At 59.9% G+C, this 227,960-nt stretch carries 224 protein-coding genes, 6 tRNA genes, 1 pseudogene and 1 other annotated feature (2 of these 232 cut by a window edge); of the genes and pseudogenes, 85 read left to right on the top strand and 146 right to left on the bottom strand.

All coding sequences use genetic code 11. The annotated features are described in order from the left end of the window. The 18 genes from FGF54_RS05545 to FGF54_RS05460 all read right to left on the bottom strand — a co-directional run. On the bottom strand, nt 1-91 hold the start of the coding sequence (locus FGF54_RS05545; RefSeq protein ID WP_003521390.1) for an amino acid ABC transporter permease. It extends 569 nt beyond the left edge of the window; only the first 91 of its 660 coding nucleotides appear in the window; its start codon is at nt 89-91; its stop codon lies off the left edge, out of view. After that, complete coding sequence (locus FGF54_RS05540) at nt 88-759, bottom strand: amino acid ABC transporter permease (RefSeq protein ID WP_035261720.1); 672 nt, start codon at nt 757-759, stop codon at nt 88-90. Before FGF54_RS05540 ends, FGF54_RS05545 begins: the two co-directional genes overlap by 4 nt. Nucleotides 760-841: 82 nt before the next feature. Further along, nucleotides 842-1,627 carry a transporter substrate-binding domain-containing protein gene (locus FGF54_RS05535; RefSeq protein WP_142779120.1) on the bottom strand — a complete coding sequence of 262 codons (786 nt, stop codon included), beginning with the start codon at nt 1,625-1,627 and terminating at the stop codon, nt 842-844. A 6-nt stretch (nt 1,628-1,633) separates the two neighbouring features. Further along, complete coding sequence (locus FGF54_RS05530) at nt 1,634-2,344, bottom strand: GntR family transcriptional regulator (protein ID WP_142779119.1); 711 nt, start codon at nt 2,342-2,344, stop codon at nt 1,634-1,636. A 164-nt stretch (nt 2,345-2,508) separates the two neighbouring features. Continuing rightward, a complete protein-coding gene (gene lpxB / locus FGF54_RS05525) occupies nt 2,509-3,693 on the bottom strand; it encodes a lipid-A-disaccharide synthase (protein WP_142779118.1) in 1,185 nt (394 codons plus the stop codon). Then, nucleotides 3,690-4,556 carry an LpxI family protein gene (locus FGF54_RS05520; protein WP_168208017.1) on the bottom strand — a complete coding sequence of 289 codons (867 nt, stop codon included), beginning with the start codon at nt 4,554-4,556 and terminating at the stop codon, nt 3,690-3,692. The genes lpxB and FGF54_RS05520 overlap by 4 nt, the downstream gene beginning before the upstream one ends. Nucleotides 4,557-4,559: 3 nt before the next feature. Beyond that, nucleotides 4,560-5,375 (bottom strand): acyl-ACP--UDP-N-acetylglucosamine O-acyltransferase, encoded by an 816-nt coding sequence (lpxA, locus tag FGF54_RS05515; protein WP_003521399.1) that lies wholly within the window; start codon nt 5,373-5,375, stop codon nt 4,560-4,562. Next, a complete protein-coding gene (gene fabZ / locus FGF54_RS05510) occupies nt 5,372-5,839 on the bottom strand; it encodes a 3-hydroxyacyl-ACP dehydratase FabZ (RefSeq protein ID WP_003521400.1) in 468 nt (155 codons plus the stop codon). Before fabZ ends, lpxA begins: the two co-directional genes overlap by 4 nt. After that, nucleotides 5,832-6,899 (bottom strand): UDP-3-O-(3-hydroxymyristoyl)glucosamine N-acyltransferase, encoded by a 1,068-nt coding sequence (gene lpxD, locus FGF54_RS05505; RefSeq protein WP_003521402.1) that lies wholly within the window; start codon nt 6,897-6,899, stop codon nt 5,832-5,834. Before lpxD ends, fabZ begins: the two co-directional genes overlap by 8 nt. 49 nt (nt 6,900-6,948) lie before the next feature. Beyond that, nucleotides 6,949-9,273, bottom strand: coding sequence for an outer membrane protein assembly factor BamA (bamA, locus tag FGF54_RS05500; protein WP_065653926.1), 2,325 nt, complete (start codon nt 9,271-9,273; stop codon nt 6,949-6,951). 199 nt (nt 9,274-9,472) lie between these two features. Continuing rightward, nucleotides 9,473-10,594 (bottom strand): RIP metalloprotease RseP, encoded by a 1,122-nt coding sequence (gene rseP / locus FGF54_RS05495; RefSeq protein ID WP_003521404.1) that lies wholly within the window; start codon nt 10,592-10,594, stop codon nt 9,473-9,475. A gap of 49 nt (nt 10,595-10,643) precedes the next feature. Beyond that, the gene (locus FGF54_RS05490; RefSeq protein WP_003521405.1) at nt 10,644-11,477 is read right to left on the bottom strand and encodes a phosphatidate cytidylyltransferase; all 834 of its coding nucleotides are present in this window, start codon (nt 11,475-11,477) and stop codon (nt 10,644-10,646) included. Continuing rightward, nucleotides 11,477-12,220: an isoprenyl transferase gene (locus FGF54_RS05485; protein ID WP_059752791.1), complete on the bottom strand. Its 744-nt coding sequence runs from the start codon at nt 12,218-12,220 to the stop codon at nt 11,477-11,479. The genes FGF54_RS05490 and FGF54_RS05485 overlap by 1 nt, the downstream gene beginning before the upstream one ends. Before the next feature lie 65 nt (nt 12,221-12,285). Next, the gene (gene frr, locus FGF54_RS05480; RefSeq protein WP_003521407.1) at nt 12,286-12,843 is read right to left on the bottom strand and encodes a ribosome recycling factor; all 558 of its coding nucleotides are present in this window, start codon (nt 12,841-12,843) and stop codon (nt 12,286-12,288) included. Nucleotides 12,844-12,906: 63 nt separating this feature from the next. Next, a complete protein-coding gene (gene pyrH, locus FGF54_RS05475; protein ID WP_003502561.1) occupies nt 12,907-13,629 on the bottom strand; it encodes a UMP kinase in 723 nt (240 codons plus the stop codon). Between the two features lie 97 nt (nt 13,630-13,726). After that, entirely contained in the window at nt 13,727-14,653 is a 927-nt protein-coding gene (tsf, locus tag FGF54_RS05470; protein WP_003521408.1) for a translation elongation factor Ts, read from the bottom strand. Nucleotides 14,654-15,012: 359 nt separating this feature from the next. Next, the gene (rpsB, locus tag FGF54_RS05465; protein WP_003496241.1) at nt 15,013-15,780 is read right to left on the bottom strand and encodes a 30S ribosomal protein S2; all 768 of its coding nucleotides are present in this window, start codon (nt 15,778-15,780) and stop codon (nt 15,013-15,015) included. A gap of 192 nt (nt 15,781-15,972) precedes the next feature. Then, on the bottom strand, nt 15,973-16,815 hold the full coding sequence (locus FGF54_RS05460) for a cell envelope integrity EipB family protein (RefSeq protein WP_003521409.1): 843 nt from the start codon (nt 16,813-16,815) through the stop codon (nt 15,973-15,975). A gap of 116 nt (nt 16,816-16,931) precedes the next feature. On the opposite strand from FGF54_RS05460, the gene FGF54_RS05455 reads away from it, so the two are divergent. Genes FGF54_RS05455 through FGF54_RS05440 form a run of 4 tightly spaced genes read left to right on the top strand, consistent with a single transcriptional unit; the run spans nt 16,932 to nt 19,783 of the window. Further along, entirely contained in the window at nt 16,932-17,402 is a 471-nt protein-coding gene (locus FGF54_RS05455; RefSeq protein WP_142779117.1) for a RidA family protein, read from the top strand. Continuing rightward, nucleotides 17,399-18,139, top strand: coding sequence for a glycerophosphodiester phosphodiesterase (locus FGF54_RS05450; RefSeq protein ID WP_168208016.1), 741 nt, complete (start codon nt 17,399-17,401; stop codon nt 18,137-18,139). The genes FGF54_RS05455 and FGF54_RS05450 overlap by 4 nt, the downstream gene beginning before the upstream one ends. Continuing rightward, a complete protein-coding gene (locus tag FGF54_RS05445; protein WP_142779116.1) occupies nt 18,136-19,329 on the top strand; it encodes a GNAT family N-acetyltransferase in 1,194 nt (397 codons plus the stop codon). The genes FGF54_RS05450 and FGF54_RS05445 overlap by 4 nt, the downstream gene beginning before the upstream one ends. A gap of 22 nt (nt 19,330-19,351) precedes the next feature. After that, a complete protein-coding gene (locus FGF54_RS05440) occupies nt 19,352-19,783 on the top strand; it encodes an HIT family protein (protein ID WP_142779115.1) in 432 nt (143 codons plus the stop codon). A gap of 125 nt (nt 19,784-19,908) precedes the next feature. On the opposite strand, the gene FGF54_RS05430 is transcribed toward FGF54_RS05440, so the two are convergent. Then, a complete protein-coding gene (locus FGF54_RS05430) occupies nt 19,909-20,760 on the bottom strand; it encodes a DUF1989 domain-containing protein (protein ID WP_142779113.1) in 852 nt (283 codons plus the stop codon). Between the two features lie 110 nt (nt 20,761-20,870). Here FGF54_RS05430 and FGF54_RS05425 point away from each other — a divergent pair, with 110 nt between their 5' ends. Then, complete coding sequence (locus tag FGF54_RS05425; protein ID WP_142779112.1) at nt 20,871-21,734, top strand: LysR substrate-binding domain-containing protein; 864 nt, start codon at nt 20,871-20,873, stop codon at nt 21,732-21,734. 17 nt (nt 21,735-21,751) lie between these two features. On the opposite strand, the gene FGF54_RS05420 is transcribed toward FGF54_RS05425, so the two are convergent. From FGF54_RS05420 to FGF54_RS05395, 6 genes are all read right to left on the bottom strand, one after another. After that, on the bottom strand, nt 21,752-22,096 hold the full coding sequence (locus FGF54_RS05420) for an AzlD domain-containing protein (protein WP_168208015.1): 345 nt from the start codon (nt 22,094-22,096) through the stop codon (nt 21,752-21,754). Next, complete coding sequence (locus FGF54_RS05415) at nt 22,093-22,851, bottom strand: AzlC family ABC transporter permease (RefSeq protein WP_020810567.1); 759 nt, start codon at nt 22,849-22,851, stop codon at nt 22,093-22,095. Before FGF54_RS05415 ends, FGF54_RS05420 begins: the two co-directional genes overlap by 4 nt. A 170-nt stretch (nt 22,852-23,021) precedes the next feature. Then, nucleotides 23,022-25,535 (bottom strand): ATP-dependent Clp protease ATP-binding subunit ClpA, encoded by a 2,514-nt coding sequence (clpA, locus tag FGF54_RS05410; protein ID WP_003521419.1) that lies wholly within the window; start codon nt 25,533-25,535, stop codon nt 23,022-23,024. A 10-nt stretch (nt 25,536-25,545) separates the two neighbouring features. Then, the gene (clpS, locus tag FGF54_RS05405) at nt 25,546-25,902 is read right to left on the bottom strand and encodes an ATP-dependent Clp protease adapter ClpS (protein WP_003521420.1); all 357 of its coding nucleotides are present in this window, start codon (nt 25,900-25,902) and stop codon (nt 25,546-25,548) included. Nucleotides 25,903-26,184: 282 nt separating this feature from the next. Further along, nucleotides 26,185-28,770, bottom strand: a complete 2,586-nt coding sequence (cckA, locus tag FGF54_RS05400; protein ID WP_065653937.1) for a cell cycle histidine kinase CckA — start codon at nt 28,768-28,770, stop codon at nt 26,185-26,187. 174 nt (nt 28,771-28,944) lie between these two features. Then, nucleotides 28,945-29,262 (bottom strand): hypothetical protein, encoded by a 318-nt coding sequence (locus tag FGF54_RS05395; protein ID WP_246666958.1) that lies wholly within the window; start codon nt 29,260-29,262, stop codon nt 28,945-28,947. Nucleotides 29,263-29,458: 196 nt separating this feature from the next. On the opposite strand from FGF54_RS05395, the gene FGF54_RS05390 reads away from it, so the two are divergent. Next, nucleotides 29,459-30,709, top strand: a complete 1,251-nt coding sequence (locus FGF54_RS05390) for a flagellar biosynthetic protein FliO (RefSeq protein WP_168208014.1) — start codon at nt 29,459-29,461, stop codon at nt 30,707-30,709. A gap of 109 nt (nt 30,710-30,818) precedes the next feature. Here FGF54_RS05390 and dksA read toward each other — a convergent pair whose 3' ends face one another. Further along, nucleotides 30,819-31,238, bottom strand: coding sequence for an RNA polymerase-binding protein DksA (gene dksA / locus FGF54_RS05385; RefSeq protein ID WP_003496274.1), 420 nt, complete (start codon nt 31,236-31,238; stop codon nt 30,819-30,821). Between the two features lie 302 nt (nt 31,239-31,540). Between dksA and FGF54_RS05380 the strand changes: the two genes are divergently transcribed. The 4 genes from FGF54_RS05380 (at nt 31,541) to FGF54_RS05365 (ending at nt 35,391) form a co-directional block, all read left to right on the top strand. After that, nucleotides 31,541-32,017 carry a histidine phosphatase family protein gene (locus tag FGF54_RS05380; RefSeq protein WP_246666973.1) on the top strand — a complete coding sequence of 159 codons (477 nt, stop codon included), beginning with the start codon at nt 31,541-31,543 and terminating at the stop codon, nt 32,015-32,017. A 129-nt stretch (nt 32,018-32,146) separates the two neighbouring features. Then, nucleotides 32,147-33,625: a YcjX family protein gene (locus FGF54_RS05375; RefSeq protein ID WP_142779108.1), complete on the top strand. Its 1,479-nt coding sequence runs from the start codon at nt 32,147-32,149 to the stop codon at nt 33,623-33,625. Next, entirely contained in the window at nt 33,622-34,701 is a 1,080-nt protein-coding gene (locus tag FGF54_RS05370) for a YcjF family protein (protein ID WP_142779107.1), read from the top strand. The genes FGF54_RS05375 and FGF54_RS05370 overlap by 4 nt, the downstream gene beginning before the upstream one ends. A gap of 129 nt (nt 34,702-34,830) precedes the next feature. Then, nucleotides 34,831-35,391, top strand: coding sequence for a hypothetical protein (locus FGF54_RS05365; RefSeq protein ID WP_003521427.1), 561 nt, complete (start codon nt 34,831-34,833; stop codon nt 35,389-35,391). 14 nt (nt 35,392-35,405) lie between these two features. On the opposite strand, the gene folK is transcribed toward FGF54_RS05365, so the two are convergent. From folK to folP, 3 genes are all read right to left on the bottom strand, one after another. Next, nucleotides 35,406-35,921: a 2-amino-4-hydroxy-6-hydroxymethyldihydropteridine diphosphokinase gene (gene folK, locus FGF54_RS05360; RefSeq protein ID WP_210247431.1), complete on the bottom strand. Its 516-nt coding sequence runs from the start codon at nt 35,919-35,921 to the stop codon at nt 35,406-35,408. A gap of 4 nt (nt 35,922-35,925) precedes the next feature. Continuing rightward, the gene (gene folB, locus FGF54_RS05355) at nt 35,926-36,291 is read right to left on the bottom strand and encodes a dihydroneopterin aldolase (RefSeq protein WP_003502532.1); all 366 of its coding nucleotides are present in this window, start codon (nt 36,289-36,291) and stop codon (nt 35,926-35,928) included. Nucleotides 36,292-36,369: 78 nt separating this feature from the next. Then, nucleotides 36,370-37,155 carry a dihydropteroate synthase gene (folP, locus tag FGF54_RS05350; RefSeq protein ID WP_142779106.1) on the bottom strand — a complete coding sequence of 262 codons (786 nt, stop codon included), beginning with the start codon at nt 37,153-37,155 and terminating at the stop codon, nt 36,370-36,372. Nucleotides 37,156-37,334: 179 nt separating this feature from the next. Here folP and FGF54_RS05345 point away from each other — a divergent pair, with 179 nt between their 5' ends. Beyond that, nucleotides 37,335-37,961: a DUF922 domain-containing Zn-dependent protease gene (locus FGF54_RS05345; RefSeq protein ID WP_020810826.1), complete on the top strand. Its 627-nt coding sequence runs from the start codon at nt 37,335-37,337 to the stop codon at nt 37,959-37,961. 310 nt (nt 37,962-38,271) lie between these two features. On the opposite strand, the gene FGF54_RS05340 is transcribed toward FGF54_RS05345, so the two are convergent. Continuing rightward, nucleotides 38,272-38,592: a 2Fe-2S iron-sulfur cluster-binding protein gene (locus FGF54_RS05340; protein WP_059752764.1), complete on the bottom strand. Its 321-nt coding sequence runs from the start codon at nt 38,590-38,592 to the stop codon at nt 38,272-38,274. Nucleotides 38,593-38,722: 130 nt separating this feature from the next. Further along, a complete protein-coding gene (locus FGF54_RS05335) occupies nt 38,723-39,091 on the bottom strand; it encodes an Hpt domain-containing protein (RefSeq protein ID WP_142779105.1) in 369 nt (122 codons plus the stop codon). A 479-nt stretch (nt 39,092-39,570) separates the two neighbouring features. Between FGF54_RS05335 and FGF54_RS05330 the strand changes: the two genes are divergently transcribed. Further along, the gene (locus FGF54_RS05330; RefSeq protein WP_142779104.1) at nt 39,571-45,924 is read left to right on the top strand and encodes a hypothetical protein; all 6,354 of its coding nucleotides are present in this window, start codon (nt 39,571-39,573) and stop codon (nt 45,922-45,924) included. Nucleotides 45,925-46,037: 113 nt separating this feature from the next. On the opposite strand, the gene FGF54_RS05325 is transcribed toward FGF54_RS05330, so the two are convergent. After that, on the bottom strand, nt 46,038-46,955 hold the full coding sequence (locus FGF54_RS05325; protein ID WP_142779103.1) for a PhzF family phenazine biosynthesis protein: 918 nt from the start codon (nt 46,953-46,955) through the stop codon (nt 46,038-46,040). Nucleotides 46,956-47,258: 303 nt separating this feature from the next. On the opposite strand from FGF54_RS05325, the gene FGF54_RS05320 reads away from it, so the two are divergent. Then, complete coding sequence (locus tag FGF54_RS05320) at nt 47,259-48,032, top strand: NAD kinase (protein ID WP_020810264.1); 774 nt, start codon at nt 47,259-47,261, stop codon at nt 48,030-48,032. A 21-nt stretch (nt 48,033-48,053) separates the two neighbouring features. Then, the gene (locus tag FGF54_RS05315) at nt 48,054-48,554 is read left to right on the top strand and encodes a hypothetical protein (RefSeq protein ID WP_142779102.1); all 501 of its coding nucleotides are present in this window, start codon (nt 48,054-48,056) and stop codon (nt 48,552-48,554) included. Nucleotides 48,555-48,581: 27 nt separating this feature from the next. On the opposite strand, the gene FGF54_RS05310 is transcribed toward FGF54_RS05315, so the two are convergent. The 4 genes from FGF54_RS05310 to FGF54_RS05295 form a co-directional block, all read right to left on the bottom strand. Continuing rightward, on the bottom strand, nt 48,582-49,052 hold the full coding sequence (locus FGF54_RS05310; protein ID WP_142779101.1) for a cysteine hydrolase family protein: 471 nt from the start codon (nt 49,050-49,052) through the stop codon (nt 48,582-48,584). A gap of 75 nt (nt 49,053-49,127) precedes the next feature. Beyond that, a protein-coding gene (prfB, locus tag FGF54_RS05305) for a peptide chain release factor 2 (RefSeq protein WP_161987956.1) occupies nt 49,128-50,259 on the bottom strand; the annotation gives its coding sequence in 2 pieces (ribosomal slippage) (nt 49,128-50,189 and nt 50,191-50,259; 1,131 coding nt in all). Between the two features lie 98 nt (nt 50,260-50,357). Next, nucleotides 50,358-52,805, bottom strand: coding sequence for a penicillin-binding protein 1A (locus FGF54_RS05300; protein ID WP_035260697.1), 2,448 nt, complete (start codon nt 52,803-52,805; stop codon nt 50,358-50,360). A 328-nt stretch (nt 52,806-53,133) separates the two neighbouring features. Next, a complete protein-coding gene (locus FGF54_RS05295) occupies nt 53,134-54,393 on the bottom strand; it encodes an N-acetylmuramoyl-L-alanine amidase (RefSeq protein WP_142780140.1) in 1,260 nt (419 codons plus the stop codon). Nucleotides 54,394-55,038: 645 nt separating this feature from the next. Here FGF54_RS05295 and FGF54_RS05285 point away from each other — a divergent pair. After that, on the top strand, nt 55,039-57,933 hold the full coding sequence (locus FGF54_RS05285) for a ribonuclease E/G (RefSeq protein ID WP_142779100.1): 2,895 nt from the start codon (nt 55,039-55,041) through the stop codon (nt 57,931-57,933). A gap of 146 nt (nt 57,934-58,079) precedes the next feature. On the opposite strand, the gene FGF54_RS05280 is transcribed toward FGF54_RS05285, so the two are convergent. The 3 genes from FGF54_RS05280 to FGF54_RS05270 form a co-directional block, all read right to left on the bottom strand. Next, entirely contained in the window at nt 58,080-58,784 is a 705-nt protein-coding gene (locus FGF54_RS05280) for an SDR family oxidoreductase (RefSeq protein ID WP_142779099.1), read from the bottom strand. A 132-nt stretch (nt 58,785-58,916) separates the two neighbouring features. Then, a complete protein-coding gene (locus FGF54_RS05275; RefSeq protein WP_142779098.1) occupies nt 58,917-59,276 on the bottom strand; it encodes an antibiotic biosynthesis monooxygenase in 360 nt (119 codons plus the stop codon). After that, nucleotides 59,273-59,599 carry an NIPSNAP family protein gene (locus FGF54_RS05270; RefSeq protein WP_142779097.1) on the bottom strand — a complete coding sequence of 109 codons (327 nt, stop codon included), beginning with the start codon at nt 59,597-59,599 and terminating at the stop codon, nt 59,273-59,275. Before FGF54_RS05270 ends, FGF54_RS05275 begins: the two co-directional genes overlap by 4 nt. Nucleotides 59,600-59,673: 74 nt before the next feature. Between FGF54_RS05270 and FGF54_RS05265 the strand changes: the two genes are divergently transcribed. Further along, on the top strand, nt 59,674-60,357 hold the full coding sequence (locus FGF54_RS05265) for a helix-turn-helix transcriptional regulator (protein ID WP_065653952.1): 684 nt from the start codon (nt 59,674-59,676) through the stop codon (nt 60,355-60,357). 38 nt (nt 60,358-60,395) lie between these two features. Here the strand turns inward: FGF54_RS05265 and FGF54_RS05260 are convergent, their stop codons facing one another. Beyond that, a complete protein-coding gene (locus FGF54_RS05260) occupies nt 60,396-61,553 on the bottom strand; it encodes a pyridoxal phosphate-dependent aminotransferase (protein WP_168208119.1) in 1,158 nt (385 codons plus the stop codon). Between the two features lie 173 nt (nt 61,554-61,726). Between FGF54_RS05260 and FGF54_RS05255 the strand changes: the two genes are divergently transcribed. The 6 genes from FGF54_RS05255 (at nt 61,727) to FGF54_RS05230 (ending at nt 66,107) form a co-directional block, all read left to right on the top strand. Continuing rightward, nucleotides 61,727-62,494, top strand: coding sequence for a DsbA family protein (locus FGF54_RS05255; protein WP_003521455.1), 768 nt, complete (start codon nt 61,727-61,729; stop codon nt 62,492-62,494). A gap of 125 nt (nt 62,495-62,619) precedes the next feature. Continuing rightward, complete coding sequence (aroQ, locus tag FGF54_RS05250) at nt 62,620-63,057, top strand: type II 3-dehydroquinate dehydratase (protein WP_065653953.1); 438 nt, start codon at nt 62,620-62,622, stop codon at nt 63,055-63,057. Between the two features lie 25 nt (nt 63,058-63,082). After that, the gene (gene accB / locus FGF54_RS05245) at nt 63,083-63,574 is read left to right on the top strand and encodes an acetyl-CoA carboxylase biotin carboxyl carrier protein (protein ID WP_142779095.1); all 492 of its coding nucleotides are present in this window, start codon (nt 63,083-63,085) and stop codon (nt 63,572-63,574) included. A gap of 12 nt (nt 63,575-63,586) precedes the next feature. Next, the gene (accC, locus tag FGF54_RS05240; RefSeq protein ID WP_003521459.1) at nt 63,587-64,933 is read left to right on the top strand and encodes an acetyl-CoA carboxylase biotin carboxylase subunit; all 1,347 of its coding nucleotides are present in this window, start codon (nt 63,587-63,589) and stop codon (nt 64,931-64,933) included. Between the two features lie 6 nt (nt 64,934-64,939). Beyond that, nucleotides 64,940-65,584, top strand: coding sequence for a leucyl/phenylalanyl-tRNA--protein transferase (aat, locus tag FGF54_RS05235; RefSeq protein WP_142779094.1), 645 nt, complete (start codon nt 64,940-64,942; stop codon nt 65,582-65,584). Between the two features lie 79 nt (nt 65,585-65,663). After that, nucleotides 65,664-66,107, top strand: a complete 444-nt coding sequence (locus FGF54_RS05230) for a hypothetical protein (RefSeq protein ID WP_142779093.1) — start codon at nt 65,664-65,666, stop codon at nt 66,105-66,107. 17 nt (nt 66,108-66,124) lie between these two features. On the opposite strand, the gene FGF54_RS05225 is transcribed toward FGF54_RS05230, so the two are convergent. The 5 genes from FGF54_RS05225 to gatB form a co-directional block, all read right to left on the bottom strand. Then, the gene (locus FGF54_RS05225) at nt 66,125-66,562 is read right to left on the bottom strand and encodes a DUF2155 domain-containing protein (protein ID WP_065653957.1); all 438 of its coding nucleotides are present in this window, start codon (nt 66,560-66,562) and stop codon (nt 66,125-66,127) included. A 131-nt stretch (nt 66,563-66,693) separates the two neighbouring features. Then, a complete protein-coding gene (locus FGF54_RS05220; RefSeq protein WP_003521463.1) occupies nt 66,694-67,092 on the bottom strand; it encodes an NADH:ubiquinone oxidoreductase subunit NDUFA12 in 399 nt (132 codons plus the stop codon). A gap of 109 nt (nt 67,093-67,201) precedes the next feature. Beyond that, on the bottom strand, nt 67,202-67,675 hold the full coding sequence (locus FGF54_RS05215; protein WP_142779092.1) for a GNAT family N-acetyltransferase: 474 nt from the start codon (nt 67,673-67,675) through the stop codon (nt 67,202-67,204). Beyond that, on the bottom strand, nt 67,672-68,169 hold the full coding sequence (locus FGF54_RS05210) for a GNAT family N-acetyltransferase (protein WP_003521465.1): 498 nt from the start codon (nt 68,167-68,169) through the stop codon (nt 67,672-67,674). The genes FGF54_RS05215 and FGF54_RS05210 overlap by 4 nt, the downstream gene beginning before the upstream one ends. 206 nt (nt 68,170-68,375) lie before the next feature. Next, entirely contained in the window at nt 68,376-69,881 is a 1,506-nt protein-coding gene (gene gatB, locus FGF54_RS05205) for an Asp-tRNA(Asn)/Glu-tRNA(Gln) amidotransferase subunit GatB (RefSeq protein ID WP_003521466.1), read from the bottom strand. A 151-nt stretch (nt 69,882-70,032) separates the two neighbouring features. Between gatB and FGF54_RS05200 the strand changes: the two genes are divergently transcribed. Beyond that, on the top strand, nt 70,033-70,365 hold the full coding sequence (locus FGF54_RS05200; RefSeq protein ID WP_168208012.1) for a DUF1294 domain-containing protein: 333 nt from the start codon (nt 70,033-70,035) through the stop codon (nt 70,363-70,365). Here FGF54_RS05200 and FGF54_RS05195 read toward each other — a convergent pair. Next, the gene (locus FGF54_RS05195; RefSeq protein ID WP_125145997.1) at nt 70,347-70,856 is read right to left on the bottom strand and encodes a GNAT family N-acetyltransferase; all 510 of its coding nucleotides are present in this window, start codon (nt 70,854-70,856) and stop codon (nt 70,347-70,349) included. The two genes, FGF54_RS05200 and FGF54_RS05195, sit on opposite strands and share 19 nt — an antisense overlap. A 274-nt stretch (nt 70,857-71,130) precedes the next feature. On the opposite strand from FGF54_RS05195, the gene FGF54_RS05190 reads away from it, so the two are divergent. Beyond that, the gene (locus FGF54_RS05190) at nt 71,131-71,388 is read left to right on the top strand and encodes a YjhX family toxin (RefSeq protein WP_003521470.1); all 258 of its coding nucleotides are present in this window, start codon (nt 71,131-71,133) and stop codon (nt 71,386-71,388) included. 58 nt (nt 71,389-71,446) lie between these two features. Here FGF54_RS05190 and gatA read toward each other — a convergent pair whose 3' ends face one another. The 3 genes from gatA to FGF54_RS05175 form a co-directional block, all read right to left on the bottom strand. Next, nucleotides 71,447-72,928, bottom strand: coding sequence for an Asp-tRNA(Asn)/Glu-tRNA(Gln) amidotransferase subunit GatA (gene gatA, locus FGF54_RS05185; protein WP_080852188.1), 1,482 nt, complete (start codon nt 72,926-72,928; stop codon nt 71,447-71,449). Between the two features lie 54 nt (nt 72,929-72,982). Continuing rightward, complete coding sequence (gatC, locus tag FGF54_RS05180) at nt 72,983-73,270, bottom strand: Asp-tRNA(Asn)/Glu-tRNA(Gln) amidotransferase subunit GatC (RefSeq protein WP_003521472.1); 288 nt, start codon at nt 73,268-73,270, stop codon at nt 72,983-72,985. Nucleotides 73,271-73,395: 125 nt separating this feature from the next. Then, nucleotides 73,396-74,100 (bottom strand): metal-dependent hydrolase, encoded by a 705-nt coding sequence (locus FGF54_RS05175; RefSeq protein ID WP_142779090.1) that lies wholly within the window; start codon nt 74,098-74,100, stop codon nt 73,396-73,398. A gap of 84 nt (nt 74,101-74,184) precedes the next feature. Between FGF54_RS05175 and FGF54_RS05170 the strand changes: the two genes are divergently transcribed. Together FGF54_RS05170 and ruvX are read left to right on the top strand one after the other, a co-directional pair. Continuing rightward, nucleotides 74,185-74,487: an alkylphosphonate utilization protein gene (locus tag FGF54_RS05170; RefSeq protein ID WP_003521474.1), complete on the top strand. Its 303-nt coding sequence runs from the start codon at nt 74,185-74,187 to the stop codon at nt 74,485-74,487. Between the two features lie 14 nt (nt 74,488-74,501). Continuing rightward, the gene (gene ruvX, locus FGF54_RS05165) at nt 74,502-74,981 is read left to right on the top strand and encodes a Holliday junction resolvase RuvX (protein WP_003521476.1); all 480 of its coding nucleotides are present in this window, start codon (nt 74,502-74,504) and stop codon (nt 74,979-74,981) included. Here the strand turns inward: ruvX and FGF54_RS05160 are convergent. The 3 genes from FGF54_RS05160 to FGF54_RS05155 form a co-directional block, all read right to left on the bottom strand. Further along, nucleotides 74,933-75,250, bottom strand: a complete 318-nt coding sequence (locus FGF54_RS05160) for a DUF6105 family protein (protein WP_003521478.1) — start codon at nt 75,248-75,250, stop codon at nt 74,933-74,935. The genes ruvX and FGF54_RS05160 overlap by 49 nt on opposite strands. Further along, nucleotides 75,247-75,381: a hypothetical protein gene (locus FGF54_RS27710; RefSeq protein WP_256366667.1), complete on the bottom strand. Its 135-nt coding sequence runs from the start codon at nt 75,379-75,381 to the stop codon at nt 75,247-75,249. The genes FGF54_RS05160 and FGF54_RS27710 overlap by 4 nt, the downstream gene beginning before the upstream one ends. Before the next feature lie 275 nt (nt 75,382-75,656). Next, nucleotides 75,657-76,301: a TetR/AcrR family transcriptional regulator gene (locus tag FGF54_RS05155; protein ID WP_003521480.1), complete on the bottom strand. Its 645-nt coding sequence runs from the start codon at nt 76,299-76,301 to the stop codon at nt 75,657-75,659. Nucleotides 76,302-76,487: 186 nt separating this feature from the next. Between FGF54_RS05155 and FGF54_RS05150 the strand changes: the two genes are divergently transcribed. Together FGF54_RS05150 and FGF54_RS05145 are read left to right on the top strand one after the other, a co-directional pair. Then, the gene (locus FGF54_RS05150; RefSeq protein ID WP_142779089.1) at nt 76,488-76,763 is read left to right on the top strand and encodes a type II toxin-antitoxin system Phd/YefM family antitoxin; all 276 of its coding nucleotides are present in this window, start codon (nt 76,488-76,490) and stop codon (nt 76,761-76,763) included. Continuing rightward, nucleotides 76,763-77,185, top strand: coding sequence for a hypothetical protein (locus tag FGF54_RS05145; RefSeq protein ID WP_246666957.1), 423 nt, complete (start codon nt 76,763-76,765; stop codon nt 77,183-77,185). Before FGF54_RS05150 ends, FGF54_RS05145 begins: the two co-directional genes overlap by 1 nt. 1 nt (nt 77,186) lies before the next feature. On the opposite strand, the gene FGF54_RS05140 is transcribed toward FGF54_RS05145, so the two are convergent. Together FGF54_RS05140 and FGF54_RS05135 are read right to left on the bottom strand one after the other, a co-directional pair. Further along, complete coding sequence (locus tag FGF54_RS05140; RefSeq protein WP_142779087.1) at nt 77,187-77,798, bottom strand: GNAT family N-acetyltransferase; 612 nt, start codon at nt 77,796-77,798, stop codon at nt 77,187-77,189. 137 nt (nt 77,799-77,935) lie between these two features. Further along, nucleotides 77,936-79,588, bottom strand: a complete 1,653-nt coding sequence (locus FGF54_RS05135; protein WP_020808932.1) for an acyl-CoA dehydrogenase family protein — start codon at nt 79,586-79,588, stop codon at nt 77,936-77,938. A gap of 324 nt (nt 79,589-79,912) precedes the next feature. Here FGF54_RS05135 and FGF54_RS05130 point away from each other — a divergent pair, with 324 nt between their 5' ends. From FGF54_RS05130 to dprA, 5 genes are all read left to right on the top strand, one after another. Further along, on the top strand, nt 79,913-80,344 hold the full coding sequence (locus FGF54_RS05130; RefSeq protein ID WP_142779086.1) for a nuclear transport factor 2 family protein: 432 nt from the start codon (nt 79,913-79,915) through the stop codon (nt 80,342-80,344). A 238-nt stretch (nt 80,345-80,582) separates the two neighbouring features. Further along, nucleotides 80,583-81,524: an aspartate carbamoyltransferase catalytic subunit gene (locus FGF54_RS05125; protein ID WP_003521487.1), complete on the top strand. Its 942-nt coding sequence runs from the start codon at nt 80,583-80,585 to the stop codon at nt 81,522-81,524. After that, nucleotides 81,521-82,813 carry a dihydroorotase gene (locus FGF54_RS05120; protein ID WP_142779085.1) on the top strand — a complete coding sequence of 431 codons (1,293 nt, stop codon included), beginning with the start codon at nt 81,521-81,523 and terminating at the stop codon, nt 82,811-82,813. Before FGF54_RS05125 ends, FGF54_RS05120 begins: the two co-directional genes overlap by 4 nt. Nucleotides 82,814-82,861: 48 nt before the next feature. Next, entirely contained in the window at nt 82,862-83,479 is a 618-nt protein-coding gene (gene plsY / locus FGF54_RS05115; protein WP_168208011.1) for a glycerol-3-phosphate 1-O-acyltransferase PlsY, read from the top strand. Nucleotides 83,480-83,499: 20 nt separating this feature from the next. Continuing rightward, nucleotides 83,500-84,642, top strand: a complete 1,143-nt coding sequence (gene dprA / locus FGF54_RS05110; protein ID WP_142779084.1) for a DNA-processing protein DprA — start codon at nt 83,500-83,502, stop codon at nt 84,640-84,642. Here dprA and FGF54_RS05105 read toward each other — a convergent pair. Continuing rightward, entirely contained in the window at nt 84,595-84,828 is a 234-nt protein-coding gene (locus FGF54_RS05105) for a hypothetical protein (protein ID WP_003521491.1), read from the bottom strand. The genes dprA and FGF54_RS05105 overlap by 48 nt on opposite strands. A 258-nt stretch (nt 84,829-85,086) precedes the next feature. Here FGF54_RS05105 and topA point away from each other — a divergent pair, with 258 nt between their 5' ends. The 6 genes from topA (at nt 85,087) to rpmG (ending at nt 92,740) form a co-directional block, all read left to right on the top strand. Further along, entirely contained in the window at nt 85,087-87,771 is a 2,685-nt protein-coding gene (gene topA, locus FGF54_RS05100; RefSeq protein WP_142779083.1) for a type I DNA topoisomerase, read from the top strand. Further along, a complete protein-coding gene (gene rnr, locus FGF54_RS05095) occupies nt 87,768-90,122 on the top strand; it encodes a ribonuclease R (protein ID WP_142779082.1) in 2,355 nt (784 codons plus the stop codon). The genes topA and rnr overlap by 4 nt, the downstream gene beginning before the upstream one ends. A 44-nt stretch (nt 90,123-90,166) precedes the next feature. Next, complete coding sequence (locus FGF54_RS05090) at nt 90,167-90,610, top strand: DUF983 domain-containing protein (RefSeq protein WP_020808926.1); 444 nt, start codon at nt 90,167-90,169, stop codon at nt 90,608-90,610. A gap of 62 nt (nt 90,611-90,672) precedes the next feature. Continuing rightward, on the top strand, nt 90,673-91,299 hold the full coding sequence (locus FGF54_RS05085) for an NUDIX hydrolase (protein WP_003521495.1): 627 nt from the start codon (nt 90,673-90,675) through the stop codon (nt 91,297-91,299). Between the two features lie 17 nt (nt 91,300-91,316). After that, nucleotides 91,317-92,483, top strand: a complete 1,167-nt coding sequence (locus tag FGF54_RS05080) for an MFS transporter (protein WP_168208118.1) — start codon at nt 91,317-91,319, stop codon at nt 92,481-92,483. A gap of 89 nt (nt 92,484-92,572) precedes the next feature. Further along, nucleotides 92,573-92,740, top strand: a complete 168-nt coding sequence (gene rpmG, locus FGF54_RS05075; protein WP_003496403.1) for a 50S ribosomal protein L33 — start codon at nt 92,573-92,575, stop codon at nt 92,738-92,740. 897 nt (nt 92,741-93,637) lie between these two features. On the opposite strand, the gene FGF54_RS05065 is transcribed toward rpmG, so the two are convergent. Continuing rightward, a complete protein-coding gene (locus FGF54_RS05065) occupies nt 93,638-95,008 on the bottom strand; it encodes a PleD family two-component system response regulator (RefSeq protein WP_020810655.1) in 1,371 nt (456 codons plus the stop codon). A gap of 18 nt (nt 95,009-95,026) precedes the next feature. Then, a complete protein-coding gene (locus tag FGF54_RS05060; protein WP_003521498.1) occupies nt 95,027-95,398 on the bottom strand; it encodes a response regulator in 372 nt (123 codons plus the stop codon). Nucleotides 95,399-95,529: 131 nt separating this feature from the next. Between FGF54_RS05060 and FGF54_RS05055 the strand changes: the two genes are divergently transcribed. From FGF54_RS05055 to FGF54_RS05045, 3 genes are all read left to right on the top strand, one after another. Next, a complete protein-coding gene (locus tag FGF54_RS05055) occupies nt 95,530-95,838 on the top strand; it encodes a DUF3572 domain-containing protein (RefSeq protein ID WP_142779080.1) in 309 nt (102 codons plus the stop codon). Between the two features lie 70 nt (nt 95,839-95,908). Next, entirely contained in the window at nt 95,909-97,192 is a 1,284-nt protein-coding gene (locus tag FGF54_RS05050; protein WP_142779079.1) for a DNA polymerase IV, read from the top strand. 169 nt (nt 97,193-97,361) lie between these two features. Next, the gene (locus FGF54_RS05045) at nt 97,362-98,600 is read left to right on the top strand and encodes a L,D-transpeptidase family protein (RefSeq protein WP_142779078.1); all 1,239 of its coding nucleotides are present in this window, start codon (nt 97,362-97,364) and stop codon (nt 98,598-98,600) included. 22 nt (nt 98,601-98,622) lie between these two features. On the opposite strand, the gene dnaE is transcribed toward FGF54_RS05045, so the two are convergent. From dnaE to FGF54_RS27165, 26 genes are all read right to left on the bottom strand, one after another. Next, entirely contained in the window at nt 98,623-102,123 is a 3,501-nt protein-coding gene (dnaE, locus tag FGF54_RS05040; protein WP_142779077.1) for a DNA polymerase III subunit alpha, read from the bottom strand. 540 nt (nt 102,124-102,663) lie between these two features. After that, the gene (locus FGF54_RS05030) at nt 102,664-103,347 is read right to left on the bottom strand and encodes an ABC transporter ATP-binding protein (RefSeq protein ID WP_003521506.1); all 684 of its coding nucleotides are present in this window, start codon (nt 103,345-103,347) and stop codon (nt 102,664-102,666) included. Nucleotides 103,348-103,362: 15 nt separating this feature from the next. Then, nucleotides 103,363-104,670, bottom strand: a complete 1,308-nt coding sequence (locus tag FGF54_RS05025; protein WP_003521507.1) for a lipoprotein-releasing ABC transporter permease subunit — start codon at nt 104,668-104,670, stop codon at nt 103,363-103,365. A 124-nt stretch (nt 104,671-104,794) separates the two neighbouring features. Further along, nucleotides 104,795-106,117, bottom strand: coding sequence for a proline--tRNA ligase (proS, locus tag FGF54_RS05020; RefSeq protein ID WP_142779076.1), 1,323 nt, complete (start codon nt 106,115-106,117; stop codon nt 104,795-104,797). Between the two features lie 655 nt (nt 106,118-106,772). Continuing rightward, nucleotides 106,773-107,078, bottom strand: a complete 306-nt coding sequence (locus FGF54_RS05015) for a DUF1467 family protein (protein ID WP_003521509.1) — start codon at nt 107,076-107,078, stop codon at nt 106,773-106,775. Between the two features lie 133 nt (nt 107,079-107,211). Next, nucleotides 107,212-108,879: a ribonuclease J gene (locus FGF54_RS05010; RefSeq protein WP_003521510.1), complete on the bottom strand. Its 1,668-nt coding sequence runs from the start codon at nt 108,877-108,879 to the stop codon at nt 107,212-107,214. Nucleotides 108,880-109,082: 203 nt separating this feature from the next. After that, complete coding sequence (locus FGF54_RS05005) at nt 109,083-109,823, bottom strand: biotin--[acetyl-CoA-carboxylase] ligase (RefSeq protein ID WP_035262833.1); 741 nt, start codon at nt 109,821-109,823, stop codon at nt 109,083-109,085. A gap of 26 nt (nt 109,824-109,849) precedes the next feature. After that, nucleotides 109,850-111,292: an NADH-quinone oxidoreductase subunit NuoN gene (gene nuoN, locus FGF54_RS05000; RefSeq protein WP_142779075.1), complete on the bottom strand. Its 1,443-nt coding sequence runs from the start codon at nt 111,290-111,292 to the stop codon at nt 109,850-109,852. 18 nt (nt 111,293-111,310) lie between these two features. Continuing rightward, nucleotides 111,311-112,822 (bottom strand): NADH-quinone oxidoreductase subunit M, encoded by a 1,512-nt coding sequence (locus tag FGF54_RS04995; protein ID WP_059762564.1) that lies wholly within the window; start codon nt 112,820-112,822, stop codon nt 111,311-111,313. Then, the gene (gene nuoL / locus FGF54_RS04990; protein WP_035261474.1) at nt 112,822-114,819 is read right to left on the bottom strand and encodes an NADH-quinone oxidoreductase subunit L; all 1,998 of its coding nucleotides are present in this window, start codon (nt 114,817-114,819) and stop codon (nt 112,822-112,824) included. The genes FGF54_RS04995 and nuoL overlap by 1 nt, the downstream gene beginning before the upstream one ends. Before the next feature lie 7 nt (nt 114,820-114,826). Further along, a complete protein-coding gene (gene nuoK, locus FGF54_RS04985; RefSeq protein ID WP_003521516.1) occupies nt 114,827-115,135 on the bottom strand; it encodes an NADH-quinone oxidoreductase subunit NuoK in 309 nt (102 codons plus the stop codon). A 28-nt stretch (nt 115,136-115,163) separates the two neighbouring features. After that, entirely contained in the window at nt 115,164-115,778 is a 615-nt protein-coding gene (locus FGF54_RS04980) for an NADH-quinone oxidoreductase subunit J (protein WP_003521517.1), read from the bottom strand. A gap of 137 nt (nt 115,779-115,915) precedes the next feature. Then, nucleotides 115,916-116,407, bottom strand: a complete 492-nt coding sequence (nuoI, locus tag FGF54_RS04975) for an NADH-quinone oxidoreductase subunit NuoI (protein ID WP_003496449.1) — start codon at nt 116,405-116,407, stop codon at nt 115,916-115,918. 36 nt (nt 116,408-116,443) lie between these two features. Beyond that, nucleotides 116,444-117,490: an NADH-quinone oxidoreductase subunit NuoH gene (nuoH, locus tag FGF54_RS04970; RefSeq protein WP_003521518.1), complete on the bottom strand. Its 1,047-nt coding sequence runs from the start codon at nt 117,488-117,490 to the stop codon at nt 116,444-116,446. Between the two features lie 13 nt (nt 117,491-117,503). Continuing rightward, nucleotides 117,504-119,585, bottom strand: coding sequence for an NADH-quinone oxidoreductase subunit NuoG (gene nuoG, locus FGF54_RS04965; protein WP_142779074.1), 2,082 nt, complete (start codon nt 119,583-119,585; stop codon nt 117,504-117,506). 149 nt (nt 119,586-119,734) lie between these two features. Then, on the bottom strand, nt 119,735-121,039 hold the full coding sequence (nuoF, locus tag FGF54_RS04960; protein ID WP_142779073.1) for an NADH-quinone oxidoreductase subunit NuoF: 1,305 nt from the start codon (nt 121,037-121,039) through the stop codon (nt 119,735-119,737). A 10-nt stretch (nt 121,040-121,049) separates the two neighbouring features. Then, complete coding sequence (locus tag FGF54_RS04955; protein WP_035261465.1) at nt 121,050-122,147, bottom strand: NADH-quinone oxidoreductase subunit E; 1,098 nt, start codon at nt 122,145-122,147, stop codon at nt 121,050-121,052. Between the two features lie 16 nt (nt 122,148-122,163). After that, nucleotides 122,164-122,424, bottom strand: a complete 261-nt coding sequence (locus FGF54_RS04950) for a hypothetical protein (RefSeq protein ID WP_003521522.1) — start codon at nt 122,422-122,424, stop codon at nt 122,164-122,166. Then, nucleotides 122,424-123,614 carry an NADH-quinone oxidoreductase subunit D gene (locus FGF54_RS04945; protein WP_003496461.1) on the bottom strand — a complete coding sequence of 397 codons (1,191 nt, stop codon included), beginning with the start codon at nt 123,612-123,614 and terminating at the stop codon, nt 122,424-122,426. Before FGF54_RS04945 ends, FGF54_RS04950 begins: the two co-directional genes overlap by 1 nt. 1 nt (nt 123,615) lies before the next feature. Beyond that, nucleotides 123,616-124,044, bottom strand: a complete 429-nt coding sequence (locus FGF54_RS04940) for a GFA family protein (protein ID WP_059752670.1) — start codon at nt 124,042-124,044, stop codon at nt 123,616-123,618. Continuing rightward, nucleotides 124,041-124,643, bottom strand: a complete 603-nt coding sequence (locus tag FGF54_RS04935) for an NADH-quinone oxidoreductase subunit C (protein ID WP_003496465.1) — start codon at nt 124,641-124,643, stop codon at nt 124,041-124,043. Before FGF54_RS04935 ends, FGF54_RS04940 begins: the two co-directional genes overlap by 4 nt. Nucleotides 124,644-124,663: 20 nt before the next feature. After that, complete coding sequence (locus FGF54_RS04930; protein ID WP_003521524.1) at nt 124,664-125,248, bottom strand: NADH-quinone oxidoreductase subunit B family protein; 585 nt, start codon at nt 125,246-125,248, stop codon at nt 124,664-124,666. Next, nucleotides 125,239-125,604, bottom strand: coding sequence for an NADH-quinone oxidoreductase subunit A (locus FGF54_RS04925; RefSeq protein WP_035259670.1), 366 nt, complete (start codon nt 125,602-125,604; stop codon nt 125,239-125,241). The genes FGF54_RS04930 and FGF54_RS04925 overlap by 10 nt, the downstream gene beginning before the upstream one ends. 436 nt (nt 125,605-126,040) lie before the next feature. Then, nucleotides 126,041-126,117 (bottom strand) — tRNA-Asp (locus FGF54_RS04920). A 39-nt stretch (nt 126,118-126,156) separates the two neighbouring features. Beyond that, nucleotides 126,157-126,233, bottom strand: a tRNA-Asp gene (locus FGF54_RS04915). A 98-nt stretch (nt 126,234-126,331) separates the two neighbouring features. Beyond that, nucleotides 126,332-126,661 (bottom strand): hypothetical protein, encoded by a 330-nt coding sequence (locus FGF54_RS27165; RefSeq protein WP_168207948.1) that lies wholly within the window; start codon nt 126,659-126,661, stop codon nt 126,332-126,334. Between the two features lie 17 nt (nt 126,662-126,678). On the opposite strand from FGF54_RS27165, the gene FGF54_RS04910 reads away from it, so the two are divergent. Both FGF54_RS04910 and FGF54_RS27160 read left to right on the top strand, forming a co-directional pair. Next, nucleotides 126,679-126,754 (top strand) — tRNA-Val (locus tag FGF54_RS04910). Nucleotides 126,755-127,073: 319 nt separating this feature from the next. After that, on the top strand, nt 127,074-127,211 hold the full coding sequence (locus FGF54_RS27160; protein ID WP_003521525.1) for a hypothetical protein: 138 nt from the start codon (nt 127,074-127,076) through the stop codon (nt 127,209-127,211). Nucleotides 127,212-127,418: 207 nt separating this feature from the next. On the opposite strand, the gene FGF54_RS04905 is transcribed toward FGF54_RS27160, so the two are convergent. The 5 genes from FGF54_RS04905 to clpP form a co-directional block, all read right to left on the bottom strand. Further along, nucleotides 127,419-129,617 carry an esterase-like activity of phytase family protein gene (locus FGF54_RS04905; RefSeq protein ID WP_142779072.1) on the bottom strand — a complete coding sequence of 733 codons (2,199 nt, stop codon included), beginning with the start codon at nt 129,615-129,617 and terminating at the stop codon, nt 127,419-127,421. A gap of 353 nt (nt 129,618-129,970) precedes the next feature. After that, entirely contained in the window at nt 129,971-130,246 is a 276-nt protein-coding gene (gene hupB, locus FGF54_RS04900) for a DNA-binding protein HupB (protein ID WP_006312721.1), read from the bottom strand. 288 nt (nt 130,247-130,534) lie between these two features. Further along, nucleotides 130,535-132,952, bottom strand: coding sequence for an endopeptidase La (gene lon / locus FGF54_RS04895; protein ID WP_078054020.1), 2,418 nt, complete (start codon nt 132,950-132,952; stop codon nt 130,535-130,537). 415 nt (nt 132,953-133,367) lie between these two features. Further along, the gene (clpX, locus tag FGF54_RS04885) at nt 133,368-134,645 is read right to left on the bottom strand and encodes an ATP-dependent Clp protease ATP-binding subunit ClpX (RefSeq protein ID WP_059752638.1); all 1,278 of its coding nucleotides are present in this window, start codon (nt 134,643-134,645) and stop codon (nt 133,368-133,370) included. A gap of 293 nt (nt 134,646-134,938) precedes the next feature. After that, nucleotides 134,939-135,571 (bottom strand): ATP-dependent Clp endopeptidase proteolytic subunit ClpP, encoded by a 633-nt coding sequence (gene clpP / locus FGF54_RS04880; RefSeq protein WP_003521529.1) that lies wholly within the window; start codon nt 135,569-135,571, stop codon nt 134,939-134,941. Between the two features lie 450 nt (nt 135,572-136,021). Between clpP and FGF54_RS04875 the strand changes: the two genes are divergently transcribed. The 4 genes from FGF54_RS04875 to FGF54_RS04860 all read left to right on the top strand — a co-directional run bounded on the left by FGF54_RS04875 (nt 136,022) and on the right by FGF54_RS04860 (nt 139,306). Further along, a complete protein-coding gene (locus tag FGF54_RS04875) occupies nt 136,022-137,269 on the top strand; it encodes a diguanylate cyclase (protein ID WP_065653992.1) in 1,248 nt (415 codons plus the stop codon). 83 nt (nt 137,270-137,352) lie between these two features. Further along, entirely contained in the window at nt 137,353-138,606 is a 1,254-nt protein-coding gene (locus FGF54_RS04870; RefSeq protein ID WP_168208010.1) for a cytochrome P450, read from the top strand. 65 nt (nt 138,607-138,671) lie between these two features. Next, on the top strand, nt 138,672-138,923 hold the full coding sequence (locus FGF54_RS04865) for a hypothetical protein (RefSeq protein WP_142779070.1): 252 nt from the start codon (nt 138,672-138,674) through the stop codon (nt 138,921-138,923). Continuing rightward, nucleotides 138,920-139,306, top strand: coding sequence for a type II toxin-antitoxin system VapC family toxin (locus FGF54_RS04860; RefSeq protein ID WP_142779069.1), 387 nt, complete (start codon nt 138,920-138,922; stop codon nt 139,304-139,306). Before FGF54_RS04865 ends, FGF54_RS04860 begins: the two co-directional genes overlap by 4 nt. Before the next feature lie 7 nt (nt 139,307-139,313). Here FGF54_RS04860 and FGF54_RS04855 read toward each other — a convergent pair whose 3' ends face one another. The 3 genes from FGF54_RS04855 to FGF54_RS04845 all read right to left on the bottom strand — a co-directional run bounded on the left by FGF54_RS04855 (nt 139,314) and on the right by FGF54_RS04845 (nt 140,900). After that, nucleotides 139,314-139,655: a cupin domain-containing protein gene (locus FGF54_RS04855; protein ID WP_142779068.1), complete on the bottom strand. Its 342-nt coding sequence runs from the start codon at nt 139,653-139,655 to the stop codon at nt 139,314-139,316. A gap of 114 nt (nt 139,656-139,769) precedes the next feature. Further along, a complete protein-coding gene (locus FGF54_RS04850; protein WP_142779067.1) occupies nt 139,770-140,282 on the bottom strand; it encodes a hypothetical protein in 513 nt (170 codons plus the stop codon). Between the two features lie 153 nt (nt 140,283-140,435). Next, nucleotides 140,436-140,900, bottom strand: a complete 465-nt coding sequence (locus tag FGF54_RS04845) for a hypothetical protein (protein ID WP_142779066.1) — start codon at nt 140,898-140,900, stop codon at nt 140,436-140,438. A gap of 196 nt (nt 140,901-141,096) precedes the next feature. Here FGF54_RS04845 and FGF54_RS04840 point away from each other — a divergent pair, with 196 nt between their 5' ends. Next, nucleotides 141,097-141,525, top strand: a complete 429-nt coding sequence (locus tag FGF54_RS04840; protein ID WP_246666956.1) for a MarR family winged helix-turn-helix transcriptional regulator — start codon at nt 141,097-141,099, stop codon at nt 141,523-141,525. A gap of 152 nt (nt 141,526-141,677) precedes the next feature. Here the strand turns inward: FGF54_RS04840 and FGF54_RS04835 are convergent, their stop codons facing one another. Together FGF54_RS04835 and FGF54_RS04830 are read right to left on the bottom strand one after the other, a co-directional pair. Next, entirely contained in the window at nt 141,678-142,961 is a 1,284-nt protein-coding gene (locus FGF54_RS04835) for an O-acetylhomoserine aminocarboxypropyltransferase (protein ID WP_142779064.1), read from the bottom strand. 74 nt (nt 142,962-143,035) lie between these two features. After that, nucleotides 143,036-143,470 carry a CoA-binding protein gene (locus FGF54_RS04830; RefSeq protein ID WP_020810502.1) on the bottom strand — a complete coding sequence of 145 codons (435 nt, stop codon included), beginning with the start codon at nt 143,468-143,470 and terminating at the stop codon, nt 143,036-143,038. Between the two features lie 905 nt (nt 143,471-144,375). Between FGF54_RS04830 and FGF54_RS04820 the strand changes: the two genes are divergently transcribed. The 6 genes from FGF54_RS04820 (at nt 144,376) to FGF54_RS04795 (ending at nt 149,341) form a co-directional block, all read left to right on the top strand. Next, nucleotides 144,376-145,212, top strand: a complete 837-nt coding sequence (locus tag FGF54_RS04820) for an EamA family transporter (RefSeq protein ID WP_059752614.1) — start codon at nt 144,376-144,378, stop codon at nt 145,210-145,212. Between the two features lie 253 nt (nt 145,213-145,465). Further along, nucleotides 145,466-145,930: a 50S ribosomal protein L13 gene (gene rplM / locus FGF54_RS04815; protein WP_003502335.1), complete on the top strand. Its 465-nt coding sequence runs from the start codon at nt 145,466-145,468 to the stop codon at nt 145,928-145,930. A gap of 2 nt (nt 145,931-145,932) precedes the next feature. Next, nucleotides 145,933-146,400: a 30S ribosomal protein S9 gene (rpsI, locus tag FGF54_RS04810; RefSeq protein ID WP_003521540.1), complete on the top strand. Its 468-nt coding sequence runs from the start codon at nt 145,933-145,935 to the stop codon at nt 146,398-146,400. 131 nt (nt 146,401-146,531) lie between these two features. Further along, nucleotides 146,532-147,485: an agmatinase gene (speB, locus tag FGF54_RS04805; RefSeq protein ID WP_142779063.1), complete on the top strand. Its 954-nt coding sequence runs from the start codon at nt 146,532-146,534 to the stop codon at nt 147,483-147,485. Between the two features lie 70 nt (nt 147,486-147,555). Further along, nucleotides 147,556-148,488, top strand: a complete 933-nt coding sequence (gene argC / locus FGF54_RS04800) for an N-acetyl-gamma-glutamyl-phosphate reductase (protein ID WP_142779062.1) — start codon at nt 147,556-147,558, stop codon at nt 148,486-148,488. A gap of 10 nt (nt 148,489-148,498) precedes the next feature. Further along, complete coding sequence (locus FGF54_RS04795; protein WP_142779061.1) at nt 148,499-149,341, top strand: aminoglycoside phosphotransferase family protein; 843 nt, start codon at nt 148,499-148,501, stop codon at nt 149,339-149,341. 6 nt (nt 149,342-149,347) lie between these two features. On the opposite strand, the gene FGF54_RS04790 is transcribed toward FGF54_RS04795, so the two are convergent. Next, complete coding sequence (locus FGF54_RS04790) at nt 149,348-150,451, bottom strand: COX15/CtaA family protein (RefSeq protein WP_162935989.1); 1,104 nt, start codon at nt 150,449-150,451, stop codon at nt 149,348-149,350. Between the two features lie 143 nt (nt 150,452-150,594). On the opposite strand from FGF54_RS04790, the gene FGF54_RS04785 reads away from it, so the two are divergent. Both FGF54_RS04785 and uppA read left to right on the top strand, forming a co-directional pair. After that, nucleotides 150,595-150,807: a DUF2842 domain-containing protein gene (locus tag FGF54_RS04785; protein WP_020811154.1), complete on the top strand. Its 213-nt coding sequence runs from the start codon at nt 150,595-150,597 to the stop codon at nt 150,805-150,807. 97 nt (nt 150,808-150,904) lie between these two features. Further along, complete coding sequence (gene uppA, locus FGF54_RS04780; protein WP_142779060.1) at nt 150,905-152,131, top strand: polysaccharide biosynthesis GNAT family N-acetyltransferase UppA; 1,227 nt, start codon at nt 150,905-150,907, stop codon at nt 152,129-152,131. Nucleotides 152,132-152,149: 18 nt separating this feature from the next. Here the strand turns inward: uppA and uppB are convergent, their stop codons facing one another. After that, a complete protein-coding gene (gene uppB / locus FGF54_RS04775) occupies nt 152,150-154,417 on the bottom strand; it encodes a polysaccharide biosynthesis protein UppB (RefSeq protein ID WP_142779059.1) in 2,268 nt (755 codons plus the stop codon). A 210-nt stretch (nt 154,418-154,627) separates the two neighbouring features. Between uppB and uppC the strand changes: the two genes are divergently transcribed. The 6 genes from uppC to FGF54_RS04745 all read left to right on the top strand — a co-directional run bounded on the left by uppC (nt 154,628) and on the right by FGF54_RS04745 (nt 160,429). Next, nucleotides 154,628-155,200: a polysaccharide export protein UppC gene (uppC, locus tag FGF54_RS04770; RefSeq protein WP_003521548.1), complete on the top strand. Its 573-nt coding sequence runs from the start codon at nt 154,628-154,630 to the stop codon at nt 155,198-155,200. Nucleotides 155,201-155,216: 16 nt separating this feature from the next. Continuing rightward, the gene (gene uppD / locus FGF54_RS04765; RefSeq protein WP_168208009.1) at nt 155,217-156,359 is read left to right on the top strand and encodes a polysaccharide biosynthesis type 4 glycosyltransferase UppD; all 1,143 of its coding nucleotides are present in this window, start codon (nt 155,217-155,219) and stop codon (nt 156,357-156,359) included. Between the two features lie 223 nt (nt 156,360-156,582). Next, nucleotides 156,583-158,136, top strand: coding sequence for a polysaccharide biosynthesis glycosyltransferase UppE (gene uppE / locus FGF54_RS04760; RefSeq protein WP_142779057.1), 1,554 nt, complete (start codon nt 156,583-156,585; stop codon nt 158,134-158,136). After that, entirely contained in the window at nt 158,133-159,374 is a 1,242-nt protein-coding gene (uppF, locus tag FGF54_RS04755; RefSeq protein ID WP_142779056.1) for a polysaccharide biosynthesis O-antigen ligase family protein UppF, read from the top strand. The genes uppE and uppF overlap by 4 nt, the downstream gene beginning before the upstream one ends. 79 nt (nt 159,375-159,453) lie before the next feature. Continuing rightward, complete coding sequence (locus tag FGF54_RS04750) at nt 159,454-159,603, top strand: hypothetical protein (protein WP_003521552.1); 150 nt, start codon at nt 159,454-159,456, stop codon at nt 159,601-159,603. A gap of 172 nt (nt 159,604-159,775) precedes the next feature. Beyond that, nucleotides 159,776-160,429: a hypothetical protein gene (locus tag FGF54_RS04745; protein WP_142779055.1), complete on the top strand. Its 654-nt coding sequence runs from the start codon at nt 159,776-159,778 to the stop codon at nt 160,427-160,429. 71 nt (nt 160,430-160,500) lie between these two features. Here the strand turns inward: FGF54_RS04745 and FGF54_RS04740 are convergent, their stop codons facing one another. Continuing rightward, nucleotides 160,501-161,037: a DUF1269 domain-containing protein gene (locus tag FGF54_RS04740; protein WP_003521556.1), complete on the bottom strand. Its 537-nt coding sequence runs from the start codon at nt 161,035-161,037 to the stop codon at nt 160,501-160,503. Between the two features lie 230 nt (nt 161,038-161,267). Here FGF54_RS04740 and FGF54_RS04735 point away from each other — a divergent pair. The 3 genes from FGF54_RS04735 (at nt 161,268) to FGF54_RS04725 (ending at nt 162,050) form a co-directional block, all read left to right on the top strand. Then, a tRNA-Pro gene (locus tag FGF54_RS04735) sits at nt 161,268-161,344 on the top strand. A 138-nt stretch (nt 161,345-161,482) separates the two neighbouring features. Next, nucleotides 161,483-161,743 carry a hypothetical protein gene (locus FGF54_RS04730; protein WP_020811146.1) on the top strand — a complete coding sequence of 87 codons (261 nt, stop codon included), beginning with the start codon at nt 161,483-161,485 and terminating at the stop codon, nt 161,741-161,743. A gap of 103 nt (nt 161,744-161,846) precedes the next feature. Further along, a complete protein-coding gene (locus FGF54_RS04725; protein WP_020811145.1) occupies nt 161,847-162,050 on the top strand; it encodes a hypothetical protein in 204 nt (67 codons plus the stop codon). 69 nt (nt 162,051-162,119) lie between these two features. On the opposite strand, the gene FGF54_RS04720 is transcribed toward FGF54_RS04725, so the two are convergent. The 7 genes from FGF54_RS04720 to FGF54_RS04690 all read right to left on the bottom strand — a co-directional run bounded on the left by FGF54_RS04720 (nt 162,120) and on the right by FGF54_RS04690 (nt 167,814). Next, the gene (locus FGF54_RS04720) at nt 162,120-162,617 is read right to left on the bottom strand and encodes a ferritin (protein ID WP_059752593.1); all 498 of its coding nucleotides are present in this window, start codon (nt 162,615-162,617) and stop codon (nt 162,120-162,122) included. 73 nt (nt 162,618-162,690) lie between these two features. After that, entirely contained in the window at nt 162,691-163,146 is a 456-nt protein-coding gene (locus FGF54_RS04715; protein WP_142779054.1) for a pseudoazurin, read from the bottom strand. Further along, the gene (locus FGF54_RS04710) at nt 163,143-163,964 is read right to left on the bottom strand and encodes an ABC transporter ATP-binding protein (protein ID WP_142779053.1); all 822 of its coding nucleotides are present in this window, start codon (nt 163,962-163,964) and stop codon (nt 163,143-163,145) included. The genes FGF54_RS04715 and FGF54_RS04710 overlap by 4 nt, the downstream gene beginning before the upstream one ends. Further along, complete coding sequence (locus FGF54_RS04705; protein WP_059752584.1) at nt 163,961-165,013, bottom strand: iron ABC transporter permease; 1,053 nt, start codon at nt 165,011-165,013, stop codon at nt 163,961-163,963. Before FGF54_RS04705 ends, FGF54_RS04710 begins: the two co-directional genes overlap by 4 nt. A 111-nt stretch (nt 165,014-165,124) precedes the next feature. Beyond that, complete coding sequence (locus tag FGF54_RS04700; RefSeq protein WP_210247427.1) at nt 165,125-166,237, bottom strand: ABC transporter substrate-binding protein; 1,113 nt, start codon at nt 166,235-166,237, stop codon at nt 165,125-165,127. Between the two features lie 296 nt (nt 166,238-166,533). Continuing rightward, a complete protein-coding gene (locus FGF54_RS04695) occupies nt 166,534-167,088 on the bottom strand; it encodes a dual specificity protein phosphatase family protein (RefSeq protein ID WP_003521565.1) in 555 nt (184 codons plus the stop codon). Between the two features lie 138 nt (nt 167,089-167,226). Then, nucleotides 167,227-167,814 carry a YqaA family protein gene (locus FGF54_RS04690; protein WP_059752579.1) on the bottom strand — a complete coding sequence of 196 codons (588 nt, stop codon included), beginning with the start codon at nt 167,812-167,814 and terminating at the stop codon, nt 167,227-167,229. Nucleotides 167,815-168,325: 511 nt separating this feature from the next. On the opposite strand from FGF54_RS04690, the gene FGF54_RS04685 reads away from it, so the two are divergent. Next, nucleotides 168,326-168,970 (top strand): exopolysaccharide biosynthesis protein, encoded by a 645-nt coding sequence (locus FGF54_RS04685; RefSeq protein WP_003521567.1) that lies wholly within the window; start codon nt 168,326-168,328, stop codon nt 168,968-168,970. Nucleotides 168,971-168,973: 3 nt separating this feature from the next. Here the strand turns inward: FGF54_RS04685 and FGF54_RS04680 are convergent, their stop codons facing one another. Continuing rightward, nucleotides 168,974-169,252, bottom strand: coding sequence for a hypothetical protein (locus FGF54_RS04680; RefSeq protein WP_065654012.1), 279 nt, complete (start codon nt 169,250-169,252; stop codon nt 168,974-168,976). A gap of 176 nt (nt 169,253-169,428) precedes the next feature. Here FGF54_RS04680 and FGF54_RS04675 point away from each other — a divergent pair. Further along, a tRNA-Asn gene (locus tag FGF54_RS04675) sits at nt 169,429-169,503 on the top strand. 102 nt (nt 169,504-169,605) lie between these two features. Here FGF54_RS04675 and FGF54_RS04670 read toward each other — a convergent pair. Continuing rightward, nucleotides 169,606-169,995, bottom strand: a complete 390-nt coding sequence (locus tag FGF54_RS04670; protein ID WP_142779052.1) for a DUF2934 domain-containing protein — start codon at nt 169,993-169,995, stop codon at nt 169,606-169,608. Between the two features lie 170 nt (nt 169,996-170,165). Here FGF54_RS04670 and FGF54_RS04665 point away from each other — a divergent pair, with 170 nt between their 5' ends. Continuing rightward, nucleotides 170,166-170,405, top strand: coding sequence for a hypothetical protein (locus FGF54_RS04665; RefSeq protein WP_065654014.1), 240 nt, complete (start codon nt 170,166-170,168; stop codon nt 170,403-170,405). Between the two features lie 69 nt (nt 170,406-170,474). Here FGF54_RS04665 and FGF54_RS04660 read toward each other — a convergent pair whose 3' ends face one another. The 3 genes from FGF54_RS04660 to FGF54_RS04650 form a co-directional block, all read right to left on the bottom strand. Continuing rightward, on the bottom strand, nt 170,475-170,918 hold the full coding sequence (locus FGF54_RS04660) for a TIGR02594 family protein (RefSeq protein WP_003521571.1): 444 nt from the start codon (nt 170,916-170,918) through the stop codon (nt 170,475-170,477). Nucleotides 170,919-171,031: 113 nt separating this feature from the next. Beyond that, nucleotides 171,032-171,589 carry a methylated-DNA--[protein]-cysteine S-methyltransferase gene (locus FGF54_RS04655; protein ID WP_142779051.1) on the bottom strand — a complete coding sequence of 186 codons (558 nt, stop codon included), beginning with the start codon at nt 171,587-171,589 and terminating at the stop codon, nt 171,032-171,034. A 135-nt stretch (nt 171,590-171,724) separates the two neighbouring features. Beyond that, entirely contained in the window at nt 171,725-171,994 is a 270-nt protein-coding gene (locus FGF54_RS04650; protein ID WP_003521573.1) for a DUF982 domain-containing protein, read from the bottom strand. A 189-nt stretch (nt 171,995-172,183) separates the two neighbouring features. Between FGF54_RS04650 and FGF54_RS04645 the strand changes: the two genes are divergently transcribed. The 4 genes from FGF54_RS04645 (at nt 172,184) to sseA (ending at nt 176,971) form a co-directional block, all read left to right on the top strand. Next, nucleotides 172,184-173,623 carry a deoxyribodipyrimidine photo-lyase gene (locus FGF54_RS04645; RefSeq protein WP_142779050.1) on the top strand — a complete coding sequence of 480 codons (1,440 nt, stop codon included), beginning with the start codon at nt 172,184-172,186 and terminating at the stop codon, nt 173,621-173,623. 122 nt (nt 173,624-173,745) lie between these two features. Next, nucleotides 173,746-174,783 (top strand): cysteine synthase A, encoded by a 1,038-nt coding sequence (locus FGF54_RS04640; protein ID WP_020810800.1) that lies wholly within the window; start codon nt 173,746-173,748, stop codon nt 174,781-174,783. Between the two features lie 12 nt (nt 174,784-174,795). Continuing rightward, nucleotides 174,796-175,533 carry an alanyl-tRNA editing protein gene (locus tag FGF54_RS04635; protein WP_142779049.1) on the top strand — a complete coding sequence of 246 codons (738 nt, stop codon included), beginning with the start codon at nt 174,796-174,798 and terminating at the stop codon, nt 175,531-175,533. Nucleotides 175,534-175,549: 16 nt separating this feature from the next. Beyond that, nucleotides 175,550-176,971, top strand: a complete 1,422-nt coding sequence (sseA, locus tag FGF54_RS04630; RefSeq protein WP_142779048.1) for a 3-mercaptopyruvate sulfurtransferase — start codon at nt 175,550-175,552, stop codon at nt 176,969-176,971. Nucleotides 176,972-177,094: 123 nt separating this feature from the next. Here the strand turns inward: sseA and FGF54_RS04625 are convergent. Both FGF54_RS04625 and FGF54_RS04620 read right to left on the bottom strand, forming a co-directional pair. Further along, nucleotides 177,095-177,307 (bottom strand): annotated as a pseudogene (locus tag FGF54_RS04625) (DNA-binding protein); the annotation flags it as partial. Nucleotides 177,308-177,361: 54 nt separating this feature from the next. Beyond that, nucleotides 177,362-178,249: a DUF4344 domain-containing metallopeptidase gene (locus tag FGF54_RS04620; protein WP_142779046.1), complete on the bottom strand. Its 888-nt coding sequence runs from the start codon at nt 178,247-178,249 to the stop codon at nt 177,362-177,364. 164 nt (nt 178,250-178,413) lie between these two features. Between FGF54_RS04620 and FGF54_RS04615 the strand changes: the two genes are divergently transcribed. From FGF54_RS04615 to FGF54_RS04605, 3 genes are all read left to right on the top strand, one after another. Continuing rightward, a complete protein-coding gene (locus FGF54_RS04615) occupies nt 178,414-178,881 on the top strand; it encodes a DUF1203 domain-containing protein (protein ID WP_142779045.1) in 468 nt (155 codons plus the stop codon). A 97-nt stretch (nt 178,882-178,978) separates the two neighbouring features. Next, nucleotides 178,979-179,314 carry a PilZ domain-containing protein gene (locus FGF54_RS04610; protein WP_003502271.1) on the top strand — a complete coding sequence of 112 codons (336 nt, stop codon included), beginning with the start codon at nt 178,979-178,981 and terminating at the stop codon, nt 179,312-179,314. Between the two features lie 191 nt (nt 179,315-179,505). Continuing rightward, nucleotides 179,506-181,494, top strand: coding sequence for a bifunctional 2',3'-cyclic-nucleotide 2'-phosphodiesterase/3'-nucleotidase (locus FGF54_RS04605; RefSeq protein ID WP_142779044.1), 1,989 nt, complete (start codon nt 179,506-179,508; stop codon nt 181,492-181,494). A 172-nt stretch (nt 181,495-181,666) separates the two neighbouring features. Here FGF54_RS04605 and FGF54_RS04595 read toward each other — a convergent pair whose 3' ends face one another. After that, on the bottom strand, nt 181,667-182,209 hold the full coding sequence (locus FGF54_RS04595) for a DUF2087 domain-containing protein (RefSeq protein ID WP_142779043.1): 543 nt from the start codon (nt 182,207-182,209) through the stop codon (nt 181,667-181,669). Nucleotides 182,210-182,488: 279 nt separating this feature from the next. Continuing rightward, nucleotides 182,489-183,457: a LysR family transcriptional regulator gene (locus FGF54_RS04590; protein ID WP_142779042.1), complete on the bottom strand. Its 969-nt coding sequence runs from the start codon at nt 183,455-183,457 to the stop codon at nt 182,489-182,491. Nucleotides 183,458-183,606: 149 nt separating this feature from the next. Between FGF54_RS04590 and FGF54_RS04585 the strand changes: the two genes are divergently transcribed. After that, complete coding sequence (locus FGF54_RS04585) at nt 183,607-184,224, top strand: FMN-dependent NADH-azoreductase (protein WP_080856228.1); 618 nt, start codon at nt 183,607-183,609, stop codon at nt 184,222-184,224. Nucleotides 184,225-184,267: 43 nt separating this feature from the next. On the opposite strand, the gene FGF54_RS04580 is transcribed toward FGF54_RS04585, so the two are convergent. The 3 genes from FGF54_RS04580 to ilvA all read right to left on the bottom strand — a co-directional run bounded on the left by FGF54_RS04580 (nt 184,268) and on the right by ilvA (nt 187,307). Further along, nucleotides 184,268-185,533 carry a diguanylate cyclase gene (locus tag FGF54_RS04580; protein ID WP_142779041.1) on the bottom strand — a complete coding sequence of 422 codons (1,266 nt, stop codon included), beginning with the start codon at nt 185,531-185,533 and terminating at the stop codon, nt 184,268-184,270. Between the two features lie 117 nt (nt 185,534-185,650). Then, on the bottom strand, nt 185,651-185,962 hold the full coding sequence (locus tag FGF54_RS04575; RefSeq protein WP_020811123.1) for an HlyU family transcriptional regulator: 312 nt from the start codon (nt 185,960-185,962) through the stop codon (nt 185,651-185,653). 70 nt (nt 185,963-186,032) lie between these two features. Beyond that, nucleotides 186,033-187,307, bottom strand: coding sequence for a threonine ammonia-lyase (gene ilvA, locus FGF54_RS04570; RefSeq protein WP_020811122.1), 1,275 nt, complete (start codon nt 187,305-187,307; stop codon nt 186,033-186,035). Between the two features lie 80 nt (nt 187,308-187,387). Here ilvA and FGF54_RS04565 point away from each other — a divergent pair, with 80 nt between their 5' ends. Together FGF54_RS04565 and FGF54_RS04560 are read left to right on the top strand one after the other, a co-directional pair. Then, a complete protein-coding gene (locus FGF54_RS04565) occupies nt 187,388-188,845 on the top strand; it encodes a TrkH family potassium uptake protein (protein ID WP_020811121.1) in 1,458 nt (485 codons plus the stop codon). Between the two features lie 106 nt (nt 188,846-188,951). Continuing rightward, the gene (locus FGF54_RS04560; protein ID WP_003521591.1) at nt 188,952-189,206 is read left to right on the top strand and encodes a heavy-metal-associated domain-containing protein; all 255 of its coding nucleotides are present in this window, start codon (nt 188,952-188,954) and stop codon (nt 189,204-189,206) included. Nucleotides 189,207-189,637: 431 nt separating this feature from the next. Here FGF54_RS04560 and FGF54_RS04555 read toward each other — a convergent pair whose 3' ends face one another. From FGF54_RS04555 to FGF54_RS04480, 16 genes are all read right to left on the bottom strand, one after another. Continuing rightward, nucleotides 189,638-191,131, bottom strand: a complete 1,494-nt coding sequence (locus FGF54_RS04555) for an ABC transporter substrate-binding protein (RefSeq protein WP_142779040.1) — start codon at nt 191,129-191,131, stop codon at nt 189,638-189,640. Between the two features lie 230 nt (nt 191,132-191,361). Beyond that, nucleotides 191,362-192,372, bottom strand: a complete 1,011-nt coding sequence (locus FGF54_RS04550; RefSeq protein ID WP_142779039.1) for an ABC transporter ATP-binding protein — start codon at nt 192,370-192,372, stop codon at nt 191,362-191,364. Between the two features lie 12 nt (nt 192,373-192,384). Next, complete coding sequence (locus FGF54_RS04545) at nt 192,385-193,467, bottom strand: ABC transporter ATP-binding protein (RefSeq protein WP_142779038.1); 1,083 nt, start codon at nt 193,465-193,467, stop codon at nt 192,385-192,387. 139 nt (nt 193,468-193,606) lie between these two features. Next, nucleotides 193,607-194,512 carry an ABC transporter permease gene (locus FGF54_RS04540; protein WP_003520821.1) on the bottom strand — a complete coding sequence of 302 codons (906 nt, stop codon included), beginning with the start codon at nt 194,510-194,512 and terminating at the stop codon, nt 193,607-193,609. Continuing rightward, nucleotides 194,502-195,446 carry an ABC transporter permease gene (locus FGF54_RS04535; protein ID WP_020810438.1) on the bottom strand — a complete coding sequence of 315 codons (945 nt, stop codon included), beginning with the start codon at nt 195,444-195,446 and terminating at the stop codon, nt 194,502-194,504. Before FGF54_RS04535 ends, FGF54_RS04540 begins: the two co-directional genes overlap by 11 nt. Before the next feature lie 73 nt (nt 195,447-195,519). Further along, nucleotides 195,520-196,008, bottom strand: coding sequence for a Cu(I)-responsive transcriptional regulator (cueR, locus tag FGF54_RS04530; RefSeq protein WP_142779037.1), 489 nt, complete (start codon nt 196,006-196,008; stop codon nt 195,520-195,522). An 11-nt stretch (nt 196,009-196,019) separates the two neighbouring features. Then, a complete protein-coding gene (locus tag FGF54_RS04525; RefSeq protein ID WP_142780137.1) occupies nt 196,020-197,030 on the bottom strand; it encodes a 2Fe-2S iron-sulfur cluster-binding protein in 1,011 nt (336 codons plus the stop codon). A 12-nt stretch (nt 197,031-197,042) separates the two neighbouring features. Next, nucleotides 197,043-199,547 carry a heavy metal translocating P-type ATPase gene (locus tag FGF54_RS04520; RefSeq protein WP_168208008.1) on the bottom strand — a complete coding sequence of 835 codons (2,505 nt, stop codon included), beginning with the start codon at nt 199,545-199,547 and terminating at the stop codon, nt 197,043-197,045. 166 nt (nt 199,548-199,713) lie between these two features. Next, nucleotides 199,714-199,799, bottom strand: a tRNA-Leu gene (locus FGF54_RS04515). Between the two features lie 235 nt (nt 199,800-200,034). Beyond that, nucleotides 200,035-200,763, bottom strand: a complete 729-nt coding sequence (locus FGF54_RS04510) for a nuclease (RefSeq protein WP_142779035.1) — start codon at nt 200,761-200,763, stop codon at nt 200,035-200,037. Between the two features lie 163 nt (nt 200,764-200,926). Beyond that, nucleotides 200,927-201,460, bottom strand: coding sequence for a MerR family transcriptional regulator (locus tag FGF54_RS04505; protein ID WP_003520813.1), 534 nt, complete (start codon nt 201,458-201,460; stop codon nt 200,927-200,929). Nucleotides 201,461-201,734: 274 nt separating this feature from the next. Beyond that, a complete protein-coding gene (locus tag FGF54_RS04500) occupies nt 201,735-202,073 on the bottom strand; it encodes an integration host factor subunit alpha (RefSeq protein ID WP_003502236.1) in 339 nt (112 codons plus the stop codon). 244 nt (nt 202,074-202,317) lie between these two features. Continuing rightward, nucleotides 202,318-203,289 carry a beta-ketoacyl-ACP synthase III gene (locus tag FGF54_RS04495; RefSeq protein ID WP_059752548.1) on the bottom strand — a complete coding sequence of 324 codons (972 nt, stop codon included), beginning with the start codon at nt 203,287-203,289 and terminating at the stop codon, nt 202,318-202,320. A gap of 4 nt (nt 203,290-203,293) precedes the next feature. Next, on the bottom strand, nt 203,294-204,355 hold the full coding sequence (gene plsX / locus FGF54_RS04490; protein WP_035261625.1) for a phosphate acyltransferase PlsX: 1,062 nt from the start codon (nt 204,353-204,355) through the stop codon (nt 203,294-203,296). Between the two features lie 98 nt (nt 204,356-204,453). Continuing rightward, on the bottom strand, nt 204,454-205,017 hold the full coding sequence (locus tag FGF54_RS04485) for a DUF177 domain-containing protein (protein ID WP_142779034.1): 564 nt from the start codon (nt 205,015-205,017) through the stop codon (nt 204,454-204,456). A gap of 8 nt (nt 205,018-205,025) precedes the next feature. Beyond that, nucleotides 205,026-205,565, bottom strand: a complete 540-nt coding sequence (locus FGF54_RS04480; protein ID WP_035261628.1) for a ubiquinol-cytochrome C chaperone family protein — start codon at nt 205,563-205,565, stop codon at nt 205,026-205,028. Nucleotides 205,566-205,836: 271 nt separating this feature from the next. On the opposite strand from FGF54_RS04480, the gene FGF54_RS04475 reads away from it, so the two are divergent. Next, nucleotides 205,837-206,367 carry an outer membrane protein assembly factor BamE gene (locus FGF54_RS04475; RefSeq protein WP_003520808.1) on the top strand — a complete coding sequence of 177 codons (531 nt, stop codon included), beginning with the start codon at nt 205,837-205,839 and terminating at the stop codon, nt 206,365-206,367. A 76-nt stretch (nt 206,368-206,443) separates the two neighbouring features. On the opposite strand, the gene FGF54_RS04470 is transcribed toward FGF54_RS04475, so the two are convergent. The 12 genes from FGF54_RS04470 to FGF54_RS04410 form a co-directional block, all read right to left on the bottom strand. Beyond that, nucleotides 206,444-208,582 carry a sodium-translocating pyrophosphatase gene (locus tag FGF54_RS04470; RefSeq protein ID WP_003520807.1) on the bottom strand — a complete coding sequence of 713 codons (2,139 nt, stop codon included), beginning with the start codon at nt 208,580-208,582 and terminating at the stop codon, nt 206,444-206,446. Nucleotides 208,583-208,800: 218 nt separating this feature from the next. Further along, nucleotides 208,801-210,024, bottom strand: a complete 1,224-nt coding sequence (locus FGF54_RS04465) for an MFS transporter (protein ID WP_142779033.1) — start codon at nt 210,022-210,024, stop codon at nt 208,801-208,803. A 21-nt stretch (nt 210,025-210,045) separates the two neighbouring features. Beyond that, complete coding sequence (nusB, locus tag FGF54_RS04460; protein WP_004441180.1) at nt 210,046-210,543, bottom strand: transcription antitermination factor NusB; 498 nt, start codon at nt 210,541-210,543, stop codon at nt 210,046-210,048. Nucleotides 210,544-210,547: 4 nt separating this feature from the next. After that, on the bottom strand, nt 210,548-210,994 hold the full coding sequence (locus tag FGF54_RS04455; protein WP_020809943.1) for a 6,7-dimethyl-8-ribityllumazine synthase: 447 nt from the start codon (nt 210,992-210,994) through the stop codon (nt 210,548-210,550). A 164-nt stretch (nt 210,995-211,158) separates the two neighbouring features. Next, a complete protein-coding gene (locus FGF54_RS04450; RefSeq protein WP_142779032.1) occupies nt 211,159-211,791 on the bottom strand; it encodes a LysE family translocator in 633 nt (210 codons plus the stop codon). A gap of 283 nt (nt 211,792-212,074) precedes the next feature. After that, nucleotides 212,075-212,686, bottom strand: a complete 612-nt coding sequence (locus FGF54_RS04445; RefSeq protein ID WP_142779031.1) for a riboflavin synthase — start codon at nt 212,684-212,686, stop codon at nt 212,075-212,077. Further along, nucleotides 212,686-213,930 (bottom strand): bifunctional diaminohydroxyphosphoribosylaminopyrimidine deaminase/5-amino-6-(5-phosphoribosylamino)uracil reductase RibD, encoded by a 1,245-nt coding sequence (ribD, locus tag FGF54_RS04440; RefSeq protein ID WP_142779030.1) that lies wholly within the window; start codon nt 213,928-213,930, stop codon nt 212,686-212,688. The genes FGF54_RS04445 and ribD overlap by 1 nt, the downstream gene beginning before the upstream one ends. 2 nt (nt 213,931-213,932) lie before the next feature. Then, on the bottom strand, nt 213,933-214,412 hold the full coding sequence (nrdR, locus tag FGF54_RS04435; protein ID WP_003496675.1) for a transcriptional regulator NrdR: 480 nt from the start codon (nt 214,410-214,412) through the stop codon (nt 213,933-213,935). 14 nt (nt 214,413-214,426) lie between these two features. Next, the gene (gene glyA, locus FGF54_RS04430; RefSeq protein ID WP_020809946.1) at nt 214,427-215,716 is read right to left on the bottom strand and encodes a serine hydroxymethyltransferase; all 1,290 of its coding nucleotides are present in this window, start codon (nt 215,714-215,716) and stop codon (nt 214,427-214,429) included. Nucleotides 215,717-215,914: 198 nt separating this feature from the next. Next, a complete protein-coding gene (locus FGF54_RS04420) occupies nt 215,915-217,246 on the bottom strand; it encodes a murein L,D-transpeptidase (protein ID WP_003520799.1) in 1,332 nt (443 codons plus the stop codon). Nucleotides 217,247-217,612: 366 nt separating this feature from the next. Beyond that, nucleotides 217,613-218,122: a transcriptional regulator LdtR gene (gene ldtR, locus FGF54_RS04415; protein WP_026363448.1), complete on the bottom strand. Its 510-nt coding sequence runs from the start codon at nt 218,120-218,122 to the stop codon at nt 217,613-217,615. 234 nt (nt 218,123-218,356) lie between these two features. Continuing rightward, nucleotides 218,357-218,794, bottom strand: coding sequence for a DUF6163 family protein (locus tag FGF54_RS04410; RefSeq protein ID WP_003496683.1), 438 nt, complete (start codon nt 218,792-218,794; stop codon nt 218,357-218,359). Between the two features lie 174 nt (nt 218,795-218,968). Between FGF54_RS04410 and hemB the strand changes: the two genes are divergently transcribed. From hemB to FGF54_RS04385, 4 genes are all read left to right on the top strand, one after another. Further along, nucleotides 218,969-219,982 carry a porphobilinogen synthase gene (gene hemB / locus FGF54_RS04405; protein WP_003520798.1) on the top strand — a complete coding sequence of 338 codons (1,014 nt, stop codon included), beginning with the start codon at nt 218,969-218,971 and terminating at the stop codon, nt 219,980-219,982. Between the two features lie 97 nt (nt 219,983-220,079). Continuing rightward, the gene (locus FGF54_RS04400; RefSeq protein WP_142779028.1) at nt 220,080-220,538 is read left to right on the top strand and encodes an RDD family protein; all 459 of its coding nucleotides are present in this window, start codon (nt 220,080-220,082) and stop codon (nt 220,536-220,538) included. Nucleotides 220,539-220,716: 178 nt separating this feature from the next. Then, nucleotides 220,717-221,475 carry an arginyltransferase gene (locus FGF54_RS04390; RefSeq protein ID WP_003520795.1) on the top strand — a complete coding sequence of 253 codons (759 nt, stop codon included), beginning with the start codon at nt 220,717-220,719 and terminating at the stop codon, nt 221,473-221,475. A gap of 60 nt (nt 221,476-221,535) precedes the next feature. Beyond that, nucleotides 221,536-221,781 (top strand): AbrB/MazE/SpoVT family DNA-binding domain-containing protein, encoded by a 246-nt coding sequence (locus tag FGF54_RS04385; protein ID WP_142779027.1) that lies wholly within the window; start codon nt 221,536-221,538, stop codon nt 221,779-221,781. A 74-nt stretch (nt 221,782-221,855) separates the two neighbouring features. Here FGF54_RS04385 and parC read toward each other — a convergent pair whose 3' ends face one another. Beyond that, a complete protein-coding gene (gene parC / locus FGF54_RS04380; protein WP_142779026.1) occupies nt 221,856-224,108 on the bottom strand; it encodes a DNA topoisomerase IV subunit A in 2,253 nt (750 codons plus the stop codon). 229 nt (nt 224,109-224,337) lie between these two features. Here parC and FGF54_RS04375 point away from each other — a divergent pair, with 229 nt between their 5' ends. Then, complete coding sequence (locus FGF54_RS04375; protein WP_003520791.1) at nt 224,338-225,528, top strand: hypothetical protein; 1,191 nt, start codon at nt 224,338-224,340, stop codon at nt 225,526-225,528. Nucleotides 225,529-225,795: 267 nt separating this feature from the next. Here FGF54_RS04375 and FGF54_RS04370 read toward each other — a convergent pair whose 3' ends face one another. Together FGF54_RS04370 and FGF54_RS04365 are read right to left on the bottom strand one after the other, a co-directional pair. Further along, a complete protein-coding gene (locus FGF54_RS04370) occupies nt 225,796-227,277 on the bottom strand; it encodes a SulP family inorganic anion transporter (RefSeq protein ID WP_142779025.1) in 1,482 nt (493 codons plus the stop codon). 74 nt (nt 227,278-227,351) lie between these two features. Next, nucleotides 227,352-227,407, bottom strand: a sequence feature (sul1 is cis-regulatory element that is thought to sense ions involved in sulfur or methionine metabolism; They are found in Alphaproteobacteria). 78 nt (nt 227,408-227,485) lie between these two features. After that, nucleotides 227,486-227,960: the final stretch of a methyl-accepting chemotaxis protein gene (locus tag FGF54_RS04365; protein ID WP_142779024.1), read on the bottom strand. 1,631 nt of this gene lie beyond the right edge of the window; 475 of the gene's 2,106 nt are visible here — the last part of the coding sequence; its start codon lies beyond the right edge, outside the window; the stop codon is at nt 227,486-227,488.

Raw genomic sequence — 227,960 nt, 5'->3', positions numbered from 1 at the left:
CGCCGGCAAAGGAGACGAGCGACAGCAGCACCGTCCAGCGCGTGGCGAGCAGCAGGTTTCTGAGAATATCCCAGGTGGAGAATTCGATCATCGGACACTCCTGCGCGGAAAGATGAGGTTGCCGCCCATCACCAGCACCTGCCGGAGAAGAATGGCCAGCACGAGATAAATGACGGTGGAGACCATATAGGCTTCGAAGGCGCGGAAGGTGCGCGACTGGATGAAATTGGCCGCGAAGGTCAAATCCTCGGCGGCGATCTGCGAGACGACCGACGAGCCGAGCATGACGATCACCACCTGCGATGAAAGAGCGGGCCAGATGCGTTGCAGGGACGGCACCAGAACCACATGCCGGAAGGTTTCGAAGCGGGTCATGGCAAGGCTTGCCCCCGCCTCAAACTGCCCCTTCGGCGTCGCCTGAATGCCGGCGCGGATGATTTCGCAGCTATAGGCCCCGAGATTGACCACCATGGCGATATTGGCGGCGGTCAGTTCCGACAATTGCAGGCCAAGCGACGGCAGGCCGAAAAAGATAAAAAACAATTGTATGAGGAATGGCGTGTTGCGAATGAGCTCCACATAGGTCGCGACCGGCGGCCGCAGCCATTTGGGCCCGAGCGCACGCACCCAGGCGCAGACGATGCCGAGGGCGATGCCGAGAACGCCGCCGATGGCAATCAATTCCAGCGTAACGGCGATGCCTTTGGCAATCTGCGGATAATAGTCGAGAAGCCATCCAAAATCGAATGTGTATTTCACCCGATGCTTCCTTTCGGCGAGGACAAACCATGCGCCGGTCCTGCCTCAAAGCGAGGCCGGCGCATGCATTTTGCCGGGTTGCTCAGAGATCCTTGGGCAGGTCGGTTTTCAGCCATTTCTGCGCGATCGTGTTCAGCGAACCATCGGTCTTTGCGGTGGCGATGATGGCGTTGACCTTTTCAAGCAACGCCGGCTGTTCCTTGTTCAGGCCGATATAGCAGGGCGAATTCTTGATCAGGAACTTCAGCTCGGGGCGCTTTGGCGGGTTCTTGGCGAGAATGGCGGCGGCCACGACATTGCCCGTGGCGACGGCTTCCACCTGGCCAGCGAGGAAGGCGGAGATCGTGCCGTTATTGTCCTCGTAGCGCTTGATGGTCGTATCGGCAGGCGCCACCTTCGTCAGCTCCAGATCCTCGACAGCGCCACGGGTGACACCGACGGTCTTGCCGGACAAATCTTCCGCCTTGGTGACGGCAACAGAATCCGGAGCGAACACGCCGTTGAAGAAAGGCGCATAGGCGGTGGAGAAGTCGATGACCTTTTCACGGTCCGGGTTTTTGCCGAGGCTCGAAATGACGAGATCGACCTTGTTGGTCTGGAGATAGGGAACGCGGTTGGCGCTGGTCACTGGTACGAGTTCGACCTTCACGCCCAGCTTCTCGCCGATCAGATTGGCGACGTCGATATCATAGCCCTGCGGGGCCATATCCGTGCCGACGCTGCCGAAAGGCGGGAAATCCTGCGGGACGGCAACGCGGATCGTGCCGCGGGAGGTGATATCACCGAGCGCATCGGCAAAGGCTGCGGGCGAAAAGCCGAGCGTTGCGGAAATCGCGGCAATGGCAAGCAATGAACGTCTGGAAAACATTGGGAATTACTCCTTGGGGCTTGAGGAAAGAGGCTGAAGTGAAAGGGAATTGCGAAGCTCGTAGAGCGGATCCGGCCTGCGGGTGAGATCGAGACCGGTTTCGACTTCGTCGAGATGGCGGATGGCGAGTTCGGCGGCGCCATGGAAATCGGCAACCTTGATCGCTTCGAAGATGCGGCAATGTCCGTCATGCGACTGCTGCGCATGGAAATCGGACTGATAGAGCATGGAGATGAGGATGGTTCTCGCCGTCAGGTCGCGCAGCGTTTCGACGATGATGTCGTTGCCGGCGATTTCCGCGATGCGAATGTGGAAGTCGCCCATCAGGCAGGTCAGGCGCTGGCGGTCGCCTTTGGCAATCGCCGCCTTTTCCTCATCGAGATGATCGGCGAGGATGGCGATGCCTTCCGGGCTGACGCCGGAAAGATTGCGCAAGAGCCCATATTCGATAATGCGCCGTGCTTCATAGACCTTGATGGATTCTTCGGCGGAAGGCTCCACCACGAACCAGCCCCGGCGCGGGCTGACGGTGACGATGCCGCGCGTCTCCAGCCGCATCATCGCCTCGCGAATGCGCGTGCGCGACACGCTGAAAAGGCTGGCGAGTTGGTTTTCGCTGAGGCGGGTTCCCGGACGGATGCGCGCGGAAAGAATGCCGGAGATGATGGCGTCTTCTACCGCGCTCTGGGCGCTTTCGGATGTATGGCTATCTTGCATACAAGATTGAAAGCAAGAGGTGTGCCAGACGGAAATTTATGGGCCGGGAGCCACTCGATGGTCAGCCGTTTGCCGCACTAACGATCAAATGCAGTAAAATCGACCCCTCGCCTGCCCGCATCGGCAGCAGGACGGCGGCCCGTCCGAAGAAAGGATTGAAATGATTATGCCGAAGGACGAGCCTTGTTTTTCAGGACGTCGAGAAGAATGCGCGCACCGGTTTCGCCCGGAGGCACATCTGTGCGTAAACGTTCCTGCACCAGAGCATAACCCTCCAGCATTGCCCGCCGCTCGGTGGTGTCGGATGACAGCCGCTCGGCCCAACGCAGCATCGAGCCCGCACGCACAACCTCGTTGAAATATTCCGGCACGACGGCATAGTCGGCAATCAGGTTCGGCAACGCCCCGGTCCAGGTTTTCACCCGCTTGCTCAGCATGGTGAAAATCCAGTCGGTCTTGTAAACCGAGATCGTCGGTACGCCGGCAAGTGCCAGTTCGAGAATGACGGTGCCAGACGCTGCAACCGCCGCATCAGCCTCAGCAAAGGCACTCCACTTGAAAGCAGAATCGCTGCCGATCTCGGGCCTGATGTCCTGCGGCCATGCCGCCGCCAATTCGCGGATGCGGCTTTCCTGGCGCGGTACGGTGGGAAGCAGAAATCGGGTCGGGCCGTTGCGTTCCACAAAAGCTTTTGCGGCCTCCTGAAACGGCTCCATCAACCGCGTCGTTTCAGTGGAGCGCGACCCCGGCAGGAGAAGAATGGTTTTCGGTTCGCCATGGGCAGGAAGCGACCGTTCCGCCCGCTTCGCCCGCACGGAAAGCACATCTTTATCGACGCTGAGGCGATGGCCGACAAAGGTTGTCGGTGGGCCGCCGAGACGCCGCATCGCCTCCGGCTCAAAAGGAAGCAGCGCGAGAACGTGATCGACATAGGAGAGCATCGCGGTGGCGCGATATTCCTTCCACGCCCAGACGCTGGGGCAGACGTAATTGACGACCGGCAGATGCGGCAATTGCTGCCGGACTTTTTTCGCAACGCGATGGGTGAAATCCGGGCTGTCGATAATCAGCAGAATATCGGGCTTTGCGGCGGCGATTGCCTGAGCGGTCTGGTTGATCCGCGCAATGAGCTTCGGCAGTTTTTTCAGAACCTGCGTGAAGCCCATGATGGAGAGTTCGGAATAGTCGAACAGGGAAACCAGTCCCTGCGCCTCCAGCGCCTCGCCGCCGACCCCGACCAGCTCGACAGACCCCGTATATTGGGCCTTAAGCGAGCGGATCAGATCCGCGCCTAAAAGATCGCCGGATACTTCCCCGGCTATGACCGCCACTTTTAATGCCGCCGTCATCCGATCATGTCTCCGCCAAGTGATGTATCGATGCCGCAGACGAATATGCCCGCCTCATCGGCCGCTTTCAACATCGCCTCGCGATCGAGTACCAGCGCCCGCCCGGCTTCGACGGCGATACCCGCCAGCCCGGCTTTTCGCGCATTCTCCACCGTTTCCACACCGATTGTCGGCAGGTCGGCGCGCACATCCTGCTGCGGCTTGCACAGCTTTACGAGCACCCCCCTGCGGCGCGGGGATATCCGTCCTTCGGCGCGCAATGCCGCAACGCGCGCCAGCATGGCATCCGTGCCCTCGACGCCTTCCAGCGCGACGATACGGCCACCGACGGCGACGGCGCCCTGCCCAACATCGAGCTTGCCGAGTGCAAGCGCGGCCTCAGCCGCCTTGCGTATATCGCGCAGATCATCCTCGGCAGGTTTTTGCGTACCGAAAGGGCCTATAGCGGCCAGCAGGCCCGGGGCGATCTCGTGAGCGCCGATGACTTTTGCACCGAGCGTGCCGATGATCTTGATGACCATCTGCAAAACGGCGTCGTCGCCGCTCGACAGCAACGTCCTGACAATGGACGGCAGTTTGAGCAAGATACCGACTGTGGGGCGGATTTCGCGCCATTCCGGCCGCCGCGCCACACCACCGGATAGCACGACACGGTCTACCCGGTTTTCGCGCAGCAGACGGCCAAGCCCGGCGACATCGCCGACACTGATGACGGCATTGTCGAAACCGCTCCAGTCGAAACGGGAATCATCGCGCAGGCGCACGATGAAAGGGTTCTCGCCCATCTCACGGGCAGCCGCCGCCACATAAAGCGGCAGCTGGCCGCTGCCGGCCACAATGGCGAGACGCCCGCCGCCTGTCACGGCTCACTTGCCCCGGTTGGGCGAAGAGATCGCGCGGTCGCTATCCGCGCCGATGAAATCGATGACTTCAAGCGCCTGCGGGCAATCCAGATAGTCGTTACGGTCGATGGCCGCCGCATTGCCGCGGATCGTGCCCTCAGCCTCGAAAATCGCCTTGTAGACGCGTCTGACCTTATGGATATCGGCGCGCTCGATGCCGGCACGGGTCATGCCGACGACGTTCAGGCCGCCGAGGATGCCGGGATTGCCATTCAGCATGCCATAGGGAATGACATCGTAATTGACCGCCGAAAGTCCGCCGATAAAGGCCTGGCGGCCGATGCGGGTGAACTGGTGCACGGCGCAGCCACCGCCGAGAATAGCGCGGTCCTCAATGGTGACATGACCCGCCAGCATGACATTGTTGGAAAGCACGATGTGGCTGCCGAGGCGGCAATCATGCGCCACATGCGAATTGGCGAGGAAGAGATTATCGTCACCGATAATGGTCTTGCTGCTGCCATCGGAACTGCCGGCGTTCATCGTCACGCCTTCACGCATGATGCAGCGTTCACCGATTTCGAGGGTCGTTTCCGAACCGTCGTGGCGAATTGCCTGCGGCGTCCCGCCGATGACCGCCATGGGATGGACAACCGAACCACGGCCGATGACGGTCAGGCCGGAAACAACGGCGTGATTGTGCAGCTGGACATCGTCATGCAGCGTGACTTTCGCGCCGACATAGCTCAACGCACCGATGACGACGTTTTCACCGATCACCGCGCCGTCTTCGATCACGGCGCTCGGGTGAATTCTGGCCGAGGCGGCAATCGTGCTCATTGCTGATCCTCGGGGATCATCATGGCGCCGACATCTGCCTCCGCCACTAGCGCGCCGTCCACTTTCGCCTCGCAATGGAATTTGAAGACATTGCCGCGCTGGCGCTGCTTGACGACATGGATTTCCAGACGATCGCCGGGGATCACGGGCTTGCGGAAACGCGCATTGTCGATTGTCATGAAGTAGACCAGGTGACCGCCCTCACCCTGGCTGCGAGCGCAGATCGCACCCGCCGTCTGGGCCATGGCCTCGACGATAAGAACGCCCGGCATGATCGGCCGGTCCGGGAAATGACCGGTGAAATGCGGTTCGTTGACCGTCACATTCTTGATGCCAATCGCCGAGTTGTTACCGTCGATCTCAATGATCTTGTCGATCAGCAGGAATGGGTAACGATGCGGCAGAAGCTTCATGACTTCCAGAATGTCAGCCGCGCCGAGCGCCGTCTTCGTTTCTTCAGTCATTGTTTTTCTCTCCTGTTTTTTTATCACGCCCTTCAGCGCGCGCCAGAATTTCGGCCATGTCGCGCAGGAAATATTTCATCGGACGCGCGGGCGTGCCGCCATAACGGGCTCCTGCCGGCACGTCCGCCACAACACCGCTCATCGCCGCGATCTGTACGCCGTCGCCAATGTTGATATGGCCATTGATGCCGGCCGCGCCGCCAATCATCACACCGTCGCCGATGCGGGTGCTGCCCGCAATGCCGACCTTGCTGACGATGCCGCAATGGCGGCCGATGCGGACGTTGTGGCCGATCTGGACCTGATTGTCGATCTTGGTGCCTTCGCCGATGACCGTGTCATCCATGGTGCCGCGATCGATCGTGGTGTTGGCGCCAATCTCGACATTGTCCTGAATGATGACCCGGCCGATCTGCACGATCTTCAACATGCCGCGCGGACCGGGAGCATAACCGAAACCGTCCTGACCGATGCGCGCGCCGTTATGGATAATCACATTATTACCGATGAGGGCCGCAAGAACGCTTGCGCCGCCGGCAATGGTGCAATCGCGCCCGATCTGCACATCCTGCCCTATGATGACGCCGGGACCGATCCTAGTGCCCGCGCCGATATGGGCGCCAGCTCCAATCACGGCGAGCGACTCGACGATGACGCCCGCCTCCAGCTTCGCGGATGGATCGACATGCGCAGCATGGGAAATTTCAGCTTCCATTCGCGCGATCGGACCCGGACGCATGGCGGAAGGATGCAGCAAGGCACCCACCTGCGCAAAAAGCGTATGCGGGTTTTTCGATATCAGCGCAGGGGTATGAGACGGAAGCATGTCTACAAGTGCGGCGTCACAAATGACGGCGCCAGCGTCGCAGGTCTGCAGCTCATCGCGGTTCTTGCGCGAAAGGATATAGCAGAGCTGATCGGGTTTTGCCCGGTAGACCGGCGCAACGGACCGAATGATCCGCTCTCCCGCCGCGTCATCAGACAGTTCCGCCCCAAAACGGTCTGCGATATCTTTCAATCGCAGTCCCTCGTGGGGCGGAAAAAAGGCGTTGTATTCCATCAGCCGGAAACTCCAGAACGTTCAAAGTTGCAGTTCTGGACTGCCGATATCAGAAAGTGTTGGACATGCCAAACCGGAAACGCTGTTCCTCGTCGTAGTCTTCCTTGGCGAAAGGCACGGCGTAGTCGACGCGGATCGGACCGAAGGGCGACGCCCACATCACGCCGATACCGGCGGATGCGCGGATAGAGTTGTCGTCCTTCACACCGGCGCTGTTGGCAACCTTGTTGCCATAGAGCGTGCCGGCATCCACGAAGCCAGCAAGGCGCAGGCCGAAATCTTCGGGAACGCCAGGCATCGGAGCCGTGACTTCAGCAGAAGCGGCGAAATAGGTCGTGCCGCCGATGGAGTCGGAACCGATGCGAGGACCGATACCGTCGTTCTTGAAGCCGCGAACCTGACGGCCACCGAACTTGAACTGATCGAATACCAGCAGATTGTCGCCTGTCGGCACCACGTGACCGGCCTGGCCGGTCAGCGAGCCGATGACATCGTACTCATCGGAGAGCGTGTAGAAGAAGCGAGCCTTGGCGTAAATCTTGTAATATTCGGAATCGCCGCCGAGACCTGCAAATTCGTTCGTCAGAGCAGCCTGCCAGCCTTCGCGCGGCATGTTGCGGTCGTCGAGCGTATTGTAGTTCAGCGTGTTCGAAATGATGGACTGCGTCCAGTCACCGCCACGGATCAGGTCCTTGTAGGGAGCGGCAAGGTTGCTGCCGGTTTCCCAGTCGCCTTCGCCGTCATAATTGAGCTGCTTGTAGGTGTACTTGAACGTCGTCGAGAGGTCTTCGGTGATCGGCGCGGTCACGCGCAGCGAGAAGCCCTGCTCGTCATAGTCGTAATAGTCTTCGCTGCGGCTCTGGCTCTTGAACAGGTCGAAACCTGCGGCAAGACGGTAGCCGAGGAAATAGGGTTCCGTGAAGGACAGCGTATAGCTGCGCGCATCATCTTCACCCGCACCAGCGGCGAGACGGATGTACTGGCCGCGACCGAGGAAGTTCTTTTCTTCGATGGAAGCTTCGAGCAGCACACCGTCGTTCTGCGAATAGCCGGCGCCGATACCGAACGAACCCGTCGACTGATCTTCTACGTCAACAACGATGACGACGCGGTCAGGCGCGCTGCCGCCGGCGGTCGAAATATTGACCTTCGAGAAATAGCCGAGCGCTTCGAGACGGCGCTTTGCAGCCGTGATGACCGTCTGGTTGAATGCATCGCCTTCGGAAATATCGAACTCGCGACGAATGACGTAGTCACGCGTACGGGTGTTGCCGCGGATTTCGATACGCTCGACATAGGCGCGCTCGCCCTGATCGACGATATAGGTCACACCGATGGTGTTGCCAGCCATGTCGCGGTCGCCGCGCGGCGTTACGCGGGCAAAGGGATAACCTTCGCCGGCCACGCGCTTGGAAATCGCTTCCATGCTCTGCTGAACTTCCTTGGCGCTGTAGCTTCCGCCCTGGTGGGTTTCCACGAGGCCCTGAAGTTCCGAACCATCGACGCCCGGAACGGTCGATTCGACGGCGACGTTGCCGAAGTTGTAACGCTGACCTTCATCGACCGTGATGGAGATGGTGTATTCGTTCTTGGACTCGTCCAGCACAGCCTCGGAGGACACGACACGGAAGTCGGCATAACCGCGGTTGTAATAGAACTGGCGCAGCGCCTCTTCGTCGGCGCGCAGCTTGTCCTCGTTATAGACGTCCTTACGCGTCAGGAACGACAGCATGTTGGACTTCTTGGTATTGATAACGGCGGCCAGACGGCCATCGCTATAGGCATTGTTGCCAATGAAATCGATGCGGCCGATCTTCGTGCGCTCGCCTTCATTGATGACGAAAGCAATGTTCACACGGCCCTGACCGACGGAAACGGTCTGCGTGGTGACTTCAACATCGCTACGGCCGATGGCGGCGTAGGCTTCCTTGATGCGGGCAATATCCGCCGTCACGATGGCCTGATTGAACGGGCCGAGGGACTGGGTCTGCACAACGCCGGCGAGCTTGTCGTCCTTGATCTTGCGGTTACCGTTGAAGACCACCTGGTTGACGAGCTGGTTCTCATTGACGGTCACGACCAGCGTGCTGCCGGAAACGCGCATGGAAACATTCGAGAAGTAACCGGTGGCGTAAAGACGCTTCACCGATTCATCGATGTCCGAATTGGAAAAGTTCTTACCCGGCGCAATGGTGATGTTGGAACGCACGGAGTCCGCACCGGACCGGTCGGCCCCGCGAACATCGATCCTGCTGATGACGGCCGCATTTGCAGCGCCAGCAGAGGCAAGCACGCCAAGGCCCGCAACCGAAGCAACACCGGCAGACAGAGCAACCGCCGACACAGCGTTCAAAAATCTTGAACCAGCCTTCATTTCAATTCTTACCTTTTTACGTTGTCCCTCAGCGGGCGGAACCCGACTCCGGCCATGTGCGTCGTTTTACCTGCTTTTCCCCTACAAGCAAGCGCGAACGTTAAATTCTGTTTACTTCGTGCTCCAGAGTGGCTCATTCGCCACTTCGGCATAAAAACAAGGTAAACAAATAACTAACAAAACCGTTAAAACACAATCCTCAGCCGATCAAGCTGCTGATATCATTCCATGTTGCAAAAACCATAAGACCCAAAATCATCATCATCCCGATACGGAACGCGACTTCCTGCGCGCCCGCACCAAGCGGCCTGCCACGAATGGCCTCGATGGCGTAGAACACCAGATGCCCGCCGTCCAGAACCGGCACAGGCATCAGGTTCAAAAGACCGATGGAGACGGAAAGAACGGCGGCAAGCTGGATAACGGCGGAAATGCCGAGCGTCGCCATCTGGCCGGACGCCTGCGCCACACGCACCGGACCGCCAAGCTGATCGGCATTCATGCGCCCTGTCACGAGATTGCCGATATAGTTGAATGTTCCGGTAATGACGTGGCCGGTTTCACGCACGCCTTCGACCAGCGCCTCGGACGGCGAATATTCGATATGGCGGAAATTGCCGCTGGTCTGGTCGGTGACGATGCCGATAATGCCCATTTCCAGCTTGTTGCCGAACTGGTCGGTGGTTTCGGTGCGGGTCGGGACCATCGGCAGCTTCAGCTCCTCGCCCGCCCTTTCGACCGTCACCGTGATCGGCGTGCCCGGCCGGATGCCGACGTAACGGCGGACATCCTCGAAGGTCATCACTTTTTCGCCATCGATCGCGATGAGCCGGTCGCCGGGCTGCACGCCGGCGGCAGCCGCCGCGCTGTTTTCACGGACTTCCGCCACGACCGGATCGGCGATCATCCGGCCGTAAATGCCGAAGAGCACCGCGAAGATGAGAATCGCGAGAATGAAATTGGCGATCGGGCCTGCGGCAACCGTGGCCGCCCTTTTCCACAGCTTTGCGCCGGAAAGCGTCTGCGCCCTCTCCTCCAGCGACATATGAGACAGGCCGGAACTATCCGGCTTGCTCGCCGCATCCTCATCGCCGAAGAACTTGACGTAACCGCCGAGCGGGATCGCGGAAATCTTCCATCGCGTGCCGCGTTTGTCGGTGAAACCGATCAGCTCCGGGCCGAAGCCGATGGAGAATGCGGTGGAGCGGATGCCGCACCAGCGACCGACCAGATAATGGCCCATTTCATGGACAAAAACGAGCAGTGACAGCACTAGGATGAAGGGCACGATATAGCCGGTCAGAAAGCCGGTCGCCGCCATTACTGTGTTCATGACAATCTGCCCTTTGTGTCGTGACCTTTCGCGCCGCTCAGAAACCCGGCAACAGACCGCCGCCCGATCCGGGCACGTCGCCGGTTGCCGCCGCATGCACGAAAGCAATGAGGAATACCGTAAAGCAGGCGAAAACAAGACCGTCGACACGGTCCATGAAGCCGCCATGGCCCGGAATGAGATGACTGGAATCCTTGACCTGGAAACGCCGTTTCACGAAGGATTCGAAGAGATCACCGATCTGGCTGAACACCGAGAGGATAAGGGCGAGCCCCAGCACGAGCACGCTGATCCTGCCGTGATAGGCCATGGACACCGCACCGCCGCCGATCACGGCCGCTACCGCCCCGCCGATGGCGCCGGACCAGGTCTTGCCGGGCGAGATCGAAGGCGCAAGCTTCGGCCCGCCAATGGCGCGTCCGACGAAATAGGCGAGAATATCCGTCGACCAGACGACGGCGAAGATAAACAGGATGGACACGAAGCCGGTCAGCTCGTCACCACGGATGGCTGCCAGCGATATGCCGCTCAGGCCCGCATAAAAAATGCCGCCCACCAGCCACCAGTTCCTGCCGCGCAAAATTGGAAACAGCGCCGCCGTCAGCGTGAAACCGGATAAGAGCGGCAGATCGAGCGAGGATTCGCCGAAAATCGTATTGCCGGCGATGACGGCGACCGCGAACCAGCCCCAGGCATTGCCGGTCGAATTGGTCTCCGACAGCCGGGTAATCGTCGACCATTCATAATAGATGAGGATCGCCAGAAGGCCCGCGACGATGCGGAAGAGAATGCCGCCATACCAGGTCGCGGCCAGAATGACCGCCGCCATGACGATTGCGGACACGATCCGCAGTCTGAGTTCACGGCTCATCAGGCGCCTGCCACGGCAACCTGCTCGGTGAGTGCACCGAAGCGGCGGTCACGCGTTGCATATTGCTCGATTGCAGAGAAGAATCGCTGGCGGTCGAAGTCCGGCCAATATTCGGGAACGAACAGGAACTCGGAATAAGCGGCCTGCCAGAGCAGGAAGTTCGACAGGCGCTCTTCGCCGCTGGTGCGGATGATGAGATCCGGATCGGGCATACCCGACGTGTCGAGTCTGGCCGAAATCATCTCCGGCGTAATGGATTCGGCATTAATCCTGCCTTCGGCGACATCGCGCGCAATCGCCGCTGTCGCACGCGCAATCTCGTCGCGGCTTCCGTAGTTGAAGGCGATCACCAGCGTCAGCTTGGTATTGTCCGCCGTCATCTGCTCCGCCTCTTCGAGGAGAGAGCGTATGTCGTGCTTCAGCCCCTGCCGGTCGCCGATGATCCGCACGCGGACATTTTCGCGGTGCAGTTCCGCAAGGTCACGCCGGATGAAGGCTTTCAAAAGCCCCATCAGATCGCTCACCTCGGATTCGGGCCTGCGCCAGTTTTCCGACGAGAAGGCAAAGAGCGTGAGATAGCGTATTCCGCAATCGCCGGCCGCGCGCACGGTCTCGCGCACGGCCTCCACACCGCGGCGATGCCCCATCACGCGCGGAAGACCGCGCTGCTTTGCCCAGCGTCCATTGCCATCCATGATGATGGCGACGTGCTCGGGTATGGAGGAACGTGTCGTCGTCGGCATATCGATCCAGTAACAGGGCAGCGCGGAATTAAAACGAATAAAATACAGGTCTATCGCGAACGATATCAGACCTGCATGATTTCCTTTTCCTTCTCGGCAAGCAAGCGGTCAATTTCCGAAATCGTGTCATCGGTCATTTTCTGAACCTTTTCCGACTGTCCACGGCTTTCGTCCTGACCGATGTCACCGTCCTTTTCGGCTTTTTTCAGACCATCCATGCCATCGCGACGCACATGGCGAATCGCCACCTTGGACTTTTCGGCATAATCATGTGCGACCTTGACGAGCGATTTGCGGCGCTCCTCGTTGAGTTCAGGCAGAGGAATGCGCAGGTTCTGGCCGTCGACGATGGGGTTGAGGCCGAGATTGGATTCGCGGATCGCACGGTCGACGGCGTTGACCATCGACTTGTCCCAGATGTTGACGCCGAGCATGCGCGGCTCCGGAACGGTGATGTTTGCGACCTGATTGAGCGGCACGCGCGAGCCGTAGGCCTCAATGGTCACGGGATCGAGAATATTGGCCGATGCACGGCCGGTGCGAAGCGATGCGATATCGCTCTTGAATGCATTGATGGCGCCGTCCATACGGCGCTTGATATCGTTGAGGTCAACACCACTCATCTTGATACTCCATCTTGTCGGCCAAGCCGGCCGTAGTCGCCCCTAGAGGCGGCATCGTTTTGATTATTTGTCGTGCACGATGGTCTTGCGGCCGCCGCCGGTCAATATCTGCGCGAAACCGCCCTTCTCATGGATCGAGAAAACAATGATCGGAATATGGTTTTCGCGGGCAAGCGCAACGGCGGCGATATCCATGACCGCCAGGCCCTTGCCGAGCACTTCGCTGTGGGTCAATTCGTCGAAACGCGTCGCCGTCGGGTCCTTCTTCGGGTCGGCGGAATAGATGCCATCCACCTGCGTGCCCTTGAAGATCGCTTCGGCGCCCATTTCCGCAGCGCGCAAGGCCGCGGCAGAATCAGTGGTGAAGAAAGGGTTGCCCGTGCCGCCGGCGAAAATCACCACACGCCCTTGCGCGAGATGATGGAGCGCCGCACGCTGCGAGAAGCTCTCACAGATTTCAGGCATGGCGATTGCGGAAAGAACGACGGTATCGATGCTGAGCTTGCGCAGCGAGGTTGCGAGCGCCAGCGCGTTGATGACGGTCGCCAGCATGCCCATATGGTCGCCGGTAACCCGGTCGCCGCCCTTGGAGGCCACGGCGACACCGCGGAAAATATTGCCGCCGCCGACGACAACGCCGACTTCGACGCCCATCGCCCTCGCCTCGGCGATATCGGAAGCGATGCGGTCAGCCACCGCCACATCGATACCGAAACCCTGATCGCCCATGAGGGCTTCGCCGGAAGCCTTGAGAAGAACGCGTTTGTAGATCGGCTTGGAAGACATCATGACTCCTCGGAAATGTAACCGAAACGCGGATACACGAAGGGCACCGCGTTGTCACGCGATGCCCTCCCGTTTTCCCAAGATTGGGTAAATATAATCAGCCCTTGGCGACGGCTGCGACTTCGGCTGCGAAATCGCTTTCTTCCTTCTCGACGCCATCGCCGAGCAGCAGGCGAACCATGCCCGTCACTTCGATGGAAGCGCCGGCTTCCTTTTCGGCTTCCTTAACGGCAGCGCCGACGGTCAGGTCCGGGTTGATGACGAAAGCCTGCGACAGAAGGGCGACTTCTTCGAAGAACTTGCGCATACGGCCATCGACCATCTTTTCGATGATGGCTTCCGGCTTGCCGGATTCGCGGGCCTGTTCGATGAAGACATTGCGCTCGCGCTCGGCAACGGCGGCGTCGACTTCTTCAGCGCGGATGGCGAGCGGGTTGGTCGCAGCGATGTGCATGGCAACCTGGCGGCCGATGGAGTTCAGAACGGCCTTGTCGCCTTCCGACTTCAGGGCAACGAGAACGCCGAGCTTGCCGATGCCGTCGCCGGCAGCGTTGTGGATGTAGGTCGCAACAACGCCGTGCGGAACTTCGAGCGCTGCCGAGCGGCGGAGCGTCATGTTTTCGCCGATGGTGGCAATCGCGTCCTTGATGCTGTCAGCAACGGACTTGCCGGTTGCCGGATAGGTGGCAGCGGAAACAGCGTCAACGGTGCCGTTGGTGGTGAGGGCAACCTGGGCGATACCGCGGATGAGGTCCTGGAACGCATCGTTACGGGCAACGAAGTCGGTTTCGGAGTTCAGCTCAACGACGACAGCCTTGTGACCCATGGTGGCAACGCCGACCAGACCTTCGGCAGCCGTACGGCCGGACTTCTTGTCGGCCTTTGCGATGCCCTTGGCGCGCAGCCAGTCGATCGCCGCTTCCATGTCGCCATTGGTCTCAGCAAGAGCCTTCTTGCAGTCCATCATGCCTGCGCCAGACTTTTCGCGCAGTTCCTTCACCATTGCGGCTGTGATTTCGGTCATTGTTTGCCTCTTATCGGTTCGATCGGTCAGCCGGCGGAATTTGCCGTGCCGAAGTTCTGGGTGATGACTGTACCCGGCCGCACACCCTTTGAAACCGGAGAGGATTTCAGGAAAGGGGCATGCGCATTCCCAAGTGCGGCGGCGTCTCCATGCATCGAGATGATGGGTGCCGCTGAAGTATGACAGCGTTATGAAGACTGCCTTCCGTTTCAACCGCATCGGACGCCAGCGATTTCATAAAAAACGTGGCGGAGCGCTTGAAACGAACAAGGCCGTCAACCCATTGAAGGTCTTTGACGGCCTTGTCATATCCTGGTCGAGGAGACGGCGACCGAGATCGCCGCCAGACAGGGCCTATATCAGGCGCCAGCCTCGTCTTCGAGAGCGGGCTCGATCGGAGCTTCTTCCGAAGCGCCGATGTCGCGGCCGGAAGCGCCCTGCTGACGGGCAATACCGTCGATGGCAGCGCGGGCGATCAGGTCGCAGTAAAGCGAGATGGCGCGCGAAGCATCGTCGTTACCCGGGATCGGGTAGTCGATGTGATCCGGGTCGCAGTTGCTGTCGATGATCGCAACGACCGGAATGCCAAGACGCTTGGCTTCTTCGATCGCGATCTTTTCCTTGTTGGTGTCGATGATGAACATCAGGTCCGGAACGCCGCCCATATCGCGGATACCGCCGAGAGCCTTCTCAAGCTTTTCGCGCTCGCGCTCGAGGTTCAGGCGTTCTTTCTTGGAGTAGCCGGAAGCTTCCGAGTTCAGGATCTCGTCGACCTTGCGCAGGCGCTGGATCGAGTTGGAGATGGTCTTCCAGTTGGTCATCATGCCGCCGAGCCAGCGGGAGTTGACGTAGTACTGGGCCGAACGCTTTGCGCTGTCGGCGATGATTTCGGACGCCTGGCGCTTGGTGCCGACGAACAGAACGCGGCCGCCGCGAGCGACGGTGTCGGACACGACCTGAAGGGCGCGCGACAGCATCGGAACGGTCTGAGCCAGGTCGATGATGTGGATGTTGTTACGGTCGCCGAAGATGTACGGCTTCATCTTCGGGTTCCAGCGGTGCGTCTGGTGGCCGAAGTGAACACCAGCTTCCAGAAGCTGGCGCATAGAAAAATCGGGCAATGCCATGCCTTGTTACTCCTTTTCCGGTTTAACCCCCGCGAAGCGAACAGCACCGATTTTCATCGATACCACCGGGCGGAACGGACCGGATTTCTCCCGGAACATCCCAAGCTTCGCGTGTGGAATGGTGAGCCGCATACAGTCGCCCGCGTGAAAATGCAAGCATTTATGCGAAAAAATCGCTCAAATAGCCGCCTTTCAGCGAACCGGCTTGTTTTCGCAGGTTTCGGGCTTGAGAATATCCAGCTTCGCAAGCTTTCCCGTCAGAACGAAATCGCCGTAATCCATCGTCAGATCGCGGGTGATTCCGTTTTCGTAAAGCTTGAACGACATGCGGTAGATCGGCAAAGCGTCCGTGCCGGTCTTGTCGTTGTAATAGGCGATCGTTACCGGCCAGAATGCCGCCTTGGCGAATTCCCCCGCCTTGCCGGCGTCGGCATCGCCATCCTTCGGCATCTGCGACTTGCCGACCAGGGTGGAGGTGATCAGGCTTTCATCGCCATCGTCCGAACCGTCGAATATCCGGGATTCGAAGATGCGCTTTCCCTGTTTGGCATGTTCGATGACCTGAAACATATGCTGCGTCGGGAATTCGCTGGCGACGAGACTGACCTGACGGGCATCCGGGCGGGTCAGATCGACCTTCACGCCATCGGTGCCGTCGGTCGCAGCGCCCTGCACTTCCTTGTCCAGCTTGTCGTCGGTGTAGGACTTGGTTTCGAAGGTGAATTTCTTGGCCGTGAGATCCTCGAAGGTCGTGGTCTGCTGGTCGGTCATGCGCACGGCATCGCCGGTGTTGATCTGCGTCACGAAACGGAAATCCGTCTTGTAGCCCTGACAGGCCGAGCCGGTGAACTCATAGACCATACGGCCCGTCATGCCCTCGATACCGGATCGATCGGACGCATCCTTGAGCTCGAGATCGTAGACGGCGCGGTGGGCGACGAGATCGGGAACCGTGACCGGCAAGGCATTGGCAGCGTTTGACAGGCCGGTCATAAGCCCTGTTGCGGCAACGAAACCAAGCGTCCTGACAAACATGCAATATCTCCTGTTGGACTCGCCGCTCATATTGTACAAGCAACCGCCCGGCTTTTGGATCAACATCTTCTGAATGCCGGATTCTTGAAGGATTTACAACAAAACCGGAGACGAAAATGTCGGACGTCATCGAAGGCCGCCTCAAGGAACTTGGCTTTACGCTCCCCGTAGCCGCAGCACCAGCCGCAAACTACGTTCCATTCACCATCAGCGGCAATCTGCTTTATGTATCGGGTCAACTGCCGATGGAATCGGGCAAGATTGCGGTGACGGGCCTCGTTGGCCGCGATGTCGACGTGCCAGGCGCCCAGCGCGCGGCCGAACTTTGCGCCGTCAACATTCTCGCACAGGTCAAGGCCGCTTTGAATGGCGACCTCTCGAAAATCCGCCGTATCATCAAGCTGAATGGCTTTGTTGCGTCGGTTCCGGAGTTCGTCGAACAGCACCTCGTCATCAACGGTGCTTCCAATCTCATTGCCAATGTTCTCGGTGAGCCCGGCAAACATGCCCGCGCCGCCGTCGGCATGGCCTGCCTGCCCTTCAATGCCGCCGTCGAAATCGACGCCATCGTGGAAATCGACGTATGACGCTGAAACTCTCCTGGCTGACGGCTCAGCCCGTCGCCCATCGCGGTTATCATGATCTCAATAAAGCGATCTGGGAAAACACGCTTTCCGCCTTTTCCCGCGCCATCGAGGCCGGTTTCGCCATCGAATGCGACGTGCAGCTGGCCGCCGACAGTGTGCCGGTGATTTTTCACGACGACGACATGGCCCGCCTGACCGGCATCAAGGGCGATGTGCGCGAACGCACATCAGCCGAGCTGTTGCTTCTTGCCGTCGGCCAGACCGGGGACCGGGTCCCTACCCTCAAGCAGCTTCTCACGCTCTGCGCCGGCAAGGTGCCGCTGGTCATCGAGCTGAAAGGCCGCGCCGGCGAAGGCGTCGACGACGGTTTTGCCGAGGCGGTGCTGGAAGACCTCGAAGGCTATAAGGGCCATGTGGCGCTGATGAGCTTCGACCACCATCTGCTGAAGGATTTGAAGGCAGCCGGCTCGCCCTGGCCGCTGGGTCTGACGGCCGAAGGCGACAAGCCGGAAGACTTCTTCAAACATGACGAAGCGATGCAGATGGGTCTCGATTTTATCTCCTATCATTGGGGTCATCTGCCCAACAGCTTCATCGAGGCGCAAAGAAAACTTGGCCTTCCGGTGATTACCTGGACGGTCAGGGATGAAAATGCGCGCGAGACTACCTATAAATATGCGGACCAGATGACATTCGAAGGTTTCGACCCGAGAGAGAACCCGTCCGCCACGGCATGACAGAAGACTATTCCATTCGCGTTGCGCAATCCTTCAGGGATATCGATCCGGAAAGCTGGAAGCGGCTTTCCGGAACCTCGCGCAATACATCAGGAAAAATCTACAACCCGTTTATTTCCCATGAATTTTTATCATCCATGGAAGAATCGGGATCGGCGACAGCGAAAACCGGCTGGCTTGGGCACCATCTGCTTCTCGAAAACGCCTCCGGTGCTCTGGTCGGAGCGGTGCCGGCCTATCTGAAGAACCACAGCAAGGGCGAATATGTTTTCGACCATGGCTGGGCGGATGCTTTCGAACGGGCCGGCGGGCACTATTATCCGAAACTGCAGTGCTCGGTTCCCTTCACGCCGGCAACCGGACCACGGTTGCTCGTCTGCGGGAACGAGGACGAGACACGCTTCAAGGCGCTCCTGGCCTCCGGTCTCGCGCAGGTGACGGAAAAGATCGGCGTCTCATCGGCACATGTCACATTTCTGGAAGAGAACGATCTCTCCGCCCTTCTGCCGCGCGATTTCCTGCACAGGACCGACCAGCAGTTCCACTTCATCAATGACGGTTATCGCGATCACGGTGATTTTCTCGACGCCCTTTCCTCGCGCAAGCGCAAGGGGCTGAAGAAAGAACGCCGCGCCGCACTCGAAAACGGCATCGAGATCGACTGGCTGACGGGAAGCGACCTGACCGAGGATATCTGGGACCAGTTCTTCGCCTTCTATATGGATACCGGCAGCCGCAAATGGGGCCGGCCCTATCTGACGCGGGAATTTTATTCACTGATCGGCGAGCGCATGGCCGATGACGTGCTGCTGGTGATGGCGAAACGTGAGGGGCGCTATATTGCCGGTGCGATCAATTTCATCGGCTCGGACGCGCTTTATGGCCGCCACTGGGGCTGCATCGAGGATCATCTCTTTCTGCATTTCGAGGTCTGTTATCATCAGGCGATCGATTTCGCGCTTTCCAGGGGACTGAAACGGGTGGAAGCCGGCGCCCAGGGCGAACACAAGCTGGCGCGTGGTTACATGCCGGTCACCACCCATTCGGCGCATTTCATTGTCCATCCGGGCCTGCGCCGCGCCATTGCCGACTATCTTCAGCGCGAGCGCGAGGAAGTCGCGCATATCGGCGATTATCTTGATGAACACACGCCCTTCCGCAAGGGCGAGAGACAGGAACCGGACGTATAGTCCGCCATGAGGAGAGATCACGATGACGGCCAGCGCCTATGACGACAACAATATCTTCGCAAAAATCCTGCGCGGCGAGATTCCGAGCCACAAGCTTTATGAAGACGAGCATACGCTTGCTTTCATGGATGTGATGCCGCAGGCCCCCGGCCATCTGCTGGTCGTTCCGAAAACCGGTTCACGCAACCTGCTCGATGCCGACCCTGAAGTGCTGGCGAAAACCATTCCCGTGGTGCAGAAACTGGCAGTGGCGGCCAAGGAAGCCTTCGATGCGGATGGCGTCTTCATCGCCCAGTTCAACGAACCGGCGGCTGGCCAGACCGTTTTTCACCTGCATTTCCACGTCATTCCGCGCAAGGAAGGTGAGCCGCTGAAGCCGCATTCCGGCGTGATGGCCGATGGCGAGGTATTGAAAGCCCACGCGGATAAGATAAAGGCCGCGCTTGCTTCGTGATGGCTGCCTCGCATGCGACGTCATCCTCGGCCTTGTGCCGAGGATCCAAACACGTATCTAAAATCAATCGGTTGCAGATGCCCGGGACAGGCCCGAGCATGACGCAGGAGAGGTTTTCGGACTGATCATTCCGGAGAACGGTAAGCATTCCGTTCCGGCCATGGCCAGCCTTCAAGCGCCGTCATATCAGGCCGGAATATTTCCACCTTCAGCGGATAGCAGGTTGCCGTGTCGCTCGAATGCGTGGCGCTGCAATCACCGCCCGGGCAGGCGGAAAGCGCGCCGACAAGATCGATCTCCGCAAAAAGCTCCAGATAATCACCCGGCCGCACCGGGCTCGCCTTCATGAAATATTGGTGTGTGTCGCGGGTGAAACCCGTGCACATGAAGACGTTGAGGACGTCATGCACATGCGGCTCCGCCTGCCGGAATGACAGGCCCTTGGCGGAGGCCAGCGCATTGGTCAGATTGGAATGGCAGCAATAGTGGTAATCGCCGCCGCTCAGGAGCTTGTTGGTATAGGGATCGCAGCGTGTGCCGATCACGTCATGCACACCGCCGCCGTCTTCATCGAAGCCATACCATGATAACGTATCATGCGTGATCGTCGCCATCGGCCGCAGGGACGGCAGGTTGCTCCACAGCCGGTTGCCGACCGAAACATGGGTAGCGTGCAGGGCGCGGGTCTTGCCGCTGAAAAACCGCTCGGTCAGATCATTGGCGTTCCAGAGGTTCAGGTCTCCGACCTGCGGACCTTCAACGCTTACGATGCGAAAGAAATGCCCCTTCGGCACATGAAAGGTGCGGCCGTCACGCGGCGGCACGATGACCTCATCGATCTTTTCCATGCCTTGTTTGGCTTCTTCCAGACGCGCGAGGTCTGGCATTTCAAGCGTCCCGTTCGGATAAACGACAACAGGACGGACGGCGCGGCGTTCAGCGGCGTCGACAGGTTCGGCGGCGGGCATGGGGGTCATGAAATCCTCGGGCAATCAAAATCTCGAGGCGAAATTGCGCCATGCTTGCTCGCCTGACAAGACGGGTTTTTCTTGCGCTCAGGCCAAGTCTTACTTACCCTTGAGACACCATGAAATTACCGCCGCTCACCACCCTCCGCGCATTCGAAGCCGCAGCCAGAAGAACGAGTTTTTCTCTGGCTGCGCAGGAACTCGGCATGACGGCAACTGCCGTCAGCCAGCATGTGCGCAATCTGGAGGCCTGGCTCGGTGTGGCGCTGTTCGAGCGGCACGCGCGGGGCGTGAGACTTACTCCAGCCGGAAAGGAATTCGGCACGACGATTTCGACCGCCCTACGGCAGATCGCTTCTGGTGCCGCCCGGATCCGTCAGGGCCATGACCGCGTGACCGTTCGCCTTGCCAGCCTGCCCTCGGTCGTAGCGCATTTTCTGACGCCCCGCCTGCCCCGCTTTCGGGCGCTTTACCCCGATATACAGGTATCCATCAGCTATTCCGGCGCGCATCACGCAATACCGGCCGATCTCACCATAGGACATGGCATCGCCTCCGGGGAAAATGCGGTTGCGCTTTTCAGCGCGGAGACGCGGCCGACATGCGCGCCGGGCTATGTCGCTAAATTCGGTCCTTTCGACAATATTGACAGCCTGTTACGAGCGGAATTGCTGCATGACGATACCGAGGCGGCCTGGCAGAACTGGTTCGCAGCCGGGGGAATATCCCTGCCCGATAACGCCGGTCCGGTTTTTGCGGATTTCAATCTGCTCGTGACCGCTCTCAAAGCCGGTCAAGGCATCGGCCTCTGCCCGACGGCGCTTTTTCACGACGAGATTGCCGAAGGTCGACTGACCGTGCTCTTCGACCGGGCGGCCGATACGGAGAAATATTACTGGCTGATGGAAGGAGACGAGATGACCGCACCGGCTAGACTTCTTGCGGATTGGCTTGTTGCGGAAGCCCGAGAGAGCGGTCTCTGAGGTCGAATAAACCAATCTCAGAAACCGAGCGCGAACAACCCACCCGCCAGAAGCAGGATCGGCACCGCCACGCCGACGATGACCCGCTGGCCTGCCATCAGAAAAGCGATGAAACCGAGCGCGGCAGCGCCGACGCGCAGCCACAGGGGGGATGCTTCCAGCGTTCCGGTTGGAAAGACGATCAGCTTGGCGGTGACGGCCATGACGAGTGCGGTGGCGACTGCCCTTACCCAGTGCAGCGCTTCGGAATCCTCCTTCAGGCGGTTACCGGCGAGAACGCCGAGCCAGCGCCAGAGATCGGTCGCCAGCCAGCCGGCAATCGCGATGAAGAGGTAGGGCGCCCACCAATGTTCGGTCATCATGGTTCGCTCTCCGGTGAGACGGGTTTTATCCGGCGGCGGAACACGAGGCGGTCAATCAGATAGGCCGCCGTGCCCCCACCTATCCCGGCATAGAGAATATCGAATTCCGGTGCGATGACCGCGAAGGCGGGCCCGGCGATGACGCCGATGACGAAGGCGACCTTGACGACGGAATGACGGGCCGAAGCCCAGATCGATGCCACGAAATAGACCGGCGTGAGAAAAAACAGCACGCCAGCGACAAGCGGCGGAAAGGCGGCGACAACGCCGTAACACAGGCCGACGATGATGGCATTGACCACGGTGAGCGTCATGCCGAAACCGGCGAACCAGGCGGCCCGGGCTTCGCGCGGTACCCTGGAAAGATTCTGCGTGGCAAAGACCCAGGCGGTGATTGCGACGAAATGCGAGAGAAACAGCAAAATCCATGTCGGCGTCTTCGCGCCGCGCATTTCCGGAACGATGGAGGCGACCATCGGCATCATCCGGACCGACGACAGCGTCACCGCCAGAAAGCAGGCGGCAAGATTGGCGCCGCCGACCATGGAGCCGATCAGGATCATCTTCGCCGGCAGGGCCCAGATCATCAGCGTCATGAACACGGCTTCACCGCGCGCGACACCGGATTCCAGCGCGAAGGCGCTGAAACCGACGAAAGATGTCATCAGAATGAGCGAGGGCAGCGAAAATATGCCCCGCATTCCCCGGAAAAACCAGCCGCTCAGGGGGATGGTATCGCTGTCGGCAGTCTGCATTGCTGACCCACTTGTGCATGTCACCCGAAACTGTGCCGCAGCTTCGGGGTAACGTCATGCATAAAACAAAAAACAAAACGCGCCGGAGGTATCAGGGAAAACGCGACGCGCTTCATACATGAAAATGCCGGGCTTTCGCCCGGCATCGGTTTATCGGTCGAACACCTTGATCATTTCTTCTTCGGCACTTTCGGCACCGCATTGGTCTTGCGGCGCGGCTTGCTGTCCTCGTCCGACTTGTCGGCCTCGGCAACAAGGACATCCGCCTCTTCATTGGCCTTCGCCGCCTTGGAAGCAGGTTTCGTCTTGGCCTTTGCCTTGCCGGGCGATTTGGCCGCCTTCAGTTCGGCCTCCGGCTGCGGCTTCACGGGCGCCGTCTCCGGCAGGACCTCGAGTATGAGACCTTCGGAGCCGTCATCCTTTTTGCCGACGGTGACGCTGACGACGCCGCCCTTCTTGAGCTTGCCGAAGAGGATTTCATTGGCGAGCGGCTTCTTGATGTTTTCCTGGATTACGCGCGACAGCGGGCGGGCACCCATCTTCTCGTCGTAACCCTTTTCCGCCAGCCAGGAAATCGCGTCTTCATGCAGATCGAAGGTGACGTTGCGCTCAGACAGCTGGGTTTCCAGCTGCATGACGAACTTCTGCACCACCTTGTGGATAACGGCAGTCGGCAGCGGCGAGAACGGAATGATCGCATCCAGACGGTTGCGGAATTCCGGGGTGAACAGGCGGTTGATCGCCTCTTCATCCTCGCCCGTGCGCCGGGAAGAACCGAAACCGATGGCGGATTTCGCCATTTCGGATGCGCCCGCATTGGTCGTCATGATGAGGATGACGTTGCGGAAGTCGATCTTCTTGCCGTTATGGTCGGTCAGCGAGCCATGGTCCATCACCTGCAACAGAATGTTGTAGATGTCCGGATGTGCCTTTTCGATTTCGTCCAGCAGCACCACGGAATGCGGGTGCTGGTCGACGCCGTCGGTCAACAGGCCGCCCTGATCGAAGCCGACATAACCGGGAGGTGCGCCGAGCAGACGCGACACGGTATGGCGCTCCATGTATTCCGACATGTCGAAGCGCAGCATCTCGACGCCGAGCGAGGCGGCAAGCTGCTTGGCCACTTCCGTCTTGCCCACACCGGTTGGGCCCGAGAAGACGTAGGAGCCAATCGGCTTGTTCGGTTCGCGCAGGCCCGCACGCGCCAGCTTGATGGCCGTGGCAAGCGCTTCGATGGCGATATCCTGACCGTAAACGACGGAACGCAGTTCCTTTTCGAGATTGGCGAGAACCATCTCGTCGTCCTTGGAGACCGTCTTCGGGGGAATACGGGCCATCGTCGCGATGGTGGCCTCGATTTCCCGCTCGGTGATCAGCTTACGGCGCTTGGAGGCCGGCAGCAGCATCTGCGCCGCACCGGTCTCGTCGATCACGTCGATTGCCTTATCCGGCAGCTTGCGGTCGGAAATGTAGCGGGCCGACAGTTCGACGGCAGCCTTGATCGCCTCGTTGGAATATCTCAGGTGATGATAATCCTCGAAATAAGGCTTCAGCCCCTTCATGATCGCGATGGCGTCATCGATGGACGGCTCATTGACGTCGATCTTCTGGAAACGGCGCACGAGCGCGCGATCCTTTTCGAAGAATTGCCGATATTCCTTATAGGTGGTCGAGCCGATGCAACGGATCGCACCCGAAGACAAAGCAGGCTTCAAGAGGTTCGATGCATCCATCGCGCCGCCGGAGGTCGCGCCCGCACCGATGACGGTGTGGATTTCATCGATGAACAGAACCGCGCCCGGATATTCCTCAAGCTCCTTGACGACCTGCTTCAGCCGCTCTTCGAAATCGCCGCGATAGCGGGTTCCGGCCAGCAGCGTGCCCATGTCGAGCGAGAAGATGGTGTCGTTGGCGAGCGCTTCCGGCACCTTGCCTTCGACGATACGCTTGGCGAGACCTTCGGCAATCGCCGTCTTGCCCACGCCCGGATCCCCCACATAAAGCGGGTTGTTCTTGGAGCGGCGGCAGAGGATCTGGATCGTACGGTTGACCTCGTCGTGACGGCCGATCAGCGGATCGATCTTGCCGTTTTTCGCCTTTTCATTGAGGTTGATGCAATAGGCCTTCAGCGCATCCTGCTGCTTCTTGGCGGACGATCCGTCTTCCTCGGGATTGCTGCGGCTCGCCTTGTTTTCGCTTTCCGGTTCATCGGCACCGCGCGGCGTGCGCGTCTGCGACGTGCCGGGGCGCTTACCGATGCCGTGGGAGATGTAGTTGACCGCGTCGTAACGGGTCATCTCCTGTTCCTGCAGGAAATAGGCGGCGTGGCTTTCGCGCTCGGCGAAAATGGCCACAAGCACGTTCGCGCCGGTCACTTCCTCGCGGCCGGACGATTGAACATGGATGACGGCCCGCTGGATGACCCGCTGGAAGCCGGATGTGGGTTTGGAATCCTCGTCGTAACCCGTGACGAGGTTCGTCAGTTCATTGTCGACGTAATCGCTGACAGTCTTGCGCAGCGCATCGAGATCGACATTGCAGGCGCCCATCACGGCTGCGGCATCCGCGTCGTCGATCAGCGCCAGAAGGAGATGTTCCAGCGTCGCATATTCGTGGTGACGCTCATTTGCAAAGGTCAGTGCCTGGTGCAGCGCCTTCTCGAGACTTGGGGAAAAAGTTGGCACGTTGCGATCCTCATTTCTTTTCCATGACGCATTGCAGCGGATGCTGGTGCTGTCGGGCGAAATCCATGACCTGGCTTACTTTCGTCTCTGCGACCTCATATGTAAACACCCCGCATTCGCCCACGCCGTGCTGGTGCACGTGCAGCATGATGCGGGTTGCCGCTTCGCGATCCTTCTGGAAAAAACGCTCCAGAATGTGGATGACGAATTCCATGGGAGTGTAGTCGTCATTCAGTAAAAGAACACGGTACAAATTCGGTCTTTTTGTTTTTGGCTTGACGCGGGTGATAACAGACGTTCCGCGGTTGGTGCCGCCGCCGTCTTCCCCTTCGCCCTCGCCCTGCATGTAGATCGGCCTAGCGATCATCTTTCATCATTCTCCAAACCGTTCTCAAACCGACAGTTCTTTGCCAGGAGGGAGAACTTCGCCTCTTCATATCTAGGTCGTTAAGACGCGATTTTAAGCCCCTTGCGAAACGGTGCAATCACTATTGCGTTTGCGAAGAGGCAAACCTCGGGAAAAGTGCGGATATGGAGGCAGCCAGGGCGCAGGAAGACACGGACCCGCAGTAGCGGCGCATTTTTCAGGCCGGATGCAATGGATGCGACAGGTCGCGGCGCAGCCGAATCCGGTTCGCCGCCGCCCGCCTTATTCCTTGTCGTCGAGCATTTCGCGAACGGCGATGGCGAGTTGCTTGAGCGAGAAGGGTTTGGGCAGGAAACCGAACTTGGCGTCCGCCGGCAGGTTCTTTGCGAAGGCATCCTCGGCATAACCCGAAACGAAGATGAATTTCAGGTCCGGATAGGACTTTCGCAGTTCCCTCAGCAGCGACGGACCGTCCATTTCCGGCATCACGACGTCGGAAACGACGATGTCGACCTTGCCTTCCAGCTCCTCCATCACCTCCAGGGCTTCGGTGCCGGAGCCGGCCTCATGCACGGTGTAGCCTCTGGTTTCCAGCATGCGCTTGCCGCCGCGCCGCACCGCTTCCTCGTCCTCAACCAGAAGCACGACAGCGGATTTGCCGGTGAGATCCAGCGGCTCTTCCTTCACCGGTTCGGCTGCGATGACCGGAGCAAGCGCCGCCTCGCCGGGCTGCCCGTTGCTCTGAACGGCCTCCACCACATGGCGCGGCAGGTAGATACGGAAGGCGGTTCCCTTGCCCACTTCCGATTCGGGATAGATATAACCGCCCGACTGTTTGACGATGCCATAGACCATCGACAGGCCAAGGCCGGTGCCCTTGCCGACTTCCTTGGTGGTGAAGAAGGGCTCGAAAATCTTGTCCATGATCTCGGGCGGAATACCCGTGCCATTATCGGCAACTTCCACCATCACCATGTCCTCGGCCGGGAATTCCGGACGGCCAAGCGCTGCGATTTCCTTCGCGTCGACGTTGCGCGTCCTGATGGTGATCTTACCGCCGTCGGGCATGGCGTCGCGTGCATTGACGCAGAGATTGATGAGCACCTGCTCGAATTGCGACAGATCCGTCTTTACCGGCCACAGATCGCGGCCGTAATCGACCTCCAGCTTGACATTGGTGCCGGAAATCAGCCTGTCCACCAGCATGCGCAGATCGCCGATCACATCCGTCAGGTTGAGGATGGCCGGACGCATGGTCTGCTTGCGCGAGAACGCCAGAAGCTGGCGTACCAGCACGGCCGCGCGGTTAGCGTTGCGCTTGATCTCCATGAGATCGGCGAAGCTCGGATCGGCAGGCCGCGCCTGTAGCAGCAGATGGTCCGACGACAGCAGGATGGCGGTCAACACGTTGTTGAAATCGTGGGCGATGCCGCCCGCCAGCGTGCCAACGGCATTCATCTTCTGCGTCTGCGCCATCTGGGTCTCGAGCGCCTTCTGCTCGGTCACTTCTATGGCATAAACGATAGCCACCTCTTCCGGCGCTTCATCGTCCTGATCGATGACGGCGTTGACGTAGAAGCGGAAATGCCGGCCCTCGTCGCTCGGGTGGCGGGAATCGAAAGGCGCTATATCGCCCTGACGGTCCTTGGCTTCGGCCAGCGCCTGTTCGAGCCGCGGCTTCTCATTGTCATGGATGACCGTCTCAAGCGCCACGCCGCGATCGATATCATCGCGTCCGACAACGCCGGAGAACAATTTCAGGAAGGGCGCGTTGATGCGCAGGATGCGGCCTTCGCCGTCGAGCGAGGCAATCGCCATCGGCGTGTTGTTGAAAAAGCGGGTGAAACGCATGGCGGAGGAGGATTCCGTATCCTCCTGCCCCTTTGGGCGCATCAGGACGATGGTGCGGCTCTCGCCGGGCGCGCCATCTTTCGAGGTGACCTGATGCACGAGGCGGGCCGGCATGCTCTGGCCGTTAACCCGTCGCATGTCGAGATCGAGGATTTCAGTGCGCTTCGCCGTGCCCTGCGGGTGCACCGATTCGATCAGCGCCATGCCCTCGCCGGCGACGATATCGGAAACCGTCATAGAACCGGGCGAAAACTGCGCCAGATCGATGCCGAGCCATTCCGACAGGGTAGCGTTCAGATAAACGATCTCGCCCTTGCGCCCGGCGGAAAAGAAACCGGCCGGGGCGTGATCGAGGTAATCGATGGCATTCTGCAATTCGCGGAAGAAGCGCTCCTGATCCTCGCGCTCCGGCGTGATATCGGCGATCTGGAAGACGTGCAGCCCCTCGCCGCCCGCATCCTTCAGCACCCGGCCCTTCAGCCTGTACCAGTGCGGGCCTGCATTGGAATCCTCACCCAGCGGCTTCAGCAGCCGGAACTCTTCGTAACCGTCGCGGCCTTCGCGCAGCACGTTGATGAGCCGGTAAAGCGCTTCGGTTGATTCCCGACTGCGCGACAGAAGCGTTTCGAGGCTCTGGATATCGCTCGCCTTGGTGGTGCCGCTCATCCGGCAATAGGTGGCATTGGCATAGACCATATGCCCCTTGGCGTCGGTGATCAGCGTGCCTTCAGGGTGAGCAGAGAGAAACCGGCGGGCAAGCCCGTCGGATTGCGACTGCGGCATGACCTCGATGAAACCGATGATCGACGAGACCAGAAAGAAGATGCCCATCATGGCCAGCACGCCGAGAATGCCGAGCACGATTTCGTTTTCGAGCGAATCCTTGAAATAGACGAAGGCGGCAGCGGCGGCGATCAGAACCAGCGCCAGAAGCAGAATGCGCAGGACCGTGCCGGAACGGGCGCGCCTGTCCACCAGCGGAAGGTCGTTGTCGCTTGTCTCGCGCACCCGTGTCATCTTGGCCTCGCAGTCGTGCAGGTCGTCATTCGGTCAGCCCCATTTCCCCGACGGAATCGGGCAGTAAAATTTCTTGTAGCAACTCGCTTGACCGGCAAAAAGCTCCGCCAGGACACAAAGGCTTAAAAACGCACAGCGAAAACGGCCTGAAAGGTGTATAAAAGCCTTAAAAGACTACGGCCTGGTACAGGTCAGCTCCTTCACCTGACATTGAATGCGCGGCGCGGAACAGACGATCTTGCCGTCAGCAACGGTGCAAACCGAGCATCCGTCCGTGAAGTCGACGCAGGAAGGGTTGTCGCGCACGAATTCCGCCATGGTCGTTGCGTTATCCGGCACCTTGTCTTCGGCCCAGGCCATCGAATGTGGAAACGCGAAAAACGGTGGCAACAGCAAAACAACACGCATCAAATGCCGTGCGAGGGAGCCGTTAATGCGCAATGACTGGGACATTCCGGAACGCTCCTTCGGGAAAAGAATTGCAACTTTCACTGTCTTTCAGCATTGAAGGACGAGATATGGCGCTTTGGTGGCGTCGTTACGGTTGAGGCGGCAATCCTGTGGGGCGAAATGAATAAACCTTGTATCGCGCCCAAAAAAATCGTCTTTTCCTGCTTGACGTTCACTTTATAAGAACCACGGCAATATTAATTGCCCAAGAAACGAAAAAGCCAAAAAATCTGAAGGGATGATCTCCATGATGGAAGATTTTATCGGCGCTTATGGAAACCGTCTCATCGTCGCCGTCGTCGGTGTGGGTGTGGCCCTGCTTGTTCTGGCGATTGCGCTGTGGCTTCTGCGCAGGCGCAGCGGTTCTGCCCCTTTCATCCGGGGCGGGCGTAACCGGCAGCCGCGCCTGCAGGTTCTCGATGCGACGGCCGTGGACGCACGCCGCCGTCTGGTGCTGGTGCGCCGTGACAATGTCGAGCATCTCGTCATGATCGGCGGTCCGACGGATATCGTCATCGAAAGCGGCATAGGTGCGATCCCCATTGTCAGGGACGTGCAGGAGCCGGAATTAAAGGCGCTGCCGCGCCAGGAAAGCGATCAAAAGAGAGCCGAGCCGGCGATCCAGCAGGAACGTCGCCCCGCCCTGCCGCAACAGCAGCCCGTTGCGGCTGCGGCTCCCGTTTCCGCGCCTGAAGAACCCGTGAAGCAAGCACAGCGGCCGGAGCCGCCGGCACCTGTGCCCTCGTCGCGTCCAGCACCCGTTGCGGCGGCCGCCGCTCAGGTTCCGCCACGCCCATCGACCCCGCCGCAACCCGTACCCACGCCTGTAACGGCGCGCGAAACCGCGCCGCCGGCAAGACAGGCGGCACCCGAGCGGGAGACAGCACGCCCCACGCCGCCGCCAATACCGGTTGCAACGGCTCCGGTCGCTGCCGTCTTGCCGATGGCGGCTGCGTCGCTCGACATGGCGGCGGCCCGAACGGAACCCAGGCGTGCCGAGCCCGTCGTGCCGGCTCCGGTACCGGTCGCACCGCCGATCCCTGCACAGGCACCCGCCGAGCCAAGGGCGGAAGAACGGACTGCGGAGTTCGCCCCGCCGGTCTTTGCCGCGCGCGAACCGGTGATCGATCAGTCCATCGCCGCCGATTTTCTCGACGCTGCACGGGAGCGCGTTCTTCCCGACCTGAAGCCGGGACAGACAACGCCGCCCGCACCTTTCCCGCCCAAGCCTGAAAATCCGGCAGTGGCTTCCAACGACGCCGAGCCGAAATTTTCCGATGAGCTCGCCAGCGATTTCGAAAGCTTCCTCGAGGCGGAAATCGCCAAGAGCAGGGAGGCGGATAACGAACCGTCCGTCGTCCCTGTCGCGGAAAAGCAGATCAAGCCGCAGCCAGCTTCCTCGCCTGTCACCGGCGCTTCACCGGATGGAGACATGCAGAAGGAAATGGCGCGTATCTTCGGAGAGCTTTCCGTGACCCGCGACCGCTGACGCGCGCGGGTCTTCCGACCAGAAATTCGAAATAGAAAAAGGGCACGGAAGAGATTTCCGTGCCCTTATTATTTGTCATGCGATTTGCCGACCTCTTGGCCGCAGCGCCTTATTCGTCGCGATAGACTTTTTCGCGACGCTCGTGACGCTCCTGCGCCTCGATGGAAAGCGTTGCAATCGGGCGGGCGTCCAGACGCTTGAGGCCGATAGGCTCGCCCGTTTCCTCACAGTAACCGTAAGTGCCGTCTTCGATCCGCTGAAGAGCTGCATCGATCTTTGAAATCAGCTTGCGCTGACGGTCACGGGCGCGAAGTTCGATCGCCCGGTCCGTTTCGGAAGAAGCCCGATCGGCGAGATCGGGGTGGTTGGCGCTTTCTTCGGCGAGATGTCCGAGGGTCTCGCGCGCTTCTCTCAGGATGTCATTTTTCCAGGCGACCAGCTTCGCGCGGAAGTAAGCCCGCTGGCTGGCATTCATGAACTCATCGTCTTCCGAGAGCACATATTTGCTAAGATCGATCTTCTCACTCAACGCGATTCTCCTCGAAGAACATCTCAATGCGGCGGTGTATACTCCAATGATAGTGGCCGATTCAAGTCTGCAGATCAGTTTTCAGGCATTTTTAAAACTGACACAAAAATCATCTAAATGACTAATTTTTATCCTTTATTCGTATTGAAGCGAACTCTTCTTCAATCACTTCAACGCGACTTACCAACAGGAAAGAGGACTTGCGGTCCTGCAACCCTATCCTGTAGCATTCAACCCGTGCCCTGACATTCGAACGCCGGTCCCCGCCCTTGACAGCATCTTCCCCGAGCCGAGTTTATCTTCTGCGCCACGCCAAGGCCGCCTGGGCGGCGCCGGGAGAACGGGATTTCGACCGGGGATTGAACGAAGCCGGTTTTGCCGAGGCGGAGATCATCGCCGACCTTGCCGCCGACCGGCATTACCGCCCCGAACTGCTTCTGTCATCCACCGCCGCGCGTTGCCGGCAGACCACACAGGCCTGGCAGCGGGCGTTCAACGAAGGCATAGACATCTTCTACGTCGATGAGATGTATAATGCGCGCAGCGAAACCTACCTCTCCCTCATCGCCGCGCAGGCGCAGGCGCAATCGGTGATGCTGGTGGGCCACAACCCCACCATGGAGGCGACGCTGGAAGCGATGATCGGCGAAGATTTGCTGCATGCCGCCCTGCCCTCGGGTTTTCCCACCTCTGGTCTTGCCGTACTCGACCATGATGACAGCGCCGCAAACGGTAAAAACAGCTGGCGGCTGGTCGATTTTCTCGCGCCGGGCAAATAATCGCTACAGCCCTTCGTAAGAATTTTGCAAAGCCGCCCTGCTGAAAATCCGCTGGAGCGCTTCTTTTTTGGGCAGCCATACCTTCCTATATTGCAGCCGTGACCGTTAAACACAGCCAGGAAACTGCCATTGCCGCCTTCTCTTACGTCCCTGACAGACAGCGCGCTTATCGCATTCGATAATCTGGCCGACCGTGCGAGCAACCTCACCCACCCGACATTGCGGCTTGGCGTCACCGGCCTTTCGCGGGCGGGCAAGACGGTTTTCATCTCCTCCCTCGTCCACAATCTTCTGAATGGCGGCCGGCTGCCGCTGTTCGAGGCGATGCGGTCCGGACGCGTCTCGAATGTGCGGCTGGAGCCGCAGCCGGACGACGCCATTCCCCGTTTTCAATATGAGGATCATATTCAGGCGCTGGTGCGCGACCGGCTGTGGCCGGATTCGACGCGGGCGATCTCGGAACTCAGGATAACGCTGGATTATCAGAGCGCCAGCGGCTGGGGCCGATGGTTTTCGGCCGGCAAGCTTTCCATCGATATCGTCGATTATCCCGGCGAATGGCTGCTCGACCTGCCGCTTCTGTTACAGGACTATAAACAGTTCAGCGACGCGACCGTCGCCCTTGCCGGAAGCGGCATCCGCGCCGAACTGGCGCAGGAATGGCTGGCGATCGCCTCTTCGCTCGACATCAACGCACCGGCCGACGAGATGACGGCCCGACGTTTGGCCGAAAGTTTCGCGGCCTATCTGAAAGCCTGCAAATCCGACGAGAGGTCACTCTCAACCCTGCCGCCCGGCCGTTTCCTGATGCCCGGCGATCTCGAAGGATCGCCCGCGCTGACCTTCGCGCCGCTTCCCGGCCTGACGGATGAGAAAGCGCCCAAGGGCTCGCTGCGCGCCATGATGGAACGGCGCTATGACGCCTACAAGTCGATTGTGGTCAAACCCTTCTTCCGCGAGCATTTCGCCCGCCTCGACCGGCAGATCGTTCTGATCGACACGCTGCAGGCCGTCAATCGCGGCCCGGAAGCCGTGCAGGATCTGGAGCGGGCGCTGGGCGATGTGCTTGCCTGTTTCCGCCCCGGCACCAACAGCCTGCTGTCGTCGCTGATCGGCCGGCGTATCGACAAGGTGCTGATCGCCGCCACCAAAGCCGATCACCTGCATCACGAAAGCCACGACCGGCTGGAGCGCCTGACCCGCCGTCTGGTGGACCGCGCCATCACCACCATCGGCATGAATGGCGCCGGCATCGAGGTCATGGCGCTCGCTTCCGTGCGCGCTACCAGAGAGGCAAGCGTGCGACAGGACGGCCACGAGCTGCCCGTCATCGTCGGCACGCCCATGGCCGGTGAAACCATCAATGGCGAGACCTTCGACGGCAATCGCAAGACGGCGATATTTCCCGGCGATCTGCCTGAAGACCCCGAGCCGCTTTTCCGCAGCATCGACAGGGATGGCGACAAGGCGTCGCTGCCGGACGTCAATGTCGTGCGCTTCCGTCCGCCGAACATAGATGAGCCGGGCAGCGGCGGCATAAGGCTTTCCGTTCCCCATATCAGGCTCGACCGCGCCATGCAGTTCCTGTTCGGAGACAAGCTCGCATGAAGCTTCCCACACAAAACGATCCGCAGGCGCGCCGCCCGGCCGCTTTCACGCTTGAAACCGAAGAGACGGCACGACCGTCCGCCGCACAGAAACGTGCGCCGCGCAGCTTCGACGCCGAGATTTCGCTGACGCCCGACGAGGACGATCCGTTTCTGGCGCCTGAGGAGATCGATGCCGCCGCGCTGCCGGTGGCGTCTCCGAAGAAAAGCCGCTTCTCCTTCGGCAAGCTTGCGCTCGGCGCGCTTGGCGTCTTGTTCTCGCTCGCCTTCGGGCTGTGGGCGGATCAGCTCATCCGCAACCTGTTCTCCCGTTCCGACTGGCTGGGTTACACGGCCACTACCGCTCTTATTCTGGCGCTTTTCGCCGTTCTCGTTCTCCTCGGCCGGGAAATCTTCGGCATCATGCGGCTCAATGCCGTGCAGTCTCTCAAGGCGGATGCTGAAACAGCGAGCCTCGACAAGAGCCCGAAACCCGCACGCGCCATCGTCACCCGCCTGAATGCCGTTCTCTCCCACCGGGCCGAAACGGCCAAGGGACGTGCGGCGCTGAAGGAAACCGAAAACGATGTGATCGACGGCCCGCATCTGATCGAGCTTGCCGAACGTGAGTTGCTCGTTCCGCTCGACAGGCAGGCCCGCGCCCTCATTCTCAATTCGTCCAAGCGCGTCTCCGTCGTCACTGCCGTCAGCCCGCGCGCGGTGGTCGATCTCGCTTGTGTACTGTTTGAAGTGACGCGGCTGGTGCGCGCCATGGCGGAGCTTTATGGCGGCCGTCCCGGTACGCTCGGCATGCTGAAACTCCTGCGCGATGTCGTCGCCCATCTTGCCGTCACGGGCTCGATCGCCGTTGGCGACGGGCTCGCCCAGCAGGTTCTCGGCCACGGTCTTGCCTCGAAACTCTCGGCGCGACTCGGCGAAGGCGTCATCAACGGCCTGATGACGGCGCGAATCGGCATTGCCGCGATGGATCTGTGCCGTCCGCTGCCGTTCAGGGCGGTGAAGCGGCCGGGGATCGGCGATTTCATGTCCGACCTGACGCCCGATTTAAGCGGTGGAAAAACCGGTGAAAAAGCCTGATTGCCCGGGCTTGGACGGTTCAAAAGGTTACGAACGAAGCCGCAAATGAGAGTGAAATAAACCAAGCATTAACCATTCCGCCGGTAGATTGCAGCCTATCGAACAGGCATCTTCGCCGGGGAAAGTATCATGTATTCGCGCTTCTTTTCGCTTGTGGGCGGGCTTGCCGCCATATTGTCCGTCAGCGGCGGTTTCGGCATGTCTGACGTCCATGCGGCATCGCGCGATCGCGACGACGTGTTCTTCCGCTCCGTGGCCGGTGTCTGGAAAGGCCCGGGCGAAATCGTAGCCGGCAAATACAAGGGCACGAAGTTCACCTGCGATCTGACGGGCGAGCCGCTCGATGACAAGCAGACCGGCATCAAGCTCGGCGGCACCTGCCGCGTCGGCGTCTTCAGCCAGCCCATGTCCGCCGTCATCAGCCAGAAGGGCAACTCTTACGAGGGCAAATTCCTCGACGGCGCCGAAGGCAAGGGGCTGGACATCACCTCCGGACAGGTCAGCGGCGACAAGGTCGTCGTCGGCATCAACCGCGCCAAGCTCAACGGTGCAATGGTCGCCCGCGTCTCGAACGACAATTCGATGAACATCACCATTTCGGTCAAGGTCGCCGACCAGATGATCCCGGTCATCGGCGTGACGCTGGCGCGCGATATCGACCAACTCGCCGTCGGTTCGATCAAGCCGTAACGATTACAATCTTTTCAGCCATCACCAAGCGGGAGTGTCCACCACTCCCGTTTTTCGTTTGCGCTGACAATGCCCGTCTTGTCCGTCTGCTGAAGCCATTCCCGCACGGGCTTGCCTTTTACTTCAAGGTCGGGCGCGATATCGGCGAGCGGCATCAGCACGAAAGCGCGCTCCGTCATGCGCGGATGCGGTACTTCAATGGTTTCCGTTACGAGAGAATCATTCCCATAGGTGAGCACATCGATATCGATGGTGCGCGGGCCCCAACGCTCCGTGCGCACCCGCTTCATGCCCTTTTCGATATCGAGGCATAATTGCAGCAGTGCAGGCGCTGAAAGCGAGGTTTCGACCAAGGCGCAGCAATTGAAAAAATCCGCCTGATCCGTCTTGCCCCAGGGCGGCGTGCGGTAAAGACCGGAAACGGCCAGCAGGCGGCAATCGTCACGCGCATCGAGTTCGCGCAGCGCCCTTGCCATGGCGGCGGCGGGATCGCCGATATTGCCGCCGAGCCCCAAGGCGGCGACAGTCATCTTTTCAGGCACGGTGTTCAACGCTCACCTGCGCATAATCGAGAATGCCGGGAACCGGCGCCGAAGGCTTGCGTACCGTGATCCTGAGCCAGACGATCTGCGGATAACGGGCGCGCAGCGCCTTGGCGATGTCGTTCGCCAGCGCCTCGATGAGATAACGGCGCTGGCCGACGACGATTTTTTCGATGACGGCGAAAGCCACACCATAATCGACGGTGTTTTCGATATCGTCGGTTTCCAGCGCATCACCCGCCTCGACTTCCATCTCGGCATCGACGAAAAAGCGCTGGCCCAGCACCTCCTCCTGCTCGAGAAGACCATGACGGGCGAAAAAAGAACAGTTTTTCAGGATGATGGTATAGCGGCTCATCGCATCGCCTCCATGGCAGGACTGTTTCGCCAAAAAGCCGCGCCACCTTCGGGACACGGCGTTCCGGCACTCGTTGATCTACGCATCGGCCTTTGCCGACGTTTTGGCAAGAACCGCATCGGCGATTGCCAGCGCATCGCGGGTCGCGGCGACATTGTGCACGCGAAAAATCGAAGCGCCGGCAAGCCTCAGGATCGCGGTGGTCGCAGCCGTTCCGATATCGCGTTCATGGGCCGCATCCCGGCCCGTCAGCGACCCGATGAAACGCTTGCGCGACGTACCGGCCAGAACCGGCAGGCCGAAAGCGGCAAGTTCGCCGAAACGCGCCATCAGCGCGACATTTTCGCTCTCGTCCTTGGCGAAACCGAAACCGGGATCGAGCACGACGGCGTCGCGGGCGATACCCGCATCCTCGGCGATCTCCAGCGAGCGATTGAGAAATTCGAACTGGTCGGCGATGACATCGGCAAGCTTCTGCCGGTCGCGGCCGGTATGCATGATGCACACGCCGGCGCGGGTGGCGGCGACCACGCCGGCCATCTCCGCGTCTTTCTGCAGGCCGAAGACATCATTGACGATATGGGCGCCCGCCGCGACCGCCAGCCGCGCTGTCGAGGCGCGATAGGTATCGACTGAAATCAGCACATCCGTCTCGCGGCGCAATTTTTCGATGACGGGAAGCACGCGGTCCTGTTCTTCGGCTTCCGTCACCGCGGCCGCACCCGGCCGGGTGGATTCGCCGCCGATATCGATGACGTCAGCGCCCTCTTCCACGCAGGTCAGCGCATGGGAAAAAGCCGCATCGACGGCGAGATAACGGCCGCCATCGGAAAAGGAATCGGGCGTTGCATTGACGATGGCCATAATACGGCCACGCCCATCAAGTTTCAGGGAGCGGCCATGGGCCGCTTGCCACGCGTTGCTGCCGGCTGTTATCACGTAACACGCGCCTTTCGGGAATAACGGAGTGTTATGCCAATTCTTATAAGTTCCGCTCCGCCTATGCAGCAAACCTTTTTCAAGTTCAACCGGAAGGCCGGGTCATGACCAAATCATCACGTGCTCTTTGCGCCGCTTTAGCGGCCGCAGTGGCACTTTCCCTACCCGGATCGGCTTTTTCCGAAACCATCGTCCGCAAGACCTATTCCTATTTTTCGATCAGCGGCAAAACCGCCGCAGACCTCGACCAGCAGCTTTCCAGGCACGGCCCGCTGACGCGCAATACCGGCGCGCGCCATCCCGGCGCCACCGAAATCAAATTCGGCGGCGAGCTCACCTATGTCGAGAAAAACGGCCTTTGCAGCGTCGGAACGGCCAAAGTGGTGCTGAATACCCGCATTCTCCTGCCGCAATGGAAAAACCGCCGCCGCACCACGGCGGAACTGGCCTTCATCTGGGATACGCTGCTTGCCGATATCAAGCGCCACGAGGAGCGCCACGCGGAAATCGCCCGCACCCACGCCCGCTCGCTTGAAAGACAGCTGACGTCGCTTCGCCCGCAGAAAAGCTGCGAGACGTTGCAGGAAATGGTCGGCAAGATCACCCAGACGGTGATGGACGAACACGACCGCGATCAGTTGCGCTTCGATGTGGTGGAATCGAAAAATTTCGATGCCCGCATGACACGGCTTTTGAAGAACCGGCTCGAGCAGGGCCAGAACCGCCGCTGACGGTCGCTGGACGTACCTCCCCCAAATCAAAACGAACAACACCGGACATGACGTAACGTCATGTCCGATATCACCCGTGAATTCTCGTCATGGTGCGGCCGGCAAGACTCATTGTAGCTTGTTCATACGGTTTGAAATGGTTGCGGCCCACGGCGGGTCCGACGGTTGCAACCGTCTCCGGTTCTCCCGGTGCGCGCTTGAGGGCTCGCAGGTGTTTCCTCCCTCGCCTGCATGCTGCGTACCCGCCTCGCCCCGCTCCCCGCTACCAGGTGAGCGGGGCTTTTTCTGCGTTTAGCAATGACGAAAGATTTCAGCCCTGACGTTCGGGAACATGAACGACGAGACCATCGAGCTCGTCGTTCATCTTGATCTGACAGGAAAGGCGCGAGGTGGGGCGCACGTCGAAGGCGAAGTCCAGCATATCCTCTTCCATCGGCTCCGGTCCGCCGACACGCTCCGACCAGGCGTCGTCGACATAGACATGACAGGTCGCACAGGCACAGGCGCCGCCGCATTCCGCATCGATGCCGGGAATGGAGTTGCGCACCGCATTCTCCATGACGGTGGAGCCATTGCTCACGTCGAGTTCATGGGGCGTGCCGTCAAAGGCAACGATGGTCAGTTTTGTCATGCCGGAAATCCAAAATGTGATCTAAGAACTGTTCTAAACACATAGAAAGGCCGGTCCGCCTTGGCAACCCGCTTCAAGGGCGCGCAGACGCAACCAGCCTTGCAAAATGACAAATTTGATGTGTTACGCCTCAGCGGCAGAGCTTGAGGATGAAATTTTCGGCCTCGACGATGGTTGCCGCGAGTTTTGCGATCGCCGCGCTGTCATTGCCCTTGTCTTCCACCACGGCTGCGGCTGCGGAAACGGCCGAGGCGCCGACGGCCTGCGCAGACCCCTTCAAACGATGGGCCGTCGCCATGACCGCCTTGTCGTCGGCGCCTGCCATTTTATGCAGGGCGGCGCGGGCGTTGCGGCTGAAGAGTTGCAGTACTTCGATCTCCAGATCCTTGTCGCCCATCGTCTGCCGGGCGAGATGATCGAAATCGATCGGTTTTTTACCGGCGGCGGGCGCACCGCCGCAATTGTCGGGAGCTTCGAAAGCAATACTGACCGCTGCCATGGCTGAAATTCCTGTCTCGCCGTTTCCTGTTTCGTGTCACATCTGTGTCGTATTCACGCATCCGGGCCGCTGCTATCGGCTTAAATTACGGCGTGACGCGGGCGAAAATCTTCTGCTATGGTTAATTTATGTTAAACTTATGCGAAACAAGGCGTTCAGCGTGAAACTCAGGTTTAAAAACTGTTAAAAAGCCGACACTTCGCCACCGCCGCAAATCCGCATTAATTGTTTCGAACACCTAAATGTGTCACTACGGTACTGCCGTTCCCACGAGGCTTAAGCTCAAGCTTTGTTATTGCGGCACAGTGATGTAATTTCGCCCGAAAGCTGGACCACCAGCAATTCGGGATTTGGTAAATGGCGGAATTGTTCTCTCTTCAAGGGATAATGTTCCGCTGGCATGATGGCGGCAGTCCGCTTGCGGAACGCAAGTGGTCAACGGCATGAAGCCGGGCGTATGTGTAACGAGGCGTAACCGCATGGCGAATAACAAGATCAGCGACTCTGTCGACGAGACTGCATTTCAGGCGTTGGAAGACGCCCTGCAGCTTGGTGCTTTCGAAGAAAAGCCGGAGACGCGGAAAACTGCAGCGCCGAAGCAGCCGGAGGCCAGATTGAAGGAAGCAAGCAGACAGACCCCTGCTCCCGAGGCCGCCCGCGCGCCCGCAGAACAGACGCCCCGATCGCCCAATCTCGAAGCGGCCAATGACGGCTCCAAGCGCAGCCCGGCCATGATCCTGAAATCGCTGGAAGGCGGCTCCATCGGCGGCGCGCTGCGCAACGCCACGATCATGTCGGTCATCTGGGCGCTCGGCGGTCTTGGCATCGCACATCTTCTTTATGGCAACGCGCTGTGGAACATCGCCTCGCTGGCCGATCTCACCGCGATCCCCGGCCTGATGGCTATCGTCGTCGGCATCCTCGTTCCCATCATGCTGTTCTTCGCCTTTGCGATCATGATGGCGCGCGCTCGCGATCTGCGCAACGCCGCCCGCTCCATGGCCGAAGTCGCCCTTCGCCTTGCCGAGCCGGAAACGGTCGCATCCGACCGCATCATGTCCGTCGGCCAGGCGGTTCGCCGTGAAGTCTCGGCCATGAATGACGGTATCGAGCGCACAATCGCCCGCGCGACGGAACTCGAAACCCTCGTTCATTCCGAGGTCAACGCGCTTGAGCGCAGCTATGCCGACAATGAACTGCGCGTGCGCAGCCTCGTGCAGGAACTGACCGCCGAGCGTGACGCCATCGTCAATCACGCCGAGCGTATCCGCTCCTCCATCGTCGGTGCCCAGGAACAGATCAAGGAAGAGCTTTCCATCGTCGGTGAAGAGCTTTCGATGCGGATCGCCACGACCGGCGAGGCTTTCGCCTCGATGATCGACACCCGCTCGGCCGCGCTTTTGGAAAAATCGCGCGCCTCGACCGAAGCGATGGGCAGCCTGATCGCCGCCAAGACCGAAAATCTGCTTCAGGCGCTGAATTCCTCCGGCGCGACGCTGTCCAACGAATTCGACATGCGCCTGCACAACCTCACCTCGACGCTGGATGAGCGCGGTGAAGTCCTGCTCGAGCGTTTCGCAATCCATGCCTCGACGCTGGATAGCGGTGCGGAAAGCCTCAACAGCGCGCTTGAAGAGCGCACCCGCCAGCTCAACGAGACGCTGTCCACGCGCACGCTCGAACTCAACCGCAATATCGACCGCGGCCAGCAGATCATCGGCGGTTCGCTGGATACCGTGCTCGACAAGCTGTCCACGACGCTTGAAGAAAAGGGTCTCTCCTTCCGCCAGAGCCTGCAGAGCACGGCGGACGACGCGATCATGGATCTCGATCTTCGCTCCGGCCTCTACGAGGAGCGGATGCAGGCGACGGTCGGCCAGGTCAACTCTGCCTTCGACGAGCATGTCGCGCAGTTCGCCAGCGCCTTCGACCAGCGCGCCGGCAGCCTCGACAGCAAGCTGATGGAAAGTCTCGCCCGGATCAACGAGACCGTTGCCGGCGGCTCCGAAGCGCTCGACACCATGCTGAGCGCCGGTCTGGAGCGCATCGGCACCACCATGACCGATCAATCGCTGGCGCTCGCAACCGCGCTTGGCACGGGTCAGGAAATGCTGGAAAGCGCGCTTGAAAGCCGGACGCAGGCCTTCAGCGACGCAATCGGCCAGCGTACCGCCGAAATCACCGATGCCTTCACCAGTTCGCACGAGAAGATCGACGCCGTGCTGGCGGAACGCAGCAATGCCCTGTTCGGCGCGCTTTCTGCCAGCCAGAACCGTTTCGACGAAGCGCTCGCCAGCCGTTCGATGGCGATTACCGGCTCCGTCTCCGGCACGGCCGAACGTCTCGCCGCCATGCTCGACGAACGTGCCGCCGCAATCAACAACGTCGTCGCCGATGTCGAGCGCCGTCTTGCCGAAACGCTCGAAACCCGGGCAGCAGCCATCACCGGCGCGGTTTCCGGCATCGAGGACCGCATTTCCGACACGCTGGAAAGCCGCACGGCTGCCCTGCATGACGTCGTCTCCGGTGCGGAGAGCCGTATCGCCGATACGCTTGACGGCCGCACGGCCGCGCTTTCCAGCGCCATTTCCGGCGTCGAGGAACGTATTGCCGACACGATGGACAGCCGCACGCTGTCGCTCGACATGACCTTTGCCAATGTCGAGGAAAGACTTTCCGAGACGCTCGACAATCGCACCTCTGCCCTCACCGGCATTGTCGCAAGTGCTGAGGAAAAGATTGCCGGCGCGCTCGACAGCCGCACGGCCACCTTCGGAGACGTGGTCGCCGGTGCTGAAACCCGCATCGCGGAAACGCTGGATGGCCGCACCGCAGCCCTCAACGCCGTTGTCTCCGGTGCCGAAGAACGCATCGCCGATGCGCTCGACAGCCGTACCATGGCGCTCGACATGGCATTCTCCGGCGCGGAAGAAAAAATCGCCGAAGCGCTCGACACCCGCACCACAGCCCTTGGCGAACTGGTGGCCGGCGCCGAGACCCGCATCGCCGGGGCGCTCGACAGCCGAACCGAGTCGCTGAAGACCGTCGTTTCCGGCGCTGAAGAGCGGATCACCGATGTGCTCGACAGCCGCACCATGGCGCTCGATATGAGCTTCTCCGGCGTCGAGGAAAAGATCGCCGATATTCTCGACGGTCGCACCACAGCGTTGCACAATGCGGTTTCCGGCGTCGAAGAGCGCATTGCCGGCGCGCTCGACAGCCGCACTGCGGCCCTCTCGGGCATCGTCTCCGGTGCGGAGGAGCGCATCGCAGACGCGCTCGACAGCCGCACCATGGCGCTCGACATGGCGATTTCCGGCGTCGAGGACCGTATTGCCGAGGCTATGGATGCCAGAGCATCGTCGCTTTCGCTTGCCGCAGCCGGCGTCGGCCAGCGCCTCGAAGCCACCGCATTCACGCTTGAAAACGCGCTTGCCAGCGGCCATGAGCGGCTCGAAACCATGCTCGGTTCGCAGGCTGAACGCATTGCCGGATCGCTGGAGCGCAATAGCGGCCTGATCGAGCAGAGCGTCTCGGGTGCGGCCAACCGCATCGAAAGCGTCGTTGAAGACGGCAGCACCCGTTTTGCCCAGACGGTGGAAGAAGGTGTGTCCCGCCTCGAAAGCAATCTGTCGCAATCGCATGAGGATATTCGCACCGCGCTCGATCAGCGCCAGGCGGATCTTGCCGCGACGCTCAGCTCCGCCACGACCCAGATGGGCGACATGCTCTCCGAACAGGCGATGATGATCGGCACCACGGTCGCCTCCAGCGCCAGCATGCTCGAACTGTCTCTCGAAACCCAGCAGGAAACGCTGCAGAAGGCGATCGACGGCAGCGCGCAGACGCTGGAAGAGCGCCTGCGCAACAGCGCCGGCGACATCGCCGTCAAGATCGGCGAGGCTGCCCGCGAAATCGGCGGCGCGACGGATGCCCTGTCCTCGAAAATCGAGACCTCCATCGGCAATGTCACCACCCGTCTCGACGAGACCGGCGCCCGTATCGAGACCTCGCTCGATACGCTGCAGGCACGCGTCGGCGGCGATCTGGCCAATGTAAACACCTCGATCGAGGATGCCGGCCGCCGCTTTGCCGAAGCGCTGGAAGACAAGACGGCTGTGTTCGCCCGCGCCAGCGACGAGGCGGCCGAGCGTATCACGGGCATTCTGGACGAACAGACCACGCGTGTCGCGGACACGTTCGAAAACCGCACCAGCCGTCTGGCGGAGACCTTCGATACCGGCACGGCCCGCATCGATGAACGCCTCGGCACCATGGACCGGGCGTTGACCATCGGTCTTGAAAACGTCAACCGCACCATTGAAGGCAAGGCGAGCGATCTCGCTGTCAGCCTGCGCGGCGCGGTCACCTCCGCCACCCAGAGCATCGGCGAAGAAGCCGTGCGCTCCACCTCCCTTCTCGCCAAGTCCGGTTCGGAATTCGCCGAACAGGTGCAGGCGCAGAACGAGGCCTTCACCAAGGCCATCGAGGAACGCTCCGGCGAGATCGTCAACCGCATTTCGGATGCGCAGACGCGTCTCTCCGGTCAGGCCGCCGCCGTCGCCCAGACCTTCTCCGAGGCGGGCAACATCATCGTCAACAAAGTTGCCGAGGCTGAAGCCGTCGTTCGCTCTCAAGTCGGCGTCATTTCCGAGACGCTCACAGGTGTCGAATCCGCCCTCGACGCGCGCGGCGAATCCATTCGCTCGGCGCTGGACAACCGCACCCGCGAACTCAACTCGATGCTGGCCAGCCGCTCCGCCGAGCTTTCGCGCCTGATCGAGGAGAAAGCCAAGCCTGTCGTCGACGAATACGCCACCATCGGCCGCGAAGCTGCCGAAAAGATCGTTTCCGCAGCCCAGCAAAGCGCGGACCTTCTGTCGCAGAGCAACAGCGGCATGGTCGGTATGGTGGAACAGGCGATCAGCGATTATGCCGCTGCCGGAACGGATGCGGCAAGCAAGCTCGTCGCGGCCACCCGCCAGAGCACCGACATGCTGTCGGAGACGCATACGGCCATGGCGGACGCCGTCGAACAGGGCATCGACAAATATGCCCGCGCCGGCAGCGATGCGGCCAACAAGCTGGTGGCCGCCACCCGCCAGAGCACCGATATGCTTTCGCAGACCCATAACAGCATGGCGGAAATCGTCGAACAGTCGGCAACCAACTTCAACTCCGCTGTCGAGCGCGCCGCACAGGGCTTCGGCGCGGCAGACGAGGCATTGAACGCCTCGGCGACCCGCTTCTCCGAATCCGCCTCGCAGGCCGCCGACATGGTGTCCAGCTCCAGCCGTCTGCTCGAAGGAAAGATCGACCGCCTGTCGAATATTTCCGGCCAGACGCTGGCGCAGGTTGCCGGCATCGTCGGCCGTTTCGAGGAACATTCGAAGGTGCTGAGCCAGGCTTCCGAGCTCCTCAATGCCGCACAGTCGAGCCTCGTCGGCACGCTGGAGGAGCGCCAGGACGCGCTGCGCAGCCTGTCCGTCGGCCTCGTCAAGCGTTCCGAGGAAATCGAAAGCGCCATGCGCAACGTCATCGGCGTGGTGGAAACCACGCTCAACGAGGCCGAGGAGCGCTCGCAGAACGTCGCCGGCAATCTGCGCGACAATCTGCAGGCCTCCTTCTCCGATATCGGTCGCTCGCTCGATGAAACCGAACAGCGCGCCCGTTCGGCGGCACAGACCATGCGGGGCGCCCTGCTCTCCGCCGGTCAGGATGCCAGCCGCTCGATTGAAAGCACGCTGTCCGACGCGCAGAAATATTCCGACGAGCTGGTCAACCGCCTGCGTGGCGGTGTCGAATCCTCGCTTTCGGAAGTCGACAATCTTCTCGGCAGCGCCTCGGAAAAATCGAACGCCGCCGCAGCCAGCCTCAAGGAGACGCTGCGTCAGGCCGTGGAAGAAGCCGTCAGCCGCTTCGCCGGCGCAACGGACGAAATCCGCCGCTCGAGCCACGACATCCGCCGCGAACTGGATGCGACCCGCGCGGAACTGAAGCGTGGCGCCTTCGACCTGCCGGAAGAGGCCAAGGAAAGCGCTGCCGCCATGCGTCGCGCCGTTTCCGAACAGATCAAGGCCCTGCAGGATATTTCCCAGCTCGTTGGTCGTTCGACCCACCAGATGGAAGTCTCCGAACCGGTCGCCCGCGCCATAGCCGCAACCCAGCCGGCAGCCGAGCGCCGTGTCGAGACGCGTCCGCAGCCGGCAGCTCCGGCTCCGGTTCAGCAGCAGCGCCCGGCCCAGCCGCAGCCTGCTCCCGCGCCGGCCGCATTGCGCGGCACCCTGCCACTTGAGAACCGTCAGGTCGAGAGCCGTCAGACGCCTGCCCCGGCCCAGCCGGGTGCTCCGGCCGGACGCCGCGAAGAAGGCGGCGGCTGGATCAGCGATTTGCTGCGCGGCGCATCACAGGAAACGCCAGCGGCGTCCGCACCACGCGCCGGCGCGGAACAGCAGCCGACCCGTGCGGCCGATACCCGCAATCCGCGCCACATGGTGGAATCGCTGAACTCGCTCTCGGTCGACATCGCCCGCGCCATCGATCACGATGCCTCCGTGGAGCTGTGGCGTCGCTACCAGCGCGGCGAGCGCGACGTCTTCACCCGTCGCCTCTATACGCTGAAGGGTCAGACGACCTTCGACGAAATCAAGCGCAAATATGAGCGGGAAGCGGAATTCCGCACCGCCGTGGACCGCTACATCACCGATTTCGAGAAGCTGCTTGCCGACGTGGCCCGCACCGACCGCGACCGGACCGTGACACAATCCTACCTCACCTCCGATACCGGCAAGGTCTATACGATGCTTGCCCATGCGGCGGGCCGGTTCAACTGAGCCGATTGACGCTGAAATGACAAAACCCCGGTCAAGACCGGGGTTTTTCTTTTGGCTCTGCTCGCTGTTTTATCGCTCTTCGACGACATCGAACTGAGCGGGTGACGCTGAAATCAAATCTCGAACGTGCCCGAAGCAACGCGCACCGCGTGGCCGCCGATGCGGGCGCGGGCGATTTCGCCGTCCTTGATGTCCATACGCAGATGGATATGGGACGGTCGTTCCATCTCCACGCCCTGCTCGATGAGCAGCGGATAATGGCCGTCGGTCAGGCCGTCGAAATGGTGGATGGCGCCGGAAAGGGCGGCGGCGGCGGAACCGGTGGCGGGGTCTTCTGAAATGCCCATATCCGGAGAGAACATGCGGACGTGGAACTTCGCAGCGTGATTGACGCCGCCGCGACAGTAGATATAGGCCGCCGTCAGGCGCCCTTCGACCAGCGGCGCGGTGCGCAGCCACAGATTGGCGTCGAAATCCATATCCCTGATGGCGGCGATGTTGTGCAGCGGTACGATGAGGAACGGCACCCCGGCCGTCCAGATCGACGGTACATGGTTTTCAAAGCCGAGATGCGCCTCGCTGACGCCCAATGCATCGGCAAGCGCGGAGTGATCGAGCGGTAGTTCCACGCGGGACGATTTGCGCGGCAGGTCGAATTCCGCGAAGCTGACCGCGCCGGCACGCATCTTCACCGCGCAACGCACCGGACCCACCTGCTCTTCCAGCACGCAGACCATATCGATATCGTCATCGCCCTCGCCGCGATTTCGCTCGGCGATGGCGACCGCCGCGCCGACTGTCGGATGGCCTGCGAAGGGCAACTCACCCGAGGGCGTGAAGATGCGCAGCGAAGCCGCATGAGCCGGATTGCTGGACCGGTTGACGAAAACCGTCTCGGAGAGGTTCATTTCCCGCGCGATCGCCTGCATCATGGCCTGGGGAAGATCATCGGCGTCATACATGACCGCCAGCGGGTTTCCCGCCATTTTCGTCTCGGTAAAGACATCGTAGATATCGTAGTTCAGCGCCACATCCGTCTCCTGCCACTCGTCATTCCGACTGCCTTGGCAAACTGCATCAGGCTGTCCCGCATCGCAACCCTTGTCGGCGGGCGCAAATCAAGAAGCTGTGGACCGGAGCGGTGCGGTCCGCCGCCAGGGAACGCCTGCGTCTTCGAAAGGCCTTGTCGCCAGCGGCCGTCTTCATGTACCAAGGGTGCGTCTGGCGGCTTGTTATCGACCTCCCTGTCGAGGTTTCAAGATTTCGAGCCGCTTCAACGGGTTACAGCGCCTTGCGTGGACGGTTTCCGATCTGCGCGTTGTCGAGGGAAGCGGATGTCGCATTCTACCTATTCACTGTCCTTCGTCGCCTCCGCAACCGAGGAGGCGCAGACGGCGCTGAAAGAGCTGAAAGGCATTTACGGCGATACGCCGTTCGAAGAGGCGGAAGTGATTGTCGCGCTCGGCGGCGATGGCTTCATGCTGCAGATTCTCAACGAGACGATGAATTCCGGCAAGCGTGTCTATGGCATGAACCGGGGATCCGTCGGATTCCTGATGAATGACTACCGGGTGGACGGCCTGCTGGAGCGCATCGCGGTGGCGAGCGGCAATGATTTCCATCCCCTGCGGATGACGACGACGGATTCCGACGGCGACGAATTCACGGCACTCGCCATGAACGAGGTCAGCCTGTTTCGCCAGTCGCATCAGGCCGCCAAGCTTCGTGTGGAGGTGGACGGCAAGGTGCGGCTGGAAGAATTGATCTGCGACGGCATGATGGTGGCAACCCCGGCAGGGTCGACAGCCTACAATTTCTCCGCCCATGGACCCATCCTGCCGCTGGAATCGCCGCTGCTTGCGCTCACCCCGGTCAGCGCTTTCCGGCCGCGGCGCTGGCGCGGCGCGCTTTTGCCGAATAAGGTAACGGTCGATATTCATGTTCTCGAACGCGACAAGCGCCCTGTGAATGCGGTGGCCGACCACACCGAAGTGAAATCCGTTCGTCACGTTCGGATTGCACAATCGCAGGACAGGACGGCCAGAATTCTCTCGGATCCGGATCGTTCATGGTCGGACCGGGTTCTCGCCGAACAGTTCAACAATTGACGCCCACAATCGACAATGGCCATGCAACTGACAAGACCTATCCTCGCTGCCTTTCTTTTCGCCGTCGCCGCGCTTCCCGCGCGGGCGCAGACGGAAGCGATTGACGCGCTGCCGGTTTCGGCGATCTTCGTCGTCAGCAGCGGCATGTGGGAAGATCGCAATCTTGAGCCGGTGAAAGGCCCCGACGGGCAGTTGCGGCCGCCGCCTGCCTCGCCCACGCGCGGCTATTACAAGGTCATCGCCATCCGCCAGGGCGACGGCACGGCGAAAATCTACCTTCAGCGCATCGTCTTTACCGCCGAAGGGCCGAATCTCCTGGAAAATATCGAGCTGGAAGAATTCAGCCAAATGAAATCCTATGTCACGGATATTCGTCCCGAAAGCTCGAATGGCGCACCCGCCTCGCCCGGCCTGTTCGTGACCGTCTACCTGAAGACGGACCCGATAGCCAAGGAAGCGGAAAGCTGGACGATCCTGATCGACGAGCTGGGCGAGATGAAGATCGAGAAAGCCTCCAACTGATCGGCCCGATGCGCGGGCCAGGCAAGGTTACGCTTGCAGTGCCTCCGGCCCGGCAAGAACCGCACCGAAATGATGTTTCCACAATCTCGCACCGAGTTCACCGCTGCGGTCGAGACTGGAGCCCACCGTAAGCCACGGCAACAGCGTGGGATGCAGCCCCGCATCGAAGAGGGCAAAACCGGCGGCCAGCACGCAGGTATCGGCCTGAATGCCGCAGACCAGCACCCTGTCGAGTTTCAGCGACAGAAGATGGTCGATGACCTCCCGGGGTGGCGCATAGCCGTGTTTGATGAATATTCGATCTGCCGCAACAAGCGACTCGTCGTCCCTGCCCGGTTTCCACCCGAGTTGCCGCTCGAAGGGTGTTACGCTTTCGTCATGACGCTCGACGGTGGCGATGCTGTGCATTGTCAGGGCGAGAGCGGATATTTCCGCCACCAGCGCAGCCGGCGGATTGAAGCTTGGCTGGACGTCGACGATATAGAGCGCCTGTTTCATGCTTGTCCTCCAACGAAAAACCCCTCGCAATCGATTTGCGAGGGGTAATCTTTTCCAATCGACGCACTTGGCGCGTCAGTCGATATCCGCGACTTCCACATCCGCGCCGCCGCTGATGCGATGCGCGAGGGCCGCCTCCATGAACTCGTTCAGATCGCCGTCCAGCACGTTGCCGGGTGCGGTGCTTTCCACGCCGGTGCGCAGATCCTTGACCAGCTGGTAAGGCTGCAGAACGTAGGAACGGATCTGGTGGCCCCAGCCGATATCGGTCTTGGAGGCAGCCTGCGCATTGGCCGCCTCTTCCCGCTTCTGCAGCTCCACCTCGTAGAGGCGGGCGCGCAGCATGTCCCACGCCTTGGCGCGGTTCTTGTGCTGGGAACGCTCCTGCTGGCAGGCAACGGCAATACCGGTCGGAATATGCGTGATACGCACGGCCGAGTCGGTGGTGTTGACGTGCTGGCCGCCCGCGCCGGACGAACGATAGGTATCGATGCGGCAATCGCTCTCGTTGATGTCGATCTGGATCGAATCGTCGACCACCGGATAAACCCAGACGGAAGAGAACGATGTGTGGCGACGCGCATTGCTGTCATAGGGCGAAATACGAACGAGGCGATGCACGCCCGATTCCGTCTTCAACCAGCCGAAGGCATTGTGGCCCTTGACGAGGATCGTCGCGGACTTGATGCCGGCTTCTTCGCCGTCGTGAACTTCGAGCACCTCGACCTTGAAACCTTCGCGGTCGGCCCAGCGGGTATACATGCGCAGAAGCATGTTCGCCCAGTCCTGGCTTTCGGTGCCGCCGGCGCCGGAATGCACTTCGAGATAGGTATCGTTGGTATCGGCTTCGCCTGAAAGCATGGCTTCCACCTGACGGCGGTTCGCCTCGCTCTTCAGCGCCTTCAATGCGTCTTCGGCGTCCTTGACGATCTCGTCATCGCCTTCCATCTCGCCGAGTTCGATCAGCTCGATATTGTCCTTGAGCTGCTGCTCGAGCGCCTTGACGCCATTGATGCTGTCATCCAGCTGCTGGCGTTCGCGCATCAGCTTCTGGGCTTCAGTGGCATCGTTCCAGAGGGTCGGATCCTCTGCCTTGTTATTCAACCAGTCCAGTCGTCTTATCGCCTGGTCCCAGTCAAAGATGCCTCCTCAGCAGGCTTATGGCCTGCTTGATTTCGTCGACTACGTTCACGATTTCATTGCGCATTTCGCTGGTTCTTCACCTTCATTGAAACTCGTTGCTCAAATAAATGCGGGGGGCGCGGATGTAAAGACCCGCGCCCCCGCCAAACGTCAGGAGTGATATCAATAAAGACCGCCGCCACCGCCGGTGATGGCCTGCTGCGCCTGCGGCGAGGTCTTCAGAATGTCTTCCTGCGACATGTATCCGTCATCGCCGATGACAGAGAAGGTGGAAGCAGGACCCGTGCCGGGCTTGAAGGCTTCCATGATGGTGTCCGGCTCGCCCTCGACCGCCGCCATGCCGGTCTTGCGGTTGACGGCGACGAAGTTCATGCCGCTCGGTACGATGAACTTGCTCGGCTCCATGTGCTTGGCCGCATCGGAGATGAACTCGCCGAAGATCGGCGCGGACAGCGAGCCACCGGTGCCGCCACGGCCGAGCGGTGCAGGCGAATCGAAGCCGATATAGAGGCCGGCGACCATGTCCGGCGTGTAACCGACGAACCAGGCGTCCTTTTCATCGTTGGTCGTGCCCGTCTTGCCGGCAACCGGCAGATCGACCTTGATCTTGCCAGCCGCCGTGCCGCGCTGCACGACGCCTTCCAGCATCGAGGTCGTCTGATAGGCGGTCATCGGGTCGAGAACCTGCTCGCGATTGTCGACGATGACAGGCTCATCCTGGTTCTGCCAGCTTGTCGCGTTGCAGCCCTCGCAGGCGCGCTCCTCATGCCGGAAGATCGTCTTGCCGTAGCGGTCCTGAATGCGGTCGATCAGTGTCGGCTTGATCTGCTTGCCGCCATTGGCGATGACCGAATAGGCCGAGACCATGCGCATCACGGTCGTTTCACCCGAACCGAGCGACATGGACAGAAGCGGCGGCATCTTGTCGTAGATACCGAAGCGTTCGGCATATTCCGCGACCAGATTCATGCCCATATCCTGCGCCAGACGCACCGTCATGAGGTTACGGGATTTCTCGATACCGAGACGCAGGGTCGACGGACCGGCAGAACCGCCGCCGTAATTCTGCGGCTTCCAGACCTGATTGCCGGAAACGACCTCAATCGGCGCATCGAGAATGACCGACGCCGGCGTATAGCCGTTATCGAGTGCCGCCGCGTAGATGAACGGCTTGAAGGAGGAGCCCGGCTGGCGCATCGCCTGCGTCGAGCGGTTGAATTCCGACTGCGCATAGGAGAAACCGCCGACCATGGCCAGAACACGGCCGGTATGCGGGTCCATCACCACCATGCCGCCCTGCACTTTCGGCGGCTGGCGCAGGCGGTATTCATTGCCGGAATTGGCAAGCGGCTGCGCATAAACGACGTCACCGGCCGAGAGGACGCCGACCGGCGACTTGGCGGTCGCCTTCTTGCCGGTCGCATCGCGGAAAGCCCAGCGCATGTTTTCAGCGGAGATATGGCCGCGCGTGCGCTTGTCGCCATCTTCCGTTTCCGTGTCCGGCTGTACGCCGATATCGACGCCATCGGCAGCGACGGCGAGCACCACAGCGACTTTCCATTCCGGGACGTCGCGCAGGCCCTTGACCTTGGCGAGCGCCGCCGTCCAGTCACCCGCCGTCTCGATCTTTTCGACGGGTCCGCGGAAACCGCGACGCTCATCATATTGCACCAGACCGTCCTGAAGCGCCTTGCGCGCTTCCATCTGGATCTGCGGATCGAAAGAGGTGCGGACCGAGAGCCCGCCTTCGAGAAGTGCTTCCTCGCCGTATTTCTCGACGATCTGGCGGCGGACTTCCTCCGCGAAATAATCGGATGCGAAGATATGCGCGCCGCCGCGACGCAGATTGACGCCAAGCGGCTGCTTTTTTGCGTCCGTGGCGTCGGCGACCGTGATGTAGCCATTTTCGGCCATGCGGTCGATCACCCAGTCGCGACGCTCAAGAGCCGCCTTTTCGCGGCGGATCGGGTGGTAATTGGCCGGACCCTTCGGCAGCGATGCAAGATAGGCGGTTTCCGCAATCGTCAGTTCCGTCACCGATTTGTTGAAATAGGTGAGCGCCGCGCCGGCAATGCCGTAGGAATTCAGGCCGAAGAAAATCTCGTTGAGATAAAGCTCGAGAATCTTGTCCTTGGAATAGGTCTGCTCGATGCGGAAGGAGAGAATGGCTTCCTTAAGCTTGCGGTCGATGGTCTGGTCGTTGGTGAGCAGAAAGTTCTTCGCCACCTGCTGGGTGATGGTGGAGGCGCCGACCGGACGGCGGCCGGAGCCGAGATTCTGGATATTGACGAGAATGGCGCGGCCGAGGCCGAAGACATCCACACCCGGATGGTTGTAGAAATTCTTGTCTTCCGCCGAAAGGAAAGCAGCCTTCACCCGGTCGGGAATGGCCTGGATCGGCAGGAACAGGCGTTTTTCATGCGCATACTCCGCCATCAGCGCGCCGTTGCCGGCATGCACGCGGGTCGTCACCGGCGGCTCATAGGTGCTCAAAACTGCGTAATCCGGCAGGTCCTTCGTCACGCCGTGCAAATAAATCGCACCGGCGGCGGCGGCGCACAGGAAGAGCACGCTGGCCAAGCCGAAAAAATATCCAATCAGTCTGATCATACCAAGCTACCGATAATTCGAATCGTAACCATCAACGCCCGACGATTTACGGGCGCATCCTTGCATATCGCGTGCCGTTTTGCACACCATACCTTCGATGACAAGCCGGATACGGCAGCATTCGCTGATATGTTACCGGGCGGTAGGCCCGCAATCGCGCTGCGGACGCTTTGCGGATCGCCACCGAATCCGCTTTCCGAGTAACGCGGCGAATGTGAGTAAAATAGGGCTTCGCCTTCGTAATCGTCTGCAAGACCCAAGAATTGAACAGCTTTTCGGCGGTCAATGGCAGGGCGGCAACAGCATTGCCGCTTTGCCGGCTGCCCTCTCAGCCGCCATTTGCCATGGCCTTGGCGCGGTATCGCCCAACGGCGGTTGCCAGCGTATCGGCCACCTTCTTGCGCCATTCCCCATCGAGAAGCAGCTTTTCGTCTTCCGGATTGGAGAGGAAACCGAGTTCCAGCAGCACCGACGGCACATCGTGGGCGCGCAGCACCATGAAACCGGCGTAACGGTGCGGATTGTTGATGAGCCCCACCTGCCCCTCAAAGGAGGAGACGATGTTTTCAGCCAGCGTCACCGAAAAGGCCTGCGTTTCACGGCGGGTGAAATCGAGAAGAATATCGGCCACTTCCGGCGGCTCGCTGGAAGCAGCGACGCCCGCGATCTGGTCAGACTTGTTTTCGCGCTCCGCCAGTTCCTGCGCCTGCCGGTCCGATGCCCGGTCCGACAATGTATAGACGGTCGCTCCCCGAATGCCCTTTTGCTTCAACGTATCCGCATGAAGGGAAATAAAGAGGTTGGCATTGTTCTGGCGGGCGATGGTCACCCGTTCCGACAAGGCGAGAAACGTATCGGAATCACGCGTCAGGAAAGCCTTGATGCCTGGTTCGCGGTTCAGCCGCTCGGCAAGCTCCTTGGCGAAAGTCAGCGTGATAACCTTTTCCTCGGTGCCGGTGGTGCCGCCGGTGGCGCCCGCATCGATGCCGCCATGGCCGGCATCGACCGCGATGACGAATTCCGCTGGCCGCGACGTCTTGTCATCCGGCGTGATCGCGGCAGTCGTCACCGGGGCCGGCGCCTGCCACTGCTGATCCTTCACCAGTTCCGCGAACTTGCCCTTGGTGGTGATTTCCGTATCGAGCACGAAATGGAAAGATTGGCCGTTATCGGTCTTTTTGGTTTCGGCAACCGCCACCTGAACCGGCTTTTTCGCCGTCAGCACGATGCGGGCGCTGTTCTGCCCCATGCTGCCGAAACGGATATCCGAAAAAAGACCGGTCGGCTTCAGGTCGGATGCGGGAAAGCTGAAATTCACCGCCGGAAAGTCCACAACGATGCGGGCGGGCGAATCGAGATAGTGAACGTCGAATTCCGGCTCTTCGGCGAAGTCGAGAACGATGCGCGTGCGCGCCTCATCGCCTATGATCCGCGCCTGATGGACGACGATCGGCTCCACGGCATGGGCTGCCGGCGCGGCGGAAACAGAGGCGACGACGGAAAATGCCAGAGCCGCCGCAAGCCGCGCGATTCGCGCGCCAAGCCGCCCTCTCCCACCGAATATCGCTGCGTTGCGCGTGAAATTCATGGTCTTCAAGAAATTCCGTATTTCAGTCATTTTCGATAAACGGCGAGGAAAAACGCCGGCAACAGTGCCGTTTCGACCACGCCGTACGATAGTTTGCGCGTTTGCGCCCCACAATCGCAGGCCTTGGTGAACCAATTGTTAACCCGGAAATTCCACCAATAATATGGCATATTTAGCCAGCCTATTGCTATTATGACAGAGAAAACATACAACACGGATGAGGGTTAAAAGTGTTGACGGGATAGATGCCCGCCGGCTGCCAATCGAAAAAGACGCTGGCGCTGCAAATCGGGCAATCATCTGCCGTCGTTACATTTATCCTGAAACTCGATCAATTCCGGCCGTGGCCGGAGACCTACCCGGTGGCGCTGCCACCGCCGCTCTGAGGAGAGCAAATTCATCGGATCCCAAGGGGTCTATATATTATTGTCGTTCCGCCTGGCCAATGATGTCGCAGCAGTTTTCACATGAACCGGATACCAGGAGCAGGCCAAGCGCCTCGCCGTCGGTCCGGATGCTGCCAGTTTACAGACGCCCGGCAGGAGACTTCATTTCCGGCACATCCTTGCACTCATATGAAAGGCTCGTCCGTGTGGCGGGCCTGTTCTCGTATAAAACAAGGCTGCGCCGAGGAGCACAGCTTACATGGCAGACAAAATGCTTATCGACGCCTCCCACGAAGAGGAGACACGCGTAGTCGTTGTCCGTGGGAACCGGATCGAAGAATTCGATTTCGAATCGGAGCACAAGAAACAGATCCGCGGCAATATCTACCTTGCCAAGGTCACGCGGGTTGAACCCTCGCTTCAGGCGGCCTTCGTCGATTACGGTGGAAATCGCCACGGCTTTCTCGCTTTTGCGGAAATCCATCCGGACTATTACCAGATTCCGCTCGCCGACCGTCAGGCCCTCCTGAAAGCGGAAGCCGAGGATCATCGCCGTAGCGACGATTTCGAATCCGCTGATGCACCCGAGCCCGGCGCCCCCATGATCGACCTTTCGCAGGTGGATCAGCCGGATGTCGGCATTATTTCCGCCAGCGAAACCATTGAAACCGTTATTACGGAAGAAACCGCGACCGTCGCGGAAGAGGTTTCCGGGGAAGCGGCCGTCGAGGCCGTAGCCGAAGAAGCGCCCGCCGAGGAAGAAAAGCCGAAGAAGCGCACCCGTCGCCCCCGCGCCAAGAAGAAGACGGCGGAAGAAGAAGCCGCAGCGGCCGAGGCCGCCGAAGCGTCTTCCGAAGACGACGGCAGCGCCGGCGGCGAAATGGCCGCCATGGTCGATACCGACACGATTTCCGAGGAAGTCGAGGGTCTTCGCCGCGGCAATGACGATGATGACGACGACGATGACGATCACCACGAAAAGGAAGTGATCGAATCCGTCGGCGCCGAAGACGCCATGGAAGAGGTTCCGGACCGCGTCGCCCGCAAGCCGCGCAAGCAGTATCGCATTCAGGAAGTCATCAAGCGCCGCCAGATCCTTCTGGTGCAGGTGGCCAAGGAAGAGCGCGGAAACAAGGGCGCGGCGCTGACCACCTATCTGTCGCTCGCCGGCCGTTATTCCGTTCTGATGCCGAATACGGCGCGTGGCGGCGGTATTTCCCGCAAGATCACCCAGCCGGCCGACCGCAAGCGCCTGAAGGAAATCGCGCGCGATCTGGAAGTGCCGCAGGGCATGGGCGTCATCCTGCGCACCGCCGGCGCCAACCGCACCCGCGTCGAAATCAAGCGCGACTTCGAATATCTGATGCGCCTGTGGGAAAATGTCCGCACGCTGACGCTGAACTCCACCGCCCCCTGCCTCGTTTACGAGGAAGGCTCGCTCATCAAGCGTTCGATCCGCGATCTCTACAACAAGGATATCGGCGAGATCATCGTTTCGGGCGAAGACGGCTATCGTGAAGCCAAAGACTTCATGAAGATGCTAATGCCGAGCCACGCCAAGGTGGTTCAGCCTTACCGCGATATTCACCCGATCTTCTCGCGCTCCGGTATCGAAGCCCAGCTCGACCGGATGCTGCAGCCGCAGGTGACGCTGAAGTCTGGCGGTTATCTCATCATCAACCAGACGGAAGCGCTGGTTTCCATCGACGTCAACTCCGGCCGTTCGACCCGCGAGCATTCCATCGAGGAAACCGCGCTGACGACGAACCTCGAGGCGGCGGAAGAAGTGGCTCGCCAGCTTCGCCTGCGCGACCTTGCCGGCCTTGTCGTCATCGACTTCATCGACATGGAAGAAAAGCGCAACAACCGCGCTGTCGAGAAGAAGCTCAAGGATTGCCTGAAGAACGACCGCGCCCGTATTCAGGTCGGCCGCATCTCGCATTTCGGCCTCCTGGAAATGTCGCGCCAGCGCATCCGCGCTTCGGTGCTGGAATCGACCACGCAGGTCTGCCAGCATTGCGGCGGCACGGGCCATGTTCGCTCGGAATCCTCCATCGCGCTGCATGTGCTGCGCGGCATCGAGGAATATCTGCTGCGCAACACCACCCACAACATCACGGTGCGCTGCACGCCGGAAACGGCGCTCTACCTGCTCAATCACAAGCGCGGCACGATCGTCGATTATGAAGGCCGCTTCGGCGTGTCGATCATCATCGCCGCCGATTCCGGCGTCGGTGCGCAGCATTTCGCCATCGATCGCGGTGAAGCCGTCGAAAATCCAGTGAAGATCGAAAGCCTCATCCAGATGCTGCCGAACTTCGTGGAAGAGGAAGACGATTTCGTCGCCGAGGTGGAAGAGGACGAAGACGAGGAAGAAATCGTCAAGGCGCAGACCTCCGAGCCACGCCAGCAGCAGCAGGGCGACAATGGCGAGGAAGGCAAGCGCAAGCGCAAGCGTCGCCGCCGCCGTCGCGGCAAGGGCGGTCAGGGCGAGCAGAACGGCGCGCTCGACGCCCAGTCCGGCGATGCGGAAGGCGATGATGCCGAAGGTGACGACGATGGCGTCGAAACCGATGAAGCCGATACTGAAGCCGAAAACGGTGCAGCCGAAGCGGTAACCTCCGAAGAGGACGGCAAGCGCAAGCGCCGCCGTCGCGGCAAGCGCGGCGGACGTCGCAACCGTGCGGAAGACGAGGCTCTCGATGCCGCCGGCGCGGAAGCAGAAGGTGAAAGCGAAGAGGCTTCCGCCGAAGCATCCGTAACCGAAGAGCCGACCGCCGCCGAGGTGGTGGAAGGTGCGGTTGCCGAGGTCGCGGAAGAGGACGTGCCGAAAAAGCCGCGCCGCACCCGCAAGGCAAAGACCAAGACTGAAACCGAGGAAGCGCCGAAGGCCGAAGCCGTTGAAACGGTGGAGCCGGTGATCGTTGAGGAAACCGTGGTGGACGTCGCCATTGAAGAAGCGGGTGAGGCTTCGGCCGATCTGGCTTCGGAAGCGGAAGCACCGGCCACGGAAGAAAAGGTCCGCGCGAACCGGGGCAGCAATGTCTCGAGCTCGGAGCCGGTGGTCACCTCTTCCGGTTCCTCCACCCCCGCCGATGGCGAGGAGCCGAAGCCCCGCAAGGGTGGCTGGTGGCAGCGCAAGGGCTTCTTCTGAGAGAAGCCACATCCTGAATAAAAGACGCCCGCAACGATGTTGCGGGCGTTTTCTTTTGTCGGCGCAAAGAGCGGTTTTTTTGAGCCGCTGACATTTCCTCATTCCTGCGCTTGTCACAGGAATGAGGAGTGGGAAATGCCAACCCGTCAAACAGACCGCGTCAGCCCGCCATCAACGCGGATATTCTGACCGGTAATATAACCGGCCCCCTCCGAGGCAAGGAATGCCACGGTGGCGGCGATTTCCTCGCTCTTGCCGTAACGCTGCATCGGCACGCTCTCGCGGCGTTCCTCCGTCGCCGGCAGGCTGTCGATCCAGCCGGGCAGAACATTGTTCATGCGCACATTGTCGGCCGCATAGGTATCGGCGAAAATCTTGGTGTAGGAGGCAAGACCGGCGCGGAACACGGCGGATGTCGGGAACATGCTGCTCGGTTCGAAAGCCCAGGCGGTCGAGATGTTGACGATGGCGCCCGCCTTCTGTTTCACCATGACGGGGGCGACGATCCGCGTCGGGCGGATGACGTTCATGAGGTAGACATCGAGGCCGGTGTGCCATTGCTCGTCGGTAATATCGAGAATGGAGGCGCGCGGGCCATGGCCGGCGCTGTTGACCAGCACATCGATGCGGCCGAATTTTTCGATTGTCAGATCCGTGAGCCGCTGGAGATCGTCATTGGACTGGTTGGAGCCGGTAACGCCGATACCGCCCAGCTCCTGCGCCAGCGCCTCTCCCTTGCCGGAAGAAGACAGGATCGCGAGCTTGTAGCCATCCGCGGCCAGACGTTTTGCCACGGCGGCCCCCATGCCGCTGCCGCCTGCCGTTACAATCGCTACTTTTTCTGCCGACATCGCTTTTCTCCTTGTCCTAACCTTAAGGGTGTCCCGCACCACATTGGCCCATCTATAACGGGTTTCAAAGGCGAGTTCGAACCAGAAAGCCTTGCAGCGGCATGCAGAAAAACTGATGCTGGAAATATCAGCCTAAGCTGTTCCCTCTCCCGGATGGGCTTTCCGGCTGTCGGCTGGCGCTTCCTCCCTCTCCTCCAGGCCATAGTTGCGGATCACCTGCGCGATACGCAGCCGGTAATCGGAAAAAACACCGAACCGGCCCAGCGACTGCGCGGCGCGATGCGGCATGGTGTTGCGCCATGCCCTCACCGCCTCCTCATCCCGGAAGAAGGACAGAGAGAGCATCTTGTCCGGATTGCCGATGCTTTGAAACCGCTCGACGGACAGGAAGCCGTCGATGGTTTCCAGCTCAGCCCGCAGGCCTGCCGCGATGTCGAGATAATGCTGCTTCTCGCCTTCAGCCGGCCAGACCTCGAAGATAACGGCGATCATTGTCCGCCTCCGGCGTGCGGAGCGGAGGCGAGACGCAGGAAAAGCCGGTCCTCGCGGCGGATGAACTGCTCGCGGCGGGCGAATTCGCAATTTTCCCGCCCTGCAGGATCGGCGGCGAGCCGTGCCCTGTAGGCTTCGTAGGCGGCGAGATTTTCGATGTTGTAGACACCGTAAGCAATGGTGCTCGATCCCTCCTTCGGAGCGTAATAGCCGATCAGATCGGCCCCGCAGCGCGGTATCGCTTCACCCCATGTGCGGGCATATCGCTCAAAGGCATCAACCTTGAAAGGATCGATCTCGTAGCGGATGAAACAGGTCAGCATCGTTTGTCTCCTCGTGGTTTGCCTCTCTCTTTTAAGCCATTGCCTTGCATCAATGCTTCGACTACCATCGAAGCATGAAAGACGGACCCTTGATCGCCAATGTCGCCGCGCTGATCGGCGACCCTGCCCGCGCCAACATCCTGACGGCGCTAATGGACGGACGCGCGCTGACCGCAAGCGAGCTTGCCGAAGCCGCCGGCGTGACCCTGCAGACCGCCAGCGGGCATCTGTCGAAGCTATCCGAGGCGCAACTCCTGAAAGCGGAAAAACAGGGGCGTCACCGCTATTTCCGTCTTTCCGACGAGGATGTGGCGCATGTTCTGGAAGCGTTGATGGGTCTTGCCCAGCGCACGGGCGCAGTCCGCGTCCGCACGGGACCGAAGGACAAGGCGCTGCGGGAAGCGCGCATCTGCTACGATCATCTGGCCGGGGAAAGCGGCGTGGCGCTGCTTGCGGCCATCACCGCAAAAGGGCTCGTGACGTTAGGTGATGATCCTGCCCTAACGGAGAGCGGGCGCGACTTCTTCTCAAGCTTCGGCATCGACCTTTCGTCACTCGAAAAGGCCCGTCGCCCCGTCTGCCTGCATTGCCTGGACTGGAGCGAACGCCGCCATCACCTCGGCGGCGGGCTTGGCGCGTCGCTTCTCGAAGCCATGCAGCAGCGCGACTGGCTGCGGCGCGGAAACGGCCGGGTGCTGACCTTCACTGCAAAGGGCGAGAAGGCGTTCAACAGCACCTTCGGCTGCACGCCCGCCTGATCTCCCTTACCTGATTTCCCCGAACGGATGATCCCGGCTTATTTCAGCCAGCCGGCAATACGTCCAACGGCCTCGGCGATATCCGACACGGAACCCGCATAGGAAATGCGCAGCGCCCTGTGCCCTTCCTCGGGATCGAAATCCATGCCCGGCGTCGCCGCCACATCGATTTCCGCCAGCATGCGCTTCGCAAAATCCATGCTGTCATTGGAAAAACGGCTGGTATCGACATAGGCGTAAAAAGCGCCATCCATCGGGGATGCCAGCGGCAGGCCGATCTCCGGCAGGCGCGCCATCAGAAAATCGCGGTTGGTGCGATAGCTTTCCCGGTAGACATCCAGTTCCTCCGCCGCCGAAAAGGCCGCTGTCGCCGCAAGCTGCGACAGTTCGGGCGCGGAAATATAAAGGCTCTGGGCGAGACACTCGACGGGGCGGACAAGGTTCTCGGGCAGCACCATCCAGCCGATGCGCCAGCCGGTCATGCAATAATATTTCGAGAAGGAGTTGATGATCACGGCATTGTCGGTGATTTCGAGCGCGCTCGTCTCTTCGCCGACAAAGGTAAGGCCGTGATAGATCTCATCGGAAATGAAAGCCATGTCGCGGCTTTCGCAATAGCTCGCCAGCCGCTTCAGCGCCTCACGGCCGGTAACGGTGCCGGTCGGATTGGCCGGGCTTGCCAGAAGCACGCCCTTCAGCTTGCAGCCTGCCTTTGTCTCCGCCCGCTCCAGACTTGCCGGCGTCAGCGTATAACCGGTTTCGGCGGTGACCGGCACTTCCACGACATTGAGGCCGAGCGCCTTCAAAATATTGCGATAGGCAGGATAGCCGGGCCTTGCGATGGCGACATGGTCGCCCGCATCGAAAAGGCTCAAAAAGGCGAGGTTGAAGGCCGCAGATGAGCCCGTGGTCACGGCGATGCGGGCCGGATCGATTGCGACCTGGTGGCGCAGCCGATAATGGCCGGCAATCGCCTCGCGCAGCTCGCGCAGACCCAGCGCATCGGTATAGCCGATCCGCCCATGCTTCAGCGCCGCCTCAGCCGCCGCAAGCGAGGCTTTCGGTGCGGGATGCGATGGCTGTCCAACCGCCATGGAAATGACGGGGCGGCCCGCCTGCCTGCGCCGATTCGCTTCCGCCAGAATATCCATGGCGTGAAAGGGTTCGACTGCGCTCCGCTTCGACATCGTAATCAAGGGCATGCTCTTTCCTGAACCGTATTTCAGAGACTTGCCGCAGAATCACAATCTTCACAATCATGCGATCATAATGCGGACAAGTATTTTTGCCGTATGGCATTTGGCTTAAAGTAAGGTAATTGCCTTCATCAGATTTCAAGAGGCTCCGGCCGCACAGAATGAGGACCGATATGGCGCATTTTCTCCGTTCCACCCTTCTCGCCAGTGTGACGGCCCTTTCGACGGTATTCGCCTCCCTGCCCGCCCATGCGCTCGACGAGCAGCAGAAGAAGGAAATGGGCGAGTTCATCAAGCAATATCTGATCGAGAACCCGGAAATCATGCTCGAGGTTCAGGATGCGCTTGAGCGCAAGCAATATGCGGCGCGCAACGCCAAGGCGGCGGAAGCCGTCGCCGACAACAAGAAGGCCATCTTCGAATCGAAATTCGATCTGGCGCTCGGCAACCCGGATGGCGACGTCACGCTGGTCGAGTTCTTCGACTACAATTGCGGTTATTGCAAACGCGCCATGGGCGACATGGACAATATTCTGAAGAGCGACAAGAAGGTGCGCGTCGTCCTCAAGGAATTCCCGATCCTCGGACCGGAATCGGTTGCGGCCCACCGTGTCTCCAATGCCGTGAAGCTGCTTGCGCCGGCCAAGTATCCCGAATTCCAGCGTACGCTCCTCGGCGGCCGAGGAAGGGCGAATGAGGACAGCGCCATGGAAGTCGCGACCTCGCTCGGCCTCAAGGAAGCCGACATCCGCAAATCGATGGCGGAGAACCCCAATGACGAGCAGGTGCAGGAGACTTACAAGCTGGCAACCAGCCTCGGCATCACCGGAACGCCGTCCTATATCGTCGGCGACGAGGCGGTTTTCGGTGCGGTCGGCGCTGACCCGCTGAAGGAAAAAATCGCCAATATGCGCAGCTGTGGAAAAGCCACCTGCTCCTGATTGCTAAAAAAGCCACTGCATTCCCTGTGAGATGCCTGCCAAGCGGCCGGTTTAGGGCTTGCGGGGGCTTTTCCTTGACGGCTGCGCAGTCTATAGGTGTCGCTGATTTTCTTATGGAAACGTGAATGAGCAACATCATCATCGTCATCAACGGCCCCAATCTCAACATGCTGGGAAAAAGGGAACCGGGTATCTATGGTGGCAAGACGCTGAAGGACATCGAGAATGATTGCCTTCAAGCCGGTGCCGATCTCGGTTTCGCAGTGGAATTCCGCCAGTCCAACCACGAAGGCGTGCTGGTGGACTGGTTGCAGGAGGCGGGCGAGCGGGCGGTAGGCGTCGTCATCAATCCCGGCGCCTACAGCCACACATCCATCGCGTTGCATGACGCCATTCGCGCGATTTCAACGCCCGTCGTGGAAGTGCACATTTCCAACATCCACGCCCGCGAAGAGTTCCGTCACAAATCGATGGTATCACCCGCGGCAAAGGGCATGGTCTGCGGTTTCGGACCATATGGATACATCATGGCGCTTCACGCGCTGAAAAACATCACGGCATAAAAAGAAACAAAGAATAGGGTTTGTCATGTCTGAAAAGAAACAGGGTATCGACAAGGAACTGATCCGCGAACTCGCGAATATCCTCAACGATACCGACCTTTCGGAAATCGAAGTGGAGCAGGACGACCTGCGCATCCGCGTTTCCCGCGCCGCTCCCGCCGCCACGGTCTATGCCGCAGCGCCTGCTGCTTATGCGCCCGCACCGGCAGCAGCCTCCGTTGCTACACCGGCCGCAGCCGCGCCGGCCGCCCCTGCGGCCTCCGCAGCGCCTGCCCGCAACCCGGCCAACACCGTGTCGTCGCCGATGGTCGGTACGGTCTATCTGTCGCCTGCCCCGGGCGCACGTCCCTTCATCGAAGTGGGTGCAACCGTCAAGGAAGGCCAGACCATCCTCATCGTCGAAGCCATGAAGACCATGAACCAGATCCCGGCTCCCAAGTCCGGCAAGGTCGTGGAAATCGTCGTCAACGACGCTCAGCCCGTGGAGTATGGCGAAGCCCTCGTGGTCATCGAATAAAGGCGGTTCAGCATGGTTTCGAAGATCCTCATAGCCAACCGCGGCGAGATCGCGCTACGCGTCCTGCGCGCCGCCAAGGAGCTTGGCATTCCCACCGTAGCCGTGCATTCCACGGCCGACGCGGACGCCATGCATGTGCGCCTTGCCGACGAAAGCGTGTGCATCGGCCCGCCGCCCTCGCGTGACAGCTACCTCAACATCCACCAGATCGTTGCGGCCTGCGAAATCACCGGTGCGGACGCCGTTCACCCCGGCTACGGCTTCCTGTCGGAAAATGCCAAGTTCGCTGACATTCTCGACGCGCACGGCATCACCTTCATCGGACCGACCGCCGAACATATCCGCATCATGGGCGACAAGATCACCGCCAAGCAGACGGCGCAGGAACTCGGCATTCCCGTGGTTCCCGGTTCCGATGGCGAAGTGAAGCCTGAAAACGCGCTCGAAATCGCCCGGACGATCGGCTTCCCGGTCCTCATCAAGGCGACGGCGGGCGGCGGCGGCCGCGGCATGAAGGTGGCGAAGACCGAAGCCGATCTGGAAGAGGCCGTTGCGACGGCCCGCTCCGAAGCGGCAGCAGCCTTCGGCAACGACGCCGTCTACATGGAAAAATACCTCGGCAAACCGCGCCATATCGAAGTGCAGGTTTTCGGCGATGGCGAAGGCAATGCCGTTCACCTCGGCGAACGCGATTGCTCGCTCCAGCGCCGTCACCAGAAGGTGCTGGAAGAAGCCAATTCGCCGGCTCTGACCGTCGAACAGCGCATGAAGATCGGCGAAATCTGCGCGAGCGCCATGCGCAAGCTGAAATATCGCGGCGCGGGCACCATCGAGTTCCTTTATGAAAACGGCGAGTTCTATTTCATCGAAATGAACACCCGTCTGCAGGTGGAGCATCCGGTGACGGAAGCCATCACCGGCATGGATCTCGTGCAGGAACAGATCAGGGTCGCTTCCGGTCAGGGCCTGTCGGTCACGCAGGACGATATCGAATTCCATGGCCATGCCATCGAATGCCGTATCAATGCCGAAGACCCGCGCACCTTCGTTCCCTCACCTGGCACGCTGACCTATTTCCATACGCCGGGCGGCCTTGGCGTGCGCGTCGATTCAGGCGCCTATCAGGGCTACAAGATCCCGCCCTATTACGACAGCATGATCGGCAAGCTTATCGTTCACGGCCGCGACCGTGACGAGTGCATTCGCCGCCTGCGTCGGGCGCTGGATGAGTTCGTCGTCGACGGCATCAAGACCACGCTGCCGCTTTTCCAGGATCTCCTCCAGAACGAGGATATCCTGAACGGCGATTACGACATTCACTGGCTGGAAAAATATCTGGCCGGTGACGCGTCTCACTAAGACGATATGGTTGGGCGGCGCAGCAGAAATAACGGCATAACGGTCGATATCCTGCTGCGCGCCTATTCCGCCGGCCTGTTCCCAATGGCCGATTCGGCTGACGATCCCGAGCTTTTCTGGGTCGAGCCGGAAATTCGGGGAATCATCCCGCTCAATGGTTTTCACGTTTCCAAAAGCCTCGCCAAGGCGATGCGCAGGAAGCCGTTCGAGATTCGCTTCAACACCGCGTTCGAAGCGGTGATGGCCGGATGCGCGGCGGAAGCGCCGGACAGGCCGAGCACTTGGATCAACGCCACCATCCGCAGGCTCTATACCGAGTTGCACCAGATCGGCCACGCCCATAGTGTCGAGGCGTGGGAGGGCGAGAAACTTGTCGGCGGACTCTACGGCGTCTCGCTGGGCGCTGCCTTCTTCGGCGAGAGCATGTTTTCCCGCCGCACCAATGCATCGAAGATTTGCCTCGTGCATCTGGTCGAGCGTTTGCGGCAGCAGGGATTTACGCTGCTCGACACGCAATTTACGACCGAACATCTGAAGACATTCGGGGCGATCGATATTCCAAAGTCGGAATATGCCACGATACTTGAAGCGGCTGTCGACAGGCCGGATGTGCCCTTCGAAAAATTGTCGGCGCAAGAAAATCCACGCTGAAAACAACCTGAGATTTTGCTTGCAACCCTCAAAAACATGACTTATCCGGTCATGATATATAGTTCACCGGGGGATGGTCATGCGCTGGATTGCGGCCTTGTTATTGATGTTGACGCCGGCGGCGAATGTCACCGCTGCCGAACAGCGCCCGAACCCGCAGGCCGTCTGGCGAAGCGAAATTTCCCGAGCCTTGACGGGCGTAACCGGCCGCCCGGAATTCAAGGTCGTGCGGACGAACAAGAAGCAGGTGCTCCTTGTTACTTTCCGCGTTGACCCGGCGGGAAAGATGCAGGCTGTTCAGGTCAAAAACATAAGGGATAGCACCTATCAGACAAGAACGGCCGTAAAGAGGGCATTTTCTGAAATCAGGTTCCCCTCACCTCCCGCCGGCGATCAGCCCAATAAGTTCACCGTTCCGATCGTGATCGAGCCCGTACTGACGCGGGAGGAAATGATCGAACAACTGGAAAGCAAAAGCAAAGCCCTGGCCGATTTGGCCGAGAAGCTCAGACGCCAGAAATAGGCGCGGTCGTGGGTTAATTACTTGCTTGCCGTTGAGGGAGCGGGAACTTCCGAGTCCTGCTTGCAGCCCGTCAGCCACACGTCGTAGATGGGGTGTTCCACGGCGTTCAGGCCGGGGCTGTCGGCGAACATCCAGCCCGTGAAAATCCGCTTGATCTTGCGGTCGAGGGTGATTTCATCCACCTCGATGAAGGCATCGATCTTCTGCGCTTCCGTCTGGTCGCGGGAATAGCAGACTTTCGGCGTCACCTGAAGCGCGCCGAACTGCACCGTCTCATCGATATAGACATCGAAGGAAGTGATGCGGCCGGTGATCTTGTCGATGCCGGAAAACACCGCCACGCGGTTTTCAAGACGAGCAGCAGAAACGGGCGAAATGAGGATGACAGCAGAGACCGCAGCAAACAGCGAGACTGTCAGCGCACGCAAAGAACGATCCCGCGTGAATTTCCTCATACGATATGTCTCCAAATATTTGCCTGTGTCGAACCGCCGACCGGATCAACGCCTAAGGGCGGAATGTGGCAAAAACCGGTGAGGCCGGATGCAAGCGCGGCGTTTTGCACACACCGCGCATCACAAGATGCTTAGTTGCCGGGGGTCCAGGCGTCGTAGTCGCCGGTCACGCGCGGGCGCTCGCCGGCCACGGCCAACGATCCCTGCGGACGATAGGCCTTGGACGAACCGGTGAGGTTAGGCTGATGCGGCTTCTGCCAGTCGCGCGCGACGTAGCTTTCCTGGCTCGGCGGCACATCGGTGCGGTAATGCATCCAGCCATGCCAGCCGGGCGGAATGGCCGACGCTTCGGCATAACCATTGTAGATCACCCAGCGGCGCGGCATGCCCCAGGAGGTGGTGCCGCCTTCGTAATAGGTGTTGCCCAACTCGTCCTGTCCTACCTTCTTGCCGAAACGCCAGGTATGAAACCGCGTTCCGATCGTCTGGCCGTTCCACCAGGTGAAGATTTGCGTCAGGAGAGTCTTCATTCTACGTTCCTCGGGCTTGAATGCGCCGCAGCGATTTTCCGTGCACGGCACAAGACATGCTTATGCCGCCCCTCACGGCAATTGTCCAGCATTTCGAGATATATCCGCGCTATTTCAGCTTCATCCTGAAGCCTAAATGCCGCTTCTCGAAACCCAGCCGCTCATAGAAGCGGTGAGCGTCCAGCCGGGCCATGTTGGACGTCAGCTGCGCGGCGTTCAGGCCCTGACGGCGGGCTTCTTCCAGGCAATGATTGATCATCGCCGCACCGATGCCGCGACCGCGCATGTCGGCACGCGTCTGCACCGCCTCGATCACCATGGACTTCGCCCCTCGCCCGACGAGCTTGGTCAGGATCGCCGTCTGGAAGGTGCCGACAACGTCGCCGTCCAGTTCCGCCACATAGAGCGTTTCGCTCGGCGACGCTTCGATGGCGCGGAAAGCGGCGAGATAATCCGGCTGCGCCGATTCTTCCGCCGTATCGCCGTGGCCGCCGATCTCGTCGGCGGCAAAAATGGCGGCGAGTGCCGGAAGATCGTCTTCGCGCGCCGTGCGGATGATCAGTTGTTGAAGTGTCTCATTCATCGGGTCAGGCTCTTTTCCATAACGATGCCGGGCAGACCCTCGATGCCGGCCATGCGCTCGATTCGGTCGACCTCGACAAATCCGACGCCTTCATAAAAGGCGATTGCGACAGTATTTTTAGGTTCGACTTCCAGCCGCATGATTTCCGCATCCGGAAAACAGGTTTCGAGTTCGGCGAAGAGATCGCGGCCGATGCCCTGCCGCTGGAGGTCGGGCGCGACATAGAGCTGGTGCAACAGGGCCGTCTTCGCCATCTTGGTGGACATGGAGCCATAGGCCATGCCGCCAATCCGCTTGCCGTCGTCAGCCACCAGAAACTCGCCGCCCTTTTTCTCGATGCGGTCCTTCATGGCCTGCGGCGAATGCCATGCGAGGATCAACTGATTCACCTTGTCCACGCCATAGATCGCATCGTAGGTCGCGTGCCACGTCGTGGCGAGCAGGGTGCGCACCGGCTCAATGTCACGCAGGCTTGCCGTCCGGATGAAGAACATGATTTGGCTCCGTCTTGAAACAGAAATGCCGGGCGTTGATCCCGGCAGAAGTGATGTCAGTCCCTCGTACCCGACGTCATCCTCGGGCCTGTCCCGAGGTCCTGAGCACGTTGGACTTTGTGGGTCGTTAGATCCTCGGGACAAGCCCGAGGATGACGGATGAGAGCTTTCTGCCTCGATACCTATGAGCACGAGGCAGCGTCCGCTTACTCTTCCTCGATACCGAGCTTGGCCTTCACCAGCGCCTGCACCGCCTGCGGGTTGGCCTTGCCGCCCGTCGCCTTCATGACCTGACCGACGAACCAGCCGGCAAGCGTCGGCTTTGCCTTGACCTTCTCGACCTGATCCGGGTTGGCGGCGATGATCTCGTCCACGGCCTTTTCGATGGCGCCGGTATCGGTCACCTGCTTCATGCCGCGGGCTTCCACGATTTCCGCCGGGTTGCCGCCCTCGTTCCAGACAATTTCGAACAGGTCCTTGGCGATCTTGCCGGAAATGGTCTCGGCCTTGATGAGGTCGATGATGCCACCGAGCTGTTCCGGCGAAACCGGCGTCGTCTCGATATCCTTGCCCGATTTGTTCAGCGCGCCGAGCAGATCGTTAATGACCCAGTTGGCGGCGGCCTTCGCATCGCGACCGGCGGCGACGGCCTCGTAATAATCGGCAATCGCCTTTTCCGAAACGAGGATCGAGGCGTCATAAACCGACAGGCCAAGATCGGCCACGAAACGAGCCTTCTTGTCGTCGGGAAGCTCTGGCAGGTCGACCTTCAGCGCTTCAACGAAGGCATCGTCGAATTCGAGCGGCAGCAGATCCGGATCGGGGAAATAACGGTAATCATGCGCATCTTCCTTGGAGCGCATGGACCGCGTCTCGCCCTTGCCGGGATCGAACAGGCGAGTTTCCTGATCGATGACGCCGCCATCTTCCAGAATGGCGACCTGGCGGCGCGCCTCATATTCGATGGCCTGACCGACGAAGCGGATGGAGTTGACGTTCTTGATTTCGCAGCGCGTGCCGAAACCTTCGCCCGGACGGCGCACGGAGACGTTGACGTCGGCGCGCATCGAGCCTTCATCCATGTTGCCGTCGCAGGTGCCGAGATAACGCACGATGGAACGCAGCTTGGTCAGATAGGCCTTGGCTTCGTCCGACGAGCGCATGTCCGGCTTGGAAACGATTTCCATCAGCGCCACGCCCGAACGGTTCAGGTCCACGAAGGACATGGTCGGGTGCTGGTCGTGCATGGACTTGCCGGCGTCCTGTTCCAGATGCAGACGCTCGATGCCGATCTCGATATCTTCGAAATTGCCCTGACGGTCCGGACCGAGCGAAATGGTGATGGTGCCCTCACCGACGATCGGGTCCTTGAACTGCGAAATCTGGTAGCCCTGCGGCAGGTCCGGATAGAAGTAGTTCTTGCGGTCGAAGATCGAGCGATGGTTGATCTTGGCCTTCAGGCCAAGACCGGTGCGCACCGCCTGCTTCACGCATTCCTCGTTGATGACGGGCAGCATGCCGGGCATGGCGGCATCCACCAGTGACACGTTGGAATTCGGCGCATTGCCGAAGGTGGTCGAAGCGCCGGAAAACAGCTTGGAATTGGAGAGAACCTGCGCATGCACCTCCATGCCGATCACGATTTCCCAATCGCCGGTGGCGCCGGGAATGAAGCGTTTCGGGTCGGGGGTGCGCACGTCTACAAGGGTCATCTGAAGCTCACGATATACGGGTTCTTTGGCCTTGGTGGGTAGAACAAATGGAGCGCGGGCGCAAGACATCTTGCACCCTCTCACGCCAGGCCCGGGATTTTCGCCGATAGAGGATACGCGTTTTTTACGCTTCCCGGTTTCAATTCACGTCATGGTGACGGTCGCTCTCTGTTTCATAACCTATATCACCTTCAATCTTTTCGTCTTTCTTGTCTATTGGTGGGACAAGGAAGCGGCGAGAAATGGCGCATGGCGCATCCGGGAAAGCAAGCTGTTATCGCTTGCGCTCATCGGCGGCAGCCTGGGCGCAATCTTGGCACAAGGTCTGCTGCGTCATAAAACACGCAAGGAACCGTTCCGCAGCATCCTGATATCGATTGTGATATTGCAGGTAGGCCTTGTCGCATCGCTCGCCATCATGCCTGATTGGCCGATGCGGCTGGTGGAGGCTCTGCAAACTCTGTCTCAGAAAGCTGGCCCATAAAGACCGCTCTCGACCTCGGCCAATTGCTTCTGCAGGCCTACCGACTGCACTTCGCGGTCGAGTTTCGGCGCATAGGAGACGGAGAGCCAGCGGACGCTATAGCCATGGTGGCGGAAAAAGGCGACGGCCGGCTCATTCTGGGCATGGGTTTCAAGCCGGATGGTCTCGAACCCCCTGTCCTCAATCAGCCTTTCGACATCGCCCAACAAGTGGCTGCCGACACCTCTGCGCTGAAAATCAGGATCGATCCAGAAATCGGAAATCGTCTCGTCGAAGTGCTCTCGCGCCGCCCATCCGGCAACCGAGCCGCCAAACTCCGCCACCCTGATCGCCAGCCATGACGAGCGGGTAAAATTGGAAAAGGCACTGGCCGCATTGTCGTAAAGGGTCGGGGTGATGCCGAGAGCCGCGGTTGCCTGTCGCCATGCCCTGAGGCCGATGGCCGCCAGAACCTCCGCTTCCTGCTCATGCGCATTGCGAATGACGATCAAGCCGCGCCCTCCATGGCCGTTGAAATTAAACCATTGCCGGCGCGATTCGACCAGCGTGGTTTTCTCGCGCCTGGCGGGACTTGACCGCCTCGGCTTTGCCCGCTACCCAAAAGGAGCAAGAACGGAGTTTTTATGTTCGCTCAATCGGAGTCCCGGTAAAGGCCCTGCCCGCAAGTTTATTGCGCGCCGGGCCATGCTGAAACCGAGCCGGATGCCTTAACGGCACCCGGATTTGCTTTCACGCGTCTATATGACGCCGACCGGACTTCCAAAAATGGACATTTCCCGCGCCGAACAGCGCATTCTTCACCTGCTCGCCCAGGGCGGCAGAATTGAACTCGTTCGAGACGACGCCCACAAAATCGAAAAACTCGCGCTCTACACGCGTGACGGCTGGATTTTCAGCGGCCTCGATCTCCTCACCTTCCGCAAACTGAAACGGAAGAGAGCCATCGCCTCCTCGGGCGGCAAACCCTACCGCATCACGACGCGCGGGCTGGAACTCGTGCGGGGTGAGCTGGACAATCGATGAAAAACAAACGGGCGGCATTTGATGCCGCCCGTTCGTGTAGAGAGCTTGGTGAATCCACTCACCACCATTTGGCGGGGGTGAACTTGCCGGCGGCCTGCTCGATGGCATGCGCCGTCTTGAACAGCGTTTCTTCCTCAAAGGGCTTACCGATGAGCTGCAGGCCGAGCGGAAGACCCTTGCCGTCGAGGCCGGCCGGAACCGAGAGGCCCGGAAGGCCGGCCATGTTGACCGTGATCGTAAAGACGTCCTGCAGGTACATCTTGACCGGATCGGAGGCGAGTTCCTCGTCACCGACTGCGAAGGCGGAAGACGGGGTGATCGGCGCCAGAATGGCGTCGACGCCCTCGTGGAAGACGTTTTCGAAGTCGCGCTTGATGAGGGTGCGGACCTTCTGCGCCTTCAGGTAATAGGCGTCGTAATAACCGGCCGACAGCACATAGGTGCCAACCATGATGCGGCGCTGCACTTCCTTGCCGAAACCGGCGGCGCGGCTCTTTTCGTACATGTCGGCAATGTCCTTGCCGTCGACGCGCAGGCCGTAGCGGACGCCGTCATAACGGGCAAGGTTGGACGAGGCTTCCGCCGGCGCGACGATGTAGTAAGCAGGCAGCGCGTATTTGGTGTGCGGCAGCGAGATATCGACGACCTCGGCACCGGCATCGCGCAGCCACTCGACACCCTTGGCCCAGAGCTTTTCGATTTCTTCCGGCATGCCGTCGACGCGATATTCCTTCGGAATACCGATTTTCAGGCCCTTGAGCGACTGGCCGATGGCCTTTTCGTAATCCGGCACCGGCAGGTCCACGGAAGTCGTATCCTTGGCGTCGACGCTTGCCATGGTCTTCAGCAGGATCGCGGCATCACGCACGTCACGGGCAATCGGGCCTGCCTGGTCGAGCGAAGAGGCATAAGCGACGATGCCGAAGCGCGAGCAGCGGCCATAGGTGGGCTTGATGCCGACGGTGCCGGTGAAGGCGGCCGGCTGGCGGATGGAACCACCGGTATCGGTTGCGGTGGCGCCGGCGCAGAGATGCGCGGCCACGGCTGCGGCGGAACCGCCGGAGGAGCCGCCGGGCACCAGCTTCTGGTCGGAGCCATTGGCGCGCCACGGGTTGATGGCCGGGCCGTACCAGGAGCTTTCATTGGACGAGCCCATGGCGAATTCGTCCATGTTGAGCTTGCCGAGCATGACGGCGCCCTGATCCCAGAGGTTCTGGGTGACGGTGGATTCATATTTCGGCCTGAAGCCGTCGAGAACATGCGAACATGCCTGCGTGTGCACGTCACGGGTGGCGAACAGGTCCTTCACGCCAAGAGGAACGCCTTCCAGCTCGCCAGCCTTGCCGGCGGCGATGCGGTCGTCGGAGGCTTTTGCCATGTCGCGCGCCTTTTCAGGCGTCAAGGCGACATAGGCGTTCAGCGCGCCGTTGGCCGCATCGATGGCGGAGAGATAGGCGTCGGTCAGCTCGAGGGCGGAAAATTCTTTGGCCTTCAGCTTTTCGCGGGCTTCGGCAATGGTCAGGCTCGTCAGGTCGGTCATGGTCGGCAACGGCTTTCGAAATCTTGGAAAAATCGGGCGGCAGAGGCGGTCGGCTTATTCGACCACTTTCGGGACCATGAAGAAGTCCCGGTCGGTCGCGGGCGCATTGGCGACAATGTCTTCCGCCTTGTTGCCGTCGGTCACCACGTCGGCGCGTTTTTTCATGTCCACCGGGGTCACCGAGGTCATCGGCTCAACGCCGTCGACATTCACTTCCGAAAGCTGCTCCACGAAACCGAGTATGCCGTTCAGCTGGCCGAGCATATTCTGTGCTTCTTCTTCGCTGACTGCGATACGGGCAAGGCGCGCAACGCGCTTTACGGTGGCGAGATCGACGGACATGGTTCTACTCCGATGGGATATTTCCCATTCGCTATAATCACCATGTCCGCCATTCGCAACGGTAGAAAGCATGTCGCGCCAAACTGTATGGCGGTTTTGCGGTCGCGACATGTGCAGGAAAAATGTCAGAAGGACAGCGTATCGCCGGCCTTCGGCGTGTGGACGCGCGCTTGCGCCCCTTCCATGCCGGCCACGAACTTCTCCGGCGTCTGGTCGATGATCGGGAAGGAACCGTAATGGCAGGGAATGACATTGCCGAAATTGAAGAAGCGCTGGCAGGCGAGCGCTGCAACGGCTCCGCCCATGGTGAAGCGATCACCGATCGGCACGAGGCCGATATCCGGCTGATGCAGTTCATTGATGAGTTTCATGTCGGAAAAGATGTCGGTATCGCCCATGTGATAGACGGCCGGGCCGTCTTCGAAATGCAGCATCAGACCGTTGGCATTGCCAAGCGAATGGGAGACGCCGTCTTCGGTGATCTGGGCGGAGGAATGCAGCGCATTGGTGAAGGTGACGGAAAAACCGTCGAAATGCACCGTGCCGCCGGTATTTCCCATATCGACCTTCGAAACACCCTTTGCGGAAAGCCATGCGGCAAGATCGGCATTCGCCAGCACGGTGGCGCCCGTCTCGCGGGCAAGCTGCACGGTATCGCCGACATGGTCGCCATGGCCGTGAGTCAGGAGAATATGGGTGATGCCTTCGGCTGCCGACTTTCCATCCTGTCCGGCAAAACCGGGGTTACCGGTGAAGAATGGATCGATGAGGATCTTCGCGCTGCCGTTTTCGAGGCGGAAGGCGGAATGGCCGAGCCAGGTGATTTTCATGGGAAGTTCTCCTTTGTATTGCCGGTATATTATGACATAGGACGGCCTGAACAACCGCACTACCAATATTTAAGAGAGGCGACCATGGCCGCAAATGATGACGAGTACGTGTATGACGAGGCGACCGGTGAATGGCGACCGGCCTCCGAGCTGGCTGCCGAAGCGGCGCGTGCGAATGAAGTGCGCGACGCGGCGGGCAATGTGCTGGCGGATGGCGATTCCGTCACCCTGATCAAGGATTTGAAGGTCAAGGGCACCAGCACGGTCATCAAGCAGGGCACCGTCATCAAGTCGATCCGCCTGACCGATAATCCGGAAGAGATCGATTGCAAACATGATGCGGTGAAGGGTCTGGTGCTGCGCACCGAATTCGTCCGCAAACGATAAAGGCAACACGCGACATGGCAACACTCACCATTGAGGAACTGGCGCAGGCGCTTCAGCCGGGACAGGCGATTGCCGGCCTCGACCTTGGCACGAAGACGATCGGGCTTGCCATGTCGGACCTGTCGCGGCGTTTCGCAACGCCGCGCCCCGTCATCAAACGGGTGAAATTCACGCAGGATGCGGAAGTGCTGCTGGCCTTCGCCGAAAAGGAAAAAGTTTTCGCCTTCATCATCGGCCTGCCGATGAACATGGATGGTTCGGCCGGTCCCCGCGTGCAGGCGACGCGCGCCTTCGTGCGGACGATGGGCGAAAAAACCGCCCTGCCCTTCATTTTCTGGGATGAGCGGCTTTCGACGGTCGCGGCCGAGCGCGCATTGCTGGAAATGGACGTCTCACGCGCAAAGCGCGCCGAACGGATCGATTCGGCAGCCGCAAGCTTCATTCTTCAGGGCGCGCTGGACAGGCTTTCCGCACTCACCCGCGCGGCCGACTGACGGCCCTGCCACCACGCCGCAATCTGTTTTCTCTTGCGGAAGGCGAGAATCGCAAAAACGATCAGGCTGTCGACGGCGATGGCGCGCGCCACCAGCGGCGGCAGGCTTTCCGGCGGCAGGCCGAGAATATTGCCGTAAATCTCGAACACCAGATCATGGGTCTGGCGTGTGAGCATGTAGAAGCCGAAGCTCATGTCGTAATAGGAAAGCCAGTACCAGCTGCCCAGTAGCGCGACGGGACCGGCCCAGAGGATCAGAAACCACTTCATGCCGCCTGCCCCCGCACAAACATCGTATCGGGAACGCCGGCAAGCACCGCCCAGCGCACCACGGCCATAAGGCAGAGGTTCAGCGCCGGCGCGTCGATATCCAACGGCAGCATCACAAAAAACGTCATCATGACGCCTAAAGCTGTCCAGCGGCTCACTTGCGGCTCCCTTATGCGCAGTCATTGCGCATGGTTAATATTTCGTTAATCCACACTGGACCGGCAGCCACGGCGAGGCAAATGAAAGCTGTCATTATGGTTAACGACGGGCGGCCGGCATGTGGAAAAGAACGTGATCGCGTGAACGGCCGGATGCGCCGGGCGGTTGCCGGCTCGGCGAAAACATGACTGATTTTTCTTTAATGCACAGGCCCGAGCGCGACTGCCATCCGCCTGCGGAAACCGGTTCAGCCGTAAACGCCGCGCACCAGCCTTTTGACGGCAGTGGCGATCTTGTCCCAGTCCCGGTCCGATTTGAGCGGTACGCCAGCGAACTGACCGCTGGTGGCAGCGGAAATGACGAGGTGCTGAATGGCGGCGAACAGTACGGCATTGACCGCCGCTGTATCCACCCCCTTCGGCGCCGCCAGCGAACCGCGCATACGCTCCAGCCACTTGCCCAGCGATTTGGCGCGGGCTTCGGCCAGTTGCCGCACCTGCGGCGAACCGTCAGACACTTCCCAGGCGATGATCTTGCAGACGAGAGGATCGCTGCGCAGCGCATCCATGAAATAAAGCGCCAGCTTTTCCATGAGGTCGCCATAGGTCAAAAGGAACATGCCGCCGGTATCTTCCGGAATTCGATCCTTCACCCAGGAACCGAGGTCCTCGCCGATCGCCTCGATCAGGCCATCGAGGCCGCCGAAATAACGGTAGATAAGCTGCTTGTCGCAGCCGGCGCGGCGGGCAACGGCATTGATGCCAAAGCCCTGAAATCCCTCTTCGGCAAGCAGCGACCGCGCCGCATTAAAAATCGCCTTCTCGGTCTGAGCGCGATCCTTGATGCGCTTTTCCGGTCTGTCGGCTGAAATCGCCTCTGCGGTCGCCAGCATGATTCCCTACCCGTTTTCTGAAAGGCCTTCCTCAACGGGTTAACAAAGCATGAAGGGAAGAACAACGTGGCAGGGCGGATGAGGAGAAGGTTCTTGTGGATGAGCCGGCCGCCAGACCAAAATCGACGGCTTTAAATTTTCTGTATTTTCTGTATTATTCAGGAAATACAGATTTGAGGATTCCTCATGAAAAGAAAATCTATTTCCACAGCGGAGTTTATGCGACATTTCGGTCGCTACCATGACGAGGCGCAGAAATCGCCCATTTTGCTGACGAAGCATGGGCGACCTTCTGTCGTAGTGGTGCCGGTCGAACTTTTCGAAAAAATGCTGGGAGGCGACGATCCGCGCAGGTCTTACGCTGCCGGTGAAATGCCCGATGAATTGGCCGCCATGTTCAACACCCAGCTGGAAAAAGACTCCGAAGAATATCGGACATCCCGCGATGAGCAGGACAGATAGTGTCCAAGTTCAGACGCGGTGATATCGTTTCCTATCCCTATTTGTGGCGATGGCAGTCTGCGGCTAATCCAACGCGTGACCATGGGGAAAAAGATCGCCCCGTCTGCATGATCCTGACGATTACGGACGCACAGGGCTTGTCCCATATATTGCTGCTGCCCATTTCATCGAAACCTCCGCAGGACAGCCAGCAGCGGGCAATCGAAATACCGAAGCTCGAGCTTCGGCGCGCAAAACTAACCGGCTATGATCACGGCTGGATCACCGTCAGCGAATGCAATTACGACGTGATCGAACGATCCTACCATTTCAACGCGCTGCAACAGCCCGTCGGGCGTTTCAGCGAGACATTTCTTGAAGACATTCGCACTGCCTTTGCACCGTTTCTGGCGGCAGGGACAGCGCGGGTCATTAGAACCTGAATTACTCCAGCGCCATGCCGAACCAGACGCTGCCGGGCGTTTCGTGGCTTTCGAGGCGTTTGAACCCGCGGGTTTCCCAGAAGCGCATGCCCGCATGGTTGCGTTCGCTGGCGCCGAGGTGGATGCCGTAGACGTTGTTCTGTCTCGCCATATCGAGCCAGCGCGACAGAAGCCGGGTGCCGCCGCCCTTGCCCTGCGTGCGCGGCAAGAGGTTCATGTGGATATGGGCCGGAAACGGATCGGTGAGCCAGACGGGCGTGCGGCGCGGATGGTGGATGAACTGGGCGCGGCGCTGGTCGGCGTCCCATGTCTGCTGGTCGCCGCCGGGATCGGGATAAAGGCTGCGCAGATGCGGCCACCATTCCCGCTCCAGCCGCTCTTCGTGCACCGCCGTATCGAGTGCGCCGACGATATAACCGCACACACCTTCCTCATCTTCCGCCACGAAAACGGCATCGGGCCAGAGATGCAGATAGGGCACGGAATAGATATGCCCGACCATGCGGCCATCATTGTAAAGGACGGTGGCGTCCTGCCCGGCATCGCCGGTGGCAAGGCTTATGGCGTAGAGCGCGTCTTCATCCTCGGCGCGGGCGGAACGGAAGGTCAGCATTGGCAGCCGCCTTCCCTTGCCGCGCATCGATGCGCGAAAGTGTCTTGACAGATCAGAACACGCTTTACGCCATTGCTGTTTCTCAAATCCGAGACCCCTCCCGCCGGGACTGCAAAACCTTCATACGCAAGCATCGGTCAAGATGCAGGCGGATAAAGAAGATCGATTATATAATTCGGATCGAAGCGGGAATCGAGCATGCCGTAAGTATGCCGCCAGCCGCCCGCGAGACGGGTCTCGAGGAAGGCATCGGCGATCTTGCCGGCGCCGAGACGGCAAAGCTCGGCGGCAGCGGCCGCAAGCGCGAACTGCTCCACCAGCAGGCGGGCCGCTCCCTCGTCACGCTCGGCAAGGGCGATTGCGGCGCGCAGCACGTCGGTGGTCTTCTTGCCGGCTGCCCCGAGATCGCGCTCCAGCGTCTGGAAAACGAGATCGAACAAATCCTTGCCGCGCTGGAGAACCCGCAGCACATCCAGCGCCATGACGTTGCCGGAGCCTTCCCAGATGGCGTTGACGGGCGCTTCGCGATAGTGGCGGGCAATCGGCCGCTCTTCCACGTAACCGTTGCCGCCAAGGCACTCCATGGCCTCATAGATAAGCGCCGGCGCGATCTTGCAGCACCAATATTTCACGATGGGCGTCATCACCCGCGCATAGGCGGCCTCAGCCGGATTGTTGCGTGCGGCGTCGAATGCCGTCGCCAGCCGGAAGGAGAGCGCAGTGGCCGCCGCCACATCCAGCGCCATGTCGGCGAGAACGCGCGTCATGATCGGCTGGGTGACCAGCATCTTGCCGAAAACCGAACGGCCACGGGCATAATGCACGGCTTCGGCAAGCGAGGCGCGCATCATGCCGGCGGAGGCAAGCGCGCAATCGAGCCGCGTCAGTGTCACCATGTCGAGGATCGTACGGATGCCGCTGCCGGGATCGCCCAGCAGATAACCGAAGGCATCGGTGAATTCGACTTCGGCGGATGCGTTGGAGCGGTTGCCGAGCTTGTCTTTCAGGCGCTGGAAATGCAGGCCGTTCTTTGAGCCGTCCTCCAGATAACGCGGCACGAGGAAGCAGCCCATGCCGTCGCCCATCTGGGCGAGCATGACGAAACCGTCGCTCATCGGCGCGGACAAGAACCACTTGTGACCGGACAGGCGATAGATGCCCTCGCCCACCCGCTCCGCCGTTGTGCGGTTGGCGCGCACATCCGTACCGCCCTGCTTTTCCGTCATGCCCATGCCAATGGTGACGGCGGTTTTCTGCAGGGCCGGTTTCTGCGAAGAATCATACTTGCGCGAGAGAATCTTCGGCGCCCATTCCTTCTGCACGCGCGGCGAAGCCATGATGGCGGCAACGGAGGCGCTGGTCATGGTCAGCGGGCAAAGATGCCCGGCCTCAAGTTGCGAGGTCAGGTAAAATTTCGTGGCGCGGGCCTTGTGCTCATTGCCGCGCGTATCGGGAGAATTCTCCCAGACACTGGAATGCAGGCCTGACGACATGGAACGGCGCATCAGCGCGTGCCAGGCGGGATGGAATTCCACCTGATCCAGACGCTCGCCGCGCGGGCCGTGGGTATGCAGCTGCGGCACGCCCTGATTGGCCATGCGCGCCAGTTCCTGCGCCTCATGCGACGTGACGTAACGGCCGAGCTGGTCGAACTCGTCTCTCAGATTGCGCGACAGGCCGGAGGTGAGATCGACGATCAGCGGATCGGAACGATAGGCGTTGATACCGGACCAGAGGCTTGGCTGGTTCAGTTCGGCGAGCGTTTCTTCTGTCCGGGAATTCTGGGTCATCCGCTGCTTCTAGCTGTTTTGTACTGGCGTTGCATAGTGGGGTGATATTGCATAATTCCACCCGCAGGAAGCGATTGAGACGATTAAACCGCCGCTTTCAGCATTTTTCGGGAGTGATCCTGATTTAGGTATCCGGCCCGGAGAATACCAAACACGTTTCCGGCAAGATCAACGACAGTCCCCAAAAAAGCCACGCAGAAGTTGCGGCAGCAACCGGCGGGCATGCGGATAAACGCATTCTCCATAATCTGCGGCCGGATGTGGAACCTGCGGCAGGCTTTTTCGGTTGGCGACTTTGCTAAACGGCTGCACAGGGAGGAGACCATGGAGGCCAGCGTAAGAAAGCTCTTCGAGCGATATGAACGATTTTTCAATAAGTCCCTCAAGGGCGACATGGATATGGAGGAGGTCGCCTCCCTCTACGCCTCCGACTTCATCGCCGCCTCCCCCGCCGGGGTGATGACCGGAAAGAACGATGACCACTTAAAGCAGGTCATGATGACGGGTTACGAGCGCTACCGGACGATCGGAACGAAGGAGATGCGGATACGCGACATCCGTATCTCGCCCATCGATGAACACCATTGCCTTGCCCATGTTGCCTGGACGGCGACCTTCGATCGCAAGCGGCAACCGGATGTCGCAATCGATTTCGATGTTCATTACTTCGTCCAGAGGCTGGACGGAGCCCCGAAAGTTTTCGGCTGGGCGTCAGGAGACGAGCAGGCGCTTTTGAAGGAGCATGGCATCGTTTAATGCCTGCGCCTTCCATCGTCAGGCCGTTTGTGCTCGAGGGTTGGGGAAACATCGGCATGTTTTCATTTCAGGAGTTGCGGGCGCTTGCCCCGCGACCATGCAGTCTCTATAGAGCGCAGGACCGAATTCCGCCGCACTCCTGAGGCGTGTTCACAGCGAATGGGAGCGCGCGGATCAGCATTCGGGCGTTCCGGGCATTTTCACGGGAAAATGCGGCGCCCGTCAGGAGGCAAACCGCATGGTCTTCTTCCCCCATCGCCATCTCCTCGGCATCAAGGGGCTTTCCCACCAGGATATCACCCTGCTTCTCGACAAGGCCGACGAGGCGGTGAAAATCAGCCGCCAGCGCGAGAAAAAGACCTCGACGCTTCGGGGCCTGACGCAGATCAACCTGTTCTTCGAAGCCTCGACGCGCACGCAGTCCTCCTTCGAGCTTGCCGGAAAGCGCCTCGGCGCGGACGTGATGAACATGTCGGTCGGCAATTCGTCGGTGAAGAAGGGCGAAACGCTGATCGATACGGCGATGACGCTGAACGCCATGCGCCCGGATGTGCTGGTCGTGCGCCACTCCTCCGCCGGCGCCGCCGCGCTGCTGGCGCAAAAGGTCGCCTGCTCCGTCGTCAATGCCGGAGACGGCCAGCATGAGCACCCGACGCAGGCCCTGCTCGACGCGCTGACCATCCGCCGCGCCAAGGGCGAACTGTCCGGCATCACGGTGGCAATCTGCGGCGACGTGCTGCATTCGCGCGTTGCCCGCTCCAACATCATCCTGCTCAACCAGATGGGTGCGCGCGTTCGCGTCGTCGCCCCCGCCACACTTTTGCCCTCCGGTATCCGCGACATGAGCGTCGAAGTCTTCCACGACATGAAGGAAGGGCTGAAGAACGCCGATGTGGTGATGATGTTGCGTCTGCAGCGCGAGCGCATGTCCGGCTCCTTCGTGCCTTCGGTGCGCGAATATTTCCATTATTACGGCCTCGATGCCGAAAAGCTGAAGGCGGCGAAGGAAGATGCGCTGGTCATGCATCCCGGCCCGATGAACCGCGGCGTGGAAATCGCCTCCGACGTGGCCGACGGTCCGCAAAGCGTGATTGAAAGTCAGGTGGAAATGGGGGTTGCCGTGCGCATGGCGGTCATGGAAACCCTGCTTGTCTCGCAAAATCAGGGTGAGCGCGTATGAGTGCCGTTACCGTTCTCAACAATCTCCGCATCGTCGATCCGTCCCGTAACCTCGACGAGACCGGCAGTGTGATCATCGGCGCCGACGGCACCATTCTGGCGGCCGGCAAGGACGCCCATAATCAGGGTGCTCCCGAAGGAGCGACGGTTCGCGACTGCAAGGGTCTGCTGGCCGTTCCCGGTCTGGTGGATGCCCGTGTTTTCGTGGGTGAGCCGGGTGCCGAACACCGCGAAACCATCGAATCCGCCTCGCGCGCGGCAGCGGCCGGCGGCGTCACCAGCATCATCGTGATGCCCGATACCGACCCCGTCATCGATGACATCGCACTGGTCGAATATGTGAAAAAGACAGCGCGCGACAAGGCGCTCGTCAATGTGCATCCCGCAGCAGCCCTGACCAAGGGTCTGAACGGCGAGGAAATGACCGAATTCGGCATGTTGAAGGAAGCCGGTGCGGTTGCCTTCACCAATGGCCGCAAGGCGCTTTCCGATACGCTGGTGCTGCGCCGCGCCATGACCTATGCGCGTGAACTGGGCGCAGTGATCGCGCTCGAGACACGCGACAAATATATCGGCGGCGGTGACATGAACGAGGGGCTTTTCGCAAGCTGGCTCGGGCTGTCGGGCGTTCCGAAGGAAGCCGAGATCATCCCGCTGGAGCGCGACCTGCGCATTGCCGGGCTGACACAGGCGATCTACCACGCCGCCAAGATTTCCGTGCCCGAATCGGCGGAAGCGATCCGCGTTGCGCGGCAGCGGGGCGTTAAGGCCACCTGCGGCATCTCGATCAACCACCTGACGCTCAACGAGAACGATATCGGCGAGTACCGCACCTTCTTCAAGCTTTCGCCGCCGCTGCGCGCCGAAGACGACCGCAAGGCCATGGTGGAAGCACTGAAGGACGGCACCATAGATATCATCGTCTCCTCGCACGACCCGCAGGATGTCGACACCAAGCGCCTGCCGTTTTCGGATGCGGCGAGCGGCGCGGTCGGGCTCGAAACCCTGCTGGCGGCGGCGCTGCGCCTGTACCACAGCGACGAAGTTCCGCTGATGCGGCTGATCGATGCGCTCTCCACCCGCCCGGCAAAGATTTTCGGACTGGATGCCGGAACGCTGAAGGCGGGCGCGAAGGCCGATATCACGCTGATCGACCTCGACGAGCCGTGGCTCGTGGCAAAGGAGCAGCTGGTCTCGAAATCCAAGAACACCCCGTTCGAGGATGCCCGTTTCAGCGGCCGCGCGGTTGCCACTTATGTGGCTGGCAAAGCCGTTCATTCCTTGGCATAAGATCACCGACAGAGATCACGCGGCCAGCGCGACAGAGGGGACGTTTGAATGAGTGCTTTGACTGACTGGCAGACGGCGCCTGCCCTTCTCGCGCTTTCGGCGCTGATCGGCTATCTGTTCGGTTCCATTCCCTTCGGCCTCATTCTTACCCGCATGGCGGGGCTGGGCGACGTTCGCAAGATCGGCTCCGGCAATATCGGCGCGACCAATGTGCTGCGCACCGGCAACAAGAAGCTCGCCGCCGCAACCCTGCTGCTGGACGCGCTGAAGGGCACGGCGGCGGTGTTGGTCGCCAATGCGCTCTGGGGTTACGAAGCGTCGCTGGTCGCCGGTTTCTTCGCCTTTCTCGGGCACCTGTTTCCGGTTTGGCTCGGCTTCAGGGGCGGCAAGGGTGTGGCGACCTATATCGGCGTGCTCTTGGGTGCCGCACCGCTGATGATGCTGGCCTTTGCGCTCATCTGGCTCGCAACCGCCTTCATCACCCGCTACTCGTCGCTGTCGGCGCTTTTGGCCATGCTGGTCATTCCCGTCGCCCTCTGGGTGCTCGGACCTGAAAAGACGGCGCTGCTGGTGACGCTGCTGAGTGCGATTTCATGGTGGAAGCACCGCGAGAACATCGCGCGCCTGCTGGCGGGCACTGAAAGCAGGATCGGGCAAAAGGGCTGAGACCCATTTAAGGATGTGCCATGCCGCATGAGGAAACGACACGGCAGGGCATAGAGCTTTCCGCGCGGCAGCGGGTCGCGTGGCTGAGGCTCATCCGCAGCGACAATATCGGCCCCGTCACCTTCCGCGAACTCATCAATCATTTCGGCAGCGCCGAAAAGGCGCTCGATGCCCTGCCCGAGCTTTCAAGACGCGGCGGCTCGTCGCGCAGTCCGCGCATCGCGACGCAGGCGGAAGCGGAAGGCGAGATCGAAACGGCCGAAAAATTCGGCGCGCGTTTCGTCGGCATCGGCGAGCCGGATTACCCGCCTGCCCTGCGGCAGCTGGATGGCGCGCCGCCGCTGATTGCCATGAAAGGATCGGCAGCGACCGCGACAAGATCAAGCATCGGCATCGTCGGCTCCCGCAACGCCTCCATCAACGGCGCGAAATTCGCCGCCATGCTGGCGCGCGATTGCGGCCGCGCCGGTTATACGATCGCTTCGGGGTTGGCGCGCGGTATCGATGCGGCCGCACACCGGGCAAGCCTTGCAACCGGCACGGTTGCCATGCTGGCCGGCGGTCTCGACCGCCCCTATCCGCAGGAAAATTTCGGGCTTTTGCAGGAAATATATGACCAGGGCGGCGCGACGATCAGCGAAATGCCCTTTGGCTGGGAACCGCGCGCCCGCGATTTTCCCCGCCGCAACCGATTGATCGCCGGCGTCTCCCTCGGTGTCGTCATCGTCGAAGCGGCGGAGCGCTCCGGTTCGCTGATAACGGCAAGGCTTGCCGGAGAAGCGGGGCGGCTGGTTTTCGCCGTGCCCGGCTCCCCGCTCGATGCACGCTGCGAGGGCACCAACCGGCTGATCAAGGAAGGCGCGATGCTGACCACGGGCGCGGCCGATATTCTGGAAGCGCTGCGCCCGCTGATGGAGCCGCAATTGCCCTATGAACGCAAGATCGAGGAACCGAGATCCGACACCGAGATGTCACCACCAGGGGACGACGAGCGCAGCATCATCGCCGCCGCTCTCGGTCCCTCGCCCGTGGAAACGGACGATATCATCCGTCACACAGGTTTTTCCGCTGCAACCGTTCATCTGGTGCTGCTGGAGCTTGATATCGCCGGACGTCTAAACCGGCATGCCGGGGGGCGTGTGTCGCTCTTCATCGCGGATTGACAGCTTGCGCCGTCCGCTCTGGATATCGCCGACTTCGACATAGGCCATCTCGATCAGATAACACAGCATGTCGGCCCCCTCACGGCTTGCGACCTGCCGCAGTTCCGCGAGCATCTGGCGAATGTAAGCCAAGTTCTCTCTGGTCCCTTCATTATCGGCATTATTGTTTGTTGCGTTGGGGACCATATATCTATCCTGCAAAATTTGCCTGAAACGAAGAGCAATAAGTCGATTCAAATGATGTTGCCCATCATAACCAATTTACCAAAGATTGCAATACAACAATAGATTATCCATAGGTTGCAATCACCTTGAAGCGATAAAATCGGCCTTGCCTCTTGACCCGCGCGCATTACCTGTCCATGTCGAAATATAAAGAAGGCGAATTGCGGCATTGCGCCGTGACCCGGCCACGTTAACGGACCAGTTCCAGAGAAAAACAATATGAATGTCGTCGTCGTAGAATCTCCTGCCAAAGCCAAGACGATCAACAAGTATCTTGGCTCGGGCTACAAGGTTCTTGCATCCTTTGGCCACGTCAGAGACCTTCCTGCCAAGGACGGATCGGTGCTGCCCGACCAGGATTTCGAAATGTCCTGGGAGGTCGACAGCGCATCCGCCAAGCGCATGAAGGATATTGCCGATGCGGTAAAATCCTCCGACGGCCTCATTCTCGCAACCGACCCGGATCGCGAAGGCGAGGCCATTTCCTGGCACGTTCTCGATCTTTTGAAGAAGAAGCGCGTCCTCGGCGACAAGCCGGTAAAACGCGTGGTCTTCAACGCCATCACCAAAAAGGCCGTGCTGGACGCCATGGCGAACCCGCGCGACATCGATGTGCCGCTGGTCGACGCTTATCTCGCCCGCCGCGCGCTGGATTATCTGGTCGGGTTCAACCTGTCGCCCGTGTTGTGGCGCAAGCTGCCCGGCGCGCGTTCCGCCGGCCGCGTTCAGTCGGTGGCGCTGCGCCTCGTCTGCGACCGCGAATCCGAGATCGAGCGTTTCGTCTCCGAAGAATACTGGAACATCAGCGCACTTCTGAAGACACCGCGCGGTGACGAATTCGAAGCCAAGCTGGTTTCGGCCGATGGCAAGCGCCTGCAAAGCCGCTCGATCAAGACCGGAGACGATGCGAACCGGCTGAAGGCGCTGCTGGAAGGCGCGAGCTATGTGGTCGAAAGCGTCGAGGCGAAACCGGTCAAGCGCAATCCCGGCCCGCCCTTCACCACTTCGACGCTGCAGCAGGCGGCCTCCTCGCGCATGGGCTTTTCCGCCTCGCGCACCATGCAGGTGGCGCAGAAGCTTTACGAAGGCATCGACATCGGCGGCGAGACCGTCGGTCTGATCACCTATATGCGTACCGACGGCGTGCAGATGGCCCCGGAAGCGATCGATGCCGCCCGCCGCGCCATTGGCGAGCAGTTCGGTGGCCGTTACGTGCCGGAAAAGGCGCGTTTCTATTCCACCAAGGCCAAAAACGCCCAGGAAGCGCACGAAGCGATCCGCCCGACCGATTTCAACCGCACGCCGGATCAGGTGAAGCGTTACCTCGATCCCGATCAGCTGCGTCTTTATGACCTGATCTGGAAGCGCGGTATAGCGAGCCAGATGGCCTCGGCCGAAATCGAGCGGACCACGGTGGAAATCCTTGCCAGCAATGGCGGCGAAAAGGCAGGCCTGCGCGCCGTCGGTTCGGTGATCCGTTTCGACGGTTTCATCGCCGCCTATACCGACCAGAAGGAAGATGGCGAACAGAGCGACGACGGTGACGACGAAGGCCGTCTGCCACCGATCAACGAGCGCGAGAACCTCGCCAAGCAGAAGATCAACGCCAGCCAGCACTTCACCGAACCGCCGCCGCGCTACTCGGAAGCCTCGCTGATCAAGAAGATGGAAGAACTCGGCATCGGCCGTCCTTCCACCTATGCGGCGACGCTGAAGACGCTGAGCGACCGTGAATATATCGTCGTCGACAAGCGCAAGCTGATCCCGCATTCGCGCGGCCGGCTGGTGACGGCTTTCCTCGAAAGCTTCTTCACCAAATACGTCGAATACGACTTCACCGCCGCGCTTGAAGAAAAGCTCGACCGGATTTCCGCCGGCGAACTGGACTGGAAGCAGGTGCTGCGCGATTTCTGGAAGGATTTCTTCGCCCAGATCGAAGACACCAAGGAACTGCGTGTCACCAACGTTCTGGATGCGCTGAACGAGGTTCTGGCGCCGCTGGTCTTCCCCAAGCGCGAGGATGGTTCCGATCCGCGCATCTGTCAGGTTTGCGGCACCGGCAATCTTTCGCTGAAGCTCGGCAAATACGGCGCTTTCGTCGGTTGCTCCAACTATCCGGAATGCAACTACACCCGCCAGCTGACCTCGGACGGTTCGGAAGCCGAAGCTGCGGCTTCGAACGAGCCGAAGGCGCTGGGTGCCGATCCGATGACCGGCGAGGAGCTGACGCTGCGCTCCGGCCGTTTCGGGCCCTATATCCAGCGCGGCGACGGCAAGGAGGCCAAGCGCTCCTCGCTGCCCAAGGGCTGGAAGCCTGAAGATATCGACCACGAAAAGGCGCTGGCGCTCATCAACCTTCCGCGCGATATCGGCAAGCATCCGGAAACCGGCAAGATGATTTCCGCCGGCCTCGGCCGCTACGGGCCGTTCCTGCTGCATGACGGTTCCTATGCGAACCTTGAAAGCATCGAGGACGTGTTCTCTATCGGCCTCAACCGCGCCGTGACCGTGATTGCCGAAAAGCTGAGCAAGGGACCGGGCCGCGGCCGCAGCGGCACGCCGGCGGCGCTGAAGGAGCTGGGCGACCACCCCGATGGCGGCTCGATCACCGTTCGTGATGGGCGTTACGGCGCTTACGTCAACTGGGGCAAGGTCAACGCCACCATTCCGAAGGGTCAGGACCCGGCTTCGGTGACGCTGGACGAGGCGCTGGTGCTGATCGCCGAGCGCATTGCCAAGACGGGCACCGGCGGCAAGCCTGCCAAGGGCAGGAAGACGGCTGCCAAGAAGGCCGATGGTGACGCCGCAGCTAAGCCAAAGGCGACCAAGGCCAAGGCGGCAGCAAAGAGCAAGACGGCCGCCAAGCCGAAGGCAGCGGCCAAACCCAAGAAGGCAGCAGAGTGAGCAAAGCGCCGCGTCAGAGACAGGGTTCCGCCAGCGACGGTTTCGGACGCACCGGGCGCGGCAAGCGGGTCAGTGAAGGTGAAGGCATCATCCATGGCGAGGTGCCTCCCCGCGAGGTGCTGCTGAAATTCATCGCCGACCATCCGCAACAGGCCTCCAAGCGGGAAATCGCCAAGGCTTTCGGGCTGAAAGGCGAGAACCGCGTCGTTCTCAAAGCGCTGCTGAAAGAGCTTGAAGCCGACGGCATGGTGCAGAAGAGCCGCAAGTCGCTGACGCGGCCGGGCGGCCTGCCGCCGGTCACGGTTCTCGATATCACCACCCGCGACAAGGACGGCGAATTGATCGGCCGGCCGGCAGAATGGCCGGAGGATCAGGGCGCGGCGCCGGCCGTGCTCATCCGCCAGTCATCGCAGGATCGCGGCAAGAAGGCCCCGGCGGCGGGTCTTGGCGACCGCATTCTGGCGAAAATCTTCCCCTCCAAGGAAAGCTCCGGCCCGGCCTATACGGCCCGCGTCGTCAAGCTGATCGACCGCCGCCAGAATGCGCTGCTCGGCGTGTTCAAGGAGACGGCGGGTGGTGGCGGACGGCTGATGCCGATCGACCGGCGCGGCGAAGAAATGGTCATCGACCCCGATGGCGTCGGCGATGCGAAAGACGGTGACCTGATCGAGGTGGAAACCTCGCGCAACAGCGGCCGTTATGGGCTGACGCGCGCCAAGGTGCTGTCGGTCATCGGCTCCGTTGCCTCGGAAAAGGCGATCTCGATGATCGCGATCCATTCCCACGGCATTCCGCACATCTTCCCCTCGAACGTTCTTGCCGAGGCGGATGCCGCCAAGGCGGCCAGCATGTCGCACCGCGAGGACTGGCGCGACCTGCCGCTCATCACCATCGATCCGGCCGACGCCAAGGACCATGACGATGCGGTCTATGCCGAGCCCGACACGTCGCCCGACAATCCTGACGGTGTCATCGTCACCGTCGCCATTGCCGATGTCTCCTGGTATGTGCGTTCCGGTTCGCCGCTAGACCGCGAAGCGCTGAAACGCGGCAACTCCGTCTATTTCCCCGACCGCGTCGTGCCGATGCTGCCGGAGCGCATTTCCAACGATCTCTGCTCGCTGAAGGAAGGCGTCGACCGCCCTGCCCTTGCGGTGCGGATGATCTTTTCGAAGGAAGGCCGCAAGGCCGGCCACACCTTCCACCGCATCATGATGAAGAGCGCTGCCAAGCTCTCCTACAGCCAAGCTCAGGCGGCCATCGACGGACGGCCGGATGACAAGACCGGCCCGCTGCTGGAGCCGGTCCTGAAGCCGCTATGGCACGCCTATGCGGTGATGAAGCGCGGCCGCGACCGCCGCCAGCCGCTGGAACTCGACATGCCGGAGCGCAAGATCCAGCTGCGGCCCGATGGCACGGTGGACAAGGTCGTCATTCCCGAACGCCTCGACGCGCATAAGCTGATCGAGGAAATGATGATCCAGGCGAATGTCGCCGCCGCCGAGACGCTGGAGAAGAAGAAGCAGCCGCTGGTCTATCGCGTCCATGATGCGCCCACACTTTCCAAGCAGGAAGTGCTGCGCGAATTCCTCGGCACCATCGGCATTTCCATGGCCAAGGGTGCGGCCATGCGCGCCAATTCCTTCAACGGCATTCTGGCCCGCGCGCTCGATACGCCGCACCAGATCATGGTCAACGAGATGGTGCTGCGCAGCCAGAGCCAGGCGATCTACAGCCCGGAAAATATCGGCCATTTCGGCCTCAACCTGATGAAATATGCGCATTTCACCTCGCCGATCCGCCGTTATGCCGACCTCATCGTGCATCGCGCGCTGGTGGGTTCTCTGGGCCTCGGCGAAGGCGGCATCACCCCGCAGGAAGAGGCGACGCTGGACGATATCGCCGCCGAAATCTCGACCTTCGAGCGCCGCGCCATGGCTGCCGAACGCGACACCATCAACCGGCTGATCGCGCATCATCTGTCTGAACGGGTGGGCGAAGAATTCGAGGGCCGCGTTTCCGGTGTCACCAAGGCGGGACTTTTTGTCGCGCTTCCGCAATTTGGCGCGGACGGCTTTGTTCCTATATCTACACTCGGAATCGACTATTTCCTCTACGATGAGGCCCATCAGGCCCTGACAGGAGAGAAGACGGGCCTTGGATACCAGCTTGGCGACACGGTTCAGGTGCGGCTTGCGGAAGCGGTGCCTTTGGCAGGCGCGCTTCGTTTCGATATGCTGAGCCCGGGGCGCAAAATGCCGGTCGGCTCGCGGTCGTTCCACAAGGCAGGCCGGCGGACATCGCGTCCTGCCGCAAAGCCCGGAACGCGACCGCCCAGAAGGCGACGATAACAAGACCGCTTCAGGCGGTTGAAAAACGGGAGAAGGACTTAAGGATGAGTGCACATCAGGGCTCGGAAACAGTCACCTTCGGAGACGATAGCGCGGAACGGCCGCTTGGCCGCTCGATCATGCGGGGAATGGCCAATCGCTGTCCTGCGTGCGGCAGCGGACGCCTGTTCCGGGCCTTTCTGAAGCCGGTGGACGCCTGTGCCGCCTGCGGCGAAGAAATGCACCATCACCGGTCCGATGACCTGCCGCCCTATATTTCCATCGTCATCATCGGCCATATCGCCGTCGGCGGTTTCATGATGACCGATATGGTGTTTTCCGTTCCCATGTGGGTGCATTTCGCCATCTGGGTGCCGATCACCGTTCTCGCCGCGCTTTTGACGCTGCAACCCATCAAGGGCGGCGTCATTGGCCTGCAATGGGCGCTGAAGATGCACGGCTTCGACCGAAAACAGCAAAAAGCGCAGATCGACGGCTCGTCTCACTGACGGCGGGCGGGACCTTGCACATGCCTCAGCTTCCCCGGCGTGCCGAAACGGCGAGCGCGCCCATGCGGCCGCGCGACGCCGCCTCCATCATTCTGTTCGACCGCTCCGGCTCGCAGCTCAGGGTGCTGATGGGCCAGCGCAGCAGCGCCCATGTCTTCATGCCCGGCGCCTATGTGTTTCCCGGCGGCAAACGCGATCCGCGCGACCATGCACTGCCCTTTTCGGGCGATCTGCATCCCGCCGTCCTCCACAGCCTCACCGCCTCCGCAGCGCGGCGGCTGAGCGCTGCCGGCGCGAGAGCTCTGGCGCTTGCCGCCGCGCGCGAGCTTTTCGAGGAAACCGGCGTGGATCTCGGCTTGAGCACCAGGGGTCCCGATCTTTCCCGTTTCCGATATGTGGCCCGCGCCATCACCCCACCCGGCAATGTGCGGCGCTACGACACGCGATTCTTCTGCTGTTATGCCGACGAATTGCGGCTGGATACCCGGCTAACCCGTGATTCCGACGAGTTGCACAATGTGCAATGGCTTGACATGACAGACCTTTCCGGTCTGAACATGCCGAAAATCACGCGCACGGTTCTCGAAGATGTCACAAAACTCATGATAGGTGATCCCTCATTGCCCTTTGAAAGCCCCGCGCGGCTCTATGTCACGCGCCACGGCCGGTTCATTCGAGACTTTGTATAAAGGCCGTCATGTCACAAATGAAATGCGAAGAAGCGGACGCCATTCACTGGCCCTCACTGATCGCCGCCATTTCCGCCATCAGTGCGGTCGGTGTCGCCATCGGCCTTGGCCTTCCGCTCCTGTCGATCATCCTTGAGAAGCGCGGCATCTCCTCCACCATGATCGGGGTGAATTCGGCCATGGCCGGCGTCGCAGCGATGATGGCGGCCCCCGTGACCACCAAGATCGCCCATGATTTCGGCGTGGCGCGAACCATGCTGTTCGCGGTCGTCGTTTCGGCGCTGAGCGCGCTCGGTTTTTATTTCGCCGAAGCCTTCTGGATGTGGTTTCCGCTGCGAATCATTTTCCACGGCGCCACCACCACGCTTTTCATCCTCTCCGAATACTGGATCAACATGACCGCGCCGCCCAGAAAACGCGGCATGGTTCTCGGCATCTACGCCACTGGCCTTGCGGTCGGCTTCGCGGTCGGTCCGCTGCTGTTTTCCGTGGTCGGCAGCGAAGGCATATTGCCGTTTCTAGTCGGCGCGGCGATCATCCTGCTCGCCGCGATCCCGATCTTCATGGCGCGCGGCGAAAGCCCGGAGCTGGACGAACGGCCCAACCACCATTTCGTCCGTTATGTCTGGCTGGTGCCCATGGCGTCCGCGGCTGCCTTCGTCTTCGGTTCGGTGCAGGCCGGCGGCCTTTCGCTGTTTCCGATCTATGCGACGCGGGAAGGCTTCAACGAATCGCAGGCAGCGCTTCTCCTTACCGTGATGGGCATCGGCAATATGGTCTTCCAGATACCAATCGGCCTGCTTTCAGACCGGATGAAAGACCGGAGGACGATGCTGGGGCTGATGGCCTTTGCCGGCGTCTGCGGCACACTGGCGCTGCCTTTCCTGGTGGAAAGCTGGCTTCTGGTGGCGGCCCTGCTGCTGTTCTGGGGCGGGCTGGTCTCCGGCATGTATACTGTCGGCCTCACCCATCTCGGATCGCGCCTGAAAGGCGCCGATCTGGTCGCCGCCAATGCCGCCTTCATCTTCTGTTACGCCGTCGGCACGATTGCGGGGCCGCAGGCCGTGGGCATTTCCATGGACCTTGCCGGAACCGACGGCTTTGCCTGGTCGCTGGCGGTATTTTTCGGGCTTTACGTGGTGCTTTATATCGTCCGTTTTGTTTTCCGGGCAAAACAGGCTTGACTTTTCAGGCGCGATACGTAGTTTCGCGCCAGATTTAGCCGAGGTGAGAAGCGCCTGCGGCTTCTCTTTTGTTTAAAGGCAGGACGACCATGGCGAAAGCTACAACAATCAAGATCAAGCTGCTGTCGACAGCCGACACCGGTACCTTCTACGTCACCACCAAGAACAGCCGTACGTTCACGGACAAGATGACGAAGACGAAGTACGACCCGGTTGTACGCAAGCACGTTGAATTCAAGGAAACCAAGATCAAGTAATTTCTTGATCGGTCTCCGACAAAAGCGCGCCCAACGGGCGCGTTTTTTGTTTGTGCCGAAGGAAGAGGCTGCCACCAGCCTTGCCGCGCCCAGAGGCTTTGCAGGCGGCCACTAAGGCCCTGCCTCCCCGCTGCCTCGGAAATTGCCGCCGTTACTGGCAAAGCGCGCGAGCAGCCATGGGTAAGTCCGACCATATGGTCTGACGCCCCACCCGCCGCCGCAATCATTCTGATGCTCGGAAGAAGTATCCCAAGGGCTACGGCCATCCGCCCCTGCCCCGTATCACGACCTCGCACATGACGTGAACGAAGACGACCGCACAAGCCGCTACGCTGCGACACGCGCACCACGAACAGGCAATTTTCGGGAAGAAGGCGGTCGGCCAACGATGCGATTACGGCACGAGGAACCGATTCGGACATCGTCAGCCGACCGACCCCACGATTCAGGAGATGCGGCGGACCTGAGCATCATGGGGCATTCAAACTACGCAATACCAGCCCCTGACGAGCGAAATCGCGACGGCTAAAGCCGCTATCATTCATCATCACAAGACGGATAAACCGCCGGAAGAACTGTTACTCTCAATAGGGAGTGTGCGCAGAAGTAAAATAAAAATCAACAAATTCTTAAGCCAGAGATACATCACCTGGGAAACATGGTTAAGTATACAAAGCTGGCACACTATAGTTGCCGGAGAGATTGAATTCAACGTATTTTTCAACTTGAACTCTATTTATATCGCCAATCTGCATCTTTTCATTGCAAAGCGATAAAATACATCCAAGGTCAATGGCTTGCAGTCTTGCGACGCCCGCCCCGTATTCCCGAATAACTATTTCGCCGGGATATAACGGAGAGATTGCGCAATATTTTTAGTCAATCCGCCGCTGACGCTCAGGCAGCGGCAGCAACGACGCGGTTGCGACCGGCGTGTTTCGCCTCGTAGAGCGCCTTGTCCGCCTGTTTAAGGATTTCGTCCGGTGCGCCGAAGGCGCCGCTGCTGGTGGCGATGCCGAGGGAGGCGGTAATGCTCAATTCCCGGTCGATGGAACGAACATAAAAAGGCTTGTCCTCGACTATCGCCCGCAGGCGCTCGGCGACGCTTGCCGCAAGTTCCATCGGCGTATCGGGCATGACGACGACGAACTCCTCCCCGCCATAACGGCAGGCGAGATCCGCGCCGCGCACCGTACTGCGGATGCGCGCTGCAAATTCCCGCAGCACCTCATCGCCGACATCGTGGCCATAGGTATCGTTGACCAGCTTGAAGCGGTCTATATCCGTCATGCAGATGGAGATCGGACGGCCGCGAACGGCAGCACGGTCGAAGAGTATCTTCAGGTGGTTGTCGAGGTAACGGCGATTGTTGAGGCCGGTCAGCCCGTCGACAATGGCGAGTTCCATCGTGTGCTGGAGATTGAGCCGCAGATGCTCGTTGTAGCGCTTGCGCCTGATCTGCGTCAGCGAGCGGGCGACGAGTTCGTTCGGATCGATCGGGCGGAGAATGTAATCATTCACGCCAAGATCGAGCGCCCGCGCCACCATATCGTCCGCCCCCTGCTCCGCCACCAGAAGCAGCGGCAGGAAGCGGGTGCGTTCCAGTGAGCGAAGCTGCGAGCACAGCCTCAGCGGATCGTAATTCTCGAAATTGGAATTCACGATGACGAGCTCGAACGGATTGCCCGCGGCCTTGAGCAGCGCCGCCTGCGGCTCGGTGACGGCATCGACCTCGGCAACCGGCTTCAGCGCCCGCACGATACGTTCCTGCGAGCTGGCGCGGCCATCCGCAACCAGCACGCGGCCGGGCGTCTGCATCAGGCCATCGCTGCGCAGCATCTCCTCGATGCCGATCTGCCGTGCAGTTTCGGCGCGTAGCCGCAATTCGTCGCTGACGGCCTTGAGGCGCACAAGGCTTTTGACACGGGCGATGAGCTGAAGGTCATTGACCGGCTTGGTGAGAAAATCGTCGGCGCCGGCCTTGAGGCCGCGCACGCGGTCCGACGGCTGATCGAGTGCCGTGACCATCACCACCGGAATATGGGCGGTATTCGGGTTGGCCTTCAGCCTTTCGCAGACCTCGAAGCCATCCATGCCCGGCATCATGATATCGAGCAGGATGATATCGACCTGCTCTTCGTCGCAGATCGCCAGCGCCTTGAAACCATCCTCGGCGGTGACGACATCGAAATATTCCGCCAGAAGGCGGGCTTCGAGAAGCTTCACATTGGCCGGAATATCGTCAACAACCAGAACTCTCGCCGTCATAACCGTTCCCCAGTCGCCTCACGCATCGCCCAGATAAGTCTTGATGACTTCGATGAACTTCGGAACGGAAATCGGCTTCGATACATAGGCCTCGCATCCGCCCTGGCGAATGCGTTCCTCGTCGCCCTTCATGGCAAAAGCCGTGACCGCGATGACCGGAATGACATGCAACTCGTCATCTTCCTTCAGCCACTTCGTCACCTCCAGCCCCGAGACTTCCGGAAGCTGGATATCCATGAGGATGAGGTCCGGGCGGTGCTTGCGGGCGAGATCGAGCGCCTCCATGCCGTTGCGCGTCTGGATGGTCGTATAACCGGACGCCTCGATCAGGTCGCGAAAGAGCTTCATGTTCAGCTCGTTGTCTTCGACTATCATGACCTGCTTGGGCATGGTGAGCAGTCCCCGTTTCGCTTTGAAACCTTCATCCAGACATATAAGTTGCCAGAGAACCGATTCCATCGTCCATTTGTTGCGCAAGGCTAGAGGGATTTGGTTTCAAAATAGGTAACTTCGGGGAAGAAATGCTGCGCGATACGAAAAACAAAGGCAATGCCGGCCAGGATCCGCAAGAAACGGCAGCCGCCATACTTGGCTGGCTGGCAAACGAACCGGAAATGCTGGCGCGTTTTCTGGCGCTGAGCGGGTTGCAGGCCAATATGTTGCGCCGGGCCGTCAACGATCCCGGCTTTCTTGCGGGCCTCACCGATTTTCTGATGAGCCATGAACCGGACCTCATGGCGTTTTGCGCCGCGACCGATACTTCCCCCGAAACAGTGGCGGCCGCCTGGCATCACTTTTCCGGGCCGGGGCTGGATTCAGGCATGTATTGACGGGTCGCCCCCTTGAGCCGTTGTCACGGCCGGGGTATGGTCGGCAACGTTCTGGTTTTGTTTTCGGCCCATGTCCACGTCGCAACCCTATGATCCCGGTTTTTGCCGCGACTGTCTGGCCGGCCAGCCAGAGGGGCTGAGGCGTTGCCGCGCCTGTGGCAGCCCGCGCCTCGTTTATCATGCCGAACTCTACGATCTGAGCATTGCCCATATCGACTGCGACGCCTTTTATGCCTCCGTTGAAAAACGGGACAATCCGGAACTGGCCGACAAGCCGGTGATCGTTGGCGGCGGCAAGCGTGGGGTGGTTTCCACCGCCTGTTATATCGCCCGCATTCACGGCGTGCGTTCCGCCATGCCCATGTTCAAGGCGCTGGAAGCCTGTCCTGACGCCATCGTCATCAAGCCGGATATGGAAAAATACAGCCGTGTCGGGCGCGAAATCCGGGCGATGATGCAGGAATTGACGCCGCTGGTGCAGCCGCTTTCCATAGACGAGGCGTTTCTCGATCTCTCCGGCACCGAGAAGCTGCATCACGATCCACCGGCCCGTGTGCTGGCGAAATTCGCCCGGCGCGTGGAAAAGGAAGTGGGCGTGACCGTTTCAGCCGGCCTTTCCTACTGCAAATTTCTCGCCAAGGTCGCGTCCGACCTGCAAAAGCCGCGCGGCTTTTCGGTGATCGGCGAAACGGAGGCGCTGTCCTTTCTGGCGACACGGCCGGTCACCACCATCTGGGGCGTGGGCAAGGCCTTTGCGGCGACGCTGGAGGCGGACGGTATCCGCATGATCGCGCAGTTGCAGGAAATGGAGGAAAGCGAACTGATGCGCCGCTATGGCGTGATGGGGCAACGCCTCTTCCGGCTTTCGCGCGGCATTGACGAGCGGCATGTGCACAATAACGACCCCATCAAAAGCGTGTCTTCCGAAACCACCTTCTTCAACGATATTTCCCGCCATGAGGATCTGGTGCCGATCCTGCGCTCGCTTTCCGAAAAGGTTGCCTGGCGGCTGAAGAAGAGCGGCATTGCCGGCCAGACGGTGGTGCTGAAGATGAAGACGGCAGACTTCAAGCTCCGCACCCGCAACCGCAAGCTGGACGACCCCACTCAGCTTGCCGACCGGATTTTCCGCACCGGCCTTTCGCTGCTGGAAAAGGAAACGGACGGCACCAGGTTCCGCCTCATCGGCATCGGCGTCAGCGATCTGCGCGATGCGGGTCTGGCCGATCCGCCCGATCTCGTCGACAAACAGGCGGGGCGCCGGGCTGCGGCAGAAGCGGCGATGGACAAGCTGCGCGACAAGTTCGGCAAGGGCAGCGTCGAGACGGGCTATACGTTCGGAACGCGCAAATAACAGTTGCGGGATTGTGCGACAGGCCGCGCAATCCTGCCCTCACCGCCTCGCGCCGGATATATTTTAGATTTTACACAAATTAGTGATGTTGCGAATGGACGGTCCTTAAACTTCATTAAACTTCGCGTGATTGAGTGAGGCAAGTTTTGTACATGTGGTGTATTGCGTCATGTCCCTCCGCCTCCGTCTTATGGCCGGCATGCTGTCGGCCAGCATTCTTGCCTTTCCGGCGCTTGCCGCTGACAGCAGGTCCCTGCAGATATTGGTATCGAAAAGCGACCAGTCGCTCGCGCTTTATGAGAACGGCGAAATCGTCGCTACCTCGAAAGTCTCCACGGGCAAGGCCGGGCATGAGACGCCGAGCGGCATCTTCTCGATTCTGGAAAAGCGGAAATACCACGAGTCGAATATCTACTCGGCCGCGCCCATGCCCTTCATGCAGCGGCTGACATGGTCCGGCATCGCGCTGCACGAAGGCAAGGTACCGAACTATCCGGCCTCGCACGGCTGCGTGCGCCTGCCGTCCAAATTCGCGAAGTCTCTCTTCGGAGACACCAAGACCGGCGTGCATGTCATCATCACCGACCGGCCGGTCTCGCTGCGCTTTGTGCAGCATCCAGCGCTGTTTCAGCCGCGCGACGATGCCGATGACGGCAAGCTGCTTCTGTCGGATGTGGAATTGCGCCCGGCGACTTTCGATGCGGCTTTGGGGACGGTCGAGGTTGCCGTCAATGAAAAGACCCAGGCCCTCAAGCCGGTGGCGAAGACCAGGGAGCCCTCGCCCCTGCGCATTCTCATCACCCGGCGCGGCGAGCGGGAAAAGGTGATGGATATTCAGACCGTGCTGACCCGCCTCGGCTTCGATGCCGGTTCAGCCGATGGTTATGCCGGGGAGATGACGATCGGCGCCATCAATGGTTTCAAGCGCTGGAAGGGGCTGAAAACCACCGGCCCGCTTCTGACCGACGCCTTCGTGACGGCGCTTTATGCCTCCGCCGATGAAGACCACCCGCCGACCGGCCAGATCATGGTGCGGCAGGATTTCAAGCCGCTGTTCGAAGCAGCCATCGACATCAAGGACCCGGAAGTGGCGCTCGGAACCCATTTCTTCGAAGCCGTGTCCGTAGATCGCGCCGCCGGAACCGCCGAATGGAACGGCGTGACGCTGGAAAACCATCTGCCGGCGGCTGCCCGCAAGCGGCTCGGCATCTCCGTTACCGAAGCGCCGGGCGGCTTCGATCAATTGAGCGCCGTGCTCGGCCGCCTCGAAATTCCCGTGGAAATACGCAGCCGGATCGAGCAGGAGCTTTCAAGCGGCAGCTCGATTACCGTTTCCGATATCAGTCACCAGATGGAGACAGGCGCTGGAACGGACTTCATCACCGTGACCAAAGAAGGGCCGGTATGAGCGGCGGGTGAGGCCTCAAGCCTCACACCAGTTCCACATCGACGACACCGGGCGCGGACCGCAGCGCAGCGGCGATCTCCGGCGAGATGCGATATTTCTCCGTCAGCTCCACCTCGATCTCGCGGCTGCCCTCATCCTTGATGACGATGAAATAGACCGAACCATCGCCTTTCGTATTGAGGTGGCGGGCCACCGTTTTCAGCGGGCCGGAATCGCGCACATAAACACGCAACGCCTTCTGCATCTGCACGGATTTCTCTTCCAGTGACTGCGCCGTCTGGATACGCAGACCGATGCCTTCCGGGCGCTCCTCCGCCTGCACGGTGATGACCAGCGATTTACCGACCTCGAGGAGATCGCGGAACTGGCCGAGCCCTTCGGAAAACAGCACCGCCTCATATTGGCCCGAGGCGTCCGAGAAGGTGACGATGCCCATCTTGTTGCCGGTGCGGGTCTTGCGCTCCTGCTTGCCGGTCACCGTGCCGGCCAGACGCCCGGCAGTCGCGCCCTGTTTCACCGCGGCGGAAAAATCGGCGAAATTCTGCACCCGCAGCTTTTCCAGCACGGGGCGATAGGTATCGAGCGGATGGGCGGTGAGGTAAAAACCGAGCACCTGATATTCGCGCAGCAGCTTTTCGGAGGCGAGCCAGGGCTGGAAGGCGGGAAGGATGAGCTTTTCCGGGCCGCTTCCACCACCGGAGCCGAACATGTCCGATTGTCCAATGGCGCGGTTGTTCTGCGCCATCTGCGCATAACCGATGATACGATCCAGCCCGCCGATCAGCTCGGCGCGGTCGCGGCCGAAACAATCGAAGGCGCCGGCATTGATCAGGCTTTCCAGTACACGCCGGTTGATCTGCTTGGGATCGATGCGCAGGCAGAAATCCTCAAGGCTCGTGAACGGCTTGCCGTCGCGTACCTGAACGATGTGTTCCACCGCCCCCTCGCCCACGCCCTTGATGGCGGCGAGCGAATAATAGATGCGGTTTTCACCCGTCTCGAATTGCCGGAACGACGTCTGCACCGAAGGTGCGACGACCTCGATACCAAGGCGGCCGGCATCCTGGCGGAAATCGTTGAGCTTTTCCGTGTTCGCCATATCGAGCGTCATGGAGGCCGCCAGGAACTCCACCGGATAATGCGCCTTCATATAGGCGGTCTGGTAGGACACGATAGCGTAGGCGGCGGCGTGGCTCTTGTTGAAGCCGTAATTGGCGAATTTCGCGAGAAGGTCGAAGATGGTGTTGGCCTGCGGCTTCGAGACGCCGTTCTCGATGGCGCCGTCGACGAAACGCTCGCGCTGCTTGTCCATCTCCTCCTTGATCTTCTTGCCCATGGCGCGGCGCAGAAGATCGGCTTCGCCGAGCGAATAACCGGAGAGGACCTGGGCGATCTGCATCACCTGTTCCTGATAGACGATAACGCCCTGCGTTTCCTTGAGCAGATGGTCGATGGTGGGGTGGATGGACTCCAGCTCCTCCTCGCCATGTTTGCGGGCATTATAGACCGGGATGTTTTCCATCGGTCCCGGGCGATAAAGCGCCACCAGCGCGATGATGTCCTCGATGCAGTCCGGCCGCATGCCGATCAGCGCCTTGCGCATGCCGGCACTTTCCACCTGGAACACGCCGATGGTTTCGCCGCGCGAGAGCATCTCGTAGGTTTTGGCGTCATCCAGCGGAATCGCCGCGAGATCGACCTTGATGCCGCGCTTGGCAACAAAATCGACGGCGACCTTCAGCACCGTCAGCGTCTTCAGGCCGAGGAAGTCGAATTTGACGAGGCCGGCGCTTTCCACCCACTTCATGTTGAACTGGGTGACCGGCATATCCGAGCGCGGATCGCGATACATCGGCACGAGCTTCGACAGCGGGCGGTCACCGATGACGATACCGGCGGCGTGGGTGGAGGCGTGGCGGTAAAGTCCCTCGATCTTCTGGGCGATATCCAGGAGGCGAGCGACGACCGGCTCCTTGTCCGCCTCTTCCTGCAGGCGTGGCTCTTCCTCGATCGCTTTCGACAGGGGTGTCGGGTTGGCCGGGTTGTTGGGCACCAGCTTGCAGATCTTGTCCACCTGCCCATAGGGCATTTCCAGCACGCGGCCGACGTCGCGCAAGGCCGCGCGCGCCTGCAGCGAACCGAAGGTGATGATCTGCGCCACCTGCTCGCGGCCATATTTGGCCTGCACATAGCGGATCACCTCTTCGCGACGATCCTGACAGAAGTCGATATCGAAGTCGGGCATCGAAACGCGTTCGGGATTGAGGAAGCGTTCGAACAGCAGCGAGAAGCGCAGAGGATCGACGTCGGTAATGGTGAGCGCATAAGCGACTAGCGAGCCCGCACCCGAACCGCGGCCCGGCCCGACCGGAATATCGTGCTGCTTGGCCCATTTGATGAAGTCGGCAACGATCAGGAAGTAACCGGGGAACTTCATGCGCGAGATGACGCCGAGTTCGAAATCCAGCCTGTCGCGATAGTCCTGCTCCGTATAGCCGGCCGCCATACCGAGCGCCGCCAGCCGCTGATCCAGCCCCTCCACCGCCTGGCGGCGAAGCTCTTCGGCTTCGGCGTGTTCCGCCGCCTCTGGGTCGTCGCTGGCGCCGGTGAAACGCGGCAGGATCGGCCCGCGCTTCTTCAGCACATAGGAGCAGCGCAGCGCGATCTCGACGGTGTTTTCCAGCGCCTCGGGAAGATCGGCAAACAGCGCCGCCATTTCCTGTCGACTTTTGAGGTAATGATCGGGCGTGAGCCGGAACCGGCTGTCATCGGAGACGATGGCGTTATGCGCCACCGCCATCAGCGCATCATGCGCCTCGTAATCGGCCTTGGAGGGGAAAAACGCCTCGTTGGTGGCAACCAGCGGAATATCATGGTCATAAGCAAGGCCGATCATGCGCCGCTCATGGGAACGGTCATAACCGGACTGGCGCTGCAATTCGATATAAAGCCGGTCACCGAAGAGTGACTTTAGCGTCAGCAGCCGTTCTTTCGCCTGGGCAGCGTGACCTTCCTTCAAGGCCATATCCACCGGACCGCCGGAGGCGCCCGTCAGCGCGATCAGGCCGGCATTGGAGGCTTCCTCCAACCATGCACGGGTAATATGCACCGAATGGCCGCTGCCCTCGCCTTCCAGATAGGCGCGGCTGACGATATCCACCAGCCGCTCGTAACCTTCGGCATTGGCCGCCAGCAGAACGATGGCGGGAAGTTTCTGAAGGTGGCTGTTGTGGTTGCGGCGGTCCTCCGCCGCATCCTGCATGTCGATCGACAACTGGCAGCCGATGATGGGCTGCAAACCTTCATCGCGCGCCTTTTCGGAAAATTCCAGCGCGACAAAGAGGTTGTTGGTATCGGTAATGGCAATGGCCGGCTGGCCGTCCGCGACGGCCTTGGACATGATTTTCTTGAGGGGCAAGGCCCCCTCAAGCAGGGAATAGGCGGAATGAACCCGCAAATGGACGAAACCGGGAGTTTTCAGCGTTTCGCCAGAGGTTTCTCCACGCACAACCGCATCGCCCATGTCATCATCCTGTCATTCTGAATCGAGGGGGCGATTTTCCGATTTCCGGCGCTCAAAGTCCACCGCTTTACGGCGTCCATACAGGTTTCTGCGCCGGCGTGCCCTTCACAGGGCGGTGAGGATCACCGAAAAGCTGGCTACGAAGACAGCGATGGAGGCAAAAGCGGCAACGTCACGGATGAAATCAGTCATTGGTCTCTCCTTACTCGTTATGTTCCAACTTTGTTCTCATTTTGTTCGATTGTCAACAGGGTTTTGCTGATATTCCCCTTGCTAATGCCGCAGAATCGCCTTCGGTTCCCGCATGGAGAACAGCAAGCCACTGACTCCAAAACGAAAAAACCCGGAGGTAAAAACACCCCCGGGTTCGGAAAAAATTCAAATTTGGAGAACAGGCGTTCTCTGTAGAGCATCGGACGGACCGACTCGCCAGCTTGGCGCAATCCGTCCCGGAACCGTCATTCACCCCAATTGGCGGGAATGATCGTTTCGAGTGCTATGGAAAAATTGACGCACGATGGTCGTGCCTCGCGCATCAGCTCAGAAATCGACGATCTTGCCGTCGGCCAGCGTCACACGCCGGTCCATGCGGGCGGCGAGTTCGTGATTGTGGGTGGCGATCAGCGCTGCGAGGCCGGATTGGCGTACCAGCGCCTCCAGCGCGTCGAACACATAATGCGCTGTTTCCGGATCGAGATTGCCGGTCGGCTCATCGGCGAGCAGCAAAAGCGGCGCGTTGGCGACGGCGCGGGCGATGGCGACACGTTGCTGTTCACCGCCGGAGAGTTCCGCCGGGCGGTGCTCGCCGCGATGCCCCACCCGCATATAGTCGAGCAGCGCACTGGCGCGCTTGTGGGCTTCGGCCTGTGTCAGACCGGCGATAAGCTGCGGCATCATCACATTTTCCACGGCCGAGAATTCCGGCAGGAGATGATGGAACTGGTAGACAAAACCGATATCGCTGCGGCGGATCGCGGTTCGCGTTTCATCCGGCAGGTCATTGCAGGGGGCGCCGTTAATATAGACCTCGCCGGCATCTGGATGTTCGAGAAGTCCCGCCAGATGCAGCAGCGTGGATTTGCCGGTTCCCGAAGGGGCGACCAGCGCCACCATCTCGCCGCTCTTCAATTCGAAATCAGCCTTGCGCAGAATGGAAAGCGACGTCTCGCCCTGACCATAGGTTCTCTCGACGCCAGTAAGCCGCAGCACTGTTTTTTTTGCCATATTGCGAAGCGGTCCTTATTCGTAACGCAGGGCCTGCACCGGATCGAGCTTGGAAGCCCGCCATGCTGGAAAGATCGTTGCCAGGAAAGAGAGCGTCAGCGCCATGATGACAACGGAAATGGTCTCGCTGATATCCATTTCGGCCGGAAGCTGGCTCAGGAAATAAAGCTGCGGGTCAAACAGCACCGTGCCGGATATCCAGGAGAAGAACTGCCGGATGGATTCCACGTTGAGGCAGACGATGACACCGAGCGCCACGCCGGCAAAGGTGCCGACCATGCCGATGGCTGCCCCGGTCATGAAGAAGATGCGCATCACGGAGCCGGAGCTTGCGCCCATGGTGCGCAGAATGGCGATATCGCTGCCCTTGTCCTTCACCAGCATGATGAGGCCGGAAATGATGTTCAGCGCCGCCACCAGAACGATGAGGGTGAGGATCATGAACATCACGTTTCTTTCCACCTGCAGGGCGGAGAAGAAGGTCTGGTTCCGCTGTCTCCAGTCGGTGATATATATCTGCCGTTCGGCGGCCTGTTCCACCAGCGGGCGGATTCCGTCGACATCGTCGGGGCGGCTGACATAAAGCTCGATGGACTGCACGAGGCCTTCGGCATTGAAATAAAGCTGGGCTTCGGACAGCGGCATATAGATCATCGAGGCGTCATATTCCGACATGCCGATCTCGAAGACCCCGGATATCTTGTAGGATTTGACGCGCGGATTGACGCCCATCGGCGTCACGTCGCCTTCCGGGGAAATGAGGGTAATGTCGTCACCGGCCGTTACGCCGAGCTGGGCGGCGAGCCTTGAGCCGACGAGAACGCCATCTCCGGCCATGAAGCCAACCAGATCGCCGGTCTTGATGTTGGTGGCGACTTCCTTGACCTTGTCGATATCTTCCTGACGCACGCCGCGCACCAGCGCACCGGAACCCGCGCCGCCGCGGCCGGAGGCGAGCGTCTGGCCCTCCACCAGCGGCAGGGCCATGGTGACGCCGGGAACGGCGGCAAACTTCTTCGCCAGCTCATCATAATTATTGAAGGGCTGGTCGATCGGCTGCACGATCATATGGCCGTTAATGCCGAGAATGCGCGAAATGAGCTCGGTGCGGAACCCGTTCATCACCGCCATGACGATGATGAGCGTCGCCACGCCCAGCATGATGCCGACGAAGGAAAAACCGGCGATGACGGAAATGAACGCTTCCTTGCGCCGCGACCGCAGATAACGCCAGGCCACCATGCGTTCAAAAGCGGAAAACGGCCGGGCGGTTTTTGCCCCGGCGGAAACAGCCGCACCCTTGTCAGCCTCGGCTTGTGCCATGTCGTCTCCCTGATCTCAAACTGCAAGGCCGGTCTTTTCCGAAAACCGGCCCATATTTCTGCGGCATCTGCGTTACGAAACCGGAGCGGACTTCGGGTGAAGCCGCTCCGTCTTCAGCTCGCTCTTAGCCAAGCACCCTGTTCATCGCCGCCTCGATCGTCACGGTCTCCCGCTCGCCGGTCTTGCGATCCTTCACTTCGACTTCACCATTCGCGACCGAACGCGGGCCGACGATGATCTGCAGCGGCACGCCGATCAGGTCGGCGGTGGCGAATTTCTGGCCCGCACGGTCGTCCGTGTCGTCGTAAAGAACATCCTTGCCGGCGTTGGAGAGCGAGTAATACAGCTTTTCGCAAGCCGCATCACAGGCAGCATCGCCAGCCTTCATGTTGATGATCACGACATCGAAGGGAGCGACCGAGGCCGGCCAGATGATTCCGTTCTCGTCATGCGATGCTTCAATGATGGCGGGAACAAGGCGTGTCGGCCCGATACCATAGGAACCCATGTGGACAGGGTGTTCCTTGCCATCCTTACCCTGCACTTTCGCGCCCATCGGCTCGGAATATTTGGTGCCGAAATAGAAGATGTGGCCGACTTCAATGCCGCGCGCGGAAAGGCGCTCGCCATCGGGAATGGCGTTATAGGCGGCTTCGTCATGCATTTCGGACGTGGCGGCATAATCGGCCGTCCACTCGTCGAATACGCCCTGCAGGGCCGCAACATCGTCGAAGTCGGTGTTTTCGGCGGGAACGGCGCGATCGAGGAAGCTCTTGTGGCAGAAGACTTCGGATTCGCCGGTATCGGCCAGAATGATGAATTCATGGCTGTGATTGCCGCCAATCGGGCCGGTATCGGCACGCATCGGAATGGCGCGCAGGCCAAGGCGCTCGAAGGTGCGCAGGTAAGCCACGAACATCTTGTTATAGGAATGGATCGCGTCTTCCTTGGTCAGATCGAAGGAATAGGCATCCTTCATCAGGAACTCGCGCGAACGCATGGTGCCGAAACGCGGACGCACCTCGTCGCGGAACTTGAGCTGGATGTGATAGAGGTTCAGCGGCAGGTTCTTGTAGGACTTCACATAGGAACGGAAGATGTCGGTGATCATCTCCTCATTGGTGGGGCCGTAGAGCATCTGGCGGTCCTGACGGTCCTTGATGCGCAGCATTTCCTTGCCGTAGTCATCGTAACGACCGCTTTCCTGCCAGAGCTCGGCCGATTGCAGCGTCGGCATCAGAAGCTCGATGGCGCCCGAGCGATCCTGCTCCTGACGGATGATCCTGTTCACCTTGTCCAGCACGCGCTTGCCGAGCGGCAGCCAGGAATAGATGCCAGCCGATTGCTGCCGGATCATGCCGGCGCGCAGCATGAGGCGGTGGGAGACGATCTCCGCTTCCTTGGGGTTTTCCTTCAGGATGGGCATGAAATAACGGCTGAGACGCATGACGGCTTCCATTGATGCGGACGACAGCGCGCAAAGGCGCGGGAATCGCCCCGAATAGAGGGATATTGGCGCCGGATATAGCCGTTTCCGGCCGAGATGAAAACCCGCCATGAAAAGAGCGTTAAAGGCGATTTTGCGGTATTTTCGCGATAGCTAATTCGCGTCAAAACGCTTTGATCGGAATATTATTCTTGATCCGGTGCGACAAATTGCACCACGGAGAATTTTTTGCCGACTGTAACAAATATGCAAAAAATGAGATGACAAGCATGGGGGTTTGAGCTAGCTTTAGCTTACAAAAGAGGCAGGAAGTTTAAATTCTTGTCATTTTCGCGGTCAGTCTTGGGAGGATCAGATCTTAGGCGCGCTCGTTCGCAGCCCCGGCAACGGTTACAGATCACGCGAAACCTGGAAAACAAGGCTGAAAGGCCTTGTTTTTTTTTGCTTCTACACAAAAAACCCCGCCCCGCCGCTATATTCCGGTAAAATTATGACGGTGAATCAGGCACCGAGCACGTTCTTGCTGTGTGCACGACAGATATGACATCCATATGACAGAATCCCGCTCATATCCGCCGGAAACTGCCGCGACCATGGGCTCACCGCCAGTCTGAGTGCGCAGATGCGCGCGAACGGCGATCACATGCGCAGCTTTTCAATCGAAAACGGGAATAATTCTCGGCAGGTCATCGAGGCTGACGCCGAACCACCAGGTTCCGCCGTACCACAGCCCACAGATCAGGGCCGAGATCAGGGTCGTCCACAAAACGATCCGCCCGCCCTTGAACCTTGATGGCGCACTGGCGACCGTGCCCAGCGCCACATCGCCCTCCTCATCCTGGGTGCGCAGGCCAATCGGCAGCACGATGAAAAGCACCGTCCACCAGACGATGAAATAAACGGCGAAGGCCGAAAGAAGCGGCATGTGATCCTCCTGCACAATGGGCTTCTTGTAACGCATTCATCCGCGGATCGGAATCACTTCTCCGCAAGAAACCCTAAAAGAAAAACAGAAGGGCCGCGCTTTGCGGCACGGCCCTGGAATCATCGGGAAAGAGACAGACGCCCCGGCCGACTGCCGGGAAGCTCCCGGCTCAGACCTTGGTTACAAAAACCGTCACGATCGGCTTCTTGCCCCAGCTCTGGTTGGCGGCGGCGCGCACGGCGCGGCGCACCGCTTCGCGCAGCAGATCCAGATCCTTGCGGCGGGCACGCGGAATGCTTTCGACGGCGCCGAGCACGGCGTCATAAAGCGTGTCCTCCATCGCCTCATCCTCGTCGTCGAATTCCGGCAGGCCGAAAGGCACGACATCGGGGTCGCCAAGGAAGTCATAACGGCTATCCAGCACGACATTGACGGCCACATGGCCGGCGAAGGACAGCTTGCGGCGATTGCTGATGCCCATCTCGTCCATGTCGCCGACGAGATTGCCATCCTTGAAGACGCGGCCATGCGGCACGTCGTCGATGACTTCCGCCGGACCCGGCGCAAGGCGCAGAACATTGCCGTTGCGCACCTTCGGCACCTGCGAGATGCCGGCCTGTTCGGCGAGTTCCTTCTGCGCCACCAGATGCGCCGCCTCGCCATGGACGGGCACGACGATCTGCGGCTTCGTCCATTCGTACATCTTTAGAAGTTCGTTGCGGCGCGGATGGCCCGAGACATGCACCAGCGCCTCATTGTCGGTGACGATATGGACGCCCTGCTCGATGAGGCCGTTCTTGATGTCGATGATCGCCTTCTCATTGCCGGGGATGGCGCGCGAGGAAAACACAACGGTATCGCCGGAAGCCAGCGCCACGTTGCGCATCTCGTCACGCGAAAGCTTGGCGAGTGCGGCGCGCGGCTCGCCCTGCGAACCGGTCAGGATCAGCACCACCCGGTCGCGCGGAATATAGCCATATTCGTCTTCGGCGAGGAACGGCTTGATGCCTTCCATGATGCCGAGATCCTGCGAGACGTTGACGACGCGCTTCAGCGACGAGCCGAGCAGCAGCACTTCGCGGCCGGCTGCTTCCGCGGCCTGCGCAATCGAGCGGATGCGACCGACATTGGAGGAGAAGGTGGTGACGGCCACACGACCCTCGGCATTTTCGATGATCTGCCGCAGGCCTTCGGAAACCTCGTGTTCGGACGGCGATACACCATCGCGGACCGAATTGGTGCTGTCGCACATCAGCGCCAGCACGCCTTCTTCGCCGATGGCGCGGAAACGGGCTTCATCCGTCAATGGACCGAGCGACGGGGCTTCGTCGATTTTCCAGTCACCGGTGTGGATGACATTGCCGAGCGGCGTGCGAATGACCAGCGACATCGGCTCCGGAATGGAGTGGTTGACGCCGACCGCCTCGATTTCGAACGGACCGACATTGATGCGGTCGCCCGCCTTGAAGATCGTCACGGGAATTTCGGCGCGCGTGCCCTCATAGGCGCGCTTGGCTTCCAGCATGCCGGCGGTGAAAGGCGAGGCATAGACCGGCACGTTGAGGCCGGGCCAGAGATCGTTCAGCGCGCCATAATGGTCTTCATGGGCGTGGGTGATGATGATGCCCTTGAGGTTCTTTTTCTGCTCGGCGATATAGCTGATGTCAGGCAGTACCAGATCGACGCCCGGCAGATCCGGGCCGGCGAAGGTTACGCCGCAATCCACCATGATCCATTGGCGCTTGCTTTCCGGCCCGTAGCCGTAAAGCGCCAGATTCATGCCGATTTCACCCACGCCGCCAAGCGGCACAAAGACCAGTTCGTCCTGTTTAGCCATTGTTTTTCTTATCCATTCACGAAAGCACGCAGGCGACGGCAATTGGCCGCGCCCACCGCGCTCTTAAGCATCGGACCTGTTGAACCATCTGATCGACCGGGCCGATGCGGAACCGGTTTGTCACCCTGCTTTTCATGAGCCGCAGGAAAGCTCCAACCCGTCGAAAGCGGTTCGGCGCGGGCCTTCGGGTCGCGCCGTTCACCTCATCCGAAAAACACGTCGCCGGCGGCAATCGAGCGCCTTGCGCCCTCATCCTCATCCAGCAGCAGATAACCATTATCATCAATCCCGACGAAACGCCCGCCAATCGAACGGTCCGGAAAGTTGACGGTGATATGTTCGCCGATACCGCAGGCGGCGGCACGCCAGCCAGCCATGATGCCGGCAACGCCCCTGCCCTCGTCCCAATCCCCCAGCACCTCCGCCGTCTCACGGAAAAGATGGGCGAACAACTCGTCGGGCGAGCAGGACGCACCATGTTCGGAAAGCATGGTGACGGGGTAAAGCGGATTTTCCGGTTTATGGGCGATATTGATGCCGATGCCGATGACGATGGCGCGTCGGCCATCCGGCAGCAGCTCCGCCTCCATCAGAATGCCGCAGGTCTTGCGGCGTCCGATCAGCACGTCGTTCGGCCATTTGATTTCGAGCGGCTCACCACCCGTCGGCAGCACCGCGCGGATGGCGCGATAAACAGCCAGCGCGAAGGCAAGCGGCAGGGACCCTATACGGTCCATCGGAGCGGGATCGATCAGAAGAAGCGAGGCGTAGAGATTGCCGGGTTCGGAGACCCATGGCCGGCCACGACGGCCGCGTCCGCCGGTCTGGCGGATGGCGGTGATCCACAGATTGCCGCCATCGCCCGCCCTTGCCTGGGCGAAACATTCCAGATTGGTCGATGGCGTTTCCGCCATCGCCTCGTGCCGGAAGTCATCGATGGACATCCGGCCCGTATGCTTGTGTGTGCTACTCAAAAGAAGGTCTTCGCCGCAACTGTCACCGCGTTGCCGAGTGCACCGCCGAAGACGATGAAGGCCACGGTAAAGAAGGCCGAAAGCGCATAAACCACTTTGAGTTCGCCCGACGGACGCTCGAATTTGTCCTTGGCCTCATCGAACCACATGACCTTGACGACGCGGATGTAATAATAAGCGCCGACAACCGAGCCGATGACACCGATGATGGCGAGCGGATAGAGCTTCGCCTCGATGGCAGCGAGGAAGACGTAATACTTGCCGAAGAAGCCGGCGAGCGGCGGGATGCCGGCAAGCGAGAACATCAGGATCGTCAGCACAACCGCCATGAAGGGGTTAGAGGACGAAAGACCGGCCAGATCCTCGACAGTCTCGACATTGCCGATTTCCTTGCGGCGCATGGAGAGAATGCAGGCGAAGGTGCCGAGCGTCATGACCATATAAACGGTCATGTAGAGGATGACGCCGGCAACACCGGCTTCGGTGCCCGCAGCAAGACCGACCAGCGCATAACCCATGTGACCGATGGAGGAATAAGCCATCAGGCGCTTGATGTTCTTCTGGCCGATTGCGGCAAAGGAGCCGAGCAGCATGGAGGCGATGGAGATGAACACGACGATCTGCTGCCAGTCGGCGAAGACCGGCTGGAACGCCTCGATGACGATGCGAACGAGGATCGCCATGGCGCCGATCTTCGGCGCAGCCGACAGGAACGCCGTTACCGGGGTCGGCGCACCTTCATAAACGTCCGGCGTCCACATGTGGAACGGCACGGCCGAAATCTTGAAGGCGAGACCGGCGAGAACGAAGACCAGACCGAACACCAGACCGAGGGAACGGGTTTCCGAGGCCAGAACCTGCGCGATTTCGGTGAAGCCGGTATTGCCGGTGAAGCCGTAGACCAGCGACATGCCATAAAGCAGCATGCCGGAAGACAGCGCGCCGAGCACGAAATACTTCAGGCCCGCTTCCGTGGAGCGCAGGCTTTCACGGTTGATCGCGCAGACGACGTAGAGCGCCAGCGACTGCAGTTCCAGCGCCATGTAGAGCGAGATCAGGTTGTTGGCCGAGATCATCAGCAGGATGCCGAGGGTCGCAAGAACCAGCAGCACCGGATATTCGAAACGGCCGATGGGTTCGAAACGGCCCTGACCGACGGCGAGGATCATGGCGGTGATGGAGCCGATCAGCGCCAGTACCTTCATGAAGTTGCCGAAGGCATCGGCGATGTAGACACCGCCGAAAGCCACGCCCGAAGCGGGGGCAAAGATGATCCAGAGACCGACGACGAGCAGGAGGGCAACGGCAAGGCCGGTGACCGTCGTTGTCGACTTGTCGCCCGAGAAGACGCCAATCATGAGCAGCGCCAGCGCGCCGACCGCAAGGATCAGCTCGGGCGTCGCAATGTGCAGACTGGCAAAAAGGATTTCAGCGGTCATGTCCAACGGGTCCTGTCGTCAATTCATAGAGAGCGCAACATTTTGCGCCGCCTGCAATGCAGCCGTATAGTTGTTTACCAGAAGATCGACCGATGCGGCTGTCGCATCGAACACCGGCGCCGGATAGACGCCGAAGAAGATCGTCAGCACAACCAGCGGATAAAGGATGACCTTTTCGCGGGTCGACAGATCGAGCATCGACTTCAGGCTTTCCTTCTCCAGCGCACCGAAGATCACGCGGCGGTAAAGCCACAGCGCATAAGCGGCCGAGAGGATGACGCCGGTTGCCGCAAACAGCGCGACCAGCGTGTTGGCACGGAATACGCCGATCAGCGTCAGGAATTCACCGACAAAGCCGGAGGTGCCGGGCAGACCGACATTGGCCATGGTGAAGATCATGAAGGCGACGGCATATTTCGGCATGTTGTTGACGAGGCCGCCATAGGCCGCGATCTCGCGGGTGTGGAGGCGGTCATAGACAACGCCGACGCAGAGGAAGAGCGCGCCCGAGACGATACCGTGCGACAGCATCTGGAAGATTGCGCCCTGCACGCCCTGAACGTTGGCGGCGAAGATGCCCATGGTCACGTAACCCATGTGGGCGACGGAGGAATAGGCGATCAGCTTCTTGATGTCGTCCTGCATCATCGCCACCAGCGAGGTGTAGATGATGGCAAGAACCGACAGCGTGAAGACGAAGGGGGCGAAATAGTCAGACGCCAAGGGGAACATCGACAACGAGAAGCGGATGAAACCGTAACCGCCGAGCTTCAGCATGACGCCGGCAAGGATGACGGAACCTGCGGTCGGCGCCTGCACGTGGGCATCCGGCAGCCAGGTGTGCACCGGCCACATCGGCATCTTGACCGAGAAGGCGGCGAAACAGGCAAGCCACAGCCATGTCTGCATGCCGGCCGGGAAGCCGTATTTCAGAAGTTCCGTCATGTCGGTCGTGCCGGCCTGCCAGTACATGGCCATGATGGCGAGCATGGTCAGAACCGAGCCGAGCAGCGTGTAGAGGAAGAACTTGTAAGATGCGTAGACGCGATCCTTGCCGCCCCAGACACCGATGATGATGAACATCGGGATCAGCGTCGCTTCGAAGAATACGTAGAAAAGAACCGTATCCAGCGCCACGAAGACGCCGACCATGACGACTTCCAAGAGCAGGAAGGCGATCATGTATTCCTTGACGCGCTTCTCGATCGAATCCCAGCTTGCCAGCACGCAGAAGGGCATGAGGAAGGTGGTGAGGATGACGAACAGCATGGAGATGCCGTCGACGCCCAGATGATAGGCGGCGATGTTGCCGAACCAGGCGTGTTTTTCCACCATCTGGAAACCGGGGTTCGAATTGTCGAAGCCGATCCAGACGAACAGCGACACCAGGAAGGTGAAAACGGTCGTCAGCAGCGAGACATTGAGAATGTTGCGGCGACCGTAGGGGCCGTTCTCATTCGTCAGCAGCAGGAGCACCACGCCGACGAGCGGCAGAAAGGTGACCGTTGAAAGAATGGGCCAATCGGTCATCAGAGGGCACTCCCGAGCATCATCCAGGTGACAAGCGCCGCGATGCCGATCAGCATCGCAAAGGCATAATGATAGAGGTAACCGGATTGCAGACGGACCATGCGGTTGGTCACGTCAACCACACGCGCTGCAATGCCGTTCGGTCCATAGTGGTCGATGACGGCGACGTCGCCCTTCTTCCACAGGAAGCGACCGAGCGCCTTTGCGGAACGAACGAAGAGGAAGTCGTAGAGTTCGTCGAAGTACCACTTGTTCAAGAGGAACTGGTAGAGGCCGCGATGGGTCTCGGCCAGACGCTTCGGCGTCTCCGGCGACTTGATATACATGTACCAGGCGGTCACGAAACCAAGCGCCATGGCGAAGAACGGGCTCCACTTCACCCATAGCGGAACATGGTGGAACTCTTCGAGAATCTCGTTTTCCGGAAGCGTGAACAAAGCGCCCTTCCAGAACTCGGCATATTCATGACCGAAGAAATAACCTTCGAAGGCCACACCGGCAAAGATCGCACCGACGGTGAGGATGAAGAGCGGGATCAGCATGACCATCGGCGATTCATGCACATGGTGCATGACGTCGGCGGAAGCGCGCGGCTTGCCGAAGAAGGTCATGAAGGCCAGACGCCAGGAGTAGAAGCTGGTGAACAGGGCCGCGATGACCAGCAGCGTGAAGGCGACGCCCGAGAGAACCGAATGCGAAGCATAAGCGGATTCGATGATGACGTCCTTCGAGAAGAAGCCGGCAAAACCGATCATCGTGCCCGGAATACCAACGCCGGTCAGCGCCAGCGTGCCGACGGTCATGGTCCAGAAGGTGATGGGGATATGCTTGCGCAGGCCGCCCATGTAACGCATGTCCTGCTCGCCATCGACGGCATGGATGACCGAGCCGGCGCACAAGAACAGCAGGGCCTTGAAGAAGGCGTGCGTGAAGAGGTGGAACACGGCAGCGCCATAAGCGCCGACGCCGAGCGCCACGAACATGTAACCGAGCTGCGAGCAGGTCGAATAGGCGATGACGCGCTTGATGTCGTTCTGTACGAGGCCGACGGTTGCCGCGAAGAAGGCGGTGATCGCACCGATCAGCGTCACGACGGTCAGCGCATCATGCGACAGTTCGAAGAGCGGCGACATGCGGGCGACGAGGAAGACGCCGGCGGTGACCATGGTTGCGGCGTGAATGAGGGCAGACACCGGGGTCGGGCCCTCCATCGCGTCCGGCAGCCAGGTGTGCAGCAGGAACTGCGCCGATTTACCCATGGCGCCCATGAAGAGCAGCAGGCACACGCCCGTCATCGCATTGGCCTTGTCCAGCTGCATGCCGAACAGGTTGATGACGGTTTCCGAGGAGGCAGCGCCTTCAGCCGGCAGATAGGTCGCAGCGGCAGCGAAGATCGTTTCGAAATTGATCGAGCCGAACAGCACGAACACGCCACCAATGCCGAGAATGAAGCCGAAGTCACCGACGCGGTTGACGATGAAGGCCTTCATGGCGGCAGCCGATGCGGACGGCTTCTTGAACCAGAAACCGATCAGCAGATAGGACGCCAGACCCACGCCTTCCCAGCCGAAGAACATCTGCAGCAGGTTGTCGGAGGTCACCAGCATCAGCATGGCGAAGGTGAAGAGCGACAGATAGGCGAAGAAGCGCGGACGATGCGGATCGTGGTGCATGTATCCGATCGAATAGAGATGCACCAGCGTCGAGACCGTGTTGACGACGACGAACATGACGGCCGTCAGCGTGTCGATGCGGAAGGCCCATTCGACGTCGATGCCGCCGGACTGGATCCAGCGCAGCACGGTGACCTTGATCACCTCACCCGGCTCGCCATGGGCGAGCGCGACGGTGAAGAACACGATCCACGACAGGATGGCGACCACGATCATCAGACCGGTCGTGACATATTCCGAAGCCTTGGCGCCGATGGAGCGGCCGAACAGGCCGGCGATCAGGAAGCCGATCAGTGGAAGAAAGACGATAGCCTTGTAGATCATAGCCTTATCAGCCCTTCATCATATTGACGTCTTCGACGGCGATCGATCCGCGGTTGCGGTAGAAGACAACGAGTATTGCAAGACCGATGGCCGCTTCGGCGGCTGCGACGGTCAGAATGAACAAAGCGAAGACCTGACCGACGATATCGTTCAGGAAGGCCGAGAAGGCCACCATGTTGATGTTGACCGCAAGCAGGATGAGTTCGATCGACATGAGGATGACGATGACGTTCTTCCGGTTGAGGAAGATGCCGAAGACGCCGATCGTGAAAAGGATCGCGCTGACCGTCAGGTAGTGGGAAAGACCGATTTCCATGTTCTGTTTCCTTGGATCCGTTCGCGCCTCAGATGCCCTGGCCCGGCTTGACCTTGACCGTGGTAACGGCAGTCTTCGGGTCGCGGCCGACCTGCGTGGAGATATCCTGCCGCTTGATGTCGGTGCGATGACGCAGCGTCAGCACGATGGCGCCGATCATGGCCACCAGCAGCACAAGGCCGGCGAGCTGGAAGAAGTAGACGTAATTGGTATAGAGCACGTCGCCGAGTGCGGCCGTATTGGTGCGTTCGGTGACAGGCGGGATCGGCATGGTGATGGACTTGGCCGCAATCGGGTTCAGCATGCTGCCACCGACCACGACGATCAGTTCCGCCGCCAGGATGACACCGATCAGCGCGCCGACCGGGGCATATTGCAGCACGCCCGAGCGAAGCTCGGCGAAATCCACATCCAGCATCATGACGACGAAGAGGAAGAGCACCGCCACGGCGCCGACATAAACCACCAGCAGGATCATGCCGAGGAACTCGGCGCCCGTCAGCAGGAACAGCGCGGCTGCGTTGAAGAAGGTCAAAATCAGAAACAGCACCGAATGAACAGGGTTCTTCGATGCGATGACCATGAACGCAGACGCCACGGCGACGAAAGCGAATATATAAAAGAATACAGCGTGCAGACCCATGTTGGTGCCTTCTTGTCCTCATCGGGCAAAGATGGCTCGAAGGCCCCTCACCCGTTTCGTCCCCGCCGGCGAAAACCGCGCAGGCATTTTACTTTTTCATCACTTTCCGGGGTCTCCCCCGGAAAGACGGTTGCACCTTAACGGTAAGGTGCATCCAGTGCGAGGTTGCGCGCGATTTCACGCTCCCAGCGGTCGCCATTGTCGAGAAGCTTCTGCTTGTCGAAATAAAGCTCCTCGCGGGTTTCCGTCGCGAATTCGAAGTTCGGGCCCTCGACGATGGCATCGACCGGGCAGGCTTCCTGGCAGAAACCGCAATAAATGCACTTCACCATGTCGATGTCGTAACGCACCGTGCGGCGGGTGCCATCATTGCGGCGCGGGCCGGCCTCGATGGTGATCGCCTGAGCGGGACAGATCGCCTCGCACAGCTTGCAGGCGATGCAGCGTTCTTCACCGTTCGGATAACGGCGCAGCGCGTGCTCGCCACGGAAGCGCGGAGAGACCGGACCCTTTTCGAAAGGATAGTTCACCGTTGCCTTCTGTTTGAAGAAGTGGCGCATCGTGAGTAGGATCGCGCCCACGAACTCCTTGAGGAACAGTGAATTGACGGCTTGGGAAAGGCTTGCCATCTCAGTCTCCAGATTTCTGAGCGAGGAGTACGGACATCAACCGGCCCACCCCGTCAGCTTCAATACAAATGCAACAATAACGACCATGGCGAGCGACAGCGGCAGGAACACCTTCCAGCCGAGACGCATGAGCTGGTCATAACGGTAACGCGGAACGAAAGCCTTGGTCAGCGCGATCATGAAGAAGACCATGCAGCCCTTCAACGCGAACCAGACAATGCCCGGAACCCAGTTGAGGAACCACACATCCACGATCGGCAGCCAGCCGCCCATGAACAGGATCGTCGTCAGGCAGCAGATTAGGACGATCGCAGCATATTCGCCGAGCATGAACATCATGTAAGGCGTGGAGCCATATTCGACCATGTGACCGGCGACCAGTTCCGATTCCGCTTCCGGAAGATCGAAGGGGGGACGGTTGGTTTCGGCAAGGCCCGAAATGAAGAACACGATGAACATCGGGAACAGCGACAGCCAGTGCCAGTCGAGGAACGAGGCCGGCAGGCCGAGCATGGTGCCGAGGCCGGTCTTCTGGGCCAGAACGATGTCCGTCAGATTCAGCGAACCGACGCAAAGCAGAACGGTGACGATGACGAGGCCGATCGACACTTCGTAGGACACCATCTGTGCCGCCGAACGCAGCGCGCCGAGGAACGGGTACTTCGAGTTCGACGCCCAGCCGCCCATGATGATGCCGTATACTTCAAGCGAGGAAATCGCGAAGATATAGAGGATGCCGACATTGATATTGGCGACGACCCAGCCTTCGTTGAAGGGAATGACGGCGTAGGTGGCGAGCGCCAGCGTCACCGCAACCAGCGGCGCCAGAAGGAAAACGGCCTTGTTGGCGCCGGCCGGAATGACAGGCTCCTTCAGAATGAACTTCAAAAGGTCGGCGAAGGACTGGAAGAGACCGAAGGGACCAACGACGTTCGGACCACGGCGCAGCTGCACCGCCGCCCAGACCTTGCGGTCGGCAAGCAGCAGGAACGCGATGGACACCAGAAGGCAAACGAGAAGCAGCAGGGACTGGCCGACCATGATCAGCGCGGGCCAGACGTAGCTCCAGAAAAACTGTTCCATAAATCCCCTACCCTTACTCTGCCGCAGCCTGGAAATTGTTGCGGGCCAATGCGGAGCACTCGGCCATGACGGCGGATGCGCGCGCAATCGGGTTCGTCAAATAAAAGTCTTTTACCGGCGAGGCAAACGCCGACTTGTTGAGCGAGCCGGTCTTGCCAGCCAGCGCTTCGATATCCGTGGCCGTGCCGGCAACGATCTCGTCGGTTTCCGCCAGATGCGGATGCGCGACGAAGAGCTGGACGCGCAGGGCCGACAGCGAATCGAACGGCAGCTTCTTGCCGAGAACATCGGACAGCGCACGCAGGATCGCCCAGTCTTCGCGGGCTTCGCCCGGTGCGAAACCGGCGCGGTTGCCCACCTGCACGCGGCCTTCGGTGTTGACCCAGATACCGGATTTTTCGGTATAGGCCGCACCCGGAAGGATGACGTCGGCGTTCATCGCGCCCTGGTCGCCATGGCTGCCGATATAGACGGTGAACTTGGCGCCCTTGTTGGAGAGGTCGAGTTCATCGGCGCCGAGCAGGAAGAGAACATCCATGGACGCGACCATTTCAGCGGCGGCAACACCGCCCTCGCCCGGCACGAAGCCGATATCGAGACCGCCGACGCGGGCAGCGGCGGTGTGCAGAACCGAGAAACCGTTCCACTCTTCGGTGACAGCGCCAGCCGACACGGCAAGCTTTGCAGCAGCGGCGAGCACGGCCGCACCATCGGCGCGCGCCAGAGCACCCTGGCCGATGATGATCAGCGGGTTCTTGGCGGACTTCAGCTTGTCAACGAAGCTGTGCGAACCGTTGGCCAGATCGGACAGCGTTTCAGCGCCGGAACCGAGATATTCGTAATTGTAGCGCAGTTCGCCGGCTTCACCGATCACGCCGATCGGGAAACCACCGCGACGCCAGCGCTTGCGGATGCGGGCGTTGAGCACGGCCGCTTCGTAACGCGGATTGGAACCAACGATCAGCAGGGCGTCGGCCTGTTCGATACCTTCGATGGTGGAGTTGAACAGGTAGCTTGCACGGCCGAGCGACGGATCGAGTGCAGCGCCATCCTGACGGCAATCGACATTGGCCGAACCGAGCGACGCCAGAAGCGACTTCAGCGCGAACATTTCTTCAACGGAGGCCAGATCGCCGGCAATCGCGCCGATCTTTTGGCCGTTGGTCGCGGCAACCGCCTGCTTGATAGCACCGAAGGCTTCACCCCAGCTCGCGGGCTGCAAGCGGCCATCCTTGCGGACGTAAGGGCGGTCAAGGCGCTGTGTCTTCAGGCCGTCCCAAATGAAACGGCTCTTGTCGGAAATCCACTCTTCGTTGATCGCCTCGTTAACGCGCGGCATGACGCGCATGACTTCGCGGCCACGGGTATCGACGCGGATGGCCGAACCGAGCGCGTCCATCACGTCGATGGTTTCGGTCTTGTTCAGTTCCCACGGACGGGCGGTGAAGGCGAAAGGCTTGGAGGTGAGCGCGCCGACCGGGCAGAGGTCAACAACGTTGCCCTGCAGCTCCGAGGTCATCGCCTGCTCGAGATAGGTGGTGATTTCGGCATCTTCGCCGCGGCCGATAAGGCCCAGTTCAGCAATGCCGGCCACTTCCGTGGTGAAACGGACGCAGCGCGTGCAGTGGATGCAGCGGTTCATCACCGTCTTGACGAGCGGGCCGATATATTTGTCTTCAACCGCGCGCTTGTTTTCCGCGTAACGCGAACCGGCGATACCGAAGGCCATGGCCTGGTCCTGCAGGTCGCATTCGCCGCCCTGGTCGCAGATCGGGCAATCCAGCGGGTGGTTGATGAGCAGGAATTCCATCACGCCTTCGCGGGCCTTCTTGACCATCGGCGTGTTGGTGAAAACCTCAGGCAATTCGCCGTTCGGGCCGCCGCGAACGTCGCGCACGCCCATGGCGCAGGAGGCGGCGGGCTTGGGCGGTCCGCCCTTCACCTCGATGAGACACATGCGGCAGTTACCCGCGACCGACAAGCGCTCATGAAAACAAAAGCGCGGAACTTCGGCACCAGCCTCCTCGCACGCCTGCAACAGCGTGAAATGATCCGGAACCTCGATCTCTTTACCGTCAACCTTGAGCTTTGCCATGGTCCTACTTACGTCCTGTTGCCTGTTCGTCCCATGTCTCACACGGTCCGCAACAAATCCTTAATCACGCCCGGCACTCATATCATCTGCCAGACGCTTCATGGTGTCGCGAGGCCGGAAAATTCCGGCTCCGCCTGAAGCCTCAATGCTTATTCAGCGGCTTCCAGAACAGCGCCATCATCCATGGCCCTGTAGGTATATTGGTCGATGCGCTTTTCGATTTCCGGACGGAAATTGCGGATCAGCGCCTGTACCGGCCATGCGGCGGCGTCGCCGAGCGCACAGATGGTGTGGCCTTCGATCTGCTTCGTCACTTCGAACAGCATGTCGATTTCGCGCTTCTGCGCGTTGCCCTTGACCATGCGCTCCAGCACGCGCCACATCCAGCCGGTGCCTTCGCGGCACGGCGTGCACTGGCCGCAGCTTTCATGCTTGAAGAAGGCCGCGATGCGGGCGATCGCCTTGATGACGTCGGTGGACTTGTCCATGACGATCATGCCGCCGGTGCCGAAGGAGGATTTCACTTCGCGCATGCCGTCGAAATCCATGATGGCGTCCTTCATGTCCTCACCGCGAACGATGGGGCAGGATGCGCCGCCGGGGATGACGCCGAGCAGATTGTCCCAACCGCCGCGAATGCCACCGCAATGGTGTTCGATCAGCTCGCGGAAGGACAGGCCCAGCGCGTCTTCGAAGGTGCACGGACGCTCGACATGGCCGGAGACCATGAACAGCTTGGTGCCGACATTGTTCGGACGGCCGATGGACGAGAACCATACCGCGCCACGGCGCAGGATTGTCGGTGCAACGGCGATGGATTCGACGTTGTTGACAGTCGTCGGGCAGCCGTAAAGACCCATATTGGCCGGGAACGGCGGCTTCAGGCGCGGCTGGCCCTTCTTGCCTTCGAGGCTTTCGAGCAGAGCCGTTTCTTCGCCGCAGATATACGCACCCGCGCCGTGATGGACGTAGATATCGAAGTCCCAGCCGTTCTTGTTGTTCTTGCCGAGCAGGCCGGCATCGTAGCACTCGTCGATGGCCGCCTGCAGCGCCTCACGCTCGCGCATATATTCGCCGCGAACGTAGATATAGGCGGTATGCGCGCCCATGGCGAAACCGGCGATCACGCAGCCTTCGATCAGCGTATGCGGATCGTTGCGCAGGATTTCGCGGTCCTTGCAGGTGCCGGGCTCGGATTCGTCGGCATTGACGACGAGGTAATGCGGGCGGCCGTCATTTTCCTTCGGCATGAAGGACCACTTGAGACCCGTCGGGAAGCCAGCGCCGCCGCGACCACGAAGGCCGGAAGCCTTCATCTCGTTGATGATCCAGTCACGGCCCTTTTCGATGATCTGCTTGGTGCCGTCCCAGTGGCCGCGCGCTCTCACGCCCTTCAGGGACTTGTCCTTGAGGCCGTAGAGATTGGTAAAGATGCGATCCTGATCTTTTAACATGCTTCACCTCTTACCGCGGCTTCTTGCCGAAGACCTTGATATACTCGGCTTCGCCACCCTTGGCGAGCGCCTCGGCCTGCTTGATCCACTCGTCGCGTTCGATGCGGCCCTTGAAATTCAGATAACCGTCGACCCAGTCGCATTCGGCTTGTCTCCAGCCGGCGATCTGCGCATAGGTAAAGATGCCGAGCTCGTGCAGCGTGCCTTCGATCTTCGGACCGACGCCGGAAATAAGCTTCAGGTCGTCGGGCGTTGCCGGCTTTTCGATGCCTGCCGGACGATCCTTGGAATCGAGCGACGGCTTCGCAGATCCCGAAGCTTCTTTTTCGGCGGTCTTTACATTGGCTTCGGCAGCCTTCGGCGCGGTCGCCGGCGTCTTCAGCTTCGGATCGGTTTCCGGGGCGTCCGTCTTCGGCTTGGCGGCGTTGGACGGCGGAACCGGTGCGGCGTCCGCAACCACTTCGGCCGGCTTGTCGAGATTGGAGCGATCCGGCTTGATCTCTTCCGTCAGCGTCGTCAGGCCGCCGACCGGGACCGACTGGTGACGGTCGATCTGCGGGCCGGTCTTGACGGTGTCGCCCTTGCCTGCCTCGAACGTATCGATGATCTCTTCCAGACGCTCGGGCGTCAGGTCCTCATAGGCGTCCTTGAAGATGATGACCATCGGCGCGTTGACGCAGGCGCCCTGACATTCCACTTCTTCCCAGGAGAGCGTGCCGCTCTCATTGGTGTGCAGCGGATCGTGGTGGATCTTCTTGCGGCAGACATCCATCAGCGCTTCCGAGCCGCGCAGCATGCAGGGCGTGGTGCCGCAAACCTGAACGTGGGCGCGCGTGCCGACCGGCTTCAGCTGGAACTGGGTATAGAAGGTCGCCACTTCCATGACGCGGATATAGGCCATATCCAGCATGTCGGCGATTTTCTCGATGGCGGCGCGGGTAACCCAGCCGTCCTGCTCCTGCGCACGCATGAGCAGCGGGATGACCGCCGATTGCTGGCGTCCCTCGGGATATTTCTTGATCGTCTTTTCAGCCCATGCGGTATTTTCCGCATTGAAGGCAAACGCCACGGGCTGGAACTGATCTTCGGCTAGTCGACGAACGGACATACTTCCTCACGCCTTTTCAGTTTAACGTCTCACAACGCGATCTCGCCACCGTGACGAATTCGCAGGCGTAAGCCGCCTTGTCTTTCTGCATGAACACGATGAACTTGCTGCCATTGGGAACAGAGGCCTTGATCTCGTATCCCGACGACAGAAGCTGCTTGATGGTCGAAGAGCCGCCGCTCGACAGCGATATACCGCCCTCGTCCGTCGCCGTCTGGGCGAGAGCGGGGGCAGACATCGCAGCGAGAAAAGCCGGTATGGCCAGCGGCAGACGCATCAGCGGTCGACCTCCCCGAACACGATGTCGAGGGAGCCGAGCACGGCTGTAACGTCAGCAAGCTGATGACCCTTGCACAGGAAATCCATGGCCTGCAGGTGTGCGTAGCCCGGCGCGCGGATCTTGCAGCGATAGGGCTTGTTCGAACCGTCTGCGACCACGTAAACGCCGAACTCGCCCTTCGGCGCTTCGACGGCGGCGTAAACTTCGCCGGCCGGAACGTGGTAACCTTCGGTATAAAGCTTGAAGTGGTGGATCAGCGCTTCCATCGAACGCTTCATCTCGCCACGCTTCGGCGGAACCACCTTGCCATCGAGCGAGGAAACCGGGCCGATGCGGTGCTTGCCGGAGAGAAGATCGACGCATTGCTTCATGATCTTCACGGATTCGCGCATTTCCTGCATACGGATCAGGTAACGATCGTAGCAGTCGCCGTTCTTGCCGACGGGAATGTCGAATTCGAGATCCGAATAGCACTCGTAGGGCTGCGCGCGGCGCAAATCCCAGGCAGCGCCCGAGCCGCGCACCATCACGCCCGTGAAACCCCAGGCGAAGGCGTCTTCAAGCGAAACGACGCCGATATCGACGTTACGCTGCTTGTAGATGCGGTTATCGGTCAACAGGCCTTCGATATTGTCGAGAACGGTGAGGAACGGGTCGCACCACTTGCCGATATCATCGACCAGTTCCGGCGGCAGGTCCTGATGCACGCCGCCGGGACGAACGTAAGCCGAGTGCATGCGGGCGCCGCAGGCGCGCTCATAGAACACCATCAGCTTTTCGCGCTCTTCGAAGCCCCAGACCGGCGGCGTCATCGCGCCGACGTCCATGGCCTGCGTCGTCACGTTCATGATGTGCGACAGGATGCGGCCGATTTCCGAATAAAGAACGCGGATCAGCTGGCCGCGCATCGGGATTTCGAGGCCGAGCAGCTTTTCGACGGCGAGCGCGAAAGCATGTTCCTGGTTCATCGGCGCGACGTAGTCGAGGCGGTCGAAGTAAGGAACGGCCTGCAGATAGGTCTTGGTCTCGATCAGCTTTTCGGTGCCGCGATGCAGAAGACCGATATGCGGATCGACGCGCTCGACGATTTCGCCGTCCAGTTCCAGAACCAGACGCAGCACGCCGTGCGCGGACGGATGTTCCGGACCGAAGTTGATCGTGAAATTGCGGACGTTATGCTCAGTCATTCTAGTGCTCCGCCGAGGTGATCATGGCGATGAATTCGGGGCCGGTCATGTTCTGCGTGGTTTCAGCGAAAGAGTAGCTCGAGGGCTTCTCATCCGTGAAAATCTGCGACGCGAACTTGAAACTGGAAGGGTTATCGAAAGCCTGCAGCGAAACGGCAAAATGCTTGCCGTCCTTCGAGCGCCACATCAGCGTGCTGCCGCAATTCTTGCAGAAGCAGCGCTCACCCCATTCCGACGAGGAATAGACGCCGAGGTTCTCTTCGTTTTCGACGGAGATATCAGCGCATTCGACAGCCAGAAACGCACCGCCGGACCAGCGGCGGCACATGGAGCAATGGCAAACGCCGAATTCGCGGGCACCGATGACGGCATTGAGGCCGACGGCGCCGCAAAGACATTGCGCATGCTCTGTCGCGGGGGCTTGGCTCATTGCTTGGCCTTTTCGTCGCCCGGGAGAACATATTCGGTTCCTTCCCACGGGGAGAGGAAATCGAAGTTGCGGAATTCCTGTTTCAGTTCGACCGGTTCATAAAGAACCCGTTTCAGCACGTCATCGTAACGCACTTCCACAAAGCCGGTAACCGGAAAATCCTTGCGCAGCGGATGGCCTTCGAAACCGTAGTCCGTGAGGATACGGCGAAGGTCCTTATGGCCTTCGAACGGAATGCCATACATGTCCCAGGCTTCGCGCTCGAACCATTCGGCACCCATGTAAACGGAGGTCGAAGACGGTACGCCCTCGTCTTCCGCCACCTGCAGCTTGACGCGCACGCGCAGGTTCTGGCGCGGCGACAGCAGGTGATAGACGACATCGAAACGCTTTTCGCGCTGCGGCCAGTCAACGCCGCAAATATCGATGATGTTGACGAAACCGCACTGCACGTCGTCACGCAGGAAGGTCAAAAGCGCGATCACGCTTTCAGGCGTCGTGTTCAGCGTCAGTTCGCCATAGGCGATATCAGCCGACACCACGAGGGAACCGCGCGCTTCCTTAACGTACGCAGCAAGATCGTTGAGAGCTTCGCTCATTCTTAATCCGTCCTTTGCCCTTAGCGCTCGATCGTACCGGTACGACGAATCTTCTTCTGCAGCAGAAGCACGCCGTAAAGCAGCGCCTCCGCCGTGGGGGGACAGCCCGGAACGTAGATATCCACCGGCACGACGCGGTCGCAGCCGCGCACGACAGCGTAGGAATAGTGATAATAACCGCCGCCATTGGCGCAGGAGCCCATGGAGATGACGTAACGCGGCTCAGGCATCTGGTCATAGACCTTGCGCAGAGCCGGCGCCATCTTGTTGGTCAGCGTGCCGGCGACGATCATCACGTCGGACTGGCGCGGCGAGGCGCGCGGTGCAACGCCGAAGCGCTCCATGTCATAACGCGGACCGGAAGCCTGCATCAGGCCTTCGACGGCGCAGCAGGCGAGACCGAACTGCATCCACATCAGGGAGCCGGTACGGGCCCAGGTGATCAGCTCGTCGGTCGAGGTGACGAGAAAGCCCTTGTCGGCCAGCTCGTCATTGATTTCCGTGAAGTAGGCGTCGTTGCTGCCAACCGGCTTGCCGGTCGAGGGATCGATGATCCCCTTCGGCTGCGGCGCAACGAGCGTGGTGTTGTTCTGGCTCATGCCCATTCCAGCGCTCCCTTCTTCCACTCATAGATAAAGCCGATGGTGAGAACGATGAGGAACACCATCATCGACCAGAAACCGAACCAGCCCATCTCGCCGAAAGACACCGCCCATGGGAACAGGAAGGCCACTTCCAGATCGAAGATAATGAACAGAATCGATACCAGATAAAAGCGGATATCGAACTTCATGCGGGCGTCGTCGAAGGCGTTGAAACCGCACTCGAAAGCGGAGAGCTTTTCCGGGTCCGGCGCCTTGTAGGCGACAGCGAAAGGCGCAATGAGAAGCGCCAGGCCGATGACGAGAGCGATACCGATGAAGATTGCGATCGGAATGTAGGAACTGAGGAGTTCAGTCATGGTCTCTTCCCTGCCCGGCCGGGTGCCGGACCTGCCTTTGTGACCCGAAGTCTCAAAGAGCGCACAAATATGTTGCAACGCCAAAGTCGTTAGCGCAGCCGCGCTCTCTCTGCAAGAGTTTAGGCACCATTTCAAGACACCTGCCGCATTGATTGGCAACAATATTGCCGGAATTGACGCAAATTTGGGCCACAATTCCGGCCTAAGCCACTCAAATACAATAATAATCGATTGAACGACGCAACCGCAAAAAAGTCACACGAATTTTACGTCCGGATGGCGGTGAAGTGACGATATTCGGGAATCGAAACTTGACTAAAAAATGCAGGAAAAATCGCGCTTAAAAAGCCCGGAATCAGGCGCTGGAATCGTCAATAGGCGAGCGCGCAAATCGCACGTCGATCTGTTTTTGAGGAGACATTTCAGGAGAAAGAAATGGCGCGAGTGACGGGGCTCGAACCCGCGACCTCCGGCGTGACAGGCCGGCACTCTAACCGACTGAGCTACACCCGCGCACCACAGACATTCATCTGCGTTTTCCGAGGGACAGGATGGCGCGAGTGACGGGGCTCGAACCCGCGACCTCCGGCGTGACAGGCCGGCACTCTAACCGACTGAGCTACACCCGCATCTCCTGACGACAGGAACCAGTCCCGCCGCTCGAACCAGCCTCGGCTGTTCGATGAGCGGCTAACTACGGCGTTCGTGCGGGGGTGTCAAGCAGGTTTCACGACAAAAGAATAAGCTTCTTCATTTTGATCGGGAAAAACCGGAAGGCCTTGGAACGCGATTGCGGCAAACGCCCTGTTTTGCGGGCTTTTCCCAACGAAAACAAAAAACTTGTCCACAGCCGCAGGCTTCCGTAACGGGATTTCCACATGGCCATCAAGGCGTCCTCGGGTCCTGTTTCAGGCAAAAAGCCCGCAGTTCCCGGCTTTTTGCCCCCGCCCCCCGGCGACGGAAAATTCTCTCGGCAAAAAAAACAAAAAAACTTCACAAAAGCCCTTGCGGTTTTTTTCCGATCCGAATACATCACGGCCACCGACGCGGCGGACATGATCCGAGACACGCGAAGGGCGATTAGCTCAGTTGGTAGAGCGCCTCGTTTACACCGAGGATGTCGGGAGTTCGAGTCTCTCATCGCCCACCATTTTCCCAGAAGATTTAAATATCATCCGTGAAGCCGAGATCCTTCGTGTTTGCTTTCGCGATGCGATAAGCCCTCGAGTATTCGGAATTATCGCCCCCTGCCCTTACTGCGGTCGGTAAAGCGTCGTCATGATTCCCAACCGCTGGAATCGCATTTCTCCAGTTACACCATGCCAAATCGGCACTGCTGTTCCATATTCCGACAGCTTGACCGCCCCCTGTATCACCCCGCAACATACCGGAAAATAAGGAAGATTCAGACTTTCTAAAGAGATTTCAGGCATTGTTTGCACACCGTTTCATGATGAACGGTTGAACTGATGGATGAAACCATGTCGATCGACGCGTTTGTAACACTCGCGCTTATTGCGCTGCCTGTTTATATTTTTTTCCGCTGGGTCCAGCAGGACTCGGAAAAACAAGATACTCCCAAAAGCAAGAATTCCCTGGGGCGGTGATCCGTTACGATCGATCCGCAGCATTTTCCCGGATGCCCTCCGGACGAAATCCTCCACAATCCGATATCGAAGCGGCAATGCCGATTTCAACGGCTTGCATCGTCAGGCATCGTGCAAGATCGGGAAACCCGGCCAAGGGGCTCCTCGCTGCACAAAAAAAGCCGGGCATAGCCCGGCTTTTCTCATTTGCGGCGCCAATCGGCTCGATCAGTTGATCGCCTTCATATTGACGGTGAAGAACAGCGTTTCGCCGGAAGAATCGTCCACGCCGTCATTGTCGGTCACGGCATAGGCCGTTCCCGCCTTGTCGAAGGTGAAGCCTTCCAGCTTGTCGACGACATAACCGTTGGTCTGGGCCTTGAGGTCGGGCAGGAAGTCATGGGCTTCCTGCTTGGCCACCAGCGGCAGTTCGCCGCCGATCTTGCCCGGCTTCAGGTCTGCGATTGCAACACGGTAGAGCTTCTTGATCTTGGCCTTGTCGCCGATCTGGTTGTCGCGCTCGACGATATAGACATAGTCGCCCTGGGCGGTGATTTCGGAGAGGCCAACCCAGCCTGCTTCGGTCTTGTCGAGCGGGTAACGCACGGCGCCCCACTCCTTGGACTTCGGATTGTAGGAAACGAGCTTGACGAAGCCCTTCTCGTCCGTGCCCCACTCACGCTGCACGGCCATCCACAGCGTCGCGTCGTCGCCCTTGCCTATCATGGTCACGCCTTCGAAACCGAAGCGGGTGTCGCCGGCGAGAAGTTCCTTCGGCAATGCGATCTCGGCCTTGATCTCGCCCTTGGCGTTGACGTTATAGAGCGCGTGGGGGACGAGCTTGGCGCTGTCGCCTTCAGAAGCCAGCCAGAAACCGCCCTTGCCGTCCAGCGTGATGCCTTCGATGTCGAGCTTCTGAGCGGCGATGCCGTCACGCTTGACGCGCAGGACGCTGGTGATGGTGGCAGGCTTTTTCGTCGCATCGATGGTGAAGATCGACGGCTGGTTGCCATAGACCGAGTCGGACACGGCGTAGAGAATGCCGGGCTTTTCGGCATCGCCGACCAGACCCGAAAGAGCGCCCCAGCCGATCGGTGCACCATCGACGGTCGCGGAAACGAGCTGCGGATAGGCTGCTTCACCTTCACCGCGTTCATAGAGCATGACATGCGAGCGGACGCCGCCGTCTTCGATCAGATCGACCTCATTGGCCGTGGCAAGGAGGTTACGCGACGGGATAGCGACAGCGCCTTCCGGCGAAACGCCTGAAGGCAGGAGCTGCGTCAGTTCCGGCTCCTTGCCAGTGTCCTTGTAGACAGCGACGACAGAGGCGCGTTCGGACAGCACGAAGAAATATTTCTGGTCGCCGAAAGTCGCCGCTTCCAGACCTTCCGGCTCGATGCCCTTTGCCTTGGAGCGCTTTTCCGGATAGTGGCCGATGGCCGCAACCGCGTGTTCGAGCGAGGAGCCGGATTCATAGACGAGCTTGCCGGTCTTGTCGAAGATGGTGAAGCCACGCGAACCGCCCTGCCAGTCGCCCTCATTGGCGATGACGATACGGTCGTTGTCCAGCCACTTCACGGCGTCCGGCTCGCGCTTGCGGCCTTCCTGCTTGTCGGTGAACTTCAACTGGCCGTCGGTCTTCGTATCGATGCCTTCAAGATCGACCTTGCCGGCGGAGAAATGCGTCTTCACCGTACCGGTCTTGCCGTCGAGAATGACGATATGATTGTTTTCCTGAAGAGTCAGCGCGATCTCGCCATTGGCGTTGATCGACACGAATTCCGGCTCCGGATCCTCAGGGGAAATTTCGGCAAGGCCGGTGAGTTCGATCTTCTTCAGCGTCGCGCAATCGGCAACGCCGTCCTTCAGACCGACAGTCACCAGATAACCGGCGGGCATCTGCGGCAGGGCGCCTTCGTTTACCTCTTCATCGCGCTCGTTTTCAATGGCGATGGCGGCGAAGGTCTTGTCCGGGGAAACGGCGACGGAATCGGGCTGGCCGCCGAGATCACAGCTTGCTTCGATCTTCTTGGTAGCAATATCGACCGTCACCAGCTTGCCGGACGGCTTGGCGCGATTTTCCGACGTATTGACGCCGGCCAGAACCTTGACGCCTGCGACGGCAACGGAGGTCGGCTCGCCTTCCAGCAGCAACGCGCCGCCGGCCTTGGGAGCCTTGGCATCGGTGATGTCGATGAAACCGATGCCGCCAAGCGGGCTGTCCGAATAGATCAGCGTCTTGCCGTCTTCGCTGGCGGTGATGATTTCAGCCGAGGTGACGGACTTGGCGTCCTTGTCCGCGGGAAGGTTTTTCGCCACCGGGAAAGATGCGATGCGGTTGAAAACCGGCTCGGCAGCGGCCGGGATGGCTGCGGACGTGAGCAGAGCAGCGGTCAAAGCCATTTGAGAAAATCGGAACGCCATTTTAATCCCCCTTGGGTCCAGAAATACCCCAAGGCTTCTGCGTTACAGACATGACAGTGGCATGACACTTCCTGACCGCTGAATCAAAAAGCCCGGCCTAGAAGGCCGGGCTTTCGTGTTTATGCCCACATTCCGCGTAGAAAAACGCCGTGTGTCCGGATGGAAGCTACACAGGCGCTTCCCTGCTTTCATTCACATCTTGACCGGGAAAACCCGGCCTGTCCGAAAAGAGTTTTTCCAAACACCATCCGCTTTTGGCGGCGATGTGACGGCGTCAGGGCGTCAAAACATGTTTCCTCGTGAACCTGAAAAGCCGCCCGCCCGCCGCCGGGCGTTGCGGCTTTCCGGAAACCTTACGAGTTGACGGCGTCCTTCAGGCCCTTGCCTGCGGAAAACTTCGGTACGTTGCGAGCCGGGATATCGACTTCAGCACCCGTGGAAGGGTTACGGCCCTTGGAGGCTTCACGACGGCTGACGGAGAAGCTGCCGAAGCCGGCCAGGCGAATGTCGCCACCGTTCTTCAGTTCGCCCTGTACAGTTTCGAATACAGCATCAACAGCGGAAGCAGCATCTGCCTTCGTGAGACCAGCCTTTTCGGCAACAGCAGAGACGAGCTCGTTCTTGTTCATGTTTCCACCCCTTTCAATGGTTTGAAACGACTCAAATTAAGCCGGCGCAGAATACGTTCGCATCCGCGCGCAGCAACCCAAAAGCGCTGGAATCGCCTGAAAAACAAGGGGTCTGCGTTTTTTTTCACAAAAAAGGCCGACATTTCTGCCGGCCTTCCACATATTCGTGCCAAATTCGCATCACTTGTGCGCAGCTTTACGCCACATGCGCCTTCCGACACCTAAGACATTGAATCTATGCATCAGCCATCGCGAAAGGCGATTCCCGCCCCTCGCGACGATGCATTATCAATGCGCGATGGTCTGGCTGCCGTCGTCGACGCCTTCCACGGTTGCGATCACCGGCGTCTCGATGCTGCCGTCCCACTCGATGGGCTCCGGCTGGCGGATAAGGGCGTGCTTGATGACCTCGCCCATCCGCGACACCGGGATGATTTCCATCTCGTTCTTCACATTGTCCGGAATTTCCGCCAGATCCTTGGCGTTTTCTTCCGGGATCAGCACCTTCTTGATGCCCCCGCGAAGGGCCGCAAGCAGCTTTTCCTTCAGGCCGCCGATCGGCAGCACGCGACCACGAAGCGTGATCTCGCCCGTCATCGCCACATCCTTCGAGACCGGAATGCCGGTCATGATGGAGACGATGGCGGTTGCCATGGCAACGCCGGCGGACGGTCCGTCCTTCGGGGTCGCACCTTCCGGAACGTGCACGTGAATGTCGCTCTTGTCGAAGCGCGGCGGCTCGATGCCGAAGTCCACGGCGCGCGAACGGACATAGGATGCCGCCGCCGAAATGGATTCCTTCATCACTTCCTTGAGGTTGCCGGTAACCGTCATGCGGCCCTTGCCCGGCATCATCACGCCTTCGATGGTGAGCAGCTCACCGCCAACTTCCGTCCAGGCAAGACCCGTGACGACGCCGACCTGATCCTCGCGCTCGGCCTCGCCATGGCGGAACCGCGGAACGCCCAGATAATCCGGCACGTTGGCAGCGGTGACTTCCACGGACTTGACCTTGCCCTTGATGATCTCGGTGACGGCCTTGCGCGCCAGCTTCATCAGCTCGCGTTCGAAGCTGCGCACGCCCGCCTCGCGGGTGTACTGCTGGATGACGACCATCAGGGCGTCATCGGTAACCGAGAACTCTTCCGGACGCAGGGCATGTTCCTTGATCGCCTTCGGCAACAGGTGACGCTTGGCGATTTCGCGCTTTTCGTCTTCCGTGTAACCGGCGATGCGGATCACTTCCATGCGGTCCATCAGTGGGCCGGGAATGTTCAGCGTGTTGGCCGTGGTCACGAACATCACGTCGGACAGGTCGTATTCCACTTCAAGGTAATGGTCCATGAAGGTGGAGTTCTGCTCCGGATCGAGCACCTCGAGTAGTGCCGACGACGGATCGCCACGGAAATCCATGCCCATCTTGTCGATTTCGTCGAGCAGGAAGAGCGGGTTCGCCTTCTTGGCCTTTTTCATCGACTGGACGATCTTGCCCGGCATGGAGCCGATATAGGTACGGCGGTGACCGCGGATTTCCGCTTCGTCACGAACGCCACCCAGCGCCATGCGCACATATTCGCGGCCGGTCGCCTTGGCGATCGACTTGGCGAGCGAGGTCTTGCCGACGCCGGGCGGGCCGACGAGGCAGAGGATCGGGCCACGGATTTTCGTCGCACGGGCCTGCACGGCCAGATATTCGACGATACGCTCCTTGACCTTGTCCAGACCGAAGTGGTCCTGATCCAGGATCTTCTCGGCATTGTTGAGGTCCGCCTTGATCTTGGACTTCTTGCCCCAGGGCAGACCGAGCAGCCAGTCCAGATAGTTACGCACGACGGTCGCTTCCGCGGACATCGGGCTCATCTGGCGCAGCTTCTTCATTTCCGCTTCGGCCTTTTCCTTGGCCTCCTTGGAAAGCTTGGTCTTGGCGATGCGCTCTTCCAGCTCGGCCATCTCGTCACGGCCGTCCTCGCCGTCGCCGAGCTCCTTCTGGATCGCCTTCATCTGTTCGTTCAGGTAATATTCGCGCTGTGTCTTCTCCATCTGGCGCTTGACGCGCGAGCGGATGCGCTTTTCAACCTGAAGCACGGAAATTTCGCCTTCCATGAAGCCGAGCGCCTTTTCAAGCCGCTGCTTCACGCTGACGGTTTCCAGCATTTCCTGCTTTTCGGTAATCTTGATCGACAGGTGCGAAGCGACCGTATCGGCAAGCTTCGAATAATCGTCGATCTGGCCGGCAGCGCCGACAACCTCGGGCGAAATCTTCTTGTTGAGCTTCACATAGCTCTCGAATTCAGACACGACCGAACGCGACAGCGCCTCGATTTCGACCGGATCTTCGGCAGGCTCCTGCAACGGCGTCGCAGTGGCTTCATAGAAGTCTTCACGGCCGGTGTAGCTGTCGATCTGGGCGCGGCCCTTGCCTTCCACCAGCACCTTCACGGTGCCGTCGGGAAGCTTCAGGAGCTGCAGGACATTGGCGACCGTGCCGACCTTGTGGATGGCCTCCGGGGCCGGATCGTCATCGCTGGCGTTGATCTGGGTGACAAGCATGATCTGCTTGTCCGAGCCCATGACTTCCTCGAGCGCACGGATGGATTTTTCCCGCCCGACGAACAGGGGAACGATCATATGCGGGAAAACGACAATGTCGCGCAGGGGAAGTACCGGATAGGTACCGCCAGATGCCGCAGACGTGATGTTCGTCATATCATTTCCTTTCCATGGTCCCTTTCGGGACACTTTGCCGGACAGCTTGGGGCATCCGGCACATTCATTTCTCGAGACTGAAAGTGGAGTTTCGAAACACCGATTTCAAGTCGCCGGAACAGACGGTCCCGCTAAGCCGCAAGACCGTGAAATTCAACAAAACCCAGCGCCGGCTAGTACTCCCGACATTTCCGGTTATCCCGAAGGACATGGGAACCGGGTCGCCGACGGGAATTCACATTTCCGTCATATCGCGCTGCAAATCAGTTGTAAGACTTTATCAGCAAAGCGCAATCCGCTCCAAACGCAAAATCGGGCTTCGCCAAGTTAGGCGCAAGTTTCACACCCGGCGACAACAGAAAAGGCCCGCTCGGAGGCGGGCCTTCTAACTTCATCGAAGCACCGGACCGGCCGATCAGGCCGAAACGTTGGTCTTTTCTTCCTGACGATCCGCATAGATGTAGAGCGGGCGCGCAAGGCCGCTGACGACCTCGTCGGAAATGACCACTTCGCGCACGCCTTCCAGCGTCGGCAGTTCGAACATGGTGTCGAGCAGAATCTTTTCCATGATCGAGCGCAGGCCGCGGGCGCCGGTCTTGCGGGTGATCGCCTTGCGGGCGATTTCGCGCAGCGCGTCCTCGTGGAAGGTCAGTTCCACATCTTCCATCTCGAACAGGCGCTGATACTGCTTGACCAGCGCGTTCTTCGGTTCGGACAAGATCTGGATCAGCGCATCCTCGTCGAGGTCTTCCAGCGTCGCGAGAACCGGCAGACGGCCGATGAATTCCGGGATGAGACCGAACTTCACCAGGTCTTCGGGCTCCAGCTCGCGCAGAACCTCGCCGACGCGGCGATCGTCTTCCGCCTTGACGGTCGCACCGAAGCCGATCGAGGTCTTTTCACCACGGGCCGAGATGATCTTGTCGAGGCCGGCAAAGGCGCCGCCGCAGATGAACAGGATGTTGGTCGTATCCACCTGCAGGAATTCCTGCTGCGGATGCTTGCGGCCGCCCTGCGGCGGAACGGAAGCGACCGTGCCTTCCATGATCTTCAGAAGCGCCTGCTGAACGCCCTCGCCCGACACGTCGCGCGTGATGGACGGGTTGTCCGACTTGCGGGAAATCTTGTCGACTTCGTCGATATAGACGATACCGCGCTGGGCGCGCTCGACATTGTAATCCGCAGCCTGCAACAGCTTCAGGATGATGTTTTCCACGTCCTCGCCGACGTAACCGGCTTCGGTCAGCGTCGTTGCGTCCGCCATGGTGAAGGGAACGTCGATGATGCGGGCGAGCGTCTGGGCAAGATAGGTCTTGCCGCAGCCCGTCGGACCGACGAGCATGATGTTCGACTTCGCAAGCTCGACATCGCCATTCTTGGAGGCGTGCGCGAGGCGCTTGTAGTGGTTGTGAACGGCAACAGACAGGATCTTCTTCGCCTGCTTCTGGCCGATGACGTATTCGTCGAGGATCTTGATGATGTCCTGCGGGGTGGGAACACCCTCACGCGACTTCACCATCGACGTCTTGTTCTCCTCGCGGATGATGTCCATGCACAATTCGACGCATTCATCGCAGATGAATACCGTCGGTCCGGCAATGAGTTTCCGGACTTCGTGCTGGCTCTTGCCGCAGAATGAACAATAGAGTGTATTCTTAGAGTCGCCGCCGTTGCTGCCGCTGACTTTGCTCATATCACTTTCCTTCCAGCACGCCGCAGGTCCGCCAAACGGATCGCGGTCAACTTACCGCCCGCCGATACGGCAGCCCTTGGGGTGCATCGCCGTATCCGCCTCGTTTCCCGGGGTACTAACCGGTATCAGATACATGAGCTGACAACCGGCTGCAACGAATTCCCCATCAAACCAAAGGCCACGTCATAAAAATTCAACATAGCCTTTATATATACTAATATCGCTTTCTGTTGCGGTTGAAAGCCCCGAAATTACTTTTGCGGGTTCAAACAAACGTCAAAAAGCGGCGCGCCTCAATTCGCGGCGGCGCCTTCGATTTCCTGGCGCGAGGTCAGGATCTTGTCGATCACGCCCCAGTCCTTCGCCTCGTCTGCATCCATGAAGTGGTCGCGATCGAGGGTTTTTTCAACCTCTTCGAGCGTACGGCCCGTGTGCTTCACGTAGACTTCATTGAGGCGGCGCTTCATCTTGATGATGTCGCGGGCGTGGCGCTCGATGTCCGATGCCTGCCCCTGGAAACCGCCGGAAGGCTGGTGCACCATGATGCGGGCGTTCGGGGTTGCGAAACGCATTCCCTTTTCACCGGCAGCCAGAAGCAGCGAGCCCATGGAGGCAGCCTGGCCGACGCAGAGCGTGGAGACCGCAGGGCGGATGAACTGCATCGTATCGTAGATCGCCATGCCGGCGGTCACAACGCCACCCGGCGAATTGATGTAGAGCGCGATTTCCTTCTTCGGGTTTTCAGCCTCGAGGAAAAGCAGCTGCGCGCAGACGAGCGAAGCCATCTGGTCTTCCACCGGGCCGGTGAGGAAAATGATGCGTTCCTTGAGAAGACGGGAAAATATGTCGTAGGAGCGTTCGCCGCGATTGGTCTGCTCAACGACCATCGGCACCAGAGCCATGGCGGTATCAACTGGATTTTTCATGTCCGTCCTTTGTCAAACTCTGCCCTTCGCGAAAAACCGCTCCGGAATCACTTCTAACCTTCATACTCCCTACATAGAGTGTCCCTGCCCCGTACTTCAAGACACGAAGCCGCATATCCTTAACGGCTCAACAGCGTTTGCAGGCCTTTCGGGCCGAGGTTGACAGGGCTTTCGGACCGGGCGGCGCCAGCCGGGCCTCTTTCCCCGCTGCCACCATTTTTTTACTATGGCAGGCGACGACGGCAAAAATCGCCCGCCATGCACAGATATAACTTCTCACCGGCAAGAACTCGTTAGTATTTGCTGCCGATACTGGCCAGCGAATTTCCGGTTCCCTTTGGGGAATGGGCCCACCGGGCGAAATGGCAGCTCAACAATTCCAGCGGGCATAACGCACCTCGTGCGAAAGAGCCCGCTTTTATCGCATTATGGCGCAGATAGGATTTTGCAATGCTGGATGCAAAGACGAGCACGCTACTGTGGGCGGCGGAAACGTTCACCCTTGCCGTGCTTTTGGGAACGCTGTGGCTGCACCGCCCTTCCCGCCGGCATAATCTCTTTTTCGCCGCCGGTTTCCTCGCCACGGGCTTCGGCGCTGTCATGGTGGCGTTTCGCGGGGATATTTCCAGTTTTCTGTCCATCCAGGTCGGCAATACGCTCGCACTTTCCGCCTTCGGTTTCTGGCTTGCGGGCCTGCTGTGCTTCGAACAGCGGAAAATCGGCGGCTGGGTCGCCATTCCGGCTCTCCTGTGGATCGCCGGAATGTTCCTGCCGCCCGTGCGTGAAAACATGGTGGCCCGCATCCTGCTTTATCACGCCAGTGCGGCCACGGGTTATTTCATGCTCGCCGGCGTCCTTCTGGCCAGCAAGGCGCGCGCCTCACGCAGCCGCCGGGTTCTGGCCGCGATCCTGATCCTGCAGGCTTTTGCCGGGGCGTTCGTCGCATCCATCGTCATCCCCGTCAATGCCGCCATCCCCAACGCCATTCCCATGACATCGGCGCTTGCCCTCTCCGGCATGCTCGGCTTCACGGCCATCATCATGATCAGCGCCAAGATCATCATGGAGGATACGGAAAGCCGCCTCCATCGCCTCGCCATGACCGATCATCTGACCGGCGTTCTCAACCGGCGCGGCCTGCTGGAGGAGTTCGAGCGTATCAAGAAAAGGTCGCCGGCCTCCAGCCGTTACGTGGCTCTGGTGCTGTTCGACATCGACCATTTCAAGAAGATCAACGACAGATACGGCCACCAGTCCGGCGATGCGGTCCTAGTGCATTTTTGCAATATCGCCCAGCGCGCAATCGGCGATCGCGGCCTTTTCGTCAGGATGGGAGGCGAGGAATTCGCGCTGGTTGCCGAAGTGGAAAGCCCTTCCAGCACGGCGACGCTTGCGGAAGCCATCCGCAGCAATCTGCGCCTTTCGAAGATCAGTTCGCGCGGTGAAGCCATCGAGGTGACCACCAGCGTCGGCATATCGGAAGCCATGATCAAGGACGCCGACCTCAACACGATGATGACGGAAGCCGACCGCGCGCTCTATGCCGCCAAGAAGGCCGGGCGCAACCGGACCGTCATCCATGTCAATTCAGCCAATGTCGTCGTGCCCGCCTCGGACCGTGACGAAAATCCGATGGACAACAATGCCGACCGCCAGGTCGCGGCGCTGAACCGGATAGCCGCCATCGCCAGCCGGTGACGATGTAACCACCCAGTGACAGACATAGAGGTATCCGGAAGGGATTTCCCTCCCTTCCCAAAGCGCCGCGCGCGGAATAGACCATGGGCATGACAGCGACATTTCCGTTTCTCAAAATCGATCCCGCCACCCGCCGCGTTTCCCTTGATGCCCGCGACCCGGCTTTCTACAACGATCCGAACCCGGTCTATGCGGCCCTGCACGCTGAATGTCCCACTTTCTATTGGGAGGAACAGCGGCAATGGTTTTTCACCGGATACGACCATGTGAGCGCGCTTTTGCGCGACCGCCGCTTCGGACGGCAGATCCTGCATGTGGCAAGCCGCGAAGAGATCGGTTTGGCGGAGCCGCTCGAACATGTGAAGCATTTCGATGCTGCCGAGCAGCATTCGCTTCTGGAGCTCGAGCCGCCGGAGCACACGCGGCTGCGCACGCTCATCAACCGCGCCTTCGTGTCGCGGCACGTCGACAAGATGAAGCCGGAAATCGAGGAACTCGCCAACCGTCTGATCGACGCCTTCGAAGCAAATGGCGAAACGGAACTTCTCTCTTCCTATGCCGACATCATCCCGGTGACGATGATCGCCCGCATGATCGGCATTCCCGAGGAGATGGGGCCGCAGCTTCTGAAATGGTCGCACGCCTATGTCGGCATGTATATGTTCAAGCGCACGCCGGAAGACGAGCTGCTGGCCGACAGGGCCGCGCATGAATTTTCAGACTATGTGCGCAGCGTGATCGCCGAGCGGCGGGCCGAGCCGAAGGACGATCTGCTGAGCCACATGATCCATACGGAGCACAAGGGCCAGTATCTGACCGACGACGAGCTCGTCTCCACCACCATCGTGCTGCTGAATGCCGGGCACGAGGCGACCGTGCACCAGATCGGTAATTCCGTGCGCATCATTCTGGAAAGCGGCATCTCCCCCGAGGTCCTGTTCCACGACGATGCCGCCACAGAACGGACTGTGGAAGAAACCCTGCGCATCTGTGCACCGGTTCATATTTTCCAACGCTGGGTTCTGGAGCCGGTCGAAATCGACGGCGTCGCGTTCAAGCGCGGCGACAAGGTCAGCCTCATTCTGGCCGCCGCCAATCTCGATCCGGCAAAATTTTCCGATCCGCTGACCTTCCGGCCGGACAGAAACGAAGGCGCCAACGTCTCCTTCGGCGCCGGCATTCATTTCTGCATCGGCGCGCCGCTGGCGAGGCTGGAGCTCAATCTTGCCCTGCCGCTGCTTTTCAAACGCCTGCCGGGCCTGAAGATCGCCGAGCCGCCCAGGGTCAAGGATGTCTATCATTTCCATGGTCTGGAGCGGCTCGATCTGGCGTGGTGAAGTAGTTTTTTTATGATCCCCGATGCGCTATGGTATTTTCGTCCAATAGTGATGAGGCAAATGCCTTGGCAACCAAGTCGAAGAAAAAAACGGATATGACGCCGCCCCCTCCGGTCGTTTTTACCGAACTGGAGGCGCATCTTGAGAGACTATCGCGTCAATTGGATGCGGTGGGTCTTTCGGAGAGTAAATCGGGCTCTGTTCCACACGAAAAACGCCGACGCGTTCCGGGCCGTTTTAAGGGCGTGCTCGTGGTCGGACCTGAGTTCTTCGAACCGCTGACGGAAGACGAACTTAAAGAGTTCGCGACCGAATGAAATATCTACTGGATACCCATGCACTGCTTTGGTGGCTGAATGACCATGACCGGCTTTCGCCGGATGCGCGCGAAATCATCAGCGACCCCAATAATGACCTCTATGTGAGCGCGGCTTCAGCATGGGAAATTGCCACGAAATTCGCACGAGGCCGTTTGCCCGGTGCGTCGCTCATACTTCCCGATTTTGCGGGTGTAATTGAACAGGAAGGCTTTCTCGAACTTCCCATCAACAGCGCTCATATGGTTCGAAGCGCCATGCTGCAGGGCGAGCACCGCGATCCGTTCGATCGAATTCTTGCGGCTCAATCTATTTTGGAAAACATGGCGTTGATATCTATCGACGAGAAAATTCCATCGCTCGGCGTCATGACACGCTGGTAGCGCGCCATCAGAGCCGGATGACATAATCCTTGCGCGTCGTCTCCACGACCTCCCAGGTGCCCGTAAAGCCCGGGCGCAGGATAACGCGGTCGCCCGGTCTCAGATCGCGCGGCGCACCGCCATCTTCGGTCAGGATGGAATGGCCTTCGAGGATGTTGAAATATTCCCATTCGTCATAGACCACCCGCCATTTGCCGGGCGTGGACTGCCAGATGCCGGCATAGATGCCGCCGGGAGCTTCCTCGATATTCCATGTGGTGAATTTGGGATCGCCGGAAATCAGTCTTTCCGGCGCTGGCGCACCGTATTCCAGCTCTGCGACATAATCGAAGGACAGAAAATTCGTCATGACGTCCCCTGTCCGTCAAATATGGTTGGCCATACAGCTTTGCTCAATTGTGGGCGCTTCGTCAAATAGTCTCGGGTGTGCCGGTTGGGCGCTGCCGCCGGGGAAACGAGGCGCCTACTCCATCTTCGTCCAGCCGAAAACCAGCCAGGTGTATTTCGACTTCTTGTCGGGTTCGGCGGTGTACGTCATCTGTATATCGCCATCCTTCGCGTAAATATCGAGCCGGGGCGCGGTATCCAGCTTCAGCCACAGCGAACTCTTGTCAAAAGACCATGTGCCGCACCAGACGCATGAACCTGAAGGATCGCCGGGTTGATGGAAATTGTAGCGACCGTCCGCCGTGATCTCCAGATAATCAAAAGCGGAGTAAAATGTCGTCACCGTCTCCTGGAAGAGTGTCGCATCCGCTTCCTGCTGGGCGGTGGGCTCAGTCTTCATATCGCGCGGCGGGCGGCTGGTCGCGCCGGTGAGCTTCCATTTTCCGACAAAATCCTGCTGCGTCGGGAAATATTCCGCCTCGGCCTTTGCCGGCGAAACCGACGCTACGACCGGTATATCAGCCATACCCGCGACCCCGATTGCAAGGAGAAGGGTGACAATACGGAGCATTCCGGTTCGGTTTTTCATGTGGCGTATCTTTCGCGATGGGACTGCAAGGGTCTGTTCTAGGCGGATTCGGCGCTTTGAGTAAGATGGTCGCGGATGAACGGAAGCAGCGCACCGTTCAACCTGGCACCGAGGCTTTCTCCACAGACCAGTGGAAACTGGCAGCGTACGGCCTCAGTTTCCCGCTGATTTCGCGAGCGCGATGAACAGCAGGATCACCGCAAGAAACTCGATGGGCAGTCGCCAGCGGCTCAATCGGACCCATCTGGCCGCAGCATTGGAAGTAGCCGTTGCGTCACCGGCCAATCCCGTCTCAAACCGAAGCGCCATTGGGATGAAATATGCAAAGGACCAGATCCGCGCTACAAGATGCGCGGCGAGTGCGGACCATATCCAGACGCGAATTGCGGGATGAGCCCATGTCAGCCAGACAGCGAGGAGCAAGGCCACCTCAAACAGCCCGTGAGCGGGACCCCAGAAAAGCTTTCGGTCGATCCCGCCCCGTTCAGGCTGGATCAGCATCGGCTGCGAAGGCCACACCCTATCGACAAGAAGCGTCTCGTAGATGCCGCCGCCCAGCCCGACGCTCCCAAGAACACCGGCGACGACAATCGCGTAGAAAACCAGCGGATCGAACATCTTTCACCTCTTCCAGAAAACGCCGTGACGCCTGCGAAAGCATGTTCGACCAGCACGCATTTTCCACTTTTCGACGCTCGCAGGCGTAACCAGCACATTTAACGCTGGCGAAATCGCATCCGGCCAACTATCTTGATGACTATTATTTCTTAATTATTGAGATACTCACATGTCAAGAGATATCCTGGATAGCCGGTTGACCGACGTACTTCGTCAGGCCAGCGCGCAATCATTGCTCATCAGCCAGTCCATCGCGGCAAAGGCTCGGATGAACACCACCGATCTGGAGTGCCTGGACATCCTTCAGATGCAGGGCCAGGCAAGTGCAGGTGAACTTGCAAGATCGACCGGCCTGACGACCGGAGCGGTGACGGCGCTGCTCGACCGGCTGGAGAAGGCCGGCTTCATAAAACGCTTGCCCGATCCTGCGGATCGCCGGCGCGTGCTGGCGGCGCCTCATCCCGAAAAAATGCGGGAATTGTTTCAGATCTATGCGCCCCTTCAGGAAAAGATGGAGGCGCTCTATGGGGAATATGATGAAGAGCAATTGCAGCTCATCATCGGTTTCATGGAAAAATCATGTGCCATTTCGAAGGACTTCATTGGCACTTTGCAGAAGAAATAAGCTGAATGCAGCCGAGCGAGTGCACCTCGCTGCAACACGCAAATCCGCTGCCGCCGAAAGCACCCTGTTTCCATGGTTTTCCGGCGGCCGCTCAATCACACTTAAATATCATTGGGGGTCACGCGGGCACCAAACTCGCGTGAGCCACCAGATCAGACCTTGGCGAGCGATTGCTCGAGATCGGCGATGATGTCCTTGACGTCCTCGATACCGACCGACAGGCGAACCACATCCGGCCCGGCGCCGGCGGCCGTCTGCTGTTCCGGTGTCAGCTGCGCATGGGTGGTGGAGGCCGGGTGGATGACGAGGGAGCGCGTGTCGCCGATATTGGCGAGATGGGAGAAGAGCTGCAGCCCTTCCACCAGCGCCTTGCCGGCCGCATAACCGCCCTTGACGCCGAAGGTGAAGACGGAGCCCGCCCCCTTTGGCGAATAATGCTGCTGGATAGCGTAGTTGTCGCTGTCTTCCAGCCCCGCATAATGCACCCAGCCGACCTTGGGATGCGCCTTCAGCCATTTTGCGACGGCAAGCGCATTGTCGGAATGGCGCTGAACGCGCAGCGGCAGCGTCTCGATGCCGGTCAGGATGAGGAATGCGTTGAAGGGCGAGATCGCCGGGCCGAGGTCACGCAATCCCAGCACACGGCAGGCGATGGCGAAGGCGAAATTGCCGAAGGTCTGGTGCAGCACGACGCCGGAATATTCCGGCCGGGGCTGTGACAGCGCCGGATATCGGTCCGTCGCCGACCAGTCGAAGGTTCCACCGTCCACAATGATGCCGCCCATGGAGTTGCCGTGGCCTCCGAGGAATTTCGTCAGCGAATGCAGCACGATATCCGCGCCATGTTCCAGCGGCCGCAGCAGATAGGGGCTCGCCATGGTATTGTCGACGATGAGCGGCAGGCCATGCCGGTGGGCGACGTCGGCGATTGCGGCGATATCCACGAAAGTACCGCCCGGATTGGCAAGGCTTTCGATGAAGACGGCACGCGTGCGCTCATCGATCTGCGCCTCGAAGCTGGCCGGATCGGTGGCGTCGGCCCAGCGGACCTGCCAGTCGAAGCCCTTGAAGGCATGGCCGAACTGGTTGATCGAGCCGCCATAGAGCTGGCGGGCGGCGACGAAATTGTCGCCGGACTGCAGCAGCGTATGGAAGACCAGCAATTGCGCGGCATGGCCGGACGCGACGGCAAGCGCGGCCGTACCGCCCTCAAGTGCTGCCACGCGCTCTTCCAGAACCGCCTGAGTGGGGTTCATGATGCGGGTGTAGATATTGCCGAACTCTTTCAGTCCGAACAGGGCGGCGGCGTGATCGGCGTCGCGGAAAGCATAGGCCGTGGTCTGATAAATGGGTGTGGCGCGCGCGCCGGTGGTCGGATCCGGTTGCGCGCCCGCATGAACGGCCAGCGTCGAAAACCCGGGATTGCTGCTCGGCATGATGTTTCCTCCAATTGGAATTTCGGAGGGATCATAATGCCTTGCCGCCAAATGATAAGTCCGATCCGTACCAACTATCGCACAATATTGAGACGCGGATACTCAATTGCAGGACAACGGTCCATCACGACTTCCATGCCGTAGGCTTCCGCCTTGGCGGCGGCATTGTCATCGCGAACGGAAAGCTGACCCCAGATTACCGATGGCCGCTCCGGCAGCAATATCGCCTCCTCGACGATTGCCGACAAATATTCCGGCGCCCGGAAAACGTCGATCATGTCCACCGGCTCGGGAATATCGGCGAGTTTGGCATAGACCTTCTGCCCCAATATCTCCTTGCCTGCCTGGCCGGGATTGACCGGAAACACACGATACCCCCTGGACAGCAGGAAGCGCATCACGCCGTGGCTCGGCCTGTCCGGGTTGGGCGAAGCACCGAGCAGGGCGATGGTTTTGACATCGGTCAGAATTTTTCTGAGGTAGTCGGGCTCGTAACTATCATGCTGCATGTCAACTTATCCCTTCTGGAGCGTCGCATGGTTTGAAGAATACCAATGCAGCTGCGCCATTCGAAAGCGCCGCGAGCATAGCGTCTCCTGCATAATTCCACCGACGCATTCCTGACGCTACCGGTTGCGTCCGCCCTTCCATCTAGGAAGGTTCTTCGCTCTCTTGAACCCCTGCCCGGCTGAAAAATTGCCGCTACGCAGACAATCCCGTCGCACAGTGGCACGTTTTCGCCCACGCAAAATGATTTCACCAAACGTCGGAATGCCGGTTGTACTGACTATTTTTGTCCAGTTTTCAAAATGACGCGAATTGCCGCAAATAAGGGCCCAAACAACATTAGCGTGTAATTCATGCGCTCTTCGTCTCCTGTTTGTTTTCATTCCGTTCGCAGGAAAATTAGAAATATCTAATTTTCAGAAAGTTATTCTGTAAATCAATCTATACACAAATCTACAACGTTACAGTTGCCAATTCGTGAAAGATATGAAATTTCTTTTCATGCACGCCTTCGCCCGATTGATACACCTTGCGCCCGAAGCACCATGGCGCACTGGGCGCCAATATTTGACAAATTTGGTAGTATTTTTAGCGAAAATTCGTCGTGAGGCGAAACCATAAGCTGTGCGTCGGACGCTCATGCGTCCATCTGACGGATGAAATCATGAGCAGAATGTCATATCACCCCGACGCAAAATCATTCCCCGGCGCCATGACATGCACAAAGCATAAATTTTACGCGCGTTGCAGTATCTGCTGCGATCACAGGCCGTTTGCGGGCGGTTCCACGGGCGCAAAACGCTCGCTCGAATGATCGGGAGAGGCATATCGCCTCGCCGAAAATCGATTCCGGTTTTCAAGCCGATGCTATAGGTTGCCCAAAGTAGCCCGCGAGCGAGTCTCTATTGTGACATTTGACATTCTTCTTCTGGTGCTCCTGGGCGCGATACTGCATGCCGGATGGAATGCGCTGGTCAAGGCCGGATCCGACAAATCGCTGGACGCCTCGCTGATCGCGGCGGGCGCTGCGGCCTGTTCGCTGCCGTTTCTGCCTTTCCTGCCATTTCCCGCGCCGGTCGCCATTCCTTTCCTGATCGCTTCGGCCGTTCTGCAATTCGCCTATTTCCGGCTTGTCGCCGCCGCCTATACGATCGGCGACATCGGCCTTGTTTATCCCGTCATGCGCGGCGTGGCGCCCCTGATCGTCGCGGCGACGAGCAGCCTGTTCCTGAGCGAGATTTTAAGCCCGCTGGCCCTTGCCGGCATCATCGTCATCTCCGGCGGCATTCTGACGCTCGCTTTCGAGGCGCGGCGCGGTGGCGGAAAGGCGATCATGGTCGCCCTGCTCAACGCCTTCGTGATCGCATCCTACACCTTCGTCGACGGTGTCGGCGCAAGGCTTTCCGGCAACGCCATCTCCTATACGCTGTGGATGTCGCTTCTGCCGCCCGTGCTGCTTTTCGGCTTCGCCTTCTACCAGCGCGGCGTGGGCCCGGTCGCGGACCATGTCCGGCGCAACTGGTGGCGCGGCTTGATTGGCGGCGGCGGCTCCATTCTCTCCTACGGGCTGGCGCTCTACGCCATGACCAAGGCGCCCGTCGCCGTCGTCGCGGCGCTCCGGGAAACCTCCATTCTCTTTGCGCTGGTGATCTCCGTGGTGATCCTGAAAGAACGCGCCAGCATCTGGCGTTATCTTGCCGGAGGCATCATTGCAGCAGGCGTTCTGGTGATGCGACTGGGGTAAAACGGGACCGTTCTATGAGGTAAAATAATACCCCATTATCAAGTCATTGTTTTTGCTTTATTATTTTTACGACCTCCAGAATCCGTCATATTGACGCTTTCGCTCGCGCACCGTATAAGCGCGCCAGATCGGATTCCAGCCGGAATAGGGTCATTTGCGGTTGCCTTTGATGGCAACCAAACCAAGCAACAAGAAACGCCCGTATGCTCTTATTTAAAAGAGGATGACGGGTCCACGTTAGAAAGTGAAATCCATGTCTACTTTCGTTCAGAAGCCTGCTGAGGTGGAGAAGAAGTGGGTCATCATCGACGCCGAAGGCCTCGTTGTTGGTCGCCTCGCCACCATCGTTGCAACCCGCCTGCGCGGCAAGCACAAGGCTACCTACACCCCCCACGTTGATGATGGCGACAACGTCATCGTTATCAACGCGGAAAAGGTTGCCTTCACCGGCAACAAGTACTCCGACAAGAAGTACTACTGGCACACCGGTCACCCGGGTGGCATCAAGGAGCGTACGGCTCGCCAGATCATCGAAGGCCGCTTCCCGGAGCGCGTCGTTGAAAAGGCCATCGAGCGCATGATCCCGCGCGGCCCGCTCGGCCGTCGCCAGATGAAGAACCTGCGCGTTTACGCCGGCTCGAACCATCCGCACGAAGCACAGCAGCCCACCGTTCTCGACGTGGCCGCGCTTAACAAGAAGAACGTAAGGAGCGCCTGATAATGGCCGATCTTTCCTCTCTGAAAGACCTCGCCCCGGCATCGGAAGCTTCGGCTCCCGTGCATGTCCGCAAGGTTGACACCCTCGGCCGCTCCTACGCGACCGGCAAGCGCAAGAACGCCGTAGCCCGCGTATGGGTGAAGGCCGGTTCTGGCAAGATCATCATCAACGGCCGCGATTTCACCACGTATTTCGCACGTCCGGTTCTGCAGATGATCCTTCAGCAGCCGATCGTCGCCGCTGCCCGCACGGGTCAGTTCGACATCATCGCCACCGTTGCCGGTGGTGGTCTGTCCGGTCAGGCCGGCGCCGTTCGTCACGGTCTGTCCAAGGCCCTCACCTACTTCGAACCGGGCCTGCGCTCCGTTCTGAAGAAGGGTGGCTTCCTGACCCGCGACAGCCGCGTTGTCGAGCGTAAGAAGTACGGTAAGGCCAAGGCCCGCCGTTCGTTCCAGTTCTCGAAGCGCTAATCGCTTCTACGAACGGTTCGTTCAGAACTTCGAAAGGCGGGGCTTCGGCTCCGCCTTTTTTTCATGGTCTCCTCCCTTGTTTTTTCAGCGGGAAGACAGCAACCTCGGCGCAAATCGCAATGGGGTGATCAATGCCGTCCAAAACCATCGACCATGCCTTCACCGCAACGACGCTGACATCGGCCGCCACCGACCCGACCCATGCGGGCGTCCTCTCCTTCATGCGGCGCAAATATACCAAGAACCTCAAGGGTGTATCGACGGCCGTCTGGGGCATTCCCTTCGATGCGGCCACCTCCAATCGGCCGGGCGCACGCTTCGGGCCGCAGGCGATCCGCCGCGCCTCGGCGATCTTCGACAATGACCCGCAATATCCCTTCGCGCGCGATCTCTTCGCCCATATGCCGACCATCGACTATGGTGACTGTCTGCTGGACTATGGCAATCACTGGAAAACGCCTGATACGATCGAAAAGGAAGCGCGCCGGATCATCTCCAAGACGGATTACCTGCTGACGCTTGGCGGCGATCACTTCATTACCTGGCCGCTTTTGAAGGCACATGTGGCCAAGCATGGGCCGCTGGCGCTGGTGCAGTTCGATGCGCATCAGGACACCTGGTTCGACGATGGCAAGCGTATCGACCACGGCTCCTTCGTAGCCCGCGCCGTGCGCGATGGACTGATTGATCCTGACCGGTCCATCCAGATCGGCATCCGCACCCATGCGCCTGACGATTTCGGCATTCGCATTCTCCACGGTTACGAGGTGGAGGAGATGCGGGCGGGCGATATCGCCTCGCTGATCGTCAAGCACACGGCCGGCATGCCCACCTATCTGACCTTTGATATCGACTGCCTCGATCCCGCCTTCGCGCCGGGAACCGGAACGCCGGTGGCCGGCGGGCCGACCAGTGCTAAAATTCTCTCCGTTCTGCGCGGGCTTGGCCAGCTCGATATTCGCGGCTCGGACGTGGTGGAAGTCGCACCCGCTTACGACCATGCTGACATTACCGCCATTGCCGGAGCCACCGTTGCAATGTATATGCTTGGCCTGCGCGCCGAACGGTTGGCCAAGGCCGGCTGATAAAGAAAACGGCGCTTGCCAAACTGATTCCGATTACCCTCGCAACCCTTTGAAAAGTCAGGACAAGGACATGACAGCGAAGATCTTCATCGATGGCGAACACGGCACCACGGGTCTGCAGATCCGCACGCGCCTTGCCGGTCGCCGCGATATTGAGCTGCTGTCCATACCCGAAGCCGAGCGCCGCAATGCGGCGATGCGCGAGGATATGCTCAACGATGCCGACATTTCGATCCTCTGCCTGCCTGATGATGCTTCCCGGGAAGCGGTCTCAATGGTGGCTGGCAACAATAATGTCCGCATCATCGATACCTCGACCGCCTATCGCGTCCATCAGGACTGGGCCTATGGCTTTGCCGAAATGGATAAGGACCAGGGCGAGAAGGTTCGCTCTGCCCGCCTCGTCGCCAATCCCGGCTGCTACCCGACCGGTGCTATCGCCCTTATTCGCCCGCTGCGGGCCGCTGGCCTCCTGCCGGACGGTTATCCTGTCAGCGTCAATGCGGTCTCCGGCTATACTGGCGGCGGCAAGCAGATGATCGCCCAGATGGAAGACCAGAGCCGCGATGACGCGATCAGCGCCAATAATTTCCTTTATGGCCTGACGCTCAAGCACAAGCACGTGCCGGAAATGACCATTCATGGCCAGCTCGACCGCGCACCGCTGTTTTCGCCTTCCGTCGGGCGTTTCCCGCAGGGCATGATCGTGCAGGTGCCGCTGTTTGCCGCCGACCTGAAGGAAGGCGCGACCGTCGAAACGATCCATGCGGCGCTGACTGCCCACTATGCGGGACAGGACATCGTCAACGTGGTGCCGCTTGCCGAAAGCAAGGGGCTCGCGCGCATCGACGCCGAGGAACTGGCAGGCAAGGACACGATGAAACTCTTCGTCTTCGGTACGCCGGGCGGCGAACACATCAACCTCGTCGCGCTGCTCGACAATCTCGGCAAGGGCGCATCCGGTGCTGCCGTGCAGAACATGGAACTGATGCTCTCCGCATGAGGGTTATCTCGTGACCACCACCCCATCTTTTCCGGCCTCGTGGAATATCGAGGCCGCAAAACAGATTGCCGATACGCCGGCCGGGGTGGTTTACGAGCTTACGCGCGGCGACGGTTCCCTCGCCGTCGCCAAGGTTCTGAAACAGAGAGTACTGAAGGATAGCCTTCGCGGCGCGGATTTCATTAAATGGCGCGCCGGCATCGGCTGCGTGGAGCTGCTCGACCGCTCCGACGATATTCTGCTGATGGAACATGCCGGCACGGAGACCCTGCGCGACGTGCTGTTTCGCGACGGCAATGACAATGCCACCACGGAGATCGCCGCCGATGTCCTGCTCAGATATCATCAGCCATCGCAGCAGCCGCCGCCTTCAAGCCTGCTGACGCTGCCGCTCTATTTTGAGAGCCTGTTCCGCAAGGCCGAACAGGACCGTACTGACGGCGTGGACAGCCCCTATATCGAGGCAGCCGCGCTGGCGCAGGCACTGATCGACCGGCAGCGAGATATCAAGCCGCTGCACGGCGATCTGCATCACGAGAACATCATGCGCAGTGAACGCGGCTGGATCATCATCGATCCGGCCGGCTTGATCGGCGATGCGGCGCTCGATGTCGCCAACATGTTCTCCAACCCGCTCGACCGTTTCGACCTTACCCGCAGCGAGGCGCGCATCGCCTCCATGGCGGCGATTTTTGCGAAGGCTTTACAACGGGAAGAACGGCTATTGCTGCAATATGCCTTTGCCTATGGCTGCCTTTCTGCCGCGTGGCACGAAGAGGATGGCAATGCGGAGGAACGCGACAACGAACTCGCCGTCGCGGCCACCATCAAAACGGTGCTCGGGCAGTTCTAAGCCGCCTCAGTCCCTGACTTCGACCGCAACGGGCGCCGGATATTCGCCGATAAAACCGCGCCAGTGGGCGACGGCGAAACCAAGCACGATCAGCGCCATGCCCTGATGAGCGAGCGCGACGTGAATATCCACATGCATCAAAAGCGTGGTGATGCCGAGCGCCGCCTGAATGGAGACGAGCACGAAGAACAGCACGGCGCGGCGAGCATGCGGTGTATTAGGCAAGGCGCGCGCCATAGACACCATATGCCACAGCGTGGCGGCAAACAGCGTATAGGCGCCGAGGCGGTGGACGAATTGCACCGTCTTGGGGTTCTCGAAGAGGTTGATCCACCACGGCTGTTGCAGGAAGAGATCGCCAGGCACCAGCGAACCGTCCATCAGCGGCCAGGTATTGTAGGAAAGGCCGGCATTCAGCCCCGCCACCAATGCGCCGAGATAGATCTGGAAGAGACAGAGCACCGTCAGCAGCGCGGCAAAACCCCTGCCCGTCTTTTCGTCGGCGGCCTCAGGCGAATGATGCGACAGCCCGCGCAAAATCCACATGCAGCCCGCAAAGATGAGGCAGGCGATGGTCAGATGCGTGGCAAGGCGATATTGCGAGACATCCGTGCGGTTGACGAGGCCGGAAGAGACCATCCACCAGCCGATGAAACCCTGAAAGCCGCCAAGCGCCAGAAGGCCGACCAGCGGCAGGCGCAGGCGCTTTTCGACGCGGCCGGTGAGCCAGAAGAAGGCGAGCGGCAAAGCGAAGATGACGCCGATGGTGCGGGCAAGCAGGCGATGCGCCCATTCCCACCAGAAAATCGTCTTGAACTCGTCAAGCGACATGCCCTTGTTGATTTCCTGATATTGGGGAATGCGCTTGTAAAGCTGGAACTCCTCTTCCCATTCGGCAACGGAAAGCGGCGGAATCGCGCCGTGGATCGGCTTCCATTCGGTAATCGACAGACCGGATTCGGTAAGTCGCGTGGCGCCGCCGACGAGGACCAGACAGAAGAGCGTGAAGAGCACGACGCGCAGCCAGATTCGCAGCAGGCGGCGGTCCTTCTCCTGTTTCTGCAGGGCAGCCTCCACCACCATTTCCGCAGAACCATTTGCCATCGTCATGCCGCTCGAACGCATCTTTCAGGTCTCCATCATACAGTCATGTTGATTAGCCCCAACCGGCACCACAAAACAAGGCCTCAGGGTTTGCGGCATGCGGTCGCGGCGCTATAGTCCCGCGCAGATACTCAATGACGGAAGACTTCATGCACCCTCGCCTCAGATCGCTTATCGGCACCATCGTCATCATCTGCCTCGTCGTCGTTTACGCCGTGGTGGCGACGGCCATTGCATCGGCGGCGCTGGCGCAATCGCCCTGGTGGGTGCATCTCGCTTATTTTGTGCTGACCGGAATCCTGTGGGTTCTGCCGGCGATGCTGATCATCAAATGGATGGCCGGACCCAAAAAGCAGGGTTAAGCGCCGACCACTGCATGACACCCTGAGGTCGCAATTTTATAAACCGATTGTTTGCCGCTCAGCGATATAGTCCGACCGAAACAACCGGAGAGAGTGGATGGCGGCTGAGGGGCCGGTCTTTATCAGCGACGAGCAAGCACCGACCGCCGTGCAAAACGAGCGGCGGGGTGCTGATCGTCTGTTGATCGATCTGGTCGATGACGCCGCAACCATCCGCTCCGACTGGGAGCAGCTGGAAAACGACCCGCTCAATTCATTGCATCAGGGTTTCGGCTGGTGCTCCATCTGGGCGCAGACGCAGAATAGCGCGCTCCTGACGCTTCGCGGCCGGCAGGGCGGCAAGACGATCTTTCTGCTGCCGCTCGAAATCGTACTGGAAGGCGGCATCCGCAAAGCGCGTTTTCCCGGCGGCCGTTTCAACAATATCAATACGGGGCTTTTCGACCCCTCCTTTGCAGAACAGGCCGGACAGGAAATCGCAGCGGCGATTGCCCGCGAAGCGCGGAAGCTGCTGCATGGCCGGGCCGATATCCTGGCCTTGCAGAACATACCGCTGACGTGGCGCGACAGGACCAATCCCCTCTCGCATCTTGCTTCCGTCGAAAACCAGAATCCGGCCTTCCAGCTTCCGCTGTTCGAAAGTTTCGAGGCCACGCTTCGGCAGGTCAATGCCAAGAGGCGACGGAAGAAATTCCGCATCCAGAGCCGAAGGGCCGAGGAAATGGGCGGTTACAGCCATGTGATCGCACGGTCGCCACAGGAAAAATGCGAATTGTTGCAGGCATTTTTCCGCCAGAAGGCCGCCCGTTTCGCCTCGCAGGGCATTCCGGATGTGTTTCGGGATCAATCGGTGCGGGATTTCTTCTACGATCTGGCCAATTTTCCCGAGACGGGCACGGACAGTCTGCTGGAATTGCATGCCATTCGCCTGCATGGCGAAAGCGAGGGCGTCATCGCCGCGATAGCCGGCCTTTCGCGCAAGCAGGATCACATCATCTGCCAGTTCGGTTCGATCGATGAATCCGTTTCGGAACTCAGCCCCGGTGAATTGCTGTTCTGGTTGATGATCGAAAGGGCATGCCGCGAAAAGGCGGCAATCTTCGATTTCGGCGTCGGCGACCAGCTCTACAAACGCAGCTGGTGCCCGCTTTTCACCGTGCAGCACGATATATTCCTGCCGGTGACGCTGAAGGGTCGTGTTGCGGCCTCGGCCTATGTCGCCATCGCCCGGACGAAGAGCCTGATCAAATCCAATCCGGCGCTTTATGCGCTGATTCAGCGTTTTCGCGCCGGACGCTCGAAGATGGACATCGCCCCCGACTGAGCAGGGTCTTGCAGCACCTCAGGCCGCGCTCAGATGGTCCGGCTTGCGCATGCCGGTCATCGGCAATGCCTGTTCATAGCCCTCAACAACCAGTTCACCGAGCGTCTTTTCCAACAATTCGCTATCCTTGCCGGGAACCGAGACGATGATTTCCGCCGGCAGGTTGCGCAGCATTTTCCCGAGGCTCGAAATCTGCACCGCGCCGCATTCGACGAGGACGGTATCATAAGCGTCGGAGAGCGCGCCGAGGATCATCGTCAGACGGTCTATCGCGCGCATGGCCTCACGCGGCTGCGCATTGCCGCGCGGCACGATATGGGCGTCGGACAGGCGGTCGCCGTGAATGGTTTCACCGAAGGCGGCAGCGCCGGCCAGAAGGTCCATGACACCGGGAAGCCCGGCTTCCGGCGCCATCAGCCGCGTCGGACAGGCTGACGCCGTCATGTCGACGAGAACGACCGAACGGCCCATTTCGGACAAAGCCCGCGCCAGCATGACGCTCGTGGTCGAACCGCTATCACCAGCCGGAGATACGATTGCGGCGACCGGTTTGGCAAGGCGGGTGGCCAGGAAACCTGCAACGGCGTCGATGGAGAAATCGTCATCGGTATCGATTTCCTCCTCCATTGCCTCCTCTTTCGCAGCCGCGACATCTTCCACCTGCGAGGCCGGTATGGCAGCAGCAGCGACGGCCGGTAGATGCCGTTCTTCCTCTTCAGCAACGGGCTGGTATGCCGCGACCGGCATGGCCCGCGCAGCAGGCTGCATGGTTTCATGGCGCGCGGCTTCAGGCTGTTCCGGCGCATCCGTGGTCTTGTCCGGATCGGCTGGAGCACGCGAAGGAGAAGGCGGATCGGAGAGCGGCGGAACCTGATTCCTGCCCATCGGCTTCAAAGCCCGGCCGGTGAAAAGCTCCACCAGCATGACGACGATGCAGGACAGCAGAAACGCCGCCAGCGTCACGACGATGGTGATAGCTCCGGTCTTCGGGAAATAGGGTTCGCGCGGCTCCACCGCCGTCGAGATGACGCGCGCATCGGCCGGCGTGGAGTCCACCGAGCCGGCGCGCGACGTCGCTTCGCGGTAACGGGCAAGATAAGTTTCCAGAAGCTGCCTTTGCGCTGAGGCTTCCCGCTCCAGATCGTTGAGGCCCACCTGCTGTTCGCCCGCACGCACGCTTTCCGATTTCAGCATGTTCAGCTGCTGGACCAGTTGCCGTTCCCGCAGGCGCGAAACATTGGCCTCGTTTTCGAGACTTGCCAGCACCTTGCGGGTCTCTTCCTGAATCTGCCGCTGTATGCCGTCGAGCTGGTTGCGTAGCGCGCGGATACGCGGATGGCCTTCCAGCAGCGAGGACGTGAGATCGGAAATCTGGCTGCGGATCGTCGTTTCGTTTTCCTTCAGCCTCTGGATCGTCGGGGAACCGACGACATCGGGAAAAGTATCGAGCGGGCGGCCGCTTGCAAGCGCGCTGCGCACGCCTTCCGCCCGCGCCTCCGCATTGGCGCGCTCTCCGCGGATACGGCCAAGTTCGGTGGAGATATCGCCGAGCTGACGGGTGGCGAGCGTTTCGCCCTGCCCCGCCGAGAGAAGATCGGAGGAGGCGCGGTAATCCGCGACCTTCCTGTCGGCCTCGCGCACCTTTTCGCGCAGATTGGCTATTTCCGGCTCCAGCCAGCGCGCCGCTTCCGTGCTTGTATCCAGCTTCGCGCCGCTTTGCAGGGCGATATAGGCCTTCATCATCTCATTGGGGATGGCGGCGGCAAGCTTGGGGTCCTGCGAGGAAAATTCGACCGTGATGACGCGCGAGCTTTCGACCTGATAGACCTGCAGCTTTTCCCGGAAGGCCTTCAGCACCCGCTCTTCGGGCAGCACCTGAAGCGGGTCCTTCTTGACGCCGACGGCGACCAGGAGCTGCGAGATGAGCGAAGGATGGGCCTCCGGATCGAATTCATCCAGCTCGTAGAGCTTCATGTCTTTGGCGACCTGCTTGATGAGGTCGACCGATTGCAGGATCTGCACCTGGCTGGAAACGGTCAATTCATCGAGCACGGGTTCGGCGGGTGCATTGGACTGCTGCGAGGCGCCGAAGGAGGCCGCGCGGGATTCGATCAACACGCGCGCCTCGCCCTTGTAGGCGGGCGACATCATGCTTGAGATCACGAAGGCGGCGCCCCCGGCCAGAAGCGTGATCGCCGCGATCCGGCCCTTGCGCTGCCATATGGCTGCGACAAGCTGCGCAAGATCGATATCCACATCCCTGTCGTCAATGCGATCGCCGTTCATGCGGGCTCCGTAACCGAGACAAACCTCGGGCGCTCAAATATAGATGGTCAATTTTCGCGAAGTTTAAGTCTTGCCGGTAACACAACAGTTAATCCCGGCGAATCCGACGAAATAAAGCCGATATTACCACCGCTCGCGCTGCTCGTTTACCGCACATTAACCCTAACAGAACGATAAGAATGATCAAAGTTCGACTCGGAGCCAGATGAGATGCCGCTCGCCGGATCACGACATGTCACCGCACTGACGCTCGCCGTTCTGACGGCCCTTTCCGGCTGCGCGGCATATCAACCCGCTCCGAGGTCCTTCAACGAGGCCGCCCTGCAACCCTATCATGTCGATAGCGGCGACAGGCTGCGCATCAACGTGTTCGAGCAGACCGGGCTGACCAATACCTATACGGTCGATCAGGCCGGCTATGTCGCCTTCCCGCTCGTCGGCCAGGTTCCGGCACGCGGCAAGACCCTGCCGCAGCTCGAAGCCGCCATCGCCGCCAAACTGCGCCAGGGTTATCTTCGCGATCCGGACGTGACGATCGAGATAGACCGTTATCGCCCGGTCTTCATCATGGGCGAAGTCGGCCGTCCCGGCCAATATTCCTACGTGCCGGGCATGACCGTGCAAAACGCCATCGCCATTGCCGGCGGCTTCACCCCGCGCGCCAATCAGGCCGATGTCGACATCACCCGCAAGATCAATGCCGAGGTGATGACCGGCCGGATCGGTATCACTGCGCCCATTCTGGCCGGCGATACCGTCTATGTGCGTGAACGCTTCTTCTGAAAACGGAGTGGCGAACGTGTCGGATGACGGCCCTCCCCTGCGCATCATTCACTGCTTCCGCTCCCCGGTGGGCGGTGTCTTCCGCCATGTGCGCGACCTCATCGAAGAACATGTGAAACAGGGCCACAAGGTCGGCATTGTCTGCGACAGCTCCACCGGCGGCGTGCATGAGGAGCGGCTTTTCGCACAGATCACCCCGATGCTGGAGCTTGGCCTCACCCGCCTGCCCATCCGGCGGTCCATCAGCCCCGGCGACCTCATGGCGCTGTGGAAATCCTACAAGCACATCAAAAGTTTGCGGCCGGACATCCTGCACGGGCACAGCGCCAAGGGTGGCGCTCTTGCCCGGCTGATCGGCTCACTCCTGCGGGCGAACAGGTATCGCGTAGCCCGCCTCTATTCACCGCATGGCGGCAGCCTGCATTACGCCAGAAACAGCCTCAAAGGGCAGCTTTTCCTACGGCTGGAGCGGTTTCAGGAGCATTTCACCGATGCGCTCTGTTTCGTCTGCAATTTCGAGCAGGCGACTTACGAGGCCAAGGTCGGCAGGCCACGCACCCGCACTGCGATGATCTATAACGGCGTGCAGGAAAGCGAGTTCGAAACCGTACCCGCCCGCGAAGATGCGGCCCGTTTTCTCTATATCGGCATGTTGCGCGACCTCAAGGGACCGGATGTCTTCATCAGGGCATTTGCAAAAATGGAACGCAGCATCGGCCAGCCGATGACCGGCGTGATCGTCGGCGACGGACCGGACAGGGACAAATATGCGGCGATGATCGACAAGGCCGGGCTTTCCCGACGGATTTCCATGCATGCGGCAATGCCCGCCAGGCAGGCCTTCGAACTGGCAACGACAGTGGTGGTGCCCTCGCGCGCCGAAGCCATGCCCTATATCGTGCTCGAAGCGCTTGCGGCGGGAAAAACGGTCATCGCCTCCCATGTCGGCGGCATTCCCGAAGTCCTTGGAGAAGACAGCGAGGCGCTCGTACCGGCTGGCGACGCCGATGCGCTGGCACGGATCATGGTCAAGGATGCCGAGGATGCCGGCTGGGCGCAGCGGATCATGCCTCGCCCGGACAGCTTCAAGGCGAAATTTTCAACCCCGGTCATGGCGGATGAGATGATGAAACTCTATCGAGACCTGTTATCGACCTAATAGCCATTTCAAAAACACGATTTTTAATTGTATATTCCGGCCGTCCTGTAGAAACTCATCATAAACGTTTCTTAGCATGTTTCGGCTAGTTTTCTGCTCGTAGAGCGCGCGTGTCCATTCGGATGCACAAAGGGCACTCTACCACTTTGAGGTTGCGCATCGTTCCGGTCGAAAATCCAATGCGATTTTAAGGCCGATGCGCTGGAGGGTGCGGACCAAAGCAATGACCAAGACTGACAAGGACAGACTGCAATTCGATCTGGCGTCATTGCGCAAGAAACTCTCCGACCATGAAGCCGGTGGGGCTTCGGCCTCCGAAACCGTAGTTCTCAATCCGCTTGCACGGCAGATCGCCAACCAGCTTCGCGCCGGCAACCATTCACCCAACATGGTGATCGGGCAATTGCGGCTTCTGGAATTCACGATGCTCGTCGTCATCGCCGCCATCGTCAACGGCATCGCAGCCGATCGCGGTCTCGAAACCTTTCTGTCGGTTTTCGGCGGCGGCGTGCTGGGGGCGGCGCTCTGCGTGTTTCTGTTGCAGGCCGGTGACTGCTATCAGCTTCCGACGCTGCGCACGCCGCTGAAGATGTTCGCGCGCATTCAGGGCGCTGTCTGCCTTTCCTTCGTGGGAATTGCCTGTTTCCTTCTCCTCTTCTTTCCCGATGCGCTGCATTCCTGGCCAGCCTTCGGCATCTGGTATGCAACGGGTGCGGTGGCGATCTTCGCCGGGCGGCTGATCCTCGGCTTCGCCATTCGCCACTGGGGCCGCAACGGCGTGATGGAACGCCGTGCCGTCATCGTCGGCGGCGGCGATACCGCCAAGGACCTTATCCGCTCGCTGGAGCAGCAGTCCGATAACGATATCCGCATCTGCGGTATCTTCGATGACCGGAAAAGCGCCCGTTCTCCCGAGGTTGTCGCCGGCTATCCCAAGCTCGGAACCTTCGCGGAGCTGGTGGAATTTGCCCGCCTGACGAAGCTGGACATGCTGATCATCGCCCTGCCGCTCAGCGCCGAGGCGCGCATTCTCCAGCTTCTGCGCAAGCTGTGGGTGCTGCCGGTCGATATCCGCATCGCAGCGCATGCCAATAAATTGCGTTTCCGCCCCCGCGCCTATTCCCATGTCGGCAAGGTGCCGATGCTCGATGTGTTCGACAAGCCGATCCGCGACTGGGATTCGGTGGCGAAACGGGTGTTCGACATCACCTTCAGCCTCATCGGCATCGCCCTTTTATGGCCGGTGATGGTGGGCGCGGGAATTGCCGTGAAAACAACCTCGAAAGGCCCGGTCCTTTTCAAGCAGAAGCGCCACGGCTTCAACAATGAGACGATCAACGTCTGGAAGTTCCGTTCCATGTATACGGAACTCAGCGATCCGACCGCGAAACAGGCCGTGACGAAGAACGACCCGCGCGTCACGCCCGTCGGCCGCTTCCTGCGCAAATCCTCGATGGACGAGCTGCCGCAGCTTTTCAACGTTCTTTACGGCGATCTTTCTCTCGTCGGGCCGCGCCCGCATGCCGTTCATGCCCAGACGGGCGACCTGAAATATACCGAGGTGGTGGAGCACTATTTCGCGCGCCACAAGGTCAAGCCCGGTGTTACCGGCTGGGCGCAGATCAACGGCTGGCGCGGCGAGATCGACCATGGCGACAAGATCAAGTTCCGCACCGAATACGATCTCTATTACATCGAGAACTGGTCGCTGTTCCTCGATCTGAAGATCCTGTTCCTCACGCCGATACGGCTGCTGAAATCGGAAAACGCCTATTGACCCACACCGGCTACCAGCACGCACCGGATTTCGACGCGCCGCTGGCCGCCATGCGGCTCGTCGGCTCGTTCTTGATCGCATTCGGCGTGTTCCTTTCCGGTTTCGTCATTTCCGAGCCGGCGCCCTATGAGCTGATGATGGTGGGACAGGTGGCCATCTGGTTTCTGCTCGGCCTTCGCCTTTCGCGCACCGTCGTCCTGCTTCTGTGCCTGCTGCTTGCCTTTAATGTCGGCGGTTATCTTTCGCTCACCACCATGGCCGATCTGGATGAGGGACCGCTTTATCTCGCCGTCTCGACCTTTCTGGCGCTGACCTCGGTTTTTTATGCGGCGATTGTCGAGGACAAATACCAGCGGCTGCTTTTGATTTTCCGGGCCTGGCTTGCGGCGGCGCTGATCACCGCCCTGCTCGGCATCATCGGATATTTCCACGCCATTCCGGGTTTCGAGGTCTTCACCCTTTACGACCGCGCCAAGGGCGCCTTTCAGGATCCGAACGTTTTCGGTCCCTTTCTGGTGACGCCCTCGCTCTACCTCATTTACGGCCTTCTCACCGGCAAGGCGATGCATGCGCCCTGGCGGATCGCCGGGCTGCTCATCCTGTCGCTTGCCGTGTTCCTGTCGTTCTCGCGCGCGGCCTGGGGCCTGTTTCTGTTCGCCACCATCCTCCTCGTCTTCGTGATGCTGCTGAAGGAGCGCACGGCCGCGTTTCGCCTGAAGATCCTCGTGCTGTTTCTCGTCGCCGCCGGGCTGATGGTCGCGGCGGTCATCATCGCATTGCAGTTCAAGCAGGTGGCAGATCTGTTCTCCAGCCGCGCTTCAGCGGTGCAATCTTATGACGGCGGCCATCTCGGGCGTTTTGCCCGCCACTATCTCGGTTTCCTGCTCGCCATGGAACATCCGCTCGGTATCGGCCCCATGGTGTTCGACAATATTTTTCCCGCCGCCGAACATAATATCTGGCTGAAGAGCCTGACGACGCATGGCTGGTTCGGTTTCGTGATCTATCTCGTGTTGATCTGCTGGACCATCGCCGCCGGCTTCAGGCATCTGCTGCGGCCACGGCCCTGGCAGCCGTTCCTCATCATTTCCTGGGTAACTTTCGTCGGGCATGTGATGATCGGCGCCGTCATCGATACCGACCACTGGCGACATTTCTTCCTGCTGCTCGGCATATTGTGGGGATGCATGGCACTTGAAAAACGCGAAAGCCTACGCCGCCGCGCGCGTGCCGCCTAAAACGCTTGCCCTTACGGAACCTTACGCCATTTCATGCGTTTAGCCCCGGATTCTGATTGTCACACGGGGAGACATCTTAATGACGCAGACCAATAATCTCTATCTCATCATCGGCGCGCTCATCGTGGTCATCGCAGGCCTTGGCATCTATGTCTGGCACGAGGAAAGCAAGCCGAAGGGGATCGAGATGAATATCGGCCCTAACGGCGTCTCCGTTCAGGAGAACTGATCCGCAAGCGTCGCGCAAAGTCCGGCCATTAAGACCGGGTGCATCCCAAGCCGAACACGGCCGGGATTCGCCCGGTCTTCTTATGAGAGGAGACGAAAGGCGGGATCGATGCCCGCCGAGCCGGTTCGATACGAATGATGCGTATCGCCCGATCAAGGAAACAGCTAGCGCAATGGTCTCCTCCATCGACCCGTCCACACGCCTCACCGCCACCAGACTGGCCCTCAAGGCCATCAAGGAGCAGGAAGACAATTCCGCCGTCACATCCTCCTCCTCGACGCGGACGTCTCTCCTCGATTCCTACGGGCTAGACACCTCCTCCTCGTCGTCTTCCACCAACACGCGGCTCACGCAGCTTCTGGCGCAATATGCCCAGACCTCGAACGAGGATACGCAGACCGACGACACGGACACCCAGCTTTCTTCCGGCGATATTACCAGGGCCGATTTCATGAAGGAGCTGAAGGAGACGCTGGAAGAACTGGCCGCGGATCCGGACAGGGCTTCGCAGGCCAAGGCCATGCTCGAGGCTTTGACGGCCGGCACGCTGACCGTCTCCGATCCCGCCGAGGGTGCGCAAATCAAGGCCTGGGATGTGGCCTCCGATACAGAAACCACTTCCAGACCGGCCTCGGACATCGCCATGACGGGATGGAGCGACTTTCTGAAAGACCATCTCAAACGCGACGGCTCGGCCTATGCGAGAAGCGAGACCGGCGCCTATATCGATACCGTTTCCGGCGACAACGCGTTTTTCGGCAGCGTCGGCAGCCGCTATTATTATCTCACCTGGCCGCAGGCGAAAAACGGCACTTTGACCGTATAAGCCGAATTTCCCGATGCCCGAGCGGATGGCTGCGACATGGAACCTGCCGCAGCCTCGCTTTCATCGTCTGCTCAGACAGCAGGCGCGGCAGCCGGTTCGGCTCCGCCGGAAAGCGCCTTCTGCAACTGCGCTTCCTGCGCCGGCGACAGCGACGTCTTGATGACCCGCCCGCGCAGGCCTTCGAATTCCGCCAGCACCTTTTCCGGCTGCACCTTGCGGATCAGCACGAACAGCGCTGAAGAACCGTTGGGAATGGTCTCGCCGAGCGATTTGATGAAATCGTCATCGATGCCGAAATCCGTCAGCGAACCCGCAAGAGCGCCCGTGCCGGCACCGATCGCGCCGCCAATGGCAAATCCCGCCAGTGGATTGAGGAACAGCAGGCCGACGAGGCCGCCCCAGAGACCACCAGACAGGAAACCGGAGCTTGCGCCGATCGCCGTCAGATTGACGCTCTGTTTCAGATGCACCTTGCCGTCTTCATCGCGAACGACAACCACGGCATCTTCCAGATCGACCAGATATTCCTTTTTCAGGCCTGCAAGCTTCAGAAGCACCCTGTCGGCCACTTCCGTTCCGTCAAAGCCAACAACGACAAGTTCGGACATAGTTCGTCTCCCTGAGTTTCAATTCCGCTGCGATTGAACGCCGAAGCGGGCGGCTTGTTCCGGCAATGATGGAAAGAGGATGTGTCATGCGTTTGACGGCCGCCCATCCGTGTAAGCATCGGGCTGCTTAGTCCCCTTCTGCGCCATCCACACCCTTTGCTCCTTTTTTTATGAAAAGACCATTTTCCGCTTGCGCCCTAACAGGCTTATATATAAACGGCTTTCAGGTTCGGAGCGTAGCGCAGCCCGGTAGCGCACTTGACTGGGGGTCAAGGGGTCGTGGGTTCGAATCCCGCCGCTCCGACCATTAAAATCAGATAGATAGCCAGTTCCCCCAGAGCTGGCTATATTTGTTTCAGCTATCTGGTAACCCGCGCCATGCGCGAATTTAAAAGCCCGGATTGGGCTATACGTTTGTCCAGGCCTGAGAATGAGGTGTGCCGAGATGGCCAAAAAAACGAAAATAGAACACTCAGAATTCTCGGGCGAGTTTGAAGACGACGGCATCACGGTTCTGGTTGATATCTACCGGCCTGCTGGCACCCAGCAGGATTGGACGCTCGAGGTCATCAGCGAGCATGACGATGTCACCACCTGGGACGAACCCTTCGCAACCGACAAAGACGCCTGGGAAGAATTCCTGGCCACGTGTGAGAAAGACGGGATTCGCAGCTTTCTGGATGGCGAGGATCCGTCGGTCCATTAACGTTCAATTCCGCAGTGCCGGACTGTAAAGGGCGACGCCCATTGCCTTGTTGACTCTCTGCTAAAATTAGAACATTTAGTGAACAAAAGAGAGGTCATCCACTATGTCCGACGCTGAAAAAATCACCCCCATACGGCCTGACGACATAGCCGGATATGTCATCCAGTGTCATGACGGCGATGCGAAGGCGGCTGTCGAAGCCCTTCTCGGCGAAATCGAGCATTTGCAGGAACAGCTTTCCCTGGCGGTTGCCATCATGGGAAAGGGATATACGCGCGGATGGACGCCGGATATCGGACGCGATTGAGCCGACGGCCTCCACTCCACAAGCCGTGTTAGTTGCAGCTTGTGGAGCGCAAGAAAACTGGCGCAGCAATCAGCCCTTGTCCGCCAACTGACCGATTTCGCGGTCGATCAGGTAAAGCGCATTGGGGCCGTCGCCGATCAACTCGATCTTGCCGAGTATGGTGCGGCAAAGGCTGTCTTCCTCATGCTGCTCATCCACGAACCATTGCAGGAATGAGGTGGTGGCGTGGTCTTTTTCCACGTGGGCAAGATCGACTGCCGCGTTGATGGCGGCGGTGACGCGGGATTCGTGCTCCGTCACGATGGTGAACAGGCCTTTGATGTCGTTTGCCGTGACCTGCGGCGCTGGCAGTTCGGAAAAGGTGACGCGTGCGCCGAGATCGTTCAGGAAGCCGAAGATGCGGTGCATGTGCTCCAGCTCTTCCGCCGCATGGCCGAGCAGGAATTTATAGCAACCGTCGAGATTGCGTTCCGCCGCCCATGCGGCCGCCTGAAGATAGGCGTGATGGGCGCGCAGCTCGCCATTGAGGAGATCGTTCAGCGTCGTTTCGATCGCTTTGTTTGCCATGGTTTTATCCTTGGTTTCGGGGTTGAAGAAGCGGGTTTGCGGTGCGGATTGGCGCGGCCTGAAAGGCGGGGCGTTATTGCGCGGGCGTCACCTGCCCCAGCGCCGCCTCCAGCCTTTCGCTCTTCATGACGAGCTTGGGCCGCAGCTTCTCGGCCTTTTGTCTGACGGCTTCGAGATTGACGGGCTTGCCGACCTGAATGATGCCGATCATCGCCATCATCAGATGCGGCGGGCAATAGTAGAGATAGACGCCCTCCTTCTCGACGGTGACGGTGAAAGCCTCATCGAGCTTGCTTTTCCAGGGGCTAACGCCGTCCGGAACCGCATAGGACTGCACATAGTGGCTGGAATTTTGCGGCACGAAGGTAATGGTGTCGCCCGGCTCCGCCTTCACATAGGAAGGCTCGAACACCATGCCGCCATCCTTGCCGTAATTGAGCATCAGGATCTTGTGTTCGGCGGAAAGGGATGGCGTGACGGGCAGGATTACGGCCAAAGCCGTGGCAAGCGTCATCAAAAATCGTTTCATGCAATTATTCCTTCAAGGGTTTTGAAATGTTCGAGCGGTGGGTCGCCCGCCGGCTGGATGACGGGATTGCCGCGCCGGTCGCGCAACACCTCCACGGCAACGCCATAGGTCTCGGAAATGAGCTTCGGCGTGACGATATCGCCCGGTGCGCCGGTCGCCTTCAGCGTGCCCTCCGAAATCACCAGCAGGTTGTCGGCATATTGGCAGGCGAGGTTGAGATCATGCAGCACGACAAGCGTCGCCCGGCCATTGGCGCGGGTTTCCTGCCGCACCAGATCGAGAAGCGCCACCTGATGCTTGAGGTCCAGCGCGCTGACCGGCTCATCGAGCAGCATTGCCTGCGGCTCTCGCATCAGAACCTGCGCAAAAAGCGCCATCTGCCGTTGCCCGCCGCTGAGCGAGGCGATCTCCCTGCCCGCCAGATGGGCTATTCCGGCCTGATGCAAGCGTGTCATGGCCAGATCGAGCGTTTCGTCGTCGATGTGCAGCGAAAGCCGGCCGAAGCGGCCGAGCGCCACCACCTCCAGCACGCTGAGCGCTATATCGGCCGCCGTATCCTGCGGCATATAGGCGAAACGATCCCGCCAGTCCCTTGTGTGCCGCCCTGCCCTCTCGCCAGCCTGAAGGCGACGATCGCCGAGGCTGATCGCGCCGGCGGCGAGCGGCAGGTCGCCGAAGATCGCTCTGAGAAGCGTCGTCTTGCCTGTGCCGTTGGGGCCGATGACGGCGTGGATTTGCCCGGGTTCCAGACGTGCCGAGAGGTCTCTCACAACGGTCTGCCCGCCGCGTTCGACGGAAATATTATCCAGAACCATCATCGGCCGCGCCTCTTCGGAGCGAAAATCAGCCAGAGGAGAAACGGCACGCCGACAATGGCGGTGACGATGCCGACCGGGAACAGAGCGCCGGGAATGATCGATTTGGAGAGAATCGAGGCTGCCGAAAGCATCAGCGCGCCGCTCAGTACCGACATGGGCAAAAAGAAACGCTGATCCTCGCCCACCGTCATACGGGCGATATGCGGCGCAACCAGCCCGATGAAACCGATGACCCCGACAAAACTCGTTGCCGTCGCTGTCATGATGGCGACGATGATGAGAACCTTCATGCGCAGCCGGCGCACATTGATGCCGAGGCTCGCCGCCCGCATTTCCCCCATCCTCAGCGCCGTCAGTTTCCAACAATCCGCCATCAGCAGGGCGCAGCAGAAGGCGGTGACGGCGGCTGTCAGGCCGAGCGTTGGCCAGGTCGCCTTGGTCAGGCTGCCGAACAGCCAGAAAAGAATCTGCTGCGACAGTTCCGGCGAGGACAGGAACTGGATGAGCGACAGCAGCGACTGAAACAGAAAAAGAAGTGCGATGCCGCCGAGAATGATGGTTTCGGCCGTCATCTGCCGCATGGAGGCCAGCATGAAAAGGAAAAGCGCGGCGAGCATGGAAAAGACGAAAGCGCCGAGCGGAACGGCAATCATGGCATCCAGCCCGAGACCGCCGAGCGCAAGCACCAGCGCGGCGCCAAAGCCCGCCGCAGCCGCCATGCCGAGCGTATAGGGGCTTGCCATGGGATTATTAAGCAAGGTCTGCATCTGCGCGCCGCCGGCGCCGAGCGCCGCCCCGACGGCGAGCGCCATCAGCGCCATGGGCAGGCGAAGGCCGCGCACGATGGAATCGGTCATCGCCGCCCGTTCGCCAAGGCCCGTCAGCGACTTCACCACTTCGGCGGGCGACAGCAGCGAGGGACCGGTGGCGATATCGAGAACGAGGCTTACCGCCATCAGCACGAAAAAGACCAAGACGACGCGCCAGCGACGACGTTCACGCAGCCGGTGCGCACCGATGGCTTCGGCATTGCGGGCGGCAATTGTCATGGAAAACCTGTTTGAAAAAGACGCTGAAAAGCGGACGCCTGGAGTGGCGTCCGCAGAATTTAACCTTCAGCGGCAAGCAAATGTGCTTTTCCGCCGCCGGCAATAGAACCATCAATCCTTGACGGCGATGGCAAAGGTGCCTTCAGGCGTGACCGGCAGGTACTTCCTGTAATAGCCGAGATAGTTGGCGATCGGATCGACATCCTTGAACTGCTCGGGATAAAGCTGCTTGGCGATATATTGCACCATGGCGAAATCGGAGAGCGTGCGCGACGCGCCCTGATAGACACCGAACAGCTGACCGTTCTTGATGGCCGGCAATTCACTCCAGCCCTGACGGGTTTCGAAGGTCTTGAGCTTTTCGCGGGCATCCGCAGCCTTCACCGCCTGCCCCATCGGCAGCGCCGCGGGGTTCTTGTTGTTTTCACGGCCGGAAATGAAGATGGCGTCGGGCTTCGAAGCCAGAACCTGCTCGGGATTGATCGGTCCCCACCACTCAACGAAAGGTGCTGCGATATTGTCGCCGCCAGCGGCGGTGGACATGGCGCCCCACATGTTCTTGCCATAGGTGAAGGAATATTCGGCCGGTCCCTTATTGCCGAATTCGACATAGACCTTCGGTTTCGGCTGACCGGATTTCGCCACCCGTTCGGCGACGTCTTTCAGCGAAGCGGCGTAGAATTCGGCAATTTCCTTGCCGCGCTGCTGCTGTCCGGTGAGTTCGCCGAAAAGCCGGGTGGAGGCGACGTGGCGCTCGACCGTCTGGGCGTTGTAGTCGACGACAACGACGGGAATGCCCTCTTCTTCCAGACGGTCGGCATCGAGACCGAGCGCCTTGTATTGCCAATCCGCCAGGATCACCAGATCGGGATTGAGGCTCAGAACTTTTTCGACCGAGAAGGTCTGGGCTTCGACTTCACCGACATCGGCAATATCCGCAAGCGAGGCGCGGTGAGCGAGATGCATTTTCCAGTTGGCGGGAACCCAGCCTTCCCACGCTTCGCGGGAAATGCCGACGACGGAATCATAGGCCTTTTCGCCACCCACCGCCATGTAGTCCTCGAAATAGAAACCGAGAACGACGCGTTTTGCAGGAAGATCAACCTTCACCTCGCGTCCGATGACGTCGGTGATTGTCTTCTCTGCGGCGGTGGCGGAAGGTGCGATAAAGAAAACGGATAAGAACGATGCGGCAAGGCCGCCGATAAATGTTTTGCGGGTCATGATGCGATCCAGAAGTTGAAACAATGCCGCTGTATAAAAGGTGACACTGTGAGTCAACTTAAATTACAAAATCACATAAGTTGCTAATATAAAAATGAAAATTGTCATTTTCGGCAAAAATGCATGCCGTGAAATATTGCGCTGGGCGACGGCAATAGATGCTGCGCCGCCGCGCCCTCAGCCGGCCACGATCTGTGGATTGCGCCCGTCCCGATAACCTCCGTCATCGAGACAGGACGCAAGATCCCGTTCAGATCATTGAAGTGTGCCCTGTGGGAAATGCGCCCGAGCCGACTTCAGAACTCGTTGGAGGCGATGGCGAAATCGTCGACGACGGGCATCTTTTCCGCGTTTTCCCAGGTCCGGTCCATGGCGTAGGTTTCCGAGAGATAGGGAATGCCGATATGGCCGAAGCGGAAGGACAGCTGGCTTTCCGCCTGTTCCTCATCAAGCTTTGCCACGCGGCTGAGATAGAGCGCGGTGGCGAGGCCTGTCCTGTCCGCACCGGCCTTGCAATGAATGAGAATGGGCTTCGGCGCATCGCGCATGATGGCGACAAGTTCGTTGACCCTGTTCATGTCAAGTTCCTGGCTTGCCGACATGCCGAAATCGATATGATTAAGTCCCAGCTCGCGGGCGGTTTCGACCTCATCGCGATACCAGGCCTTGGATTCGTTCGCGCCGCGCAGATTGATGACCGTCCTGATACCGTGGTCTTTCGTATAGCGGACGAGCTGCTCATTGCTCGGCTGGTTGGAGCGATAGAGCTGCCCCGCGACAACCTCGTGAAAATTGCCCAGGAGCTGAATGGCGTAGAGATAACCGCCTGCGGCAAGCACAGCAATACCCATGCCCCAAAAAGAGCACTTCCAGAATCTTCTCATAATAAAACGGTTCCCTCATTCGACGAGAGAACCGATACAGGCGGATTCTGACAGTAAGCTGAAAGTTATACGACAGTATTGTAAGAGTAGAAAATTTGCGCTCGATCAACGCACGAAAACGTAAACCGCATAGACCGCGATGAGCGCGGCGGCTGCCGCTGCGGTGATGGCGCCAAGGCGTTTTTCGATGAAATGGCGCACCGATTCCCCGTATTTCTGCAGCAATCCGGCAAGGATGAAAAAGCGCGCGCCGCGCGTGACGACCGCCGAAAGAATGAACAGGCCAAGGCTGATATTGGCCGCGCCGGAAAGGATAGTCACGACCTTGATCGGCGGCAGATGCGCAAGCCCCGATGTCACCAGCAGGAGAACGATGGTTTCGTAATCCACGGAGTTCTTCAGATGCTCGAAGCTGTCGAGCTTGCCGTAGAATTCGAGAATGGGTCGGGCGATGCTTTCAAAGGCATAATGACCGAGGAACCAGCCGGCGATGCCACCGAGAACCGAGGCGACAGTTGCCACGAGCGCATAAAACATCGCCTTTTTCGGCCTGGCCAGCACCATGGGCAGGAAAAGCACATCGGCAGGCACGACGAAGATGGAGCTTTCCACGAAAGCCACGATTGCCAGCCACCACACGGCGGTTTTGCGCGCGGCGAGCGCCATCGTCCAGGCATAGATGTTTTTCAGCATGTCGTGTCCCCGGGGAAGAGTGTTGCGGAGTGAAGGCAGGCGGGAGCCAAGGCATATCGGCGGTGATTCATGCGGTTGCCGGCGAGCCGGAGAGACCGGCCCCGAATGAGGATTAGAGACAACGCAAGAGAATGGCAAATGTTGGAAAATTTATTTTTGCATCGCAAAAAATCATAAAGACAAGCATTTCCAGCCCTCACCGCAAGCCGGTTGTTGCAATGCGAAATTTCACCCTGCGGTAGATGAACTCGCCTTTTTGCTGTAGAATAAGAGGTGGAGGAATGAGGAGGAAGTTATCATGGACTATGTAAACTTCGTTACATCGATCAATCCGGTCATACTTGTCATTCTGCTGGTGGTTCTTCTTGCGGGCGCCTACAGCAACTGGGTTTCGCACTAATCCAGGCGAACCGCGCGACCAAATGTGATGAGGCTCCTTTTCTATCGGCGATAGGCATCGGGCCGGATGGATGTTATCAATCCCGGAGTTAAACAACTTCCGGGAAGCCGCATGACGAACGAATTCGCATTCACTGATACGTCTGAAAAGCTCAGCACGACGCTTGAGAAGCTGATAGGAAAGTTGCAGGGCCAGACGATCACGTTGCGCGAGTTGATGGAAGCGATCGGCGAACAGGGCCTTTTGCTCATCTGCGCAATCGCCTCCCTGCCCTTTCTCATCCCGGTTTCCATTCCCGGCGTCAGCACGGTCTTTGGTGCGGCGATCATTCTTGTCAGCCTGGCAATCACCCTCAACCGCCTGCCATGGCTGCCGGCAAAAATCCTCGATCGGCAGATGGAGACGGCAAAGCTCGTTCCCGCCCTTCAAAAAGGCGTCGCCATTGTCTCCAAGCTGGACGGTTTCATTCGTCCGCGCATCCCCGCGCTGACGACCGGCATTATCGCCAACCGCATAAACGGACTTGCGCTGATGACGGCGGGCGTATTGCTGATGATGCCGCTCGGCTTCATTCCCTTCTCCAACACCCTTCCAGGCGTTGCGATCCTGCTTTTTTCGGCAGGGATGATTCAGAGGGATGGCGTTACCGTGCTCGGCGGCTACCTGTTTCTGGGGCTGACGGCGATTTATTTCGCAGCGCTCGCCTATGCGGCCTTCTGGGCCGGCCAGGGCATCAGCAGTTCCATCGGCGCATAAGACCTATTGCCGGTCGCCCTTGCGGGTGTCGCGGCGGTTCTGCCGCGATGCCCACCAGACCGCCAGCCGTCGCCGCTGGCGGCGAACCGCCGGCAGATCGTGGGAAAGCACGACGAGACCAAGCGGAACCATCCAGAAGCCGAGCACGGGCAGGAAACCAAGCGTTCCGCCAACCACCAGCGCCGAGCCGGTCGCAATCCTGCCGACGCGCGAACGCGGCATGGCAAAGCTCCATTTTCCGACATGGAGGCGGTGCGTTCTGTGGTCGATACCGAATTTCATTCCATCCTGCCCTTTTGCATCTGGCCTGTGGATAATTTTTTCACCGGCGATAAGCCCGGAAAATCGGGACTTTGGATGGATAAAACAAGAGGAATGCGTTTTTTTTGAAAAAACCGCTTGGCAAATCGGAAAAGCATTTGTATTACCCCGCTCACACCGCGCCAAGCGGTGGACGTTCCCTGGTAGCTCAGCGGTAGAGCATTCGACTGTTAATCGACAGGTCGCCGGTTCGAATCCGGCCCGGGGAGCCATTTCTCTCAAAAACATGTTTTGAAGAGCGAAGTGCAGCTGCAATTCGCCCCATTCTTCTTGGGGGATTGTCGTGACTTCCCCATTATCCTACCGCCAAACGATCAGTTCTTCTTGACAGCCCTTTTCGTCGCCTTCGTGGCGTTGGTCAGCGCCGGAGGATCGCTTGCCGGAAAACTCTCCTCAAGGCTCTCGGTGAGATCGTCTTCCTTGTTCTTATCCGTAGATTTCCGCTCTTTCTCAAGCGATTTTACCGCGGGTGATTTGGCATCTGCCGGAGTTGCCTTTTTCGCTGGCGTCTTCTTCGCAGGCGCTTTCGCGGCAGCAGACTTCTTCACGCCATTTCCGCTTTTGGACTTCGCCGCTTCCGCATCTGCGGAAAGCTCCCGTTCCGCCTCGATCCAGTGTCTTTCATGGTGCCCGTCGGGTCTTCCTTCCCTCTCCCATATTGCGCGCGCTTTTTCACGGATTGCGGCTTCGCGGTCATGGCTCATAACGGACCTCCCTTTTTACGTTGCACCGGTTTTGATTGTGCCATTGAAAAAACAAAAAAAGCCAGAGTTAGTTCCGCTTTGACCTGCGACGAATAAGCATTTCCGCGAGAAACGGAACCGTCATCGGCCGCCGATCGTTTGGCCTGCAGAAACCAGCAGGAGATCGCTTCATGACCACCCCGCAGAAGCCGAAAACCGAACCGCTTGATATTGAGGACGATGATGTCGCTCGGTTCGAAACAGACAGCGAGCTGAAAGCCAAAGATGTCGAGATTTACCCGGACGAGAGCGTGAGCTTGCGTGCGCGCCGGCAGGCGGCGCGGCAGCATGAGGATGCCTTTATCGTGGCAACCGATCTGGAAGACGACGATCAGCGCGACGCAGCGCCCGGCACCAGAGAGCAGCCCTAGGCCCGAAAATGGAAAAGGCGGGTCAAAGCCCGCCTTTATCGAAAAATGCCGTCAAAAATGTCAGGAAACTTATCGGCGGACCGAAACGATGGCCTTGCGGTTGAAGTTCGACACCTGCACCCGGCCGGACTGGTTGCCGCCGAGTATTTGGGCGGTCTTGCCGCTCATGCTCTTCAAAATGCCGGCATGGTAACCACGGCCGTTGCGAATGACGACGACATCGCCGGGCTTTGCCTGACTGACGGGCACGGCATAACCGAAGGATGTCCAGGACTTCGCAAATCCATAGGATTTGGGAGATTGCCGGCCGGCCTTGCTGGCGACCGCATGCAGGAAAAGGCCGCACCATGGGGTACTGCGGGGATTTGCGCCAAGAATGTTCTTGAGGCTCTTGTTGTTCTTGGACTCATGCAGCCCGGTGTATTTTTCTGCCTGGTTCAGCATGCCGGCAGAGGCCGATGCAGCAACTGTAAAAGACAAGGCAACCGATAGAATTAACGCGGATACTCTCAAACGTCTCGCCCTTATGTTAGAGGGCGCCCGTGTATTGTGACAATTTAGCGACAATTTGACGAGAAATGGGCGGAAATCAGACGCCTATTCATGTGCGCTGATCTGTCATTGCTTCAAAACAGGCTGCCCTGCGCCTCGTCAGTGCGGCTGCGTCCGGCATTTTCGAGATCCAGCATACGCAATTTGGTGGTGGTTCCGCCCGGTGCGGAGAAGCCGCCAAGCCTGCCGCCGGCGGCGAGAACCCGGTGGCAGGGAATGATCAGCGGCACCGGATTTTTCGCCATGGCCTGACCGACATCGCGGGCTTTTTCCATGCTAAGACCGAGGGTTTTTACGATGCCGCCATAGGTCGTCGTGTCGCCCCAGCCGATCTGCCGCGCAACGGCGTAAACATCGAGGAAAAAGCGCTCCTGCCCGGCGAGATCGAGTTCGACGGCGGTAAAATCGATCTCCTCGCCGCCGAAATAACGGGTGATCATCGCAATCACCTCACGCGTGCGTGTTTCGGGAACGGCGATGGAGGCGGATAGCAGGCGCTTCTGGAGAAGTTTTTCGGTCTCGCCGGCGTCAGAGCCGGGCAATTGCAGACGCACAATGCCCCGCCCCGCCCATGCAAGGCCGCAATGGCCGAGGGCTGTGGGAAAAACAATATAGCCGTAGTGGTTGCTCATTGCCGTCGCTCATCCGCTTTTTCGCATGCACGATGCCATATCCCGCATTCGAAACAACCCGTTTCCTGCTCCTCAACAAACAAGGCCACCCGTTTTTGGCGGGTGGCCTTATAGGCATCAGTTCCGAAAATCCGTTCAGGACGCGATTTTGCCCGGTTCTTCCACAAGGCACTGCGCCTGCCGGCTGGCGGCAACGAAGGCCGTGCGGGCAATTTCCCCCGCCACGTCGCCCATCAGCGAGGCGCGGCACAGGCGCAGCGCCTGTTCATGCACCTTGTCGCCACGCTCAGGCCATTCGTGCTGGAGAAAATCGAAGGCTTCGTAAACGCCATTGAAAATCCGGGGAGCACCGTTTTCAAGGGAGATGGTAACGGGCTTTTCCCACTTCACGTCATTCAGCAACATTGATTGCACTTCCATGCTCTATTAACCCGCGACAAACGCCGGCTCCTCCAGTTGGTTCCCTTTATCAGCGGTTTCAAGGGCGAAAAAATAACCCTCGAAAAACCATGCGCCTCCATCTTTCCATTCTAGCCGATTTGCGGAACAAAGCGTTTCAACACTCGTTCAAGCGGAAGTGAACCGGGTCCTTTCATGCCGACAACAGCCTCCCCCGCCATCGTCTGGTTCCGCAAGGACCTGCGCCTTTCGGACAACCTCGCCCTGCTCGCCGCCGTGGAGCATGGCGGCCCCGTCATCCCCGTCTATATCAGGGAAAAATCATGTGGCCCGCTGGGCGGCGCACAGGAATGGTGGCTTCATCACTCCCTAACGTCCCTCGCCGCCGCACTCGAGAAAATCGGCAGTCGCCTCGTGTTTCTCAGCGGCGATGCCGGCGAGACGTTGCGCCATCTGATATCGGAAACCGGTGCGGCGGCGGTATTCTGGAACCGCCGATACGATCCCGCCGGTATGGCGACGGACAAGGCGCTGAAACAGACGCTTCGGGATGACGGTGTGACCGTTTACAGCTTTTCCGGCCATCTGCTGCATGAGCCATCGAGGCTGCAGACGAAATCCGGCGGTCCCTACCGGGTCTATACGCCCTTCTGGCGGGCGCTGGAGGGCGGCGAGGAGCCGCATGCGCCGGCGGATGCGCCGAAGGGTCTGAAGGCGCCGAAGACGTGGCCGAAATCGGAAAAGCCTGGCGATTGGAAACTGTTACCCACCAAGCCGGACTGGGCGAAACACTTCAGCGACATATGGTCTCCCGGCGAAGGCGGGGCGCGGGAAAAACTTGACGATTTCATCGATGGCGCTTTGAAGGGTTATGAAGAAGGCCGCGACTTTCCGGCAAAGGACGCCACCTCTTTGCTTTCGCCGCATCTGGCGTCCGGCGAAATATCGCCTTCTACCGTCTGGCACGCGACGAAGGGGCTTTCCCGCCACATCGCCTCAAACGATATCAGCCGTTTTCGCAAGGAAATCGTCTGGCGCGAATTCTGCTATCACCTGCTGTTTCATTTTCCCGAACTCGACGAAAAGAACTGGAACGACAGTTTCGACGCCTTCGGCTGGCGAGACGATGAAAAATCCTTCGCGGCGTGGACCCGCGGGATGACGGGATATCCGATCGTCGATGCCGGCATGCGGCAATTGTGGAAACACGGCACCATGCACAACCGGGTGCGCATGATCGTGGCCTCCTTCCTCATCAAACATCTGCTGATCGACTGGCGGAAGGGCGAGAAATGGTTCCGCGACACGCTTGTCGATGCGGACCCGGCCTCCAACGCCGCCAACTGGCAATGGGTGGCGGGTTCAGGCGCGGACGCCTCGCCGTTTTTCCGCATATTCAACCCCATATTGCAGGGCGAAAAATTCGACGCCGATGGCGATTATGTGTGCCGTTTCGTGCCGGAACTGGAAAAGCTCGAACGGAAATATATCCACAAGCCATTCGAAGCGCCGAAAGAGGCGCTGAAGAAGGCCGGCATCGAACTTGGCAAGACCTATCCGCTGCCGATTGTGGACCATGGAAAAGCGCGGGAAAGAGCGCTTGCGGCCTATGCCGACGTCAAGAAGAACGCATAAAATTGGGTATCGGCAAAATTTTGCGTGGCTAAGCCAAAGCCGGGAAGATAATTTCTTGCCTTGAAGCGGTTGTAACGGGACATAACGGCACCTAATTTCCGCTCAGACAAGAAGGCTCAATCATGACCATTCACTCCTCTGCGCTCAGTGCTATCGGCAACACGCCGCTCATCCGTCTGAAAGCTGCCTCTGAAGCGACGGGGTGTGAAATCCTCGGCAAGGCGGAATTCCTCAATCCCGGTCAGTCGGTGAAGGATCGTGCGGCGCTCTATATCATCCGCGACGCCGAGCGGCGCGGTCAATTGCGGCCGGGCGGCACCATTGTGGAGGGTACTGCGGGCAATACCGGCATCGGTCTTTCGCTGGTCGCCAATGCGCTGGGCTACAAGACGGTCATCGTCATTCCCGAGACGCAGAGCCAGGAAAAGAAGGACGCGCTGAAGCTTCTCGGCGCCAAGCTGGTCGAAGTTCCGGCAGCCCCCTATTCCAACCCGAACAATTACGTGAAGGTTTCCGGCCGGCTGGCAAAACAGCTTGCCGCGACGGATGAGAACGGCGCGATCTGGGCCAACCAGTTCGACAATATCGCCAACCGTCAGGCCCATATCGAAACGACGGCCCCCGAAATCTGGGACCAGACGGATGGCAAGGTCGATGGCTTCATCTGCTCGGTCGGTTCCGGCGGGACGCTTGCGGGCGTGGCCGATGGCCTTCGCGATTTCAACCCCGACATCAAGATCGGCCTTGCCGATCCCGAGGGTGCGGCTCTCTATGAATTTTACAAGCACGGCGTGCTGAAATCCGAAGGCTCGTCCATCACCGAGGGCATCGGACAGGGGCGCATCACCGCCAATCTGGAAGGTTTTACGCCTGACTTCTCCTATCGCGTCTCCGATGCGGAAGCGCTGCCGGTTCTGTTCGATCTGGTGACAAAGGAAGGGCTTTGCCTTGGCGGCTCCTCCGGCATCAATATTGCCGGCGCAATCCGCCTTGCCCGCGAGCTCGGTCCGGGGCATACAATCGTGACGATACTGTGCGACTACGGCAATCGTTATCAGTCGAAGCTTTTCAATCCGGATTTCCTGCGTTCCAAGGGACTTCCGATCCCACAGTGGCTGGCGACGAAAAGCGAGATTGCGGTTCCGTACGAAACCGTTTGAGGACATGCCGAAATGCCTGTGAATGCCCTGTTCCGTGACGATTTTTATCTTTCCACCGCAGAAGCGATCGTCACGGCGGTGCATGAGGATGGCGGCATAGAGCTGGACCAGACCTGCTTTTACGCCACCTCCGGCGGCCAGCCGGGCGATAGCGGCTTTCTCGAGCGGGCCGATGGTTCGCGCATCGAACTCGGCATCACCAAAAACGGTGCCGACAAGAGCGTGATTATCCATGTGCCGCTCGAAGGCCAGCCTTCCCCCGAGATCGGCGAAAAACTTACCCTGCATGTGGACTGGCCGCGTCGTTACAAGCTGATGCGCATGCACACCGCCTGCCACCTGCTCTCCGTTGTCTGCCAGTGGCCGATCACCGGCGCTGCGGTCGGCGAGGACGAATCGCGCGTCGATTTCGACATGTCCGAGACCATCGACAAGGACGAGGTGACGGCAAAACTGATGGAGCTGGTGAAAGCCAACCATCCCGTCTTCCTGCAATGGATCACCGACGAGGAATTGCAGGCCAATCCGGGCATCGTCAAATCCAAGAATGTGCGCCCGCCAATGGGCCTTGGCCGGGTCAGCCTCGTCTGCATCGGCGAAAATTCCAGCATCGACAGCCAGCCCTGCGGCGGCACCCATGTTTCCGAAACGCAGGAAGTGGGCGATATTCACATTGCCAAGATAGAAAAGAAGGGCAAGGAGAACAGGCGGTTTCGCATTCGTTTCGGCGCGCCTGAAGCTGTTGCCTGAGATTGGGAGAAACATCGTGAGCACGGATAAGAGCCGTTTCGTCGTTTCGGCGGACTGGGTGGAAAAGCAGCTCGGCACGGCCGGGTTTCGTGTCGTTGATGCCTCCTGGTATCTGCCGGCGCACAAGCGCAACGGTGCGGAAGAATTCGCAGCCGGCCATCTGCCCGGCGCCGTGTTCTTCGATCAGGACAAGATCGCCGATCACACGACCGGCCTGCCGCATTCCCTGCCCTCGCCGGAATTTTTCGCGGAACAGGCCGGCGCGCTCGGCCTCAGCGACACCGATACGATCGTGGTCTATGACGGCCCCGGCTTCTTTTCCGCGCCGCGCGTGTGGTGGATGCTGCGGGTGATGGGCGTGCGCAAGGCCTATGTGCTGGATGGCGGCCTCGATGGCTGGAAACGCGAAGGCCGGCCGCTCGAAACCGGTACGCCGGAAATCGAACCGGCAACCTTTACGCCTGATTTCAACGAAAAGCGCGTAACCTCGCTTGGCGCGATGCGCGGCATCGTCGACAGCGGCGAAAAACAGATTGCCGATGCCCGTGGCGCCGGACGCTTTACCGGCGACGAGGCCGAGCCGCGTGCCGGCATGCGCTCCGGCCATATGCCCGGCGCGCGCAGCCTGCCCGCGACGGCCTTTTCCGAAAACGGCCACTTCAAGGACCTCACCGCCATCCGCAAGATGGTGACCGATGCCGGTATCGATCTTTCGAAGCCCGTCGTCACCAGTTGCGGCTCGGGCGTCACCGCCGCCGTCATTACGCTGGCGCTGGAATCGCTCGGTCACAAGGATAATTCGCTTTACGACGGCTCATGGTCGGAATGGGGCGGATTGCAGGATACGCCGGTGGTTACCGGTCCGGCGGATGCAATCCCCACATTGTCGCACGGACCGCTGAAGGCGCATGTGACGCAGCTGGAAATGACGGCTCCGCCGAAGGTCAGCCTGCCGATCCCCGTGAACATCCAGACGGCGCTGATGCGGGTCAACAATATTCCCCTGCATTTCTACCGCTATCTTTACTGGCGGGTGGGGAAACGCTGGCACTGGCAGAAGCGCATGCGCATGAGCGATGCGGAGCTTTCTGCCATCCTGCGCGATCCGAAAAACAGCGTTACGGTTCTTTATATGAACGGTGCGCCCGCCGGTTTCTTCGAACTGAACAAGGCGAGCGACGAGGTAACCGAGCTGTCCTATTTCGGGCTGCTCGAAGAAGCGATCGGCGCAGGCGTCGGCAAGTGGTTCCTGTTACAGGCGCTTTACGCCGCCTGGCAGGACAATCCGCAACGGGTGACGGTGACCACCAACACGCTCGACCATCCGCGCGCGCTGCAGCTTTACCAGATGATGGGCTTTTCGCCCGTCGGTACCTATGAGGCCTGGGTGGAGCCGCTTGCCGATACCGAGCTTCTGGAGATATCGCTGCGCAACTGAGTAGCGCCATCGAGAGCAACGCGTGCCATTCTCCGATAAGGAGTGTCTGGTCCCCACTCCCTCATTCCTGTGCTCGTCACAGGAATCCAGTCAGCCCAAGTCCTTGGGCTGAAAAGGACTCTCGCCGATATTTTCGAAGCTCTTTTCGGAAAAATCCTCGTCCGTCCCGGTCGAGCCGCCTTGCTTGCCGAACATGCGATGAAAGGTGCGGGTCTTGAAGGCCCATTGGTGCAGCTCTTCGCCGTTCACACCCAGCGGGTTCTGCAGGCTCTGGTCTGGGCCCGCGCCGTATCCGTCAAGCGAGATGGCGAAATTGCGAACGACAACCTTTGGCACGGCACTCTCCTCCCATATCGGGAAGCCAGATTGCCAGCGTCCGGCAATCCGGCTTCAGATTTCCCGTTCCAGATTAGCGGCGGCGGTCGGGATTTGCCCGCCGGCAGCGCCCTTGTCTTCCGTGACGGTGTTCAGCAGATGATCGGCAATCAGTTCCGCCTGGAACTTGCCGAGTTCATAGCAATAGGTGATCTCGCGCTTTTCCGCCGACCAGTAGACGTCGGGACGGCCGCAGGACTTGGCGGTCAGCTTGACGTCCCCCTTCAAGCCATAGCCGCTAAAACTGCGGCTGATGAGATCGAGAACCTTCGATTCCTTGATCATGATGGCGTAGGGCTCAAGCTCCGGGTCGCGCGGCGGCACGTAGCTGACGGAAAATCTGGAAGGCGTCTGACTGCGGTGGGGGCTCAGAAAATTCTCCCAGGCCGAAGCAACGCCCGGATAGGCGGCGGCGCATTTGTCGAATTCGGCATTGTTGAGCCCCATCATGGCGGCCAGATCGCCATAACCGTCCTTGTCACGGCCGACCATCAGGCAGGCCATGTTGCGATCGCGGCTCCTGTCGGGCACCAGCGCGGAGAAGACCGGGGCTTCGTGCTCAGGCAAGGTCTCCGCCTCACGCGCCAGATACCAGCTGTCCGTGGCATTGACGAGCGCGGTGTCGAGCCATTCCTCGTTGGCCTGGAGGATGAGTGTGCCAGCCAGTTGATCGGCCGGCGCCTGCACACTTGCCGTGTCCGCCGTTCCGAAATCCGAGATCAGCATGCGCGCGCCCTCATGATAAAGCGAGAAGATCGCATTGCCGATGACGAAATTGACCGCCTGCTGAAGCTGTTCGTCGGACAGGCCATCGAGACCGGAGGCGACCTGTGCCTCGGCCTCAAGCGGAGCCGTCAACGAAACGAAAGCCAGCGGAACGGCGGCCAGAAAACGACGGAACATAAAATCAGACCTTCCGGGAACGAGGAGCGTCACTGATTCCCGAAGCTAACGAGTCACGCAATGGGCTGGTTGCATCGCCTGTCAAGAATCGGGTGGATAGTGATCCGTTTCGGGACCATAGCTGCAAAGAAGCAACGCCGATCCCAACCCAGGAGCTCTCCGCCATGACCGATCTCGTTTTCACTGCAATGCCGGCTAAGGAAGCCGAAGCCTACCGGGCGGGAGCCGCCGACGCCTATGGCAATCCGCCGGAGAAAGCCGTTTCTCCGGGCGGCATGCCCTGCCGCCACTGCCTTTGTCAGATCGGGGAAGGCGAAGGGATGCTGATCCTCGCCTACCGGCCCTTTCCCTCGCTGCAGCCCTATGCGGAAACGGGCCCGGTGTTTCTGCATGCCGACGCCTGTGAGCGCTACCCGCAGACGCAGGCCATTCCGCCGATGCTGAACAGCCCGGATTATATCGTGCGCGGTTATGGAGCCGATGACCGTATCGTCTACGGCACCGGCGCGGTGACGGCGACAGGCGAGATCGTTTCGCGCGCGCGGCACCTTCTGGAGCGCGCGGATGTCGCTTATGTACATGTGCGCTCCGCCCGCAATAATTGCTATCAGTGCCGTATCGACACAGCATAATCGGCAATTACATGCAATTTTAAGAGAAGAACTAAACGGCTCTCAAGTTTTCCGCGCCATGATGCAGGTATCGGAAACAATTGATTTGAGCAGCGAAATGACAAACAACCTCAATATGGCGACACGGACCGCGCCCCGCAGCAAGACCAGGATTTTTGCGACCGTGCATTATTTCAGCCAGTCGACCAGAGGGCGTGTGGTCGATCTTTCCGCCACCGGAATGGCGCTCGAGCTGGACGGGCCTTTCGCCGCGGCCAAGGGCAGCCGGGTCAAGGTGCAGAGTGAGGATCTGGGCTTCATCGAGGGCGTCGTGCAATGGCAGCACATGAACCGCCTCGGCCTGCAGCTCAAGCTTTCCACCAACACGCTGGCGCAGCTCTCCTCCTATTTCCGCTTCTTCCACGAAGAAGTGAAACCGACCCTCGCCCGCTGATCCTGAGCGCAGCAACGTGCATTCTCCGGTGCGGCGACACCTGCGCCGCACTTCCGTGATAAAAAATTTATCAAACGGTTGAAAACCGGCCCATCTGTCACGGGCCTGTCATTTTGGTGATGGACTCCTCTGCGATTGCTTCTACCCTGTCATTTTTCAAGACAGAGCAAGCTTCATCCGAAGGAGTTCCCATGTCGTCGCTTCTCGCTCTCCACCCCATTACCCGGCGTTCGCTTCTGGGCGGCATTGCAGCCTCCTCGGTGCTGGTGATGCTGCACCCTTTTGCTGCGCGTGCGGCGGCCAACCAGGCGCATCTGCGCATCATGGAAACGACCGATATCCATGTTCACGTCTTTCCCTATGATTATTACGCCGACAAGCCGAACGACACGATGGGACTGGCGCGCACCGCCTCGATCATAGACACCATCCGCGCCGAAGCGGGAAACTCGATGCTGGTGGACAATGGCGACTTCCTGCAGGGCAACCCGCTCGGCGACTATATCGCCTATGAGCGCGGCATGAAGGCCGGCGACAAGCACCCCGTGATCAACGCCATGAACGTGCTGGGTTACGATTGCGGCACGCTCGGCAACCACGAATTCAATTACGGTCTCGACTATATGTCGAACACGCTGGCGGGTGCGGGTTTCCCTTACGTCTGCGCCAACCTCACCAAGGGCCAGCTTGCTTCCGATCCGAAGAACGACGAACTGTTCTTCAAGCCCTATGTCATTCTGGAAAAGCAGATCCGCGACGGCGGCGGCGTGACGAGCCCGGTCAAGGTCGGCATCATCGGCTTCGTGCCGCCGCAGATCATGATGTGGGATTCCAAGAACCTCGAAGGCAAGGCGCAGACGCGCGATATCGTCGAGGCGGCGAAAGCCTGGGTTCCGGTCATGAAAGAGGAAGGGGCGGATATCGTCATCGCCCTTTCCCATTCGGGTATCGACGGCAAGGGCCAGACCGAGCGCATGGAAAACGCCTCGCTTTATCTGGCAGGTGTCGAAGGCATCGACGCGATCTTCACCGGCCACCAGCATCTGGTCTTCCCCGGTCCGAAGACCTGGGACGGCATCGAGGGTGCGGATGCCGTCAAGGGCACGCTGATGGGCAAGCCGGCGGTCATGGCCGGTTTCTGGGGCTCGCATATGGGCCTTATCGACCTGCTGCTCGAAAAGGACGGCAAGAGCTGGAAGATCGTCGACTTCACCTCCGAAGCCCGGCCGATCTACCACCGCGACGAAAACCGCAAGGTCGTCGCCGATTTCACCGACAAGGCGGAAGTCCTCGCCGCCGCCAAGACCGATCACGAGGCTGCCCTTGCCTATGTGCGCCGTCCCGTCGGCAAGACCTCCGCACCGCTCTATTCCTATTTCGCGCTGGTGGCCGACGACCCTTCCGTGCAGATCGTCTCCAATGCCCAGACCTGGTACATCAAAGACATGCTGAAGGAAGGGCAATATAAGGATCTGCCCGTGCTTTCGGCAGCAGCCCCCTTCAAGTCCGGCGGCCGCGGCGGTGCGGATTATTATACCGATGTCCCCGCCGGTGACATCGCCATCAAGAATGTCGCCGATCTTTACCTCTACCCCAACACGGTGCAGGCGGTGCTGATCAACGGCGCGCAGGTGAAGAACTGGCTGGAAATGTCGGCGGGCATGTTCAATACGGTCGAGGCCGGCGCAAAGGATGCGCCGCTGCTGAATGCGGACTTCCCGTCCTATAATTTCGATGTCATCGACGGTGTCACCTATCAGATCGACATTTCCAAACCGGCGAAATTCGACAAGGACGGCAAGGCGGTCAACCCGGACAGCAACCGCATCGTCAACCTGCAATTTGAAGGCAAGCCGATCGATCCCGAGCAGAAATTCGTGGTGGCGACCAATAATTACCGGGCGAGCGGCGGCGGCAAATTCCCCGATATCGCCGGCGACAAGGTGATCTTCGTGGCCCCCGATACCAACCGCGACGTCATCGTGCGCTATATCATCGATCAGGGCACCATCAACCCGTCTGCGGATGCGAACTGGTCCTTTGCGCCGGTGGCCAATACCACGGCGATCTTCGAGACCGGCCCCAAAGGCCGCCACTATGCGGCCGATATCAAGGGCGCAAAGATCGAGGATGCCGGCGACGGCGCGGAAGGTTTCGCGAAGTTCCGTCTGGTTCTTTGAGGGCTGCGGCCTTTCGACTGTTGGCGGCAGGGTGAAGCTCTGCCGTCATCCTTGGGCTTGTCCCAAGGATCTAACCACGTCAACAAAATAAATCTGTAGCAGATCCTCGGGACGAGCCCGAGGATAACGTCGAGTTTGATGGAAACTATCGGCAATACCGAGGGCTATCGCCTCAACCGCGCCCACCGAGCGCTCGCAGCAGAAGCGGCAGTTCCAATGGCGGTTTCTGCTCGATGCGCCGATAATCGCTGCCGTCACGGTTACGGCGGATGAGCTTGAGGCCGACCATGTCGCGCCTCAGCATGGCCGCATCCCCGAACAGGTGCAGCCTATCCAGAAAGCTGCTGAATTCGCGCTCTGAAAAGCTCCGCCCGGCGGGAATTTTCGCCCATAGATACCAGAGGCACAGTTCCTGCTGGGAGCGGCGGGCCGGCCATTGCATCAGCCGGCCGGCAGCGTCGAAGACACGAACGGTCTTCAGCACCCTGCCCTCATTAGCTGCCGGCAGCATATCTGGCCGGGATGGTCCGCTGTCATCGGATGGCTCGCGCGAGGCTCGCAAATGCTGGAAATTTCGGAACCCGGCAGCGCGGCTCAGAAGATTGAGCATCTCCACATGGCTTGGCTTTCGGTCCAGCCTGCCGATCTGTTCGCGGACGGATTTGGCGAAAGTCGAGAGGTCGGCGATATCAATGGAAAGGATCGAACGTGGCATGACTTACCCTCAAGTGCCATTCCGAAAAGGTGTCGCTGATCGCCGGCTTCCGACATGGCACGGGATAAGTGCTGTCAAACTTTAAAAATGCAGGTTTAGCTTCCCTTGCGGGACGGCGATGCCTCGGTGAACTGCTGACCGTGATTTAGGTATAGGCAGGCGACCCGCCCACGTCAATTGGCCTTGCTGGCATAGCGCCGAGGTTGCCGCGCGTTTCTTCTCCCCACCGGGGAGAAGAAACGAGCAGGCCCCGCTCGGTCCAGATATAATTAGCCAATGTCACTCAGCGGCGACAGAAATGGTCCTCTGCTTTTGCGCCGCAAGCATCCCGTTGAAATCCTTATGGTTCGGGCAGGCAGAGAGGCGTTGCTGAAATGCTTCGGCAAGCCATTGGCCGGCAGGGCCGGCGGGTGAATCGACCCGCCGCAGCGCAAAGAGCGGATATTCGCCCTGTTCATAGGCCTCGAGTTCAAGCGCCTTGAGGCTGCCATTGGTGATGTCGTTACGGACGATCGATGCGGGCAGGCCGCCCCAACCCAGACCGCCCTTGATGAGCTGGTACTTTGTGGCGATATCGCTGACCCGCCATGTCTTGTAGGAAAGAACATTGAAATCGCGGCCCTTGGTCAGGCCGGATGCATCGGTGACGACAAGCTGAACCTCCTCGCGCACATCGGCAAGGCCCAGCGGCCGCTCGATCTGCGCCAGCGGGTGATCCGACGCGACGACCGGCAACATGAAGGAATGGCCGACCTTTTCGACGACGAGTTCATCGTCCTGACGCAGCATCGCCCCGCCAATGCCGATACCGGCCTTGCGGGAGAGCACCATCTCCATGACCATGCCCAGCTCGCCGACATTGAGGCTGAGGGTGACGGTTGGGAATTGCTGGCGAAAATCCCGCAACACGGCCACCATGGCCTCCGCCGGCACCATGGTGCTGATGGCGACCGAGAGTTCCGCCTCAAGCCCCTGCTTCAACCCCTTGGCGCGGGCGCGCATCTCCTGCAGGCCGGCGACGATGCGCCTTGCATCCTCCAGCATGGCGCGGCCTTCATCCGTCAGCTTCGGCTGGCGCACGCCGCTGCGCTCGAACAGCGTCACTTCAAGCTGCGCCTCGAGATTGGCGATGGTGTAGCTGACCACCGACTGGGCACGATTGAGCGCCCGTGACGCGGCGGAAAAACTGCCGGTCTCGGCAACCGTCAAAAACACCTGCAATTGATCGAGCGTCGGGTTCGCGTCCATGTCCCATCCATTTCATCGATAGATTGCTTCCACATTATCACAGTTTTCTTGATGGCAGTAATTTTTCATATAGAGCGCAAAGGAAGGGCATCGTGCTCTCCCGCCCTCCCAAGGCGCCCGTCAATTCATCGCATATGCAAGGAAAGACCATGTCCAACATTCTTCTCATCACCTCCAGCCCGCGTGGCGACGAATCGGTTTCGAACAAGTTTGCCGGTGAACTCGCCAGCAAGCTGAAGGCCAAGTCGGCTTCCAACACCCTTGTCCATCGCGATCTCGCTGCTGACCCGATCCCGCATCTCGACACCGTCAAGACCGCCGCCATCCGCAAGGCGCCCGACCAGCGCACCGCCGAAGAAGCGGTTGCCGCCGATTATTCCGACAAGCTGGTGACAGAGCTTCTGGCCGCCGACACCGTCGTCATCGGCACCGGCCTCATCAATTTCAACATTTATTCCGGCCTGAAGTCGTGGATCGACAATGTCGCCCGCGCCGGCCAGACCTTCAAATACACCGAAACCGGCCCGGTCGGCCTCGCCACTGGCAAGAAGGTCTACATCGTTCTGGCCGCTGCCGGCGTTTACTCCGAAGGCCCGGCCGTATCGATGAACCATGCCGTTCCTTACCTGAAGACCGTTCTCGGCTTCATGGGCATGACCGATGTGGAAGTCATCTATGTCGAAGGCCTGGCATTCGGTCCGGAAGCCGTCGAAAAGGCTGTGGCTGCCGCTGAAGCCAAGGTTGCCGAGCTGGCGCAGGCCGCCTGAGGCACATCGAATGTCGGGCTGATGCCGGCCAGGATTGCCGGTATCAGCCGACCCACATTCCGTAACGGCCGTGGACCTGATCCCGGCCGTTATTTTTTGCCGCATAGAGCCGCGCGTCGGCCTCCGACAAGAGCGCGCGGAAAAGCTGTCCATCCTCGAAAGCGGTGGCGACGCCGATGCTGACGGTCAGCGGCGAACCATCCGGCCGCTGCAGGTCCGCAAGGATCGCGGCCCGAAGACTGTCCGAAAATGCCAGCGCCTTTTCATGCGTCATCGCCGGCAGGAGCGCCACGAATTCCTCGCCGCCGAAGCGGTAGAGATGCCCCAGCGGCTGCACGGCGCGCTTCAGGACGGCGGCGAATTCCCGCAAGATCTCATCGCCCTGCAGGTGCCCGAACGTATCGTTGACGGTCTTGAAATGATCGATATCGACAATCAGCACGCTGACCGGCCGCTTTTTCTCAAGGCATTCCACGACGACGGAGGGCGCATCGAGCTCCATGCGGGCGCGGTCCGATACGCCGGTCAGCATATCGCGTCCGGAGCGGGACAGAAGCTCCTCGTAACGTTCCCTGAAAGTGAGATCGTTGAAGACATCGGCAACGCTGCGGCGTGTCAGAAAGCGGCCCTTGGCCGATGTCAGCCAGAGATAGGTGGCAAACAGCAGCGAATAGATGCCGACTGCCGCCATCTTCGCCTTCCAGCCATCGTAAAAGACATCGAGAGGTGCGTTGAACAACAATCGCAGCGCCCCATAAAAACCTGCCTGATCGAAGCTCAGGATAACGACGCCGCAAATCGCGAAGCGCAGCACGATATGGCGCTGCAGATAACGCCCCAGCTTTTCGTAAAACAGGATGATGGCGATGGCGTCGATATAAAGCAGGCTGGTTCCCCAGACCATCAGCACGCCCATCTCATCCAGAAATGCGGTGCTGACCGATTGCCCGGGAACGATCGCCACCGTCTGGTGGAAACGGATGATCTGCGCCATGGCGACGGTCACTATATTGCCGAGAAACAGGCCGTAGATCGGCTGTCGAACGACCGCCGCGTCCTCCCGCATATAGAGCATGAGGATCATCATCAGCTTGCCGGCAAAAAGGATCGAGGAGCCGGGCGACGCCACACCGAAAGGCAGCTGCACGTAAAAGACGGCCGCCAGATAGGTCTCCAGAAAATGCATGACGCCCAGCGCGGTGAGAAAGACACCGATGCCGAGAATATGCCGGTAATGAAGGAATGCCGTCATTACCGAAAAATAGACGATGGCCTCCGTCAGAAAGAGGGCCAGATTTGCCCATTGCATCGGCACATGCCCTATCGATCCATATCGCGCGGGTTGATTGGCGCGACTCCATGCCCTCTAGAGACGATAGGCCGAAGCAAACAACGGAATCTTAATATCCGCGGCAAGAATGCGTCATCATTTTCCTGGGAAAAGCGAAGCGCCGTTCTGGTCGATGATGAGCTTTGCCTTGCGGATCGTGAACTCCACCGCATCGTCCATGCTGGTGAAGACGTCGGCGCGCACGAATTCATGCACCAGCACTTCATCGCCGGCCTTTTTTTCGATGCGGCCCGCCAGGCGGAATTGGCCGCCTTCCTTGATCGGCGTCGCATAGATCAGATAGTCGCCATGCGCATGCGGCTCCGCCTGGGCCGTCTTTTGCGGCGCGTCGGAGGACGGCTGGCCGGAGCCGAATGCCGAGAGGATTTTGGAAAAAAACGATGCCATGGCTTTCACTCCCTCAATCTGTGTCACGTTTGAAGGGCGGAGGCGATCCGCCCTTCCCTGTCTCTTCCGATCAGATGATCAGGTTCGACAGGATGTCGTTTTCGGTGATGTCCTCATAACCGAGACCGGCCGCTTCGAAGCGTTCCAGCAGGCCTGCGAAGTTTTCCTTCGCGCTGGTTTCGATGCCGATCAGGATCGAACCGAAATTGCGGGCCGATTTCTTCAGATATTCGAAACGGGCGATATCGTCATCCGGGCCGAGCAGGTTGAGGAAATCGCGCAGCGCGCCGGGGCGCTGCGGCAGGCGCAGAATGAAGTATTTCTTCACGCCCGTGTAACGCATGGCGCGTTCCTTCACATCCGGAAGGCGCTCGAAATCGAAATTGCCACCGGAAACCACGGCGATGACCGTCTTGCCTTCCAGCCTCTCGCGGCCGAGCTTTTCCAGCGCGGCAATCGCCAGCGCACCGGCCGGCTCCAGCACCACGCCTTCGAGGTTCAGCATCTCGATGATCGTCACGCAGATGGCGTTTTCCGGGATGAGCATGACCTGCTCGGCCGGGAAATCCTTCAGGGCCTTGAAATTCAGGTCGCCAATGCGGGCGACGGCGGCGCCGTCGACGAAATTGTCGACCTTGGTGAGCGTCACCGGTTCGCCGCGTTCAAGGCTTTTCTTCAGGCTCGGCGCCCCTTCCGGCTCGCAGAACACGAAGTTCTCCTTGCGGACCGTGCCGGCGAGAAAGCCCGAAAGACCGGCAGAAAGACCGCCGCCGCCAACGGGCATGACGACGATATCCGGCTTCGTGCCTTCCGGAAGCTGATCCATGATCTCGGCGGCGACCGTCGCCTGGCCTTCGATGATGTCCTCATGGTCGAATGGCGGCACCATGTAGCCGTCATTGTCCTCAACATATTTGCGGGCGGCGGCATAACACTGGTCGAATATATCGCCCACCAGACGGATGCTGATGAATTCGCCGCCGAAGATGCGGGTCTTTTCGATCTTCTGCTGCGGTGTCGTCACCGGCATGAAAACAACGCCGTGAACACCGAAATGACGGCAGGCGAAAGCAAAGCCCTGCGCATGGTTGCCGGCCGAAGCACAGACGAAAACCTTGTTCTTGCCGGCCTTGGCCACCGCCTTGCGCAGGAAGTTGAATGCGCCTCTAATCTTGTAGGAACGAACCGGAGACAGATCCTCACGCTTCAGCCAAATCGACGCGCCATACCGACGGCTGAGATGTTCATTCAACTGCAACGGCGTTTCCGGGAATATTTCCCGCACTTCTCGCCGCGCTGCTTCCACAAGCTGCTTGTCCACGATAGTCAATCCATTGAAATTCATAATGGCACCCGCTATGCCATAGGAAGACGTCCGAGACAAAGACTCATTTCAGCGCGGCAACAAACTCCGGGTTTCATTTCTTGAACAGCAACCTTCTGCGCTCGGTCATATATGTGGCGTCCATCTTCGGGCTTTACATGGCGACGGCCATGTTCCTGCCGGCGCTCACCGATCTTTATTACGGCAATGACGACTGGATGGTGTTTGCGCTGTCGGGTTTCATGTGCGGGGGCTTTGCGCTTGCCTGCGCGCTGGCGACGCGCGGGCCGATTGCGGCCTTCAACAAACGTTTCGGCTTTCTGCTCGTCAACCTGCTCTGGCTGGTGTTTTCCATTGTCGGCGCGGTTCCGCTTTACCTGTCCGAACTCAACCTGACGCTCGGCCAGGCGCTATTCGAATCCGTTTCCGCCATTACGACGACGGGGTCGACAGCCATTGCCGGTCTCGACAACGCGCCGCAGGGCATCCTTCTCTGGCGCTCTCTGCTGTGCTGGCTTGGCGGTATCGGTATCGTGGCGCTCGGCCTCTTCATCCTGCCGCTGCTGCGCGTCGGCGGCATGACCTTCTTCCGCATGGAATCTTCCGACACCGGCAACGACCGGCCTTTCGCGCGGCTGGCGAGCTTTACCCGGGCTTTCGTGGCCATTTACATCATCATGACGCTTGCCTGTACGATCGCTTACGATTTTGCCGGCATGTCGCATTTCGATGCGCTGAACCATGCCATGTCGACGGTCGCGACCGGCGGTTTTTCCACCCACGACGCGTCTTTCGCTTATTTCGACAATACTGCGCTGCTGTGGATCGCCACCATCTTCCTGATCTTCGGCAGCCTGCCCTTCTCGGTCATGATCCTGCTGGCCGTGCGGCGCCGGCTGGAAACGCTGCGCGACCCGCAGATCGCCGTCTTCCTCGGTTATCTCTGTGCGATCTCGATTGCGGTTGGCGTCTACCATCATTTCAGGAACGGCGTGCCGCTGGATGACGCGCTCAGCCATTCCTTCTTCAATATGACCTCGATCCTTTCGACCGGCGGCTTTGCCAGCGACGATTATACGCTCTGGGGGCCTTTCGTCGTCGTCGTCGCCTTTTTCGCAACCTTCATGGGCGGCTGTTCCGGCTCGACGGCGGGCGGTATCAAGGCCTATCGTTTTCTCATCATGTTCAACGTGGTGCGCGCCGGGCTGAAGAAGCTGATCTATCCGAACGCGGTCTATTCGGTGCGTTACGGCCAGCAGGTGGTCGATCCCGATACGATCCGGACGATCTTCCTGTTCGTCAGCTGCTTCATCGCGCTGTGGATCGCCGGCAGCCTTGCCATGAGCCTGATGGGTTACGATTTCCTGACCGCCACCTCGGCCGTTGCGACCTCGCTCGCCAATGTCGGACCCGGCATCGGCCCGATCATCGGCCCGGCAGGCAATTTCTCCACCATCAGCGATCCCGCGCTTTATCTCCTCTCGGTCCTGATGCTGCTCGGACGTCTGGAAATCCTGACGGTTCTGGTGCTGCTGATGCCGATCTTCTGGCGCAGCTGATGTCATGGCACACTTGTTGAGCGCCAGCGAATAAAGCGCTTGACCTTCCCACGTTGGAATAGTCCAGGCTCCTCCTGTTAGAATTCCAAACCATGGAGAACCGCCTATGTGCACCGCTCACCAGCATCACGCCGAAACCACCACGGCACCGGTTGATGCAGACCTTTCTTTTCACGTTGAAGACATGACCTGCGGTCACTGCGCCGGAGTGATCAAGGGCGCGATCGAAAAAACCGTTCCCGGCGCTGCCGTGCATGCCGATCCGGCAAGCCGCACGGTTGTGGTTGGCGGCGTCTCCGATGCGGCACGTATTGCCGAAATCATCACCGCTGCAGGCTATACGCCGGAAGCGCGCGCCTGATCCGAAGAGATACCGGCGGCGCTTCATCCCTGCGGCCGCCGGATCGCCCCACCTGCCCCGCTTCACGCTGCATTATGTGACGGGTTTTGGACGGCATCCGTCCCTCTTTCCTCCCCGACGGCGAACGCCCTCTCCCTTTCGATCAGGGATGACGGTGGAGGTTTTTCCAGTTTAATGAAGCGAATCATCCACATGCCGTCACACCGGCCTTGTGAACCTGTCTGTCCCCCTCCTCCGTCATTCCGGCCTTGAGCCGGAATCCAGCCGACGTGCGTCTGTACGGCGGGAAGACTCCTTTAAGCCCAAGGACTTGGGCTGGCTGGATTCCGGCTCAAGGCCGGAATGACGGAGGAGAGGTTCAAGGGCCTCATCACAAAAAAGACCCGGCTCTTGCGAGCCGGGTCCCTCTCAATCAACACCATCACGCCAACTTACTTCGTTGCCAGATCCTTGGTCATGACAAAATAGTTCAGCGGATGCGGCTTGTAGTTTTCGAGCTTTGCCGAATAGGCGTCGAACACGGTCTCATGGATGAGGAAGACGGAGACGGCTTCGTCATAAATCTTCTTCGCCGCTTCGCCGTAAATGGCGTAGCGCTTGACGGGTTCACCCGCCGAATAGGCGGATTTGATCAGCTTGTCCGTCTCCGCATTACAATAATGCGAGATGTTGTAGCTGCCGCCGCAAGTATAGTCGGCATTCAGGAAACCGGCCGGTTCGGCGACATCGGTGGCGTAACCGCGAGACAGCAGCGCCATGTCGAAGTTGCCGGCCAGCATATCAGGCTCGATGGCGCTGTAATCGGCAACGCGAACATCGACCTTGATGCCGATTTCCTGCAACTGCGCCTGGATGATCGCCGCGACATCCTTGAGTTCGGTCTTTGCGGTATAGGCAAGGAGCGTCACTTTCAGGCTGCCGGGTGCAACGCCGGCCTCTTTCAGAAGATCCTTGGCTTTTTCAACGTCATAGGCGGGTTTGGTTTCCTTTGCAGCCCATGGTTCGCCGGCCGCAAAAGGCATGGTCGCGCCCTTGACCACGCCTTCATAGATACTCTCGGCGATACCACCCGTATCGATGGCGGCCTGGATCGCCTGGCGCACCTTGATATTGTTGAAAGGCGGCTTTGAATTGTTCAGCAGCAACTGGGTGATACGCGGCGACGGGATCGGCGCGACCTTGACGCCATCGGTGGATTCGATGGTCTTGACCGTCCATGGCGGCACGAGCCGCGAAACCTGCGCTTCCCCGGTTCGGACCTGGGTGGCGCGTGTGTCGGCATCGGGCACGAAATTGACACGGCCGCCGGAAAGTTTCGGCATGCCGCCCCAATAGTCGTGATTGGCCGTCAGAACCATATGCTGGCTGGGATCGACCTCGGTGATCTTGAAAGGTCCGGTGCAGGTTCCGATCGGATCGACCTTACCGTCCTTATAGGCGGATGGAGCAAGGATGGAGGTGGCGGGGCTTGCCATCTGCGCCGGCAGCAGCACGGAAGGTTCGATCGTCGTGATCTTCACCACATCATCGCCGCCAGCTTCGACGGCGGCAATCAGCTTCGGAGAAAAGGCACGGGCGGGCACGGGTGCTTTTAAGAGATTGCTGAGTGCATTGACCGCGGCCTTGGCATCGAGCGGTTCGCCGTTCTGGAACTTGACGCCCTTGCGCAGCTTGAATTCCCACACCTTGGGATCAGACTGCTTCCAGGACTCGGCAAGGCTTGGCTCCAGCTTCATGTCATAACCGACACGCACCAGGCTTTCGAAACAACCCGCACGCGAGCCGAGATAGGCGTCGTCGGAAGCCATCTGCCAGCCGGTCTTCACACCGAAATTATCGTCGTAGGTAATCGTGGCGGCCTCTGCCGCATGCGTTCCAAACGAAACCACAATGGCGCATGACGCCAAAAGTGCGTGCTTCATCATAGAATATTCCCCTTTTATTTTTGATGACAACGCTCACAATTCGTATATTTTCACGAAATTTCACTCAATCACTACAAAGGCAATAAGAATACCCTATGGATATCTCTCGATTATCCATTCGAATATTATCTATTTTACGTTTTGTACTCGGAATTTTATTCCGATATTAATCCGTAAACACACAATTCATCTGTTTTTACGGCAACAGAAAACTGTAACTGCGTTGTCCGTCAGCCCCATTCCCGCCAGCGATGGCAGCGCGCGAAATGCTCGCCGGAAACGCCTTCCAGAACGGGTTCCACCTCGCCGCATATCTCGGTCGCATATTTGCAGCGGGTGTGGAATTTGCAGCCGCTCGGAGGATTGAGAGGGCTCGGCAGATCGCCGTCCAGAAGCATCTCCGGTGCATATAACCCCGTCTCGTCCAGCATCGACGATGCTATGAGAGCCTTGGTATAGGGATGCTTCGGCGCCCGGAAAAGCTCCTCCCGGTCGGCGATTTCAACGACGCGTCCGAGATACATCACGGCGATGCGATCGCAGAGATAACGCACCACGCGCAGATCGTGGGAAATCATCAGAACCGTCAAACCGTGACGGCGCTTCATGTCCATCAGAAGGTTCAGGATCTGCGTGCGCATCGAGGCGTCGAGCGCCGATGTCGGCTCGTCGCAGACAAGGAAGCTCGGATTGAGAAGCAGCGCGCGGCCGATGACGACGCGCTGCAACTGGCCGCCGGAACACTGGCTCGGATACCGATCGTAAAAAGAGCCGTCGAGGCCGACCTCTTCCAGCATCCGGAAAACCCGGGCCGTGCGCTCCTCGCGCGTGCCGATGCCATGCTGGGCAAGCGGCGCTTCCATACTCTGGCCGATACGCATGCGCGGATCGAGTGCGGAATAAGGGTCCTGAAACACCAGTTGCACGACCCGGCGCATACGCCGAAGCGCCTCGCCCTGCATGTGCAGCATATCGTTCTGCCCGATGCTGACCTCGCCTTTCGTTGCATGGGTCAGCCGCGTAATCAGCCCGGCAACCGTGCTTTTGCCGCATCCGGATTCACCGACGAGACCAAGCACTTCCCCCTCGCCGATCGTCAGGGAAACATCGTCGACGGATTTCACCACACGGTGACCGAAGCCCGATATGGGATAATATTTGCAAAGGTTCTTCGCGACCACGAAGGGTCGCTTGCCGTTTTCCGCCGATGGCGGGGTCTGTGTCGTCGCTGTCGCTAGCATCGTCGCCCTCCCTCAGCAGACCGTGTGACTGGCATGATCGTGACCGGTATGATCGTGGTTGGCATGGTCGTGACCGACCGCCCAGCACCGCGCCTTGCGCCCTTCGGGCAAGGCATTCAGATCCGGTTCCGAGGCCATGCAGCGGCCGCCCATGCCTGCCGAATTGGCAAGCGCGCAGCGCGGATGAAACCGGCATCCACAGGACATGTCATGGGCCTGCGCACTGGAGCCGGGGATCGTCAGCAACTGTCCTTCGCTGTCGGTGGTCAACAGCGAACAGCTGATGAGCGCCTTGGTATAGGGGTGCTGCGGCGCCTTGAGGATCGCCTGGGTCGGCCCCTCCTCCACGATGCGGCCGGCATACATGACCGCGATCCGGTCGGCGAAGGCGGCGACGACCGAGAGGTCATGGGTGATGAGCAGCGTGGCAAGCCGGCGCTTGCGGCGTTCGTCGTCGAGCAGGCGCAGGATTTGTGCCTGAACGGTGACATCAAGCGCCGTCGTCGGTTCGTCTGCGATCAGAAGCTGCGGATTGCCGGAGAGTGCGGCCGCAATCATCACACGTTGCGCCATGCCGCCGGAAAGCTCGTGCGCGAAGCATTGCGCCCGCGCCGAAGGATCGGGAATGCCGACGTCCGACAGAAGGCCGACGACCCGGTTAAGCGCGGCGTGCCGGCTCATTTTACGGTGAATCCAGAGCGGCTCCGCCACCTGCGTCCTCACCCGGCTGGTCGGGTCGAGCATGGCCTGCGGCTGCTGGAACAGCATGCTGATATCGGCGCCGCGCAGCGCATCGAGTTCGGAAGATGACAGAGCGAGAATGTCGCGCCCGGCAAAGGAAATACGGCCGGAATTGATTTCCGCGCCCTGCGGCAAAAGCCGCATCAGCGACAGCGCCGTCATGCTCTTGCCCGACCCGGATTCGCCGACGAGAGCGACGACTTCTCCGGCGTTGACGGAAAGCGTCAGGCCCGAAATAACAAACTTGCGGCCATTTTGCGCCGGCACGGAAACGTGCAGGTCTTCTATCTCCAGAAGCGGTGCGCATTCAGGGGACATGGCCGTATTGGCAAGCGTTTGTCCTTCGATATTCATAAGAGTTCCCCTTATTTTTATTGAATCGGAGGCATTGCGTATTCTTCATGCGGCTTCAGACGATATTACTCTCCTTCCGGTTCCGTTGCGTCATCTATGTTTGACAATCGTCAAATTGACCATTGCCCGTTGGCAGGCGTCAATGACCGTTGGTTTTTTTCGTTTCCAGGTTAAGGCCATGGCCGATCCACGTCACGCTGAGCGCCGCCAGGAAAATCGCCAGACCCGGTGCGATGACGAGAACGGGCATCCGCTCCGCGTAAGCCTGCGCATCGGCCAGCATCAGCGCCCAGTCGGCGGCCGGCGGCTGTACGCCAAGGCCCAGAAACGACAATCCGCCCACCGTGATCAGCTTGTGGCCAAAGCGCAGGAACGCCACGGCCGCAATGGGCCAGATCGTGTTGGGAATGATATGCCGGAAGATGATGAAGCGCCGTGTGCAGCCGAGCACCTCTGCCGCGCGGATATATTCGCGGGAATTGATCGAGAGCGTCAGCCCCCGCGCCAGCCGCGCAAAAGGTGTCCAGCCAACGATGGTCAGCGACGCGATCAGCGTGCCATATCCCGGACCGAAAATGGCGACGAGGAAAATCGCGATCACCACGTCCGGTATGGCGATGAGCAGGTCCACGATGCGCATCAGCACTTCGTCGAGGATGCCACGGCTGCGGCCGCTGATGATGCCGATGAAGGTTCCGATCACGACCGACAGAATGACGGTGATGGCGGCAATCGTGACCGTGAAGCGGCCGCCGATCAACAGCCGGCTCAAGACATCGCGCCCGAGATGGTCCGTCCCAAGCCAATAGGCGGCGCTCGGCGCATTCAGCCTGAGCCGAAGGCTCTGCTTTGCCGGATCATAGGGCGAAATCCACGGCGCGATCACCAGCAGCAGGATGATGACGAGAAAAATCGCCGATCCCGCATAGAAGGTCCAGTGCCGGCGGCGGATGAAATCCGTGAACCGGGCGAGGTTCGAAGGGCGCTTGGGCGTGGTCATCGGCATGGCGGCGGCAGGCGCGCTCGGGAAGTGGCTAATGGTCATGGTGAGCTCGCATTGCTGGATTGATCAGGACATAAAAGCTGTCGGCCAGGGTATTGATCAGGATGGAGAGCGCCACGATGCAGATGAAACCGCCCTGCAGCATCGGAATATCGCGATTGACCACGGCGTCGTAGAGAAGCCGGCCCATGCCGGGAATGGCGAAGATCACCTCCACGACCACCGATCCGCCAAGCAGGCCGGCAAGCCACAGGGCGAAGAAGGTGACCACCGGCAGCGAGCCGTTGCGGATGCCGTGGCGCATGACCGTGCCATGCATGCCGAGACCGCGGCTGCGGGCCGCCGTGATATAGGGCGCGCGCAGCACCTCGGCCATTGCCGCGCGCGTCACCTGGGTGAAATAGGCGAGCGGCCGCAGCGTCAGGGTCAGTGCGGGAAGCACCAGCGAACGCCAGCTATCCCATCCGGCCGAGGGCAACCAGCCGAGATAGAGCGCAAAGACCAGCGCCGACATCGGCGCAAACCAGTATTCGGGCGTTGCAACGAAGGTCTGGATCATCAGCGTCGCGAAATTGTCCAGCCGACCGCCGGGACGCATCGCCGCCAGGGTGCCGAGCGGCAGGGCGACGGCCACCGCGACCGCCAGCGCCGTCAGCGCCAGCGTCACCGACACCCAGAGCGATCGTAAAAGCTCGGCGGCGACCGGCTGGCTGCTGGTGAAGGAAAATCCGAGATCGCCCCGCAGCGCGCCCGACAACCATGCGAAATATTGCACATAGAGCGGGCGGTCCAGTCCGAGGCTGACCCTGAGCGCCTCGACCGCATGCGGATCGAGCGCCGTATCGCGCATGCGCGACATGAGAATGGTGCGGGCCGGATCGCCGCCCGCCATATAGGGCAAAAGAAACGCGATGACGGACACGATCGCCAGCATCAGGCACAGAATAAGGAAGCGCTGTATTATCTGTATCCACATGGCTTGGTCTCCTTCACCACAATTGGCGTCTGCACTGCAATCCACGCCCGTTTCCCAAAAGAAAAACGGCCGCTTATTTCACCGGGCGCTGTAGATCCATCACCGGACCGGAGGTGCCCTTCAGCATTCCGGTGCGCTTGGGCACGATGGCCACGGTCGTAAAATCGATATCCTCGGCATGGGCGAGATCATGGATGATCGGGCAATCCGGCTCACCGTTGTCAGGGCAATAGGTTGCGAGGTTTCGCAGCGTGTCGGCCATCTCGCGAAGCGTATGCATCTTCGCTTCCAGATCGACGACATGTTCCATGACGATGCGTTTGACATCGCAGGAGGCGCCGCCCGGATCGCGCCAGAGCGTCATGAGCTGCCTGATCTTTTCGATGGAAAAACCGAGATCGCGTCCGCGCCGGATGAAACGCAGCGTTTCCAGATCATTGGCCGTATAGACCCTGTATCCCGACGCCGTACGGTTTGCCGATTTGATCAGGCCGATTGTCTCGTAGTGCCTGATCATCTTCGCAGAAACACCGGATGCGGTGGCGGCTGTGCCAATATTCATCGATCCTGCTCCTATCTTTCCGGGGTGAAAAACACGTCTGCATGAATGTCGGCATTGCGCATGCCGCGCGCCAGAAGCTGCGGCACCGTCGCCTCGATCATGGCCGGCGGGCCTGCAATATAGGCTTTCCAGCCATCGAGATCGTCGAAATCATCCGCCACGGCCGCACCGACATAACCGCAACGGATATCGGCATGTTCCTCATGCGAGAGAACCGGAACGAAACTCAGGTTGCCATGCCGCGCGGCAAGATCGCCGAAGCGGTCGAGCATATAGAGATCACGCTCGGCGCGCGCGCCAAAATAGACATGAACCGGTCGTTCGCGGCCCGTTGCGAGCGCCGCCTCGACAACCGCCTTGACCGGAGCGAGCCCCGAACCGCCGGCAATACCGAGGATCGGCCCGCAATGTTTTTCCCGCAGGAAAGAAGAGCCGAAAGGCCCGACTATCGTGACGGGGTCACCCGCTCTGGCGAGCGAGAAGATGCGGCCGCTCGTCATGCCGCCGGGAACATGCCGGATGTGGAATTCAATCAGTTCCTCATCCACCCTGCTGGCAATGGAATAATCGCGCGGCGAACAGTCGGGATAAAGCAGGCGCACATATTGTCCGGGTTTGAAGGTAAACTGCCCGCGATCGTCAAGCCGGATGCGGATGAGCTTGATATCGTGCGTGGCATCCAGCGCTTCCGCAACCACGCCCTCAAAGCGGCCGGTCGGAATATCGGCGATCTCATCCGCCCCGTCGAGCCAGCTGATCGTCATGTCGCTCAACGGCACGGCCCGGCAGGCGAGCGTCAGGCCATCGGTTTTCTCCTCTTCGGTCAAGGAGAAGGGCGTATGCTTGAGAAGATCGATTTCGCCGGAAATGAGATGAGACTTGCAGGCGCCGCAGCGGCCCATGCGACAGCCATGCGGATAAGTAACCCCTGCCGCCAGTGCGGCCTGAAGCACGGTCTCACCCTGCGCCGCCATGATGCTGCGTCCGATCTGCGGCAGATAGATTGTGTTGCCAGGCGTCATCATGTCCGCCTCCTATTCGGCCGCTGCGAGCTGCATGCCGGACGATCTGTCCACCAGCGGTGCGCGGAAGCTTTTCAGGCGCAGCGCGTTCGTCAATACGAAGACGCTGGAAAGCGCCATGGCTCCGGCGGCAAGGACAGGCGACAGCAGAACGCCATTGACAGGATACAATATTCCGGCCGCCACGGGAACGAGAGCGGCATTGTAAGCGAAGGCCCAGAACAAATTCTGGCCTATATTGCGGATCGTGGCCTTGGAGAGTGCGATGGCATTGGCCACGCCGCGCAAATCGCCAGACATCAGCACCACATCGGCGCTTTCAATGGCGACATCCGTGCCCGTGCCGATGGCTAGGCCGACATCGGCGGCGGCCAGCGCCGGCGCATCGTTGATGCCATCGCCGACAAAGGCGACACGTCGCCCGCCGGCGGCAAGCCTCTTGACGGCCTCCACCTTGCCGTCGGGCAGGACTTCCGCCACCACCTCGTCAATGCCGAGCCGACGGGCGATGGCTTCAGCGGTGCGGCGATTGTCACCCGTGATCATCGTGACCTTGAGGCCCAGCGCATGCAGCGCCGCAATCGCCTCCGGGGTCGTCTGCTTGACCGGATCGGCAACCGCGACGATCGCGGCCAGCTTGCCATCGACGGCGGCGTAAAGCGGCGACTGCCCTTCCCTGCCCAGCCGCTCGGCATCGGCTGCGAACATCGCGACATCGTAACCGAGCTTGGTCATGAACCGGTCCGCGCCCGCTTCCACCCTGCGGCCGTCGACCATGGCTGCAACACCAAATCCGGGGGTTGCCTCGAAGCCTTCCGCATCGGCAAGCGTCAGGCCGCCATGTTTCGCAGCCTCGACGATCGCTTCAGCAATCGGATGTTCGGAATGGTTCTCCAGCGAGGCGACGAGGCGCAACACCTCATCCGCATCGAAGCCCTCTGTCGTGGTAAAATGCACCAGTTTCGGCTTGCCGAGCGTCAGGGTGCCGGTCTTGTCGACGGCGATCACATCGGCATCGCGGAGCGTCTGGAGCGCATCGCCGCGGCGGAACAGCACGCCCATTTCGGCGGCGCGGCCGGTGCCGACCATGATCGAGGTCGGCGTGGCAAGGCCCATGGCGCAGGGACAGGCGATGATGAGCACCGCAACCGCATTGACGAGCGCGAAGGTCAAGGCCGGATCGGGTCCGAACGTGAACCAGACGATGAAGGTGGCGAGCGCTGCCAGCATCACCGCCGGCACGAACCAGTTGGTCACCTTGTCCACCAGCGCCTGAATGGGCAGCTTGTCGGCCTGCGCCTCCTCGACCATGCGGATGATCTGGGCAATCAGCGTATCGGCGCCGACCTTGGTGGCGCGGAAGGTGAAAGAACCGTTGCGGTTGACCGTGCCGCCGACAACTTCGGAACCCGCCGCCTTGGTGACCGGCACCGGTTCGCCCGTGATCATCGATTCATCGACATAAGAAGAGCCGCTGAGGACCAGCCCATCGACCGGCACTTTTTCGCCGGGGCGAACGACGATCACATCGCCGGTGCGCACATCCTGCAACGGCACATCGATGGTTTCGCCATCGCGCAGCACGCGGGCGGACTTGGCCTGCAGGCCGACGAGCCGCTTTATCGCCTCGCTGGTGCGGCCTTTGGCGCGCGCTTCCAGAAATCGTCCGAGAAGGATGAGCGTGACGATGACCGCCGCCGCCTCGTAATAGACATTGGCCGTGCCGCTCGGCAGGATTTTGGGCATGAAGGTTGCGACAACCGAAAATCCCCAGGCGGCGGCGGTGCCCAGCACGACAAGCGAATTCATGTCCGGCGCCAGCCGCAGAAGTGCGGGTATGCCCTTCTTGAAGAAACGCAGGCCGGGTCCAAACAGAACCAGCGTCGTCAGCGCAAATTGCAGATACCAGCTTTCCTGCATGCCGACCGTTTCCATCACGAAATCATGGATGGCGGGCACCAGATGCGACCCCATTTCCAGCACGAAAACCGGTAGCGTCAGAACAACGGCGACGGCGAGGCTGATTTTGAGGCTGCGCAGTTCCGCCTCACGCTTGTCCTGCTCTCCATCCGTGGCTTTGTCGGCAACAACCTCATTCGCCTTATAGCCCGCCCGTTTGATGGCATCCGCGAGATTGGCCGCAGAGGCGGCGTTGCCGGCGACGCGGACGGTGGCGCGCTCCGTCGCCAGATTGACGCTTGCGCCGGAAACACCGGATACGGCCTTCAACGCCTTTTCGACACGTCCGACGCAGGAGGCGCAGGTCATGCCCTCAATATCGAGTTCGATGGTTTTCTCTTCGACGCTGTAACCGGCCTGCCGCACCGCCTCGATAACGGCCGGCACATCCGGCGGCCCGGAAAAGGAAATGTCGGCACGTTCCGTTGCCAGATTGACCGAAGCTTTCAGAACGCCCGGTACCTTGGCAATGGCCTTTTCCACGCGACCGACACAGGAGGCGCATGTCATGCCATCGATCGCAATCTGATGACTCGCCCGGATCTCCATTTGTGACATGCGTATGACCCCTCTTTTCTTGTGTTAAAAAAAAGATAGGGCTTCCCATCGTGGCAAGGTCAATAGGTTCTTTTTGATGATTTTCAAGTGACGATGCCGTGCACGTGAACGGGTGTTTTACGCCGGCTCAGAAGGTGGACACAGACGATAAGTCAGGGGAAAAAAGTGGTGCGGACGGCGGGACTTGAACCCGCAAGACCAATGGTCGGCAGATTTTAAGTCTGCTGCGTCTACCGATTTCGCCACGTCCGCATTGCCGCGCCGCGTACCGTTTCGGTCGGGGCGCTGCAAAAAATCGTCATGCTTCTGGCGCCCGGCGCTGGGGCCGGTCCCAAACACGACTGAGCCTCATCTACACAGGCCGAACCGTTTCGGTCAACGGGGCCTCGGAGCATTTCCAGGAAAAGTGGGGCCCGGTTTTCCGTTCGGAAATGCGGCAAACAAAGAGCTGGAGCGTTTTCGCGATTCGAAGAAAAGCGAGAACGCTCTAGCCACACCACGACTGATTTTTTGCCGATGCCGGATGCGCGAGCCCTTCCCGCACGAGTTGGTCGGCGAAGGATACGCCCGAACGCGAAAGCCGTTTGCGTTCCGTGGCTTGGCCACCCGCAGCAGCGGAGGACGCCACATCGAAGGCGCCGGCGTTCAGCATGTCGCGAAGCCTGACCTTTGCAACGAAGCCGCGCTGGCGCTCTTCCATGCAGCGCGCCCGGTCGATCTGCGGCACTTCTATGCCGGCAAGCTGCATTTTCACGCCCTTCATCCAGAAGGTGTTGCCATCGGCCACGCAATTGTTGAGGCCGGAACGACCGCAAAAGGCAAAAGTACCGCTTTTTTCACCGAGCGAGATTTTTTCGACCGAAGGGCGCGTTTCCAGCAGGATAGCGGCGACCTGGCTCGGTTGCGAGGCGGATGGCATAGCGATCGGGCGCGGCGGCACCGGGCCGTTGCCGGGCAGAGCCGGCGATGCGGGGCGGATGGACGCCACTTTTTCCGGCGTGACGGAATCGCGTTTGACCGCTGTCGCGACTTTCGAAGAACTCGTGGCCGGAGATGTCGCCTTTGCAACATGCCGCTGCGGCAAAAGGCTGTCGCGATGTTCGTAAGCCTGAATGCCACCGGCAACGACGCCCAGCATCAGCACCCAGGGCCAAACGCTGCCGCCACCCGATTTCTTCGCCGTGCGGCGTCGTGCTGTCGATTTTCGATTGCTCACGATCGGACTCCTTTTTACGGAGCCGCATTATCGGCCAAAGGAGTTTCCGAAAGGTTGGCATTGCCGGGCGTTTTCGTTTTTCAGAGAATCGGGAAAACGCCCTAACCCCTTGTTTTCCCGATTTTCCGAATGGAAAGCACGCAAATGAGCTGTGGATAAACCGTCAGCGAACCTGATCGAGAAGGCGCTTGCATTCGAGGAGATCGAACAGGGCTTCCTGCAAAAGCGCCTGGTCGTCCTTGCCGATGCTCGACTTGCCGACCGATATTTCCGCATCGCCGCCGCCACCGCCGAAGCCGAAAAAACGGCCGCTTGGCTTGGCCTTCGGACGACCGACGACCTCGTCCCCATCGGTATCGACGACACGCGGTTCGGCGACTTCCTTTTCACCGCTCGCCGCCATGATGGCTTCCATGGTCGCAAGATCACCGGAGGCGATGGCCGCCACGAAGCGGTTGCCATTGGCTTTCAGCAGCTTCTGTACGCCCTTGATGGTGTAGCCATGGTCATAAAGAAGGTGACGAATGCCCTTCAGGAGATCGATATCGTCAGGACGGTAGTAACGGCGGCCCCCGCCCCGTTTCATCGGCTTGATCTGCGGAAAGCGTGTTTCCCAGAAACGCAGCACATGCTGCGGCAGGTTCAGCTCATCCGCCACTTCACTGATCGTCCGAAACGCGTCGGGGCTTTTATCCAAATTTCCACTCCCATCCGAACCGGAGCGCCATGCATCCGGCCGGACACTGAACGAGAACGCTTTTCACCCACCGGTCAAACAGCACGCAAAGTCGGTTACGACCCCGCGCCGACGCCGTTGCGGCGAGATACAAATCACTAAAATTGATTATGATGTGAGTCGACCGGATTTCAACGGCTTGCACGTTGAAATTCAAGTATGTTCACAAGAAGAATGGGGAAAAAGGCTTGCGATACGGCAAAAAAGGCGTCTCGCCTGGACCTTGAGAGAGGGATTATGCCCCGGCCTTCTGGCCCTTCTGCTTGGCTTTGCGGGCCGTATGGGCCTTCAGAATGCGCTGCTTGAGCACATTCGAGGCCTTGAAGGTCATGACGCGACGTGGGGAAATCGGAACTTCCTCACCCGTCTTCGGGTTGCGGCCAATACGCTCGTTCTTTTCTCGGATCTGGAATGTCGCGAAGGACGAAAGCTTGACGACTTCGCCGCGGGTGATCGCGTTGCATATTTCGTCGATGATCGTTTCGACCAGTTCGGCGGATTCGGTGCGGGACAGCCCGACTTTACGAAACACAGATTCTGCAAGATCTGCGCGTGTCACTGTCTTCCCGGCCATTTTTCCCCGCAAACCGTGTCTGAACTCTTCTCTAGGAGCCGCCGAGATTATTTCCCTTGTGGCGACCGGTCAAGGGATTGTTCCAGATTCATTTGAGGCTTTCGGCAATCAGTGCAAGGGCTTAGAGCGAGTGATACGGTTTTGACACAGGCTCGGGCCGCTCCGGCGCGTCCGATCGGGGCGTGAGCGCGAAAATCACAACCGATTTCGCGCCATCGCCCCGGCAAAGGTGGAAATCAGGCCTTTACCAGCGCAGCAGCACCGCGCCCCAGGTGAAGCCGCCGCCCATGGCCTCCAGCATGACCAGATCGCCCTTCTTGATGCGTCCGTCACCGGCGGCAACGGCGAGCGCCAGCGGAATGGAGGCGGCCGAGGTATTGCCGTGCTGATCGACGGTGATGACGACCTTTTCCGGGTCGATGTTGAGCTTCTTCGCAGAACCGTCGATGATGCGCTTGTTGGCCTGATGCGGAACGAGCCAATCGAGATCGTCGGACGTCGTGCCCGTCGCCTCGAAGGCCTGTTCAATGACGTCGGTGATCATGCCGACGGCGTGCTTGAACACTTCCCGGCCTTCCATGCGCAGATGACCGACCGTGCCAGTGGTGGAAGGTCCGCCATCGACATAGAGCTTTTCCTTATGCGAGCCGTCGGAGCGAAGCTGCGCCGTCAGGATGCCGCGATCGGCAGAAGTGCCCTCGCCTTCGCCGGCCTCCAGAACCAGCGCGCCGGCGCCGTCGCCGAAGAGAACGCAGGTGGTGCGGTCCTTCCAGTCGAGAATGCGGGAGAAGGTTTCGGAGCCGATCACCAGAACGCGCTTGGCCATGCCGCCGCGAATATAGAGATCGGCGGTCGATACGGCATAAACGAAACCGGAGCAGACGGCCTGCATGTCGAAGGCGAAACCGTGGGTCATGCCCAGCCGGTTCTGGATGTTCACCGCCGTTGCCGGAAAGGTATTGTCCGGGGTCGAAGTGGCCAGAATGATGAGGTCGATATCGTCGGGCGTGAGACCGGCATTATCGAGTGCGGCACGCGCCGCCGCTTCGCCGAGAGACGCGGTGGTTTCACCTTCGCCGGCGATATAGCGCTGCTTGATGCCTGTGCGCTGCACGATCCATTCGTCGGAAGTCTCGACGACCCCTTCGATTTCGCTGTTGGTCATGACACGCTTCGGAAGCGCTGCCCCGAAACCACGGACTATAGAGCGGATCATTCCCTTATTCCTCGTCAGCCACGAGAGCTTCGGGCGCCGGGGGCGGAAGCCGTCTTGCGTGGTAAATCTTCAGATCATTTTCAATCTTGGCCGTCAGGCCGTTGTGGACCATGTCGTAGCCGACATCGACGGCGGAGGCAAAACCGATGGCATCCGTGCCGCCATGGCTCTTGATGACAATGCCGTTCAGGCCGAGAAACACGCCGCCATTGACCTTGCGCGGGTCCATCTTTTCACGAAGAACATCGAAGGCGCTTTTCGCCAGGATATAACCGATCTTGGCAAAGAAGCTGCGGGAGATCGCCTCACGCAAAAGCGTGGTGATCTGGCGGGCGGTGCCTTCGGCGGCCTTGAGCGCGATGTTGCCGGTGAAACCTTCGGTCACCACCACATCCACCGTGCCCTTGCCGATATCGTCGCCTTCGACGAAACCGCGATAATCGATGGTGGCGAGATCGGCCTCGCGGATCAGACGTCCGGCCTCACGCACCTCTTCCTGACCCTTGACCTCCTCGACGCCGACATTGAGCAGGCCGACAGTCGGCCGGTCGATATCGAAAAGCGCACGCGCCATGGCGCCGCCCATCAGGGCGAAATCCAGAAGCTGCTGGGAATCGGCGCCGATGGTCGCGCCGATGTCGAGCACGATGCTTTCGCCCTTCAGCGTCGGCCAGATGCCGGCGATTGCCGGGCGTTCCACCCGCGCCATGGTGCGCAAACAGAATTTCGCCATGGCCATCAACGCGCCGGTATTGCCGGCGGAAACGGCGACATCCGCCTCGCCGAGCTTCACCGCTTCGATGGCGCGCCACATGCTGGAGACGTAGCGGCCACGGCGCAGCGCCTGGCTCGGCTTCTCATCCATGCTGACCGAGACTTCACAATCGTGAAAGACCGACTTTTCCCGAAGTGCGGGATATTGTGCCAGAATGGGGTCGCATTTGCTCTTCTGCCCGTAGAGCAGAAAAGTTACATCGTTGTGCCGTTCAAGCGCCTTGGCGGCACCGGGTATGGCAACATCTGGGCCGAAATCGCCACCCATGACGTCAATTGCAATTCTGATCACTCGTCCCTTATCCTTCTTCCCGCCAATCAGCGGTTTTGCGCGAAAATACCTTTTCCGGCCTTCGTTACAATAAAATTATTTCAGCCCAACGGGGCCATTCAGTCTTTTTTCCAATCTTTGAGCACGGCAAAGGGCGACGGGCGCTTTTCTTCTTCAGGCTCTTTTTCGGCCGCTTCGGCAAATTCCACATCCGGTTTGCGCGGATAGGGATCGATCGCGAGTGCCGCAAATTCCGCGACCACAGCGCCGACATCGATGCTGTCGCCGGTGAACTGGTCGGGAATATCCGGGCCGTCGGGGTCGAGCACGATCTCGCCTTCCTCATTGGTCACCATGCGCGCCAGTTTCGAACCTTCCGGAACGAAAATCTGCTCGACTGGCTCGTCGATCTTGCTCGAGATCGGCTCCAGCGTGACGACGCAGGATTGCGTTACCGCCGCATGCACTTCGCCCTTGATCTTCACGCCATCCTTCTTCCAGCGGGAAACCTGAAGCTCCGCCTTCAGATATTCGACGGAAACCACATTCCAGAATTTCGCCAGCGCCTTCAGTTCCTCGGCACTGGCTTCGAGACCAATCCTGACCGGATTGGCGGAAATATGGCCTACCTTTACGGGATAGGAAAAAGGCAGGTCGTCATTTGCAGGGTGTCGCGCGTTCATCGTGAACCTCATCGTCCAGGCAAGGGCAGCGTAAGGCTTCCGGTTGCTATTGTGTCTTCGGACTGGGCGGCAAGTTGCGTGGATGCGTCCATCATCCAGCCTGCCAGCCCCTCCATCTCGGGCGCCTTCTCATCTACCTGCGGATATATATTGCGCCGGAGCGCCGCGGCAAGGGCAACGCGGTCGGAAGCATCCAGCGCCGCCGCATAGGATTCGAGCCGCCCATAGAACATGCCGGCGAATTTCTTCATGCGCTTCGGCACGCCCTGATCGCCGATTCCCAATTCGCGGATGGAATGATCGAGGTCCTGAAAAAAGGCGTCGACGATCTCCTGGGCAATTTCCTGTCCGCTGACATCGGAGGATTTGGTGCGGCGGAAATAGAGAATCATGATGACCGACAGCATCTCGAAGCGGCCCATGACCGTATCGGGAACACCGAGATCGAGATAGAAAGCGGGCGTGCGGGCAGCGGCGGTCAAAGTCGCATATTGCCGGTCGACAATGGCGCGATTGTTGTTTTTCTTCTTGAACAGCCCGAATATCATCGTTTTTTTTCCGAACGGGACGGGTGAATTCGCTTACCGCCCATCGCCCTTGTTGCATGATCGTCAAAGCTGGTTTACCGAAGCATCCACGAATTGCAATGCTGTCGCGGTCACGTTCGTCTTTCGCCTGAAACAGTCGAAGAGAACCGGAGGAGTTCCAAAAGACCGGGAAAGCATTGAATTTGGGGAGTGACCGGGATTTTCCGTCCCCGGATTGACACAATCATGTGCACAGACACTGTGCACCACGCAATGCCGGAAGGTGCCATTCATGATCGCAGTCGGGGAAAAGCAGTTGAGCAAGCAGAAATCCGCAAGTCACGGCAATGTTCTGAGCAAGACCGCCATCGCAATCGTCCTCGCATCCGGCCTGCTTTCCGCCTGCAGCAGCACGACCGATGTGTTCCATAACGGCTATGTCATGGACGAGCAGTCGCTCCAGCTGATCCCGGAAGGTTCGAGCCGCGAGCAGGTTCTGCTGACCATGGGCACGCCCTCCACCACCGCGACCTTCGGCAACGAGGTTTTCTATTACATCTCGCAGAAGCGTGTGCGCCGCGCGGCCTTCATGAAGCCGGCGCTGGTCGAGCAGAACATTCTCGCGATCTATTTCAACAAGGACGGCGTGATCGAGCGCAAGGCCAACTACACGCTGCAGGACGGCAAGGTCTTCGACACGATTTCGCGCACCACGCCGACGGGCGGCAAGGACCTCACCTTCCTGCAGCAGCTGCTTTCCGGCGGCACCTCGGGCGCCAATATCGCCAAGAGCATTCTGGGTCAGGGCAACAACACCCCCTGATCGGAATAAGAAACGGAAAATTCAAAGGCCCGGGGATCGCTCCCCGGGCCTTTTTCATTGGTCGGAACCTAAGCCCTCAGTGGGCAAGAACCGCAAGCAGCAGCAGCGCCACGATATTGGTGATCTTGATCGCCGGGTTGACGGCGGGACCGGCGGTATCCTTATAGGGATCGCCGACCGTATCGCCCGTCACCGACGCCTTGTGGGCGTCCGAACCCTTGACGTGGCGCACGCCGTCCTTGTCGATGAAACCGTCTTCGAAGCTCTTCTTGGCATTGTCCCATGCGCCGCCACCGGAGGTCATGGAAATCGCCACGAAGAGGCCGTTGATGATGACGCCAAGCAGCGATGCGCCAAGTGCCGCGAAGGCAGACGCCTTGGAGCCGGAAATGGCCAGCACGCCGAAATAAACGACGAGCGGCGCCAGAACCGGCAGGAGCGACGGGATGACCATTTCCTTGATCGCCGCCCGTGTCAGCAGGTCCACGGCCTTGCCGTAGTCAGGCTTTTCCGTTCCGGCCATGATGCCCGGCTTTTCGCGGAACTGGCGGCGCACTTCCTCGACGATCGAGCTTGCCGCCTTGCCCACCGCCGTCATGGCGATACCGCCGAAGAGATAGGGGATGAGGCCGCCGAACAGCAGACCGGCAACCACGTAAGGATTGGCGAGGCTGAAGGAAATCTCGCCAATGTCCTTGAAGTAGGGATAGGTATCGCCATTGGCGGCGAAATAGGAGAGGTCATTGGCATAGGCGGCGAACAGCACCAATGCGCCGAGACCGGCAGAGCCGATGGCATAGCCCTTGGTGACGGCCTTGGTGGTGTTGCCGACGGCGTCCAGCGCATCGGTCGCCTTGCGCACGTCAGGATCGAGACCGGCCATTTCGGCGATACCGCCGGCATTGTCCGTGACCGGGCCGAAGGCGTCGAGCGCCACGATCATACCGGCGAGGCCGAGCATGGCGGTGACCGCGATGCCCGTGCCGAACAGGCCGCCGAGCTGGTAGGTTCCGATGATGCCACCGACGATGACGATGGCCGGCAGCGCCGTCGATTCCAGCGAGACCGCAAGGCCCTGGATGACGTTGGTGCCATGGCCGGTGACAGACGCCTGGGCGATGGAGTTGACCGGCCGCTTGTTGGTGCCGGTATAATATTCGGTGATGACGACGATCAGCGCCGTCACGACGAGGCCTACCAATCCGCAGAAGAAGAGATTGGTGCCGGTGATTTCCATGCCGGCCACCGTGCCTACCGTGCCCCAGCCGACCGTCGCATGAGTGGCGACCGCAAGACCGGCAACCGAGAAGACGCCGGTGGCGATCAGGCCCTTGTAGAGCGCGCCCATGATGGAATTGTTGGTGCCGAGCTTCACGAAGAAGGTGCCGGCAATCGAGGTCAGGATGCAGGCGCCGCAGATCGCCAGCGGATAGACCATGGCGCTTTCCAGTATCGGCGTTCCGGCAAAGAATATTGCGGCGAGAACCATGGTCGCGACGACAGAGACGGCATAGGTCTCGAAGAGGTCAGCCGCCATGCCGGCGCAATCGCCGACATTGTCGCCGACATTGTCTGCAATGGTTGCCGGGTTGCGCGGGTCGTCCTCGGGAATGCCGGCCTCGACCTTGCCGACGAGATCGCCGCCGACATCCGCACCCTTGGTGAAGATGCCGCCGCCGAGGCGGGCAAAGATGGAGATCAGCGATGCGCCGAAGCCGAGCGACACCAGCGCATCGATCACCTCACGCGATCCGGCCGGATGGCCCATCACCGAGGTGAGGATGAAATAATAGATCGAGACGCCGAGCAGCGCGAGACCCGCCACCAGCATGCCGGTGATGGCGCCCGACTTGAAAGCGATATCAAGACCGGCGGAAAGGCTGTGCGAGGCGGCCTGCGCGGTGCGCAGATTGGCGCGCACGGAGACATGCATGCCGACGAAGCCGGCAACGCCTGAAAGCACCGCGCCGACGAGGAAGCCGATGGCTGCCATGGATGACAGAAGATACCAGGCCAGAATGGCGACGATCAGTCCGACGATGGCGATGGTGAGATATTGACGGGTGAGATAAGCCTGCGCACCTTCACGGATAAAACCTGCTATTTCACGCATACGCTCGTTGCCCTGATCGGCATCGAGAACGCTTTTGGTGGCCCATACCGCGTAAACGACGGACAGGACACCGCATAAAATTACTATGGGTATTACGGTCATGCGCACTTACCTCCCAAAAGGCCGGGTCTCACTCCCTCCCCGGCGTGGCGAAACCTTGTGCAGGGAGATGCGGACGGCCTGTCCCAAATCCCGTCTTGGGCATTTGTTCCCCTCCCAAGGAAAAATGTCCTCGGAGCGGAGATTGCGTTGGCGCGAGGTGCCGCGTCAAGCCCACAAATTTGCCTGAAACTTGAAAGGAGTAGAGTGCGGCGCGCGACTCAGGCTGCTTTTTTGCGGCTTGTCAGGACGAGCGACAGGACAAGCAGGAGGCAAAGCCCGGCAACCGGCCAGATGACGAGGTTCATCACCGACCAGCCCCAGGCCGTAAACACCTTGCCGGAAGAGAAGGATGACAGGGCCACGGTGCCAAACAGCACAATATCGTGGAAACCCTGCACCTTGTCCGCCTCATGCGGGCGGTAGCTGGAGGTGATGATGGCGGTTGCGCCGATGAAGCCGAAATTCCAGCCTAGGCCGAGCAGGATGAGCGCCGCCCAGAAATTCCACAGCTCGATGCCCATATGGGCAACGATGGCGCAAGCCATCAGCACGATGAGGCCCGCCGCAACGATTTTTTCCGCACCGAATCGGGAAATCAGCATGCCGGTGAAGAAGCTCGGGCCGAACATGGCGAGAACGTGCCACTGGATGCCGAGCGTGGCGAGTTCGGTGGGGAAACCGCAGCCGACCACCATGGCAAGCGGTGCGCCGGTCATCATGAAAGTCATCAGGGCATAGGAACCGATGCCGCAGATCATGCCGGTGACGAAACGCTGCGTGCGGACGATTTCCGACAGCGGCCTTACCGATTCGACATGGGCGGCAGCCGCCTTGGGGTCGGGCAATTTCAGAAATGCCAGAATGGCGATCGAAACGAGGCCGAGCGGAACGAGCGCCAGAAAAGCGCCGGCAAAGGTGACCGGCGCAAGCAGGTCCTTGCCGAAGATGGCGAGTTGCGGCCCGACGATGGCGGAAATGATGCCGCCCGCCAGAATCCAGGAGATCGCCTTCGGCTTGTAGAAAGATGGAGAGGCGTCGGCTGCGGCGAAACGGATTTTTTGCGTAAAGCCGCCGGAAATGCCGATCAGCAGCAGGCCGACCGCAAACAGCCAGAAATCCGAACGGAAGAGCGCCACGGCGGCAATGCCGCCGCCGATGGAGCACATCAGCGCGCCGACCATGAAGCCTGCCTTGCGGCCGAGGAAGCGGGATGCGGCGGCCACGCAGATCGCGCCGAGCGCAACGCCGATATTGAAGCCGGTGAGAGGCGCGGTCGCCAGCGACTTGTCCGCGCCGAGTAGCTGGTAGCCGGCAAGCGCGCCGACCGAAAAGCTTAAGGGCGCAGCCGACCCCATGATCGCCTGCGCGATGGTGAGGAGGAAGACATTGCGCTTCGCCTCGTCCAGTTGAACTTCAAGTCCGGGGACGGAAACGGCGCTCATGTCTTCCTCACCTAAGTTTTTTTAGCGTTTTGCCTCGCCGCGCACCTGCTTGGCAATGCGGTCAAGTACCGCATTCACCAGCTTCGGCTCGTCGTGTTCAAAGAAAGCACGGGCGATTTCGACATATTCCGTGACGATGACGGCGACCGGCACGTCCTTGCGCTCCAGAATCTCGAAAGTGCCTGCACGCAGGATGGCGCGCACGGTGGCATCGAGGCGCGATAGCGGCCAGTCTTCCAGAAGGGCGGAGCGCACCAGCGGGTCGATCTTCGTCTGATCTCGAACGACGCCGGAGACGATGGAACGGAACCAGGACGGGTCGGCCTTCAGATAGGTATCGCCATCGACTTCCTGCCCAAGACGGTGCGCCTCGTATTCGGCCACGACTTCCATGACGCCGGTTCCGCCGACATCCATCTGGTAAAGCGCCTGCACGGCCGCAAGGCGGGCCGCGCCGCGCTGGTTGGCGGGCTTTACCGAGGGCTGGCGCGGTTCGCCGCCATTTTCAACATTCGACATGCGTTCAGCCACCCAGTTTTTTCTTCAGCTCGATCATCGTCAGCGCCGCACGCGCCGCGAAACCGCCCTTATCCTTGTCGGAACGACGCACGCGCGCCCATGCCTGCTCGTCATTCTCGACGGTGAGGATGCCGTTGCCGATCGGCAGCGATTCGCTGACGGCGAGATCCATCAGGGCGCGGGAGGATTCGTTGGAGACGATGTCGAAGTGGTAGGTCTCGCCGCGGATTACCATGCCGAGCGCAACGAAACCGTCATATTCCGTGCCGTCATTGTCAGCACCGTCAAGCGCCATGGCGATGGCGGCGGGGATTTCCAGCGCGCCGGGAACGGTGATGACATCATAGGTGGCGCCAGCCTCATCGAGCGCGAATTTCGCGCCTTCGAGAAGGGCATCCGCCATATCGTCGTAAAAACGTGCTTCCACGATAAGAAGATGGGGTTTGGACATGATATTTTCCTGAAAAGCTTAATGCCGGATCATACCGGCTTTTGCGGCGGTCAAACCACGGCTGGCCATTTTTGGCAAGTAATTTCATGTATCAGCGGCGCAAGAGGCCGCGTTTGCGGGGCATTTGGCCGGGTTTCACGCCTTCCGGCGCGGCTTCGCGTCAATCAGGTTTTCTGGAAGGCGAGATGGACGCCAAGCCCCATCAGCACCGTTCCGGCAGCGCGGCGAGCGAGCACCTGCACCGCCCCGGAACGCTTCAAACGCCCAACCATGGCGCCTGCGAGAAGCACGCCGACAAGATCGGCCGAGGAAAAAATGAAATTGACGGCGATGCCGAGGATCAGCAATTGCAGCCAGACCGGAAAGGCCGCCGCAGGGTCCACGAATTGCGGCAGGAAGGCCAGAAAGAACAGCGCCGTCTTCGGATTGAGCACATCGACGATGATGCTGTCGATGAAGGCGCGGCGCGCCGATTTCGGCTCGATGGTCAGATTGACCGCCTCGCCCTCAAGCTTGCTGCGCAGCATCGAGAAACCGAGCCAGACGAGATAAAGCGCACCGCAGAGCTTTACCGCGAGATAAAGCCACGGCACGGCCTGAAACAGCACCGAAAGCCCTGCCGCAGAGGCAAAAATGTGGAAATAGCAGCCGACATGGATACCAAGCACCGCCATCAGCCCGGCAAACCGTCCGCGCGCCATGGTCTGCGCCGCCGCATAAAGCATGGCCGGACCGGGGATATAGGCAAACAAAGCGGTGGTTACGAAAAAGGCTGTCAGCAGTTCGAAGGACGGCATGATGTATTTCCCCTACCCCGTTTGGGCCTAAAGACGTCTTTATAACGTTTGCGCGTCAATCGGAAGCAGAGTGTCTGACAAGAATTGATCTGTCGCCACGCTGGACGACGATAAAGCCCTTCCGTCATTCCGGCCTTGAGCCGGAATCCAGTCGACGTGCGTCTGCGCGGCGGAAAAACTATTTTCAGCCCAAGGACTTGGGCTGGCTGGATTCCGGCTCAAGGCCGGAATGACGAGAGGGAGAGGTGTCAGCGATAATAAACCGCCGAGCCAGCACTCCAGCTCATGCTGAGGGAAATTCCGCAAGCCTTGCGGCATAACGCGCCATGGTATCGACTTCGAAATTCACGAAATCGCCCGGCTGGCGTTCGCCCCATGTAGTGACGGTCAGCGTATGGCGGATCAACAGCACGTCGAAGTCCGTGCCTTCGACGGCGTTGACGGTCAGCGAGGTGCCGTCGAGCGCCACGGAACCCTTGGGCGCCACGAATTTCGCCAGATGCTCCGGCGCGCGCAGACGGATGCGCACCGCCTCGCCTTCCGATTCCACCGAAAGGATTTCCGCCCTGCCATCGACATGGCCAGAGACGATGTGGCCGCCAAGCTCATCGCCGATCTTCAGCGCCCGCTCCAGATTGATGTGGGTGCCCTTTTGCCAGCCGGCAATCGTCGTCAGGCGCAGCGCCTCTTCCCAGGCCTCGACCTCGTACCAGCGCTCATTGCTGCCGTCTTCCGGCAGTCTCGTCACCGTCAGGCAGACGCCGCCATGGGAGATCGATGCGCCCATATCGATGGTCTTGGGGTCGTAATTGGTCGCCACCCGCAGACGCACACCTTCGGCCAGAGCTTCCAGCTCGGAAACGGTTCCGACGTCGGTGACAATTCCGGTAAACATCAAATCGGCCTTTCATAATCGAAGCAACGATCCCGCCCATAGGCGGTCTCGCTGACCAGAGCATAGTCGCCCGGAATATCGGCACGCTTGAGCGGCGTTTCAATGCCGCCTTCGCCGATCACGACCGGGCTTTCGAACAGAATGATACGGTCCACCAATCCTGCTTCAAGGAATGATTTTGCGGCAAAGGCGCCGCCTTCGACCAGAAGTTCCGACATGCCGCTTTCGGCGAGGATGTGGAGGAGGTTTTCGAGCGTTGGGGCTTCGAGGATCTGGACGCCGGCGTTTTCCAGAAGTTGGCGACGGCGGTCGCGGCTACCCCCCTCTGCCCTGCCGGGCATCTCCCCCTCAAGGGGGGAGATCGGCAAGGGGCTAGCCGCTCGTTCAAATTGCGCCGGTGGTGCACCCTCTGTTCCCGTCGATGCAGGGCGGAGTGGCGCTCCATCGATCTCCCCCCTTGAGGGGGAGATGCCCGGCAGGGCAGAGGGGGGTATCGCCGCAACGATCACCGGCACCTCCCGCGCTGTCTTCACCAGCTTCGATGTCAACGGCAACTCAAACTGCCGGTCCAGCACGATCCGCACCGGGGAACGCTGTTCCATGCCGGCGATACGCACCGTCAGTTCCGGATCGTCGGCAATCGCCGTGCCAATCCCCACAAGGATGCAATCGCAACGCGCGCGCAGTTCATGCACGGCATGGCGCGCCTCGGGACCGGTAATCGCCACCTGCCCTTCGCCTTTCCTGCCGATCATGCCATCGGCGGAAACGGCAAGTTTCAGAATCACATGCGGGCGTTTTTTCACCTGACGCGTGAGGTAACCGGCCAGCGCCCTCTTCCCCTCATCCCGCAACAGGCCGGTTTCCACGACAATGCCGGCATCCCGTAAAATCGCATAACCACGGCCGGAAACACGCTCGTCCGGATCATCCACCGCCACCACGACGCGGGCGACGCCATATTCCACCAGGGCATTGGCGCAGGGCGGGGTCTTGCCCCAGTGCGAGCAGGGTTCGAGCGTCACATAGGCGGTCGCGCCGCGCGCCGCCTCGCCGGCGATTTCCAGCGCCTGCCGTTCGGCATGGGGGCGGCCGCCTATGGCGGTCACGGCTTCAGCGATGATTTGTCCGTCTTTGACGAGAACACAGCCAACCGAAGGGTTGGTAAGCGTCTGGCCCTGGTGGCGAAGCGAAACCTCGATTGCCCTTGCCATGAATCTTTCGTCATCGGCGCGGGTGGTCACGGCTAGACTCCGGCGTCCGTATCGCGGGCGATCTTGGCGTTGATTTCGGCGATGACGTTTTCGAAATCCTCGGCATGGCTGAAATCGCGATAGACCGAGGCGTAACGCACGAAGGCCACATCATCGAGGCTCTTCAGCGCTTCGAGAACCTGCAGGCCGATTTCTTCCGAGGGAATTTCCGTCTCGCCCGAACTTTCCAGGCGGCGAACGATGCCGGAGACGGCACGCTCGATCCGGTCGCGATCGACCGGGCGCTTGCGCAGGGCGATCTCGAAGGATCGCACCAGCTTTTCCCGGTCGAAGGGCAGCTTGCGGCCGCTTTTCTTGATGACCATCAGCTCGCGCAGTTGCACGCGCTCATAGGTCGTGAAGCGGCCGCCGCAATCGGGGCAGATGCGCCGCCGGCGGATGGAGGTATTGTCCTCCGCCGGACGCGAGTCCTTGACCTGCGTGTCTTCAGAACCGCAAAAAGGGCAGCGCATCTTCGTCCTTTCTCTTACATGTACGGATACATGGGGAAACGGTCCGTCAGGCCGACGACCTTTTCACGCACCGCAGCCTCGACGGCGGCGTTGCCCTCATCCGAATTGGCAACCTTCAGACCATCGAGAACCTCGACGATCAGCTTGCCGATTTCGCGGAATTCCGCTTCCTTGAAACCGCGCGTCGTGCCGGCCGGCGTGCCGAGACGGACACCGGAGGTGACGAAAGGCTTTTCCGGATCGAAAGGAATGCCGTTCTTGTTGCAGGTGATGTAGGCGCGGCCGAGCGCTGCTTCGGCGCGCTTGCCGGTGGCGTTCTTCTTGCGAAGATCGACCAGCATCAGGTGGTTATCGGTGCCGCCGGAGACGACATCCAGACCGCCTTCGACCAGCGTTTCGGCCAGCGCCTTGGCGTTCTTGACGACCTGTGCGGCATAGTCCTTGAATTCCGGCTTCAGAGCTTCACCGAAGGCGACGGCCTTGGCGGCGATGACGTGCATCAGCGGGCCGCCCTGCAAGCCGGGGAAGACGGCCGAGTTGAACTTCTTGGCCAGATCCTCGTCATTGGTGAGGATCATGCCGCCGCGCGGGCCGCGCAGCGATTTGTGCGTTGTGGTGGTGGCGACATGGCAGTGCGGGAACGGCGACGGATGCTGGCCACCGGCGACGAGACCGGCGATGTGCGCCATGTCGACCATCAGGTAGGCGCCGACTTCATCGGCGATCTCGCGGAAGCGCTTCCAGTCCCAGACACGCGAATAGGCGGTGCCGCCGGCGAGAATGAGCTTCGGCTTGTGTTCCTTGGCCTTACGCTCCACCTCGTCCATGTCGAGCAGATTGTCGCCTTCACGCACGCCGTAGGAGACGACATTGAACCACTTGCCGGACATGTTGACCGGCGAACCATGCGTCAGGTGGCCTCCCGAGTTCAGATCGAGACCCATGAAGGTATCGCCCGGCTGCAGGAGCGCGAGGAACACGGCCTGGTTCATCTGCGAACCGGAGTTCGGCTGGACGTTGGCGAAGTTGACGCCGAACAGCTTCTTGGCGCGTTCGATGGCGAGTTCTTCAGCGATGTCGACGAACTGGCAGCCGCCGTAATAACGCTTGCCCGGGTAACCTTCCGCATATTTGTTGGTCATGATCGAACCCTGCGCTTCGAGCACGGCGCGGGAAACGATGTTTTCCGAGGCGATCAGTTCGATCTCGTGGCGCTGGCGACCCAGTTCCTTCTCGATCGCGCCGAAAATTTCCGGATCGACATCGGCAAGCGGACGGGAGAAGAAAGCATCTGTGTTCGACATGGTGAAGGCTCCTGAAACAGTAATGCGATGGCGTCTTAGCGCCCTGCCCCGACAAGAGCAATACGGGCAGCGAGATTTGCCCGTCAAACTGCGACGTTGCGACAAAAAACGACAGATGTTTTCAGAAAATCGCCAAGAAAAAAGCCGCACCCGAAGGTGCGGCTCATGGTGATGGAATGAAATGGCGGCGATGCCGGATCAGTTGCGCGGCAACAGATCGTCATCCACCGGGCCGGCGGGCTGTTCCATGCCGCTCGTGGTGTTGAGCGCCAGTTCGGCGTTGCCGTCCTTTTCATAGATGTCGTCGCGGAACTGCACCACGCCGTCCTTCGCCGACCAGGCGGTGATGTAGACGAAATAGACCGGGATTTCCTGCGCCAGCTTGATCGGCGTGTTGACGCGGGTGGCGATGACGCGCTCCATTTCCTGACGCGACCAGCCGGGCGTGTCGCGCAGCAGCCAGCTCGTCAGGTCGCGCACGTTCTGCACGCGCACGCAGCCGGAGGATTCGAAACGCATCAGCTTGTTGAACAGGCCCTGCTGCGGCGTGTCGTGCATATATTCGTTGTTCGGATTGTGGAAGTTGATCTTCGTGGACGACATGGCGTTGATCTTGCCGGGGTCCTGACGGAACATCAGGTTCGGAGCCTTCGGCGCGAACCAGTCGACTGCGGTTGGCGAAACTTCCTGTCCCTTGCCGTCGATGAGGCGGATGTTGTTCCGCTCCAGATAGGTCGGGTCCTTCTGCATCAGCGGCACGATGTCCTTTTCGACGATCGAGCGCGGCGCGGTCCAGTAAGGGTTGAGGATGACTTCGTAAATCTTGGAATTGATCACATGGGTCGGGCGGCTGGCGCGGCCGACGACGGCCGTGTTGCGCAGCACAACGCGTTCATTTTCAACGGCTTCGATGGCGGCCGCCGGGATATTCACCATCAGGTGACGCTGGCCGAGATCGCCGGACATGGACTGGATGCGAACGAGGTTGGTCTGCAACTGCGCCAGACGGATCTGCGCGGAAACATTGAGCGCCTTCGTGGTGTATTCGCCGCTGACGCCATCGGCCGGAAGGCCATGACGGGCCTGGAAACGCTTCAGCGCGCCATCGACGTAACTATCGAAGGCACTGGAAATGCCGGCTTCACGCGGCAGGTCACCCGAAACCATCAGGCGCTGGCGCAGCGCCTGTACGGAAGGATCGGAGACGCCGATCTGGAGACGCTGCTGGGACGCGGGCACTTCCGGCCAGCCGCCATTCTGCACGATCTGCTGATATTGCATGATCGCCTGCTGCATGTAGACCGGCGCTTCGCGTCCGAGAACCGGATTGTTGGAAACGACGCCCACGGCCGAACGCGACGTATTGGCATCGAACTGGTCATCCCAGTTGCCGCGGCGCGAAGAGCCCATGAGATCGTTGAGCGCGTTCTGCGCAAAGGCCGGCGCGGCAAGCGCGGCAGCGCCAACGGAAACGGCCGAACGCAGAAGCGCGCGGCGCGATACGGAATCGGAAACGGATTTCTTTGTCATTCTACCTACCAGCCACTCTCTTCGGCATTCTCAACAATGCCTAAATCAATATGATTAACAAACACGTACAACGTGTCTGCCGGCTGGTAATACTCAACACCCATTCGTTGGGCGCCATTGTCTGGCAGAACAGTCGGGACTTGCCGCGACAGCAGGAGAAACAGCCGGCTCCTTCAACCTTGCCGGTCCCATATCAATATGGCCGATTCGTGTCACGGACCTATTCTCACGAAGCTTTGTTCGCCTGAAAAACAGGGCGAAGGCTCGATAAAGGGATGGGCTTGACACGCAAAAACGCACAACGCGGAATCCGCAAGCCGGGAGCAAAAGGATGCTCCCGGCTTAAACAGTGAAACCGTCGCGATATTACAGGCGGTAAGCGATCGAGTCGTTCCAGAAGCGATCGAGGCGCTGCAGCAGCTTGTTCATTTCGGAGAACTCGCCGGTGCCGATGCCGCCGACCTTTTCGATCGAACCGACGTGGCGTTCATAAAGGCGGGCAACCGTTTCGGCGATTTCCTGGCCCTTTTCCGTCAGGCTGATGCGGACCGAGCGGCGGTCGACACGCGAGCGCTGGTGGTTGATGAGGCCGAGGTCGACCAGCTTCTTGACGTTGTAGGAGACGTTCGAGCCGAGGTAATAACCGCGGGAACGAAGCTCGCCGGCCGTCAGTTCGGAATTGCCGATGTTGAACAGCAGCAGGGCCTGAACGGCGTTGACGTCATCGCGACCCTGACGGTCGAACTCATCCTTGATGACATCGAGGAGGCGGCGGTGGAGACGTTCCACCAGGTGCAGCGACTCCATGTAGAGCGAGCGGATGGTATCTTCATGTGCATCGGCAACAACGGCCTGGGGCTTAACTTTGCTATTGATCATGACTGCCTCACTGTTTTGTTTGGCGGTGTGTTTGTTTGTCTCCCGCCTTGAGTGAGAACCTAATCAATGCGCATAAAATTCTACTTAAAAGCTACGATTAACAAATGGTTACCTGCATTTTCCCCGGAGGGCCCAACTTGTGGCGAAGCGGGAATGGCCCAAGGTCATCTATTATAAATCAATGACTTATCCATGAAATACGGCCCAAAATCAGGCCGAATTGCTTTATTCTTATGGTAAATCAATTCTTGCGCGTTCTTCATTCTGGCGCTGATCCAGCCAGAAAGCGACCAGGAATAGTATATAAATGGTTGCCACAAGGCCGTGCATGACGGGTACGAGCGTGTTGGCGCCGAAGATATGCGGCCACACCTTATACATGGCTATCTGCGCACCCGCGCCCATGACCCACATAACCGCGCCCCAGGAGGCCCCGAGCCACAGACCGAGTGCCGCGACAGGGAAAATAACGGCCAGCGCGCTGCCGGCCACGCGCCAGGGCAGGTTCAGCATATCGAACCGCCCATGCCCCCCAAGCGAATAGCCCGTCAGCATCGCCCAATATTGCAGGCCGAACCAGAAACAGGAAACCGCGACCAGCCTCATGAAGACCAGAAAGAGGATTTCCGTAAGCGGGCGTTTCGGCAGAGGTTGAGAATCAGGTTCCATGGCCGGAAGATACGGTCTCGACGAACGGGCGACCAGCCCATATTGAATCCCGCCGCCTGCCTTGTCAAAGCATCATCGTCATCGCAGGACGTCAATGAGGGAAGATTGTCGCATTCGCATGGGCCAAGCTTCATGCTATGCAGCTTTCCAAATTTGATCGAAGGACATTCTTACATGCAGGACAAAACGCATCTGGTCGACGAGATCACCGGCCATCGTCGCATGCGGCGCAATCGCAAGGCGGATTGGACGCGCCGTCTGGTACAGGAAAGCCGGCTGACCGTCGACGATCTCATCTGGCCGGTCTTCATCGTGCCGGGCAGCAATATTCTCGATCCCATTCCGGCGATGCCGGGCGTTAACCGGATGAGCGTCGACAAACTGGTCGAAGCCGCAAAAGAAGCCGCCGATCTCGGCATTCCGGCAATCGCGACCTTCCCGAACATCGAAATGGAGTTGCGTGACGAGACCGGTTCCAACGCGCTCGAGGCGAATAATCTCATCAATCAGGCAACCATCGCCGTCAAAAAAGCCGTTCCCAATATCGGCATGATCACCGATGTCGCGCTCGATCCCTTCACCAGCCACGGCCATGACGGCATTCTGCGCGGCGACGAGATCGTCAATGACGAGACGGTAGAACAGGTCGTCAAGGCGGCGATCCTGCAGGCGGAAGCCGGATCGGACATTATTTCTCCATCCGAAATGATGGATGGCCGTATCGGCGCCATCCGTCGCGGTCTCGATGCCGCCGGGCACCAGAATGTCGGCATCATGGCCTATGCGACGAAATTCGCTTCCGGCTATTACGGTCCCTATCGCGAGGCCATCTCCACGGCCGGCCTGCTGAAGGGCGACAAGAACAGCTATTACATCAGCCCTGCCAACGGCATGGAGGCAATCCGCGACGCGGCGCTCGACGTGGAGGAAGGAGCGGATATGCTGATGGTCAAGCCCGGCCTGCCCTATCTCGACATCTGCTGGCGGCTGAAGGAAAATTTCGGCCTGCCGACCTTCGCCTATCAGGTGTCCGGCGAATATACCCAGATCAAGGCAGCCGCGATGAACGGCTGGATCGATGGCGAGCGCGTGATGATGGAAACGCTTCTCTGTTTCAAGCGTGCCGGTTGCGATGGTGTTCTCACCTATTTCGCTATCGAGGCCGCACGCAAACTCGCAAAGGGCTGAGGCCTGCACTTATTGTATTCGGTCGTTTTCTTCCCATATTGTCTGCTGACACGGCACTCATGCCGCGCTGTCATACCCTCTCAGGAGAAAACGACCGATGAGCCTCGAACAGAACCCCACTTATGCCGCACCGGATGACTGGCGCGCCTATAGCGGCGTCCTGAGCCGGCGGGTCTTCGCGTTCCTGATCGATTATGCGATCGTTCTCCTGCTGTGCATTCCAGCGGCTGTGATCGTGTTCTTTCTCGGCGTGATTACCTTCGGCCTCGGGTGGTTCCTCTTCCCGGCGCTGTTCGTCATCGTTGCGGTGCTTTATTTCGGCATGACGCTTGGTGGCCCCTCGCAGGCGACCCCAGGCATGCGGGCGATGGGAATAGCCATGGCGCGGATGGACGGGCGGCGAATCGATTTCCTGCTGTCGACCGTTCACATCGTGCTTTTCTGGATCATCAACTCGGTTTTGACGCCGCTGATCCTGCTTGCAGGCCTGTTTACCGAGCGCTCGCGCCTCGCTCACGACTTCCTGCTCGGCACCGTCATCGTCAGAACGCGCTGATATTGCGGAAAGCCACGCAAACGTGGCTTTCAAACCCCGCAAATGCCGCATCTCGCAGTTGACGTTTTCCGGCATTTTGCCATTCTGTGACATTATGCATGTCGCTTGAAGCGTCGCCGCCAACCCCGTGAAATCGCGGCGCGCTTTCATAACAGACGCAGGAGGCGATCACGGTTCGATGAACACGCAGGCGACGCCCTCTCCCCAATTCTATCTTACGGCGCCGGCCACCTGCCCCTATCTGCCGAACCAGATGGAGCGGAAGGTCTTCACCCATCTGGTCGGCCCGCGCGCTTCGGAAATGAACGATCTTCTGACCCAGGGCGGTTTCAGGCGCTCGCAGAACATCGCCTATCGCCCGGCCTGCGAAAACTGCCGCGCCTGCGTCTCCGTGCGTATCCTGACCGAACAGTTCCAGCCGACGAAATCGATGCGGCGCGTTCTGGCCGCCAACAGGGATGTCGTCGCCACCGTTCATGCCGCCGAGCCCTCCACCGAACAATTCGCCCTGTTTCGTCGCTATCTCGACCACCGCCACCAGTCGGGCGGCATGTCCGACATGTCGGCGCTGGACTATGCGATCATGGTGGAAGACACGCATGTGAACACCCGCATCATCGAATACCGCGTGCGCGAACCCGGCTCCGGCATCGATTCCAGCAAGCGCGGCGAACTTCTGGCCGTGGCGCTCAGCGACGTGATGAGCGACGGCCTGTCGATGGTCTATTCCTTCTTCAATCCCGATTTGGAAAAACGCTCGCTCGGCACCTTCATGATCATCGATCACATCACCCGCACCCGCGCGCTTGGCCTGCCGCATGTCTATCTCGGCTACTGGGTCGATGGTTCGGAAAAGATGGGCTACAAGACCCGCTACCATCCGCAGGAGCATCTGACACCGCGCGGGTGGGAGGTTTATACGCCGGAAGAAAAGTAACGGGCTGGTCCAACCGTCAAAATCGCATGCTAAACTCCAATCAAACTTGGAGTATTTCAGATGAAAGCAACCATTTGCGAGTTCGGTGAAGAGGCAGGCGTCGTCATCCCGAAGGATATGCTTAAACGGCTTGGCTGGAAGATTGGCGACGTTCTCAGTTCAAGAACTGACGGCAACGTACTTGAATTGCGAACTGCTGAGAGCCCGAACGAAGAAGCAACAGGTGACTTTGATCGTCAGCTGGAACATGCACGGCACGCGATGCGCAAGTACCACGTTGCTTTAAAAGCGCTCGCGAAGTCATAAGCACTCGGTGGTTTGATTGCCAAACACATGAGATTGAAAACGTCCCGGGACAGCCCCGGGACGACATTCAAATATCAGCCGCCAAACTTCCCACTGCGCGGAAAGCCCTTCGGCACGGTGCGGCCTGCCGTTGCGCGGTCGGCCAGCCATTCGCGCAGTTCTTCACCCACCTTATTGAAGAGACGCCCGGCCGTGTCGGACCAAGACAAGCCTTCGGCAAGCGCGAAACATTTGACGTCGACGACGCCACCATCCTTGTAGCGCTGCAGGCGCACACCCTTGCCGCGCGACATTTCCGGTATCTGCGAAAGCGGGAAGGCCAGGAGCTTGCGGTTTTCGCCGACGACGGCGACATGGTCGCCCGTGACCGGCACCGCGAGCTTGGCTTCATCGGGCATCGAGACATTCATGATCTGCTTGCCCTTGCGGGTATTCGCGACCATTTCGCTCTCGGGTACGATGAAACCGTTGCCGGCCGTGGAGACGAGCAGCAGCTTGCGGGATGGATCGTGCACGAAGGCGGTCAGGATGTCCTGATCGTTTTCCATGTCGACCATGATGCGGATAGGCTCGCCATGACCGCGACCGCCCGGCAGCTTGTCGGCGCCGAGCGTATAGGCCTTGCCGCCCGTCGTCAGCAGCAACAGCTTGTCGGTCGTCTGCGCCGGGAAAGCGAGTTTCGGTCCGTCACCTTCCTTGAAGGTGAGCGACGAGGTGTCGGACATGTGTCCCTTCAGCGCCCGGATCCAGCCCTTCTGCGAGATGACGATAGTGACCGGTTCCTTTTCGATCATCGCCTGCTGGATGGCCTCGATATCGGCGTCCGGCGCATCCGCGAACTGCGTGCGGCGGCGGCCGATCTCGGTTGCCTTGGCATATTTCTTTTTGACCTCGCCGATTTCCCAGGCGACGGTCTGCCATTGCTTGTCATCGGAGGCAAGCAGCCCCTCGATTTCAGCCTTCTCGTTGCTGAGTTCGTCGAATTCCTTGCGGATTTCGAATTCTTCGAGCTTGCGCAGGTTGCGCAGCCGCATGTTGAGGATGGCTTCGGCCTGATTGTCGGTGAGCGACCACTTGGCCATCATCACCTGTTTCGGCTCATCCTCCTCGCGGATGATGCGGATGACCTCATCGAGATTGAGATAGGCAACGAGCAGGCCGCCCAGAATCTCCAGCCTGCGATCAATGGCCGCCAGACGGTGGCGGGAACGGCGGACCAGCACGTCCTTGCGGTGGGCCAGCCACTCGCTCAGCACCTCGTTCAGCGCCATCACCTTCGGCACCTTGCCGAGCGACAGCACGTTCATGTTGAGCGGCAGGCGGCTTTCGAGGTCCGACAGGCGGAACAGCGATTCCATCAGCAGCGTCGCATCGACGGTACGGCTCTTCGGCACCAGCACGATGCGCACGTCTTCGGCCGATTCGTCGCGAATATCCTCGAGAAGCGGCAGCTTGCGGGCAATCAGCAGCTCGGCGATCTTCTCTATCAGGCGCGATTTCTGCACCTGGAAGGGAATTTCGGTGATGACGATCTGGTAACCGCCACGGCCGAGATCTTCCGTTTCCCACTTGGCGCGCACGCGGAACCCGCCACGACCGGTCTTATAGGCATCGAGAATATTCTCGCGGCTTTCGACAATCACGCCGCCGGTCGGCAGGTCGGGGCCGGGAATGAATTCCACCAGCTTTTCCACCGTCGCATCGGGATGCTTGATGAGGTAAAGCGCCGCGTCGCAAAGTTCATGGGCGTTATGCGGCGGGATCGACGTCGCCATGCCTACCGCAATACCGGAGGCGCCGTTGGCGAGCAGATTGGGGAAAGCGCCCGGCAGGACGACGGGTTCCTCGTCTTCCTCGTTATAGGTGGCGCGGAAATCCACCGCATCCTCGCCGATGCCCTCGAGCAGCAGCGCCGCAACCTCGGTCATGCGCGCTTCGGTGTAACGATAGGCGGCAGCGCCGTCGCCATCGATATTGCCGAAATTGCCCTGCCCGTCGACGATCGGATAACGCTGCGAGAAATCCTGCGCGAGACGTACCAGCGCATCATAGACCGACTGGTCGCCATGCGGGTGGAATTTACCGATCACGTCACCGACGATACGGGCGCATTTCTTGAAGGCCGAGTTGGGGCGAATGCCCATTTCACTCATGGCATGAATGATGCGGCGGTGAACCGGCTTCAGGCCGTCGCGCACATCCGGCAGCGCACGATGCATGATCGTGGACAAGGCGTAAGCGAGGTAGCGCTCTTCAAGCGCCGCCTTCAAATCGACCGGATGAATGTTATCGTCTCCGCCGGACGGAGGTACAAGATTTTTTCCCATGGTGCTTGACTAGCGGAAATGCCGATTCCCGGCAAGAAATTCGGGGGTCGCGCCTGTGGATGAACGCAACCCTTTCATGCGATTTTTTGTTAACCGCGTTGCAAATGCCGCAATGCCGCCGTCATGGGAATCGATCTAAATCCTATAGACCTTTGAATAATCGCGAATATAAGTATCAGCATTCGAATTCGAACACGGTACACAGCCGTACGTTGAGGGAAGAAACATCATGAGACTGAAATCCACCCGGCAGGTTCTTTTCGCGAGCGCCGCGCTTCTTACGCTTTCGGCGCCGGCTTTTGCGCTGGATGGCGGGGATGTGCTGAAGAAGATCAATGCGGCCTATGCCGCACAGGGCGGCGAGATCGCCGCCGGCTCCGTCGCCGTCAACGGCTCGACGGTGACCCTGAACAGCGTGACCTTCAACGCGGTCGCCGATCCGGCCAAGAAGATCCCGGTCGGTAATGTCACGCTCGAAGGCGTCGAGGAAAACAACGGCGGCTACAAGATCAAGAACGCCCGCTTCGACAATATCGACTACAAGCAGGAAAATGTGGAGATCAAGGCAAGCGACATCTACATGTCCGGTCTCGTCATTCCCGCAGACTCCACCACCGGCACCGTCGATGCGCTGATGTTCTACGACGAAGCACATAGCGGTCCGGTTTCCGTTTCCATCGACGGCAAACCGGCTTTCTCGCTTGAGGAAACCAGCGCGACGATGTCGGTCAGCGATGACAAGAACTCTATCGGCTTCGAACTCGACGCTTCCGGTTTCAAGGCCGATCTCAGCGAAGTCACTGATCCTGCGACCAAGGACGCGATCGAAAAGCTGAAGCTGCAGGCGCTCTCCGGCGACATGACCATGAGCGGCAGCTGGGAAGTGGCCTCCGGTACTATCGATGTTGAAGAATATGCCATCGACCTCGATGATGTCGGCCGCCTGAACATGTCGTTCGGTTTCTCCGGCTACACGCTCGCCTTCATCAAGTCGATGCAGGAGACGGTGAAGGCGCAGGCCGCCAATCCGAACAAGGAACAGGCGGACCAGGCAGCAAGTCTCGCCATGCTCGGCCTGATGCAGCAGCTCTCCTTCATCAACGCTGAAATCAGCTTCGAAGACGCCAGCATCACCAAGCGCGCCATCGACTATGCGGCAAGCCAGCAGGGCATGACGGGTGATCAGCTTGCCCAGACCATCAAGGGCATGGCCCCGATCATGATGGCCTCGCTCAACGTGCCGGAATTGCAGAACATGGTGTCGGCGGCCGTCAACGCCTATGTCGACAATCCGAAGAACTTCTCGATCACGGCGGAGCCGGAAAAGCCGGTTCCGTTCCCGATGATCATGGGCGCTGCGATGGGCGCACCGAACACCCTGCCGAAAATGCTCGGCGTCACGGTGACGGCAAACGAATAAAACTAAAAAAGCCCCGGTCATGCCGGGGCTTTTATTATTGATGCGGTCCATAACACCCTGTGTGTATGGCGAATATGTTTCGTCCGCACCCGTCACCCCGGACTTGATCCGGGGTCCAGCCAGCCCAAGTCCTTGGGCTGAATAGACTCTTCACACAGCGCAGACGCGCCGTGGCTGGATGCCGGATCTAGTCCGGCATGACGGAGGAAAGGTTTCCGTTTGTCAGTCGTTTAAAGCCCCGGTTACGTCGGGACTTTTCATTTATACTCAATGCAGCGGGGCTGCCGCCGCACCCTGTTTATCGTGCAGGGCGAAACGGTCGATCATGTGGGCGCTCGCCTCATTGACGCCGATCACCTCGACCCGCCTGCCGGCCTTGCGGAATTTCAGGACCACCTTGTCCAGCGCACCGACCGCGGAAATATCCCACAGATGCGCCTGCGTGACATCGATTGTCACCGCCTCAACCTCTTCGGCAAAATCGAAGGCGGCAATGAAGCTTTCCGTCGAGGCAAAGAAAATCTGGCCATCGACGCGATAGATCCGCTCCCGGCCATCGGCCGAAAGCTCCGGCCGGACATGGAAAAGCTTTGAAACCTTGCCTGCGAAAAACACGCCGGAGAGAAGGACGCCGGCCAACACGCCCTTTGCAAGATCATGGGTCGCAAGCACCGTGCCGACCGTCACCAGCATGACGATGCTGGAGGATGGCGGGTTGCGGCGCAGATCGAGGATGGATCGCCACGAGAATGTGCCGATGGAGACCATGATCATCACCGCCACCAGCGCGGCCATGGGAATGATACGCACGAGATCATCCAGCACCAGTATGAGGAACAGCAGAAACGCACCCGCGACGAAAGTGGACAAGCGGCCACGACCGCCGGAACTGACATTGATGACGGACTGGCCGATCATGGCGCAGCCGCCCATGCCGCCGATGAGGGCGGAGGCGATGTTGCTTGTCCCCTGCCCGATGCATTCCCGGCTCTTGTTGCTGCCGGTATCCGTCATGTCATCGACGATCTGCGCCGTCAGCAGCGATTCCAGAAGACCGACGGCGGCGAGCGCGACGGAATAGGGAAAGATGATCTGCAGCGTCTCGAAGGTCAGCGGCACCTGCGGCAGGGCGAATATCGGCAGCGTCGAGGGCAACTCACCGAGATCGCCGACCGTGCGGATATCCATACCGGAGAAGACGGCGACACAGGTGAGAACGATGATGGCGACCAGCGGCGATGGCACGACCTTCGTGACCAGCGGGAAGAGATAAATGATCGCAAGACCGGCCACGATCATGACGTAGGTTTCGACCGGCACGCCGATCAGCTCGGGCAATTGCGCCATGAAGATCAGGATCGCCAGCGCGTTGACGAAGCCGGTCATGACCGAACGCGAGACGAAGCGCATCACCCGGCCGAGTTTCACAAGGCCCGCCAGAATTTGCAGCACGCCCATGAGAATGGTGGCGGCGAAGAGATATTGCAGCCCGTGTTCCTTGACGAGCGTGACCATCAGGACGGCGGTGGCGGCGGTTGCCGCCGAGATCATGCCCGGTCTGCCACCGGTAAAGGCGGAAACGCAGGCGATGGCGAAGGAGGCGAACAATCCCACCTTCGGATCGACCCCGGCGATGACGGAAAAGCCGATGGCTTCGGGAATGAGGGCGAGTGCCACGACGATGCCGGAAAGGAGATCGCCGCGAATATTGGAAAACCACTCACGTCTGTAAGTCTGAAATCTGTTCATCTGATTTTTTCGCAAAGAATGACGCACCGGCCGGAGCCATGTCCGGTAGATTGAAATGAAATGTCGGTGCTTTGCGTTGTCTGGCGGATCGGCGGCCAGAAGAGCCACCCGGGGTTTCACCGGGTCCGTGGTGAGTAACTCACCTATAAACAGCAAAAAAGCGGGCCGCAAGTTGCACGCCCGCTTTCGATGTCTGCGATCGTATGCCTCAGGCCGCTTCGCGCCCGCCATACTCCCGCATTTCTGCATCGCCCAGACGGAACTGATGGACCAGTTGCTTGAGACGCGCCGTCTCGCCCGCCAGCATGGCGCTGGCGGCATTGTTTTCCTCGACCATGGCGGCGTTCTGCTGCGTGCCCTGATCGAGATGATTGACCGCGGTGTTGATCTCGGAGAGCCCCAGCGACTGCTCTTTCGTCGCGGCGGCGATGGCTTCGATATGGTGGTTGATCGTCTTCACCGAGCCGCCAATGCGCGACAGGGCCGCGCCGGTTTCCCGCACGAAGCGCGCGCCGTCCTTCACTTCTGTACCGGAGGCATGGATAAGCAGCTTGATTTCGGCGGCGGCCTTCGCAGAGCGCTGCGCCAGTTCCCTGACCTCCTGCGCGACGACGGCAAAACCGCGCCCCGCCTCGCCTGCGCGCGCCGCCTCCACGCCGGCATTGAGCGCAAGAAGGTTGGTC

Origin of the sequence: Agrobacterium sp. T29 (genome assembly GCF_006970545.1) — a bacterium.
Taxonomy (GTDB): Bacteria; Pseudomonadota; Alphaproteobacteria; order Rhizobiales; family Rhizobiaceae; genus Agrobacterium; species Agrobacterium leguminum.
This window is presented reverse-complemented; position numbering and strand designations above follow the sequence as displayed.

Coding starts and splice junctions, on each gene's coding strand:
- lpxA (WP_003521399.1), bottom strand. CDS start 5,375: ATGAGCACGATTGCCGCCTCGGCCAGAATTCACCCGAGCGCCGTGATC.
- FGF54_RS04385 (WP_142779027.1), top strand. CDS start 221,536: ATGAAAGCAACCATTTGCGAGTTCGGTGAAGAGGCAGGCGTCGTCATC.
- FGF54_RS04615 (WP_142779045.1), top strand. CDS start 178,414: ATGACCGATCTCGTTTTCACTGCAATGCCGGCTAAGGAAGCCGAAGCC.
- FGF54_RS04940 (WP_059752670.1), bottom strand. CDS start 124,044: ATGAGCCAAGCCCCCGCGACAGAGCATGCGCAATGTCTTTGCGGCGCC.
- FGF54_RS05300 (WP_035260697.1), bottom strand. CDS start 52,805: ATGATCAGACTGATTGGATATTTTTTCGGCTTGGCCAGCGTGCTCTTC.
- rpmG (WP_003496403.1), top strand. CDS start 92,573: ATGGCGAAAGCTACAACAATCAAGATCAAGCTGCTGTCGACAGCCGAC.
- FGF54_RS04855 (WP_142779068.1), bottom strand. CDS start 139,655: ATGACGAATTTTCTGTCCTTCGATTATGTCGCAGAGCTGGAATACGGT.
- FGF54_RS04645 (WP_142779050.1), top strand. CDS start 172,184: ATGCCGACAACAGCCTCCCCCGCCATCGTCTGGTTCCGCAAGGACCTG.
- FGF54_RS04935 (WP_003496465.1), bottom strand. CDS start 124,643: ATGAGCGAAGCTCTCAACGATCTTGCTGCGTACGTTAAGGAAGCGCGC.
- gatB (WP_003521466.1), bottom strand. CDS start 69,881: ATGACCCTTGTAGACGTGCGCACCCCCGACCCGAAACGCTTCATTCCC.
- uppB (WP_142779059.1), bottom strand. CDS start 154,417: ATGAACGGCGATCGCATTGACGACAGGGATGTGGATATCGATCTTGCG.
- lon (WP_078054020.1), bottom strand. CDS start 132,952: ATGACGAACATCACGTCTGCGGCATCTGGCGGTACCTATCCGGTACTT.
- FGF54_RS05315 (WP_142779102.1), top strand. CDS start 48,054: ATGCAACTGACAAGACCTATCCTCGCTGCCTTTCTTTTCGCCGTCGCC.
- FGF54_RS04700 (WP_210247427.1), bottom strand. CDS start 166,237: ATGACCCGCAAAACATTTATCGGCGGCCTTGCCGCATCGTTCTTATCC.
- FGF54_RS04640 (WP_020810800.1), top strand. CDS start 173,746: ATGACCATTCACTCCTCTGCGCTCAGTGCTATCGGCAACACGCCGCTC.
- bamA (WP_065653926.1), bottom strand. CDS start 9,273: ATGAAGGCTGGTTCAAGATTTTTGAACGCTGTGTCGGCGGTTGCTCTG.
- FGF54_RS04520 (WP_168208008.1), bottom strand. CDS start 199,547: ATGTCACAAATGGAGATCCGGGCGAGTCATCAGATTGCGATCGATGGC.
- FGF54_RS04955 (WP_035261465.1), bottom strand. CDS start 122,147: ATGTCCGTTCGTCGACTAGCCGAAGATCAGTTCCAGCCCGTGGCGTTT.
- FGF54_RS04585 (WP_080856228.1), top strand. CDS start 183,607: ATGTCCAACATTCTTCTCATCACCTCCAGCCCGCGTGGCGACGAATCG.
- rpsI (WP_003521540.1), top strand. CDS start 145,933: ATGGCCGATCTTTCCTCTCTGAAAGACCTCGCCCCGGCATCGGAAGCT.
- FGF54_RS04550 (WP_142779039.1), bottom strand. CDS start 192,372: ATGCTAGCGACAGCGACGACACAGACCCCGCCATCGGCGGAAAACGGC.
- FGF54_RS05085 (WP_003521495.1), top strand. CDS start 90,673: ATGCGGCCGCGCGACGCCGCCTCCATCATTCTGTTCGACCGCTCCGGC.
- FGF54_RS05445 (WP_142779116.1), top strand. CDS start 18,136: ATGACAGAAGACTATTCCATTCGCGTTGCGCAATCCTTCAGGGATATC.
- FGF54_RS04725 (WP_020811145.1), top strand. CDS start 161,847: ATGTCCGACGCTGAAAAAATCACCCCCATACGGCCTGACGACATAGCC.
- FGF54_RS04950 (WP_003521522.1), bottom strand. CDS start 122,424: ATGCGTCTGCCGCTGGCCATACCGGCTTTTCTCGCTGCGATGTCTGCC.
- accB (WP_142779095.1), top strand. CDS start 63,083: ATGTCTGAAAAGAAACAGGGTATCGACAAGGAACTGATCCGCGAACTC.
- FGF54_RS04480 (WP_035261628.1), bottom strand. CDS start 205,565: ATGATATTCGGGCTGTTCAAGAAGAAAAACAACAATCGCGCCATTGTC.
- uppA (WP_142779060.1), top strand. CDS start 150,905: ATGGCGGCTGAGGGGCCGGTCTTTATCAGCGACGAGCAAGCACCGACC.
- FGF54_RS04635 (WP_142779049.1), top strand. CDS start 174,796: ATGCCTGTGAATGCCCTGTTCCGTGACGATTTTTATCTTTCCACCGCA.
- FGF54_RS04860 (WP_142779069.1), top strand. CDS start 138,920: ATGAAATATCTACTGGATACCCATGCACTGCTTTGGTGGCTGAATGAC.
- FGF54_RS05370 (WP_142779107.1), top strand. CDS start 33,622: ATGAAGCTTCCCACACAAAACGATCCGCAGGCGCGCCGCCCGGCCGCT.
- nuoH (WP_003521518.1), bottom strand. CDS start 117,490: ATGGAACAGTTTTTCTGGAGCTACGTCTGGCCCGCGCTGATCATGGTC.
- FGF54_RS04390 (WP_003520795.1), top strand. CDS start 220,717: ATGAACACGCAGGCGACGCCCTCTCCCCAATTCTATCTTACGGCGCCG.
- glyA (WP_020809946.1), bottom strand. CDS start 215,716: ATGTCGAACACAGATGCTTTCTTCTCCCGTCCGCTTGCCGATGTCGAT.
- FGF54_RS05175 (WP_142779090.1), bottom strand. CDS start 74,100: ATGAAAATCACCTGGCTCGGCCATTCCGCCTTCCGCCTCGAAAACGGC.
- FGF54_RS05090 (WP_020808926.1), top strand. CDS start 90,167: ATGAGTGCACATCAGGGCTCGGAAACAGTCACCTTCGGAGACGATAGC.
- FGF54_RS04785 (WP_020811154.1), top strand. CDS start 150,595: ATGCACCCTCGCCTCAGATCGCTTATCGGCACCATCGTCATCATCTGC.
- FGF54_RS04445 (WP_142779031.1), bottom strand. CDS start 212,686: ATGTTTACCGGAATTGTCACCGACGTCGGAACCGTTTCCGAGCTGGAA.
- FGF54_RS04835 (WP_142779064.1), bottom strand. CDS start 142,961: ATGCCGAGCAGCAATCCCGGGTTTTCGACGCTGGCCGTTCATGCGGGC.
- FGF54_RS04595 (WP_142779043.1), bottom strand. CDS start 182,209: ATGCCACGTTCGATCCTTTCCATTGATATCGCCGACCTCTCGACTTTC.
- FGF54_RS04720 (WP_059752593.1), bottom strand. CDS start 162,617: ATGGCAAACAAAGCGATCGAAACGACGCTGAACGATCTCCTCAATGGC.
- speB (WP_142779063.1), top strand. CDS start 146,532: ATGCCGTCCAAAACCATCGACCATGCCTTCACCGCAACGACGCTGACA.
- FGF54_RS04995 (WP_059762564.1), bottom strand. CDS start 112,822: ATGACCGATTGGCCCATTCTTTCAACGGTCACCTTTCTGCCGCTCGTC.
- FGF54_RS05335 (WP_142779105.1), bottom strand. CDS start 39,091: ATGGCAGCGGTCAGTATTGCTTTCGAAGCTCCCGACAATTGCGGCGGT.
- FGF54_RS27160 (WP_003521525.1), top strand. CDS start 127,074: ATGGATGAAACCATGTCGATCGACGCGTTTGTAACACTCGCGCTTATT.
- FGF54_RS04470 (WP_003520807.1), bottom strand. CDS start 208,582: ATGACCGTAATACCCATAGTAATTTTATGCGGTGTCCTGTCCGTCGTT.
- dnaE (WP_142779077.1), bottom strand. CDS start 102,123: ATGGGCGATGCGGTTGTGCGTGGAGAAACCTCTGGCGAAACGCTGAAA.
- FGF54_RS27165 (WP_168207948.1), bottom strand. CDS start 126,661: ATGTCCGCCGCGTCGGTGGCCGTGATGTATTCGGATCGGAAAAAAACC.
- gatC (WP_003521472.1), bottom strand. CDS start 73,270: ATGTCCGTCGATCTCGCCACCGTAAAGCGCGTTGCGCGCCTTGCCCGT.
- lpxB (WP_142779118.1), bottom strand. CDS start 3,693: ATGACGGCGGCATTAAAAGTGGCGGTCATAGCCGGGGAAGTATCCGGC.
- FGF54_RS04790 (WP_162935989.1), bottom strand. CDS start 150,451: ATGACGATGGCAAATGGTTCTGCGGAAATGGTGGTGGAGGCTGCCCTG.
- tsf (WP_003521408.1), bottom strand. CDS start 14,653: ATGACCGAAATCACAGCCGCAATGGTGAAGGAACTGCGCGAAAAGTCT.
- FGF54_RS04450 (WP_142779032.1), bottom strand. CDS start 211,791: ATGCCGTCCTTCGAACTGCTGACAGCCTTTTTCGTAACCACCGCTTTG.
- FGF54_RS04375 (WP_003520791.1), top strand. CDS start 224,338: ATGAGACTGAAATCCACCCGGCAGGTTCTTTTCGCGAGCGCCGCGCTT.
- FGF54_RS04370 (WP_142779025.1), bottom strand. CDS start 227,277: ATGAACAGATTTCAGACTTACAGACGTGAGTGGTTTTCCAATATTCGC.
- FGF54_RS05330 (WP_142779104.1), top strand. CDS start 39,571: ATGGCGAATAACAAGATCAGCGACTCTGTCGACGAGACTGCATTTCAG.
- FGF54_RS05265 (WP_065653952.1), top strand. CDS start 59,674: ATGAAAGACGGACCCTTGATCGCCAATGTCGCCGCGCTGATCGGCGAC.
- FGF54_RS05210 (WP_003521465.1), bottom strand. CDS start 68,169: ATGTTCTTCATCCGGACGGCAAGCCTGCGTGACATTGAGCCGGTGCGC.
- FGF54_RS04905 (WP_142779072.1), bottom strand. CDS start 129,617: ATGGCGTTCCGATTTTCTCAAATGGCTTTGACCGCTGCTCTGCTCACG.
- FGF54_RS05045 (WP_142779078.1), top strand. CDS start 97,362: ATGTCCCTCCGCCTCCGTCTTATGGCCGGCATGCTGTCGGCCAGCATT.
- FGF54_RS05190 (WP_003521470.1), top strand. CDS start 71,131: ATGGACATTTCCCGCGCCGAACAGCGCATTCTTCACCTGCTCGCCCAG.
- uppE (WP_142779057.1), top strand. CDS start 156,583: ATGACCAAGACTGACAAGGACAGACTGCAATTCGATCTGGCGTCATTG.
- FGF54_RS05220 (WP_003521463.1), bottom strand. CDS start 67,092: ATGAAGACTCTCCTGACGCAAATCTTCACCTGGTGGAACGGCCAGACG.
- FGF54_RS05455 (WP_142779117.1), top strand. CDS start 16,932: ATGTCGGACGTCATCGAAGGCCGCCTCAAGGAACTTGGCTTTACGCTC.
- FGF54_RS04705 (WP_059752584.1), bottom strand. CDS start 165,013: ATGACAATTGCCGCCCGCAATGCCGAAGCCATCGGTGCGCACCGGCTG.
- FGF54_RS05425 (WP_142779112.1), top strand. CDS start 20,871: ATGAAATTACCGCCGCTCACCACCCTCCGCGCATTCGAAGCCGCAGCC.
- FGF54_RS05065 (WP_020810655.1), bottom strand. CDS start 95,008: ATGACGGCGAGAGTTCTGGTTGTTGACGATATTCCGGCCAATGTGAAG.
- FGF54_RS05050 (WP_142779079.1), top strand. CDS start 95,909: ATGTCCACGTCGCAACCCTATGATCCCGGTTTTTGCCGCGACTGTCTG.
- FGF54_RS04925 (WP_035259670.1), bottom strand. CDS start 125,604: ATGACTGAACTCCTCAGTTCCTACATTCCGATCGCAATCTTCATCGGT.
- FGF54_RS05255 (WP_003521455.1), top strand. CDS start 61,727: ATGGCGCATTTTCTCCGTTCCACCCTTCTCGCCAGTGTGACGGCCCTT.
- FGF54_RS04575 (WP_020811123.1), bottom strand. CDS start 185,962: ATGGCATCGTTTTTTTCCAAAATCCTCTCGGCATTCGGCTCCGGCCAG.
- FGF54_RS04605 (WP_142779044.1), top strand. CDS start 179,506: ATGTCGTCGCTTCTCGCTCTCCACCCCATTACCCGGCGTTCGCTTCTG.
- clpP (WP_003521529.1), bottom strand. CDS start 135,571: ATGAAAAATCCAGTTGATACCGCCATGGCTCTGGTGCCGATGGTCGTT.
- FGF54_RS04455 (WP_020809943.1), bottom strand. CDS start 210,994: ATGTCCAAACCCCATCTTCTTATCGTGGAAGCACGTTTTTACGACGAT.
- FGF54_RS04845 (WP_142779066.1), bottom strand. CDS start 140,900: ATGTTCGATCCGCTGGTTTTCTACGCGATTGTCGTCGCCGGTGTTCTT.
- FGF54_RS05450 (WP_168208016.1), top strand. CDS start 17,399: ATGACGCTGAAACTCTCCTGGCTGACGGCTCAGCCCGTCGCCCATCGC.
- FGF54_RS04560 (WP_003521591.1), top strand. CDS start 188,952: ATGTGCACCGCTCACCAGCATCACGCCGAAACCACCACGGCACCGGTT.
- FGF54_RS05310 (WP_142779101.1), bottom strand. CDS start 49,052: ATGAAACAGGCGCTCTATATCGTCGACGTCCAGCCAAGCTTCAATCCG.
- FGF54_RS04750 (WP_003521552.1), top strand. CDS start 159,454: ATGACGCAGACCAATAATCTCTATCTCATCATCGGCGCGCTCATCGTG.
- FGF54_RS04475 (WP_003520808.1), top strand. CDS start 205,837: ATGATCGCAGTCGGGGAAAAGCAGTTGAGCAAGCAGAAATCCGCAAGT.
- FGF54_RS04410 (WP_003496683.1), bottom strand. CDS start 218,794: ATGGAACCTGATTCTCAACCTCTGCCGAAACGCCCGCTTACGGAAATC.
- FGF54_RS04980 (WP_003521517.1), bottom strand. CDS start 115,778: ATGGGTCTGCACGCTGTATTCTTTTATATATTCGCTTTCGTCGCCGTG.
- FGF54_RS05010 (WP_003521510.1), bottom strand. CDS start 108,879: ATGGCTAAACAGGACGAACTGGTCTTTGTGCCGCTTGGCGGCGTGGGT.
- FGF54_RS04540 (WP_003520821.1), bottom strand. CDS start 194,512: ATGACCATTAGCCACTTCCCGAGCGCGCCTGCCGCCGCCATGCCGATG.
- FGF54_RS04685 (WP_003521567.1), top strand. CDS start 168,326: ATGACGAACGAATTCGCATTCACTGATACGTCTGAAAAGCTCAGCACG.
- FGF54_RS05030 (WP_003521506.1), bottom strand. CDS start 103,347: ATGGCAAAAAAAACAGTGCTGCGGCTTACTGGCGTCGAGAGAACCTAT.
- FGF54_RS04830 (WP_020810502.1), bottom strand. CDS start 143,470: ATGCAGCATGATAGTTACGAGCCCGACTACCTCAGAAAAATTCTGACC.
- FGF54_RS05285 (WP_142779100.1), top strand. CDS start 55,039: ATGGCAGACAAAATGCTTATCGACGCCTCCCACGAAGAGGAGACACGC.
- argC (WP_142779062.1), top strand. CDS start 147,556: ATGACAGCGAAGATCTTCATCGATGGCGAACACGGCACCACGGGTCTG.
- FGF54_RS04695 (WP_003521565.1), bottom strand. CDS start 167,088: ATGGGTATTGCTGTGCTTGCCGCAGGCGGTTATCTCTACGCCATTCAG.
- FGF54_RS04740 (WP_003521556.1), bottom strand. CDS start 161,037: ATGTCCGAACTTGTCGTTGTTGGCTTTGACGGAACGGAAGTGGCCGAC.
- rseP (WP_003521404.1), bottom strand. CDS start 10,594: ATGGCGGCGACCGGCTTTCTGACCGGCTATATCGTGCCCTTCATCCTA.
- FGF54_RS05170 (WP_003521474.1), top strand. CDS start 74,185: ATGGCCGCAAATGATGACGAGTACGTGTATGACGAGGCGACCGGTGAA.
- folP (WP_142779106.1), bottom strand. CDS start 37,155: ATGGCCATCGTCAATGCAACGCCCGATTCCTTTTCCGATGGCGGCCGT.
- FGF54_RS04745 (WP_142779055.1), top strand. CDS start 159,776: ATGGTCTCCTCCATCGACCCGTCCACACGCCTCACCGCCACCAGACTG.
- gatA (WP_080852188.1), bottom strand. CDS start 72,928: ATGACCGACCTGACGAGCCTGACCATTGCCGAAGCCCGCGAAAAGCTG.
- FGF54_RS05340 (WP_059752764.1), bottom strand. CDS start 38,592: ATGACAAAACTGACCATCGTTGCCTTTGACGGCACGCCCCATGAACTC.
- cueR (WP_142779037.1), bottom strand. CDS start 196,008: ATGAATATTGGCACAGCCGCCACCGCATCCGGTGTTTCTGCGAAGATG.
- nuoL (WP_035261474.1), bottom strand. CDS start 114,819: ATGATCTACAAGGCTATCGTCTTTCTTCCACTGATCGGCTTCCTGATC.
- FGF54_RS04650 (WP_003521573.1), bottom strand. CDS start 171,994: ATGTTGCTGAATGACGTGAAGTGGGAAAAGCCCGTTACCATCTCCCTT.
- clpX (WP_059752638.1), bottom strand. CDS start 134,645: ATGAGCAAAGTCAGCGGCAGCAACGGCGGCGACTCTAAGAATACACTC.
- FGF54_RS04870 (WP_168208010.1), top strand. CDS start 137,353: ATGGGCATGACAGCGACATTTCCGTTTCTCAAAATCGATCCCGCCACC.
- FGF54_RS04555 (WP_142779040.1), bottom strand. CDS start 191,131: ATGATGAAGCACGCACTTTTGGCGTCATGCGCCATTGTGGTTTCGTTT.
- proS (WP_142779076.1), bottom strand. CDS start 106,117: ATGCGTCTCAGCCGTTATTTCATGCCCATCCTGAAGGAAAACCCCAAG.
- FGF54_RS05320 (WP_020810264.1), top strand. CDS start 47,259: ATGTCGCATTCTACCTATTCACTGTCCTTCGTCGCCTCCGCAACCGAG.
- aroQ (WP_065653953.1), top strand. CDS start 62,620: ATGAGCAACATCATCATCGTCATCAACGGCCCCAATCTCAACATGCTG.
- rpsB (WP_003496241.1), bottom strand. CDS start 15,780: ATGGCATTGCCCGATTTTTCTATGCGCCAGCTTCTGGAAGCTGGTGTT.
- FGF54_RS04875 (WP_065653992.1), top strand. CDS start 136,022: ATGCTGGATGCAAAGACGAGCACGCTACTGTGGGCGGCGGAAACGTTC.
- FGF54_RS05440 (WP_142779115.1), top strand. CDS start 19,352: ATGACGGCCAGCGCCTATGACGACAACAATATCTTCGCAAAAATCCTG.
- FGF54_RS05025 (WP_003521507.1), bottom strand. CDS start 104,670: ATGGCACAAGCCGAGGCTGACAAGGGTGCGGCTGTTTCCGCCGGGGCA.
- FGF54_RS05200 (WP_168208012.1), top strand. CDS start 70,033: ATGGTGACGGTCGCTCTCTGTTTCATAACCTATATCACCTTCAATCTT.
- FGF54_RS04690 (WP_059752579.1), bottom strand. CDS start 167,814: ATGCTGAAAAACATCTATGCCTGGACGATGGCGCTCGCCGCGCGCAAA.
- FGF54_RS04590 (WP_142779042.1), bottom strand. CDS start 183,457: ATGGACGCGAACCCGACGCTCGATCAATTGCAGGTGTTTTTGACGGTT.
- FGF54_RS05345 (WP_020810826.1), top strand. CDS start 37,335: ATGACCAAATCATCACGTGCTCTTTGCGCCGCTTTAGCGGCCGCAGTG.
- FGF54_RS05125 (WP_003521487.1), top strand. CDS start 80,583: ATGGTCTTCTTCCCCCATCGCCATCTCCTCGGCATCAAGGGGCTTTCC.
- FGF54_RS05155 (WP_003521480.1), bottom strand. CDS start 76,301: ATGCTGGCGACCGCAGAGGCGATTTCAGCCGACAGACCGGAAAAGCGC.
- plsY (WP_168208011.1), top strand. CDS start 82,862: ATGAGTGCTTTGACTGACTGGCAGACGGCGCCTGCCCTTCTCGCGCTT.
- nrdR (WP_003496675.1), bottom strand. CDS start 214,412: ATGCGCTGCCCTTTTTGCGGTTCTGAAGACACGCAGGTCAAGGACTCG.
- FGF54_RS05485 (WP_059752791.1), bottom strand. CDS start 12,220: ATGCCGACGACGACACGTTCCTCCATACCCGAGCACGTCGCCATCATC.
- clpS (WP_003521420.1), bottom strand. CDS start 25,902: ATGATCGCTAGGCCGATCTACATGCAGGGCGAGGGCGAAGGGGAAGAC.
- nuoG (WP_142779074.1), bottom strand. CDS start 119,585: ATGGCAAAGCTCAAGGTTGACGGTAAAGAGATCGAGGTTCCGGATCAT.
- folB (WP_003502532.1), bottom strand. CDS start 36,291: ATGAGCCGCTATACCATCATCCTGAAAAACTGTTCTTTTTTCGCCCGT.
- cckA (WP_065653937.1), bottom strand. CDS start 28,770: ATGACACGGGTGCGCGAGACAAGCGACAACGACCTTCCGCTGGTGGAC.
- folK (WP_210247431.1), bottom strand. CDS start 35,921: ATGACTGTCGCCGCCTTGGGGCTCGGCGGCAATATCGGCGATCCCGCC.
- FGF54_RS04535 (WP_020810438.1), bottom strand. CDS start 195,446: ATGTGGATACAGATAATACAGCGCTTCCTTATTCTGTGCCTGATGCTG.
- FGF54_RS05530 (WP_142779119.1), bottom strand. CDS start 2,344: ATGCAAGATAGCCATACATCCGAAAGCGCCCAGAGCGCGGTAGAAGAC.
- FGF54_RS05215 (WP_142779092.1), bottom strand. CDS start 67,675: ATGAATGAGACACTTCAACAACTGATCATCCGCACGGCGCGCGAAGAC.
- FGF54_RS05230 (WP_142779093.1), top strand. CDS start 65,664: ATGCGCTGGATTGCGGCCTTGTTATTGATGTTGACGCCGGCGGCGAAT.
- pyrH (WP_003502561.1), bottom strand. CDS start 13,629: ATGTCTTCCAAGCCGATCTACAAACGCGTTCTTCTCAAGGCTTCCGGC.
- FGF54_RS05295 (WP_142780140.1), bottom strand. CDS start 54,393: ATGAATTTCACGCGCAACGCAGCGATATTCGGTGGGAGAGGGCGGCTT.
- FGF54_RS05150 (WP_142779089.1), top strand. CDS start 76,488: ATGAAAAGAAAATCTATTTCCACAGCGGAGTTTATGCGACATTTCGGT.
- FGF54_RS04665 (WP_065654014.1), top strand. CDS start 170,166: ATGACCACCCCGCAGAAGCCGAAAACCGAACCGCTTGATATTGAGGAC.
- FGF54_RS05365 (WP_003521427.1), top strand. CDS start 34,831: ATGTATTCGCGCTTCTTTTCGCTTGTGGGCGGGCTTGCCGCCATATTG.
- accC (WP_003521459.1), top strand. CDS start 63,587: ATGGTTTCGAAGATCCTCATAGCCAACCGCGGCGAGATCGCGCTACGC.
- FGF54_RS05055 (WP_142779080.1), top strand. CDS start 95,530: ATGCTGCGCGATACGAAAAACAAAGGCAATGCCGGCCAGGATCCGCAA.
- FGF54_RS04945 (WP_003496461.1), bottom strand. CDS start 123,614: ATGACTGAGCATAACGTCCGCAATTTCACGATCAACTTCGGTCCGGAA.
- FGF54_RS05275 (WP_142779098.1), bottom strand. CDS start 59,276: ATGATCGCCGTTATCTTCGAGGTCTGGCCGGCTGAAGGCGAGAAGCAG.
- FGF54_RS05120 (WP_142779085.1), top strand. CDS start 81,521: ATGAGTGCCGTTACCGTTCTCAACAATCTCCGCATCGTCGATCCGTCC.
- FGF54_RS05005 (WP_035262833.1), bottom strand. CDS start 109,823: ATGTCCATCGATGACTTCCGGCACGAGGCGATGGCGGAAACGCCATCG.
- FGF54_RS05080 (WP_168208118.1), top strand. CDS start 91,317: ATGAAATGCGAAGAAGCGGACGCCATTCACTGGCCCTCACTGATCGCC.
- FGF54_RS04850 (WP_142779067.1), bottom strand. CDS start 140,282: ATGAAAAACCGAACCGGAATGCTCCGTATTGTCACCCTTCTCCTTGCA.
- FGF54_RS05160 (WP_003521478.1), bottom strand. CDS start 75,250: ATGAAGTGGTTTCTGATCCTCTGGGCCGGTCCCGTCGCGCTACTGGGC.
- FGF54_RS05270 (WP_142779097.1), bottom strand. CDS start 59,599: ATGCTGACCTGTTTCATCCGCTACGAGATCGATCCTTTCAAGGTTGAT.
- frr (WP_003521407.1), bottom strand. CDS start 12,843: ATGAGTGGTGTTGACCTCAACGATATCAAGCGCCGTATGGACGGCGCC.
- FGF54_RS04730 (WP_020811146.1), top strand. CDS start 161,483: ATGGCCAAAAAAACGAAAATAGAACACTCAGAATTCTCGGGCGAGTTT.
- FGF54_RS04495 (WP_059752548.1), bottom strand. CDS start 203,289: ATGATCCGCTCTATAGTCCGTGGTTTCGGGGCAGCGCTTCCGAAGCGT.
- aat (WP_142779094.1), top strand. CDS start 64,940: ATGGTTGGGCGGCGCAGCAGAAATAACGGCATAACGGTCGATATCCTG.
- topA (WP_142779083.1), top strand. CDS start 85,087: ATGAATGTCGTCGTCGTAGAATCTCCTGCCAAAGCCAAGACGATCAAC.
- FGF54_RS05060 (WP_003521498.1), bottom strand. CDS start 95,398: ATGCCCAAGCAGGTCATGATAGTCGAAGACAACGAGCTGAACATGAAG.
- FGF54_RS04610 (WP_003502271.1), top strand. CDS start 178,979: ATGACAAACAACCTCAATATGGCGACACGGACCGCGCCCCGCAGCAAG.
- FGF54_RS05535 (WP_142779120.1), bottom strand. CDS start 1,627: ATGTTTTCCAGACGTTCATTGCTTGCCATTGCCGCGATTTCCGCAACG.
- FGF54_RS04930 (WP_003521524.1), bottom strand. CDS start 125,248: ATGGGCATGAGCCAGAACAACACCACGCTCGTTGCGCCGCAGCCGAAG.
- nuoN (WP_142779075.1), bottom strand. CDS start 111,292: ATGACCGCTGAAATCCTTTTTGCCAGTCTGCACATTGCGACGCCCGAG.
- nuoF (WP_142779073.1), bottom strand. CDS start 121,039: ATGTTAAAAGATCAGGATCGCATCTTTACCAATCTCTACGGCCTCAAG.
- dprA (WP_142779084.1), top strand. CDS start 83,500: ATGCCGCATGAGGAAACGACACGGCAGGGCATAGAGCTTTCCGCGCGG.
- nusB (WP_004441180.1), bottom strand. CDS start 210,543: ATGTCGAATGTTGAAAATGGCGGCGAACCGCGCCAGCCCTCGGTAAAG.
- nuoI (WP_003496449.1), bottom strand. CDS start 116,407: ATGGCAAGCCTTTCCCAAGCCGTCAATTCACTGTTCCTCAAGGAGTTC.
- parC (WP_142779026.1), bottom strand. CDS start 224,108: ATGGGAAAAAATCTTGTACCTCCGTCCGGCGGAGACGATAACATTCAT.
- FGF54_RS04485 (WP_142779034.1), bottom strand. CDS start 205,017: ATGAACGCGCGACACCCTGCAAATGACGACCTGCCTTTTTCCTATCCC.
- uppC (WP_003521548.1), top strand. CDS start 154,628: ATGCCGCTCGCCGGATCACGACATGTCACCGCACTGACGCTCGCCGTT.
- hupB (WP_006312721.1), bottom strand. CDS start 130,246: ATGAACAAGAACGAGCTCGTCTCTGCTGTTGCCGAAAAGGCTGGTCTC.
- FGF54_RS05460 (WP_003521409.1), bottom strand. CDS start 16,815: ATGTTTGTCAGGACGCTTGGTTTCGTTGCCGCAACAGGGCTTATGACC.
- hemB (WP_003520798.1), top strand. CDS start 218,969: ATGCAGGACAAAACGCATCTGGTCGACGAGATCACCGGCCATCGTCGC.
- FGF54_RS04465 (WP_142779033.1), bottom strand. CDS start 210,024: ATGAGCGCCGTTTCCGTCCCCGGACTTGAAGTTCAACTGGACGAGGCG.
- FGF54_RS04500 (WP_003502236.1), bottom strand. CDS start 202,073: ATGGCCGGGAAGACAGTGACACGCGCAGATCTTGCAGAATCTGTGTTT.
- FGF54_RS05415 (WP_020810567.1), bottom strand. CDS start 22,851: ATGCAGACTGCCGACAGCGATACCATCCCCCTGAGCGGCTGGTTTTTC.
- FGF54_RS04710 (WP_142779053.1), bottom strand. CDS start 163,964: ATGATGGTTCTGGATAATATTTCCGTCGAACGCGGCGGGCAGACCGTT.
- rplM (WP_003502335.1), top strand. CDS start 145,466: ATGTCTACTTTCGTTCAGAAGCCTGCTGAGGTGGAGAAGAAGTGGGTC.
- FGF54_RS05280 (WP_142779099.1), bottom strand. CDS start 58,784: ATGTCGGCAGAAAAAGTAGCGATTGTAACGGCAGGCGGCAGCGGCATG.
- FGF54_RS04655 (WP_142779051.1), bottom strand. CDS start 171,589: ATGAGCAACCACTACGGCTATATTGTTTTTCCCACAGCCCTCGGCCAT.
- FGF54_RS04620 (WP_142779046.1), bottom strand. CDS start 178,249: ATGTTCCGTCGTTTTCTGGCCGCCGTTCCGCTGGCTTTCGTTTCGTTG.
- FGF54_RS05015 (WP_003521509.1), bottom strand. CDS start 107,078: ATGCGTTACAAGAAGCCCATTGTGCAGGAGGATCACATGCCGCTTCTT.
- lpxD (WP_003521402.1), bottom strand. CDS start 6,899: ATGGAATACAACGCCTTTTTTCCGCCCCACGAGGGACTGCGATTGAAA.
- fabZ (WP_003521400.1), bottom strand. CDS start 5,839: ATGACTGAAGAAACGAAGACGGCGCTCGGCGCGGCTGACATTCTGGAA.
- FGF54_RS05430 (WP_142779113.1), bottom strand. CDS start 20,760: ATGACCCCCATGCCCGCCGCCGAACCTGTCGACGCCGCTGAACGCCGC.
- FGF54_RS04525 (WP_142780137.1), bottom strand. CDS start 197,030: ATGACGCCTGGCAACACAATCTATCTGCCGCAGATCGGACGCAGCATC.
- FGF54_RS27710 (WP_256366667.1), bottom strand. CDS start 75,381: ATGATGACGTTTTTTGTGATGCTGCCGTTGGATATCGACGCGCCGGCG.
- FGF54_RS05225 (WP_065653957.1), bottom strand. CDS start 66,562: ATGAGGAAATTCACGCGGGATCGTTCTTTGCGTGCGCTGACAGTCTCG.
- FGF54_RS05390 (WP_168208014.1), top strand. CDS start 29,459: ATGATCTCCATGATGGAAGATTTTATCGGCGCTTATGGAAACCGTCTC.
- FGF54_RS05140 (WP_142779087.1), bottom strand. CDS start 77,798: ATGCTGACCTTCCGTTCCGCCCGCGCCGAGGATGAAGACGCGCTCTAC.
- FGF54_RS05490 (WP_003521405.1), bottom strand. CDS start 11,477: ATGAGCCGTGAACTCAGACTGCGGATCGTGTCCGCAATCGTCATGGCG.
- FGF54_RS05135 (WP_020808932.1), bottom strand. CDS start 79,588: ATGACCCAGAATTCCCGGACAGAAGAAACGCTCGCCGAACTGAACCAG.
- nuoK (WP_003521516.1), bottom strand. CDS start 115,135: ATGGAAATCGGTCTTTCCCACTACCTGACGGTCAGCGCGATCCTTTTC.
- ruvX (WP_003521476.1), top strand. CDS start 74,502: ATGGCAACACTCACCATTGAGGAACTGGCGCAGGCGCTTCAGCCGGGA.
- ilvA (WP_020811122.1), bottom strand. CDS start 187,307: ATGAATTTCAATGGATTGACTATCGTGGACAAGCAGCTTGTGGAAGCA.
- FGF54_RS04715 (WP_142779054.1), bottom strand. CDS start 163,146: ATGAAACGATTTTTGATGACGCTTGCCACGGCTTTGGCCGTAATCCTG.
- FGF54_RS04580 (WP_142779041.1), bottom strand. CDS start 185,533: ATGCAATGGGCAAATCTGGCCCTCTTTCTGACGGAGGCCATCGTCTAT.
- FGF54_RS04670 (WP_142779052.1), bottom strand. CDS start 169,995: ATGAGCCATGACCGCGAAGCCGCAATCCGTGAAAAAGCGCGCGCAATA.
- FGF54_RS04680 (WP_065654012.1), bottom strand. CDS start 169,252: ATGAAATTCGGTATCGACCACAGAACGCACCGCCTCCATGTCGGAAAA.
- FGF54_RS05105 (WP_003521491.1), bottom strand. CDS start 84,828: ATGGTCCCCAACGCAACAAACAATAATGCCGATAATGAAGGGACCAGA.
- FGF54_RS04545 (WP_142779038.1), bottom strand. CDS start 193,467: ATGAATATCGAAGGACAAACGCTTGCCAATACGGCCATGTCCCCTGAA.
- FGF54_RS05420 (WP_168208015.1), bottom strand. CDS start 22,096: ATGATGACCGAACATTGGTGGGCGCCCTACCTCTTCATCGCGATTGCC.
- FGF54_RS04400 (WP_142779028.1), top strand. CDS start 220,080: ATGAGCCTCGAACAGAACCCCACTTATGCCGCACCGGATGACTGGCGC.
- FGF54_RS04420 (WP_003520799.1), bottom strand. CDS start 217,246: ATGACAAAGAAATCCGTTTCCGATTCCGTATCGCGCCGCGCGCTTCTG.
- FGF54_RS05130 (WP_142779086.1), top strand. CDS start 79,913: ATGGAGGCCAGCGTAAGAAAGCTCTTCGAGCGATATGAACGATTTTTC.